The sequence below is a fragment of the Blastomonas sp. 34TW genome (assembly GCF_059803595.1).
In genome coordinates this window covers 1-224764 of the sequence record NZ_JAPFGW010000007.1, presented here as the reverse complement: position 1 = coordinate 224764, position 224764 = coordinate 1, and the positions used below count along the sequence as shown (strand labels likewise).

At 64.2% G+C, this 224764-nt stretch carries 186 protein-coding genes, 2 tRNA genes and 1 pseudogene; 97 read left to right on the top strand and 92 right to left on the bottom strand.

Annotated features, from left to right (window positions below):
* Positions 1-140 precede the first annotated feature (140 nt).
* The 3 genes from OPU69_RS11215 to OPU69_RS11205 all read right to left on the bottom strand — a co-directional run bounded on the left by OPU69_RS11215 (position 141) and on the right by OPU69_RS11205 (position 4699).
* Positions 141-1187, bottom strand: coding sequence for a tyrosine-protein phosphatase (locus OPU69_RS11215; protein ID WP_498511064.1), 1047 nt, complete (start codon positions 1185-1187; stop codon positions 141-143).
* 14 nt (positions 1188-1201) lie between these two features.
* Positions 1202-3874 carry a TonB-dependent receptor gene (locus OPU69_RS11210; RefSeq protein ID WP_498511062.1) on the bottom strand — a complete coding sequence of 891 codons (2673 nt, stop codon included), beginning with the start codon at positions 3872-3874 and terminating at the stop codon, positions 1202-1204.
* 147 nt (positions 3875-4021) lie between these two features.
* Entirely contained in the window at positions 4022-4699 is a 678-nt protein-coding gene (locus OPU69_RS11205; RefSeq protein WP_208598011.1) for an arylesterase, read from the bottom strand.
* A 56-nt stretch (positions 4700-4755) separates the two neighbouring features.
* Between OPU69_RS11205 and OPU69_RS11200 the strand changes: the two genes are divergently transcribed.
* The gene (locus OPU69_RS11200) at positions 4756-5481 is read left to right on the top strand and encodes an ABC transporter ATP-binding protein (RefSeq protein WP_060979335.1); all 726 of its coding nucleotides are present in this window, start codon (positions 4756-4758) and stop codon (positions 5479-5481) included.
* Complete coding sequence (locus OPU69_RS11195; RefSeq protein ID WP_060979334.1) at positions 5478-8009, top strand: ABC transporter permease; 2532 nt, start codon at positions 5478-5480, stop codon at positions 8007-8009. The genes OPU69_RS11200 and OPU69_RS11195 overlap by 4 nt, the downstream gene beginning before the upstream one ends.
* 79 nt (positions 8010-8088) lie before the next feature.
* Here the strand turns inward: OPU69_RS11195 and bchJ are convergent.
* From bchJ to OPU69_RS11165, 6 genes and pseudogenes are all read right to left on the bottom strand, one after another.
* Positions 8089-8586 (bottom strand): annotated as a pseudogene (bchJ, locus tag OPU69_RS11190) (bacteriochlorophyll 4-vinyl reductase); the annotation flags it as partial.
* Between the two features lie 31 nt (positions 8587-8617).
* Positions 8618-10237, bottom strand: coding sequence for a magnesium-protoporphyrin IX monomethyl ester anaerobic oxidative cyclase (bchE, locus tag OPU69_RS11185; RefSeq protein ID WP_498511059.1), 1620 nt, complete (start codon positions 10235-10237; stop codon positions 8618-8620).
* A 135-nt stretch (positions 10238-10372) separates the two neighbouring features.
* Positions 10373-10582, bottom strand: coding sequence for a hypothetical protein (locus OPU69_RS11180; protein ID WP_498511057.1), 210 nt, complete (start codon positions 10580-10582; stop codon positions 10373-10375).
* 4 nt (positions 10583-10586) lie between these two features.
* On the bottom strand, positions 10587-12170 hold the full coding sequence (locus OPU69_RS11175) for an anti-phage dCTP deaminase (RefSeq protein WP_498511055.1): 1584 nt from the start codon (positions 12168-12170) through the stop codon (positions 10587-10589).
* 377 nt (positions 12171-12547) lie between these two features.
* Positions 12548-13387 carry a phasin family protein gene (locus tag OPU69_RS11170; protein ID WP_498511053.1) on the bottom strand — a complete coding sequence of 280 codons (840 nt, stop codon included), beginning with the start codon at positions 13385-13387 and terminating at the stop codon, positions 12548-12550.
* Positions 13388-13540: 153 nt separating this feature from the next.
* The gene (locus tag OPU69_RS11165) at positions 13541-15361 is read right to left on the bottom strand and encodes a PHA/PHB synthase family protein (RefSeq protein ID WP_498511051.1); all 1821 of its coding nucleotides are present in this window, start codon (positions 15359-15361) and stop codon (positions 13541-13543) included.
* 295 nt (positions 15362-15656) lie between these two features.
* Between OPU69_RS11165 and OPU69_RS11160 the strand changes: the two genes are divergently transcribed.
* The 5 genes from OPU69_RS11160 to OPU69_RS11140 all read left to right on the top strand — a co-directional run bounded on the left by OPU69_RS11160 (position 15657) and on the right by OPU69_RS11140 (position 19888).
* Positions 15657-16868 (top strand): LL-diaminopimelate aminotransferase, encoded by a 1212-nt coding sequence (locus tag OPU69_RS11160; protein ID WP_060980279.1) that lies wholly within the window; start codon positions 15657-15659, stop codon positions 16866-16868.
* 161 nt (positions 16869-17029) lie between these two features.
* The gene (locus OPU69_RS11155; protein ID WP_066215514.1) at positions 17030-17686 is read left to right on the top strand and encodes a winged helix-turn-helix domain-containing protein; all 657 of its coding nucleotides are present in this window, start codon (positions 17030-17032) and stop codon (positions 17684-17686) included.
* Between the two features lie 63 nt (positions 17687-17749).
* Positions 17750-18439, top strand: coding sequence for a glutathione binding-like protein (locus tag OPU69_RS11150; protein WP_498511048.1), 690 nt, complete (start codon positions 17750-17752; stop codon positions 18437-18439).
* Positions 18440-18467: 28 nt separating this feature from the next.
* The gene (locus tag OPU69_RS11145; RefSeq protein WP_498511046.1) at positions 18468-19094 is read left to right on the top strand and encodes a 2-hydroxychromene-2-carboxylate isomerase; all 627 of its coding nucleotides are present in this window, start codon (positions 18468-18470) and stop codon (positions 19092-19094) included.
* Positions 19091-19888 (top strand): crotonase/enoyl-CoA hydratase family protein, encoded by a 798-nt coding sequence (locus tag OPU69_RS11140; RefSeq protein ID WP_060980275.1) that lies wholly within the window; start codon positions 19091-19093, stop codon positions 19886-19888. Before OPU69_RS11145 ends, OPU69_RS11140 begins: the two co-directional genes overlap by 4 nt.
* 115 nt (positions 19889-20003) lie before the next feature.
* Here OPU69_RS11140 and OPU69_RS11135 read toward each other — a convergent pair whose 3' ends face one another.
* From OPU69_RS11135 to OPU69_RS11125, 3 genes are all read right to left on the bottom strand, one after another.
* A complete protein-coding gene (locus tag OPU69_RS11135; RefSeq protein WP_498511043.1) occupies positions 20004-21440 on the bottom strand; it encodes an amidohydrolase in 1437 nt (478 codons plus the stop codon).
* Positions 21441-21550: 110 nt separating this feature from the next.
* The gene (locus OPU69_RS11130) at positions 21551-22567 is read right to left on the bottom strand and encodes an SDR family oxidoreductase (RefSeq protein ID WP_498511041.1); all 1017 of its coding nucleotides are present in this window, start codon (positions 22565-22567) and stop codon (positions 21551-21553) included.
* Positions 22568-22834: 267 nt separating this feature from the next.
* The gene (locus tag OPU69_RS11125) at positions 22835-23890 is read right to left on the bottom strand and encodes a methyltransferase domain-containing protein (RefSeq protein WP_060980272.1); all 1056 of its coding nucleotides are present in this window, start codon (positions 23888-23890) and stop codon (positions 22835-22837) included.
* A gap of 85 nt (positions 23891-23975) precedes the next feature.
* On the opposite strand from OPU69_RS11125, the gene OPU69_RS11120 reads away from it, so the two are divergent.
* Positions 23976-25388, top strand: a complete 1413-nt coding sequence (locus OPU69_RS11120; protein ID WP_498511038.1) for a dihydrolipoyl dehydrogenase family protein — start codon at positions 23976-23978, stop codon at positions 25386-25388.
* A gap of 29 nt (positions 25389-25417) precedes the next feature.
* Here OPU69_RS11120 and OPU69_RS11115 read toward each other — a convergent pair whose 3' ends face one another.
* Entirely contained in the window at positions 25418-25693 is a 276-nt protein-coding gene (locus tag OPU69_RS11115; RefSeq protein ID WP_498511036.1) for a hypothetical protein, read from the bottom strand.
* A gap of 280 nt (positions 25694-25973) precedes the next feature.
* Between OPU69_RS11115 and OPU69_RS11110 the strand changes: the two genes are divergently transcribed.
* The 10 genes from OPU69_RS11110 to OPU69_RS11065 are packed head-to-tail and all read left to right on the top strand — an operon-like array spanning position 25974 to position 38885.
* Complete coding sequence (locus tag OPU69_RS11110; RefSeq protein WP_060980270.1) at positions 25974-26618, top strand: XrtA/PEP-CTERM system exopolysaccharide export protein; 645 nt, start codon at positions 25974-25976, stop codon at positions 26616-26618.
* Between the two features lie 50 nt (positions 26619-26668).
* Positions 26669-28183 (top strand): XrtA system polysaccharide chain length determinant, encoded by a 1515-nt coding sequence (locus tag OPU69_RS11105; RefSeq protein ID WP_060980269.1) that lies wholly within the window; start codon positions 26669-26671, stop codon positions 28181-28183.
* A gap of 14 nt (positions 28184-28197) precedes the next feature.
* The gene (locus OPU69_RS11100; protein ID WP_060980268.1) at positions 28198-29202 is read left to right on the top strand and encodes a P-loop NTPase family protein; all 1005 of its coding nucleotides are present in this window, start codon (positions 28198-28200) and stop codon (positions 29200-29202) included.
* Between the two features lie 2 nt (positions 29203-29204).
* Positions 29205-30932 carry a hypothetical protein gene (locus tag OPU69_RS11095; protein ID WP_498511033.1) on the top strand — a complete coding sequence of 576 codons (1728 nt, stop codon included), beginning with the start codon at positions 29205-29207 and terminating at the stop codon, positions 30930-30932.
* Positions 30933-30961: 29 nt separating this feature from the next.
* Entirely contained in the window at positions 30962-32194 is a 1233-nt protein-coding gene (locus OPU69_RS11090) for an XrtA/PEP-CTERM system-associated ATPase (protein ID WP_498511031.1), read from the top strand.
* Positions 32195-32228: 34 nt separating this feature from the next.
* Complete coding sequence (locus tag OPU69_RS11085; RefSeq protein ID WP_498511029.1) at positions 32229-33125, top strand: XrtA system polysaccharide deacetylase; 897 nt, start codon at positions 32229-32231, stop codon at positions 33123-33125.
* Complete coding sequence (locus OPU69_RS11080) at positions 33125-34219, top strand: FemAB family XrtA/PEP-CTERM system-associated protein (RefSeq protein WP_060980264.1); 1095 nt, start codon at positions 33125-33127, stop codon at positions 34217-34219. Before OPU69_RS11085 ends, OPU69_RS11080 begins: the two co-directional genes overlap by 1 nt.
* Positions 34219-35442, top strand: a complete 1224-nt coding sequence (locus OPU69_RS11075) for a TIGR03087 family PEP-CTERM/XrtA system glycosyltransferase (protein WP_498511027.1) — start codon at positions 34219-34221, stop codon at positions 35440-35442. The genes OPU69_RS11080 and OPU69_RS11075 overlap by 1 nt, the downstream gene beginning before the upstream one ends.
* Positions 35442-36989, top strand: a complete 1548-nt coding sequence (xrtA, locus tag OPU69_RS11070; RefSeq protein WP_498511025.1) for an exosortase A — start codon at positions 35442-35444, stop codon at positions 36987-36989. Before OPU69_RS11075 ends, xrtA begins: the two co-directional genes overlap by 1 nt.
* Before the next feature lie 6 nt (positions 36990-36995).
* Positions 36996-38885, top strand: coding sequence for an XrtA/PEP-CTERM system amidotransferase (locus tag OPU69_RS11065; RefSeq protein ID WP_060980261.1), 1890 nt, complete (start codon positions 36996-36998; stop codon positions 38883-38885).
* 9 nt (positions 38886-38894) lie between these two features.
* Here the strand turns inward: OPU69_RS11065 and OPU69_RS11060 are convergent, their stop codons facing one another.
* Positions 38895-40277: an alginate export family protein gene (locus OPU69_RS11060; RefSeq protein ID WP_498511022.1), complete on the bottom strand. Its 1383-nt coding sequence runs from the start codon at positions 40275-40277 to the stop codon at positions 38895-38897.
* Between the two features lie 36 nt (positions 40278-40313).
* Positions 40314-41450 (bottom strand): tRNA 2-thiouridine(34) synthase MnmA, encoded by a 1137-nt coding sequence (mnmA, locus tag OPU69_RS11055; RefSeq protein WP_498511020.1) that lies wholly within the window; start codon positions 41448-41450, stop codon positions 40314-40316.
* 189 nt (positions 41451-41639) lie between these two features.
* On the opposite strand from mnmA, the gene OPU69_RS11050 reads away from it, so the two are divergent.
* Both OPU69_RS11050 and sciP read left to right on the top strand, forming a co-directional pair.
* Entirely contained in the window at positions 41640-42008 is a 369-nt protein-coding gene (locus OPU69_RS11050) for a hypothetical protein (protein ID WP_066208158.1), read from the top strand.
* Positions 42009-42015: 7 nt separating this feature from the next.
* Positions 42016-42315 (top strand): CtrA inhibitor SciP, encoded by a 300-nt coding sequence (gene sciP, locus OPU69_RS11045; protein ID WP_017670538.1) that lies wholly within the window; start codon positions 42016-42018, stop codon positions 42313-42315.
* A gap of 114 nt (positions 42316-42429) precedes the next feature.
* Here the strand turns inward: sciP and OPU69_RS11040 are convergent, their stop codons facing one another.
* From OPU69_RS11040 to hisS, 4 genes are all read right to left on the bottom strand, one after another.
* Entirely contained in the window at positions 42430-43302 is an 873-nt protein-coding gene (locus tag OPU69_RS11040) for a DUF4167 domain-containing protein (protein WP_067513034.1), read from the bottom strand.
* Positions 43303-43533: 231 nt separating this feature from the next.
* A complete protein-coding gene (prmC, locus tag OPU69_RS11035; RefSeq protein ID WP_060980256.1) occupies positions 43534-44391 on the bottom strand; it encodes a peptide chain release factor N(5)-glutamine methyltransferase in 858 nt (285 codons plus the stop codon).
* A 97-nt stretch (positions 44392-44488) separates the two neighbouring features.
* Positions 44489-45577: a peptide chain release factor 1 gene (gene prfA, locus OPU69_RS11030; RefSeq protein ID WP_066281836.1), complete on the bottom strand. Its 1089-nt coding sequence runs from the start codon at positions 45575-45577 to the stop codon at positions 44489-44491.
* A gap of 103 nt (positions 45578-45680) precedes the next feature.
* Positions 45681-46928, bottom strand: a complete 1248-nt coding sequence (gene hisS, locus OPU69_RS11025) for a histidine--tRNA ligase (RefSeq protein ID WP_498511016.1) — start codon at positions 46926-46928, stop codon at positions 45681-45683.
* 70 nt (positions 46929-46998) lie between these two features.
* Here hisS and OPU69_RS11020 point away from each other — a divergent pair, with 70 nt between their 5' ends.
* The 9 genes from OPU69_RS11020 (at position 46999) to OPU69_RS10980 (ending at position 56025) form a co-directional block, all read left to right on the top strand.
* Positions 46999-48966, top strand: a complete 1968-nt coding sequence (locus OPU69_RS11020) for a M61 family metallopeptidase (RefSeq protein ID WP_498511069.1) — start codon at positions 46999-47001, stop codon at positions 48964-48966.
* Positions 48967-49026: 60 nt separating this feature from the next.
* Positions 49027-49560 carry an inorganic diphosphatase gene (ppa, locus tag OPU69_RS11015; RefSeq protein ID WP_498511014.1) on the top strand — a complete coding sequence of 178 codons (534 nt, stop codon included), beginning with the start codon at positions 49027-49029 and terminating at the stop codon, positions 49558-49560.
* 11 nt (positions 49561-49571) lie between these two features.
* Positions 49572-49901: a hypothetical protein gene (locus tag OPU69_RS11010; RefSeq protein WP_081097097.1), complete on the top strand. Its 330-nt coding sequence runs from the start codon at positions 49572-49574 to the stop codon at positions 49899-49901.
* A gap of 159 nt (positions 49902-50060) precedes the next feature.
* Positions 50061-51260 carry an ADP-forming succinate--CoA ligase subunit beta gene (sucC, locus tag OPU69_RS11005; RefSeq protein ID WP_110297548.1) on the top strand — a complete coding sequence of 400 codons (1200 nt, stop codon included), beginning with the start codon at positions 50061-50063 and terminating at the stop codon, positions 51258-51260.
* 262 nt (positions 51261-51522) lie between these two features.
* Positions 51523-52272: an electron transfer flavoprotein subunit beta/FixA family protein gene (locus tag OPU69_RS11000; RefSeq protein ID WP_498511011.1), complete on the top strand. Its 750-nt coding sequence runs from the start codon at positions 51523-51525 to the stop codon at positions 52270-52272.
* Positions 52269-53198 (top strand): electron transfer flavoprotein subunit alpha/FixB family protein, encoded by a 930-nt coding sequence (locus OPU69_RS10995; protein ID WP_060980251.1) that lies wholly within the window; start codon positions 52269-52271, stop codon positions 53196-53198. The genes OPU69_RS11000 and OPU69_RS10995 overlap by 4 nt, the downstream gene beginning before the upstream one ends.
* Before the next feature lie 205 nt (positions 53199-53403).
* Positions 53404-54753, top strand: coding sequence for a chromate efflux transporter (chrA, locus tag OPU69_RS10990; RefSeq protein WP_498511009.1), 1350 nt, complete (start codon positions 53404-53406; stop codon positions 54751-54753).
* 117 nt (positions 54754-54870) lie between these two features.
* Complete coding sequence (locus OPU69_RS10985) at positions 54871-55248, top strand: hypothetical protein (protein WP_060980248.1); 378 nt, start codon at positions 54871-54873, stop codon at positions 55246-55248.
* A 120-nt stretch (positions 55249-55368) separates the two neighbouring features.
* The gene (locus OPU69_RS10980) at positions 55369-56025 is read left to right on the top strand and encodes a hypothetical protein (RefSeq protein WP_498511007.1); all 657 of its coding nucleotides are present in this window, start codon (positions 55369-55371) and stop codon (positions 56023-56025) included.
* 26 nt (positions 56026-56051) lie between these two features.
* Here the strand turns inward: OPU69_RS10980 and OPU69_RS10975 are convergent, their stop codons facing one another.
* The 8 genes from OPU69_RS10975 to mdh form a co-directional block, all read right to left on the bottom strand.
* On the bottom strand, positions 56052-56774 hold the full coding sequence (locus OPU69_RS10975; RefSeq protein ID WP_498511005.1) for a PepSY domain-containing protein: 723 nt from the start codon (positions 56772-56774) through the stop codon (positions 56052-56054).
* Between the two features lie 2 nt (positions 56775-56776).
* Positions 56777-57442, bottom strand: coding sequence for a trimeric intracellular cation channel family protein (locus tag OPU69_RS10970; protein WP_498511003.1), 666 nt, complete (start codon positions 57440-57442; stop codon positions 56777-56779).
* 248 nt (positions 57443-57690) lie between these two features.
* Complete coding sequence (gene lpdA / locus OPU69_RS10965; RefSeq protein ID WP_498511001.1) at positions 57691-59088, bottom strand: dihydrolipoyl dehydrogenase; 1398 nt, start codon at positions 59086-59088, stop codon at positions 57691-57693.
* Positions 59089-59265: 177 nt separating this feature from the next.
* The gene (gene odhB / locus OPU69_RS10960; RefSeq protein ID WP_498510999.1) at positions 59266-60519 is read right to left on the bottom strand and encodes a 2-oxoglutarate dehydrogenase complex dihydrolipoyllysine-residue succinyltransferase; all 1254 of its coding nucleotides are present in this window, start codon (positions 60517-60519) and stop codon (positions 59266-59268) included.
* A gap of 61 nt (positions 60520-60580) precedes the next feature.
* Positions 60581-63406 (bottom strand): 2-oxoglutarate dehydrogenase E1 component, encoded by a 2826-nt coding sequence (locus OPU69_RS10955; protein WP_498510997.1) that lies wholly within the window; start codon positions 63404-63406, stop codon positions 60581-60583.
* A 182-nt stretch (positions 63407-63588) separates the two neighbouring features.
* Positions 63589-64476, bottom strand: coding sequence for a succinate--CoA ligase subunit alpha (gene sucD, locus OPU69_RS10950; RefSeq protein WP_023839527.1), 888 nt, complete (start codon positions 64474-64476; stop codon positions 63589-63591).
* Complete coding sequence (locus tag OPU69_RS10945) at positions 64473-65084, bottom strand: hypothetical protein (RefSeq protein WP_498510995.1); 612 nt, start codon at positions 65082-65084, stop codon at positions 64473-64475. The genes sucD and OPU69_RS10945 overlap by 4 nt, the downstream gene beginning before the upstream one ends.
* Positions 65084-66046 (bottom strand): malate dehydrogenase, encoded by a 963-nt coding sequence (mdh, locus tag OPU69_RS10940; RefSeq protein ID WP_060978609.1) that lies wholly within the window; start codon positions 66044-66046, stop codon positions 65084-65086. The genes OPU69_RS10945 and mdh overlap by 1 nt, the downstream gene beginning before the upstream one ends.
* A gap of 467 nt (positions 66047-66513) precedes the next feature.
* Here mdh and OPU69_RS10935 point away from each other — a divergent pair, with 467 nt between their 5' ends.
* The gene (locus OPU69_RS10935) at positions 66514-67530 is read left to right on the top strand and encodes a polysaccharide deacetylase family protein (RefSeq protein WP_060978428.1); all 1017 of its coding nucleotides are present in this window, start codon (positions 66514-66516) and stop codon (positions 67528-67530) included.
* 4 nt (positions 67531-67534) lie between these two features.
* On the opposite strand, the gene OPU69_RS10930 is transcribed toward OPU69_RS10935, so the two are convergent.
* Positions 67535-68449 carry a GNAT family N-acetyltransferase gene (locus tag OPU69_RS10930; RefSeq protein WP_060978432.1) on the bottom strand — a complete coding sequence of 305 codons (915 nt, stop codon included), beginning with the start codon at positions 68447-68449 and terminating at the stop codon, positions 67535-67537.
* 178 nt (positions 68450-68627) lie between these two features.
* Between OPU69_RS10930 and OPU69_RS10925 the strand changes: the two genes are divergently transcribed.
* A complete protein-coding gene (locus OPU69_RS10925) occupies positions 68628-69506 on the top strand; it encodes a class I SAM-dependent methyltransferase (RefSeq protein ID WP_066110954.1) in 879 nt (292 codons plus the stop codon).
* Between the two features lie 3 nt (positions 69507-69509).
* Here OPU69_RS10925 and OPU69_RS10920 read toward each other — a convergent pair whose 3' ends face one another.
* Genes OPU69_RS10920 through OPU69_RS10905 form a run of 4 tightly spaced genes read right to left on the bottom strand, consistent with a single transcriptional unit; the run spans position 69510 to position 73511 of the window.
* A complete protein-coding gene (locus OPU69_RS10920; protein WP_498510992.1) occupies positions 69510-70094 on the bottom strand; it encodes a DUF1989 domain-containing protein in 585 nt (194 codons plus the stop codon).
* The gene (gene gntA / locus OPU69_RS10915) at positions 70084-70779 is read right to left on the bottom strand and encodes a guanitoxin biosynthesis heme-dependent pre-guanitoxin N-hydroxylase GntA (protein ID WP_498511067.1); all 696 of its coding nucleotides are present in this window, start codon (positions 70777-70779) and stop codon (positions 70084-70086) included. The genes OPU69_RS10920 and gntA overlap by 11 nt, the downstream gene beginning before the upstream one ends.
* Positions 70780-70816: 37 nt before the next feature.
* Complete coding sequence (locus tag OPU69_RS10910) at positions 70817-72256, bottom strand: UdgX family uracil-DNA binding protein (protein WP_498510990.1); 1440 nt, start codon at positions 72254-72256, stop codon at positions 70817-70819.
* A 4-nt stretch (positions 72257-72260) separates the two neighbouring features.
* Positions 72261-73511, bottom strand: a complete 1251-nt coding sequence (locus OPU69_RS10905; protein ID WP_060978424.1) for a putative DNA modification/repair radical SAM protein — start codon at positions 73509-73511, stop codon at positions 72261-72263.
* Between the two features lie 109 nt (positions 73512-73620).
* On the opposite strand from OPU69_RS10905, the gene OPU69_RS10900 reads away from it, so the two are divergent.
* On the top strand, positions 73621-74190 hold the full coding sequence (locus tag OPU69_RS10900) for a DUF1993 domain-containing protein (RefSeq protein WP_060978423.1): 570 nt from the start codon (positions 73621-73623) through the stop codon (positions 74188-74190).
* An 84-nt stretch (positions 74191-74274) separates the two neighbouring features.
* Here the strand turns inward: OPU69_RS10900 and OPU69_RS10895 are convergent, their stop codons facing one another.
* Positions 74275-75861, bottom strand: a complete 1587-nt coding sequence (locus OPU69_RS10895) for an amidohydrolase (RefSeq protein WP_081097089.1) — start codon at positions 75859-75861, stop codon at positions 74275-74277.
* A gap of 90 nt (positions 75862-75951) precedes the next feature.
* Entirely contained in the window at positions 75952-78777 is a 2826-nt protein-coding gene (locus OPU69_RS10890) for a TonB-dependent receptor plug domain-containing protein (protein WP_498510987.1), read from the bottom strand.
* A gap of 361 nt (positions 78778-79138) precedes the next feature.
* Here OPU69_RS10890 and OPU69_RS10885 point away from each other — a divergent pair, with 361 nt between their 5' ends.
* Positions 79139-79651: an Lrp/AsnC family transcriptional regulator gene (locus OPU69_RS10885; RefSeq protein WP_060978421.1), complete on the top strand. Its 513-nt coding sequence runs from the start codon at positions 79139-79141 to the stop codon at positions 79649-79651.
* A 66-nt stretch (positions 79652-79717) separates the two neighbouring features.
* Here OPU69_RS10885 and OPU69_RS10880 read toward each other — a convergent pair.
* The 5 genes from OPU69_RS10880 to infA form a co-directional block, all read right to left on the bottom strand.
* Positions 79718-79793 (bottom strand) — tRNA-Phe (locus tag OPU69_RS10880).
* A gap of 131 nt (positions 79794-79924) precedes the next feature.
* Positions 79925-80089, bottom strand: a complete 165-nt coding sequence (locus tag OPU69_RS10875) for a DNA gyrase inhibitor YacG (protein ID WP_498510985.1) — start codon at positions 80087-80089, stop codon at positions 79925-79927.
* 11 nt (positions 80090-80100) lie between these two features.
* Entirely contained in the window at positions 80101-81069 is a 969-nt protein-coding gene (locus OPU69_RS10870) for a ribonuclease E/G (protein ID WP_498510983.1), read from the bottom strand.
* A gap of 1 nt (position 81070) precedes the next feature.
* Positions 81071-81646: a Maf family protein gene (locus tag OPU69_RS10865; protein WP_498510981.1), complete on the bottom strand. Its 576-nt coding sequence runs from the start codon at positions 81644-81646 to the stop codon at positions 81071-81073.
* Positions 81646-81864: a translation initiation factor IF-1 gene (infA, locus tag OPU69_RS10860; RefSeq protein ID WP_010162480.1), complete on the bottom strand. Its 219-nt coding sequence runs from the start codon at positions 81862-81864 to the stop codon at positions 81646-81648. The genes OPU69_RS10865 and infA overlap by 1 nt, the downstream gene beginning before the upstream one ends.
* A gap of 298 nt (positions 81865-82162) precedes the next feature.
* On the opposite strand from infA, the gene OPU69_RS10855 reads away from it, so the two are divergent.
* From OPU69_RS10855 to OPU69_RS10825, 7 genes are all read left to right on the top strand, one after another.
* Positions 82163-85024 carry a TonB-dependent receptor gene (locus OPU69_RS10855; protein ID WP_498510976.1) on the top strand — a complete coding sequence of 954 codons (2862 nt, stop codon included), beginning with the start codon at positions 82163-82165 and terminating at the stop codon, positions 85022-85024.
* Between the two features lie 117 nt (positions 85025-85141).
* Positions 85142-85909, top strand: coding sequence for a tetratricopeptide repeat protein (locus tag OPU69_RS10850; RefSeq protein WP_060978416.1), 768 nt, complete (start codon positions 85142-85144; stop codon positions 85907-85909).
* A gap of 65 nt (positions 85910-85974) precedes the next feature.
* Positions 85975-87300 (top strand): PQQ-like beta-propeller repeat protein, encoded by a 1326-nt coding sequence (locus OPU69_RS10845; RefSeq protein ID WP_060978415.1) that lies wholly within the window; start codon positions 85975-85977, stop codon positions 87298-87300.
* A 56-nt stretch (positions 87301-87356) separates the two neighbouring features.
* Positions 87357-88763: a ribosome biogenesis GTPase Der gene (der, locus tag OPU69_RS10840; protein WP_060978414.1), complete on the top strand. Its 1407-nt coding sequence runs from the start codon at positions 87357-87359 to the stop codon at positions 88761-88763.
* A gap of 142 nt (positions 88764-88905) precedes the next feature.
* The gene (locus tag OPU69_RS10835) at positions 88906-89355 is read left to right on the top strand and encodes an Hpt domain-containing protein (protein ID WP_060978429.1); all 450 of its coding nucleotides are present in this window, start codon (positions 88906-88908) and stop codon (positions 89353-89355) included.
* A 54-nt stretch (positions 89356-89409) separates the two neighbouring features.
* A complete protein-coding gene (def, locus tag OPU69_RS10830; RefSeq protein ID WP_060978413.1) occupies positions 89410-89934 on the top strand; it encodes a peptide deformylase in 525 nt (174 codons plus the stop codon).
* Positions 89935-90154: 220 nt separating this feature from the next.
* Positions 90155-91660 (top strand): DNA recombination protein RmuC, encoded by a 1506-nt coding sequence (locus OPU69_RS10825; RefSeq protein WP_498510972.1) that lies wholly within the window; start codon positions 90155-90157, stop codon positions 91658-91660.
* A 361-nt stretch (positions 91661-92021) separates the two neighbouring features.
* Here the strand turns inward: OPU69_RS10825 and OPU69_RS10820 are convergent, their stop codons facing one another.
* The 3 genes from OPU69_RS10820 to OPU69_RS10810 form a co-directional block, all read right to left on the bottom strand.
* Positions 92022-92339 (bottom strand): hypothetical protein, encoded by a 318-nt coding sequence (locus OPU69_RS10820; protein WP_498510970.1) that lies wholly within the window; start codon positions 92337-92339, stop codon positions 92022-92024.
* Between the two features lie 145 nt (positions 92340-92484).
* Positions 92485-92934: a hypothetical protein gene (locus OPU69_RS10815; protein ID WP_498510968.1), complete on the bottom strand. Its 450-nt coding sequence runs from the start codon at positions 92932-92934 to the stop codon at positions 92485-92487.
* 45 nt (positions 92935-92979) lie between these two features.
* A complete protein-coding gene (locus OPU69_RS10810) occupies positions 92980-94587 on the bottom strand; it encodes a phosphoenolpyruvate carboxykinase (protein ID WP_498510966.1) in 1608 nt (535 codons plus the stop codon).
* Positions 94588-94875: 288 nt separating this feature from the next.
* Between OPU69_RS10810 and OPU69_RS10805 the strand changes: the two genes are divergently transcribed.
* From OPU69_RS10805 to OPU69_RS10775, 7 genes are all read left to right on the top strand, one after another.
* Complete coding sequence (locus OPU69_RS10805) at positions 94876-95583, top strand: response regulator transcription factor (RefSeq protein ID WP_498510964.1); 708 nt, start codon at positions 94876-94878, stop codon at positions 95581-95583.
* A complete protein-coding gene (locus OPU69_RS10800) occupies positions 95552-97150 on the top strand; it encodes a sensor histidine kinase (protein ID WP_498510962.1) in 1599 nt (532 codons plus the stop codon). The genes OPU69_RS10805 and OPU69_RS10800 overlap by 32 nt, the downstream gene beginning before the upstream one ends.
* Positions 97151-97201: 51 nt before the next feature.
* Entirely contained in the window at positions 97202-97636 is a 435-nt protein-coding gene (locus tag OPU69_RS10795) for an HPr kinase/phosphorylase (RefSeq protein WP_498510960.1), read from the top strand.
* Between the two features lie 49 nt (positions 97637-97685).
* Positions 97686-98639, top strand: a complete 954-nt coding sequence (gene rapZ, locus OPU69_RS10790) for an RNase adapter RapZ (protein WP_060980343.1) — start codon at positions 97686-97688, stop codon at positions 98637-98639.
* A 105-nt stretch (positions 98640-98744) separates the two neighbouring features.
* Positions 98745-99155: a PTS sugar transporter subunit IIA gene (locus OPU69_RS10785; protein ID WP_060980342.1), complete on the top strand. Its 411-nt coding sequence runs from the start codon at positions 98745-98747 to the stop codon at positions 99153-99155.
* The gene (locus OPU69_RS10780) at positions 99152-99424 is read left to right on the top strand and encodes an HPr family phosphocarrier protein (RefSeq protein ID WP_060980341.1); all 273 of its coding nucleotides are present in this window, start codon (positions 99152-99154) and stop codon (positions 99422-99424) included. The genes OPU69_RS10785 and OPU69_RS10780 overlap by 4 nt, the downstream gene beginning before the upstream one ends.
* Before the next feature lie 21 nt (positions 99425-99445).
* A complete protein-coding gene (locus OPU69_RS10775) occupies positions 99446-100252 on the top strand; it encodes a TrmH family RNA methyltransferase (RefSeq protein WP_498510957.1) in 807 nt (268 codons plus the stop codon).
* A 34-nt stretch (positions 100253-100286) separates the two neighbouring features.
* Here the strand turns inward: OPU69_RS10775 and purH are convergent, their stop codons facing one another.
* The 5 genes from purH to OPU69_RS10750 all read right to left on the bottom strand — a co-directional run bounded on the left by purH (position 100287) and on the right by OPU69_RS10750 (position 106843).
* On the bottom strand, positions 100287-101876 hold the full coding sequence (gene purH, locus OPU69_RS10770; protein WP_498510955.1) for a bifunctional phosphoribosylaminoimidazolecarboxamide formyltransferase/IMP cyclohydrolase: 1590 nt from the start codon (positions 101874-101876) through the stop codon (positions 100287-100289).
* Positions 101877-101880: 4 nt separating this feature from the next.
* The gene (locus OPU69_RS10765) at positions 101881-103731 is read right to left on the bottom strand and encodes a heparinase II/III family protein (RefSeq protein ID WP_498510953.1); all 1851 of its coding nucleotides are present in this window, start codon (positions 103729-103731) and stop codon (positions 101881-101883) included.
* Positions 103728-104390, bottom strand: coding sequence for a ribulose-phosphate 3-epimerase (gene rpe / locus OPU69_RS10760; protein ID WP_060980338.1), 663 nt, complete (start codon positions 104388-104390; stop codon positions 103728-103730). The genes OPU69_RS10765 and rpe overlap by 4 nt, the downstream gene beginning before the upstream one ends.
* 85 nt (positions 104391-104475) lie before the next feature.
* Positions 104476-105762: an RsmB/NOP family class I SAM-dependent RNA methyltransferase gene (locus OPU69_RS10755; RefSeq protein WP_498510951.1), complete on the bottom strand. Its 1287-nt coding sequence runs from the start codon at positions 105760-105762 to the stop codon at positions 104476-104478.
* Positions 105763-105967: 205 nt separating this feature from the next.
* Positions 105968-106843 carry a M48 family metalloprotease gene (locus tag OPU69_RS10750; protein ID WP_498510949.1) on the bottom strand — a complete coding sequence of 292 codons (876 nt, stop codon included), beginning with the start codon at positions 106841-106843 and terminating at the stop codon, positions 105968-105970.
* Between the two features lie 138 nt (positions 106844-106981).
* Here OPU69_RS10750 and OPU69_RS10745 point away from each other — a divergent pair, with 138 nt between their 5' ends.
* Both OPU69_RS10745 and OPU69_RS10740 read left to right on the top strand, forming a co-directional pair.
* A complete protein-coding gene (locus OPU69_RS10745; protein WP_498510947.1) occupies positions 106982-107161 on the top strand; it encodes a DUF1674 domain-containing protein in 180 nt (59 codons plus the stop codon).
* A 90-nt stretch (positions 107162-107251) separates the two neighbouring features.
* Positions 107252-108031, top strand: coding sequence for a Coq4 family protein (locus tag OPU69_RS10740; protein ID WP_498510945.1), 780 nt, complete (start codon positions 107252-107254; stop codon positions 108029-108031).
* Between the two features lie 3 nt (positions 108032-108034).
* Here the strand turns inward: OPU69_RS10740 and OPU69_RS10735 are convergent, their stop codons facing one another.
* The 3 genes from OPU69_RS10735 to cysD are packed head-to-tail and all read right to left on the bottom strand — an operon-like array spanning position 108035 to position 111692.
* On the bottom strand, positions 108035-108769 hold the full coding sequence (locus OPU69_RS10735; protein ID WP_498510943.1) for a 3'(2'),5'-bisphosphate nucleotidase CysQ: 735 nt from the start codon (positions 108767-108769) through the stop codon (positions 108035-108037).
* Between the two features lie 2 nt (positions 108770-108771).
* Positions 108772-110691, bottom strand: coding sequence for a sulfate adenylyltransferase subunit CysN (cysN, locus tag OPU69_RS10730; RefSeq protein WP_498510941.1), 1920 nt, complete (start codon positions 110689-110691; stop codon positions 108772-108774).
* Entirely contained in the window at positions 110691-111692 is a 1002-nt protein-coding gene (gene cysD / locus OPU69_RS10725; RefSeq protein WP_498510939.1) for a sulfate adenylyltransferase subunit CysD, read from the bottom strand. Before cysD ends, cysN begins: the two co-directional genes overlap by 1 nt.
* Between cysD and OPU69_RS10720 the strand changes: the two genes are divergently transcribed.
* From OPU69_RS10720 to OPU69_RS10710, 3 genes are all read left to right on the top strand, one after another.
* Positions 111691-112737 (top strand): helix-turn-helix transcriptional regulator, encoded by a 1047-nt coding sequence (locus OPU69_RS10720; RefSeq protein ID WP_498510937.1) that lies wholly within the window; start codon positions 111691-111693, stop codon positions 112735-112737. The genes cysD and OPU69_RS10720 overlap by 2 nt on opposite strands.
* A 132-nt stretch (positions 112738-112869) precedes the next feature.
* Positions 112870-115257 (top strand): M1 family metallopeptidase, encoded by a 2388-nt coding sequence (locus OPU69_RS10715; RefSeq protein WP_498510935.1) that lies wholly within the window; start codon positions 112870-112872, stop codon positions 115255-115257.
* A complete protein-coding gene (locus tag OPU69_RS10710) occupies positions 115254-115748 on the top strand; it encodes a DUF6702 family protein (protein ID WP_498510933.1) in 495 nt (164 codons plus the stop codon). The genes OPU69_RS10715 and OPU69_RS10710 overlap by 4 nt, the downstream gene beginning before the upstream one ends.
* A gap of 65 nt (positions 115749-115813) precedes the next feature.
* Here the strand turns inward: OPU69_RS10710 and OPU69_RS10705 are convergent, their stop codons facing one another.
* Positions 115814-116398, bottom strand: a complete 585-nt coding sequence (locus OPU69_RS10705) for a carboxymuconolactone decarboxylase family protein (RefSeq protein WP_498510931.1) — start codon at positions 116396-116398, stop codon at positions 115814-115816.
* A gap of 118 nt (positions 116399-116516) precedes the next feature.
* Between OPU69_RS10705 and OPU69_RS10700 the strand changes: the two genes are divergently transcribed.
* Positions 116517-117410: a LysR family transcriptional regulator gene (locus OPU69_RS10700; RefSeq protein WP_498510929.1), complete on the top strand. Its 894-nt coding sequence runs from the start codon at positions 116517-116519 to the stop codon at positions 117408-117410.
* Here the strand turns inward: OPU69_RS10700 and OPU69_RS10695 are convergent.
* Genes OPU69_RS10695 through OPU69_RS10685 form a run of 3 tightly spaced genes read right to left on the bottom strand, consistent with a single transcriptional unit; the run spans position 117407 to position 122967 of the window.
* Complete coding sequence (locus OPU69_RS10695) at positions 117407-119059, bottom strand: family 43 glycosylhydrolase (protein ID WP_498510927.1); 1653 nt, start codon at positions 119057-119059, stop codon at positions 117407-117409. The genes OPU69_RS10700 and OPU69_RS10695 overlap by 4 nt on opposite strands.
* Positions 119020-120021 (bottom strand): alpha/beta hydrolase, encoded by a 1002-nt coding sequence (locus tag OPU69_RS10690; RefSeq protein ID WP_498510925.1) that lies wholly within the window; start codon positions 120019-120021, stop codon positions 119020-119022. Before OPU69_RS10690 ends, OPU69_RS10695 begins: the two co-directional genes overlap by 40 nt.
* Before the next feature lie 54 nt (positions 120022-120075).
* Complete coding sequence (locus tag OPU69_RS10685; protein WP_498510923.1) at positions 120076-122967, bottom strand: TonB-dependent receptor; 2892 nt, start codon at positions 122965-122967, stop codon at positions 120076-120078.
* Positions 122968-123218: 251 nt separating this feature from the next.
* On the opposite strand from OPU69_RS10685, the gene OPU69_RS10680 reads away from it, so the two are divergent.
* Together OPU69_RS10680 and OPU69_RS10675 are read left to right on the top strand one after the other, a co-directional pair.
* Positions 123219-124565, top strand: coding sequence for a pectate lyase family protein (locus OPU69_RS10680; RefSeq protein ID WP_060978671.1), 1347 nt, complete (start codon positions 123219-123221; stop codon positions 124563-124565).
* Positions 124562-125017, top strand: coding sequence for a cupin domain-containing protein (locus OPU69_RS10675; protein ID WP_060978672.1), 456 nt, complete (start codon positions 124562-124564; stop codon positions 125015-125017). The genes OPU69_RS10680 and OPU69_RS10675 overlap by 4 nt, the downstream gene beginning before the upstream one ends.
* Here OPU69_RS10675 and OPU69_RS10670 read toward each other — a convergent pair.
* The 5 genes from OPU69_RS10670 to OPU69_RS10650 all read right to left on the bottom strand — a co-directional run bounded on the left by OPU69_RS10670 (position 124950) and on the right by OPU69_RS10650 (position 130067).
* On the bottom strand, positions 124950-126494 hold the full coding sequence (locus tag OPU69_RS10670) for a carboxylesterase/lipase family protein (protein ID WP_498510921.1): 1545 nt from the start codon (positions 126492-126494) through the stop codon (positions 124950-124952). The genes OPU69_RS10675 and OPU69_RS10670 overlap by 68 nt on opposite strands.
* Positions 126481-127503, bottom strand: coding sequence for a sugar kinase (locus tag OPU69_RS10665; protein WP_498510919.1), 1023 nt, complete (start codon positions 127501-127503; stop codon positions 126481-126483). Before OPU69_RS10665 ends, OPU69_RS10670 begins: the two co-directional genes overlap by 14 nt.
* A complete protein-coding gene (gene kduD, locus OPU69_RS10660) occupies positions 127488-128255 on the bottom strand; it encodes a 2-dehydro-3-deoxy-D-gluconate 5-dehydrogenase KduD (protein WP_498510917.1) in 768 nt (255 codons plus the stop codon). Before kduD ends, OPU69_RS10665 begins: the two co-directional genes overlap by 16 nt.
* A 28-nt stretch (positions 128256-128283) precedes the next feature.
* Complete coding sequence (locus OPU69_RS10655) at positions 128284-128922, bottom strand: RpiB/LacA/LacB family sugar-phosphate isomerase (protein ID WP_060978705.1); 639 nt, start codon at positions 128920-128922, stop codon at positions 128284-128286.
* 128 nt (positions 128923-129050) lie between these two features.
* The gene (locus OPU69_RS10650) at positions 129051-130067 is read right to left on the bottom strand and encodes a LacI family DNA-binding transcriptional regulator (RefSeq protein WP_060978676.1); all 1017 of its coding nucleotides are present in this window, start codon (positions 130065-130067) and stop codon (positions 129051-129053) included.
* A 167-nt stretch (positions 130068-130234) separates the two neighbouring features.
* On the opposite strand from OPU69_RS10650, the gene OPU69_RS10645 reads away from it, so the two are divergent.
* From OPU69_RS10645 to OPU69_RS10635, 3 genes are all read left to right on the top strand, one after another.
* Positions 130235-131737, top strand: coding sequence for a UxaA family hydrolase (locus tag OPU69_RS10645; protein WP_498510915.1), 1503 nt, complete (start codon positions 130235-130237; stop codon positions 131735-131737).
* A gap of 80 nt (positions 131738-131817) precedes the next feature.
* The gene (locus OPU69_RS10640) at positions 131818-132633 is read left to right on the top strand and encodes a 2-keto-4-pentenoate hydratase (RefSeq protein ID WP_498510913.1); all 816 of its coding nucleotides are present in this window, start codon (positions 131818-131820) and stop codon (positions 132631-132633) included.
* Positions 132634-132706: 73 nt separating this feature from the next.
* Positions 132707-134005, top strand: a complete 1299-nt coding sequence (locus OPU69_RS10635) for an MFS transporter (RefSeq protein WP_498510911.1) — start codon at positions 132707-132709, stop codon at positions 134003-134005.
* A 4-nt stretch (positions 134006-134009) separates the two neighbouring features.
* Here OPU69_RS10635 and OPU69_RS10630 read toward each other — a convergent pair whose 3' ends face one another.
* From OPU69_RS10630 to OPU69_RS10595, 8 genes are all read right to left on the bottom strand, one after another.
* Positions 134010-135473 carry a glycerol kinase gene (locus OPU69_RS10630; protein WP_498510909.1) on the bottom strand — a complete coding sequence of 488 codons (1464 nt, stop codon included), beginning with the start codon at positions 135471-135473 and terminating at the stop codon, positions 134010-134012.
* On the bottom strand, positions 135463-136080 hold the full coding sequence (locus tag OPU69_RS10625; RefSeq protein ID WP_498510907.1) for a 3,4-dihydroxy-2-butanone-4-phosphate synthase: 618 nt from the start codon (positions 136078-136080) through the stop codon (positions 135463-135465). The genes OPU69_RS10630 and OPU69_RS10625 overlap by 11 nt, the downstream gene beginning before the upstream one ends.
* Positions 136077-136655, bottom strand: coding sequence for an NADPH-dependent FMN reductase (locus OPU69_RS10620; RefSeq protein ID WP_498510905.1), 579 nt, complete (start codon positions 136653-136655; stop codon positions 136077-136079). The genes OPU69_RS10625 and OPU69_RS10620 overlap by 4 nt, the downstream gene beginning before the upstream one ends.
* Positions 136652-138154, bottom strand: coding sequence for a glycerol-3-phosphate dehydrogenase (glpD, locus tag OPU69_RS10615; RefSeq protein WP_498510903.1), 1503 nt, complete (start codon positions 138152-138154; stop codon positions 136652-136654). Before glpD ends, OPU69_RS10620 begins: the two co-directional genes overlap by 4 nt.
* Positions 138154-139251, bottom strand: a complete 1098-nt coding sequence (locus tag OPU69_RS10610; protein ID WP_498510901.1) for an LLM class flavin-dependent oxidoreductase — start codon at positions 139249-139251, stop codon at positions 138154-138156. Before OPU69_RS10610 ends, glpD begins: the two co-directional genes overlap by 1 nt.
* A gap of 117 nt (positions 139252-139368) precedes the next feature.
* On the bottom strand, positions 139369-140283 hold the full coding sequence (locus OPU69_RS10605; RefSeq protein ID WP_060978685.1) for an aldo/keto reductase: 915 nt from the start codon (positions 140281-140283) through the stop codon (positions 139369-139371).
* Entirely contained in the window at positions 140280-141293 is a 1014-nt protein-coding gene (locus tag OPU69_RS10600) for a LacI family DNA-binding transcriptional regulator (RefSeq protein ID WP_023837423.1), read from the bottom strand. Before OPU69_RS10600 ends, OPU69_RS10605 begins: the two co-directional genes overlap by 4 nt.
* Positions 141290-143299, bottom strand: a complete 2010-nt coding sequence (locus OPU69_RS10595; RefSeq protein ID WP_498510898.1) for an alpha-glucosidase — start codon at positions 143297-143299, stop codon at positions 141290-141292. The genes OPU69_RS10600 and OPU69_RS10595 overlap by 4 nt, the downstream gene beginning before the upstream one ends.
* Positions 143300-143476: 177 nt before the next feature.
* Here OPU69_RS10595 and OPU69_RS10590 point away from each other — a divergent pair, with 177 nt between their 5' ends.
* The 3 genes from OPU69_RS10590 (at position 143477) to OPU69_RS10580 (ending at position 146825) form a co-directional block, all read left to right on the top strand.
* Positions 143477-145819: a TonB-dependent receptor gene (locus OPU69_RS10590; protein ID WP_498510896.1), complete on the top strand. Its 2343-nt coding sequence runs from the start codon at positions 143477-143479 to the stop codon at positions 145817-145819.
* A gap of 143 nt (positions 145820-145962) precedes the next feature.
* Entirely contained in the window at positions 145963-146247 is a 285-nt protein-coding gene (locus OPU69_RS10585) for a hypothetical protein (protein ID WP_060978688.1), read from the top strand.
* A 104-nt stretch (positions 146248-146351) separates the two neighbouring features.
* Positions 146352-146825, top strand: a complete 474-nt coding sequence (locus OPU69_RS10580) for a DUF3237 domain-containing protein (protein ID WP_498510894.1) — start codon at positions 146352-146354, stop codon at positions 146823-146825.
* A gap of 3 nt (positions 146826-146828) precedes the next feature.
* Here the strand turns inward: OPU69_RS10580 and OPU69_RS10575 are convergent, their stop codons facing one another.
* On the bottom strand, positions 146829-148076 hold the full coding sequence (locus tag OPU69_RS10575; RefSeq protein WP_060978690.1) for an MFS transporter: 1248 nt from the start codon (positions 148074-148076) through the stop codon (positions 146829-146831).
* 123 nt (positions 148077-148199) lie between these two features.
* Between OPU69_RS10575 and OPU69_RS10570 the strand changes: the two genes are divergently transcribed.
* Positions 148200-149291, top strand: coding sequence for a YeiH family protein (locus OPU69_RS10570; RefSeq protein WP_498510892.1), 1092 nt, complete (start codon positions 148200-148202; stop codon positions 149289-149291).
* Here the strand turns inward: OPU69_RS10570 and sorB are convergent.
* The 4 genes from sorB to OPU69_RS10550 form a co-directional block, all read right to left on the bottom strand.
* Entirely contained in the window at positions 149288-149644 is a 357-nt protein-coding gene (gene sorB, locus OPU69_RS10565; RefSeq protein ID WP_498510890.1) for a SorB family sulfite dehydrogenase c-type cytochrome subunit, read from the bottom strand. The two genes, OPU69_RS10570 and sorB, sit on opposite strands and share 4 nt — an antisense overlap.
* A complete protein-coding gene (sorA, locus tag OPU69_RS10560) occupies positions 149644-150843 on the bottom strand; it encodes a SorA family sulfite dehydrogenase catalytic subunit (RefSeq protein ID WP_498510888.1) in 1200 nt (399 codons plus the stop codon). The genes sorB and sorA overlap by 1 nt, the downstream gene beginning before the upstream one ends.
* A gap of 70 nt (positions 150844-150913) precedes the next feature.
* Positions 150914-151468: a CxxCxxCC domain-containing protein gene (locus tag OPU69_RS10555; RefSeq protein ID WP_498510886.1), complete on the bottom strand. Its 555-nt coding sequence runs from the start codon at positions 151466-151468 to the stop codon at positions 150914-150916.
* 48 nt (positions 151469-151516) lie between these two features.
* Positions 151517-152632, bottom strand: coding sequence for a DUF2332 domain-containing protein (locus tag OPU69_RS10550; protein ID WP_081097186.1), 1116 nt, complete (start codon positions 152630-152632; stop codon positions 151517-151519).
* On the opposite strand from OPU69_RS10550, the gene OPU69_RS10545 reads away from it, so the two are divergent.
* The 6 genes from OPU69_RS10545 to OPU69_RS10520 all read left to right on the top strand — a co-directional run bounded on the left by OPU69_RS10545 (position 152631) and on the right by OPU69_RS10520 (position 164514).
* Entirely contained in the window at positions 152631-152852 is a 222-nt protein-coding gene (locus OPU69_RS10545; RefSeq protein WP_155646040.1) for a hypothetical protein, read from the top strand. The genes OPU69_RS10550 and OPU69_RS10545 overlap by 2 nt on opposite strands.
* A gap of 284 nt (positions 152853-153136) precedes the next feature.
* Positions 153137-155623, top strand: coding sequence for a TonB-dependent receptor domain-containing protein (locus OPU69_RS10540; protein WP_208597954.1), 2487 nt, complete (start codon positions 153137-153139; stop codon positions 155621-155623).
* A 267-nt stretch (positions 155624-155890) separates the two neighbouring features.
* Positions 155891-158377: a TonB-dependent receptor domain-containing protein gene (locus OPU69_RS10535; protein WP_208597955.1), complete on the top strand. Its 2487-nt coding sequence runs from the start codon at positions 155891-155893 to the stop codon at positions 158375-158377.
* 97 nt (positions 158378-158474) lie between these two features.
* Positions 158475-160310 carry a methyl-accepting chemotaxis protein gene (locus tag OPU69_RS10530; RefSeq protein ID WP_060978694.1) on the top strand — a complete coding sequence of 612 codons (1836 nt, stop codon included), beginning with the start codon at positions 158475-158477 and terminating at the stop codon, positions 160308-160310.
* 245 nt (positions 160311-160555) lie between these two features.
* Positions 160556-163474, top strand: a complete 2919-nt coding sequence (locus tag OPU69_RS10525) for a TonB-dependent receptor domain-containing protein (protein ID WP_498510883.1) — start codon at positions 160556-160558, stop codon at positions 163472-163474.
* 62 nt (positions 163475-163536) lie between these two features.
* Positions 163537-164514 (top strand): creatininase family protein, encoded by a 978-nt coding sequence (locus OPU69_RS10520; protein WP_498510881.1) that lies wholly within the window; start codon positions 163537-163539, stop codon positions 164512-164514.
* A gap of 74 nt (positions 164515-164588) precedes the next feature.
* On the opposite strand, the gene OPU69_RS10515 is transcribed toward OPU69_RS10520, so the two are convergent.
* Genes OPU69_RS10515 through OPU69_RS10505 form a run of 3 tightly spaced genes read right to left on the bottom strand, consistent with a single transcriptional unit; the run spans position 164589 to position 168194 of the window.
* Positions 164589-165989: a mannitol dehydrogenase family protein gene (locus tag OPU69_RS10515; RefSeq protein ID WP_498510880.1), complete on the bottom strand. Its 1401-nt coding sequence runs from the start codon at positions 165987-165989 to the stop codon at positions 164589-164591.
* Positions 165986-167407, bottom strand: coding sequence for a glucuronate isomerase (gene uxaC, locus OPU69_RS10510; protein ID WP_498510878.1), 1422 nt, complete (start codon positions 167405-167407; stop codon positions 165986-165988). The genes OPU69_RS10515 and uxaC overlap by 4 nt, the downstream gene beginning before the upstream one ends.
* A gap of 1 nt (position 167408) precedes the next feature.
* Positions 167409-168194, bottom strand: coding sequence for a FadR/GntR family transcriptional regulator (locus OPU69_RS10505; protein ID WP_060978710.1), 786 nt, complete (start codon positions 168192-168194; stop codon positions 167409-167411).
* 275 nt (positions 168195-168469) lie between these two features.
* Here OPU69_RS10505 and manD point away from each other — a divergent pair, with 275 nt between their 5' ends.
* Complete coding sequence (gene manD / locus OPU69_RS10500; protein WP_060978699.1) at positions 168470-169678, top strand: D-mannonate dehydratase ManD; 1209 nt, start codon at positions 168470-168472, stop codon at positions 169676-169678.
* A gap of 10 nt (positions 169679-169688) precedes the next feature.
* On the opposite strand, the gene OPU69_RS10495 is transcribed toward manD, so the two are convergent.
* The 4 genes from OPU69_RS10495 to OPU69_RS10480 form a co-directional block, all read right to left on the bottom strand.
* Positions 169689-170954: an MFS transporter gene (locus tag OPU69_RS10495; RefSeq protein ID WP_498510875.1), complete on the bottom strand. Its 1266-nt coding sequence runs from the start codon at positions 170952-170954 to the stop codon at positions 169689-169691.
* Positions 170955-171020: 66 nt separating this feature from the next.
* Positions 171021-172913: a sulfatase family protein gene (locus tag OPU69_RS10490; protein ID WP_498510873.1), complete on the bottom strand. Its 1893-nt coding sequence runs from the start codon at positions 172911-172913 to the stop codon at positions 171021-171023.
* A gap of 19 nt (positions 172914-172932) precedes the next feature.
* Positions 172933-175542, bottom strand: a complete 2610-nt coding sequence (locus OPU69_RS10485; RefSeq protein WP_498510871.1) for a glycoside hydrolase family 2 TIM barrel-domain containing protein — start codon at positions 175540-175542, stop codon at positions 172933-172935.
* A gap of 615 nt (positions 175543-176157) precedes the next feature.
* A tRNA-Lys gene (locus tag OPU69_RS10480) sits at positions 176158-176239 on the bottom strand.
* A gap of 94 nt (positions 176240-176333) precedes the next feature.
* Between OPU69_RS10480 and OPU69_RS10475 the strand changes: the two genes are divergently transcribed.
* The gene (locus OPU69_RS10475; protein WP_498510869.1) at positions 176334-177605 is read left to right on the top strand and encodes a tyrosine-type recombinase/integrase; all 1272 of its coding nucleotides are present in this window, start codon (positions 176334-176336) and stop codon (positions 177603-177605) included.
* Between the two features lie 89 nt (positions 177606-177694).
* On the opposite strand, the gene OPU69_RS10470 is transcribed toward OPU69_RS10475, so the two are convergent.
* Positions 177695-178351, bottom strand: coding sequence for a lytic transglycosylase domain-containing protein (locus OPU69_RS10470; protein WP_498510867.1), 657 nt, complete (start codon positions 178349-178351; stop codon positions 177695-177697).
* Positions 178352-178475: 124 nt separating this feature from the next.
* On the opposite strand from OPU69_RS10470, the gene OPU69_RS10465 reads away from it, so the two are divergent.
* Genes OPU69_RS10465 through OPU69_RS10450 form a run of 4 tightly spaced genes read left to right on the top strand, consistent with a single transcriptional unit; the run spans position 178476 to position 184884 of the window.
* Entirely contained in the window at positions 178476-179408 is a 933-nt protein-coding gene (locus OPU69_RS10465) for a DUF7146 domain-containing protein (protein ID WP_498510865.1), read from the top strand.
* A gap of 36 nt (positions 179409-179444) precedes the next feature.
* Complete coding sequence (locus OPU69_RS10460) at positions 179445-183686, top strand: strawberry notch-like NTP hydrolase domain-containing protein (protein WP_498510863.1); 4242 nt, start codon at positions 179445-179447, stop codon at positions 183684-183686.
* 53 nt (positions 183687-183739) lie between these two features.
* A complete protein-coding gene (locus tag OPU69_RS10455) occupies positions 183740-184153 on the top strand; it encodes an MbcA/ParS/Xre antitoxin family protein (RefSeq protein ID WP_498510861.1) in 414 nt (137 codons plus the stop codon).
* Positions 184150-184884 carry an RES family NAD+ phosphorylase gene (locus tag OPU69_RS10450; protein WP_498510859.1) on the top strand — a complete coding sequence of 245 codons (735 nt, stop codon included), beginning with the start codon at positions 184150-184152 and terminating at the stop codon, positions 184882-184884. Before OPU69_RS10455 ends, OPU69_RS10450 begins: the two co-directional genes overlap by 4 nt.
* Before the next feature lie 65 nt (positions 184885-184949).
* On the opposite strand, the gene OPU69_RS10445 is transcribed toward OPU69_RS10450, so the two are convergent.
* The 4 genes from OPU69_RS10445 to OPU69_RS10430 all read right to left on the bottom strand — a co-directional run bounded on the left by OPU69_RS10445 (position 184950) and on the right by OPU69_RS10430 (position 189385).
* Entirely contained in the window at positions 184950-185462 is a 513-nt protein-coding gene (locus OPU69_RS10445; protein ID WP_498510857.1) for a DUF6933 domain-containing protein, read from the bottom strand.
* Between the two features lie 292 nt (positions 185463-185754).
* A complete protein-coding gene (locus OPU69_RS10440) occupies positions 185755-187707 on the bottom strand; it encodes a DUF3732 domain-containing protein (protein WP_498510856.1) in 1953 nt (650 codons plus the stop codon).
* Positions 187704-188192, bottom strand: coding sequence for a three component ABC system middle component (locus OPU69_RS10435; RefSeq protein ID WP_498510854.1), 489 nt, complete (start codon positions 188190-188192; stop codon positions 187704-187706). The genes OPU69_RS10440 and OPU69_RS10435 overlap by 4 nt, the downstream gene beginning before the upstream one ends.
* Positions 188189-189385 carry an ABC-three component system protein gene (locus OPU69_RS10430; protein ID WP_498510852.1) on the bottom strand — a complete coding sequence of 399 codons (1197 nt, stop codon included), beginning with the start codon at positions 189383-189385 and terminating at the stop codon, positions 188189-188191. The genes OPU69_RS10435 and OPU69_RS10430 overlap by 4 nt, the downstream gene beginning before the upstream one ends.
* Before the next feature lie 417 nt (positions 189386-189802).
* On the opposite strand from OPU69_RS10430, the gene OPU69_RS10425 reads away from it, so the two are divergent.
* The 6 genes from OPU69_RS10425 (at position 189803) to OPU69_RS10400 (ending at position 203981) form a co-directional block, all read left to right on the top strand.
* On the top strand, positions 189803-195349 hold the full coding sequence (locus OPU69_RS10425) for a sacsin N-terminal ATP-binding-like domain-containing protein (RefSeq protein ID WP_498510850.1): 5547 nt from the start codon (positions 189803-189805) through the stop codon (positions 195347-195349).
* A 229-nt stretch (positions 195350-195578) separates the two neighbouring features.
* A complete protein-coding gene (locus tag OPU69_RS10420; RefSeq protein WP_498510848.1) occupies positions 195579-197567 on the top strand; it encodes a ParB/RepB/Spo0J family partition protein in 1989 nt (662 codons plus the stop codon).
* Positions 197568-197736: 169 nt separating this feature from the next.
* Complete coding sequence (locus tag OPU69_RS10415; protein WP_498510846.1) at positions 197737-198531, top strand: ArdC family protein; 795 nt, start codon at positions 197737-197739, stop codon at positions 198529-198531.
* Between the two features lie 109 nt (positions 198532-198640).
* The gene (locus OPU69_RS10410) at positions 198641-200032 is read left to right on the top strand and encodes a tyrosine-type recombinase/integrase (RefSeq protein WP_073974081.1); all 1392 of its coding nucleotides are present in this window, start codon (positions 198641-198643) and stop codon (positions 200030-200032) included.
* Positions 200029-201816 (top strand): site-specific integrase, encoded by a 1788-nt coding sequence (locus OPU69_RS10405; RefSeq protein WP_073974080.1) that lies wholly within the window; start codon positions 200029-200031, stop codon positions 201814-201816. Before OPU69_RS10410 ends, OPU69_RS10405 begins: the two co-directional genes overlap by 4 nt.
* On the top strand, positions 201813-203981 hold the full coding sequence (locus tag OPU69_RS10400) for a site-specific integrase (protein WP_073974079.1): 2169 nt from the start codon (positions 201813-201815) through the stop codon (positions 203979-203981). Before OPU69_RS10405 ends, OPU69_RS10400 begins: the two co-directional genes overlap by 4 nt.
* 89 nt (positions 203982-204070) lie before the next feature.
* On the opposite strand, the gene OPU69_RS10395 is transcribed toward OPU69_RS10400, so the two are convergent.
* On the bottom strand, positions 204071-204517 hold the full coding sequence (locus OPU69_RS10395) for a MarR family winged helix-turn-helix transcriptional regulator (RefSeq protein ID WP_073974078.1): 447 nt from the start codon (positions 204515-204517) through the stop codon (positions 204071-204073).
* 73 nt (positions 204518-204590) lie between these two features.
* Here OPU69_RS10395 and OPU69_RS10390 point away from each other — a divergent pair, with 73 nt between their 5' ends.
* The 12 genes from OPU69_RS10390 to OPU69_RS10335 all read left to right on the top strand — a co-directional run bounded on the left by OPU69_RS10390 (position 204591) and on the right by OPU69_RS10335 (position 214751).
* Entirely contained in the window at positions 204591-205475 is an 885-nt protein-coding gene (locus OPU69_RS10390) for an alpha/beta fold hydrolase (RefSeq protein WP_073974077.1), read from the top strand.
* Positions 205472-205885, top strand: a complete 414-nt coding sequence (locus OPU69_RS10385; RefSeq protein WP_073974076.1) for a hotdog fold thioesterase — start codon at positions 205472-205474, stop codon at positions 205883-205885. Before OPU69_RS10390 ends, OPU69_RS10385 begins: the two co-directional genes overlap by 4 nt.
* The gene (locus OPU69_RS10380) at positions 205875-207326 is read left to right on the top strand and encodes an efflux transporter outer membrane subunit (RefSeq protein ID WP_073974075.1); all 1452 of its coding nucleotides are present in this window, start codon (positions 205875-205877) and stop codon (positions 207324-207326) included. The genes OPU69_RS10385 and OPU69_RS10380 overlap by 11 nt, the downstream gene beginning before the upstream one ends.
* Entirely contained in the window at positions 207323-208468 is a 1146-nt protein-coding gene (locus tag OPU69_RS10375; RefSeq protein ID WP_073974074.1) for an EmrA/EmrK family multidrug efflux transporter periplasmic adaptor subunit, read from the top strand. Before OPU69_RS10380 ends, OPU69_RS10375 begins: the two co-directional genes overlap by 4 nt.
* A 6-nt stretch (positions 208469-208474) precedes the next feature.
* Entirely contained in the window at positions 208475-210004 is a 1530-nt protein-coding gene (locus tag OPU69_RS10370; RefSeq protein ID WP_073974073.1) for a DHA2 family efflux MFS transporter permease subunit, read from the top strand.
* Positions 210005-210148: 144 nt separating this feature from the next.
* A complete protein-coding gene (locus OPU69_RS10365; RefSeq protein ID WP_079731419.1) occupies positions 210149-211051 on the top strand; it encodes an ArdC family protein in 903 nt (300 codons plus the stop codon).
* Positions 211048-211344, top strand: coding sequence for a zincin-like metallopeptidase domain-containing protein (locus OPU69_RS10360; protein WP_498510841.1), 297 nt, complete (start codon positions 211048-211050; stop codon positions 211342-211344). The genes OPU69_RS10365 and OPU69_RS10360 overlap by 4 nt, the downstream gene beginning before the upstream one ends.
* Positions 211345-211355: 11 nt before the next feature.
* Entirely contained in the window at positions 211356-211778 is a 423-nt protein-coding gene (locus OPU69_RS10355) for a hypothetical protein (RefSeq protein ID WP_498510839.1), read from the top strand.
* 305 nt (positions 211779-212083) lie between these two features.
* Positions 212084-213037 (top strand): DUF2493 domain-containing protein, encoded by a 954-nt coding sequence (locus tag OPU69_RS10350; RefSeq protein WP_498510837.1) that lies wholly within the window; start codon positions 212084-212086, stop codon positions 213035-213037.
* Positions 213038-213158: 121 nt separating this feature from the next.
* Positions 213159-213620 (top strand): DUF6878 family protein, encoded by a 462-nt coding sequence (locus OPU69_RS10345; RefSeq protein ID WP_498510835.1) that lies wholly within the window; start codon positions 213159-213161, stop codon positions 213618-213620.
* A gap of 10 nt (positions 213621-213630) precedes the next feature.
* Entirely contained in the window at positions 213631-214059 is a 429-nt protein-coding gene (locus OPU69_RS10340; RefSeq protein ID WP_498510834.1) for a DUF6915 family protein, read from the top strand.
* Positions 214060-214361: 302 nt separating this feature from the next.
* Positions 214362-214751, top strand: a complete 390-nt coding sequence (locus OPU69_RS10335; protein WP_007688363.1) for a single-stranded DNA-binding protein — start codon at positions 214362-214364, stop codon at positions 214749-214751.
* 114 nt (positions 214752-214865) lie between these two features.
* Here the strand turns inward: OPU69_RS10335 and OPU69_RS10330 are convergent, their stop codons facing one another.
* Positions 214866-215096 carry a DUF6437 family protein gene (locus tag OPU69_RS10330; protein ID WP_498510831.1) on the bottom strand — a complete coding sequence of 77 codons (231 nt, stop codon included), beginning with the start codon at positions 215094-215096 and terminating at the stop codon, positions 214866-214868.
* A 324-nt stretch (positions 215097-215420) separates the two neighbouring features.
* Here OPU69_RS10330 and OPU69_RS10325 point away from each other — a divergent pair, with 324 nt between their 5' ends.
* The gene (locus OPU69_RS10325) at positions 215421-215657 is read left to right on the top strand and encodes a hypothetical protein (RefSeq protein ID WP_498510829.1); all 237 of its coding nucleotides are present in this window, start codon (positions 215421-215423) and stop codon (positions 215655-215657) included.
* Positions 215658-215759: 102 nt separating this feature from the next.
* Here OPU69_RS10325 and OPU69_RS10320 read toward each other — a convergent pair whose 3' ends face one another.
* Positions 215760-215954 (bottom strand): hypothetical protein, encoded by a 195-nt coding sequence (locus OPU69_RS10320; RefSeq protein ID WP_498510827.1) that lies wholly within the window; start codon positions 215952-215954, stop codon positions 215760-215762.
* Positions 215955-216384: 430 nt separating this feature from the next.
* On the opposite strand from OPU69_RS10320, the gene OPU69_RS10315 reads away from it, so the two are divergent.
* The 4 genes from OPU69_RS10315 to OPU69_RS10300 all read left to right on the top strand — a co-directional run bounded on the left by OPU69_RS10315 (position 216385) and on the right by OPU69_RS10300 (position 222378).
* The gene (locus tag OPU69_RS10315) at positions 216385-216717 is read left to right on the top strand and encodes a hypothetical protein (protein ID WP_498510825.1); all 333 of its coding nucleotides are present in this window, start codon (positions 216385-216387) and stop codon (positions 216715-216717) included.
* Positions 216707-219103 (top strand): type IV secretion system DNA-binding domain-containing protein, encoded by a 2397-nt coding sequence (locus tag OPU69_RS10310; RefSeq protein ID WP_498510823.1) that lies wholly within the window; start codon positions 216707-216709, stop codon positions 219101-219103. Before OPU69_RS10315 ends, OPU69_RS10310 begins: the two co-directional genes overlap by 11 nt.
* Positions 219104-219140: 37 nt before the next feature.
* On the top strand, positions 219141-222068 hold the full coding sequence (mobF, locus tag OPU69_RS10305; RefSeq protein ID WP_498510821.1) for a MobF family relaxase: 2928 nt from the start codon (positions 219141-219143) through the stop codon (positions 222066-222068).
* Between the two features lie 70 nt (positions 222069-222138).
* The gene (locus tag OPU69_RS10300; protein ID WP_498510819.1) at positions 222139-222378 is read left to right on the top strand and encodes a hypothetical protein; all 240 of its coding nucleotides are present in this window, start codon (positions 222139-222141) and stop codon (positions 222376-222378) included.
* Positions 222379-222403: 25 nt separating this feature from the next.
* Here the strand turns inward: OPU69_RS10300 and OPU69_RS10295 are convergent, their stop codons facing one another.
* From OPU69_RS10295 to OPU69_RS10275, 5 genes are all read right to left on the bottom strand, one after another.
* Positions 222404-222601, bottom strand: a complete 198-nt coding sequence (locus tag OPU69_RS10295; RefSeq protein WP_498510818.1) for a DUF6961 family protein — start codon at positions 222599-222601, stop codon at positions 222404-222406.
* Entirely contained in the window at positions 222601-222933 is a 333-nt protein-coding gene (locus OPU69_RS10290; protein WP_498510816.1) for a DUF5818 domain-containing protein, read from the bottom strand. Before OPU69_RS10290 ends, OPU69_RS10295 begins: the two co-directional genes overlap by 1 nt.
* Positions 222897-223322, bottom strand: coding sequence for a thermonuclease family protein (locus tag OPU69_RS10285; RefSeq protein ID WP_498510814.1), 426 nt, complete (start codon positions 223320-223322; stop codon positions 222897-222899). Before OPU69_RS10285 ends, OPU69_RS10290 begins: the two co-directional genes overlap by 37 nt.
* 11 nt (positions 223323-223333) lie before the next feature.
* On the bottom strand, positions 223334-223975 hold the full coding sequence (locus OPU69_RS10280) for a S24 family peptidase (RefSeq protein ID WP_031286149.1): 642 nt from the start codon (positions 223973-223975) through the stop codon (positions 223334-223336).
* A gap of 387 nt (positions 223976-224362) precedes the next feature.
* On the bottom strand, positions 224363-224764 hold a 402-nt coding region (locus OPU69_RS10275; RefSeq protein ID WP_498510812.1), incomplete at its 5' end, for a hypothetical protein.

Below are 224764 nucleotides of genomic sequence, written 5' to 3'. Positions count from 1 at the left end.
CAGCTACCTCCTGCCATATTGAATCAACCGTTCACGCCGCGCGCAAGCGGTTAATAGGTCCTGACCCTAGTCGCAGCAGAGAGGGGCACGAGTAACGCAGGCCCCTCTCCCAACCCTCTCCCCTGAAGGGGAGAGGGCTATTACTCCAGATAGAGCCCCTGCAGCCGCGCCATATCGACTTTGGTTACGCCGATCGTCGCCAGATAGCCTTCGACCCCGCCATAATCGCGGTCGAGCACCTCGAAGAACTGCGCCAGGTGCGACTTGCCCGACGCGGAATAGAGCGGTTCGGCCTTGACCCCTCCGGGCTTTTTTGCGGCGGCGGCATAATATTGCACGATCGGATTGGTCGGATAATCCGCCGGATCGAGCGGCGGCATCTCGTTCTGCGGTCGGCGCAGCTGGGTCGAAAGGTGATAGTCCGCGAGAATCGTCTCGCGGTCGACGCCGAGTGCGCTGAGGATCAGCGCCGAAGCAATGCCGGTGCGGTCCTGTCCGGCCGAGCAGTGATACATAACCGCCCCATCATCGGCGAGCAGCCGCTTGAACAAGGAGCGGTATTGCGGGGCGAGCAGCTTTTCCATGCCGGTATAGACATATTCGCCCTTCATGCTGCCCATGTTCGCCATCAGCGGTTTCAGCGAATAATCGTTGGAGACGAAAAGCGCGCCGGTGCGGTCGTCGAGCTGGGTTGCAGCGACCTCGCGCTCCTCGAGCGAGCGCAGGTCAACGATGGTGCCGATATTCAGCCCGCCGAGCAGCGCATAATCCTGATCGGTGAGCAGAGGCAGCGCACCCGAGCGGAAGATCTTGCCCCAGCGCACGGTCTTTCCGCCCGCCGCCTTGTAGCCGCCGAGATCGCGGAAATTCGATCCCTTGGCGAGCGGCAGTTCGCGCTCGGCGGTCAGCGTCAGCGAGGCATCGCCGCCATCGCGCAGCACCAGGAACTGGCGCTTGGCTGACGGCATGGCGACGATCGCCTCACCCTTGCGGCTGGCCTTGACCAAAGGCACGGCAGCGCCGGCGGCGACCGGCGTGTCGGTGACGATGACGTCGACCGGATCACTGTCGGTCCAGGTCACCTTGACCTTGTCGGCATCGATGCGGCTGACCGTCACGCTGTCGATGGCGAGCGCGGGCATGGCGCTGGCGAACAGCGCGAGGGCGAAAGCGGTCTTGAAGCGCATGGCATTCTCTCCTGTCAGAAGCCGAAGCGGATGCCGGCGAGGTAACGTCGGCCGATCTGTTCCACCTCGGTCGGGCGGCCCTTGTTGCCAAGGAAGGCGGTATATTTGGCGTCGGTCAAGTTGTTGAGATCGGCAAACAGGCTGATGTTCGGCGTGATGTCATAGCGGATGGCGACATCGACATTGGTGTATCCACCGCGAAACTCGTCGCCGGTCACGGTGCCGCCGGTGCCGATCGAGAGCGTTTCCAGATAGTCGCTGCGCCATTGGTAGCTGGCGCGGATCGAAAGCCCGTATTTCTCGTAATAGAGCGAGGCGTTGACGATCGTGTCCGAGGTTCCGGGGAAGCCGATATTGCGGCGCTGGTCGGTATCGAAGCTGCCTTCGATCAGCGTCAGGTTGCCCTGGAAGCCGAAACCGTCGAGCGGCGAGGGCAGGAAGGTGAACTGCTGCTGATAGTTGAACTCGACCCCGTAAAGCTCGCCCGAATTGCCGTTGAAGCTCGAGGTCAGCAGATAGCGCGAGCGATCGACGCCGTTGCTGTTGAACGCGTCCGACCCCACGATCTGCGTGTTCGAAAACAGCACGTTGTCGACCCAGCGGTGGAAGCCCGACACCGCGATGATGCCCTGGCCCGGAATGTAATATTCGAGGCTCGCATCGACGCCCCAGGTATATTCGGGACGAAGATCGGGGTTGCCGCCAGCGATTGTGCCGGGGCTGTTCGTGTCATTGATCGCAGAGCCCACGCGGATTTCGCCGAAGCTGGGCCGCGCGATGCCGCGCTGTCCGGCGACGCGGAAGACGAGATTGTCGGTGACATCGAAGCGCGCATTCACGCTCGGGAAGATGTCGGTATAGTCCTGCGGTGCCGAGAGCGGCACCAGTGTGCCGTTGGCGAGCCGCGCCTGGCCCTGGTTCTGCAACCGGAAATGTTCGACGCGCGCACCGGCAATCACCTGGCCGCCGTCGAACACCCATTTGGCCATGCCATAGGCGGTCAGCGTCTTCTCGTTCAGTTGAAAGCGGTTTTCCGCAGGAACGTTGTTGGCGGGGTTGAACCGGCCCTGGCGCTGGAGCGTCGCGAAGATAGTGTCGAGATCGGCGCGCATCCGCGTGTTGTCGACATAGTTGAAAGTGATCCCGAGCGGGAAGCCGGTATCCCAGGGGGTGTTGGTGATATAGCTGGCAGGGTTGAAGCTGAGCCCCGTGCCCGCCAGCGCCTGGGGCGAGAGCAGCACCGCGTTCGAGGTCGCGAAGATGAACCCGCCGATATCGCGATCGGCATAGAGCAGCCCGCCGGTCAGCGTCACATCGCCCAGTTCCTTGGCGACATCGAGCTTCACGGTATAGCTGTCGGTGAACACGTCCTGCACGATCGGGATGACCAAGGCGGGAGAGGTGTTGGCGTTGATCAGCGTGGTCTGGTCGAAATTCGCCAGCGCCGGGCCGCGCACGAAGCTGCCCGCCGTCGCCCCGGGCACGGTCTGGAACAGCTGCACGATCGGCAGGTTCGGGCGGCTGAAATCATAGCGTACCGAAGGCGAGGTCGCGGTGGCGGTGCTCGCCTGAACCAGCGGCAAATAGGTGGTGTTTTCGGTGCGGGTATAGTTCGCCGCGAAATTCACCTTCCAGCCATTTTCCTCGTAATCGCCGCCGATGGTGTTGATGAAATTGCGCGTGCGATAGTTGCCGAGGTTGAACGAGCCGCGGATCGGCACGCGAACAAGATCGCCGCCCGAAAGGTTGCGCGTGCCCGACAGCGCGCGGTCGAGCCGGATCTCGTACTGGTCGCGCTGCTCGTCGTCCTTGAACTCGGTATAGATGGTCCTGGCATAGAGCTTCTGGCCTTCCTGCGGCGAATATTCCAACGCGGCGAACAGGCCGTTATTCTCGCGGACAAGGCGATACTGGCGGATGTCGATCTCGGTCGGGCCGAACTGGGTATCGGTAGGGCCGCTCGGTTCGTCATAGAGGCCGACCTCACGGTTGTCGGTCACCTGCTCGCGGCGGTAATGCGATGCGCCTGCGACGACGCCGAACGTGCCGTCGCTGTACGAGACGCGCAGCGAACCCTGGCGCTGGTCGCCTTCGCCGAGTTCCATGAAGCCATATCCGACATCGCCCTGGACATGGAAACCGGTCTTGCCCTCGAGCGGCGAAAAGGTGCGGAGGTCAATATTGGCGACGATCGCCTCGGCCTGGATATTGGGGGTGAGCGACTTGTTGATCGCCAGCGCGCTCAGGATGACCGCTGGGACCGCGTCGAAGCGATAGGCGCGGGTGAGGCCGCCTTCGTCTGCACCGATCATCGGCACGCCGTCGATGCTGACCGAAGTCCAGCGGTTGGGCGCGCCGCGCACCTGGATATAACGTTCCTGGCCCTGGTCACGCTGCACCGCGACGGCGGGCAGGCGCGAGAGCGCGGCGGCGCTGTTCTGGTCGGGGAAGCGGCCGACCGAGTCCGCTGCCGAGATGTCTATCAGATTGTCGGCATTGCGCTTTTGCGCGATCGATTCCCCCTGCGCGGTGATGATCGCGCCCTGGACGATGATCTCGCCATTGCCGTCCTTATCGTCCGCGGCAGCTTCCTGCGCCATCGCGGGCATGCCGGTGGCTGCTGCGGCCAAGGCCATGAGCGAGATCGATGTGCGCAGCAGCGCGGTGGCAGATGTTTTCAGAATCATGGCGCAACCCCCGTTGGTGTTCGGGGGCGCAGCTAGGGACGCGCGATGACGCCGCCATGGCGTCTTGATGACAAAATGGTCAATCTTCGGTTACGATATGACTTGCTATCGTAATCAAGATGTCGCGTCTTTGTCGCCAAAACGGGTTCAGCTCTGCAACCTGCTCGCAACCATATCGTCTATCCCGTTGACCACCTTGGCAATTCCCTTCGGATTGGGGTGAATGCCATCGGGCAGCATCAATGCCTTGTCGGTGATCACGCCGTCGAGGAAAAAGGGATATAATCCCGCATCATATTGTTTGGCGAGCGCGGGATAGATCGGGTTGAACTTGCTCGCATAATCCTGGCCCAGATTGGGCGCGGCGATCATGCCGGTGAGTACGACCGGAATGTCGCGCTTCTTCAGTTCGTCGAGAATCGCTTTCAGATTGCTCTGGGTCTGCTCCGGGCTGATCCCACGCAGCATGTCGTTGCCGCCCAGGCCCAGGATGACGAGATCGGGCTTGCGCGGCAGGCCGTCGAGCGCGAAGGCGAGGCGCTGCAGCCCCGCTGCCGTGGTGTCGCCCGACACCCCGGCATTGTGCACCTGGACGTTCAGGCCCCTGGCGGACAGTGCCTTTTCGAGCTGCGCGGGGAAGCTCTCGTCCTGCTTTACGTTATAACCGGCATAGAGGCTGTCGCCGAACGCCATGACCAGCCGGGTGTCGGCGTTGAGCGGATTGCGGCCGGGCTGTTCGGCACCGGTTTCCTGGCCCTTTTCGACCGGCGGCTTGGTCGCTTCGTCCGACGGCTGCGTGCAGGCCGCAGTGCAATGGACAAGCAATAAAGCCGCCCCATATAGAATGCTGTTCCGTCCCAAAGCGAAAGCCCTTTCATTTCATGCACGATACGCTCACGCGGCCGCATATTGCCCCCCATATTGCTATTGCAGCCCGCAATGTCACCCTTGTCCTCGGCGAAGCGGGGCATGAAACGCAGATTTTGAAGGGCATCGATCTGGAAATTCCGCTGGGCCAGTCGGTCGCGCTGCTCGGACCTTCGGGATCGGGCAAGTCGTCGCTGATGGCGATCCTGTCCGGCCTGGAACGCGCGAGCAGCGGCGAGGTGCGCGTCGCCGGCCTCGATTTCGGGCCGATGGACGAGGACGGCCTGGCGCGCGCGCGGCGCGGGCGCATCGGCATCGTGCTCCAGGCCTTCCACCTGCTGCCGACGATGACCGCGCTCGAGAATGTCGCGGTGCCGCTCGAGCTGGCCGGGATTGCCGATCCGTTCGGTACGGCGCAGCGCGAGCTGGAGGCGGTCGGGCTCGGCCACCGCGTGACGCATTATCCCAGCCAGCTTTCAGGCGGCGAGCAGCAGCGCGTCGCCATTGCGCGCGCGATGGCACCGGGGCCGGAGATCATCTTTGCCGACGAGCCCACGGGCAATCTCGACGGCGCGACCGGCGAGGCGATCATCGACCTGCTGTTCAGCCGCCAGCGCGCGAGCGGCGCGACGCTGCTGATCATCACCCACGATCCCTCGCTCGCAACGCATTGCGACCGCGTGATCGAGATGCGCGACGGTCTGATCGTCGCGGACCGGGCTGGCGGCGCTGGCGCATGACCTGGGCGCAGATCTGGCGCATTGCGCGGCGTGACCTATCCGGGCGGTTCCGCGGGCTTCGCCTGCTCATCATCTGCCTGTTCCTTGGCGTCGCGACATTGGCGACGATCGGCAGCCTCACCGCGTCGATCACCGGCGAGCTGTCGCAGCGCGGCCAGGTGATCCTGGGCGGCGATTTCGAGGTGACGATGTCGCAGCGCCTCGCGAGCGAGGCCGAGCTCGCCGCGTTCGAGCGCGAGGGCCTGCTGTCCGAAACCGTACGCATGCAGGCGATGGCGCAGCGCACTGCGCCGCGCGCGAGCGGCAGCGGCCCCGATGCGATCCTCGCCGAACTGAAGGGCGTCGATTACGATTACCCACTTTATGGCACGATGACGCTGCAATCGGGCAAATACGCGCCGCTCGACCCCGCCAGCACAGTGATCGGGGCAGGGCTGGCCGACCGGCTGGACCTCAAGCGCGGTGACAAAATCCGCTTTGGCGACGCCGAGTTCACTATCACGGGCATCATCGCGGATGAGCCCGACCGACTGGGCGAGGGCTTCACGCTCGGCCCGGTCGCGCTCGTCTCCGATCTCGGCATCCAGCGCACCGGGCTGATCCAGCCGGGCAGCATGTACGAGGCGAAATATCGCGTGAAGGTCGGCCCGCTCGCCGACCCGGCGCAATCGATCGCGCGGTTGAAGGCGGAATTCCCCGAAGCCGGGCTCGAGCTGCGCGACCGCGATCGCGGCGCACCGGGCACTGCGCGCTTCATCGAGCGCATGGGCCAGTTCCTGTCGCTGGTGGGGCTGGCCGCGCTGGTGATTGCCGGGATCGGCGTCGGCAACGGCGTCGCCTCGTATCTTGCCACCAAGCGCCAGGGCATCGCGACGCTCAAGATCCTGGGCGCCGGTTCCGGCGACATCTTGCGGATTTACCTCGTGCAGATTCTCGCGGTGTCGGCGCTCGCGATTCTCGGCGGGCTGATCGCAGGCGCACTGATCCCCCCTGCCATCATCGCGGCGGCGGGCGATGTGCTGCCGGTCAAGCCGGGATTTGCCATCTATCCGCGACCGCTGGCGGTGAGCGCGGCCTATGGCCTGCTGATCGCGTTCATTTTCGCGCTGCCGCCGCTGGCGCGCGCGCGGCATGTGCCGGCGGCGGGGCTGTTCCGATCGCTGATCGAGGGCAACCGCTGGCCGGACCGCGCGACGCTGATCGCGGTCGGCATCGGCATTGCGGGCATCGTCACGCTGGCGCTGGTGACAGCGCGCGAGGCGGTGTTCTCGGCCTGGTTCATGGCGGCGGCAACGGGCGTGCTGCTGATGCTCGCAGGAATCGGCTGGGCGATCCGCTGGACCGCCTCGCGCCTGCCGCGGCCCAAGGCGCCGCTGCTGCGCCTTGCGCTCGCCAACCTGCACCGCCCGGGCGCACAGACCGGGCAGCTGGTGGTGGCGCTCGGGCTGGGGCTGACGCTGTTCGTGATCCTGGCGGGCATCCAGACCAGCCTGACCAACGAGATTACCCGGACGGTGCCGAAAGAAGCGCCCAATCTGTTCGTGCTCGACGTGCCGGTGGCGCGCGAGGCCGAATTTCGCCGCACGGTCGAGCAGGCCGCGCCGGGCGCGGCGATCAACGCGGTGCCCTCGCTGCGCGGCACGGTGACCGGTTACAAGAACATCCGCGTCGCCGACCTCAAGGACATTCCCGAAAACGCCTGGGTGCTGCGCGGCGAGCGGGGGCTCACCTATGCCGAAACGCTGCCAGAGGGGAGCGAACTGATCGAAGGCAAATGGTGGCCGAAAGGCTATGAAGGCCCGCCGTTGGTTTCGATCGACCGCGAGATGGCCAATGTGCTCGACCTCAAGGTTGGCGACAGCCTGACCGTCAGCCTGTTGGGGCGCGAGTTCACCGCCAGAATCGCCTCGCTGCGCCAGATCAACTGGGACACGATGGGCTTCAACTATGTGATGGTGTTCAGCCCCAACACATTGCGCGATGCACCGCACAACCTGGCCGCGACGGTCTCGCTCAAGGGCATGGCCGATGCCGACGTAAAGGAGCGCGCGGTGAGCAAGGCGGTGCTCGCCGGGTTCGCCTCGAGCTCGGTGATCGAGGTGCGCGATGTCATCGGCCAGGTGACCACGATCCTGACGCAGATCGCCACGGCTATCGCTGCTGCCGGGTCGATCGCGATCCTCTCGGGCATCGCGGTGCTGATCGGCGCGATCGCCGCCAGCCGCCAGGCGCGCATCTATGACAGCGTGATCCTGAAGACGCTGGGCGCGACGCGGCGGCAGATATTGTCGGCCCAGGCGCTCGAATATGGCCTGCTCGCCGCGCTGCTCGCGCTGGTCGCGCTGGCGCTGGGGCTGACCGCGGCCTGGTATGTCATCACCCAGATTTTCAGCTTCAACTGGGCACCCGACTGGCCGGTGGTGATGCTGACGCTGGCGGGCGGGGCACTGCTGACGCTGGGCCTCGGGATTGCCGGATCGTTGCCGGTGCTGGCGGCGCGGCCCGCGCGGGCGCTGCGCCAGCTTTGAGCGGGGCGATATGGTAATGCCAGCGGCACGGGTAGCGCGGATCGGGCGCAGCGCCGGTGCATCCTGACCGCGCGCGCACCAGCCGCGAATAGAGCCGCGCGAAGACTTGCGCATACCAGAGGAACAGCGTGTCGGGCGGCTCGGTCGCATTGCCCGAGCGAGACCGGTCGATGGTGAAATGCCATGGGCCGGTGACGGTGAACGCGCCTGCGCCCACGAACGTCCAGGCATGGCGCTCGATTGCGCGCATCAGCAGCCGCGCGGCGAGCGGGGCGGGGAGCCAGCGCAAGGCCATCGCGGCAAGGCGCGGGATGCGGTTGGCGATGATATAGTCCGCCGTGCCGACAGCCGCCGCCACCGCGATGTCATTCGCTTCGGTTGGATGCAGCATCGCCAGCGCGTGGTGCAGTCGCAGCGCCTGGCCCTCGCAGATCATCGCTTCGCCCGAGGGCAGGGCATCGATCCCCGCGACCTCGAGGACCTCGCGCGCCGCGTCTGCGCCAATCGTGCCCTCCATCGCCCATGCCATTTGCAGCACGGCATTGGGGCCGATCAGCGCGCCCGTGTGCGCCTGCACACTGCCAGCGCGCGAGGGAGCGGCAGCCACCTCACTCGCCCTTTGGTGCTGCACTCAACTCGATGCGATCGCGCGCGCGCTCCTTCATCTGCGCGCGGACGGCGGCGCGGCGTTCCCCGGCGCGCGCGGCGCGGTCCGCCGCCGTTTCCCAATCGGACGCCGCCTGCTCGACCGCGATGCGCTTCTCGTCGAAGTGGAAGTCGACGCTCTTGGCCGTCTGCGGCCCCCAATAGCCCGCCTTGCCGAGATCATAAAAGGTGCGGCGGAAGCCTGCGCGCAGAAAGGCATAGAGGCACCCCAGCAGATAGCGCCGCCGGAAGCCCGTTCCGCGCCAGGGATAATGGAACAGGGCCTTGCGCATGTAGAAGCGGCGGTAATTGGCCATCACCCGGTCGAGCAGCTCGCCGCGCTCCATCGCCGCGGGCTTCATGATCGGCGTCACGAAATTGTACTTGCTGAAATCATGGACCTCGACCTTGTCCTTCAGCTCCTCGAACAGCGGGGTGAACGGCCAGGGCGTGTACATCGACCAGTTGGCGAGGTCCGGCTGCCAGTCCCAGGCCATGCGCCAGCTTTCCTCGAGCGTCTCGGCGGTCTCGTTTTCCAGCCCCACGATGAACTGCGCCTCGACGAAGATATCGGCCTCGCGCAACAGGCGGATCGCGGTCTTGTTCTCCTCGACCTTGGTTTCCTTGTTGAACAGGTCGAGCCGCATCTGCGCCGCCGCTTCGGTGCCCAGGCTGACATGTACGAGGCCCGCTGAGCGATAGAATTTGAGCAATTCCTTGTCGCGATAGATATCGGTGACGCGGGTGTTGATGCCCCATTTCACCTTGTCGGGCAGGCCGCGATCGATCAGCTCCTGGCAGAATTCGATGAATTTCTTGCGGTTGATCGTCGGCTCCTCGTCGGCGAGGATGAAGAAGCCGACGCCATGCTTCTCGTGCAGCTCCTCGATCTCGTCGACGACCAGTTTCGGATCGCGCACGCGGTAATCGCGCCAGAATTTCCATTGCGAACAGAAGCTGCAAGTGAATGGACAGCCGCGCGCCAGATTGGGGATGGCGACGCGCGTGCCGAGCGGAATGTACGTGTACTGCTTCCAGTCGAGAATGTCCCAGTCGGGCTTGAGGCTGTCCATATCCTTAATCGTCTCGGCCGCCTTGGTCGCGACGATCGCATCGCCCTCCCGGTACGCGAGGCCCGCGATATTGGCGCGCTCCTCGAGATAGCGCCCGCGCTGGATCGCGCCGAACAGCTCGACGGCAATGTTCTCACCCTCGCCGCGGACGATGACATCGATATGCGGCGCTTCGACGAGCACCTGCTTGTACATGAAGGTCGCATGCACCCCGCCGAGCACGCGCACCGCGTGCGGCACGGTGAGCGCGGCGATCTCCAGCACCCGCTCGGCGGCATAGATGCTGGGCGTGATCGCAGTGGTGCCGACAATATCGGGCTGCAGCGCCGCCATGCGCGCGGCGAGATCGTCGTCCGACACCCCCTCGGTCATCGCGTCGATGAAATGGATGTCGTCAAACCCCGCGCGCCGCAGCGGCCCGGTGAGATAGGCCACCCATGCGGGAGGCCAGGTCCCCGCAATCTCCGCCCCGCCCGACCGATAATTGGGATGCACGAACAGGATACGCATGGGGCCCTCCGAGACTCGGGGGCGGCATGCCCCGTACTATCAGAGGATGCGAGGGCGGGGCGGGGGGATCATTGAGGTGGATCAAATTTGGGGCGATGAAGAGCCCAGACGTAATCGGGCCTTTTTCCCTTCTAGTCACTCAAAATTCGAGGCCAGCCGCTGGTGTCCTACGGTTGCAAATCCGCCATAGAAATAGATTTGATCCGCTGGCGACACGGATGTCGCAGGTGCGCGGAGAGACGCAGCTTCTAGCAACAGGACTTCCTTAAGAGCCTCCGAAAGAGCGTCATAGGCGGCTGTATCCTGCTGAATTTGCTGGATAATCATCTCTTTGGTGACTGCCATATCCCTATCCCTCTATACTGTTTATCACTTCCTCTATGCCAACTTCCCTCAGCTGTTCAACAGCTTTTACCAGCGCTTGCTCGAGACCTAGATGCACGGTAGAAATTCGTGCGATTTTCGGCTGAGAAGAAAGCTTTGCCCAAGGTTTGGTGTAGCCTTGGCGATCTTTACGAGTCGGTGCTTGAAAAAGTTCCCGATAAAAGGTTGGTGCTACACCCTCGAAGGGCTCGAAAGCCACTGGGCCATGCGATCCCTTTTTGTCCTGACTCTCGTCATATGCAGCCGGTATGGCATCGACGATAACCATATCACCATACAGGTCTTCTGTCATGCTTTTTGGGTAAGGTTCGATATAAACTACCCTGCATATCCCAGATGCTATAATGTGCCTTGCGCACATATGGCAGGGAAATGTGGTCGAAAAAATCTGTCCGCCACCAATTTCTATGCCTCGCTTTGCTGCCTCTGTAATAGCATTCATTTCAGCATGGACAACACGGCCAAATTCAATGAGATTTGATACCCTCAACTCTTTGAATTGGCTCTCAAAATCGCCAAATATCAAATCATTAACGATTGATTCTGCATTTTTCCCTTCAGGAAAAGTTACAATACTCTCTTTGCTAAGGAATGATATTAGCTCTTGAATTATTTCAATCTTTTTAACGGCGTTAAAATCCCGGCCTTTCTTGTAATCTCGATTGTCAAGTTTGTCGTCCATGTCAGGCCAGTAACTACCCCCTCCAGCCAATGGAACTTCATTGCATCCAGATGCTACCAGATGTTGGCCCTTGTCGACAATTACTGCACCTATTTGCCGAGATAGATCGGCAGACCTGTAAGATTTAGCTTTTGCCTCGTACATAAAAAACTCATCCCTATTAGGGGTAATGTATGGGCTGCCAAAATATAGGGACAAAAATCTGTCAAGTTTTAATTTGAAATCTGACGATAGCCGAATAAACAGGTCTGCAAGTGGAAAGGTGTCGCGCAAACTTTGACCAATCTGACTCCCATCTCTTTTTGAGTCGATCTCGATCAGGCTCTGAGCGGATTCAATATAGTCGTTGTCAGATGTGCTCATGTATGACTTTGAGATCAACGCTGCAAGATTGGCCTTTCGTTCTTCTCTCGAAGTAAACGCTGATATAAGGATAAAATTTTGATTGTACATACCTTTGAGGGCTCTCACCTCATCGGGATGCTTTAATGAATCAATAATATAACAAGTGTTGTGGGCGGGTACATCGGGATCTTGAACGCCCCGTTCGGCTAGTACCTTCGAGCGTTGGCTACGTATGGCCGCCACAATTAATGGAACCAGCGCATCTCCGTGTGATGTCTGGTTCCGTAAAGTGTCACCAGCTGCCATCAGTAGCTTAATTCGTTCATCATGCTTCGCATTTGTTATTTTATCAGCGAGATCTTGTTTGCATTTGAACTCAATAAGTTGGCTGACACGAATGCGGTGGCACTGGTATCCAAATGGGAGCAAACTCTCATCGAGCGACTCGGCAAGTGTATGTAAGTCAGTGCCTATTGGGCCCGCCAGCGCGATAACAATTTCTGGTTTCTCAGGTGCTCTCATGGGCCCACTCCTCAGACCGCTGATTATGTTTCAATAAGTGGAATTGTCTAGTGGATATTCAATTGTTGAAAAAATCTGGGGCAATACCATCAATTTGAGGCCAATTTACCCATTCTGGACGGATTCACTTGGTCAAGAAGCGTGTTCTGAGTAAGCCTAGAGCGTTTTCACATTGAGCGAAAACGCTCTTGTTTTTTGATGCCGCATTTTCCGGGCCGTTGACCGTGAACGGTCAACTTGAAAATGCTCTAAATCAGGAAAAATGATGATCGTTTGGCCCAGATGTTGGTTTGGCGTCTAACGCTCGAGACTACAAAAAAGCCGCCCCGGTCATCCGGAGCGGCTTTCTGATTTCCCAGCGGGAAGGGGCGTAAGGGTTACGCGGCCTTCTTGAAGCTGTCGACCGCGACGCTGACGCGGTTCGAGATCGGCTGGAACACGTCGCCGGCCAGCTTGATGAACGCTTCGCTGTTCTTCGAGGTCTGGGCGACGGCGGTGTCGAAGCTCTTCTTGACCAGCTTGGTCTGCAGCTCGATGAACTCGGTCGGCGACTTGACGGTGGTCATTTCCTTGAGCGCCGCGGTCAGCTCTTCAAAGCCCTTCTTGGCGTCTTCGGCATAGGCCTGGCCCATTTCCTGCGCGCCCTTGGCAGCGATCTTGCCCGATTCGACCAGGGCTTCGACATTGCCCTTGTTGAACTCGCTGGCCTGCGAAACCATTTCGGTGCCCTTTTCATAGGCGGTCTTGGCGCGGGTCGACATGTCGCCCATCAGGCTCTTCAGACGCTCGGTCATCGCCTCGGCGGCCTTCTTGGTTTCGGTGGTGATGGTTTCTGCGGTGGTCATGATCTTCGATTCCTTCTTGATTGCGGGTGCGGCGGCCTTGGCGGCGACCGGTGATGCGGGAACTGCGGACTGTTTGATCGTGGTCTTGGGCTTTGCCGGTTTGGCGGCAGGCTTGGCCATCTTTGGTTCCGCGGCCTTGGCGACGGGCTTGGGAGCCTCTGCCTTGGCTGCGGGGACAGGCTTCGCCGCCACGGGCGCCGGGGTTACGGCAGGTGCCGCAGCCGGGGCGACCTTCGGCGCGACCACGGGGTCGGCAGCCTTGGCAGGTTCGGCCTTGGGAGCCGCCGGAGCGGCTTCCGCTTTCGCACTCGCGGCAGCGGCATAGGCCTTGCCGGCGTCCCCGTCGGCAGGCTGTTTGCTTTGATCGGACATTGCGGTCTCACTCTCGTGCTGCTTCATGCTGCACTGCACAATAGTGATCGACCGGCTTGACGTCAAGGAAAATGTTGCACTGCACAAAAGGCGGGCGGGCGCAATAACCTGATGGTGATTTTATAGCGCAGCCCGCAAGGCGCCGCAAGCCGGTCAGCGGGCCTTGACGTAGCGTCCTGGCGCATCCTCGATGGCTTTCAGCTTGCCCTTGCCGGGCACGCGCGCGCCCTTGGCCTTTACCGTCTTGGGCCCATGCGCCTTCAGCCATTCGATCCAGTCGGGCCACCAGCTGCCCTTCGTCTCCTTCGCACCTGCGACGAAATGCTCGAGGCTGTTGGCGGGCGCGTCGTTGGTCCAGTACTGGTATTTCTGCATCGAGGGCGGGTTGACCACGCCCGCGATATGGCCCGAGCCTGCGAGCACGAAGCGGGTGGGGCCGGAAAGCGCCTCGTTCAGCCGCCACACGCTTTCGAGCGGCGCGATATGATCCTCGCGCCCTGCCTGGATATAGGCCGGGGTCTGGATGAGCCTTAGGTCGATCGGCGTGCCGTCGATCACGATCGATCCGGGCTGGACCAGCCGGTTGTCGCGGTACAGGTCTTTCAGATACGATTTGTGCCACTTGGCGGGCAGGTTGGTGGTGTCGCCGTTCCAGTGGAGCAGGTCGAACGGGGGATAATCCTCGCCGAGCAGATAGTTGTTGATGACATAGTTCCAGATGAGGTCGCGCCCGCGCAGCAGGTTGAAGGTCGCGGCCATATAGCGCCCGTCGAGATAGCCCGGGCTGCCCAGCTGCTCGATCAGCGCGAGCTGCTCGTCGTCGACGAACAGGGTGAGATCCCCCGCCTTCTCGAAATCGACCTGCGCGGTGAAGAAGGTGACCGACTTGACGCGGCTTTCCTCGCCGCGCTTCGCCAGCAGTGCCAGCGTCGCCGCCAGCGTGGTTCCCGCGACGCAATAGCCGATGGTGTGGACCGAGGGCACGTCGAGCAGGTCGCGCACGGTATCGATCGCCTCGATCTGCGCCTTGACGTAATCGTCCCAGATGACGTCCGCCATGCTCTCGTCGGCGGATTTCCACGAGACCATGAACACGGTGATGCCTTGCTCCGTCGCCCATTTGACGAAGCTCTTCTGCGGGTTGAGATCGAGAATGTAGAAGCGGTTGATCCAGGGCGGGAAGATGACCAGCGGCGTCTCCACCACCTCGTCGGTCGCCGGCGCGTACTGGATCAGCTGGAACAGCGGGCTTTCGTACACGACCTTGCCCGGCGTCACCGCGATGTTGCGGCCGAGCTCGAAGGCATTGGGGTCGGTATGCGTGAGCTGGCCCTTGCGCATGTCGGACAGCATGTGGTCGAGGCCCTTCAGGAGGTTCTCGCCCTTGCTCTCGACCAGTTTTTCCATGACCAGCGGGTTGGTGAGCGCGAAATTGGCGGGGCTCGACGCGTCGATCATGCCCTTCAGGGCAAAGCGCAGCTTTTCCTTCTGCCTGGGCTCGAGCCCTTCCAGCCGGTCGGCGACGCGCAGCATCTGTTCGCTCACCATCAGATAGCTCTGCTGGATCAGCGCATAGACCGGGTTGTCGTGCCATTGGCGCGCGGCGAAGCGGCGGTCGCTGCGCAGTTCGGGCACCTGCGCCGGCGTCGCGGGCGGGCCGCCCTCATGCTCGGCGATCAGCGCGGGCGGGGTCATGGCGCCGATAAAGCCCTGCCACAGCGTCATGCCGTCGCGCCACATATCGGCCTGGGCATCGAGCATCGCCTGCGGCATCGATCCCATCCAGGCGGGCAGCTTGGCCTGGAACGCCTGCGGATCGGTGAGCGCGGGCAGGTCCTTCTGCGCCATCTGCTGCGCCATGGTCGCGGCATGCTCGAGCATCATCTGCTGCGCGCGGCCGAACACCCAGGTCCAGTGCTGCATCTCTTCCAGCGTGGGCAGGCCCGGCGGGGTGAAATCGGTATCGGCGGACATGGCGGCCTCTCGTTGTCGATGCTTTTCAAGCGTTCCTAGCAGCCGCGGCAAGCAAAGATAAGTCCCTGATAAACGGATCGCCGCGCTTGCGATACGCAGGTTCCCCTCCCTGGCCAGGGAGGGGCTAGGGGTGGGTCGTCTGCGCCAGCGCCGGCTTGATCACGCTTATCCACCCCCAGCCCCTCCCTTGCAGGGAGGGGAGCTTAACCGGGTCTGCCCGCTTTTGCTCGACACGCGCGCGCACATAGGTCAAGGATGCCGCTCCATTCACGGAGAACTGAAAAGCGAAATCCTTATGTCCGACGAATTCTACCGCATCAAACGCCTGCCGCCTTATGTGATCGCCGAAGTCAATGCGATGCGGGCCGCGGCGCGAGCGGCCGGAGAGGACATTATCGATCTCGGCATGGGCAATCCCGATCTGCCGCCGCCGCCGCACGTGATCGAAAAGCTGTGCGAAGTGGCGATGAAGCCCGATGCGCACGGTTACAGCCAGTCCAAGGGTATTCCCGGCCTGCGCCGCGCCCAGGCGAACTATTATGCGCGCCGCTTCAATGTCGAGCTCGACCCCGAGACCGAGGTCGTGGTAACGATGGGATCGAAGGAAGGCCTGTCGAGCCTCGCCACCGCGATCACCGCGCCGGGCGATGTCGTGCTCGCGCCCAATCCCAGCTATCCGATCCACACCTTCGGCTTCATCATCGCCGGGGCGACCATCCGGTCGGTGCCGACCACGCCGGACGAGAATTACTGGCGCTCGCTCGACCGGGCGATGGCGTTCACCGTGCCGCGCCCCTCGGTGCTCGTCGTCGGCTATCCGTCGAACCCCACCGCCGAAGTGGTCGACCTGGCGTTCTACGAGCGGCTGGTCGCCTGGGCGAAGGAGAACAAGGTCTGGGTGCTGTCCGACCTTGCCTATAGCGAGCTCTATTACGATGGCTGCCCGACGCCCTCGATCCTGCAGGTGCCGGGTGCCAAGGATGTCGCGATCGAGTTCACCTCGATGTCGAAGACCTATTCGATGGCCGGATGGCGCATGGGCTTTGCCGTGGGCAACCGCCAGCTGATCGCGGCGCTCACCCGGGTGAAGAGCTATCTCGATTATGGAGCATTTACGCCGATCCAGGCGGCGGCCTGCGCGGCGCTCAACGGCCCGCAGGATATCGTCCAGAAGAACCGCGAGCTCTATCACAAGCGCCGCGACGTGATGATCGATGCGTTCGGCCGGGCAGGGTGGGACATCCCGGCCCCGCGCGCCTCGATGTTCGCCTGGGCTCCTCTGCCGCCCGCGCTCAAGCATATGGGAAGCCTCGAATTTTCCAAGCAGCTGCTGCAGCACGCCAAGGTCGCGGTGGCACCCGGCGTCGGCTATGGCGAGGACGGTGAGGGCTATGTCCGCATCGCGATGGTCGAGAACGAGCAGCGCCTCCGTCAGGCCGCGCGCAACGTGAAGCGCTATCTCGCCAGCATGGGCGTCAACACGCCGGGCCAGGCGGTCGGCTCCTGATCGCGATGGAAGGGTAGGTTCGTTTCGGACGCGACTGTGCTCCCCTTCGCGCGATGAACGCGGTTTAATGCCCCCGAGACCGCAGCATCGGCCAGGGGGTCGTTATGAACGTGCACTATCGACCAGCGCTGTCTACCGCGCCCGCAACCAGGGACGGCTCCATGCCACCCTGGCTGCTGGTGGGCAGCGATCGCACCGAGCTGGAACGCCTGGCGCTGGCGCTGGCGCGCTTCAGGATCGATGCGCAGCCGCATTTCGACGGACCGGCGCGCGTGCGGTATCGCCCCGTGCTGTGCGATGCCCGCTGCCGCGCCGTCGTGCAGAGCTGGATCGATGACATTCCCCAGCGATCGGCCCCGCTTCTGTTCGTCGGCGCCGGCACCAGCGGCACCCGCGCCCGCCTGATCGAGGCCGGGGCCGACGATGCCATTTCGGCGCGGGTCGGTCCGGATGAACTTGCCGCCCGGATGAAGGCCGCTGCCCGGCTGAATGCAGCGCTGCAGGGGCATATCCGGCTTGCGGATTTCACCTTCGACACCGGCCTGCGCCAGGTGCGCTGGCAGGGAGAGACGCTGTCGCTGATGCCGCGCGAATATGATCTGCTGCTGGCGCTGGTGCGCCATGCGGGCGAGATCGTCAGCCGCGACGATCTGCTCCACGCCATCTGGCAGACCCCGTTCGATCCGGGCACCAACAGCGTCGAAGTGCATGTCTGCAAGCTTCGCCGCAGGCTCGCCGGGATGGCAGATCGTATCTGGATAGAGACGGTGCGGCATCGCGGTTATCGTCTTGTCCGGGCATCCGCATCCGGGGGGTGACACGTCGCGCGCATCGATTATGGTCGGTTGCAAGACGCAATGCGAATCTGCGCGGGAGAGGCCATGATCGATCTGTATTACGCCCCGACACCCAATGGGTGGAAGATATCGATCATGCTCGAGGAATGCGGGCTGCCGTACACGGTCCGCCCGGTCAATATCGGCGCAGGCGAGCAGTTCGCACCGGAATTCCTGAAGATCAGCCCGAACAACCGTATCCCGGCGATCGTCGATCATGCCCCCGAAGGCGGCGGCGATCCGGTCAGCGTGTTCGAGACCGGCGCGATCCTGCTCTATCTCGCGGAGAAATCGGGCCGGTTCATGCCCGCCGATCTGCGCGGCCGCTATCTGGTGATGCAATGGCTGATGTGGCAGATGGGCGGGCTGGGGCCGATGCTGGGACAGAACGGCCATTTCAAGCTCTATGCGCCCGAAAAGCTGCCTTATGCCATCGACCGTTACGAGCGCGAAACCGCGCGGCTCTATGGCGTGCTCGACCGGCGGCTGGGCGAGGCGGACCATGTCGCGGGCGCGGATTACACGATTGCCGATATGGCGATCTTCCCCTGGATCATGACGCACAAGCGGCAGGAGATCACGCTCGACGATTATCCGAACATCAAGCGGTGGTATGCTTTATGCCGCGCGCGCCCGGCGCTGCAGGCGGGCCTCAACGTGATGAAGGACGCGATCAACCGAAACCCGCAGGCGGACGCGAAGGTGCGCGAAACGCTGTTCGGGATCAGGACCTGAGCGCAAGTCTATGCCCCAAGGATAACCCATGACCCACGCCATCGAATTCTGCTTCGACCTGTCCAGCCCCTGGACCTATCTCGCTTTCCACAACATCCGCCCGCTCGCCGCGCGGCACAGTGCGGAAATCCGCTGGACGCCGATCCTGGTCGGCGGGGTGTTCAACGCCGTGAACCCGTCGGTCTATGCCGCGCGCGAGGCCATGGACAGCCCCAAGTTCCGTCATATGGGCAAGGTGATGCGCGACTGGGCGAAGCTGGCCGACGTGGAGCTGAAATTCCCCGCGCCCTGGCATCCGTTGAAGAGCGTCAATGCCATGCGTGCCTGCTGCGCGCTGGAGGATGATCAGGCGGCGCTCGAACGCTTTGCCGAGGCCGCATTCCACGCCTATTTCGTCGAGCAGCGCAATCTCGATGACGCGACGGAAATAGCGGCGGTCGCCGATGCGATCGGCATGGATGGCGAAGCCCTGGTCGCGGCGGCGAACTGCCAGCCGGTCAAGGACCGTCTGCGCGCCAATACCGAGCGGCTTGTGGCGCGCGGCGGCTATGGATCGCCCTCGATTTTCGTGAGAGGCACCGATATGTATTTCGGCAACGATCAGCTCCCGCTGGTGGAGCAGGCACTCAAGCGCAACGGAGAGGCAGTTTCATGAACGACCGGGTCAGCATTACCATCGAAAACCATGTCGCCGATGTGCGGCTCAACCGCCCGGACAAGATGAACGCGCTGGACCCGGCGATGTTCGATGGCATCATCGGTGCCATCGACCGGCTGGAAAAGGAACCGGGCGTGCGCGCCGTGGTGCTGTCGGGCGAGGGACGCTCGTTCTGCGCGGGTCTCGACATGGCGAGCTTTACCGCGCCTGCGGGCGGATCGGATGGCTCGGCGCCCTCCAAGCTCACCGACCGCACCTATGGCAATGCCAACAAGTTCCAGCAGGTGGCATTCGGCTGGCGCAAGCTGCCGATGCCGGTGATCGCGGCGGTGCATGGCGTGTGCTTCGGCGGCGGACTGCAGATAATGTCCGGCGCGTGCATGCGCATCATCGCGCCCGATGCGCGGCTTTCGATCATGGAAATGCGCTGGGGGCTGATCCCCGACATGGGCGGCTATGCGCTGTGGCGCGGCACGGTGCGCGACGATGCGCTGCGCGAGCTGACCTATACCAACCGCGAGTTCAGCGGCGAAGAGGCGGGCCGGATCGGTTTTGCCACGCATGTCGACGCCGATCCGCACGCGCGCGCGATGGCGATCGCCACCGAGATCGCAGGCAAGAACCCCGATGCGATCCGCGCCGCCAAGGACCTGTTCAACCGCACGCCGGACATGGACACCGACGCGATCCTGATGGAAGAAAGCGTGCTGCAGGAAGACATCATCCGCACGCCCAACCAAATGGAGGCGGTGTTCGCGTTCATGCAGAAGCGCGCGGCGAATTTCAGCTGAGTGACTGCCTCGCCGGATGAGGTGTCGTCACCCCGCGAAGGCGGGGGTCCCGCTTCTACAGGCAATCCCTACGCATAAGCGGGATTCCCGCTTTCGCGGGGATGACGTATAAAGCTCAATCCCGGTAATCGAGCGGCGGCTTGCGGTCGCCGAGCAGCGAATTGTAGGTGTAGTTCGGCCCCAGCGCCTGTTTGAAGGCCGCAGTCGCCTCGTCGCGCAAGGCGGGGTTGGTATAGAGCTCGATCGCCGCCAGCGTCATCGCCTTGGCGGCGACCTGCGCCCCCTTGAAGCCGATCGACATGCCGCTCGCTGCCGCCGATTGCCAGCTGTGCGACGACGTGCCCGGTACCCAGGTTGCGGTGCGCACGCCCACGGTCGGCGTGGCATAGGAGACATCGCCGACATCGGTCGAGCCATAGCCCAAAGTCACGTCATAGGGCTGGATCTCGCTCTGGCTGCCCAGCGGCAGGTCGGGCTTGTCGAAGCTCTGGCGGATGCCTTCGGCGAACCTCGTTTCCTCGGGCGTGTAACTGATCCCCCCGACCTGGCGCAGCTTGGCGTCCATCATCTTCGCCAGCGGCTCGTTGACCAGCAGCGCGTTGTTGCCGTGAATGATCTCCCATTCCACCTTGGTGCCGGTGCCCTGCGCCGCGCCTTGCGCTGCGGCTTCCAGCCGGGTCCAGATGCGTCGCACCTCATCGGCATCGGGGTGGCGGACATAATAGAAGACCTCGGCAAAATCGGGCACCACATTGGGCGCGCTGCCGCCTTCGGTGATGACATAATGCATGCGTGTCTGCTGCGGCACATGCTCGCGCATCATGTTGGCCATCATGTTCATCGCCTCGACCCCGTCGAGCGCGGAGCGGGCCTTTTCGGGAGCGCCTGCGGCATGGGCGGAGACGCCGGTGAAGCGGAACTTGGCCGAACGGTTGGCGAGGCTGGTCCGCGCCGCCGCGCTGTTCTCGTCATCGGCATGCCAGTGGATCGAGAAATCGACATCCTTGAACAGGCCTTCGCGCACCAGATAGACCTTGCCGCTGCCGCCTTCCTCCGCCGGGGTGCCATAGAGCCGGACACGGCCCGGCGTGCCGGTGGCCTTGAGCCAGTCGCGCACCGCGAGCGCTGCGCCCAGGGAGCCAGCCGCGAACAGGTTGTGCCCGCAGGCATGCGCCGCGCCCTTGCCGGGCAGCTGCGCGCGGGTGGGCAGCGCATCCTGGTTGATGCCGGGAAGCGCGTCATATTCCGCCAGGATCGCGATTACCGGCCCGCCGCTGCCATATTCGGCGACGAACGCAGTGGGGATGCCCGCGACGCCGGCGGTCACCTTGAAGCCGGCGGTCTTCAGCCGCTCCTGCAGCAGCGCGCTCGACCGTTCCTCCTTGTAGCCGACCTCGGCCCATTCCCAGATCTGCCGCGCGACTTTCGCCGTGTCGCCATAGCGTGCATCGATGGCCTTCAGCGTCTGCGCGGTGGCGGCATCTTCGGCCTCGCCCGCCAGTGCGACCGAGGGCAGGGCGAGAGCGAGCGTGGCGAGGAGGATATGTTTCATGGATGTGGGCCCCTGTGGCGTGTGGATGAGGCATCATGTTGAAAGCAAAGGGTTGGCGCAAGGGGCTGACGTCATGCACACGTCCCTCGACTTCGCTCGGGACGTCGTTGCTACCGCCAATCCAGAAAGCCGACTTTCACACAATGATCGATCATCCGCCGGAAAGCTGCCTCGTCGACTCTCGGCGCATCAATCCCTGTGATCCGCTGCAAGCTGCCGCCAGCAAAACACGGGCTGCGCAGGAAATAGTCGAAGAATTGCGGACCGATCCTACGATGCACCATCGCGGTGCGGCGGTCGAGCGCAGCCGGGTCATAGGTGACAGGGTCGATCATCCGCGCCGGAACAGTGCCCGGATAATCGGCCACGATCCGCAGCATGTCCGCCATCGCGAATGGCTCGGCCCCGACCAGATGCACCCGCACGCCGTCGAACGCGGCCATGTTCTCTGCCATCGCCATGAGCCCGGCGGTGACGTGACAGATCGGCACGATCGCGAACGCGGCCTGCGGTGCGGCGGGGACATCGCCCAGCAGCGGCGATCCGAACAGCCGGAACAGGTGATGGAAACCGTCGATCCGCGCGATTGCGCCATCGCCGAGCCGCCCAACGATGATCGCAGGGCGGGCGATCGCGGCGACCAGCCCGTCGCGCCGCGCCGCCTCGACCAAGGCCTCGGCGCGCGCCTTGCTGGCCTCGTAACCGTTGGTGAAGCTCGCCAGCGGATCGGCGGGTTCCTCGCCGATCACGCCATCGGCGCGGCCGCAGACATAGGCGGTCGAGACGTGCAGCAGCGGGCAGTTCCAGGCGCGGGAAAGCGCAATGGCATGGGCGGTGCCGCCGACATTGACCGCTTCGTGCACCGCATCGCTGGCGGCGAAATCGACCGTGGCGGCGCAATGGATCAGCAGGTCGATGGCTGCGGGCGGCGCGGCCATTCCGAAGCCCGGCTGTGCGACATCGCCCTGGAGCGCGGTCAGCGCGTCGATCCGGTCGCGACCGTCCATGTCGAGCACGTCGCGCCCTTCGCCCCGCACCAGCACGGTGACGCGGTGCCCGGCATCAATAAGCGCACCCGCCAGCGCGCCGCCAACGAGGCCGGTTGCTCCGGTCAGGAAGACGTGCATCGGCGCTCCCTTTTCGCAGCCGCTAACCACATCCGCTCAGCCTGAGCCTGTCGAAGGCCTCGCGTTATTATTGCAAGACGCGCTGCCGTTCTCCGGCGAAAGCCGGCGTCCAGGGGCGAGATTGCGCTCTGCACGCTCTGGATTCCGGCTTTCGCCGGAAAGCGGAGGGCGCTTTGGGTTGGCGTGAGCGCGGGGCCTTCGACAGGCTCAGGCTGAGCGGGCGTGGAGTGCATGGGGTGGTTCAGGAGACGGGGGACAACTGACCGTTCAGCAACAACCCGCCGCAACCGCGCTATTCTCTCCGGAAGCCTGCGCAAACGGCAGGCCGCCGCCGCATCCGGCAAACACCCCATAATGCGTCGAGAAATCGCCGATGAACTGGAAATGCTCGGCAAAGCGCGTGTCGGCCAGCATCTTCCAGCTATTGCCGCAGATCGGGAAGATGCGTCCGCGTTCGATTTCGTGATGCTTGTCGAGCGTGAACACGCGCTCCTCGCCCTCGACCGTGCCGAGATAGACCACCGCCTGGCCGTAATCCTCGCATTCGGGCTCGAGATCGCCCAGTTTGAACAGCCGATAGGTGGCGGAGAAGAAATCGATACCGTCGAGCATTTCGGCAATGCGCGCATCGCCGATGCCGAGCGGACGGTCCTTGACCAGGCGCGGGTCGGTGAACCCAGCGGCCTTGGCGAGCTTGAGGAAATCGCCCCAATAGAGCGCGCCCGACAGGCACTCGCCGTGCAGCACCGGATCGCTGAGCAGATGCTGCGGCACCCGCCTGCTCGAATAGACGTCGGAGAAGTACATCTCGCCGCCGGGCTTCAGCAGCCGGTGCGCATCGGCGAACACCTTGGCCTTGTCCGCGACGAGGTTGATCACGCAGTTCGACACGATGATGTCGAAGCTGCCGGGTTCGAGGTCCAGCTCGTCGAGCTTCTCGATATCGCCCTCGACAAAGCGGACGTTCGACCTGGCATAGCCGAAGGTTTCGCGATGCCATTCGAGATGCGCATTGGCGACGGCGAGCTGTTCGGGCGTTGCGTCGACGCCGACGACCTCGCCATGTTCGCCGACCAGCTGCGCCAGGATATAAGCATCCTGGCCCGAGCCTGAACCCAAATCGAGAATGCGCGCGCCTGCGATGGCCGAGGGGGCGATCAGGCCGCAGCCATAATAGCGCGCCTTGACGTCTGGATGGACATTGGCCAGCGCCTTGATGACAGCCAGGGGAGGGCGCTCCGCCGTGGTGCAGGCATCGGTGCGCAGGTCCGCCGATTCCGACAGCACCTTGCCATAATATTCGCGCGAATTTTCAAGATTCATGCTGGATTCCCTTGGCCATGACGCACAAACACTAGCCTTGCGGCGCTGCGGTAACCAGCGGCAAATTGAAGGCGAAGGGCAGTCCATGGGATATACGCATGACGTGATCGTGATCGGGGCGGGGTCGGCGGGGCTGGTCTGCTCGGGCGGCCTCGCGATGTTCGGATTGAGGCCACTGCTGATCGAGCGCGGACCTATGGGTGGCGATTGCCTCAACACCGGCTGCGTGCCCAGCAAGGCGCTGATCTCCGCCGCGCACCGCGCGCACGATCTGCGCACCGCGAGCGATTTCGGCATGGCCTCAGTGGAGCCCGTCGTCGATTTCCGCGCGGTGCACGATGCGGTGCACCAGGCGATCAAGACCATAGAGCCGCATGACAGCGTCGAGCGCTTCGAAGGCATGGGGGTGGAGGTCGTGCGCGGCGATGCCAGCTTCACTGGGCCGAAGAGCGTGGTGGTGGGTGGTAAGACCTACACCGCGCCGCGCATCGTGATCGCGGTGGGCAGCCGCGCCTTTGTGCCGCCGATCAGGGGGCTCGATGCGGTGCCCTATCTTACCAACCATAATGTCTGGGATCTCACCGAACTGCCGCAGCGGCTGATCGTGCTGGGCGGTGGGCCGATCGGCATGGAGCTGGCGCAGAGCTTCCGGCGGCTGGGGTCGCAAGTCGTGGTGGCGACACTGGGACGGCCGTTCCCCAAGGACGATGCCGATGCCGCGAAGATCGTCATCGACCGGCTGCAGAGCGAGGGCGTCGAGATCATCCACGATGCCGAGGGCGATGCGGTGGAAAAGACCGCCGACGGCCTTGTCCTCACGCTCAAGGATGGCCGCACGCTCACCGGCACGCACCTGCTGATCGCGACGGGGCGCGAGGTGAATTTCGACGGGCTGGGGCTGGAGGTCGCGGGCGTGGCTTACGACAAGCGGGGCATTCAGGTCGATGCCCGGCGGCGGACGAGTGCGAAACACATCTACGCGATCGGCGACTGCCGCGACGGCCCGCGCTTCACCCATGCCAGCGGATACGAGGGCGGCAATGTCGCGCTCGAGATCAGCCTGGGCGTGCCGACCAAGGCCAATTATGCAGCGCTCCCCTGGGTCACCTATACCGACCCCGAACTCGCGCAGGTCGGCCTGACCGAGGAGGAGGCGCGCCGCCGGTTCGGTGACAAGGTGACCGTCTGGCGCGAGGACTTCGACCATAACGACCGCGCGGTGACCGAGCGCGAGGTCACCGGCTTCGTGAAGCTGGTCAAGAAGGGCAGCAAGGTCATCGGCGGCACCGTGGTCGGGCGCGGCGCGGGCGACCTGATCCTGCCGATCGCGATGATGATCGCGGGCAAATCCTCGACCTTCGGCGTCGCCAGCCTGATTGTGCCTTATCCCAATCGGTCAGAGCACATCAAGGCGGCGGCGTTTGCTTCGGATGAAGCGAAGGTGTTCAATAAATGGTCACGCGGCTGGGCACGGTTTCTGGCGCGGTTGCGGGGGTGAGGGGGCTTGGTAAGACTCACAAAGCTGCCCTAAAAGCGACGGGTTTCCAGCCATAAGTTCACGAAGAAAACGGCTCCATAAGCGATTAACGCACCAACCAATGGAACCGGTGTGATGAAAACATAGTCCAGTGCGCTGGTTGATCGCAGGTTTTCCGGATGGTTATGCTGCCACGCGTAGACGTAGAATATCGCGGCGATAGGGACAAGGATCAGCGAAATCCATCCAATCGGTCGTGTGCCGAATATCAGCGCGAAACATGCTCCAGCAAGGGCACCAGACCCAATCAAGACCAGAACGTTCATTGCTATTTAATAGCATTTGGGATTTGCCCTGTATAGTTCTTCGACTTCCGCTGAGCGGATGTTGTTCGGGTGAAGCGATGCGAGCGGGTGCGCTCATCTCAGGACGCCGCGCACCCCCAAGGTTACCGCGCGCCCAAGCAACATCGTAAAATCGCCTGCGCCATCAAACACTAACGCTATGTTCACCCTTTTTCGTCATAGCTGATGCCAATCTGCGTGGACCCGGCCTGGCTTTTTGCCGTGCGCAAGGGATTCGCGGGACGACGAAAAAGGTGCTGACATGGGATTGTTCCGTCTGTTGAAAATGGGAATCGCGGCGCTCGCGGCGACGGCTTTGCTGAGTGCTTGCGCGTCCACTGCCAGCGGTCCGCAGCTTCCTCCGGCATCGTTCGTCTCACTCTCCGATGGGCCCGGCGAGGAATATATCATCGGGCCGCTCGATGAACTGACGGTGTTCGTGTGGCGCAATCCGGAGCTTGGCGCGAAGGTGCAGGTGCGTCCCGATGGTCGCATCACCACGCCGCTGATCACAGACATGCCCGCGGTCGGCAAGACCCCGACAATGCTCGCCGAGGACATCAAGCTGCAGCTGTCGCAATATATCCAGGAGCCGATCGTCTCGGTCATCGTCAACAGCTTTGCCGGCACCTTCTCGCAGCAGGTGCGCATCGTCGGCGCGACCGAAAAGCCGGCCTCGATCCCGTATCGCGCCAACATGACGCTGCTCGACGCGATGATCGCGGTTGGTGGCCTGTCCGAATTCGCCGCGGGTAACCGCGCCAAGTTGGTGCGCTTCGACAAGGTGTCGGGCCGCCAGCAGGAATATCCGATCAAATTGGGCGACCTCATCAAGAAGGGCGACAGCCGCGCGAACGTGCTGCTGCAGCCCGGCGATGTCATTATCATCCCCGAAAGCATGTTCTAAGGCCCAAGCCTGACCGCCCGCACCGCAACAGCGAAAGAAAAGCCTGACCGATGAATGGCCTGTACGAAGAATTCCGGATCGCGGTACACAGCGTGTGGCAACGCCGCTGGATTGCCATGGGAATCGCCTGGGTGATCTGTCTCGTCGGCTGGCTGGCGGTCGCGATGATCCCCAATACTTATGAATCGCAGGCCAAGCTGTTCGTCCAGACCAAGTCGATCCTGCCCGAGAATACCGGCGTCAATCCGGCAGAGCAGCAGAAGCAGATCGACACGGTGCAGCAGACGCTGACTTCGGCAGCGAACCTGGAAAAGGTCGTGCGCGGTACCGATCTGGGCAAGGGCCTGGTGACCCCGCGCGAGATCGAGGGCGCGGTGAACGGCCTGCGCAGCGCGATCAAGATCAAGTCCGAACAGAGCAACCTGTTCGAGATTTCGGCGACGATGACCGCCTCGGGTCGTTCCGACGGCGAGGCGGCGAACCTGTCGCGCGCCGTGGTGCAGAAGCTGATCGACCTGTTCGTCGAGGAAAACCTGGCCGGTGGCCGGGGCGAGACCAGCGACACGCTGCGCTTTCTGAACGAGCAGATCGCCAAGCGGCAGAAGGAACTCGAGATTGCCGAGCAGAAGCGGGTCAAGTTCGAGACCGAGAATCTCGGCATGCTCCCCGGCATCGGCTCGGTCAGCCAGCGGCTCGAACAGGGCCGGGTGGAGATCAACCAGATCGATTCGCAGCTCATCGCCGCGCAGAGCGCGCTGGCTGCGATAAATGGCCAGATTGCCGGGACGCCGCAGACGATCGCCGGTGGCACGACCGGGGCCGTCAATCCGCTCGCGCAGGCTCAGGGTGAGTTGGCCGGAATGAAGGCGCGCGGCCTGACCGATCAGCATCCCGATGTCCAGGCGATCAAGAACCAGATCGCCGCGCTCAAGGCCGCAGGCGCGGGCGCGAGCACGGCCTATGGCGTGCCCAATCCGGCTTACAGCTCGCTGGTCAGCATGAAGGCCGAGCGCCAGGCGGCGGTCTCCGCGCTGCAGCAGCGCAAGGCTTCGCTGCAGGGCGAGATGAACGCGATGGTCGCCAAGCAGATCCAGGAGCCGGGTGTCGCTGCCGAGCAGGCGCGCATCGCGCGCGACTATGAGGTTCTGAAGGCGCAATATGACAAGCTGCTCGCCGATCGCGAGCAGGTGCGGCTGCGCGGCCAGGTGGAGACGCAGACCGACGCGGTGCGTTTCGACCTGATCACGCCGCCGTCGAGCCCGCGCACGCCGATCGCGCCCAAGCGGCCGCTGCTGCTGGCTGCGGTGCTGTTTGCAGGCATTGCCGGTGGCATCGGCGGAGCGTTCGCGCTCGGCCAGCTGAGCGCCAGCTATCCTACCTCGGCCAAGCTGGAGGCAGCTTCGGGTCTGCCGGTGATTGGATCGATTTCGCAGATGCTGACCCAGGCGCAGCGCGACGAGCGCAAGCGCAAGCTGCGCATGTATATCGGCTCGGGCGGGGCGCTGGTCGGTGTCTTCCTGGTGCTGCTGATCATCGAGTTCATCCAGCGCGGTTCGGTGGTTTGAGGGGCGAAAGAGACATGACCATGCACGATCCCATCAAGTCGCCCGACAAGGACGAAGGTCCGCGCTCGCTGATCGAGCGCGCGTCGCAGATGTACGATTTCCGGAAAGCTCTGAGTCCGGAAGCACCGAAGCTGCCCGAGGCGCCGGTTGCGGCGCCTGCTGCCGTAGTCCCTGCCGCTCCGGCTCCAGTGGTGCCGCCGGTTGTTTCTGCGCCTGCACCCGCTGCAGCAGCGCCCGTTGCGCCGCAGGTTACTATCGCACCCGTCGTGCCGCGCGGGCCGGTGCTGCCGGTTGCCGAGGTCGATCGCGATTTGCTGCGCGAATCCGCGTTCATCGTTCCCGATGGTCCGGTGACCAGCATTTCGGAAGAATTCCGCATCGTGAAGCGCCGCCTGCTCGTCAGCGTCCAGGCAGAGATCAATGCAGGCCTCGGCGTTGCCGCGCAGCGCATCCTGATCTGCTCGGCCAATCCGGGCGACGGCAAGACGTACAGCGCGATCAATCTGGCGCTCTCGATCGCGACCGAGAAGGACCATGACGTCGTGCTGGTCGATGCCGATTTCGCCAAGCCCAGCATCCTGTCCTCGCTTGGCATTGCCGGGCAGAGCGGGTTGATGGACGCGCTGGCCGATCCGGCGGTGGACGTGCAGGACCTGATCATCCCGACCGACATACCCGGGCTTTCAGTGCTCCCCGCCGGGCGTCAAACCAATACGGACAGCGAATATCTCGCTTCGGCGCGCACGCAGGAGGTGCTGGCCAGCCTGACCGCCGGACGTCCGGGCCGGATCGTGATCTTCGATTCGCCGCCGCTGCTCGCGGCATCGCCGGCTGCGACGATCGCGCAGCATGTCGGCCATGCGCTGATGGTGGTGCGCGCCGATGTCACCAGCGAACGCGCGCTGCGCGATGCGCTCAGCCTGATTGCCGGCTGCAACCAGATACAGCTGCTGCTCAACGGGGTGAAATTCTCCCCCTCGGGTCGCAGCTTCGGATCCTATTACGGATATGGAGAATGACCATGGCAAGATGGTCGGATTTCAAGGGTAGCAGGGCGGGCCTTTCGCTGGCCGCGCTGGCGGCAGCGGTGGCCATGCCACAGGCCGCACTGGCGCAGCAGGGCGGCGGGGTCGATCCCGGCATCGGCCAGGGACAGAGCCAGGGGCAGGGCGGCCGCAGCGGCGGGCTGGCCAATGGCCGCCGGTCGGTCGTCGTACCCTATCTCGAAGTCGGCCAGGTGCTGAGCGCCGATCTCAAGAATGGCGGCGACCTTTTGACCTACAGCCTGGCCGCAGTCGGCGTCGATGCGGCGGTCGCGACCTCGCGCGCCGAGGCGCAGGTCAGCGTTCGCTATGAGCGGCGCTTCTCGTGGAACGACGATTTTGGCGACGAGGACGCGATCAGCGGTATCGCGCGCGGCAATCTGCAGATCATCCCCAACACGCTGTCCCTCGAGACAGGCGCGCTCGGCATACGCTCGCGCATCGACAATCGCGGCGCAGCCCCCAGCAACCTGATCGGCGGGTCGGACAATGTCACGCAGATCTATTCGGTCTATGCCGGCCCGACATTGGCGACGCAAGTCGGCACAGTCGATGTCAACGCACTCTACCGAATCGGCTATACCAAGGTGGAGGCTGATGCCGTCGCGCTGCCGGCGGGCGCGCTGCCGCTCGACCTGTTCGGCGACAGCGTCAACCATGCCGCGAGCCTGGCCATCGGCCAGCAGCCGGGCGGCTTCCTCCCCATCGGCTGGTCGGTCAGCGGCGGCTGGTATCGCGAGGATGCGAGCCAGCTCGACCAGCGCTTCGACGACAAGATCGTGCGCGCGGATGTCACCGTTCCGGTCAGCGCCACGCTCGCGCTGGTCGGCGGCGTGGGCTATGAGGATATCGAGATTTCGGAACGCGATGCGGTGCGCGATGCCGCAGGCAACCCGGTCGTCGGCAATGACGGACGGCTTGTCACCAACAGCAATTCGCCGCGCCTGCTATCCTACGATCAGGATGGCCTCATCTGGGATGTCGGCGTGCTCTGGCGCCCCAGCCGCCGCACCTCGCTCGAAGCGCGGGTGGGCAAGCGCTATGACAGCCTGACCTATTACGGCACCTTCAGCTATACGCCCAACCAGCGCGTGGCGGCGAACGTGACGGTGTACGATCTGGTCGCCGGCTTCGGATCGCGACTGAACGACAATCTGGCGGGCCTGCCCACGCAGTTCGATGCGACGCGCAATCCGCTGAGCGGCGACCTCAACGCGTGCTTCTTCGGCGTGGGCGGGGGCGGCAACTGCCTCAATGACGCGCTCCAGTCGGTCGCCTCGTCGGCCTTCCGTACACGTGGGGTCACCGGGCAGATCAGCCTGACCAGCGGCGACTGGCAGCACGGCTTTGGCGCAGGCTATAGCCGCCGCAAGTTCTTCGCAGCGGACAATGGCGCGCTGGCCGGCTTCGACCAGACGATCGACGAGATCTGGTTTGCCAGTTATGTGGCCGCCAAGCAGCTGGATGCGCGTTCCAGCATCACCGGCACCATTTTTGCCAATTATCTGGAAAATGGTCCCGGTCAGGTGCTGAATGGCGGCGGGACCGACGTGCTCGGCCTGGGCACCAATATCGCTTATGGCCGCAACTTCACCAACCGCTTCAACGGGACGCTGGCACTGGGGCTCGACTATTTCGATCCCAAGGGCTTCGAAAGCAATCTAGTAGCCTCCGCGCTACTGGCGCTGCGCTATTCGTTCCAGTAATATTGACTTGAAGATCAGGGGGAAAGCCCATGTTTGAGACCCATTACGGCCTGACCGGACGGCCCTTCCAGCTGACGCCCGATCCGCGCTTCTATTTCGAGAGCGCAACGCACCGCAAGGCGATGTCCTATCTGGGCTACGGCCTGGCGCAGGGCGAGGGCTTCATCATCATCACCGGCGAGATCGGTGCGGGCAAGTCCACGCTGGTCGCGCATCTGATGCAGACCGTGGACAAGGCGCGGCTGACGGCAGCGCAGATCGTCACCACGCAGCTCAAGGGCGACGACCTGCTGCACATGGTGGCGAGCAGCTTCGGCGTCGCCACGGCGGGGCTCGACAAGACCGGCACGCTGGCCGCGATCGAGCATTTCCTCCACACCGAAGCGCGCGCCGGTCGCCGCTGCCTGCTCGTGGTCGATGAATCGCAGAACCTGCCGATGCCCGCGCTCGAAGAACTGCGCATGCTGTCGAACTTCCAGCTCGGCAGCCATCCGCTGCTGCAGATCTTCCTGCTCGGTCAGCCAGAATTCCGCGCGATGGTGCATGGTGCGCCGGGCCTCGAACAGCTGCGCCAGCGGATCATCGCAACGCATCATCTGGGCGCCATGGACCTGCACGAGGTGCAGCCCTATGTCGAACACCGGATGAAGCTGGTCGGCTGGACCGGACGCCCGGCCTTTGCCGAAGATGTCTGGGGGCGCCTGTTTGCCGAAACCGGCGGCATTCCGCGCAAGGTCAACATGCTGATCAACCGCGTACTGCTGATGGCGGCGGTGGATGATCGCGAAACGATCGACGCGTCGCTGATCGATGCCGTGCTGGCCGATCTGGCGATGGACCAGATGAATGACGAGGACTGGCAGAACGAGGCGATGCTGGCGAGCGCTGCGCGCCATGCCGAATATGCCGCTCCGGTCGCTCCCGCTCCGGAAGCCGCAGCGCCAGCAGCTCCGGCCGCCGTTCCGGAGGTCAGCCGCAGCGATTTCAACCATTTCGTCCGCGAGGTGCGCGCCTTCGCTACCGAGCAGCAGGACGCGCGCGCGCTGCTGGTGCAGGAGTTGCAGACAGCGCTGGATCGGGTCGATGCGCTGGAATCGCGCCCCGCACCCATCAGCGATGTCGAGCCGCTGGTCCGGCGGATCGAGGCGCTGGAAAGGCTGCAAGCCGAGCAGCAACAGACGCTGCACCGCGTGCTTGCGCTTCTGGTCGGCTGGGTCGAAGACGATTCTGCTGGCATGTGGCCCAAGGGCCGGGCAGCCTGACCGGAATGATTTTGCCCCATGGGGCCGGGAGTGAATGACCGTGCGCGAAGCATCGCTGGGCCAGCATCGCACTGCCGACAGGCGCATCGTCAACGGCCTCTCGGTTGATGTCGAAGAGTATTTTCAGGTCGGCGCGTTCGAGAACACGATCGATCCGGCCGACTGGGACGGCATTGCCAGCCGCGTCGAGCTGAACACCGGCGCGGTGCTCGACCTGTTCGCGCACTGCGGGGTCAAGGCGACCTTTTTCACGCTCGGCTGGGTGGCGCACCGGCACCCGGCGCTGATCCGCCGCATCATCGCCGAGGGGCACGAGATTGCCAGCCATGGCTGGGACCACACACGCGTCTTCACGATGACGCCCGACCTGTTCGCCGAGGATATCGACAAGGCGCGCAAGGCGCTCGAGGATGCCGGCGGCGTCGCGATCAGGGGCTATCGCGCACCGAGCTTCTCGATCGACCAGCGCACGCCCTGGGCGCACCCGATCCTGGCTGAGCGCGGCTATGCCTATTCGTCGAGCGTCGCGCCGATCGCGCATGATCATTATGGCTGGCGCGCCGCGCCGCGCTTTGCCTTTCATCCGGTCGAAGGATCGGAACTGATCGAGCTGCCGGTCACCACCGTGCAACTGGGCGAGCGCCGCTTCGGCGCGGGGGGAGGCGGCTTCTTCCGCATATTGCCCTATGCGCTTTCGCGCTGGGCGCTGAACCGCGTGAACTCTACCGACGGTCAGCCCGCGATCTTTTATTTCCACCCCTGGGAGGTCGATCCCGATCAGCCGCGCGTCGAAGGTGCGCCGCTGCGCTCACGGCTGCGGCACTATACCGGGCTGGACGCGATGGCGGACAAGCTCGAGCGGCTGACGCGCGATTTCAGCTGGTGCCGGATTGACGAGATCGCGCTTCCGCTCGCGGCGGGCAAGCTGTGATGCTGCATTTCGCGCCACCCGTGATAGCCGCGCCTGCGGTCCGCATCGCTGCGCTGGACGACGCGCAGGAACGCGCGCGGCTCGCTGCCTGGATCGAAGCACACCCCTCCGCCACCGCGTTTCACCGGCTGGCCTGGGGCGAGGCTGTCGCAAAGGGTACCGGGCATCAAATGCTGGCACTGGTGGCGGAAGATCCTGCGAATTCGATCACGGGCTATCTGCCGCTGCATGTGGTCCATTCGCCGCTGTTCGGGCGCGCGATTGTCTCGGCGGGCTTTGCCGTCGATGGCGGCATCCTCGCCGATGACGCGGTGATCGCCGCGGTGCTGGCCGACGCTGCCTGGCTGCAATGCGAGCGCCACAGCGCGCCGACGCTGGAATTGCGCGGTGGCATGCTGCCCGCCGATCCGCGCTGGACGATCAAGTCGGACGCGCACGCTGGTTTCGTCGCCGAGCTCGTTGCCGACGGTCCCGATGCCGATCAGAAGCAGCTCGAATGGATCCCGCGCAAGCAGCGGGCAGAGGTCCGCAAGGGCCTGGCCAACGGCATGACCGTGCGCACCGGCACCTCCGCGCTCGACCGGCAGCAGCATTATGCGGTCTATGCGGAGAGCGTGCGCAATCTCGGTACCCCGGTCTTCCCGCGCGGGCTGTTCGAGGCGGTGCTCGATGCGTTCGGCGAAGATGCCGACATTCTGACGGTGCTGAAAGACGATGTGCCGGTGGCGAGCGTGCTCAGCCTCTATCATCGCGGCAGCGTGATGCCATACTGGGGCGGCGGGGTCTGGGCGGCACGCGGGCTGCGCGCCAACGATGTCATGTATTATGCGCTGATGAACCATGCGCGCGCCCGCGGCTGCACCCGTTTCGATTTCGGCCGTTCGAAGGTCGATAGCGGCGCTTTTGCGTTCAAGAAGAACTGGGGCTTTGTGCCTGCGCCGCTCAGCTATGCCGTGCGCAATGCCGATGGCCTGCCGCCGCGCGACGTCAATCCGTTGAGCCCCAAATACCGGTTGCAGATCGCGCTGTGGCAGCGGCTGCCGTTGCCGATCGCCAACCGGCTTGGTCCCTGGATCGCCAACGGGCTCGGCTGATGGGCGAGCTGCTCTTCCTGGCGCATCGAATCCCGTTTCCGCCCGACCGCGGCGACAAGATCCGCTCGCACGCGATCCTCAAGGCGCTGGCAGCGCGCGGACCGGTGCATGTCGCCACCTTTGGCGAGACCGAGGCCGATATGGCCGCTGAGGCCGACCTGTCAGCGATCGCGGCCAGCCACCTGCTGGTACGGCGCACGATCTCGAACCTGCGCGCCGGGCTCAACGCCTTGCCCAGCGGCAAGCCGGTGTCTCTGACCGCCTTCGATAGCCAGGACATTCGGCATTATGTCGCCCGGCTGCTGGCGACCCGTCCGATCGACGCGATCTTCGTTTTCTCGGGTCAGATGGCGCAGTTCATCCCGCCCAGCTTTGCCGGACGCGTGGTCATCGATTTCGTCGACATGGATTCGGCCAAGTTCGCCGCCTATGCCAAGGCGACCGCCGGTCCGATGAAGCTGGTGCACGCGCGCGAGGCGCGGCTGCTCGGCGCATTCGAACGGCAGATGGCGCGCCGAGCGCAGCTCAGCCTGTTCTGTAGCCCCACCGAGGTGGCCGAGTTCCGGCTGGGCCTTGGCGATCCGCAGGTGTGCGTGAATCCGGTGGTCAATGGCATCGATACGGTCTTCTACGATCCCGTCGGTGTCGGCCCGGCGCCTTATGCGGGCGAGGCGGGACCGCATCTCGTGTTCACCGGCCAGATGGATTATGCGCCCAATGTCGATGCGGTGATCCATTTTGCCGAGGCCGTGCTGCCCGCCGTCCAGAAGCAGCTGCCCGAAGCGCGGTTTCATATCGTCGGGCGCAATCCCGCTCCGGCGGTGCGCGCGCTCGAAGGGCGTGCCGGGGTGCATGTGGTGGGCGCAGTCGACGACATCCGCCCGTGGATCGGTTCGGCCGACATGGTGGTCGCGCCCTTGCGCATAGCACGCGGCATCCAGAACAAGGTGCTGGAAGCCATGGCGATGGCGCGCCCGGTCATTGCATCGGGCGCGGCAGCCGAAGGCATTGTCGCGCAATCGGGCGCGCATTTCATGGTCGCGCGAGACGATACCGCGATGATCGACGCCATCTGCGCGCTGGCGGTCGATCGGGGCCGGGCCGCGGCCATCGGCGCAGCGGCGCGCGCGCATATGCTGAAGCATTATCAATGGGATGCGCAGCTCGCCCCGCTGCTCGCCTGGCTCGACCAGCCACCCGCTCTGGTGCCGAGCGCGGCCTGATGGCGAGCCTTGCTGCAGACATTCCCGAAACTGCCGAACCCAAGCCGCTCAGCCCTGCCTGGCGCTCGGCGCTGATCCGGCTCGGCATCGCCTGGGTGGCGATCCTTGCGGCGTTCGCACGCGATGCGCTGGATATGGTGGCGATCTGGTGGGACAGTTCCACCTTCAACCATATCCTGCTGATCCCGTTCATCCTTGGCTGGCTCGTCATGCCGCGCACGCAGGAGCTCAAGCGGATCACGCCCGCGCTCTGGTGGCCCGGGCTGCTGGTGATGGCGGCAGCGAGCGGCGGCTGGGTGCTGGGCGAGGCCGCCGGCGTCGCGCTGGCGCGGCATCTGGCGCTGGTTATGTTCCTCCAGGGCAGCGCCCTGGCGCTGCTTGGCCCGCATGTCGGCCGCGCGCTGATGTTCCCGCTCGGCTATGCCTTCTTCCTTGTGCCCGTGGGCGAGGAACTGGTGCCGCCGCTGCAGACGATCACGGCGGATATCTCGATGCTGCTGCTCGGCTGGTCGGGCATCCCCGCGCATATCGAGGGCGTGTTCATCTCCACCCCGACCGCGCTGTTCCGCGTCGCGGAGGCCTGTTCTGGGGTCAAGTTTCTGATCGCGATGGTCGCCTATGGCGTGCTCGTCGCCAATGTCTGCTTCAACAGCTGGCCCCGCCGGATCGGCATCGTCGCCTTGTCGATCGTCGTCCCGATCCTCGCCAACGGCGTGCGCGCGTTCGGGACGATCTATATCGCCGACCTATATGGCCTCGATTTCGCCGCAGGGTTCGACCATGTCTTCTATGGCTGGATCTTCTTCGCAGTGGTGCTCATTCTGGTGATGGCGATCGGCTGGCGCTTCTTCGACCGCCAGGTCACCGATCCGTTCCTCGATCCGGCGACCGCAGACCGCCTTGCACAAGCCTCGCGCAACCTGCCGCCCAATGATCGCCTCGTGATCGCGGGCGCAGCGCTGCTGCTTGCGGCGCCGCTGGGCTGGGCATTGATGGGGCTGCCCGAACGTGCGTCACTGCCCGCGCGCAACAGCCTGCCCGAAATCGAAGGCTGGCAGCGGGTGGCCTATGCCCCCGACACCGCCTGGATGCCGCGCGCCCAGGGCAGCAACCGCCGCTGGATCGCCAGCTATGCCCGCGACGGCCAGCGTGTGGATCTCTATGTCGCCCTGTTCGACGGCCAGTCCGAAGGGCGCGAGATTACCGGCTATGGCCAGGGCGCGCTCGATCCCGACGGCCGCTGGTCGTGGGTGGAGCAGGGGCCGGCGGTCGCTGACGGCAAGGCCGATATCATCACCGGACCGGGAAGGGCGGTGCGTGATGTCGCGACCTTCTATCGCGTCGGCGATGTCGTCACCGGCAGCAATCTCGGCATCCGGCTGGAATCGCTCAAGGCCCGGTTGCTGCGCCAGAGCCAGCCAGCGATGATCCTGATCGTCTCGGCAGAGCGCAGCGGCGACGGCTCGGCGCGTCCGGCCATCGATGCGCTGCTGCGCGATGCCGGCAGCGCGCAGAAACTTTCCGATACCATTTTGGCGGGGCGCTGACCGGTCATGTGCGGCATTGCAGGCATCTTTCACCTCGAAACCGCCAAGCCGGTCGATCCGGCGCGCATCCGGCTGATGACCGATGCGATGCTGCACCGTGGCCCTGATGGCAACGGCTGCTGGACCGCGCCGGGCGTGGGCCTCGGGCATCTGCGGCTGTCGATCATCGACCTGGAAGGCAGCGCGCAGCCGATGGCGAGCGCGGACGAAGCCGATGTGCTGACCTTCAATGGCGAGATCTACAATTTTCAGGAGGTGCGCGCCGAGCTCGAAGCTCTGGGGCACAGCTTCCGCACCTCGGGCGATACCGAGGTGATCCTGGCGGCGTGGCGGCAATGGGGCGTGGGCTGTCTCGATCGGCTGAACGGCATGTTCGCCTTCGCGATCTTCGACCATCGCCAGCAGCGGCTGTTCATGGCGCGCGACCGGCTGGGGGTGAAGCCGCTCCATTATGCGAGCCTGCCCGATGGCAGCGTCATCTTCGCGTCGGAATTGAAAGGCCTGCTCGCGCACCCGGCGCTGCGCCGTGCACCCGATCTCCAGGCGGTCGATGACTATCTCGCCTTCGGCTATGTGCCCGATCACCGCTGCTTCGTCGGCGGGGTGAAGAAGCTGCCGGCGGGGCATTATCTGATGCTGGAGCGCGGCAAGCCGCTGCCCGAACCGGTGCGCTATTGGGACGTCGATTTCTCGCGCCGCGCGCGCGGGTCCGTCGCCGATCTGCAGGCCGAACTGCTGCACCATATGCGCGAAGCGGTGGCCTCGCGGATGGTGGCGGATGTGCCGCTCGGCGCGTTCCTCTCGGGCGGGGTCGACAGCTCGACCGTCGTCGCGCTGATGGCCGAACGCTCGACCCAGGCGGTCAAAACGTGCAGCATCGGTTTCGATGTCGCGGCATTGGACGAGAGCGATTACGCGCGCCGGATTGCCGAGCGGTTCGCCACAGATCACCGCAGCCGCACCGTCTCGCCCGACGATATCGCGATCATCGATTCTGTCGCGGCGCAGTTCGACGAACCCTTTGCCGATGCCTCGATGCTGCCGACCTTCCGCGTCTGCCAGCTCGCGCGCGAGAGCGTTACCGTCGCGCTGTCGGGCGACGGCGCGGATGAGGCGCTGGCGGGCTATCGCCGTCATGTCTTTCATCATGGCGAGGAGCGGGTGCGCAGCCTGTTGCCGCAGGGCTTGCGCGGCCCGGTCTTCGGGGCGCTCGGCGCGCTCTATCCCAAGGCAGACTGGGCGCCGCGTCCCTTGCGCGCGAAATCGACCTTGCTCTCGCTCGCGCGCACCGGGGCGGAAGGCTATGCCGATGCCGTCGGCGTGACCAATCATGCGACGCGGCAATCGCTCTATTCAGACAGCCAGCGCGCCGCGCTGGGCGGCTATCGCGGCGAGGATCACATGATCGCGCTGATGGAAGCGGCCCCGGCGCGCTCGGGGCTCGATGCCGCGCAATATGCCGACATGAAGCTGTGGCTGCCCGGCGATATCCTGACCAAGGTCGATCGCACCAGCATGGCGGTGAGTCTGGAGGCGCGCGAGCCGCTGCTCGATTACCGGCTGATCGAATTCAGCGCCTCGCTGCCAGAGGCGATGCGCGTGCGCGGCGGGCAGGGCAAATGGCTGATGAAGCGTGCGATGCGCGGCACCTTGCCCGACGATATTCTCTACCGCCCGAAAATGGGTTTCGTCAGCCCCATCGCCCAATGGTTTCGCGGGCCGCTCGCCGATCAGGCGCGGCGCATCGCGAGCGGCTCGGCACTCGCGCGCAGCGGCTGGTTCAACACCGTCCGCCTGACCGAGATCGCTGAGGCGCATATTTCCGGACGCAGCGACAATGCCCGGCTGCTCTGGCAACTATGGATGCTCGACAAGGCGCTTGACCGGGTGTTCTGATCCGCGCCGTCAGAAATTCCACTGCACCTGGCCATAGGCATAGCGCGTATCGCCAAAGCCGGTGGCGTTGGGAGCCTGTTCGAGCAACCGGCCCGTGGTCAGCACGGCCGCACCCGCCTCGAGCCGCAGCCTCCTGTCGATCAACCAGTGGCCGAGCCGCAGTTCGAGCATGTGTCCGGCAAAGCGGCCCGAGCGGCCCTTTGGGTCGGCCGGACCGTTATTGCTGAACCGGTCGCGACGGTTGTGTACCCAGGCGGGGCGCCACAGGGTCATGACATCCCAGCGTGGGGCGGGAGCAATCTCGCCGCGCAATCCTGCCGCGAGCAGGTTGGTGCGCGCGAGAGGACCGAAGATCCCGCTCGGACCGAGCTCGAACCGGCGCGGACCAAACAACGTATCGAACCGCGCGAAACGATCAGGTGAACGCGGGTCATCTCCGCTGGCGAGATCGAACAGCGCCGAGATGCGTGGCTTGCCGGACAGGGCGGGGCTGTAGCCGAACTCGGCATGTGCGAAGAACGCGCGGACGTCCTGGCGGCGTGCATTGGCGGCGACCGACGCGCGTACCGTGCCGGTCTGTACCGCGCCTTCGAGATCCATATCCCATTCGCCAGGTTGGGGGGCACGGTGGAGCCTTGCGCCCCAGGTGAACAGATGCCGGTTGCGCGTCGGGCCGTTGGCACCGTCGCGCTCGTTCAGGCCGAAGACATTGGCCTGCAGCGTCACGCCGTCGAACAGGTCGGGCCGGGTGTAGTGCGCGCCCCAGAAGCTCAGATCGAAGCTCTCGCGGTCCCAGCGCACCCGATTGTCGATCAGGCCATTGCGGTCGTTTGGCAGGCGGGTGTGGGGCAGCGCATAGAATGCGACAAGATGGTCCTTGGCCTTGCCGCGCCAGTCGAGCCTGACGCCGGTGAAGCTGTTGATCGTGTTGCGAAAGGCGTTGCGCCCTGCCAGTCGCCGCGAGCCGAGATTGAGATGGAAGCGGCCTGCGGTCAGTTCGAGCGGTCCGTCCGAATAGCCGATCGAGGCACGGCTCAGCTCCAGCGCATTGACCTCGCTCGTGCTGACCGCGCCGGGTGCGTCGGCGAAATAGGCGCGGGCGTCGATCAGTTCGGCGGAAAGGTGCCAGGGACCGGCGCGATAATCGGCAGCAATAGCGGTCTGGACGGTGACGGCATCGTCGCGCGAGGGCAGGCCCGGGCGGAACTGGCCTTCGAGCATCTCATAGCGCAGCCGCAGGCTGCCAGTGATCGTGATCGGGCTGGCCTTCTCCGCTTTCCGTCGATCGCTCGAATCCGGAACCGGCGCGGTGCTGGGGGCCATGGTCTGCGCGTCAGCGGGCGCGACGAACATCGTCACCCCGATCGCCAGCAAAGATGCGATTGCGCGCAAATTCCTTCCCCCGACGGGAGCCTAGCGCACAATCGCTCAGGCGGCGAGTGCAGGTTCGACGGGTTCGGTCGAGGCGATCCAGCCGCCGCCGAGCACGCGGTCGCCCGCATAGAGCACCGCTGCCTGGCCTGGCGCGACGCCATATTCCGGCTGCACGAAAACCAGCTGCCGGCTCGGCCCCGTGCCCTCGATCGTCACCGGGGCAGGCCGGGCGAGCGAGCGCACCTTGGCTTCCATCGGGCCGTCATAACTGCCGCCGATCCAATTGAGATCGACGATCTGAGCCGCGCGCGTCGCCAATGCCGAGCGCGGGCCGACGATCACGCGGCGCGTGTCCGCATCGAGCTTCACCACATAGAGCGGCACCGGCTGGCCGCCGATTTCCAGACCCTTGCGCTGGCCGATGGTGTAGTGGATCAGCCCCTTGTGTTCGCCCAGCACGCGGCCGTCGATATGCACGATCTCGCCGCCGGTATCGGCATCGGGACGCACCTTGCGCACCACCGAAGCATAATCGCCATCGGGGACGAAGCAGATATCCTGGCTGTCGGGCTTGGCAGCATTGATCAGCCCCATGTCCTGTGCCAGCGCGCGCACCTGCGGCTTGGGCAGGCCGCCGAGCGGGAAGCGCAGGAAATCCATCTGATCGTCGGTGGTGGCGAACAGGAAATAGCTCTGGTCGCGCGCCGGATCGTGCGCGCGGTGCAGTTCGCTGCGGCCATCGGCGCCGATCACCCGGCGGACATAATGGCCCGTCGCGAGGCAGTCCGCCCCCAGATCGCGCGCCATCTGCAGCAGATCGGTGAACTTCACGCCCATGTTGCACTGGATGCAGGGAATGGGGGTGCGCCCGGCCATATATTCGTCGGCGAAACGCTCGACCACGGATTCGCGAAAGCGGCTTTCGTGATCGAACACATAATGCGCGATGCCCAGGCGATCGGCGACCGCGCGGGCGTCGCGAATGTCCTGTCCGGCGCAGCACGATCCTGCGCGCTTCACCGCCGCGCCATGATCATAGAGCTGCAGGGTGATGCCGATCGTTTCTGCACCGGTGGCGGCGGCAAGGCCCGCGACGACAGAAGAATCGACTCCGCCAGACATGGCCACGACGATTCGCCGCGCCTTCATGTCGCCATCAAGCTGAAATCCGGACAGATCGGGGGTGCGCATGCCGCGGCATGTAGCGGTGCCGACGAGTTTTCGCCACCCTGGGGTGTCAAAAAAATGCCAGAGGTTGAAACTGTGAAAACCCGTAATTTCGGGCATTCCAGCCTCAGTCTTAGCGCCAATTAACCAAGGCTAATCAGCCATGAAGGCTGCCTTTACCTGGTCTTACGGTTTGCCTGATACACCCTGGGCATGGACATGAACTTCCCCCATGACTCAGTCCACCTGGCCCAAGGCGTGCCGATCAACCTGCGCGCCCTGGACATGGACATCCTGCGTGCGCTGGCGTGCGCGCCGGTCGTCTCGCGTTCCGACCACCCCCCCATGGTTAAGGACGCAGGCGATTCGGTGGGCGTGCTGGCCGCGTGGCTGGCTGGCCGGATTCGGGCCGACCAGGTCGTGCGGGGCAGCTTCAATCCGCACTTTGCCGACGCGCTGAACCGTTTCACCCCATCGGAACAGCATGGTCAAAATGACGTTTACCATTGTGCTTCAGTCAATCGAAAAGCCGATTGGTTACACCCTGGCCACGCGCAAAGTTGCAGTAACCAGGCCTTTTGAGGACGTGATGATCGAGAATCAGAAAATCAAACCGGCACAGGTCATCGGTCCGCTCGGCGAACCGCTGACGCTGGACAACCTGCCGGCCCCGGGCACCAAGCGCTGGGTGGTGCGTCGCAAGGCGGAAGTCGTCGCGGCCGTCAATGGCGGTCTGTTGACGATCGACGAGGTATGCGAACGCTATGACCTGACGCTGGAGGAGTTTGCCTCGTGGCAGCGTGCGGTCGACCGGTCGGGCATGCCGGGCCTGCGGGTCACGCGCATCCAGCATTATCGCGATCTCTACGAGCGCCAGCAGCGCTACTAAGCTTCCCCCTCCAAGCGAAACAAGAAAGGGGCGCGGTCCGCATATGGACCGCGCCCCTTTCTTGTTCTGCGAAAAGCCGGGTCCGGACCGGTGGCGCCGGTGCGGCCCCGAGGCTTATTCGGCCGCTGCCGCTTCCATGTCGCCCGACTCTGCAGCCTTGCGGCGCGGTGCGGCACGACGCTTGGGCTTGGGTGCTTCGGCCTCGACCGGCGCTTCGCTGGCGCTGCCGATCGCGGGAGGCAGGATCATCGGATCGAGCGCATTGGTGCCTTCCGGCTCGGCAGCGCGCGGCGGACGGCCACGGCCGCGCAGCGTGCGGCGCGGCTTGGCATCGCCATCACCATCGTCTGCAGCTTCGACCGGAGCCGGAGCGGCAACCGCTTCGTCCTGACGCTGGCGGGGCTGACGTTCCGCGCGCTCCTGACGCGGGCCTTCTTCGCGATCACCGCGAGGGCGGCGCTCGCGGCGCTCGCCGTTCTGGCGATCTCCGCCCTGGCGCTCATTATTCTGGCGGCCCTCGCGCTGCGGATTGTCGCGACGCTGGGTGCGGGGCTCGTCCTGCTCCTCGCCATCCTCGTCCTGGCTGCGCGCACTCGCATCATCGGCCTGATCCTGCGCATAATTGCGCTGTCCCTGGCCTTGCGGCGCGCCGTAGATGCCGTCGTCCTCGTCGTCGGCATAGTCGCCGCCAAGGTCGCGGCCCTGATCCTCGCGGGGGCGGCGATATTCGTCCTGACGGGCACGGTTGTCGGCGAGCACGCGGAAATAATGGTCGGCAAACTGCAGATAATATTCGGTGGCCACGCGGTCGCCGTTCATCTGCGCATCGTGCGCCATCTTCTTGTATTTCTCGAGCATCTGCGTGGCATTGCCGCGCGCCCGGCTGTCGATCCGGTTGCCCTGATCCATGCCTCCGCCGCGACCATTGTTCTGCGGACGGTTATTGCCACGGCCGCGACGACGGCTCGTTCCACGATTGTTGTTCAAAGTTGACGCTTCCTTATCAGTCGCAAGTGTCCTGCGTGTCCTCTGCGCGTCCGTGCAAGCGCTGCCCAAAGGCGCGCCGCGCGTCCCAAGCCTTTCATCCGCTTTGAGTGGCCGTGATAAGCTGCCCGAACAAGATGATTGGGGTCAGCAAGCGTGATGGGCCCTTCGCCGGCATCAGCGTTCTTGCTGTACAGGTGGTAGCGGGTCGCCAAGGGCTTGCCAAGCGAAATATCAGGTGGCTGCCCGGCGGCGCAACATCAGTGCGCGGTCATGCCCGGCCAGATCGCGGCGGCATTGCGCGCTATAGCCATGCGCGGCGGCGATGGCCGAGACCGGTTCGCACTGGCTGGCGCCGATCTCGAAGATCGCCATGCCTCTATCGGCGAGGAGCGCGGGCAGGGCGGGGATCAGGATCCGATAATCGTCCAGTCCCTCGGCGCCTGCGAACAATGCGGAGTGCGGCTCGTGCTCCATGACCTGGCGGGCAAGCGCGGCATCGGCCTCGATATAGGGCGGATTGGCGAGGATCAGGTCGAACGGGCCGGGCAGGGGCGTGGTCCAACCTTCGCGCCGCCAATTGCCGTGCAGCATCTGCGCGCGATGGGCCAGCCCGGTGGCTTCGGCATTGGCGCGTGCGATGCCGATCGCCGCTTCGCTGGCGTCGATGCCGACGCCGCTGGCATGCGGAAATTCGCTGAGCGCCGCCAGCAGCAACGCCCCCGATCCAGTACCCAGATCGAGAATGCGCGTCGGCGCGCGCTCGGCAAAGGCCTCAAGCGCAGCTTCGATCAGCGTTTCGCTGTCGCTGCGCGGTATCAGGACGGCAGGCGAAACGGCGAGCGTCAGCGTCCAGAAATCCTGCCTGCCGGTAATATAGGCGACAGGTTCGTGCGCCGCGCGCCGCGCCAGCCGCTCGGCAAAGCCGGAAGGCACCGGATCGCGCGTGCGCATCAGCAGCATGGTACCGCGATCAATGCCCAGCGCATCGGCCATCAGCAGCTCGGCATCGAGCCGGGGGGTGTCGGATATTCCGGAAAGGTCCGCCGCCGCTTCGCGCAAGGCATCGGCGATCGTTGCGCTCTGCGTCATTCCCGCGAACGCGGGAATCCCGCTTGTGCGCCGGTTTTGAAAGGAAGCGGGACCCCCGCCTGAGCAGGGGTGACGTTGAGATTTGATCCCGAAAATCTCACCCCGCCATATCCATGTTTGCCAGGCGCGCCGCCTGGTCCTCGGCGGTCAGCGCATTGATCAGCTCGTTCAGCCCCCAGCCTTCGAGAATCTCGTCGAGCCGGTGCAGCGTCAGGTTGATGCGGTGGTCGGTGACGCGTCCCTGCGGGAAATTGTAGGTGCGGATGCGCTCCGACCGGTCGCCCGATCCGACCATCGACTTGCGCGCATCGGCTTCGGCATTGGCGGCCTTGCTGCGTTCGAGCTCATAGAGCCGCGCGGCGAGCACCTTCAGCGCCTTGGCCTTGTTCTTGTGCTGCGACTTCTCGTCCTGCTGCGTCACCACCAGGCCCGAAGGAATGTGCGTGATCCGCACCGCGCTGTCGGTGGTGTTGACGTGCTGGCCGCCCGATCCGGAGGCGCGATAGACATCAATGCGCAGGTCGTTGTCATTGATCTGCACGTCGACCTCTTCGGGTTCGGGCAGGACGGCGACCGTGGCCGCGCTGGTGTGGATGCGTCCGCCGCTTTCGGTCACGGGAACGCGCTGCACCCGGTGGACGCCGCTTTCGAACTTGAGTTTGGCGAACACGCCCGATCCATTGACCGAGGCGATGACTTCCTTGAACCCGCCCACATCGGCGGCGTTGGCCGACAGGATCTCGATCTTCCAGCCCTGTTCTTCGGCAAAGCGCGTGTACATGCGCAGCAGATCGCCCGCGAACAGCGCCGCTTCGTCGCCGCCGGTCCCCGCACGGATTTCGAGCATGGCCGGGCGGTTGTCGGCGCTGTCGCGCGGCAGCAGCTTGATCGCGAGGGTCCTTTCGGCGGGAGGCAGGCGCTCGCGCACTGTCTCCGCCTCTCCGGCGGCAAGCTTGACGATATCGGGATCAGACTCGTTGTCCGCCATCAACCCTTCGAGCACTTCCAGCTCGGCGCGAAGGCGGCGGACTTCTGCAGCGGCGCGGGCGACCGGTTCAAGCTCGGCATAGTCCTTCGCCGTCTGGACGAACTCGTCGCCCACCAGCGTGCCCGAGGCCATCAGCGCCTGCAGCTTGCCAAAGCGCGCTTCGATCTGCGCGATACGTTCACCGGAAATCCGGGTCATTCTTGTGTCTCCCCCCGAGTTCCCACCCAGTCCGCCAGCGCGATTCCCGACACTGACTTGCTGCTTAGCGGCAGAATTACGGCATTTGTCATGGTTTGTGCCATCAAACCGTTGAAATACCGTTCAACAACGCCTCGACCCTGGCCTGCAATTCACTTTGCGGGGTGGACCTAATATTGGCCCTGGCCTGATCGCCATCATGCTGAAAGGAAATCAGGACCTTGGCGTTGATCTTTGCTGCCTTGTCGTAACGCTTGCGCGGCGATCCGGTGGCGATCATGTCGGCTGAAATTCCTGCATTGCGCAGCCGTGCCTGGGCCGAAGTCGCGGATGCGAGCGCGCGATCGTCTTCCACCGCGATGATGACATCGAGCCCGAAATCGCGGCCCGAAATGTCGCTCAGCATCGCCAACCGCTCGATTCCTGCGGCCCAGCCGACCGCCGGAGTGGGCGACCCGCCCAGATTCTCGATCAGCCCGTCATAGCGCCCACCGCCGAGCACCGTGCCCTGCGCACCGAGCCGGTCGGTGACGAATTCGAATGCGGTGTGGCGATAATAATCCAGCCCGCGCACCAACCGCGCGTTGCGCGTCCAGGCAACGCCGGCCGCATCGAGCCCGCTGGTCACCCTGTCGAAGAAGCTGGCGGCCTCGTCGGTGAGAAAGGCATCGATATCAGGCGCGGCATCGGCAATCGGGCGGTCCTGCGCTTCCTTGCTGTCGAGGATGCGCAAGGGATTGCGCTCCAGCCGGTCCTGCGATTCCTGCGAGAGATCGCCCTTATGTGCCTGAAAATGCTGAATGAGTGCGGCGCGCCAGGCGTCGCGGCTGGCGGCATCGCCGAGCGTGTTGAGCTGCAGTGTCACGCCTTCGCTGATGCCCAGCTCGCGCAAGATCTGGTCGGCCATGACGAGCAGCTCGACATCGGCCTGCGGCTCGCCCGCGCCGATGATCTCGGCATCGATCTGGTGGAACTGGCGATAGCGGCCCTTTTGCGGGCGCTCGTAACGGAACAGCGGGCCGTGCGTCGCAAGCTTGATCGGCGCATATTGCTGCCAGCCATTGGTGAGGTACGCGCGGACCAGCCCGGCGGTGAATTCGGGGCGCAGCGTCAGCGAATCGCCGCCGCGATCGTCGAACGTGTACATTTCCTTCGACACGACATCGGTGGTTTCTCCGAGCGAGCGCGCGAAGACGGCCGTGGCCTCGAACACCGGCATTTCGACGCGGCGGAAATTGTACAGGCGGCGCACCCGTTCGAACGTTTCGACCACATGGCCGAACCGCTCCTGATCTTCGCCGAAAATGTCCTGCGTCCCGCGGATCGCGCCTGGTGTACTGATTTTGGCCATATTCCGCGCCATTAGCGACTTTTTGATGCGACGCCAAACCGGCGGGTGCATTTTTTTGATGGGCATGTTTATGGTGCAGCAAACACGCACTTGCCAAAGGGTCTCCAAATTGCGTCAGCTCTTCGCTTCCACCGCTATCGTCCTTGCCCTGCTTGCCAGCCCCGCCATCGCCCAGAACAGCAAGCCCCAACCGGTGGCGGTCAAGGACATCGTACCCGCCGCGCGCGATATTCCCTTTCCCGGCGTCATGACGCTCGAGGTGGACGCGACCGATGTCGATCGCGCGATCTTCAGCATGAAGCAGACCGTTCCGGTGCCCGAAGATGCCCGCAATAACGGCCGTCTGACCCTGCTCTACCCGCAATGGTTGCCCGGCAACCATGCCCCGCGTGGCGAGATCGAGAAGCTGGTCGGCCTGAAGTTCAGCGCCAGTGGCAAGCCGCTTGCCTGGCGGCGCGATTCGCTCGACGTCAACGCTTTGCACGTCACCCTGCCCAAGGGCGTGCGCGAGGTGGTGGCGGAGTTTCAGTTCGTCAGTCCGACCGCCAGCAACCAGGGTCGTGTGGTCGTCGCGCCCAAGATGATGAACCTGCGCTGGAACAACGTGTCGCTTTACCCGGCGGGCTATTTCACCCGCAACATCCCGGTTGATGCGTCGGTCACCTGGCCGACCGGCTGGCAGGCGGGCAGCGCGATGCGGGCCAAGCGCACGACCGGCAACAAGGTCGCGTATGAGCGCGTCGACTATGATACGCTGGTCGACAGCCCGATGTTCGCCGGAGCGCATTTCAAGAGCTTTGCGCTGTCCGACAAGGTGACGCTCAACGTTGTCGCCGATGCGCCCGAATATCTTGCTGCCACGCCCGACCAGATCGAGGCGCACAAGCGACTGGTCGCCGAGGCCGAGCATCTGTTCGGCGTGCGGCATTATGATCGCTACGATTTCCTCCTGTCGCTCTCGGACGAGATGAGCGGGATCGGCATCGAGCATCATCGCAGCAGCGAGAACGGCGTCGGTACCGGCTATTTCACCGACTGGGCCAAGGGGCCGGGATCGCGCAACCTGCTGCCGCACGAGATGACGCACAGCTGGAACGGCAAGCACCGCCGTCCGCAGGGCATCTGGGCGCCCGATTTCCGCACGCCCAGCCGCGACGACCTGCTCTGGGTCTATGAGGGGCAGACCCAGTTCTGGGGCTATGTGCTGGGCGCGCGGTCGGGGCTGTTCAGCTATCAGGACACGCTCGATGCCTTTGCCAGCATCGCCGCCGGGCTCGACCGCAGGGCAGGGCGCGACTGGCGCCCGCTGGTCGACACGACGCACGACCCCATCATCGCCGCGCGCCGCCCCAAGGGCTGGACCAGCTATCAGCGCAGCGAGGACTATTACAACGAGGGCATGATGATCTGGCTCGAGGCCGACCAGATCATCCGCCGCGAGTCGGGCAATGCCCGCTCGCTCCAGGATTTCGCGCGCAGCTTTTTCGGCGGGCGCGAGGGCGACTGGGGCGTGGTCACCTATGAGCTGCCCGATGTCGTCGCTGCGCTCAACGCTGTCCAGCCCTATGACTGGCAGGGCTTTTTCCAGAGTCGCGTGTTCGAGGTGACGCCCGAGGTCGGCAAGCAGGGCTTTGCGCTGGGCGGATACGAGCTGGTCTATGTTCCGGAAGCGAGCAATTTCATCCGCTCCGGCGAGGCCGCCTCGGGCACCACGGATCTCAGCCATGCGATCGGCCTGATCGTCGAGAAGGACGGCAAGATCGCGCAGGTCATGTGGGGCAGTCCGGCCTTCGATGCGGGCATGACCGTGGGCGACCAGATCACCGGGGTGGCCGGACGCGACTATTCGGGCGAGGCGCTGAAATCCGCCGTCGCGGCAACCACCAGCACCGGCAGCGTCCAGCTTCTGGTCAAGCGGGGCAAGCGTTACCGCGAAACCGCACTTTCCTATCGCGGCGGCTTGCGCTATCCGGCGCTCCGCAAGACGGGGCAGGGCGAAACCGGCCTGGACCGCCTGCTTGCGCCGCAAACCCGCTGAACGCTGAAGGAACGGGCAGCCCGTTCTTGCGGGGATAACAGAACAAAGGCATTCAACCTCATGCTTATCAAAGAGATTCCGATCGGCAAGAACCCGCCGAACAATGTCAACGTGATCATCGAAGTGCCCACCGGTGGCGAGCCGGTGAAATACGAGTTCGACAAGGCCTCGGGCGCGCTGTTCGTTGACCGCATCCTGCACACCCCGATGCGCTATCCTGCCAATTACGGCTTCATCCCGCACACGCTTTCGCCCGATGGCGATCCGCTCGACGCGCTGGTGGTGGCCCGTTCGCCGTTCATGCCCGGATCGGTCGTGCGCGCGCGTCCCATCGCGGTGCTGAACCTCGAAGACGAGCATGGCGGCGACGAGAAGGTCGTCTGCGTGCCCGATACCGCGACCTTCCCGTATTATACCGATGTGCGCGAGAAGGAGGACATGCCCGACATCGTCTTTGCGCAGATCGAGCATTTCTTCACCCACTACAAGGACCTCGAAACCGAAAAGTGGGTGCGAATCGGTAAATGGGGCGATGCCGAAGAGGCGCGCCGCATCATCACCGAGGCGATCGAACGCGCCCAGGCTGCCAAATAAGCGGTACGGTCATGGGCATGAGGATCGCAGCCTTTCGCAGCGTCGGCAGCCTTGCCGCGCTCGGGGCTGCGATCCTCGCGCTTTCGGCCTGCGCCACGCCCGAGGCGCGCACGCGCGCGGCGCTGGAGCGTACGGGGCTGAGCCGTCCGGTGTCGGCCTGCATGGCCAGCCGCATGGTCGACCGACTTTCGCTGGTGCAACTCCAGCGCCTGGGGCGTCTTGGCAAGCTGCAACAGGCGGGCAGTTTCGACGAATTCCTGCGCCGCACCCGGGCGCTGGGCGATCCGGAAATCCTGGGCGTCGTCAGTTCGTCCGGCCTGATTTGCGCAGTGCGCAACTGACAATCCAAAAACCGCCACGCCCTGTTCGTTTGCAGGGTTTCCTTTGGTGCGCGTCTATGCTTTAGCGCGGCCACATACGTTCATCGACCGATTAACGGTCGGGTTTGGACCGAAAACGAGTCGTCCGCCCGGCCACATCAGAAAGGCATGGGAGCCCTCATGAACATCCACGAATATCAGGCCAAGGAACTGCTCGCGAAATATGGCATCGGCATCCCCGCCGGCCATGCCGCGCTGACCGTCGAAGAAGCGGTTGCCGGCGCCGAAAAGCTGCCCGGGCCGCTCTACGTCGTCAAGGCGCAGATTCATGCCGGCGGTCGCGGCAAGGGCAAGTTCAAGGAACTGGGTGCCGATGCCAAGGGCGGCGTGCGCCTCGCCAAGTCGCTTGACGATGTTCGCAAGGACGCGGGCGAAATGCTCGGCAACACGCTGGTCACCATCCAGACCGGCGACGCGGGCAAGCAGGTCAACCGTCTCTACATCACCGATGGTGTCGACATCGCTGCCGAATATTATCTGTCGATGCTGGTCGACCGCAAGACCGGCCGCGTCGCCATGATCGTCTCGACCGAAGGCGGCATGGACATCGAGCAGGTCGCGCACGACACGCCCGAGCGCATCACCACGATCACGATCGACCCGGCGCAGGGCTTCATGCCGCACCATGGCCGCGCCGTTGCGTTCGCGCTCAAGCTGACTGGCGACCTCAACAAGCAGGCCGCGAAGCTGGCGCAGCAGCTCTACACTGCGTTCATGGATCTCGATTGCGCGATGCTCGAGATCAACCCGCTGGTCGAAACCAAGGACGGCAAGCTGCTCGTCCTCGATACCAAGATGAGCTTCGATTCGAACGCGCTCTATCGTCATCCCGATGTCGAGGCGCTGCGCGACGAGACCGAGGAAGACCCGATGGAGGTCGAAGCCTCCAAGTACGATCTCGCCTATATCAAGCTCGATGGCGATATCGGCTGCATGGTCAACGGTGCGGGCCTGGCCATGGCGACGATGGACATCATCAAGCTCAACGGCATGTTCCCCGCCAACTTCCTCGATGTCGGCGGCGGTGCGAGCAAGGAAAAGGTGACGGCAGCGTTCAAGATCATCCTGTCCGATCCGGCGGTGAAGGGCATCCTGGTCAACATCTTCGGCGGCATCATGAAGTGCGACATCATTGCCGAAGGCATCGTCGCGGCGGCCAAGGAAGTGAACCTTTCGGTCCCGCTGGTCGTGCGCCTGGAAGGCACCAACGTGCAGCAGGGCAAGGACATCCTGGCGAACAGCGGCCTGCCGATCGTCAGCGCCGACAATCTTGGCGACGCCGCCGAGAAGATCGTCGCGCAGGTCAAGCAGGCGGCTTGATTGTGTTCTTATCCTCTCCCTTTACGGGAGAGGATATGGAGACTTGGCGGCAGTGCCGCCTAGTCGGAATTGGAGAGTGCCTGCGACGCCACTAATGCAGCGCAAACAGCCTCTCCCAGCTTCGACTAGGCGCTTACAGCGCCAAGTCTGCGCAACCCTCTCCCGTCAAGGGAGAGGGGAGTGGTAGCACGCCACTCCACCACTTGACGTTTACGTGAACGGAAACTAAATAGCGTTCACGATCATTAGGGAAGGAAGCGCCATGAAGATCCTTGTGCCCGTGAAACGGGTCATCGACTATAACGTGAAGCCGCGCGTCAAGGCGGATGGCACCGGGGTTGACCTGGCCAACGTCAAGATGAGCATGAACCCGTTCGACGAGATCGCCGTCGAAGAAGCGCTGCGGATCAAGGAAGCGGGCAAGGCTGAAGAAGTCGTCGCCGTCTCCGTCGGCCCGGCCAAGGCGCAGGAAACGCTGCGCACCGCGCTCGCCATGGGTGCCGATCGCGCGATCCTGATCGAAACCGACGAAACCGTCGAACCGCTAGCCGTCGCCAAGCTGCTCGCCCAGGTCGCTGCGGAGGAAAATCCGGGCCTGATCCTGCTCGGCAAGCAGGCGATCGACGATGACAGCAACCAGACCGGCCAGATGCTCGCGGCATTGCTCGGCTGGGGCCAGGCGACCTTCGCCAACACCGTGTCGGTCGAAGGTGACAGCGTCACCGTCGCGCGCGAGATCGATGGCGGCCTGCAGACCGTCAAGCTCAGCACGCCCGCGATCGTCACCACCGACCTTCGTCTCAACGAGCCGCGCTATGCCTCGCTGCCCAATATCATGAAGGCGAAGAAGAAGCCGCTCGATACCAAGACCCCGGGCGATTACGGCGTGGATATCGCTCCGCGTCTGACCACGCTCAAGGTCACCGAACCGCCGGTGCGCAGCGCCGGGATCAAGGTTGCCGATGTCGACGCTCTGGTCGGCAAGCTCAAGGAAATGGGAGTTGGCGCATGAAGACGCTCGTATGGGTTGAACATGACAATGCTGTCATGAAGGATGCAACGCTCGCGGTCGTCACGGCGGCGGGCAAGCTGGGTGAAGTGCACGCGCTGGTCGCGGGCAAGGGCTGCGGCGCGGTGGCCGAGCAGGTTGCCAAGGTCGCTGGCGTCGCCACCGTCCATGTCGCCGACGATGCCTCGCTCGAGCATGGCCTGGCGGAAAACGTCGCGCCGCTGGTGGCCAAGCTGATGGAAAGCCACGACGCGTTCCTCGCGCCCGCCACCACCACCGGCAAGAACATCGCGCCGCGCGTCGCAGCCCTGCTCGACGTGATGCAGATTTCGGACATTCTCTCGGTCGAAGGCCCCAAGACCTTCACCCGTCCGATCTATGCCGGCAACGCGATCGCCACCGTCGAATCGTCGGATGCCAAGCTGGTCATCACCGTGCGCGGTACCGCGTTCGACAAGGCGGCGACCGAAGGCGGTTCGGCCGCGGTCGAGAATGTCGGCGGCGCCACAGACGCTGGCCTGTCGACCTTCCTCAGCGCCGAAATCGCGAAGAGCGAGCGGCCTGAGCTGACCAGCGCCAAGATCATCGTTTCGGGCGGCCGCGCGCTGGGGTCGGGCGAAAAGTTCGAGGAAGTCATCACCCCGCTCGCCGACAAGCTCGGCGCCGGCATCGGCGCATCGCGCGCCGCGGTGGACGCGGGCTATGTCCCCAACGATTATCAGGTCGGCCAGACCGGCAAGATCGTCGCGCCGGAAGTCTATGTCGCCGTCGGCATCTCGGGCGCGATCCAGCACCTTGCGGGCATGAAGGACAGCAAGACCATCATCGCCATCAACAAGGACGAGGACGCCCCGATCTTCCAGGTGGCTGACATCGGCCTGGTCGCGGACCTGTTCACCGCGGTGCCGGAGCTGACCGGCAAGCTGTGATCGGCTGATCCGGTTTGAGTAATGCGAAACCCCGGCGGGCAACCGCCGGGGTTTTTGTCTGAGTGGTACCGCCCGTTCCGGTCCCGTGCGCGGGAGGGAAAGGTGCCCTCTTCCATCCCTCTTTCCAACCTGTTAGCCAATCAATCATCGGGGCAGGGCGAACCCCCGGTCAGGTGCTTTCAGCTCCCAAGCTTTGCCGTTCATCATGATCCGCGCGCAGGTGCGGAGGAACGGTTGCGGGGTTTATGACGAGCGAACATCCGACATTTGGGGAAGCGTGCGCGTGTTCGCGCGGATCGGGCTGCTGAGCTTTGGCGGGCCGGCAGGGCAGATCGCGTTGATGCATGACGAGCTGGTGGACAAGCACCGCTGGATCGAGGAGCCGCAATTCCTGCACGCGCTCAATTTCTGCCACTTGCTTCCAGGGCCAGAGGCGCAGCAGCTGGCGACCTATATCGGCTGGAGGCTGCACGGGCTGCGCGGTGGGCTGATGGCGGGAACGCTGTTCCTGCTGCCCGGCGTCGCGATCATCATGGCGCTGTCGATGCTCTATGTCGCGGCGGCGGGGCTCGACTGGTTCGCGGCCTTGTTTCTGGGGATCAAGGCGGCGGTGCTCGCGGTGGTGGTGCAGGCGCTGATCCGGATTGCGGGGCGCGCGCTCGATACCGGTTTCAAGCGCGCGCTGGCGGCGGCGGCGTTTGTAGCGCTGGCGCTGTTCGATCTGCCCTTTCCGCTGGTGGTGCTGGGCGCGGGGCTTGCGGGATGGCTGGCGGCGACCTGGCGACCCGGCTGGCTGGCGCTGAAAGCAGGCGGGCCGGGCGCAGACGCGCCGCCGCGCCCGTCGATCCCGGCCACGCTGCGCACCATCGCGGCCTGGGGCGCCATCTGGGCGCTGCCGCTACTCCTCATCTGGGTTACGCTGGGCGACGATCATGCGCTGATGCAGATCGGGCTGTTCTTCTCACAGCTCGCGGTGGTCACCTTTGGCGGGGCCTATGCGGTGCTCGCCTATATGGCGCAGCAGGCGGTGCAGGGCTTCGGATGGCTGAATGCGGGCGAGATGGCCGACGGGCTGGGCCTCGCGGAGACGACGCCGGGGCCGCTGATCCTGGTGACGCAGTTCGTCGGCTTTCTCGCGGCCTATCGCGATGCCGCGCCGTTCACGCCGCTGGTCGCGGGGGGGCTCGGCGCGCTGATGACCATCTGGGTGACATTTGCGCCGTGCTTCCTATGGATATTCACCTTCGCGCCCTGGATCGACCGGTTGCAGCATGCCAGGCGGCTGAAGGGCGCTCTGGCCGCGATTACGGCATCGGTGGTCGGCGTGATCGCCAATCTGAGCCTCTGGTTTGCGCTGCACGTCATCTTCACCCGCGTGGAGGAGCGCGAGTTGGGACCGCTTCGCTTCGACTGGCCAGATGCGGGATCGATCGATGGACTGGCTCTGGCGCTGGCGGCATGGGCCGCGGTGCATCTGCTCGTGCTCAAGCGGTCGGTGGTCGAGGTGCTGGGCGTCGCTGCGGTTCTAGGGCTTGCTGTCAGACCGTTCATCTAAACAACCTTATTCCTGAACAAATGCTGTCATCCCAATTCAGCCCCGCCACAGCGGCGAATCGCTAGACCGTGTTCAACCCGTCGAGACTGGCGGGGTCAGGACGGAAGGAATGGAACGATGGCAAAGGCAAAGAGTGTTATCGGCGCAGCGCTGCTCGGCGCTGCTGCCATGGTTTCGGCAGCGGTCCCGGCGGCAGCCCAGTGGCATGGCGGTGGCCCCGGCTGGGGTGGCGGCTGGGGCGGGCGCGGCGATCGCGCGGTGAACCAGTGTGTGCGCGCCGCCGAGATCGAGGCGCGCCGCTTCGGCCGCTTCGCGCAGGTCACCGACATTCGCGATATCGACCGCACCCGTTTCGGGCTGCGCGTGCAGGGCCGCATCGTGGTGGAAAATGGCGGTCGCTGGCGCGGCAATACCGATCGTGGCCGCTTCACCTGCTTCGTGGATCGGGGCCGGGTCTATGACGTGCGTCTCAGCGGGCTCGGCAATTTCCGCTAAGACAAGGGTCTGACCCCTTGCTCCCTGGCGGTTCAGCCTGGCGACAGGCTGAACCGCCTAAACCTGAACACAAAGGTACAGCGCCATTGCGCCCGGGCCTTGCCGACAGAAAGGCATGCAATGTTGAAAGCACTGACAGGTCTGGGCGCTGCGGGCGCGATGCTCGTGACCGGCATGACCCCGGCGATGGCCGCGCCGGCACCGCGCGGCACGTTCGATGCAGCTCCGGTCGGCGCGCTGGGATGGAACCCCGGGGATGAAAGCGCCAGCCAGTGGCGCGGCGGCTGGCGCGACCGGCGATGGCGCGGCCGCAACCGCGGCGTCGATGCCGGCGATATCCTCGCTGGCGTCCTGATCCTCGGCGGCATTGCTGCGGTAGCCAGCGCTGCGACCAACAGCGCGCGGCGCAATGGCGATGACCGCAGTTTCAATGACGATGTCCGCTCGGCGAGCGATCGCTGCGGTGCGGCGGCGGTGGCCCAGTCCGGCTTTGGGTCGCGGATCGAGCGGATCGACAATGTCGTGCGTGACGGTCAGGGCTGGCGCGTCGAAGGCCTCGTCGGGTCGCGCCGCGATGGTGTCGATAGCTTCACCTGCGGCATCAGCTTCGGCCGCATCGATTATGTCCGCTTCAACCGTGCCAACGGCAACTGGGGTGCGAATGACGGCGTCTTCGACAATGGCGTCGCGGTCACCGATCCGCCGTTCAGCGTCGATCCCGATGAGGACGACTATGCCTGGCGCAATGATGGCAGCGAACCGTTTCCGCCCGACTAAGGGCGCGATTTACCGGACGGGATCGGTCATTTCTGGCCGTTCCCACCCGGTCTGACCCCCTGCGGCGCGCTTCGCCCCTTCGCGCGCCGCAGGGGTAACAGACATATCCCGATCAGGATCGAGATGACGGCCAGAGCGGCAAAGCCGATCAGGATCGGGTGATTGGTGTCTTCGCGCGTCTGCAGATCCATGATGTGCAGGCCCCACATGAAGTCGAATGCGCGCCACAAGGCGCTGCGCGTGACCAATACGGCGCCGGTTTCCGCGTCGATATAGATATGCGTGTCGTCGGCAAAGCGCGCCTGCCAGCTCGGGCGCGGGCGGCGCAGTTCGAGCGGGGCGTTGTCGGCAGAAAAGCGGGTCACCGCCGCAAGTTCCGCCTTCCCGGCAAAGGCTGCGCGCGCGAGCAGAGCGGCCTCGCGGGCGCTTACGGAAGGCAGCAGCGCGCCAGTACGCGCATCGGCGCGGCGCTTGCCGCCATCGGCATAATCAACCAGCCAGACCAGCGTTTCCGCTTGCTGACTCAGCGTCAGTGTCTGCACCGGTCGACCCTCCAGGATCGGCACCACGGGGCGAAAGCCGGGCAGGGCAGGGGCTTCAGCCTTCAGATGCTCGCCGCGCACCGTGTCGATCGGGAAGCTCGCCATGAACAGGCCCGAAGCGGTCCAAAGCAACAGCGGCACGCCGACCAGCCAGCCCAGCCAGACATGCCAGCGCATCACCATCCGCCGCCTGAGCCTGAATGCCACGACTAATCCTCCGAGCGACTGCCGCCGCGATAGGCGGGCAGCGCGATATTGTAGCGGATGGCCAGGCCGCGCAGCACGAAGCCCGCGACTGCGCCGATGATCGCGGCGATCTCCACCTCCAGCCCGACGAGCCTCAGCGCGACATAGGAGCCGGAGCCCAGAGCGGCGGCGGTGACGTAAAGCTCGGGCCGCAGGATGATCGACGGCTCGCCCGCCAGCACGTCGCGGATGATGCCGCCGACGCACGCGGTGATCACGCCCATCATCACGGCAGGCAGCGGATCGACGCCGAACTGCATCGCCTTGGCCGCGCCGAACACACTGTATGCGCCGAGACCTATTGCATCGAACCAGTCGAGCATCCTTCCCTCCCACCAGCGCTGCGGCGTGACCCAGAGCAGCGCGGAGACCGCCAGCACGACCACCAGCACGCGCGAATTGACGATCCAGAAGACCGGCGCGCCGATCAGAAGGTCACGCACCGTGCCGCCGCCGACGCCGGTGACGAGGGCAAAGAAGGTGAAGGTGACGAACGTCTGCCGCTTCGCCGCCGCCGCCAGCGCGCCGGATGCCGCGAACACCGCGATCCCGAACATGTCGAGCGTGCCGAGGATCGTGCCGAGATCGATGGCGGTGGGCAGGGGGCCAGGGGAGAGGGGGGTGGTCATGCGGCAGCTCTAAGGGAGTGAGGCCTTGAATACACGCTCTTCCGTCATCCTGAACTTGTTTCAGGATCTATCGTGCCCCAACAACCGAAACTGCGCGAGGATAAATGGACCCTGAAACAAGTTCAGGGTGACAAGGAGATTGACAGGTGTCGTGCGACACCCTGAGTGCAATACAGAGAAATCACTCCCCCCACCCAACCCTCCCCCATCAAGGGGAGAGGGCTTTTTAGGCGAGGGCGAGTTTGGCCTCAGATATGGATCGGCTTGCCCTGCACGGCCATCGCGGCTTCCTTGAGCGCTTCGCTGTGCGTCGGGTGGGCGTGGCAGGTATAGGCGATGTCCTCGCTGGTGCCGCCGAATTCCATCGTCTGCGCCGCCTGCGCGATCATCGTGCCGCCGAGCGATGCGATGATCCATACGCCGAGCACGCGGTCGGTCTTGGCATCGGCGATCACCTTGACCAGGCCGTCGCCCTCGTGATTGGTCTTGGCGCGCGAGTTGGCCATCATCGGGAACTTGCCGACCTTGATTTCGCCGCGTTCTTTCGCCTGTTCCTCGGTCAGGCCCACGCCCGCGATTTCGGGCATGGTGTAGACGACCGACGGAATGATGTCGTGGTTCACGATGCCGGTCAGGCCCGCGATATTCTCTGCCACGGCAATGCCCTCGTCCTCGGCCTTGTGCGCCAGCATCGGGCCGGGCACGCAATCGCCAATCGCCCAGATGCCGGGGACCTTGGTCTGGAAATCATGGTCGATCTCGACCTGGCCGCGACCATTGACCGCAAGCCCCGCCTTGTCGAGCGCGAGGCCATCGGTGTTGGGACGGCGACCGATCGAGACCAGCACGACATCGGCGTCTATGGTTTCGGCGGCACCGCCAGCGGAAGGCTCGACGGTCAGCACGGCCTTGCCGTCCTTGACTTCCGCGCCGGTGACCTTGGTCGAAAGCTTGAACTGGATGCCCTGCTTCTTGAAGACCTTGTTGGCTTCCTTGCGGATTTCGCCGTCCATGCCGGGCAGGATCTGGTCGAGATATTCGACCACGGTGACCTTGGCGCCCAAGCGCTTCCACACGCTGCCGAGCTCGAGGCCGATCACGCCGCCGCCGATCACGACCATGTGATCGGGCACCTTGGCGAGTTCGAGCGCGCCGGTGGAATCGACGATGACCTGCGCCTCATTGTCCACGGTAATGCCCGGCAGCGGGGTGACCGACGATCCGGTCGCGATGACGATGTTCTTCGCGCGATAGCTCTTGCCTGCGACCTCGACGGTATCGGCGCTGGTGAATGCGGCATGGCCCTTGAGCCATTCCACCTTGTTCTTCTTGAACAGATATTCGATCCCGCCGGTCAGGCCCTTCACGGCATCGCGGCGCTGCGCGTGCATGGTCTCGAGGTCCAGCTCGACCGTGCCCTTGATGCCCAGCTTGGCGAGCTTGCCGCTGGCCGCTTCCTCGAACAGTTCGGAGGCGTGCAGCATCGCCTTGGAGGGGATGCAGCCGACATTGAGGCAGGTGCCGCCGAGCGTTGCGCGGCTTTCGACGCACGCGGTCTTCAGGCCCATCTGCGCTGCACGGATCGCCGCGACATAACCGCCAGGGCCGGCACCGATCACCAGGACGTCGAAATCATAATCAGCCATTTTCAAACTCCATCGTGCGCTCGGGCCATATCAGACCTGTCTGGCACTGTCTTTCCCGTCATTCCCGCGAAAGCGGGAATCCCGCTTTCTGATGACGATGAGGCGGAAGCGGGACCCCCGCTTGCGCGGGGGTGACGAAACAGGGTCTCGTCGGTTCCGCCTGCCGTATCGCTTGCGTTACAGATCGATCAGCAGCCGCGTCGGGTCCTCGATCGCTTCCTTGATCGTCTTGAGGAAGGTCACGGCCTCGCGACCGTCGATCAGGCGGTGGTCATAGCTCAATGCCAGATACATCATCGGGCGCGCGGCGATCGAGCCGTCGGGCATGACGACCGGACGCTGGTCGATGCGGTGCAGGCCCAGCACCGCGCTCTGCGGCGGGTTGATGATCGGGGTCGACATCAGCGATCCGAACACGCCGCCGTTGGAGATGGTGAAGGTGCCGCCCTGCATCTCTTCCATCTTCAGCGTACCGTCCTTGGCGCGCTTGCCGAAATCGGCGATGGTCTTCTCGATGCCGGCGAAGCTCAGGCTCTCGGCGTTGCGGATGACCGGCACAACCAGGCCGTTGGGCGCGCTGACCGCGACAGAGATATCGGCATAATTGTGATAGACGATCTCGTCGCCCTCGATCTGCGCGTTGACCGACGGAACGTCCTTGAGCGCGAGACACGCGGCCTTGGCGAAAAAGCCCATGAAGCCGAGGCGCACGCCGTGCTTCTTCTCGAACAGGTCCTTGTACGTGTTGCGCGCCTCCATCACCGCGGTCATGTCGACATCGTTGAAGGTGGTCAGCATCGCCGCCGTGTCCTGCGCGCTCTTGAGGCGCTTGGCGATGGTCTGGCGGATGCGGGTCATGCGCACGCGCTCGGTCTCGCGACCGGCAGCACCGCTGGCGACCGGCGCAGCGGCGGCGGCGGGAGCGGCGGCGACCGGCGCAGGCGCGGCCTTGGCAGCTTCAGCCGCAGCGGCGAGCACATCTTCCTTGGTCAGGCGGCCGTCCTTGCCGGTGCCCTTGATGCTGGTCGGGTCGAGGCCATGCTCGAGCACCAGGCGGCGCACGGCGGGCGACAGGCTCACCGGTTCGCCGGTCGGGGCGGGAGCGGGCGCGGCGACCGCTGCCGGAGCAGGGGTGGCTTCGCTCTTGGCGATCGCGGGTTGCGGCGCGGCAGCGGCGGTGGCGACGGCAGCGCCCGAGCTTTCGATCGTGGTCAGGATCGAGCCGACCTGCACGGTATCGCCTTCGGAAAAGATCAGCTGGCCCAGCACGCCCGCGGCAGGGGCGGGGACTTCGACCGCCACCTTGTCGGTTTCCAGGCTGGCAATCGGCTCGTCGGCGGCGACGGTGTCGCCCGGCTTCTTCAGCCATTCGCCGATGGTCGCTTCGCTGATCGATTCACCCAGAACGGGGACTTTGACTTCGATGCTCATGGTTCTCAAACCCTATTTCTATCCGCGTCCAACATGCGGAATTGATTGTTTTTCTGCTGGCTCAGCTACCGCGCTGGCGGCGGATTTCCTCGCGGACATTATGGCCGAGCGCATCGGCGATCAGCGCGCCCTGTTCGGCCTGGTGCCGCTTGGCGAGGCCGGTGGCGGGCGATGCCGCCGCAACGCGACCGGCATAGCGGGCGCGCTTGGGGGCGACGCCTGCATCGGCCAGGCATTCCTCGATGAACGGTTCGACGAAGAACCAGCTGCCATTGTTGCGCGCTTCTTCCTGCGCCCATACGACCTCTTCCAGATTGACCATGCGCTTGAGGCGGATGGTCAGCGGCTCGCCGGGGAAGGGGTAGAGCTGCTCGAGCCGGATGATCGCGGTGTTCTTGTCACCGGCCGCATCGCGCGCTTCCATCAGGTCGAACGCCACCTTGCCCGAACACAGCACCAGGCGCTTGATGTCCTTGTCTTCCGGCTGGTTCGGGTCGGAAAGGATGCGCATGAAATGGCTGTTGCCCTGGAACTCGCTCGCCTTGGACACCGCCATCTTGTGCCGCAACAGCGACTTGGGCGTCATGATGATCAAGGGCTTGCGGAAGTTCCGGTGCATCTGGCGGCGCAGCACATGGAAATAGTTGGCCGGCGTCGTGATGTTGCACACCTGGATGTTGTCGCCCGCGCACAGCTGCAGGAAGCGTTCGAGTCGCGCCGAGCTGTGTTCCGGACCCTGGCCTTCCATGCCGTGCGGCAGCAGCATCACCAGACCGTTGGCACGCAGCCATTTGGCCTCACCGCTGGCAATGAACTGGTCGATCATGATCTGCGCGCCGTTGGCGAAATCGCCGAACTGCGCTTCCCACAGCACCAGCGTCTTCGGATCGGCCATGGCATAGCCATATTCGAAACCGAGCACGCCATATTCGGACAGCGGGCTGTCGAGCACCTCGAACCGGCCATGCGGCACCTGTTCGAGCGGCAGATAGCGGCTGCCGTTATTCTGGTCGATCCAGACTGCGTGCCGCTGGCTGAACGTGCCACGACCCGAGTCCTGACCCGAGAGGCGGACGGCATAGCCTTCCGACACGAGCGAGCCGAAGGCCAGCGCCTCGCCGGTCGCCCAGTCGAAGCCTTCGCCCTTGTCGAACATCTCGCGCTTGGCTTCGATCACGCGGCGCAGCGTCTTGTGCACCTCATGGCCTTCGGGGATGGTGGTGAGCGTTCGGCCCAGGCTGTCCATCAGCTTCTTGTCGATGCCGGTTTCGACGTTGCGCCGCGCGGTTTCGTCATCGGCAGGCATGTGCAGGCCCGACCAGCGACCGGCGAACCAGTCCGCCTTGTTGGCCTTGTAGGTCTTGCCCGCCTCGAACTCGATCTCGAGATTGTCGGAAAAGGTCTTGGCGGTGCCGTCGATCCAGTCCTGCGTCACCACGCCTTCGGCGATCAGGCGATCGCCGTAGATCTTGCTGACCTTGGGATGCTTGCGGATCTGCGCATACATCTGCGGCTGGGTGAAACTGGGCTCGTCGCCTTCGTTATGACCGAAGCGGCGATAGCACCACATGTCGATCACGACATCGCGATGGAAGCGCTGGCGGAAGTCGATCGCCATCTTGCAGGCAAAGGTTACCGCTTCCGGATCGTCGCCATTGACGTGCAGGATCGGTGCCTGGACGCCCTTGGCGACGTCCGACGAATAGGGCGACGAGCGCGCGAATTGCGGGCTGGTGGTGAAGCCGATCTGGTTGTTGACGATGAAGTGAATGCAGCCGCCGGTATTATAGCCGCGAATGCCCGAAAAGCCGAGGCACTCCCACACGATACCCTGACCCGCGAACGCCGCGTCGCCGTGCAGCAGCACGGGCAGCACCTGGTTGTGATCGGCGAGATCGTCGCGGATCACCTGCTGCGCGCGGACCTTGCCGAGCACGACCGGATCGACCGCTTCGAGGTGCGAGGGGTTGGGGACCAGCGACATATGCACGCTGATGCCGTCGAACTCGCGGTCGGTGCTGGTGCCGAGGTGATATTTCACGTCGCCCGAACCGCCGACATCATCCGGGTTGGCCGAGCCGCCCGAGAATTCGTGGAAGATCACGCGATAGGGCTTGGCCATCACATTGGCGAGCACGTTCAGGCGGCCGCGATGCGGCATGCCATAGACGATTTCCTTGAGGCCGAGCTGGCCGCCGTACTTGATGACGGCTTCGAGCGCGGGGATCATCGACTCGCCGCCATCCAGGCCGAAGCGCTTGGTGCCGACATATTTCTTCGCGAGGAAATTCTCGAAGGTCTCGGCCTCGATCACCTTGGAAAGGATCGCCTTCTTGCCGTTTTCGGAGAACTCGATGACCTTGTCGACGCCTTCCATCCGGTCCTGGAAGAAGCGGCGCTCCTCCACGTCCGAGATGTGCATGTATTCGAGGCCGACCTTGCCGCAATAGTTCGCGCGCAGCGTATCGATGAGCTGACGCACGGTCGCGCTTTCGAAGCCCATCGTGCCACCCAGGAACACGGGCTCGTCGAGCTCGCTGCCTGTAAAGCCGTGATATTCCGGCGTGAGGTCAGCGGGCAGTTCCTGCTGCGACAGGCCGAGCGGGTCGAGATCGGCCGCCAGGTGGCCGCGCACCCGGTAGGTGCGGATCAGCATCATCGCCCGGATCGAGCGGTCCGCCGCACGCGCGATCGCCGCTTCGTCCACCGGTTTGCCGGCCTTGGCCGAGGCATCGCGCACCGCGGCCTTGACCGCTGCCTGCATCTGCATCGGGTCGAGCGCCGCCGTCAGGTCGTCGCTGTCGGCCAGCGGCCAGTTGCCGCGCTGCCAGCTCGGGCCCTGTTGCGGGCCTTCTGCGGGGTCGAAATCAAATCCGTCGTAGGTCATATCCTGGCGTCCCTTTTCCCTCTCCCCACCGTGGGAGAGGGTTGCGCAGACTTGGGCAAATATGTGCCCCAGTCGAAGCTGGGTGAGGGGGGAAGCCACGCTACCGGCGTGCTCCCGGCCCTCTCCCTCGCACCGCTTCGCGATGCATTCCCTCTCCCGCTGGGGGAGAGAGATGGTTCAAATCACACCGTTTCCAGCAGCTCGGCGAGGGTCTGTCCGAGCAGCGAAGGCGAGGGCGAGACGCGGATACCCGCTTCTTCCATCGCCGCGATCTTGTCTTCGGCGCCGCCCTGGCCGCCCGAGACGATGGCGCCGGCATGGCCCATGCGGCGTCCCGGAGGCGCCGTACGGCCTGCGATAAAGCCGACCATCGGCTTCTTGCGACCGCGCTTGGCTTCGTCCTTCAGGAACTGCGCGGCTTCTTCTTCCGCACTGCCGCCGATTTCGCCGATCATGATGATCGACTTGGTTTCGTCGTCCGCCAGGAACAGCTCGAGCACGTCGATGAAGTTGGTGCCGTTGACCGGATCGCCGCCGATGCCGACCGCCGTGGTTTGGCCGAGGCCGACCGCCGTGGTCTGGTGCACGGCTTCATAGGTCAGCGTACCCGAGCGCGACACGACGCCGACCGAGCCCTTCTTGAAGATGCTGCCGGGCATGATGCCGATCTTGCACTCGTCGGGGGTCAGGACACCGGGGCAGTTGGGGCCGATCAGGCGCGACTTGCTGCCCTGCAGCGCGCGCTTGACGCGGACCATATCGAGCACCGGAATGCCTTCGGTGATCGCGACGATCAGTTCCATCTCGGCATCGATCGCCTCGAGGATCGAGTCCGCAGCGAATGGCGGCGGAACGTAGATGCAGGTCGCGGTCGCACCGGTCGCGGCCTTGGCTTCGGCGACAGTGTTGTAATTGGGCAGGCCGATATGCGTGGTGCCACCCTTGCCGGGGGTCACGCCGCCGACCATCTGCGTGCCATAGGCCAGCGCCTGTTCGGTATGGAAGGTGCCGGTCGCACCGGTCATCCCCTGCGTGATGACCTTGGTGTGCTTGTTGACGAGAATGCTCATTTCTTGCGAAACTCCACTGCTGTGGCCGTGAGAACAAGGCCGGTAAGGGGGATGCCGGTGGCGGCGAGCGCGCCGGGTGCGGCGTACGAAACTTCCATTTCCATATGGCCGGGCTTCAGGCCTGGGTTCCAGACGCTCTTCGTGAAGCCGGGCAAGGGATCAGTCGAACTGCCGGGCTTGCGCACCGCCCAGTTTTCCAGAACGTCTGCGGATATGGGGGCAGGGGCGGTGAAATCATAGACGCGGCAGCCATGGCTCTGCATGTCGCCCAGATCGACGCCCGACAGCGCCAGGCTGAGCTCACGGCCTGCCACGGTCATGCGATATTCGCCACCATCGAGCAGTTTGGCCTCGCCATCGCTCTCGGCGAGCTTTGCCTTGCCGTAATCGACCAGCGTGCGCAGCGGGCCCTTGTCATCGGCGGGGATGGCCTGCCATCCGGCGGCAACGACCGAGGCCTTGGCGACGGCGAGATTCTCGACACCCGAACAGGCGGTCGCGAACGCGGCGAGGACCTCGCTTGCGGGATAGGGGTTTTCGGCTGGCGGGGCCTTTTCCTCAGCCGCCGCCAGCGCGAAAAGTCCGATCAGGAGACCGGACGCGAGCATCAGGCGAGGCTCGGGTCCAGGGTCTTGCAGACGCCGAGCAGTTCCTTGACCGCATCGACCGAGACCTGAAGATTGCTCTTTTCCTCGTCGCTCAGCGCGATTTCGATGACCTCTTCGGCACCATCGGCGCCGATGACGACGGGGACGCCGACATACAGGCCATCAAGACCATATTTGCCTTCGACGTTCACCGCGCAGGGCAGGATGCGCTTGGTGTCGCCAAGATAGGCTTCGGCCATCGCGATCGCGCTGGTGGCGGGGGCGTAATAGGCCGAACCGGTGCCGAGCAGCGCGACGATCTCGCCGCCGCCCGAGCGGGTGCGCTTGACGATCTCGTCGAGCCGCGCTTCGGACACGCCCTTGATCTTGGCCATGTCCTTCACCGGAATGCCGTTGATCGTGGAATAGCTGAGCACGGGCACCATGGTGTCGCCATGGCCGCCAAGCACGAACGCGTTCACGTCCTTGACGCTGACGCCGAATTCCCAGGCGAGGAAGGTGGCAAAGCGCGCGCTGTCGAGCACGCCGGCCATGCCGACGACCTTGTTGGCCGGGAGCCCCGAGAATTCGCGCAGCGCCCAGACCATGGCGTCGAGCGGGTTGGTGATGCAGATGACGAACGCGTCGGGCGCATTGTCGCGGATGCCTTCGCCCACGGCCTTCATGACCTTGAGGTTGATGCCGAGCAGATCGTCGCGGCTCATCCCCGGCTTGCGTGCGACGCCGGCGGTGACGATGATGACGTCCGCGCCTGCGATGTCGGCATAGTTGTTGGTGCCGGTGATCTTTGCGTCAAAACCTTCGACCGGGCCGCACTGCGACAGATCGAGCGCCTTGCCCTGCGGCACGCCTTCGACGACGTCGAACAGCACGATATCGCCCAGTCCCTTGGTGGCTGCGAGATGCGCCAACGTACCGCCGATATTGCCTGCGCCGATCAGCGCGATCTTGTTGCGTGCCATGGTCAATCCTTTCCGAAAATTGGGTGTTCCGGCCGAAACTGCCTGTCAGGAATGCGGGGATGCTATGTGGTGCGTGTGCGTTCCCTGAACAGATATCCGGCCCTCAGCAAAAACCTTGTGATGTGCTTGTCCGTTTCACGACCTCAGATGGGCGCGCACCGGGCTTGCACAGCCTGAGTCATCGCGCTCGCCGGCCTGCCTAGGCCGCTTGGACGGGGTTTTCAACCATCAAAAGCCACCAGACTCCAATTATTTGTGCAATTGAAAACTGTTAGCAATAAGGGTTGCCGGGACTGTGGTCGGGCCCGTCTTGTTCAGTTCAAACCCGCGATCTTGCCGCAGAATGCTCCATAGCGGCACACTCCCCTATTAACATGGGATGGACGTGATATAATATTTCCTTTAGCCGCGCATGGGCTGCGACGAGGGTAAGCGGGTCTTAACCCGCCCGGCATAAGGGTCCAACGATGGTCACCAAGGTTCAGTACACCGTCGATACCGAATTGTCGCTCAAGCTCTTCCAGGAAGGCGCGAGTGCGCAGGAGAATTTCGACAGTTCGATCGCTGGCAAGTGCCGTGACGGCGAATTTGGCATCTTCTACCAGATGGACCGCCTCGAGGCCTATGGTCTGAAGGGCGTCTTCTTCGTCGATCCGTTTCCGGCTCTGGTCTACGGCCCCGGCGTCGTCGCAAGGATCGTCGAGCCGATCCTGAAACGCGGTCATGAGGTGCAGCTTCACATCCATACCGAATGGCTGGAATTTGCGCGCGATCATGAGCTTGCACATCTGCGCGGCCGCAATATCGCGGATTTCCCGCTCGACGATCAGGTCCGGCTGCTCGATCAGGCGCGGGCGCTGCTGATGATCGCCGGCGCGCCCAAGCCGACCGCCTTCCGTGCGGGCAATTTCGGGGCGAACGACGATACGCTGCGCGCGCTGAGTGCCCTGAGCGTTCCGTATGACAGCAGTTTCAATCCGGCCTTCTTGGCAGGCGAGTGCGATATCGATCTTCCGCCGGAAACCCCGCCCTTTTCCGAGCATATGGGCGTCGGCATCATTCCAGTGAGCGTGATCGAGGATCGGCCCGGCAGCATCCGCGCCGCGCAACTGTGTGCGCTTTCTGCCTGGGAGATGCGGGATGGCCTGCGTCATGCTGCAGAGCACGATTGGCCGTGCTTCACCATTGTCAGCCACAGTTTCGAATTGCTCAGCCGGGATCGCACCCGTGTCAATCCAATCGTGCAGCGCCGGTTTGAATCCATGTGCCTCAACATTGCCGAACAGACACGGCTGGAAGGCGCGGGTTTCGAAGCTTTGCAGCCGCAGCGCAGGGCATCGCTGGCCAAGCTTCCCGCCAATCTGGTGCGCACCGCGCTGCGCTATGGCGAGCAGGCGGTGAGCCGCATCCGTTACGAGGTCGGAATCCTCTCGACGCTGTTCCTCAACGAATTCGCCGCCTTCGAGAGCGTCGTGGCGATCTGAGGCCTCAACCGCGCAACAGCTTGCGGATTTTCGCCTTGGCCCCGATGCGTTCGAGCCAGGCCCCGGTCGCTTCCACGCCTGCGTTGAACGCCCGGTGGCTCGTGAGCACAGCGCGGTTGGCGATGCTCGGCGCGAGCAGGAACAGGGTGGCGCACTGCACCTGATGCGTGCCGAAAAGCGCCTTGTGCGCGCCATCGCCTTCGGTAAAGTCGAAATAGCGGAAGCGCTGTTCGGCAAAGAGCTGCTCGAGCGCATGCATCTGCAGCACGGTTCCGGGCGAGAGCTGCGCCTGGCCCTGATCATAACCGAGATAGGCGTAGATGAGCACGTCCTCGACCACGGGCAGGTAGAGATAGGCGATTGGCTTGCCGTGCAGGAACAGGATCCAGGCACGCAGACTGTCGGTCCGGGCGAGGGCTTCAGCCTCGGCGCGGAAAGCCGCGTGGCCGGGGAGCCCGGCATCGAGCAGCCGTGCCTGATAGGTCTGGTTCGATAGCGGCAGGGCGGCGGCGAAAAAGGCGTCGAGCTGATCGGGGGCGTGATAGCTGCGAATGTCGAGCGTGCCGCCGTTTGCATCGGCGAGCTTGCGCATCTTGCGCTTGAGCGTCGCGCGCGTCTTCGATGAGAATTGCGCCATATAGCCGTCATGACCCAGCGCCATGTCGATATAATGGCGTGCAAAGAGTTGCGGCGGGGACTTGAGAAAGCCTGTGAATTGCTGGTCGAGCCGGGAGAGCTGGGCTGCAGGAACGGACTGCACGCGATATCCGTCCGCATCGGGCGGCAGCGGGACAGGGACAAGGGGGCGCTCGGCCAGGATTGCGTCGAGCCCGTATGCCAGCGGCACCAGCATCCGCCGCGCGCGCAGGATGCAGCGATCGCCCAGCAAAAAGCGGATATCGGTGGCAACGGGCGTCATGCGGCGGCTGTCCGTCAAGGGGGGCAGGGGTGACCGACCTGCTAATGCCACAGGGTTAAGATCGCTTGAACCCGGCTTTGCAGCCAAGGCTTTACCCTATGTTCACGCGCGCTTTATACAAGCGCATGAAACGAGCTGCGGCCTCGTACAGACCTGCCTCCTGCGATGGGATACCGACATGGCGCAGCCCAGGCCCAGTGCCGCCTGCAATCATTGTGGATCGACCGAGACACGCCCCGTCGCGCGTGTCTCGGGCTACATGCTTGAGCGGTGCGGGCAATGCGGCCTCGCCTTCATCACCAATCCGCCATCGGACGCGGCGCTTGCAGCCATGTACCAGGCGGGCAACGACTATCACACTCAGCTGCACGATCCGGAAAACGAGGCCTTCGTGCGGATGGCAGCGATCGCCCGCGAGCATCTGCATTTTGTCGAGCGTTTCGCCTCTGGCGGTCAGCTGCTCGATATCGGCTGTTCGACCGGATTGTTTTTGAACGAGGCACGGCGGGTCGGGTTCGACGTCGCTGGCGTCGAGTTTTCGGCTGCATCGGCGCAGTTTGCACGCGATCATTTTCACCTCTCGATCACCGATGGCGATATCCACGCCGTCGACGATGCCGAGGGCATGCTCGATATTGTCACCATGTTCGACGTGATCGAGCATGTCCGCGATCCCGCACGCGACATCGTGGCCGCCCATCGGCTGCTGAAGCCCGGCGGGCTGTTCATCCTGTCGACGCCGAATATCGACGGACTGTTTCCACGTGCGTCCGAGCCATTGGCGGGGCCGCTTGGCTATTGGCCGCATATCGAGCCACCCTGGCATCTCTATCAGTTTTCGGTTCGCACCCTGTCTGCGATGCTCGAGGCGCGCGGGTTCGAATGCCTGGGTACCCGCCACACGGCCATCGACCTTGCCTATACGTTCGGCACGGCGCAGACTTTGATGCGCAGCCCGAAGCGCCTGGCGTATGCCCTGGCCTTTGCCCCGCTCGCCTGGGCCGGGCCGAAGATCGGAATGGGGGACTGGTTCTATCTTGCCGCGCGCAAGCGCTGATGCCTAATCGGTCACGGCGTATTGGATGGGCTTGAACGAACCATTGTTCGATTGCAGCGCCGAACAGGCGGTGAGCCCGATGATCAGGTCCATATGCGCGCGGAAGGTGATCGATTCCCCAGCCTTGCTGAGCGGCGGATCGACCCGCAGTTCGCCCGTGGCGCCGTCGATCGGCACGTTCATAAAGCAGTTGAATGCGACCGGAATCATGTCCTCTGTCACGCCATAAGGCGCCAGCGCGGCGGCGAGATTGCCGAAACAGCCGCGATGCGGATCGGTATCGCCATAGATGATGCGGAACGTGTCCTTCGAGCACGGCGTCAGCAAAAAGTCGTGGCGACCGACATCATCGGCGATGATCTCGAGCATCACCTGACTGCGGTTCGAATAGAGCAGGTCCCCGGTCGAAAGGTAGATCTTGCTGGCATAGTCGAGCGTGCGCCCCGACGAGATGACCTCGCCGATATCGTGCCGGTTGAAGGCCAGCAGGTCCGCCACCTGTTCGCCCAGCACATCCGTAACGGTGAGCGTCTGCCCCTTGTTCAGCGTGAATGCGGTGCCCGAACGCGGCGGAATTTCATGCGGCATGTTCGGCGGCCTTTCTCGGGCGCAGCGGACAGCGCCACTCGCTTCCGACCGCCCGGCCGCTATATTGCCGGGCCTCGGAAATCGTGCCGTGACGCGCCAGCATGGGGTTGGGTGCACCGGCCAGGGCCACGTCGCGATCGATGATCGTGCCGCGCATCTTCTCGTACACGCCCGAGGCGCGCAATTGTTCGAACTGGTCGTGCAGGTTAAAAACCAGGGCCGGTCGATTGAAGCGCCGCGCCGGGCGACTGGCACCCGGATGCAGGCCGACCACGAAAAATGCCTCGCCGCCAAAGCTCAGCGAGAAATGCGGGTCATCGGGATCGCCGCTGACCCGCGGATCGACCGGCTGGCCGAGCCAATCGTCCTTGTCGCTCAGCGACTGCAACCGTTGCCACAGATGCTGTTCGAACCCAGCCTCGTCGAGCCCGGCATCCTCCTCGAACAGCACCGCGAGCGACTGGAACGGCGCGGGGTCGAGCGCGTAATCGCGCGCGATCTCCATCAGCGCGGGATGAATACGCAGGTCGTCCCAGGCCGAACGCAGGTCGCGTCCGATGATGATCCGCATATTGCCCTTGGCCAGCGCGGATTTGGCGCCAACACAGGGAAAATTGCGATCCTGGATGAACGCGCGAAAGCGCTCCGCCAGCGGATGGTCGTTGGAATTACACGTTTGAGCCATGCCGACCATACGCGGCTTGGCCTTGAGGGTTGCGCGATCAGGCAAGACTGTCGGCCATATGTTTGGCAGAAGCCAGATCGGCGACGAACTGATCGCGTTCGGCCCTGGCGCGCTCGCGGTCGGGCAGACGCAGCAGGAACGAGGGGTGCACCGTCGCGATCAGCCGGGCACCGTCATCCAGCGCATGGACCTTGCCGCGCATCGACGAGATGCTCACCGATTTGCCGGTGAGCCCGCGCAGCGCGCTGCCGCCCAGGGACACGATGAGATCGGGCCTCACGAGCGCGCGCTCCTGATCGAGCCACCAGCGGCAGATGTCGATCTCGCCGGTGCTGGGGTTCTGGTGCAACCGGCGCTTGCCGCGCGCGACGAACTTGAAATGCTTGACCGCGTTGGTGACGTAGAGCGTCGCGCGGTCGAGCCCGGCCTCGGTGAGGGCTTCGTCGAGCAGCTGTCCCGCGGGACCGACGAACGGACGGCCTTCCAGATCCTCGCGGTCACCCGGCTGTTCGCCGACCAGCATGATCCGCGCCTGGCGGGGGCCTTCGCCAGTCACCGCCTGGGTCGCGTGACAATGCAGCGGGCAGCGGGTGCAGGCGCGCACGGCCTGGTTCAGATCGTCCAGCGATGCGATGGCCTCGGGCAAGACAGTCTCCGCTTCCCCGCGCACGCGCCATTTGTCGCTGCGGGGGTTTGCGAGCGAGACGGCTGTCTCGCGCATCCGTTCCACGCGCGCCTCGGCCCCCGCGATCAGCGGCGCAATGTCCTGCGCCTCGGGTAGGTTGTGCCAGTATTTCTTGGGCATCTCGGCGCGCATGGCGGCGATCTTGACCCGGGCCGGGTTGAAGATGGCGCCATAATAGGTGCGCCACTGGTCCTCGACCACGTCGTGATCGGGTACTTCGTCGCGCGTGCCGCCGGGCCCGAGATGCAGCTCCTCGGCATGCCATATCGCGCGGGCATCGGGGGTGAGGATCGCCCAATCCATGCCGTAGAAGCGCTTGCGGAAAAAAGGCGCGGCCAGCCGCAGGATGCGATGCTCGGGCTCGAACCAGGCGATGTAGCGCTCGCGTCCCGTCTCGTCCTCGCCCAGCCTGCGAAAGCGGACGAATGCGTGCATCTTGTGCAGATCGCGCCGGATCGCCTTGTCGCAACGCATCAGCCAGTCGGTATCGGGATCGGTGCGCCGCTCGATCAGCTTGCGATCGTCGAGCGCGCGCCACAGCACCCGGTACAGTCGCGAGGGCACGCCATCGTCGCGATGGCAGATCACCCGGTCGGCAATGGCGACCAGTTCGCGGGGCAGGCTGACCGTACGCTGGGGCTGGAGCGGCGCGCTGTCGGCGAACAGTGAGGCGCTTTCGCCCGCAGGCCGCCAGACGATATCCTCGGGCGGCACGCGGGCGGCGAGCAGCGCTCGTGCATGGCCGCGCCACTCTTCGAACTCGCCCGGCTGCTGGAGGATGATCTCGCGCATGGCCCTACAGCGCGAGGCTCATCTGCTCGGGCGCCGGCGCGAAGCGCGCGCGCAGATTGGCGCTGTCGGTAAGGCCCCCGGGTCGCCAGTCGGCCGTGGTGACGAAGGGCAGCACCTTCTTCACCGAGGCGGTAAGGCGCGCCAGATCGCCGATGCGGATCGCGCCCAGCCGGCGTGCCGCGATAATCCGGTCAACCGCCTTGGTGCCGAGGCCCGGCACGCGCAGCAGCATCTCGCGCGGTGCGCGGTTGATATCGACCGGAAAACTCTCGCGCCGCTGCAGCGCCCAGGCCAGCTTGGGATCGATCGACAGGTCGAGCATGCCCTCGTTCGCTCCGGCCATGATCTCGGCGCGGTCGAAGCCATAGAAGCGCAGCAGCCAATCGGCCTGATACAGCCGGTGCTCGCGCATCAGCGGCGGGCGCACCGGGGGCAGGTCGCTGCTGGCATCGGGGATCGGGCTATAGGCCGAATAATAGACCCGGCGCAGGCGATAGCCCGAATAGAGGCTGGTGGCCGAAGCGAGGATATCGTCGTCGCGCGCGCCGTCTGCGCCGACGATCATCTGGGTCGATTGGCCCGCGGGCGCGAAGCGCGGCGGTTTTGCCTTCTTGAGCAGCCGGTCCTTGCGCGCCTCGACTGCATCTTCGACGCCGACGCGGACATTGGCCATGGTCTTGCGGATCGTCTGCGGCTTCTTCTCCGGCGCGAAGCTCTTCAAGCCATCCTCGGTCGGCAGCTCGACATTGGTCGAAAGCCGATCGGCATAGAGCCCTGCCTTGGCGATCAATTCGGGCGAAGCGCCAGCGATTGTCTTGAGGTGGATATAGCCGCCGAACCGGTGCTCCTCACGCAGCAGCCGGGCGACCTCGACCAGCTGTTCCATCGTATAGTCCTCCGACCGGATGATGCCCGAGGACAGGAACAGCCCCTCGATATAGTTGCGCTTGTAGAAATCGAGCGTCAGCCGGACGACCTCGGCCGGGTTGAACCGCGCGCGCGGCACGTTGCTCGACGCGCGATTGATGCAGAAGCGGCAATCGTAGATGCAGAAATTGGTGAGCAGGATCTTTAGCAGCGAGATGCACCGCCCATCGGGCGCATAGCTGTGGCAGATGCCCATGCCGCCGGTCGAGCCGATACCCTTGGTACCCGTGGAGTCGCGCCGCACCGTGCCCGAAGATGCGCACGAAGCGTCATATTTCGCCGCATCGGCGAGCAAGGCCAGCTTCTGCAGAATCGGTTTTTCGCTCATATTCCGCATATAGGGAGTGGAACAAAGAAAGAACAGTTTAATTTCAAGCGAAAGGCTTTGCCGGCGGGAGGTTCCGGCTAAGGTGGCGCATCGCAAAAAGGACCAACGAATGAACCTCAAGGATACTCTCGTACCCAGTTTCGTGCAGATGCTGGGCGCGCTTTCGGCCTGGCTGGGCAAGGCGGAGCAGCATTTCGATGCCGAACAGTCGGCGCAGATCATGCAGGCGCGGCTGGCGCCCGACATGTTCCCATTGTTCACGCAGATTTGCTTTGCCTGCGTTCAGGCGCAGGAGGCGATGGCGCGGCTGCGCGGGCAGGATTTTCCCGATGCGATCGCGGCGTTGCGCGGCGAAGGGGTGGAAGCGGGCGCAAAGCCATGGACCATCGCCGATGCGCAGGCACGCATTGCCGATACCATTGCCATCGTGGAGGCAGCCGCCGATGGCCTGGCGGATGTCGCGGACGATATGGCAATCGCGCATGAACTGCCGATGGGCATGATCTTCGACTTCACTGCGGCCCAGTACGCGCGCGATTGGGCGATCCCGCAATTCTATTTCCACGTGATGACCGCCTATGCGATCCTGCGCGCGCAGGGCGCGCCGCTCGGCAAGATCGACTATGTCGGTCATCTGTTGCCATATCTTCGTCCGGGAACGATGCCCGGCGCAAGGTGACCGGCGGGCTGCGCCGGGCAGAGCGGGCGACTTGCACCAACTCTGCCCGGCGATCGGTGCGACCCGATGGCATGCCGCCACGGTTTATTGCGGCGTCAGCTGCGGATAGGTGATGCCCAGCTGCTCCAGATACGAGCTGTATTTGCTGGGATCGTAATAATATTTCTTCAGCTCGGGCCGGATGCGCTCCATCAGCTCCTTGTTGAGGTGGATGGCGGGCTGGTCTTCGGGGGTGAGCACCGGATCGTATTTCTGATCCTTGGTCTGCACCGTAGTAAAATAGGTCTTGGCGTCGCTGACCAGCTTGGGCGTGGTCATCACGTCGAGCACCGTCAGTGCCACCGCCTTCGCTCCCGCGACCGCGCCCTTGTGCGCGATCGGCGTCGCCATCGCGATCGCCGAGGTGACGTTATGCCCGATCATGCTGGGAATGTTCGACGGAAAGCGGATGGTGATCGTCGGTACCGTCCACATGATGTCGCCGATATCGTCCGATCCGCCGCCCATCGAAGTGCCGCGCGTTTCGGGCGTCGAGAGTGGCTCGACCGTGGTCTTGAGCGGCGCGATCTTGAACTTCAGCGCCTCTTGCACTGCCTTGGTAAACGCCTGGTCCTCGGGTGACCATTTGGGCATGCCGACCATCTCGATATTGGCTTGCGCGGCTTCGGCGAGCGGCTTGTTGCCGAAATTGGGTGCGGCATAGCCCAGCACGCGGCGGCTGACGAACGTGCCTGTCGCCTTGGCGGCGGCTTCGGCAATGTCGCTGCCGGTATTGTAGAGATGCCGGATGGACTCGAAATTCTGCTCGCGGAAATAATACCAGACCGATGCCTCGCCCGGGACGATATTGGGCTGCCCGCCGCCATTGGTGATGACATAATGCGAGCGCTGGGTGAGCGGCAAATGCTCGCGTCGCATGTTCCAGGCGATGTTCATGAGTTCCACCGCGTCCAGCGCGCTGCGCCCGGACCAGGGCGCGCCTGCGGCATGGCTGGTGATGCCCTTGAACGTGTATTCGACCGAGACCATGCCGTTATTGCCGGAATCGCCATAGCTGGTGCCGAAGCTGGAGGCGACATGGGTGAAGATCGAGACATCCACGTCCTTGAACAGCCCTGCGCGGACATAATAGGCCTTGGTTGCCAGCAGCTCCTCGGCGACGCCCGGCCAGAGCATCAGCTTGCCCTTGATGCCGTGCTTGATCATCACCTCCTTGGCGGCAATCGCGGCGGCAACGATCAGCGGCATGCCCGAATTATGCCCCTCGCCATGGCCGGGCGCGCCCGGCACGATCGGCTTCAATTGCGGCACGCCAGGCATCTGCGACAGGCCGAGCAGCCCGTCGACATCCGATCCAAGCGCCACCACCGGCCCATCGCCATTGCTCCAGGTCGCGGTCCAGGCGGTGGGGATGCCTGCCACCCCCTTGGTGATGGTGAAGCCGTTCTTTTCCAGTATTCCGGTCAGATATTCGGCGGTCTCGAATTCCTGAAAGCCCGGCTCCTGAAAGCTGAACACGGAATCGACCATTTCCTGGACGAGCTTGGCCTGTTCGTCGACTTCCGCCATCGCCTCCTTCTTCATCGCGGCGGGTGCCTTGGCCTGCGCCGCGAACGGAGTGGAGGCCATCAACAGGGCGGTCAGCAATTTCATCGATCGGGTCATCGTCATCGGTTTCCTGGTACAAGGCGTTGATTGGACGGGCACTGGTCACGACAGGGCACGGAGCAGGGATGCAAGCGTACCCTGTCGTGTCTGCGGTTACAGCGTGAAACGAACCCCCATGCGGAAGACGCGGCCAAGCACGTCATAGAGGTTGCGGTTGGTCTGCGGATAGGCCGGCGTGTTGTCACCGGTCGGGCCGTTGCCGACCAGCACCGGGTCGGTATCGAACACGTTGCGGACATAGAGGAACACCTCCGCCTCGGACGCGGCGATCTTGAACCGCCTGGTCACCGAAAGGTCGAGATACCATTGGCCGTCGATCCGGTTGGTGTTGATCGTGCGGAAATCGGGGGTGGAGAGCGGACAGCCGGTCTGGCACTCGATGAAATTGTTGTTGTACACGCCGTCGGAAAAGCCGCGGCCCACCGCATTGAACGACCAGCTTTCGGTGTCGTAATTGGCCGACAGGCGATAGTTCCAGGAAGGCGTCGCATCGCCGCCGCCGGCATTCTGCCCGGCCAGATCGACCGGCGCGTTGATGCCGTTGTCGGTGATATTGTCGATATAATGCGAGACGACCGCACGCAGCGTCAGATTGCCCGGACCGATCGCACGGCGATAGCTCGCCTCGAAATCGATTCCGCGCACCTTGACCGACGAGAAGTTGAACGGAACCAGCGTGATCGTGCTGATATCGTTCGGCGCAGCGAAGGCGATCTGCGCGCATTGCGACGCGACATTCTGCTCGAAGCACAGATTGGCGGTGGTCTGCGCGGTGAGCGTGGCGATCGCGCCGCTGAGCGCAATGTCGAAATAGTCGACCGAGGCGGCAAAGCCGGGCAGGGAGCTGGGCATGAACACCCCGCCGACGCCCCAGGTGCGCGCGACCTCGGGAGCGAGGTTGAGGTTGCCGGTAATCTGCTCGAGGAACGTGTCGGCGCGGGTGCCGCCGCCCGCGACCGGCACGTTGACGGTGTTGGTGCGCGCGGTGCCCGGCGCGAACAGGTCGTTGAGATTGGGCGCACGAATGTCGCGCGAGCGGGTCACGCGCAGCTTGAAATCGTCGATCACCTGCCAGGTCCCGCCCAGCTTCCAGGTGACGACCGTGCCGGAGGTCGAATAGTCGGTAACGCGCAGCGCGCCGTTGAGATCAGCCCCCTCGAAGACGGGGAATACCGTCTCGACGAACGCTTCCTTCACATCGTAATCGCCAGTGGTGACCCGGTAATTGCCGTAGAGAAAGCCCAGATTGTTGGGCGCATCGGGATTGAGCGACCCATCGACCTCTTCGCGGCGATATTCGGCGCCGAAGGCCAGGCTGACCGGGCCCGCCCAGTTTTCGAACAGGCTCGCGGTCTGGAAGGTGACTGCGGCGACATCCTGCTGCAGCCGCTGCCGCCGCGAGGGCTGCAGGCCGTCGTTGAAGATGTAATTGAGCGCGGCGTCGCTGACCGGCGCGAGGCCGATGCGGTTGATCGGGACGCAGCCATTGGTCGGGTTGGTCAGCGTCGATCGGCAGACGATCGTGCCCGCCGAATTGCGCACCGCATCCGTCGCGAGCGCCAGGCGCGAGGTCACCCAGGTGTTGGTCAGCTGTTCCTGGGTCTTGGCGATGCCGAGCTGATAATAGGCATCATAGCTCCAGGCGATGCTGCCGGTGTCGAACGCGCCCTTGAGACCCGCGACGTAGCGATAGACATCGCGCGTATTGTCGCTGCCCTGTGCCGGTATGCCGAAATTGCCGGTGCCGATCGTGACGCTGGTGAGGTTGTTGGCGACCATCAGCGCGCGAAACGCATCGGGCAGATACGCATTGTCGCGCTGGATCACGACCGAGGGGGAGGGGGTCTTCTGGTAGAAGCTCTGCCCCTCGTAGCGCGAATAGGAGACCTGGCCGTACAGTTCGAACGCGGGCGAGAATTCATAGCTCGCGCGGCCGAAGACGTTGATGCGCTTCTCGTCTGGCGCGAGCGAGTTCGAATTGAGATGCCCCTCGCGGCTGATGCGGAAATCGCCGCCCTGCATCCACTGGCCGCGATTGGGGCCATAGGTGAACTGGTTGAGGCTCGCCTGGCCGGTGGCGGGATTGATCGACCCGAAATAGGTGCCGCGCAAGGGGCCGGAATTGACGATGCCGCCCGGCGTGAACTGATAGGTGCCGATTCCTGCCGCGACCAGCCGCTCGGGCTGGCCGTTGCCGACAGCATAGGCCGGATTGTCGATCTGGAAGAAGCCGCTCTGCTGCCATTTGCGGTCGATCGTATCGACGCCTTCTTGTGTGAAATAATCGCCCGCAAGCAGCAGCTTGCCCCGGCCATCGGCGAAATTGGTGCCGCCGGTCAAGCGGACGAGATGGTTCGGCACATCGCCATAGGTGGTGATACCATATTCATATTCGGCCTTGAGCCCGGTGAAATCCTTGTCGAGGATGAAATTGACCACACCTGCGACCGCATCCGATCCGTAAGCCGACGAGGCACCGCCGGTGACCACCTCCACGCCCTTGATCAGGCCCTGCGGGATGGTCTGGACATCGACAAAGCCGACCGTGGCCGATGCAACGGAGCGCTGCCCGTCGATCAGGATGAGCGTGCGGTTCGCGCCCAGATTGCGCAGGTTGACCGTCGCGATCCCGGCCTGGCCGTTGGAAAGCGAACCCGAATTGGTCGAGGAGGACTGGCTGCCCCTGACCGCTGGCAGCGTGCTGACATAATCACCGATATTCGCCTGGGGTTCGGCGTCGAGCTCGGCTTCGGTGACGACATTGGCCGGGGTGGGGGCATCATAGCCATCGCGGGCGATGCGCGATCCGGTAACGGTGATAATCTTCTCGGCCTCGCCATCGGCTTCGCTGGCTTGCTCGGCGGCCTGATCACCGACGGACTGCGCCAGCGCGGCCGGAGCGAACCCCAGTGCCGGCATCGCAGCGGCACAGGCTAAAAGCGCCTTTGTCCGAAGTAAACGTTGCGAATAAGGCGTAGAAAAGGACCCCATGGATTACCCCCCAATTATCTGGTTTGCAGGGCCTTTCGCCATCTTCTCCCGATTTGTTATTTTATAATCTTCAGTCCTTGCATTGAGGCAATTCTGATCGTCTTGATCCGCACAAAATGGAATATTGTTGTGCGTCGCTGAGCGATTATGTGCCTTGATCCCTGATTGCCGGAGCCATTCTGCCCCTTCGCCCTTGCAGGCTAACAGAAAACGGGGCAGAATAAACATCGAAATTTGCCAAATTCGCCCGGAATTTGTGCGGATAACCAATCAAAAGTGGGGAAATTGGATGAAATCCGCTGCGCTGGAGCTCGACAGAACCGATTTTCGAATCCTTGAGGCTTTGTCGTCCGAAGGCCGAATGTCCGACGTGGCATTGGGCGAGTTGATCAATCTTTCCAGTACCGCCGTGGCCCGTCGTCGCCGAATCATGGAGGAAGCGGGAATAATCATGGGCTACAGCGCCAGTCTTTCCTTGCAGGAACTGGGATTTTCTGGCGTGGTTATTGTGATGGTCGAACTGCGATCGCAGGCAGAACATGTGCTTGACGAATTCGAACGCGAAGTTATCAAATGCCCTTCGATATCCTACTGTGGATTCATCTCGGGTGATACCGACTTCATAATCATGATCCACGTAAGCTCGCTGGACGAGTATGATGAAATCTATCGTCGCGAACTATCCAACCTGCCGAATGTCGCAAAAATTCGCAGCAGCTTTGTATTGCGCGAGGTTGCCCGCCGCTCTGCGGTGCCGATCATATTTGAGCGCGGCAAGAAGCAGGCACGCCACGCCGGCTGAGCCATGCGAGCAGCGCGAATCGTCCGATTCGCAGCGCATGGACTGTTGCGGGCAAGGAATAAGGAGTGGTGCCCGGGGACGGGATCGAACCGCCGACACTGCGATTTTCAGTCGCATGCTCTACCAACTGAGCTACCCGGGCATCGGGCCGTGCCGCACCGTTTGCAGGGTGGGCTTTCAAGGCTCATCGCCAGACCGGCGATTTGGAGCGCCGCCTATAGGCAGGCTTGGGCAGGCTTGTCCATAGCAAAATCACCTGCCCGCCATTGCCGCTCAATCATATTCGGCATCGGGCCGGTCAGCGGGCGGGCCGGGCACGCGATAGCCTTCGCCCAGCCATTGCAGCAGGTCGCGATCCTTGCAGGCCTTGCTGCAAAAAGGCGCGAAATCGGGGCGTGCTGGTTGCTTGCACAAGGGGCAGGGGCGGGGGGTGCTCATGGCCTCCGCATCTAGGGCTGGTGCGGATCAACTGCAACCGGTCGCCCGGTGCGCCGCTGCAGTTCTTCCAGCCAGTCGGGCTGGCGATCCAGCAAAGCCGATTCGGCGGGAGCGAGCGCCAGCGCGATCGGGCCGGTGCCGCCCGAACGCTCGGCGCTGCGCAACTGGCCCAGCAGGCTCCAGCGCACAGGATCGACGGCGTGCAGCTCGATCAGCGATGCACGCGGGCGACGCGCGACGATCTGCATCAGGCCGAAGCCGTTGATCGCGGTTCGCTCGCACGGCAGCTGTATCGCCGCATCGAACGCTTCGACCACGGCATTGCGATCCGCCTTGTCCGACAGGGCCGGGAAATCGACCACGATGCCCCCGCCGATCCCGTGCCGCCGGATCGATTGCCCAAGCGCGGGGGCGGCGGCAAGCGCCAGCGCGCGTGGCGCGACATCGCCGTCCACATCGACGACCATCATCGCGGGCGTTGGCGAGAAGGTCAGCAGCCCGCCGGCAAAGGCGACCTGGCCGATCTCGGCCTCCTCGATCACGTCGTTCCAGCCCGCATCGGCAAGCCGGTCGGGGCCGCCCGCAACGCAGCGGATGATCTCGATGCCTTCGGCGTTCAGCCGGTCGATCAGGCGCGGGGCCGCGCGCAGCGGCGTTTCGGCGGGGACGGGCTTGAGGCGCGGGGGCTTGGCGCGGCGGGTGCCGGGCTCGATCATCGCCTCGCGCACGATCTGCGCGCGGACGATCGCGCCTTCGCTGGCGCCCTTGGGCACCGGCTGGATCATTGCCACGCTGCCATCGGGCAACAGCGCCCGCGCACGATGACCTCCCGCGCTCCTGGCGAGCAGCTTGACGTCGAGCACGGCGCCGACAGCATATGTGTCATCGTTTCGCTGGATGCAGGCCTCGACGATCCGGCCCCGCTCGATCAGCGCTGCGCGCTCTTCGCCGATGCCGTTTTCGTAGAGCCAGTGGGCCATGTCAGGGCTTGAGCAGGCCGGCGCTGAGCAGCATGCTGCGGGTCTCGTAGAGCGGCAGGCCCATGATGCCGCTATAGCTGCCCGATATCGACCGGATCAGCGCCTCGGCGCTGCCCTGGATGGCATAGCCGCCCGCCTTGCCCTGCCATTCGCCGCCCGCAATATAGGCTTCCACCTCGTCGGCATGCAGCCGCTTGAAGGTCACGATGCTCTCGGAAAGCCGGTGCAGGGCGCGTCCGCCGGGCAGCATCAGCGTGACCGCAGACAGCACCAGATGCCGCCGTCCGGAAATGAGGTCCAGGCACATGCGTGCATCGGCCTCGCTCTCTGCCTTGGGCAGGATGCGCCGACCGGCGGCGACGACCGTATCGCCGGACAACACGGCACTATCGCGATGCTGCGCGGCAATCACTGCCGCCTTTTCTGCCGCCATGCGCCGGGCATAGACGCGCGGCAGTTCGCCCTTGCGGGAGGATTCGTCGATATCGGCGGGGATGATGGCGTCCGCAGTGACGCCGATCCGCGCCAGCAATTGCTGGCGGCGGGGGCTGGCCGATGCGAGGATCAGCTGCGCCATTATTTGAAGCGGTAGGTAATCCGGCCCTTGGTCAGATCATAAGGCGTCAGCTCGACCAGAACCTCGTCGCCCACCAGCACGCGGATGCGGTTCTTGCGCATCTTGCCGGCGGTATGGCCCAGAATTTCATGATCGTTTTCCAGCTTCACGCGGAACATGGCGTTGGGAAGCAGTTCGACCACCTGGCCGCGCATTTCGAGAAGTTCTTCTTTTGCCATTCGGCCCCTGCAATGTGGTTTGCGTTTGTGGCGGCGCGACCTTTTCACACCGCCTGTCTGCACGGACGGGATACCCGTGAGCCCGCGCAAAGTTCAGCGCGCCTTACAGACAAAGCGTGCAAAAGAAAAGACGGGAGTTTGCAAGGGGCTGGCCGACGCGGCGAACCGAAGGTCTGGCTAAAATTTGTTACAATTCAGCACTGGGCAATGCAGGCATCCGCATCATATTGCGCTGCAACAGATCAATCCCCCAGGCGCTGCCCCCATCGTCGCCGAAGATAAAGAGACGCTGTCCCCCATGATCCTTCTGCCGCTCTCACGGTCAAACGACCCATGCGCCGTGCGCCGCCCGCTCGGCCTGTCCCTCGCATCGGTGCTGCTGGTTGCCGCGAGCCCCGCCGCACTGGCTGCATCGCTCGACGATGAAGCGGCCGATGCCAAGGCCGCCAGTGCCGAGGCTGCGCAGCCGCAAGACGCGGCGCAAACCCCCGCCGATCCGCCGCCGCCCGATACGGAGCCGGATGCCGATGGCGAGACCATCGTGGTGCGGGCCGAGCGGCTGCGCGGGTCGATCCAGACCGACATTCCGCCGGTGACCGAACTCAATGCGCAGGATGTCGCAAGCTATGGCGCCTCGTCGCTCGCCGAGCTGCTGCAACAGATTGCGCCGCAGACCGGCAGCGCGCGCGGGCGCGGCGGCGACGGCCCGGTGGTGCTGCTCAACGGCCAGCGCGTCTCCGGTTTCCGCGCGATCCGTGACATTCCGCCCGAGGCTATCGCCAAGGTCGAAGTGTTCCCCGAAGAGCTCGCGCTCAAATACGGCTTCCGCCCCGATCAGCGCGTCATCAACTTCATTCTGGTCGACAATTACCAGAGCCTCGCGGCGGAGGTCGACAACGGCCTTTCGACCCAGGGCGGTTATGGCACAACCGAGTTCGAAGGCACCTTTACCAAGCTGGGCAAGGACACCCGGCTGATCATCGACGTGGAATACGAGATGGCGACCGCCCTGCGTGAGAGCGAACGCGGGATCGTGCAGCCGGACAGCAGCGCACCTTTTGCGCTGGGTGGCAATGTCGGCGCGTCGCCCTTCGGAACGGGCGCCGAGATCAGCCCGGCGCTGAGCGCGCTCGCCGGGCGGACGGTGACGCTGGCAGGCGTGCCACAGGGACTGACCGGCGCCCCGGCGCTCTCCGCCTTCAATGCCGCGCCGAACACGACCGATCTGGGCGAGTTCCGCACGCTCATCCCCAATTCGGACCGCATCCAGGCGAACGCGACCTATGCCCGCAATCTGGGGCCGGACACCAATGTCCAGGTCAACGCGACCTATACGAACAATTTCGCGACCTCGCTGCTCGGACTCAACACTGCCACGCTGACGGTTCCTGCGGCCAACCCGTTCAACCCCTTCGGCCGCGATGTCAGCCTGCTCACGGCGTTCGGCGATCCACGCGCGATCACCCGGACGGTCGATAGCGACACCTATTCGCTGGGTTTCAACGCGAATGGCGTGCTGCCTGCGAACTGGAAATGGGCGCTAACGGGTGACTATACCCGGGTCGATACGCTGACGATCATCGATCAGCCCGTGGACACGAGCGGCGTCCAGGCCGCGATTTCGCGCGCGAGCGGAGCGATCAATCCGTTCACCGGGACGCTCGGTTCGCTGCTGCCCGGCCTGGTGAGCGATACGGCAGAGAGCCGCAACCAGCTGTTCAACACGCAGCTCACCGCCAATGGCAAGCTGGCCGATCTGCCGGCCGGCCCGGTCAACCTCACCCTGGTCGGCGGCTTTGCCCGCCGCCTGCAGGATTCGACCGACAGCCGCAGGGCAGGGCAGGGCAGCGTCTCGCTCACCCGAAGCGAGGCGAACGTCTCGGCGAACATCGATGTGCCGCTGGTCGACACCTATATGTCCGACTGGTTCGGCAAGCTCTCGGTCAACGGCAATCTCGGCTATCGCGAGCTGAGCGATGTCGGCGGGTTGCTGAGTTTCGGCTATGGGCTTAACTGGTCGCCGACCGACACGCTGACGATCCAGGCCTCGCTGATCGGCGAGGAGGCCGCGCCCGGCATCGGCCAGCTGGGCGATCCGCAGATCGTGACCCCCAATGTCAGCACCTTCGATCTTGCGCGCAACGAGACGGTGCTGGCGACCATCATTTCGGGCGGCAATCCGCTGCTGACGGCCGAGGAGCGTCGCGACGTCAAGGTGTCGGTGAGCTATCGGCCGCCGTTCATCGAGGGGCTGGATTTCCTCGGCGAGTTCATCCGCAACCGGAGCTATGGCACCACGGCATCCTTCCCGATCCTGACGCCCGAGATCGAGGCCGCTTTCCCCGACCGCATCATCCGCGACAATGACGGCACGCTGCTCGCGATCGACCAGCGCGCGATCAACTATGATCGGGTGACCAGCGATCGGCTGCGCTACGGCATCAACTTCTCGAAGCGGATCGGTGGCGATGAACGCGGTGGCGGCGCTGGCGGCCCCGGTGGTCCTGGGCGGCAGGGCGCGGGCGGCCCGCCGCGTGGTCCGGGGGCCGGCGGTCCTCCGCCGGGCGGTCCAGGGGGCGAGCGTGCAGCGGCGGGCGGACCTCCGCGTGGCCCCGGCGCCGGTGGTCCGCCGCGTGGTCCGTCAGGCGGCTTCGGTCCTGGCGCGGGCGGGCGTGGCGGTCGCTGGAACATCTCGATCTATCATACCGTCCGCTTTGCCGAGACGATCCGCATCCGTCCGGGACTGGCCGATCTCGACCTGCTGGGCGGCTCGGCCATCGGATCGAACGGCGGCGTGCCGCGGCATGGCGTCGAGCTGGAGGGCGGGCTGTTCCTCAACGGCATCGGCCTGCGCTTTACGGGCAATTACCAGAGCGGATCGCGCGTCGACGGCGGCGGGCTGCCGGGCTCCACCGACCTGCGCTTCAACGATATCGCGACCTTCGGCATGCGCGCGTTCGTCAATTTCGACAACAAGCCCAAGCTGACCGAGGCACTGCCGTTCCTCAAGGGATCACGCCTGCGGCTGGGGGTAGACAACATCTTCAACGCGCAGCAGCGGGTGACCAACGAGGCGGGCGAAGTCCCGCTGCGCTACCAGCCCGGCTTTATCGATCCGCAGGGACGCGTGGTTTCGCTGAGCTTCCGCAAGCGCTTCTGAACCCGGGGGCGGCGTGGCAAATTTGCCATGGCTTTTGGCGAAGCCCGCGTTTAAAGACGCTGACCTTGAGCCGGGGCGAACGCCTTTCGGCCGCGAAAGCTATGCAAGGAGCCCGTTTTGGCGCTGACACCGAATAAGGACGCAGACGCCGCGCGCGACGCCATGTTCCTGCGCGAAGTCGATGATGCGCTGCGTCAGGACCAGATGGCGGGGATCGTCCAGAATTACGGCAGGCACCTGCTGATCGGCATCGTCGTCATCCTGCTCGCGCTGGGCGGCTGGTTCTGGTACCGGCACAGCCAGGCCGAGGCTGCCGGCGTGCGCGGCGAGGAAATGACCAATGCGCTCGATGCGCTGCGGGGCAACAATCTGGCAGGCGCGGCCAACGCCCTGAAGCCGCTCGAGACTGCGGATCAGCCGGGCTATCGCGCCGCCGCGCAGCTGCTCCAAGCGGGCATCAAGCAGGAGCAGAACGATCCCAAGGCGGCAGCGGCGATCTTTGCCAAGGTGGCCGGCGATGACAGTCTGCCGCAGCCGCTGCGCGACCTTGCGCTGATCCGCCAGACGGCGGCGGAATATGACAGCCTGAAGCCGCAGGACGTGATCACGCGGCTCAAGCCGCTGGCGGTTCCCGGCAACCCCTGGTTCGGCAGCGCGGGCGAAATGGTGGCCATTGCGCACATGCGGATGAACAAGCCGGACCTGGCGGGCCCGCTGTTCCAGCAGTTGGCCGAAGACAAGCAGGTGCCGGAAACCATCCGTTCACGTGCGCGTCAGTTGGCGGGTGTCATGGGCATCGACGCGGTCGATGATCCGGGCAAGGCGCAGGGCGTTGCGACCCCCGCCGCTGCGCCGGGTCTGGCCGCACCGTCGGGTGCGCAATAAGAAGAATTTTGCGGGTCGCTACCGTTGACGTTGATTTAGTGATGATTCGGGGAGCTTGACTGGCAATGCACAAGGCAAAATGGGCGACGATTCTCGCGCTGTCGGCCACGCTGGCAGGATGCGGCGTTCTGGGCGGCAAGGACAAGCCCGTCACGCCCACTGTGGGCAATCGAACCTCCATTCTGACCCGCGCCGAAAATGGTGCGGAGGTGGACAAGGACCTGGCCGGCGTATCGGTAATCCTGCCCCCGGCAGTGACCAACGCAAATTGGAACCAGCCGGGCGGCAGCGCCACCAAGGCCATTGGCCATCTGACCATCGGCGACACTATCACCCGCGCCTGGAGCGCCCGGATTGCAGGGTCGAGCCTGCGCGTCCGCCTCGCCGCCGCGCCGGTTGTGTTCAACGGTCGCCTCTATGCCATCGACACCAGCGGCACGGTTCATGCTTATGATGCCGCGTCGGGTGCCCCGGTCTGGTCGGTGACGATCGAGCCGGATAATGGCGGATCGGCCTCGGTTTTCGGCGGCGGCGTCAGCGTCGATGCCAACCGGGTCTATGCCACCAACGGCGTCGGCGAAGTCGCTGCGCTTAACCCGAGCGACGGTTCGCAGATCTGGCGCGTCAAGCCGGCCGGCCCACTGCGCGGCGCACCGACCCTGGCCTTCGGCTCGGTCTATGTGATGACGCAGGACAACCAGCTCATCGCACTCAACCAGACTGATGGCACCACCACCTGGAGCCAGAGCGGATCGCTCGGCCAGGCGGGCGTGTTCGGCGTCGCGGCACCTGCGGCAGGGCAGGGCACCGTGGTCGCAGGCTTCTCGAGCGGTGAGCTGATCGCCTATCGCTATGAAAACGGGCGCAACCTGTGGTCCGATGCTCTGGCGCGCACCAGCATCTCGACCTCGGTGTCGACGCTGACCGATATCGATGCCGATCCGATCATCGATCGCGGCCGCGTCTATGCGGTGGGCGAGGGCGGACGCATGGCCGCCTATGAGCTGGTGACCGGCCAGCGCATCTGGGAGCTCAACATCGCGGGGATTTCGACCCCGGTGATCGCGGGCGAATGGCTGTTCGTGCTGACCGACGACGCGCGCATCCTGTGCATCGCACGCGCCACCGGCAAGGTGCGTTGGTCGACCCAGCTGCAGCGCTACCGCAAGGAAAAGAAGAAGGAAGGCGCGATCTACTGGAACGGGCCGGTGCTCGCGGGCGGCCGCCTCTTCACCGTCAATACCGAGGGCGAAGTGGGCAGCGTCAATCCGGCGGACGGCACGTTTTCGCTGCTGTTCGAGCTGAAGGAGAAGGTGTCGCTGCCCCCGATCGTGGCAAACAACACGCTCTACATTCTTGACGACGGCGGCACGATTACCGCCTATAGGTAAGGGCAGCCTGATTGCGGGGGGAGACAAATGCTCCCTTCCGCTATACAGGCGGCAGAATGTTACCCGAAATCGTCATTATCGGCCGGCCCAATGTCGGCAAATCCACTTTGTTCAATCGTCTGGTGGGCAAGAAGCTGGCGCTGGTCGACGACCAGCCCGGTGTCACGCGCGACCGGCGCGTCGGCAAGGCCGAGCTGCTGGGCCTACATTTCCAGATCGTCGATACCGCCGGCTATGAGGACGAAGACCCCGAAACGCTGCCGGGCCGGATGCGCCAGCAGACCGAGGCCGCCGTCGCCAGCGCGCGCGCGGCGATCTTCGTGTTCGATGCCCGCGCCGGGCTGACCCCGCTCGACGAGGAAATCGCCCGCTGGCTGCGCACCACCAAGACTCCGATCATCCTCATGGGCAACAAGGCGGAAGGCCGTTCTGCCGATGCGGGCCTCATGGAATCCTATGCGCTGGGCATGGGCGAGCCGATCGCGTTCAGCGCCGAACATGGCGTGGGGCTGGCCGAACTGTTCGACGCGTTGCGCCCGCTGATCGAGGACTGGGAAGAAGAGGGCGAGCCGGAGACCGAGTTCGCCAATGTGCATCTCGATGCCGAATCGGTTGACGAAAGCGCGCTCGAAGCCGCGCCGCTGCAGCTTGCGATCGTCGGGCGTCCCAACGCGGGCAAGTCGACGCTGATCAACAAGATCCTGGGCGAGGATCGGCTGATCACCGGGCCCGAGGCCGGCATCACCCGCGATTCGATCGCGATCGACTGGACCTGGAACCCCGCCGATGGCGCGCCGCCCCGCAAGGTGCGGCTGATCGATACCGCCGGCATGCGCAAGAAGGCCAAGGTCACCGACAAGCTGGAAAAGCTCTCGGTTGCCGATGCGCGCCGCGCGATCGACTATGCCGAGGTCGTGGTGCTGCTGCTCGATGCGACGCGCGGGCTGGAGCTGCAGGAGCTCAAGATCGCCGACCATGTGATCAAGGAAGGCCGCGCGCTGGTCATCGCGATCAACAAATGGGACGTGGCGCAGGATGCCTCGAGCCTGTTCAACGGCATCAAGGCCGCGCTCGATGAAGGTCTCGCACAGCTCAAGGGCGTGCCGGTGCTCACCATTTCGGGCGTGACCGGCAAGGGTATCGACACGCTGATCAAGGTCGCGTTCGAAACCCGCACCGCCTGGTCGCGGCGTGTTTCGACCGGTCAGCTCAACCGCTGGTTCGAGATGGCGGTGGAGACCAATCCGCCACCGGCGCCGGGCGGCAAGCGAATCAAGCTGCGCTATATCACTCAGGCCAAGGTGCGCCCGCCGGGCTTCGTCATCTTCGGGACGCGCGTGGATGAGCTGCCCGAAAGCTATTCGCGCTACCTGGTCAACGGCCTGCGTCGCGAGCTTGGATTCGGCGCGGTACCCGTTCGCCTGACCTATCGCGCGCCCAAAAACCCCTTTTCAAACAACTGATTTGGGGGCAATTATTGAAGGTAGGGCAGTCGTCGACATTTTTGTCTTAAAATGATCTATGACTAGCTTTGCGCAAGACTTCATTTACCATTAGCGATGTAGTTTCCGGTGTCAGTGCTTGGACATGCCGGGAGAAAGCATCATGTCTTACGAGGAAGCGCCGCTGGTCAACTGGTCGACCTATGCCGATGCACGGGCGACTATGGGCAACGATTTCGTGCGCATTCTGGGCTATTTTCGCGAGGACGGCGTCAAGTCGGTCGACGCGATCGAAGCTGCGATGCGTGAACGCAACGCGGCCCGGCTGGTGCTGCCCGCGCACACGCTGAAGAGCGAAGCGCATCAGTTCGGTGCCGAGCGCCTTGGCCTGCTGTCCGAGAAGATCGAGATGGTCGCGCGGCATTGCGTCGAGACGCATGTCGAGCCTGACGAACTGCTCGAAGACGTGGTGTCGTTGCGCGAGATGTTCCTCGGCTCGCTCACGCTGCTCGAAAAGGAAGCCAACCCGCTGGTCGAGCGACGCGGCTTTGGCCGACGCGCGCTCGCCCCTGCCGGCGGCCTGTCGGCGCCGCGCAGCTTCGGTCGCGCCTGATAGCGTCCGCGGCCACCGCTTGACCGGGCGGCCTTGCGGTCATATCTGGACGGCATGGCTATCCGTCCCATCCTTGAAGTGCCCGATCCGCGGTTGAAGACCGTCTCCACCCCTGTCGAGACGTTCGACGAAGACCTGCGCACCCTGGTCGCCGACATGTTCGAGACCATGTACGACGCGCCCGGCATCGGCCTCGCTGCGATCCAGGTCGGCGTGCCCAAGCGGGTGCTGGTGATCGACCTGCAGGAGCAGGAAGACGAGGAAGGCAAGCCGATCAAGGCGCCGCGCGTCTTCATCAATCCCGAAATCCTCGACCCGTCCGCCGAATACTCGCTCTACAACGAGGGCTGCCTTTCGGTCCCCGACCAATATGCCGAAGTCGAGCGCCCCGCGAGCATCCGCGCGCGCTGGCAGGATCTCGACGGCAAGGTGCACGAAGAAGCGATGGACGGGCTGATGGCGACCTGTCTGCAGCACGAGATGGACCATCTCGAGGGCATCCTGTTCATCGACCACCTGTCGCGCCTCAAGCGCCAGATGGTGCTGAAAAAGCTCGAGAAGATGCGCAAGGCGGCGTGACCGCTGCATTGACCCTTAATTGCTGAAAGCCGTCACCCCCGCGAAGGCGGGGGTCCCGCTACTCCTTCGCCATTGCCAAAGCAGCGGGATTCCCGCGTGCGCGGGAATGACGGGGGCGGACAAGCACCTCTCCCCAATCCTGCGGCATTGCCCCATTGCCAATCACCGCACCGCGCTCTAGGTTCGCCTTTCGTTCCACTCCTCTGCGCGGAAGCTTGTCATGGACCCGATGGTCGCCATTCTTATCGTCATTTCGTTGATCGCAGGGCTTGGCATCGGCTGGTTCTTCGGCGGCAAGCCGGTTGCCGATGCGCGCAAGGAGCGTGATGAGGCGCAGGGGCAGCTCAAGGCGCTGCAGGAGCAGTTCAACGCCGCGATCCGCGATCTTGCAGGCGCTAGCGAGCGTGCGAAGCTCGCGGATGAGTTCGCGCTGAAACTCGACGAAGCGCGCCAGCAGGGCGCGGCGCTTCAGGGCCAGCTTGCCGCGGCGAGCGAACGCGCGCGCCAGGCGGATGATCTTGCCCAGCGGCTCGACACGGCCCGCGCGCAATATGAGGCGGCAGCGACCGAGCTGTCGGCGCTCAAGGCCGATGCCGCCAATCACGACAAGCAGGTTCGGCTGCTGGTCGAGGCGCGTGAGCAGCTCGCACAGCAATTCGGCGAGGTCGGCAACAAGCTGCTGGGCGAGGCACAGGAGGCGTTCCTGCGCCGCGCGAACGAGCGCTTTGCCCAGTCGGAAGAGAAAAACGAGGAAAAGATCCGCGCGCTGCTCGCGCCGGTGGGCGAGCGGCTGAAAAGCTATGAGGATCAGGTCCAGAAGATCGAGGCGACGCGCAGCGAGGCCTATGGCAACCTCACCGGCCTGATCGAGCAGATGCGCGCCGGGCAGGAGCGGGTGCAGACCGAAGCGGCGCGGCTGGTCAACAGCTTGCGTAACGCCCCCAAGGCGCGCGGGCGCTGGGGCGAGCAGCAGCTGCGCAACGTGCTCGAAAGCTGCGGCCTAGCCGAACGCACCGATTTCCTGATGGAGCTGAGCGTCGATACCGAGGATGGTCGGCTCCGCCCCGATGCGGTGGTCAAGGTGCCCGGCGGTCGGTCGCTGGTGATCGACGCCAAGGTGTCGCTGAACGCCTATCAGGACGCTTTCGGGGCGGATGACGACGATGCGCGTCGCATCGCGCTGACCGCGCATTGCGCCTCGATGAAGGCGCATATCGATGGCCTGTCGCGCAAGGCCTATTGGGACCAGTTCGCCGACGCGCCGGATTACGTCATCATGTTCGTACCCGGCGAGCATTTCCTTTCGGCCGCGTTGGAGCATGACGCCAAGCTCTGGGACTATGCCTTTGAAAAGAGGGTGCTGCTGGCCACACCGACCAATCTGGTCGCCATCGCGCGCACCGTCGCCAGCGTCTGGCGGCAGGAAGGCCTGGCGCAGGAGGCACGGCAGATCGGCCAGCTCGGCAAGGAGCTCTACGACCGGCTCGCCGTTTCCGCCGAGCATTTGAAGCGCGTCGGCTCAGGCCTGTCGAGCGCGGTCGGTCATTACAACAAGTTCGTCGGCAGCTTCGAACGCAACGTGCTGTCCACTGGCCGCAAGTTCGCCGCACTCAATATCGAAACCGGCAAGCGCGAGCTCGAGACGATCGACGAGATCGAGGCGTTGCCGCGCTACGGCGATGCCGCGCTGATCGCGGCGGGTGAGGCGGAGGAAGCGGCGGAGTAACCTAAAATCCTCCCACAGCTTGCTGGGGGAGGGGGACCGCCCGCGCAGCGGGTGGTGGAGGGGTGAAGGTGTTGTGCCCCGATAATCGTCATGCCGTATCGCTTCCCCTCCACCCCCGACCTTCGGTCGGCGGTCCCCCTCCCCGAGACAAGCTCGGGGAGGATTTGGAGCGAAGCTTGGATTTCTCCCCTCGTGCTGGCGGGAGGGGTGGCGAAGCCGGGGCGGGGCGAGCCGGAGGCGAGCTTGGTGAGCGCGACTTTTCTGGCCCAGCCCGGTTCGGCGGACCGAACCTTCCCCTCCCGCAAGCGTGAGGGGAGAGATGGCAGGGCATGCCGTCGCCTCGGGCGGCTCGTGAGGTTGCTTACTGCCCGGTGAACTTCTTCGCGAAGCCCATGATGTCGTTGACCGGGTTGCCGTCGCCGTCGCGGTCGAGAAAGCCGCCGATCTTCTTCAGCGCATCCTCGCCGCCGACCTGGGCAAGCAGGTCCTGCAGCTTGTCGAGCGGCAGGCCGGTCGATTGCGCGGCGGATGCAGCGGTGTCGCCGGGTTGCGGCGCGGCCTTGCCGAGCGCCGCCATCGCGGCCTGGACCTGCGCTTCGCTGAGGCCGACCTGCTTGGCGAGACTGGCGATCTTGTCGGTGCCGCCGAGCTGGCCGACGATGTTGTTGAGGAAATCCATGCCTTTGTCTCCCATGTTCGCCCTAGCCCGTTTTCCGACCAAAGCCGGAAAGCAGAGTGGATGCCGTGCCATCTGACTTCTGGGCTCCGGCTTTCGCCGGAGAACGGTTCAAGTTATCACTGCGAGCAGGAGCACGCCATCGGCATTAGCCAGGCAGCGCCTCCAGATCAGGTAAAATCACCGCACGCCGCGCTTCGACAGAGAACAGCCGATCGCGCGAATAGAAGCGTAGCGGCCAGTCGCGCGCGCTCTCGGGCTCGGTCAGCAGGAGATTGACCCGATCGACCAGTGGCACCACTTCATCGCAGCGCCGGTGAAACGCCGCGACACCCATTGCATAGCAATGCGTGATCGTGGCGTGGAAACCGCTGCTGTCGGTGTTGGGTGTGCCGACGCTGTCATTGTGTCGCCGGATGATGCCGGGCAGGTCGTTGGCCAGGCAGATATCGGGCCGCTCCGCGACAAGCCAGTAGCAGGCGGCGACATGCGCCTCGTGCGTCCATTCCTCGTATGGGAGGCATGAAGCGATCAGCCGCTCGCCAAGATGGCGAACGGCTGCGCTGGAATCGAAAAATCTTATGCTGCGGTCGGTCATGATTGGGCTTTCGGCAAGGAAGGCCCGATCGTGAACGGGGCCGGGTCAGGCGGCGACGGCCTGACGTTGCGGGGCGGCGGCGCGGACCGCCTCATCGACATGCTCTTCGAATTGCGCGAAATTGTCGATGAACTGGCCGACCAGCTTTTGCGCGGTGGCGTCGTAATCGGCCTTGTCCGCCCAGGTGCCGCGCGGATCGAGAATCGCGCTTTCGACGCCCGGCACGCTGACAGGAACCTCGAAGCCGAAATTCGGGTCCTTGCGGAATTCGGTGCTGTTCAGGCTGCCGTCGAGCGCGGCGTTGAGCAGCGCGCGCGTCGCCTTGATCGGCATGCGGCTGCCGACGCCGTGCTTGCCGCCGGTCCAGCCGGTATTGACCAGCCAGCAGGTGACATTGCCCTTGGCAATGCGCTCCTTGAGGAGATTGCCATAGACCGACGGGTGACGCGGCATGAACGGCGCACCGAAACAGGTCGAGAAGGTCGCCGAAGGCTCGGTCACGCCGATTTCGGTACCGGCGACGCGCGCGGTATAGCCCGAAAGGAAGTGGTACATCGCCTGTTCGGGGGTCAGCCGCGCGATCGGGGGCAGCACGCCATAGGCGTCGGCGGTCAGGAAGATGATGTTCTTCGGTACCGGCCCCAGATTGTCCTTCGACGTGTTGGGGATGAAGTCGATCGGGTACGAACCGCGGCTGTTTTCGGCGAGCGAATTGTCGGCAAAGTCGAGCGTGCGGGTGGCCGGGTCCATCACCACATTTTCCAGCACCGTGCCGAAGCGTCCGGTGGTGGCATAGATTTCGGGCTCGGCCTCGGGCGAGAGGTTGATCATCTTGGCATAGCAGCCGCCTTCGAAGTTGAACACGGCAGTGTCCGACCAGCCATGCTCGTCATCGCCGATCAGCGTGCGGCTGGCGTCGGCCGACAGCGTGGTCTTGCCGGTGCCCGACAGGCCGAAGAACACCGCGGTGTCGCCTTCGGGGCCGATATTGGCCGAACAGTGCATCGGCATCACGCCCTTGGTCGGCAGCAGATAGTTGAGGATGCCGAAGACCGACTTCTTCATCTCGCCCGCATAGGCGGTGCCGCCGATCAGGATCAGCTTTTCGGTTAGGTTCACCGCGATCACGGTCTCGCTGCGCGTGCCGTGCTTGGCCGGATCGGCACGGAAGCTGGGCAGGTCGATGATCGTGTATTCGGGCGCGAAATCGGCAAGCTCCTCGGCCTTGGGGCGGACGAGCAGCGTGCGGATGAACTGGCTGTGCCAGGCGAATTCGTTGATGACGCGCACGTTGACGCGATATTCGGGCTGCGACCCGCCGAACAGGTCCTGTACGTAGAGCTTGGGCTTTTCGGCGAGAAAGGCCAGGAAATCGGCCTTGAGCGTAGCGAAATTCTCGGGCGTCATCGCGACATTGGTTTTGCCCCACCAGACGGTGTTTTCGGTCTCGGCGTCGCGGACGATGAACTTGTCATTGGCGCTGCGGCCCGTGTGCTTGCCGGTTGCGACGACCAGTGCGCCGCCCTTGGCCAGCGATCCCTCGCCGTTGCGCAGGGCCTCTTCGACCAGGGCTTCGGTGCCGAGGTTCCAGTGCTGGTTGTCGGTTGCGGTAATGCCCTGATCGGCAAGCGAAACTTTGGATTTGATGGCCACTGCTGATATTCTCCCAAGTTGATGCCGCCCCTGGCTGATCTCGCGCCCAACCGCCAGCCTTCGTCAATCCGGGACGACTCACGCAGTCCTTTTCTCGTGATGCAACTGTCCAAGACGTCTGCCGCCATGTCTGTCAATAGCTGCTACCGGTGTCATAACATGGGTAGTGCATTGTTGCGGATGCACACCCAAAATGCTGCGTTGCGGCATTCGCCAGATAGCTGTTTACCCTGCCGCCATGATATGCGACCGGCATGACGACGCAGTTCGAGGAGGATACGGCCACTCATGGCGGCAGTGATTGCGCTGGTCGATGACGACCGCAACATTCTGACATCGGTATCGATCGCGCTGCAGGCGGAAGGCTTTGTCACGCGGCTCTATTCGGACGGGGAGACGGCGCTCAAGGCGATTGTCGACACGCCGCCCGACCTGTGTCTGTTCGACATCAAGATGCCGCGCATGGACGGTCTGGAGCTGCTGCGCCGGGTGCGCGAGCACAGCGCGGTGCCCGTGATCTTTCTGACCTCAAAGGACGAGGAGCTGGACGAGGCGCTGGGCCTCGCCATGGGGGCGGACGATTATATCACTAAGCCGTTCTCGCAGCGGCTGCTGATCGCGCGGATCAAGGCGATCCTGCGCCGCGCCGAACTGATGCGCGCACCCGAAGTGCCCAGCGACGAGCCCGCCGCAGAGCCGATCGTGCGCGGGCGGCTGGAGATGGACCCGGCGCGGCATATGGTGGCGTGGGATGGCAAGAAGGTGACGCTGACCGTCACCGAATTCCTGATCCTGGAAGCGCTGGCCGCGCGGCCCGGCGTCGTCAAGAGCCGCAACCAGCTGATGGACGCGGCCTATCAGGACGATGTCTATGTCGACGACCGCACGATAGACAGCCATATCAAGCGGCTGCGGCGCAAGTTCCGCGAGGTCGATCCCGAATTTTCCGCTATCGATACCCTCTATGGCGCCGGCTACCGTTTCGCAGGAGAATAACCCGTCCGCATTGCGGCTGGGCTGGACGCGCCGGGTCTCGCTGACCTGGCGCATCCTGGCGGTAAACGTGTTCGCGGTGGCGATGCTCGGAGGCGGGCTGCTCTATCTCGACAGCTATCGCGAGCAGATCATCCAGGAACGGCTCGAGCAGGAGCAGCAGAGCATCTGGCTGCTTGCGCATGCGCTGGAGCGTCTCGACCAGCCGGATCGCATCGCCATGATCAAGGCGGTCAGCCGGCGCTATGACTCGCGCATCCGGCTCTATGAGGCGCGCGGCCCCGTTACGCTGGACAGTTTCGCGCTGGCGTCGCCCGCCTATCGCCTGCGCGATCCGTCCGAAGAGCCCTGGCAGCGCCATGCCGCACGGCTGCTCGATCAGGGCTTCGACTGGCTGGTCGATGCAAAGCGGGTCGACCGTTTCGTCGAGCGCCGACCCGATCGGCTGCAGAACTGGCCAGAGGCGCTCGAGGCCCAGCGCAGCCGGACAGCGATCGCCCGGATGCGCTATGCGCCAGATCGCACCCCGATGATCAGCGCGGCGATTGCGCTTCCCCGGGGCGGTGGCATGCTGCTGACCAGCTACAATGCCCGCGACGTTACAAGGATCGTGCGCAAGGAGCGTTTCAACCTGTCGATGATCGTGTTGGCGACGGCACTGGTCTCGATCCTGTTTTCCTTGTTTCTGGCGCGGACGATCGTGCAGCCGCTGCGTCGCCTCGCGAGCGCTGCCGTCAGAGTGCGGCTGGGCCGCGCGCGCGAGGTGGTGGTGCCGCGCTTGCCCTCGCGCGGCGACGAGATTGGCCTGCTCGCGCGTTCGCTTTCCGACATGAGCATGGCGCTGCGCATGAAGATCGACGCGACCGAGGCCTTTGCCGCCGATGTCAGCCACGAGCTCAAGAATCCGCTCGCCTCGCTGCGCTCTGCACTCGAGGGGCTGGCCAGCGTGAAGGACGAACGACTGCGCGCGCAGCTGTTCGAGATTGCGTGCAGCGACGTCCGGCGGCTCGACCGGTTGATCACCGATATTTCCGAGGCGTCGCGCGTCGACGCGCAATTGACCCGGACCCGGTTCGAGCCGATCGATCTGGGCGAGATGATCGAGAATCTGCTCGAGCTGCGCCGTTCGCGCGGGCTCAACCAGGGGCGCGAGACCGCCTTCGCCCGGCCCCGGCGTGGCGTCGCGGTGGTGATGGGCGAGGGGACGCGGCTGGAACGAGTCATCTCCAACCTGCTCGACAATGCCATATCCTTCTCGCCGCCCGGCGGACTGGTGCGGATCGAGGCGACGCAGATGCGCGGGCGCGTGCTGGTGCGGGTGATCGACGAAGGCCCCGGCGTGCAGCCCAGCGAGCGCGAGGCGATTTTCCGTCGCTTCCATAGCGCGCGCCCCGAGGGAGAGGCGTTCGGCCAGCATAGCGGCCTGGGTCTCGCCATCGCGCGGACGATCGTCGAGGGGCATCACGGCACGATCACGGTCGCCGATCGCGACGATGGAGCGCAGGGCGCAGTGTTCGAGATCTGCCTGCCTGCCAAGGATCAGCAGGAACTGCCGATTTCCCCGGCCTGAAAATGGCGCTAGAATGGGGATAAATCCGAACGCGGATGAGGGGAGGGGATCATGGCGCAGGGTGACAGGATCACCTATCCGGCGAGTTGCGTCAGCATTGGCGGCGCAGCACTGCTGATCAGCGGCGAATCGGGCATCGGCAAGTCCGAACTGGCGCTGGCGCTGATCGATCGCGGCGCGCGGCTGATCAGTGACGATCACACCGCACTGCACCGCGCGGGAAATCGCATCATCGCCTCGCCCGCGCCCCATATCGGCGGCATGATCGAGGTGCGCAATCTGGGGCTGCTGCCGATCGAGCCCGGCCCGGATTGCCCGGTTGCGCTGCTGATCGAGCTCAACCGCGCTGCGCCGCGCTGGATCGAACGGAGCCAGCATCGCGCGTTGCTGGGCGTGGATATCCCGGAAATCCTGCTGTCGCCCGATAGCCGGGTGCTACCGATCAAGGCCGAAATGGCATTGCAAGCCTATGGGGTCAAAGGCTAGTCACAGATGGGCGCGGCCCGACACGAGCGCGGCACGCCAGGGGTGGCCAATGACCGATTCCAGTACTGCACAGGCGGGTTTGCCTGCTGTCGAACCGCACCGCGTGCTTCTGGTCACGGGGCTGTCGGGTGCTGGCAAATCGACCGCGCTCAAGACGCTGGAAGATTTGGGCTGGGAGGCGATCGACAATTTCCCCATCCGGCTTTTGCCTTTGCTGATGGATACGCCGCAGGCGGTTCGCCGCGACGGGCAGGAGCGGCCGCTCGCCATCGGCTTCGATACGCGCACGCGCGGGTTTGATCCGGGATCGATCGTGCGGCAGGTGCGCGATCTCGAGGAGCGACCCGAATATGCGATCAGCACGCTGTTCCTCGATTGCGCGGGGCGCGAGCTGCAGCGGCGCTATGCCGAGACGCGGCGCCGTCACCCGCTGGCGCAGGACCGTTCGGCCGAAGCCGGTATTGCCGAGGAGCGCGAATGGCTGCAGCCGCTGAGGCGCTGGGCGGAAAATGTCATTGATACGACCAACCTCGGCCTGTCGGACCTGCAGCAGGAAATTCGCAGCCGCTTTGCGCTCGAGCAGTCGCCGACCAGCATCATCGTCACCAGTTTCGGCTTTGCGCGCGGTATGCCGCCGAGCGCCGATCTGGTGTTCGACATGCGCTTCCTGCGCAATCCCTATTGGGACCGTTCCTTGCGCGAGATGACCGGGCTGGAAGCGCCGGTGGGCGCGTTCATCACCGAAGACCCGGCCTATCAGGGCGCCGTCGATCGTATCGTCGATCTGCTGACCTTCCTGCTGCCGCGCTATCAGGCGGCGGCCAAGGCCTATGTGCACATCGCAATCGGCTGTACCGGGGGGAGACACAGGTCGGTGTTCGTCGCGCAGGAGATCACCAAACGCTTGCAAGCAGCAGGCTTTTGTCCCACTGTCCAGCATCGCAACCTGACGTCACGACCCACGGATGCCATAGAAGAAAGCCCCGCGCCGCCGCCCGCATGAAGGCAGCGCGCCGGGCAGGGGAGAGATCGCTGAAACTGGCGCGGGTCAGGGACAGACGTCGGCAATAGAGACTTCAAGCTACAGAAACTGGTATAAACATCCCCCATGATCGGTCTTATTCTCGTCACCCATGGACGGCTCGCGCAGGAATTTCTGGTCGCGATGGAACATGTGGTGGGCAAGCAGCAGCATATCGAAACTATCGATATCGGCCCCAATGATGACATGGAGCAGCGGCGCGCGGATATCGCGGCCGCCATCGCCAGGGTCGATACCGGCAAGGGCGTGATCGTGCTGACCGACCTGTTCGGCGGCACGCCCTCGAACCTCGCCATCTCGCTGCTCGAAGCGGGCCGGGTCGAGGTGATTGCCGGGGTCAACCTGCCGATGCTGATCCGTCTCGAGGGCGCACGCCGATCGATGAACGTGCGCGATGCGGTCGCGGCCGCGCGCGATGCCGGGCAGAAATATATCAGCGTCGCCTCCGACCTGCTGGGCCAGGAAAGCGCGCAATGAGCGAGCAGACCGTGCAGATCACCAACCAGCGTGGCCTGCACGCCCGGGCGAGCGCCAAGTTCGTCGCTGCCGTCGCGCGCCTGCCCGAAACGGTGAAGGTGCACGTCAGCAAGGACGACAACGAGGTTACCGGAAGCTCGATCATGGGGCTGATGATGCTGGGTGCCGCGCGCGGCGACAGCATCACCATCCGCGTCGAGGGCGAGGGCGAAGACGCCGCGCTCAAGAAGCTGGTCGGCCTGGTCATGGACGGTTTCGGCGAGGACTAACCGTCCTTCCGGCCCCTTGCCATGACGATTCATCGCCATCTCATCACCGGATTTTCCAACCCCGCGGTCAAGGCGGCGCGCAGCTTGCGTGAAAAGAAACACCGCAAGCGCGAGGGCCGTTTCCTTGCCGAGGGGCTCAGGCTGCTCACCGAGGCGCGCGAGGCCGGCATTGTTCCCGAAGCGCTGTGGCTGGGCCAGCAGCGCGACCCGCACCCGCTGATCGACGCGCTCGAAGCGGCGGTCGTCGCGGCGGGCGGCACGATCTACGAGACTACCAGCGATATCCTGTCCAAGATCAGCGGCAAGGACAATCCGCAGACGGTGCTCGGCGTGTTCGCCGATCTGCCGACGTCGCTCGACGCGCTCAATCGCAGCCGCTCGGGTATCTGGCTGGTCGCGCAGTCGATGCGCGATCCGGGCAATCTGGGCACCATGCTACGCACCTGCGACGCGGTGGGCGCGGGCGGGCTGATCCTGGTCGACCAGTGCGTCGATCCGTTCTCGGTCGAAGCGGTGCGCGCGAGCATGGGTGCGGTGTTCACCGTGCCGGTGGCGCAGGCCGAATGGGGCAATTTCCTGCGCTGGCTGCGCGCCGGACCGGGGCAGCTGGTCGGCACCAGCCTCAACACCAGCTTCGATTATCGCGGTGCGGATTATGCTGCGCCCTGCTTCCTGCTGATCGGCAACGAGGCGCAGGGGCTGCCGCCCGCCTATGAGGCGGAGTGCGACCTGCTGGTCAAGATCCCGATGCTCGGCAAGGCGGACAGCCTGAACGCCGCGGTCGCCGCCGCCGTCATGGCCTATGAGGTGCTCGCCCGGCAGGGCTGATCCGCGCCGGGCTCGCCCGATCAGTGGCGCCAGATCAGTGGCGGAAGTGGCGCATTCCGGTGAACACCATCGCCAGGCCAGCCTCGTCAGCGGCCGCAATCACTTCATCATCGCGCATCGACCCGCCCGGCTGGATGACCGCCGTCGCGCCCGCTTCGACCGCCGCCAGCAGGCCGTCGGCGAACGGGAAGAAGGCGTCCGAAGCGACCGAGGAGCCCACCGTGCGCGGCTCGCCCCAGCCATAGGTTTCTGCGGCCTCGCGCGCCTTGGCAGCGGCGATGCGCGCCGAATCCCGGCGGTTCATCTGACCCGCGCCGATCCCGGCGGTCGCGCCATCCTTGGCATAGACGATCGCGTTCGACTTGACGTGCTTGGCCACGGTCCACGCGAACAGGCAGTCGGTCAGCTCCTGCTCGGTCGGGGCACGCTTGGTGACGACCTTCAGGTCTTCGCGGCGGATGCGGCCATTGTCGCGCGATTGCAGCAGCGCGCCGCCCGCGATCGTGCGCAGCGCGATGCCGCCGCGCGCCGGGTCCCAAAGATCGCCGGTCAGGATCAGCCGCAGGTTCTTCTTCTTCGCGAACACCGCCTTGGCCGCCTCATCGGCATCGGGCGCGCAGACCACCTCGGTGAAGATGTCGCTGATCGCCTCGGCGGTGGGGCCGTCGAGCGGGCGGTTGACCGCGATGATGCCGCCAAAGGCCGACACGCTGTCGCACTGCAGCGCCGCCTTGTAGGCGCTGACCAGATCGTCGCCGCTCGCCACACCGCACGGATTGGCGTGCTTGACGATGACCACGGTCGGCGGGCCGTCGCGGAATTCGGCGACCAGCTCTAGCGCCGCATCGGCGTCGTTCAGATTGTTGAAGCTCAGCTCCTTGCCCTGAACCTGACGGTGGTCGGCGAGCGAGCCGCCGGGCGCGAAGGCGGGCAGATAGAGCGCCGCGCTCTGGTGCGGATTCTCGCCATAGCGCAGCGCCTGGCCCTTGCGGAACGGGACCGAGAGCTTCTCGGGATACATCTCGCCCTGATCGGCAAAGGCGAACCAGCTCGCGATCATCGCGTCATATTCGGCCGTGGCGGCATAGGCCTTGGCCGCTAGCTTGCGGCGGAAGGCAAGCGTGGTTGCACCGCCGCTCGCCTGCATCTCTTGCGCCAGCGTCGCATAATCGGCGGGATCGGTGACGATCGTGACGAAGGCATGGTTCTTGGCGGCAGAGCGCACCATGCTGGGGCCGCCGATATCGATATTCTCGATGATCTCGTCGCGCTCCGCACCCTTGGCGACGGTCGCGGCGAAGGGATAGAGGTTGACCACGACCAGATCGATCGCGCCGATGCCATGCGCTTCCATCGCCGCGACATGCTCGGCATTGTCACGCACCGCGAGCAGCCCGCCATGCACCATCGGGTGCAGCGTCTTGACGCGGCCGTCCATCATTTCAGGGAAATCGGTGATCTGGGAAATGTCGCGCACTTCAAGGCCCGCATCGCGCAGCGCCTTGGCAGTGCCGCCGGTGGAAATGAGCTCCACCCCATGCGCCGCCAGTGTTTTCCCGAGTTCGGCCAGGCCGCTTTTGTCAGAGACGGAAAGCAGTGCGCGTTTGATCGCAATATCGGTCACGTGATTATCCCATATGCTTGATAAGCCAGCCATAATTGCCGCCGCCCACCGATGCGGTGCCGGAAAGGACAATCTGCTGGCTGGGCCGGATCTGCCCGTTTTCGTCCACCCAGAGGCTTTCCTCGAGCGTTACCTTGCTGGCGGCAGAACGGAACTGCCAGAGCGATCCGTCGGCGACGCGCAGAAACACGCCCCAGCCATCGGTCGCAAGATGCGCCTCGACATCCGGCCCCAGATGGAAGCGGATGGCAAACGGCACATCGCCCTGTTTCTGACGGCCAAACCCACGCCCGAAACCGCTTTTGGCGGCGGGCAGCAGCACGTCCTCGCCGCGCAATTCGCGGCCGTCGCTGCGCAGCACGAGCAGGCGGCGGTGGATCAGACCATAGCGCCTGGCATAGCCGTCATGCGTCATGTCGAGCCGCGCGGCATCATCGCTGTCGCGCCGGTCGAGCTCGACCAGCCCCACGCCCTTGCCGAGTTGGCCCTTGGGGAGCACCGAGGTGCTGTTGGTATCGTCGAGGCATAACGTCGAGTGCGCCGCCGTCGCGCGCAGGCCCCTGGCAAGCTCGGGCGGCATGTCGGGGGCAATCGCGCTCGCGCCGCCGCAATTGACGATCAGCCGATAGGGCCCATGGCTCATCTCGAAGGCCAGGGTGGACGCGCAGCCCATGACCGCATGCCGCGCCATGGCGGGGGTCCCGGCATCGACCAGCACCACGGTGCGCCCGGCGGGCACGCGCTGATAGCCCCAGTGCCGCGCATCGCGCAAAGGCCGCGCGCGGATGCCGCTCGCGCGGATCAGCGTCGCCATGCTCTCGGCAGAAATGCCCGGTGCGCCCTGCCAACTGCCCAGGCCTCCGTCGTGGTGGGTCAATCCCTGCAGCGCCGGCACCGCACGGCTCAGCGCCAGTTCGACAATGGGAGACAGCAGCTCGCCGCGTGCAGCATAGACCGCGCGCAGCATGGACAGCACCTTGATCGCCTCGATCTGCGCCAGCGGCGAGCGCGAGAGCGCGCCGCCATCCTCGCCCATAAAGCCTTCGATCGCGCGCTTCAGCCCTGCTTCGCCGAAGATGCGGCGCGGCTCGCCATCGGGCAGCAGCAGCGCCGCGCCGACCACGCCCGCCCAAGCGGTGACCCGTGCGAGGCCTTCCGGCGCCTTGTCGGCAACATGGTCGAGATGCCGCGCCGTGCTGGCGAAATTGCGCAGCACGCGCGAGCGATAAACAAGATCGCTGCTCGACAGGATCAGCGGTGCATGCGCGGCGCAATTGAGCATGCGGCGCGCGGCCAGATCGGCGCGCCAGGCCGGATCGGCCACGGTCTCGAGATTCGCAGCGAGCCACTGATCGACCAACTTCTCGGCGATGGGCACGCAGGTTTCGCGCGGTGCCGCTGCGGCCAGATCGCGCAGCCAGGCAAAGCTGTGAATGTAATCGAGCGCCTCTGGCGGCGCCTGGAGCGTCGCGAAGTTGAGCTTGGCAAATTCGATCCGCTGGCCAGCAACCTGAAAGAAGCCGGCGCGGATCGCCTTGCCGCGCCGCGCATCGCCGGGGAACGGATCGTCGGGCGCTGCGAGCAGCCGCAGCGGCGAACGGCCCTTGAGCCGCAGCTTGTGCAGCGGCGTGCGCCAGGTCATCCGGTAGAAATAATGAACGATGCTTTCAGTGAGCGAAAGGCCGCGATCGTTTTCCACACGCACGAGCTGCTTGCGTGCCGATTGCGGGCTGTCCTCGATCAGGTCCGGGCGGGATTCGAGGTCCGCGCCGATCAACGGCAGGCGGCGTTCGTCCTCGCTGGCCTGGGCTGCGCGGGCGCCTGTCCGGCGGCTCTCGGACAGGACATCGCTCATTGGCCCTTCAGCTCCCGGATATTGGCAGCGTAGCGATCGGGTCCGCCCTTGAAGCTTGCCGTGCCTGCAACCAGCACATTCGCCCCGGCATCCACTGCCTGTGGCGCGGTGATCGTGTCGATGCCGCCATCGACCTCCAGATCGATCGCGCGGCCCGATTTTGCGATCATCTTCGCGATCGCCTCGATCTTGCGCAGCTGGCTGGAGATGAAGCTCTGTCCGCCAAAGCCGGGATTGACGCTCATCACCAGGACAAGGTCGACCTCGTCGATCAGATAGTCGAGCATCTTGGCCGGAGTCGCGGGGTTGAGCACCACGCCCGCCTTCTTGCCCAGCGACTTGATCAGCTGCACCGTGCGGTGAACATGCGGCCCTGCCTCGGGGTGCACGGTGATGATGTCCGCGCCGGCATCGGCAAAGGCCTGGACGTACTGGTCGACCGGCGAGATCATCAGATGCACGTCGAACGGCTTGGTCGTGTGCGGACGCAGCGCCTTCACCACCGCCGGGCCGATGGTGATATTGGGCACGAAATGCCCGTCCATCACATCGATATGAATCCAGTCCGCTCCCGCCGAGTCGATCGCGCGCACTTCCTCGCCCAGACGCGCGAAATCGGCGGACAGGATCGACGGAGCTATCAATGGGGGCTGCGGCATAGGCCTAGCCGCTTAAACCTCAACATCTTGTGGAGCAAGGCGCTTTGCGGCGCTTTTCCACATGATTTGGCCCAGAGCCGGACAGTCAGGCCCGATGGCGCAGCCGGGCCATGAAAAAGCCGTCCAGCCCGCCCGCGTCCGCCAGCATGCCGGGCAGGGTGCGCACCTGGCCCAGCCCATCGGGCATAACCCCAGCGGGGAGTTCGTCGGTGGCCACGGGGTCGATCGTGTAGCGGCTGTCTTCGGTAAGGAAGTGCGCGACGACATCCTCGCCCTCGGCCTTTTCCAGCGAGCAGACGGCATAGACCAGAACGCCGCCGGGCTTCACCCAGTTCGAGGCGCGCTCGAGCAATTGCGCCTGCTGCTGCGCGCGATCCTCGATATGGCGCGCGCCGATGCGATAGAGGACATCGGGATGGCGGCGGAAAATGCCGGTGGCGCTGCACGGCGCATCGAGCAGAACGGCATCGGCCTGCTCGTCAGGACGCCATTCTAGCAGGTTGTCGGTAATCGTCTCGGCATCGAGGCCGGTGCGCTTGAGGTTCTGGCGCAGGCGCTTCAACCGCTTTTCCGAATTGTCGAGCGCGGTCACCTGCCAGCCGGCGGCGGCGAGTTGCATCGTCTTGCCGCCCGGCGCAGCGCACAGATCGAGCACGAAGCGACCCTGGCCCGCACCCAGCAGCCGCGCTGGCAGGCTGGCGGCGAGATCCTGCACCCACCAGTCGCCCGATTCGAAGCCCTCGATCTGTTCGATCGCCCCTGCGCGAGGCAGGCGGACATGGCCGGGGGCGAGCGACACGCCGCCCAGCTGCTCGGCGGTTGCGGCGCTCTTGGAGGCGTCGGCAAGGCTGAGGTCGAGCGGAGGAGGGCTGCCGAGCGCGGCGCTGGCAGCTTCGGCCATGGCCTCACCCCAGAGCGCAGTCCAGCGGTTGGCGGTGGCCGGCGGCAGCGCGGGCGCAGGCAACGCCACGCCTGCGCGCATCAGGCTGCCGAACACTCCATGCGCCAGCTTGCGCGGCCCGCCTTGCAGCAGCGGCAGTGCGGTCGCGATCGTCGCATGCGGCGGGGTTTCGAGCGCCAAAGTCTGAGCGAGCATGATGCGCAGCACCATCCGCGCCTTGGCGTCGTCCGCGAGCGGCAGCCGCGTCATGCTGTCGATCAGCAGGTCGAGCCCCGGAAGGTGCCGGAGAACTTCGCCCGCAATCGCCATGGCGAGCGCGCGGTCGGAACGGTCCTCGATCCCCTGACAGGCGGCATGCTGGGCGACATCGAGCGATTCCCCGCGCCGCATTACGGCATCGAGCATTTTCAGCGCCGCGCGGCGTGCGGGCAGGCCAGGGGTGTCGTCAGGGGCGGAGGAGCGGTTGTTCATTGGGCGGCGTTAGGCGGGGACGCCTGACAAATCAAATCCTCCCACAGCTTGCTGGGGGAGGGGGCCCGCCCGCGAAGCGGGTGGTGGAGGGGCAGCGGGATGTTGCCGCGCTGGACCATTGTGCCATCCCGCTACCCCTCCACCACTGACCTGCGGTCAGCGGTCCCCCTCCCCGAGACGAGCTCGGGCAGGATTTTGGATGGGCTCACCGCCTGCCCAGCGGATCAAGCGCGCTGCCCCGGCGGGGGGGAGGCGGGGCGCTGCCCTGTTCGCGCGCGATCGCCTCCAGCGCGGCGATGCGGTCGCCGGTATCGGGATGCGTCGAGAACAGCGCGCGCACCCCCGAGGGCACGATGTACAATTGCGCCGCCGCCGGGTTGCGCTCGACCACCGGGTTGGGAATTCGCTGCGCCTGGTTCGAAATCCGCGCCAGCGCCGAGGCGAGCGCAAGCGGCTTGCCACTGATCTCCGCACCGCCGCGATCCGCGCCGAATTCGCGCGTCCGGCTGATCGCCATCTGCACGATCATCGCGGCAAAGGGCGCGACGAAGACCGCCAGCATCGCCGCCCAGGGGTTGCGATTGTCGTCGCGGAAGAACAGCCCGAAATTGGCGAGCATCGACACCGCGCCGGCGATCGTCGCGACCATGGTCATGATCAGCGTGTCGCGGTTCTTCACATGCGCCAGTTCGTGCGCCATCACGCCTTCCACCTCGTCGCGGCTCAGCATCTGCAGCAGGCCCGTGGTCGCAGCCACAGCGGCGTTTTCAGGATTCCGCCCCGTGGCGAAGGCGTTGGGCGCAGCCTGATCGATGATATAGACGCGCGGCATCGGCAGTCCGCCGCGCTCGGCCAGACGGGCGACCAGATTGTAGAAATCCGGGTGGCTCTCAGCGCTCACCTCGACGGCATTGTGCATTTTCAGCACGATCTTGTCGGCATTCCAGAAGGTGAACAGGTTCATGCCCGCCGCGACCAGCAGCGCGATCACCGCGCCAACCGATCCACCCAGCGTATAGCCCAAGGCCATGAACAGCGCGGTCAGCGCTGCCAGCAGCATGGTGGTCTTAAGTCCGTTCATCTCGGTTCAAAATCCTTGTCTGACATTGCATGCCCGGTGCTTCACATCGCGCCCGGCACGCCCCATATGCCCGCAAGAAATGTAGGAATGCCGCGCCGGTTTTCAATCGATCGGGCGGCCCAGCCCAAGGGACGCAGCATGCCAGATACCCCCCGCGCGACGCGCCGCCCCGATCATGTCAAGCCGCCCGCGCATTGGGGCAAATCGCCGCCCGTGCCCGTGCCCCAGCCGATCGCCGATGGCGATGCCGAGGAGGCCGCCAAGGGCCCGACCCGCTTCGGCGACTGGGAGCACAAGGGCATCGCGATCGACTTCTGATGATGTGTCACCGGCGATGACACGACTTTTCAACCTTTGCGCCGCATGCTATTGACACGATTGTCAGTGAGAGGGCGAGAAAGGTTGACCATGTCCGAGCCGATATTCCGTCATCCCGAGCGGCCCGTGCCGAAGTTCCGCCCGTTCAGGGCCATGCACCATTTTCGCAAGCTGATTGCGGACAAGGAAGATACCGAGCAGGTCTTCCACATCTTCCAGTGCCTGCCGCGGTTGAAGCTGGTCGATGAGATCCGGGCCTTCGTGTACAGCGATTTCGGGCGGCAGCTGCGGATCAGCGAGCCTTATCTTCCCGACATTCTCGACGATCATGCTCGGCTGCGCGCCATGCCCAAGGGCAGCGTCGCGCATGCCTATGTCGATTTCATGGAGCGCGAGGGGCTGTCGGCTGCCGGGCTGGTCGCCGAATATGACCGGTTCCAGGGCAATCGCCGTTATGGCGACATGGTCGAATGGTATGTCAACCGGCTGCGCGACACGCATGACCTGCTGCATGTGCTGACCGGCTATGGCCGCGACGCGCTGGGCGAAGCGTCGGTGCTGGCCTTCACCTATGGCCAGAACCCGTCGCCCGGCAATATCTTCATCGCCTATATGGCCGCGCTCAATATCCGGCGCACGATCGGCAGCGATGCCCCGGTGCTGAAGGCGGTCGGCGAAGCCAAAAGGCTGGGCAAGGCGTGCCCGCGCATTGCCGAACAGCCGATGCTCGCGCTGCTCGCCGAGCCACTGGCTGCGGCGCGCAAGCGGCTGAACATCGATGCGCCGCGTTATTACGCCATGGCGCACGAGCGGCTGCGCGCGCGCGGCATCGATCCGTATAATCTGCTCGGCAATCCTCAGCCCGCCTGACGGTCAGCCCGGCAGCGAACGCATGGCCGCGAGGACGCGCTCGGCCCATTCCGGCTGACAGACCAGCAGGTCGGGCATGTAAGTGTCCGCCTGGTTGTAGACCAACGGCGCGCCATCGGCGCGGCTGACGTGCAAACCGTGCGCGGCAGCGACAGCAACCGGCGCGCAGCTGTCCCATTCATACTGCCCGCCGGTGTGGAGATAGATTTCCGCCTCGCCGCGCACCACGGCCATCGCCTTGGCGCCGGCGCTGCCCATCGGCACGAGTTCCGCGCCCAGGATTTCCGCCACCGCCAATGCTTCCCTGGCCGGGCGGCTGCGGCTGACCAACATGCGCGGGATCGGCGCGCCGGGGGGCAGGGGCTGCGGCTGGTCGGATCGCAGGACCAGATCGAGCCCCGGCAGGGCCACCGCGCCGATTGTCGCCACGCCATCGACTGCGAGCGCGACATGCACCGCCCAGTCGGCGCGCGCCTCGCCATATTCGCGGGTGCCGTCGACCGGATCGACGATCCACACGCGGCTCTTGTCCAACCGCGCGGGATTGTCCTTCTCCTCCTCGCTCAACAGCCCGTCATCGGGGCGTTCGCGTCGCAGCGCGTCGCACAGAAAGGCATTGGCGGCAGCATCACCCGCCTTGCCGAGCGACTGGCCTTCCAGCCCGCTCGACATGCGTACCGCCAGCAGCGTCTGCCCCGCAGCATGCGCCAGATGCGCGGCAAGTTCGGCGTCGGTCATGCTCATTTGAGCGGCATCAGCTGGCGGACGATATGTTCGGCGGCCTCTTCCGGCGTCATCTCGACCGTGTTGACGCGGATGTCCGGATCCTCGGGCGGCTCGTACGGGCTGTCGATCCCGGTGAAATTCTTGAGCGCGCCCGAACGGGCCTTCTTGTACAGCCCCTTCACATCGCGCGCCTCGGCGACCTCCAATGGCGTATCGACGAAAATCTCGACGAACTCGCCTTGCGGAAGCATCTTGCGCACCATCTCGCGCTCGGCGCGGAACGGGCTGATGAATGCAGTCAGCACGATCAGCCCGGCATCGGCCATCAGCTTGGCAACCTCGCCGACGCGGCGGATATTCTCGATCCGGTCGGCCTCGGTAAAGCCGAGATCGCGGTTCAGGCCGTGGCGGACATTGTCGCCATCGAGCAGGAAGGTGTGGCGGTTCATCAGGTTGAGCCGCTTTTCCACCTCGTTGGCGATGGTCGACTTGCCCGAACCCGACAGCCCGGTGAACCACAGCACCTTGGGCTTCTGGTTCTTCAACGACGCATGCACCTCGCGGGTGATGTCGGTCGCCTGCCAGTGCACGTTCTGCGCGCGGCGCAGCGCAAAGTGCAGCATCCCTGCGCCGACGGTCCGGTTGGTCAGCTTGTCGATCAGGATGAAGCCGCCCAGCGTCCGGCTTTCGGCATAGGGTTCGAACACCAAGGGCTTGTCGGTCGCGATCTCGGCGACACCGATCGCGTTGAGCTCCAGCGTTTTGCACGCCAGATGCTCCAACGTGTTGACGTTCACGGTATATTTGGGCTGCTGCACCGTCACCGACACGGTCTGCGTGCCGAGCTTGAGCCAATAGGACCGCCCGACGAGCATGGCGTCGTCATCCATCCACACGATGGTCGCCTCGAACTGGTCGGCAGCCTGGGGCGGCTGGTCGGCGGTGGCGATGACGTCGCCGCGCGAACAGTCGATCTCGTCGGCGAGGCAGATCGTCACCGACTGGCCTGCGACGGCACTGTCGAGATCGCCATCAAGCGTGACTATGCGGCTGACCGTGCTGGTCTTGCCCGAGGGCAAAACCCGCACCGCATCGCCTGGCTTCACCGTGCCGCCCGCGATCAGGCCGGAAAAGCCCCGGAAATCGAGGTTCGGACGGTTGACCCATTGCACCGGCATGCGGAAAGGCTTTGCCTGATCGGTGGCGCTGTCGACCTCGACCGTTTCCAGATGCTCGACCAGGCTGGGCCCTGAATACCAGGGCGTGTTGGGCGAGGGCGCGGTGATATTGTCGCCCTTGAAGCCGCTGATCGGCATCGCCACGAAATCGCCGATGCCGATGGATGCTGCAAACTCGCGATATTCTGCGACGATCTCGTCGAACCGCGCCTGGCTGTAGTCGATCAGGTCCATCTTGTTCACGGCCAGCACGATGTGGCGGATGCCGATCAGGTGCGCGAGATAGCTGTGCCGCCGCGTCTGCGTCAGCACCCCCTTGCGCGCGTCGATCAGGATGACGGCAAGGTCTGCCGTCGAGGCGCCGGTGACCATGTTGCGCGTATACTGTTCGTGCCCCGGCGTGTCGGCGACGATGAACTTGCGCTTTTCGGTCGAGAAGAAGCGATAGGCGACATCGATGGTGATGCCCTGTTCGCGCTCTGCAGCAAGGCCGTCGACGAGCAGCGCGAAATCGATCTCCTGCCCTTGCGTGCCGACGCGCTTGCTGTCGGCTTCCAGCGCGGCCAGCTGATCCTCGAAGATCATCTTGCTGTCATAGAGCAGCCGCCCGATCAGCGTCGACTTGCCGTCGTCCACCGACCCGCAGGTGATGAAGCGGAGCATCGTCTTGTGCTGGTGCTTGTCGAGATAGGCGAGGATGTCCTCGGCGATCAGGGCGTCTGTCTGGTAGACGGGGGTCTGGTCGGCGGTTTCCATCAGAAATAGCCCTCCTGCTTCTTCTTCTCCATCCCCGCACCGCCCGCGTCCTTGTCGATCACGCGGCCCTGGCGTTCGGACGTGGTGGTGAGCAAGGTTTCCTGGATCACCTCGGGCAGGGTGCTGGCCGTGCTTTCGACAGCGCCGGTCAGCGGGAAGCAGCCCAGGGTACGGAAGCGGATCGAGCGGTTGGTGATCTCGGGCGTGTAGCCCAGCACCTTTTCCAATCGAGGGATGTCATCGGCCATGAACAACTGGCCCTCCCATTCGAAGGTCGGGCGGATCGCCGCGAAATACAGAGGCACGATCGGCACGTCGTTCAGCTGGATGTACTGCCAGATATCGAGCTCGGTCCAGTTGCTGATCGGGAAGACGCGGATGCTTTCGCCCTTGTTCTTGCGGGCGTTGTAGAGGTTCCACAATTCGGGCCGCTGGTTCTTCGGGTCCCAGCCATGGCTGGCGGTGCGGAACGAGAAGATGCGCTCCTTGGCGCGGCTCTTTTCCTCGTCGCGCCGCGCGCCGCCGAACGCCGCATCGAAGCCATGCAGATCGAGCGCCTGTTTCAGCCCCTCGGTCTTCCACATGTCGGTGTGCAACGGGCCGTGATCGAACGGATTGATCCCGCGCTCCGCCGCTTCGGGGTTCTGATAGACCAGCAGCTCCATGCCGCTCTCGCGCGCCATCTTGTCGCGCAGGGCGTACATGTCCTGGAACTTCCAGGTGGTGTCGACATGCAGCAGCGGGAAGGGCGGGGGCGAGGGGAAGAAGGCCTTGCGCGCCAGATGGAGCATGACCGCGCTGTCCTTGCCGACCGAATAGAGCATCACCGGCTTCTCGGACTGCGCCACCACCTCGCGCATGATGTGGATCGCTTCCGCCTCGAGGCGCTCGATATGGGTGAGGGTGCGGGTCATCGGCAGAGCTCCGTGCTGGGATGCCGCGCAGATGGCACGCCAACATCTGTCTTGAACCTCCCATTTGGGAGGGTATAGAAAATTCATGCGTTTCGACCCCGGTCTGCTCGAATCCCTGCACGAGGGCATGTTCCAGGCTCCCTTGTGGGATGACTTCCTGCACCGCCTGCGCGCGAGTTCCGGCGCGGCGCTGACGCTGCTTGCCATCCGTCCCCAGGGGCAGAGCGATGTTGCAGAGCTCGTGGCGGGCGAGGGACCCGCGAGCGCGCTGCGACGCCTGCTGGTGAGCGCCGCTATGCGGGAGGGGCGAAGCTATGCGCTCGAAGAGCTGATCGATCTGGGCGGTGCAGCCGATCGCGAGACACTGGCAGCCGCGCGAATCAAGGCGCTGCGGGCGGTGCGGGTGACCGAACCGAGCGGCGTCGACGGCTGGCTCGCCTGTGCTGGGGAGAGAGATCTGGGCTCGGCTGCGGGCGCGCTGGTGCTGGCGCTGGCGCCGCACCTTAAGATTGCGCTGCGCAGCTTCGCTGCCCTGGAGCGCGAGCGCTTCCGCTCGGCAGTCACGGGCGAGGCGTTCAATCGGCTGAACATCGGCTGGCTAACGCTCGATGCCCAGGGGCGGATCGTCGAGGCGAGCGAGAATGCCGGACAGATGTTCCAATGGGGCAGCCTGATCCGGCGCGGACGCTATGACCGGCTGGTACCGGCCGACCCGGCTGTGGACCGGCAGCTCACCGGCTATCTGAAGCAAGTTGCCGCCGGGAAGACGGTGCGGCCGCTGGCGATTAACCTCAGCCGCGATCCCTGGCTCGACATGCTGGTCGCGCCGCTTCAGGGCGAGACGATATCGGGCCATCGTTCGGCCAGCGTCATCGTCTATGTCAGCGGCGACCGGCGCAGCCAGGCCGATCGGTGCGAGCAGCTGGTCGACATGTTCGGCCTGTTGCCCAGCGAAGCGCGGTTGGCCTGGCTGCTCGCTCAGGCGACCAGCATCAGGGACGCCGCCGCGGCGCTCGGGCTGAGCGAGGAAACCGCGCGGAATTACTCGAAGAAAATCTATGCCAAGACCGGCGCGAGCGGCCATGCCGAGCTGGTGCGCGTGATCATGACCAGCGTGCTGGCGTTGAGCTGAATGCCAGCGTTGCCATAAGGGTGACAATTCATCGCAAATCGAAGCGCCGGGGCATTGACCACCATGCGATAGTATCACATGCAAGCGGTCTGATCGTTTCAGGGGCGATAACGCCCTGAAAAGGGGGTTGTCTTGCGTCGTCTTTCCGCCGTTTCCGCTTCGCTGTTCGCGCTTGCTGCTGCGACCGCAACTGCCTCTGCCAGCCCGGTCGAGCAGACCAAGGGCAGTTACGAGGACAAGTTCCGCCAGCTCGAAGGCGAGGAATGGCCGACCCCGACCGATTATCGCAATTCCTCTGGCGCGCCGGGCTATCGCTACTGGCAGCAGAAGGTCGATTATGACGTCAAGGCGCGGCTCGACGAGGCCAGGCGCACGGTCAGCGGCAGCCAGACGGTCCGCTATGTCAACAACTCGCCCGATGCGCTGCCCTATCTGTGGCTGCTGCTCGATCAGAACCAGTACAAGCGCGATTCGATCGAGGCGATGACCGAGACTGTCTCGGGTGACAAGATCAGCCTGGCCGAAGTGCGCCGGCTCAAGCGCCTCAAGGAATGGGAGGGCGGCTTCACCATCGCTGCGGTGCGCGATGCCAGCGGCAAGGCGCTGCCCTTCACCGTGGTCGACAGCCTGCTGCGTATCGATCTGTCCCAGGCGGTCGCTCCCAATGGCGGCGAGACCAGCTTCTCGATCGAATGGTCGTTCCCGATGGCCGAGAACAAGGTGGTTGGCGGGCGATCGGGCTACGAGTGCTTCACCCAGCCGGGCGAGGACGGCAATTGCATTTTCGAAGGCGCGCAATGGTTCCCGCGGCTTGCGGTCTATTCGGACTATGAAGGCTGGCACAACAAGGCATTCCTGGGGTCGGGCGAATTCACGCTGGAATTCGGTGACTATCGCGTCGCGCTGACCGTTCCCGCTGACCATGTCGTGGCCGCCACCGGCGTGCTGCAGAACCCCGACCAGGCGCTGAGTCCCGCGCAGCGCCAGCGGCTCGAACAGGCCAAGTCGGCCACCAGCCCGGTCTATGTGGTGACTCCGCAAGAGGCGGAGGCGGCAGAACGCGGCAAGGCCTCGGGCGAGAAGACTTGGATATTCTCCGCCACCAATGTCCGCGATTTCGGCTGGGCGAGTTCGCGCAAGTTCGCCTGGGACGCGATGGGCGTGAAACAGGATTATGCCGATCAGCCGCTGGTCATAGCGATGAGCTTCTTCCCCAAGGAAGCACGCCCGCTCTGGGACGCCTATTCGACCAAGGCGATCGCGCACACGATCGACGTCTATGGCAAGTTTGCCTTTCCCTATCCCTATCCGGTTGCGCAGTCGGTCAACGGGCCGGTGGGCGGGATGGAATATCCGATGATCACCTTCAACGGCCCGCGCCCGGTGAAGGACAAGAAGACAGGCAACCTCACTTATACCGAGCGCGCCAAATACGGGCTGATCGGCGTGGTGATCCACGAGATCGGCCACAACTGGTTCCCGATGATCGTCAATTCGGACGAGCGGCAATGGACCTGGATGGACGAGGGGCTGAACACCTTCCTGCAGTTCCAGGCCGAACGGCTGTGGGACAAGGATTATCCGGCGCGGCGCGGCGAGCCCAAGGATATCGCCGAATACATGCTCTCGACCAACCAGATGCCGTTGATGACGCAGTCGGATTCGGTGCTGCAATTCGGCGCGAACGGCTATGGCAAGCCGGCCACCGCGCTCACGATCCTGCGCGAGACGATCCTGGGGCGCGAGCTGTTCGACCGCGCCTTCCGCGAATATGCGACACGCTGGCGGTTCAAGCATCCCACGCCCTATGACTTCTTCCGCACGATGGAGGAAAGCTCTGGCGTCGATCTCGACTGGTTCTGGCGCGGCTGGTTCTATTCGACCGACCATGTCGATATCGCGCTCGACAAGGTGGTGCGTGCGACGCTCGAACCGGCGGACGCCACCGCCGCTGCCGCCGAGCGCAAGAAGCGCCGCGATGCCGAGCCCGGATCGCTCACCGCCGCGCGCAATGCCGGGCAGCAGACCGTGGTCGAGCGCGATCCTGCGACGCGCGATTTCTATGACAGCATCGACCCGCTCGACGCCACCGCCGCCGACAAGCGCAAGGCGGCGGAAGCCTTTGCCGATCTGACGGCGGAGGAAAAGGCGGCGCGCCAGGTGACCGATAACTTCTATCGCTTCAGTTTCTCCAATCGCGGTGGCCTTGTCATGCCGGTGATCCTCAAGATGGATTTCGCCGACGGATCCAGCGAGACCGCGCGCATCCCGGCAGAGGTCTGGCGCTACAACCAGAAGGCGGTGACCTGGCAGTTCGTGACCCCCAAAACGCTGACGCGTGCCGAGGTGGATCCGCTCTGGGAGACCGCCGATGCCGACCGCTCTAACAATGTCTATACCGGCCAGATCGACCCCAAGACGCTGGGCATCGAAACGCCCGAGGAAACCAAGAACCGGATGAAGGATTCGGACGTCAAGGTGCAGCCCGATTCGCTCCGCACATTTGGCGCGCCGAAATGATGCGGCGTTTCTCTGCCATCGTGGCGGCGGTTGCGAGCCTGACGCTCGCCCCCCAGGCGAATGCCCATCGCGGGCATGATGCGATGACCGTCGTCACGCTGGAGCCCGATGGTGCGGTTACCGTCTCGCATCGGTTCGAGGCGCATGATCTGGAACCCGCGCTCGCCGAGATTGCGCCGAATGCGCAGACCAGCCTCGACGATCCCGACGCCATTGCCGAGCTGAAAACCTATCTGCTCGCACATTTCAAGCTGCGCGCCGATGGACAGGAGGTGCCGCTTTCGGTCGCCTCGGTCGATATCGGCGTGCGCGAGGTGCGGATGAATTACGCTGGTTCGATAAAGGGACGTCCCAAGGCGGTCGCGATCCAGACCACGATCCTGCGCGACATCTATCCGCGCCAGGTCAACCAGGTCGAGGTCAAGCGCGGTACCTTCGCGCGGACGCTGCGCTTCGGCGGCGACGAGGTGCAGACGGTCGCGCTTCCCTGACAGGCCATGCCCCGATGGTCGCAGGACCACCGGGGAGGACATGACCTGCTGGATGCCGTGCAGGCTCAACCGCGCTTGGGGGTGCGGCCCTTGGGGTCGTGCCAGCGCAGCGCGGGATCGTTCATGAAATCCTCGAGCGGCGTGTGGGTGAGGTGGTTGGTGTAATTGCTGATCACCTTGGTGGCGATGATCGTCACCACCTCGAGCAGCTGCGCCTTGCTGAACCCGGCGGCGAGAAATGCCTCGACCGCCGCGTCTCCGGCAAAGCCGCGCTGCTCGGCGACCGTTTCCGCGAAGACGCGCAGCGCCTGCAGACGGGGATCGGCAATCGGCTGGAGGGAGCGGATTGCCTGGATCACGTCTTCGGGAACCCCCGCCTTGCGCGACAGGAAGGTGTGGCCCGAAGCGCAATATTCGCAGCCATGAAAGACGTTGATGGCCTGATAGACGACCTGCTGTTCGGCCGGGCTCAGGCTGGCCTCCGCCGCGATCAGGCCGAACAGATCGTCATAGGCCTTCAACGCCACCGGGCTTTCGGCGAGCGTCGCCTGCAGCTTGGGGATGAAGCCCCAGCCTTTCTTGACCGCAGCCAGACGGTCCTTCGATTCTTCGGGGGCGGTGTCGATGCTGTGGATGGTGAAAGCGGTCATGTCCTGTCTCCTGTTGGCCGCACCGTGCTTGGCTGCGGACAGATCGGAATTAGGCCATGCCTGATAATTGCAGTAGATAGGCGAAAGAGCTATCACTCATTCCTGAGGGGAATGAATTATGGATCGGCTTCAGGCGATGCGGCATTTCGTGACGGTGGTCGATTGCGGCTCGTTCTCGGCCGCCGCGCGCCAGCTGCGGATCGGTCAACCCGCCCTGTCCAAATCGGTCGCCTTGCTCGAAGACCGGCTGGGCGTAAGGCTCATCGTCCGCAACACCCGAAGCCACAGCCTCACCGAAGCGGGCCAGCGTTTCTATGACGGCGCTCGTCTGGCGCTGGACGAGGCCGATGCCGCCGAGGCCGCTGCGCGCGACGAGGCCGGATCGCTGAGCGGCAGTCTGCGCATCGCCGCACCGCCGGTCTATGCCAGCCAGGTCGTGATCCCACTTCTGCCCGATTTTCAGGCGATGCACCCGGATATCCGCATCGAGCTGATCCTCGATGACCGGCGGATCGATCTGGTCGAGGAGGGGGTGGATCTGGGGCTGCGCACGGGCGCGCTGGGCGACAGCAGCCTGCTTGCGCGGCGGATCGACAGGGCGAGCCGGATGCTGGTGGCAACGCCCGGCTATCTGTCCGACATGGGCGCGCCCGTCCAGCCTGACGATCTGCGCCGCCACCGCATCGTCAGTTTCACGAGCTTCGAGAATCGCGAGGCCTGGACGTTCGAGCAGGGTGGTGCGCGCCAGACGGTGGTCCCCGGCGATCCCGTGCTGCGCGTCAACGCGGCCGAAGGGCTGCGGGCTGCGGTTCTGGCGGGGATGGGTATCGCGATGGTCACCGATCGCATGGTGGGGGCCCATCTGGCGCGCGGTGAACTGGTCCCGCTGCTGGCCGACTGGACTTTGGGGACAAACGATATCTGGGTGATCTTTCCCGAAGGCCGGCGCGTCCGCCCGCGCGCGCGGCTGTTCGCCGACTGGCTGGCGGATGCGGTTGCCGAGATTGGTTAATCCGCCAGTGCGGTGAAGCGGAAGTCGCGGAATTTCGCTTCACCCGGGCCGGCGGCATAGAGCCCCGGTCGCAGCATCAGGAACCCGCCGCGGACATTGTGGTGATAGCCCGAGACTTCCATGCCGCGATCGAATTTCAGCCAGGTCTTCCCGCCATCCCCCGATGTGTGGAAGCTGACGATATGCTTCCGGTTGGTCACGCGGATGCGCATGCGGCTGCCGTGCGGGTTGGCAGGGCGGCCGCGCTCGATGCCGTACTGGTGCGTAACGAAACGCTCGGCATCGAAGCCCAGGCCCGCATAGAGCTTGTCGTCATAGAACAGCACCAGGCCTGCCGTACCGCCGGGAGCGAGTTCGATATCGCATTCGAAACGGTAGGATGTGTCGCCCGCCGTGACCAGCAGCGGCGATCCGGTCGAGGGGGCGAGGCCCTTGCCCTTGAGGAACAGGGTGTTGTCCTTGACGCGCACCCGCGTCGCCTCATCGGAATCGGGGCGGAAGAATGACCATTTGGTGCCGAGTGCGAGCGTAGCGAAATTGTCGGACAGCGCCATGCCGTGCGGCAGCGCCTCGCCGCCCTTCGGCTTTGGCAAGGGGCTGGAAAGGTCGCCGCCGGTCATGCGGAACCAGCCATCGGGCGTGAACTCCACCGGATCGAGCAGGCATTGCCTGCCCAGCGTCCAGTAACCGTTCTCGAACCCGTGATAGAGGCTCCACCAGCTTCCATCGGCGGCTTCGACCAGGCTGGCATGGCCACGCGACCACCAGGCTTCGCGGATATCGGTCGTGCGCACCAGCGGGTTGCCGGGATGCTGTTCCCACGGGCCATGGATCGAACGCGAGCGGGCTGCGATCACCATATGGCCCGTGGGAGGTCCCGCCGTGCCCCCCACGGCGGTAATCATGTAGAACCAGCCTCCGACGCGGTGGATCTTCGGTCCCTCGGGCGAGAAGCCCTCGACATCCCATTCGTCCGGATAGCGCCAGGGGTCGTAGACATGTTCGACCTCGCCGGTCACGCGCATGCCGTCATCGGACAGCCTCACCCGGTCGCCGCCCGAGAGGAACAGCCACCGCGATCCGTCCTCGCCGACCGCATGACAGGGGTCGATATGCTCGTGCAGACCCAGCGGGACGGGGTCGGACCAGGGGCCGTCGATATGGTCGGCCCAGATCACGTAAATGTCGTTCTGCGGGCTAGCCTTGACCGGGATGTAGAGAAAATATCGGCCCCGGTGTTTTTCCAGACTGACCGCCCAGACCGAGCCGATATTGCGGGTGAGCGCTGGCTTGCGTGGGCACCAGTTCACCAGATCGCGCGAATGCCAGATCAGCAGGCCGGGATAGGATTCGAAGCTCGAGAAAGTGAGATAGTAATCCTCGCCATCCTTGAGGATCGCGGGGTCAGGCCGGTCGCCCGACAGCACCGGATTGAGGAAGCGGCCATCGCCGAGATCGGCGATGCGCTGATTGCCCAGGCCCCGGCGCCAGCCTGGGGAGGGAATCGGCGCCGGGGAGGGGCTTGCGGGCAGAGATGTTGCAAGCCCCAAGCTGGTCAGCCCCGCCGAGGCGATAGCGCCCCGGCGGGTGAAGAGCGGCGAGCGGCGCGTCACAGCGCCAGGCCCGTGGTGCGCGCCCAGGCGCGCCATAATTCGGGCCAGACCTCGACCGGCTTGCCGATGGCCTTGCGCAGCCCGAAACCGTGCCCGCCATGCTCGAACAGATGCGTCTCGACCCGCACGCCCTTGTCCTTGAGCGCGGCGCGCAGCAGCAATGCGTTGTTGACGGGTACCACCTCGTCATCCTCGGCATGCAGCAGAAAGAAGGGCGGCGCGTCGGCGGGAACGTTGCGATGCGGCGAATGCGCGGCTTCGAGCGCGGGCGTCGGTGCCTTGCCGAGCAGCAGGTCGCGCGAACCCGGATGCGCATCGGGCGGGGTCATCGAGATCACCGGATAGATCGGCGCGGCGCTGTGCGGCCTGGCAGAAAGACGGTCGGCGGCATCGCCCGGATCATAGACTTTCGCGTCGAAGCGCGTGGAAAGGTCCGCGCACAGATGCCCACCCGCAGAAAAACCCATAGCCGAAACGCGCTCCGGGTCGATCGCAAAATCGCGAGCGCGCGCGCGTATCAGCCGCATCGCGCGCTGCGCATCGGCTAGCGCGACATCGGGGCCCGCCGCCCAGCCTTCACCCGGCAGGCGATAGAACAGCACGAAGGCGGTGAAGCCGCGCGCCGCCAGCCAGCGGCCCATCTCATAGCCTTCCTTGTCGACCACCACCCAGCGATAGCCGCCGCCCGGCGTGATCAGCACCGCTGCGCCATTGGGCCGGTCGGGCTGGAACACCGCCATGCGGGGTCTGGAAATGCCGAACACCGCGCGGTCGGTGACCAGCCGGTCGGTCGAGCGCTCCTGCACGGTTTCGACGAGCGGCTTGGCGGGAGCACCCGGTGCGCCACTTGCCCACAGGTCGATCGTCTCATTGGGCTGGGGCAGGCCAGGGGGCAATGCGCCACCTGGCACCTGCGGCACTGGCGTCTGCGCCTTTGCCAGGCCGGCAAGGCCCAGAACGAGCGGAGCCGCCATGAGGGACCGGCGGTCTATCTTCATGGCGGCTCCTCTTGCGTTAGGTCGGGCAGCGGCGAACCGCTGCCCCGGTTGTGATCAGTATTTGAAGCGCGCGCCCAGGAAGAAGGTGCGGCCGAAATGGTTGTTCTCGTAGTTCCGGTCCGCATCGAAATCGGTGAAGCGATAGCGATAGGTGTCGGTCAGGTTGTTGCCTTCCAGCGAGACTTCGAGCCATTCGGTGAACTTGTACCGGATCGATGCATCGAGGTTGAACTGGCTGCCAAAGCCTTCCAGGACATTGCCGGTGCCGCTCGCGCCTTCGTGCCAGCGGCTGCGATAGGTGCCCATCACGCGCGCGGAGAATTTGCCGTCGTCATAGTAGAAGGTGCCGTTGAACGACCGCTTCGACACGTTGGCGAGAGCCGCGCGGCGGGTAACGGGCTGCAGCGCGCCTCCCGGTGCAACTGCAGGGCCCTGCAGTGTAAAGTTAGCACTGCTGTCAATGAACGTCGCGTTGGCTAGAATACCGAAGTTGCCGAAGAATCCATCCGTGAAAGCGCTGAACGGGATTTGGGCAGCAATTTCGACACCCTTCAGCTTTGCACCCTGACCGTTGACCGTGGTGGTCAACGTCCAGATCGGCTGGCTGAGCAGCGCCGGGTTCAGCGCAGCTGGCGAAGATGGGTTGAGCACGGAGACTGGTAGCCCGGTTTGAGCAAAGGTTGCCTCAGTAATCGCTGCCGACTGGGTGAAGCTGCCGACATTTTTGATGAAGCCGGCGACCGACAGTAGGGCCTGCGGCGCGAAATACCATTCGATCGCGAGGTCATAGTTCGTCGCGCGGAACGGCTCGAGGAACGGGTTGCCGCTGTTGACGCGGAAGTTGAAGCCGTCCGCCGAACCGCCGGGGGTCAGCGAGCCGAGCGTCGGACGGGTGATCACCTCGGCCGCTGCCGCGCGGATGATCAGGTTCTGCGTCGGGAAGAAGGCGATATTGGCCGAGGGCAGCCAGTCGTCATAGCTGGGCTCGATCGTCGCTTCGACCGCGCCGACCAGGTCGTAGGACGACTGCTCCGTCTTCACATAGCGGATGCCGCCGTTGAACGCATATTCCAGGCCGAAAATGTCGCCCTTGGCGTCGAACTGCAGATAGCCGCCCTTGGTGGTTTCCTGCACGCCGCGATTGTTGCCTGCGTCCAGCGCCAGCGGACGGCTGTACAGCTTGGTGAACTCGGTGGTCGCATCGAGATTGGGGACCAGCCAGCTGTTCGTATTGCCCGCCGGTTGACCGGCATTGCCCAGCTGGAACAGCTCGGAAAGCTGCGCCGTCACCGGGAAGCCATAGACAGCGGTCGGGCCGAACAGGCTGGTGGGCGAGCAGGTGATGGTGCCCAGCACCCGGTCCAGACCGCCATTGCCGCAGACCGCGGTATCGCGGGTGAACGCCACGGTATCGAACTCGAACCGGCGCCACATCACGCCCGCCTTGATCGTGAAGTCCTCGGTGACATCCCATTCGGTGCGCAGCTGCGCGGTCTTGAACTGGTTGACGATCTCGGAGGGACGGTCGCGGATTTCGGCGAGTTGGAACACGGCCGGATCGGTGACGCTGGTGCCGAAGGTCAGCTTCGGACGCTTCATGTCGGTATAGTCGTAGCTATAGCCCTGCGCGTCGCGGTCATCGAACACGACCGTCGTTTCCACCGGAATGTCGGCGGTCGATTTCGAGATGCCGCCGAGCAGCGTGAAGCGGAAGCTGTCTGACAGGTCCTGATCCCAGGTGCCGCCGACCTGATAGAATTCGGTCGTGCTTTCGCGCAGATAATGTTCGGTGCGGACCCAGGCATCGTTGAACGTGCCGCTGATCATGTTGTTATTGGCGTCGTAAACCGGGTTTATGACGTCGATCGAGCGCTCGTTCGAGCGGAACAGCACCTCGCCCCAGCGCTCGCGCCGGTCGCTGTTGAAGCGCGAATACAGACCGTCGATCGAGAACTTGGTCATGTCGGTCGGCGCGAACTGGATCGATCCGGTAATGCCCAGACGCTCGCGATCGTGCTTGACCTCGCCATAGCGCGGGATGCGCGGGTGGAAGGACAGCGCCGCCTGATCGCAAGCCGCGTTGCGGCCATTCACATAGACGCCCCCGGCGTTCCGGACCGGGGTCGTGTTCGTCGCACTCTGCTGGAAGCAGGGGGTGCCGTTGACCGAGTCGAAGCGCGCTTGCGCCCAGCGTACGGTGTTGTTGCCGAGCTCGAGCACCTGGGTCTTCTGATAGGCCGCCGAAAGCGACACGCCGAAGGTGCCGGCATCATTGCGCCAGCTCAGCAGGCCTGCGAGGCGCGGGCCGGCATATTCGGACAGGTCGTTATAGCTGACCACGGCCGAGCCGACGGCGGTAAAGCCCGCCTTGGCTGCGAGCGGGTTGCCGGTGTTGAGATCGACCACCGCACCCAGCGAACCTTCGTCGAGACTGGCTTCGGCGGTCTTGTGCACGACGATCGAGCTGAACAGTTCGGAGGCGAACACGTTGAAGTCGAACGCTCGGTCGCGGTTGGCGGAGGCGCCATCGGTCGAGGTCGCGACGGTTTCGAGACCGTTGACGCGGACGCGGGTGAACTGGCTCGACAGACCGCGCACGGTGATCGCGCGGCCTTCGCCGGCGTCACGGGTGATCGAGATGCCGGGGATGCGCTGCAGCGATTCCGCGAGGTTCTGGTCGGGGAACTTGGCGATGTCCTCGGCGACGATCGCGTCGATCGCACCGACCGAGGTGCGCTTCAGGTTGATCGCGGCTTCGAGCGACTGGCGAAAGCCGGTGACGACGATCTCGTCCGCAGCCGGAGCTTCGTCCTCGACCGTGGTCGGTTGCTCGCCCTCGGCGACCTGCGCCTGCGCGGTGCCGGTCGCGGCCAGCGCGCACCCTGCGAGCAGTGCCGCCTTGAAAATGGAATGGCCGGTTGCCCGGTGCGTGTTCTGACGGCGCATGTCTGTCCCCTCCTGATCGCCTTATTTCAGGCAATTGCTACCGGTGTCAAAGGAGAAGATGCAGTATGCATCCGATACGCCCTGACACCCTGACTCCCGACTTCCGAGGCCTCGCCGGAGCGGGCATCGCTGTTCTTCCCGATGATCCATGGAGCGTGTCAGTGAGGCTGACCGTCCAAGGTAACCGGTGTCATTATGTATTGCCCTCTCGCTGCGGCTCTGTCAATAACCATGGCAACGGGAGAGACATCATGCGCAAGACCTTGCAGAAAGCCGCGATAATCGGGGCTTTCGCCCTGGCCAGCCTGACCCATGCCGCCGCCGAGCCGCATCCGGGCGATCCCACGAGAGGCGGCGCAGGGGGGCGAATCATTCGCGTCACCACGCTCGCCAAATCGGGGCCGGGATCGCTGGCCGAGGCGCTGGCTGCAAAGGGGCCTCGCACGGTGGTGTTCGAAGTCGGCGGCGTGATCGATCTGGGGCGCAGCACGCTGGAAATCACCGAGCCCTATCTTACAATCGCGGGTCAGACCGCGCCATCGCCCGGTATCACGATCGTCAAGGGCGGCATCGATCTGCGCACGCACGATGTCGTCGTATCGCACATCCGGGTGATGACCGGCGCGGACGGCCAGGCGCGCATGTCGGGCTGGGAGGCGGATTCGTTTTCCACCGTCGCCGCGCACAATGTCGTGGTCGAGCATTGCAGTTTCCTGTGGGGCGTGGACGAGAACATGTCCGCTTCCGGCCCGCGCTTCACCGGCAACACGGTCGACCAATGGCGCGCGGGCACCAGCCACCATATCGTGTTCCGCGACAATCTGGCGGCAGAGGGGCTGGCCAATTCAAGCCACCCCAAGGGCGAGCATAGCAAAGGCTCGCTCATCCACGATAATGCAACGAATATAATGTTTTACCGCAATGTCTGGGCGCATAATGTCGAGCGGTCGCCGCTGGTCAAGGGCGGGGCGCAGGTGGCGATGGTCAACAACCTGATCTACAATCCGGGCCACCGCGCGGTGCACTACAACCTCATGAATCTCGAATGGCAGGGCCATGAATATGTCACCGGCGAGATCACCGCGATCGGCAATGTCATGCGCGGCGGCAACGATACCAACGAGGGGTTGCCTTTCCTGATGCTGGGCGGCGATGGCGATCTGGCCTATTTCGGCAAGGACAATCGGGCGGTCGACCGGCATGGCAATCCGTTGCCCCAGTTCGGCCGCTATGGCGAGACGCGCGCGAAGCTCATCACCGCCAAGGCACCCCTGGCGCGCATCGACGCCTATGCCGTGCTGCCTTCGGGCGAGGTCGAGACCTCGCTGCTGCAGACCGCCGGTTCCCGCCCCTGGGACCGGGCGCCCGATGACATTCGCGTGCTGTTCTTCGTCGCCGAGGGACGCGGCGACATTATCGACGACGAGAGCGAGGTCGGCGGTTACCCCGCGCCGGTAGCGACCTTTGCCCCGTTCAACGAGGCCGACTGGAATCTCGACACCATGACGCCGAAATCGGGCCGCTATCCGGGCCAGAAGGGCGGTGCGCAGGAGCGTCTTTCGACGCGCGATGCGCAGATGCGGGCGACCCAGCCATGAGCGTCCTCGTCGCGCTGCTGCTCACTGCCGCGCCGCCGATGGCGATCGTAGACGAGCTCGATACGGTGAAGCGCGAGCCGCCGCCGCATGGGAATATCGGCATGAGCACCGCGTGGCGGATCAGCGACCATGTGCCGCAGCCGCGCCGCATGGAGTTCCGCCGCCGCACGCTCGATATCGGCGCGGCGATCGGCGAACACCCGATCGCGCATGACGAGGTCTATTATGTGCTCGAGGGCGAAGGCGAGGTCGTCTCCGACGGCCAGCGTGCGACCCTCAGGCCCGGCATGACCGCTTATCTTTACGATGGCGCGGTGGTCGGCATCTGGCAGAAGGGCGACAAGCCGCTTGCGCTGATCATCGCCTATCCGGTCAAGGAACCGGTCAGCTGCCCGGCTGAATGTACGGCCCCGTCGCCCACAGCTCCCGCTCGAACCGGCGCGGATCGTTGACCACCACTGCCGAGCCATCGCCGACCACCAGCGTCGCACGGTCGGGCAGGGTGTAGGGCGACCAGCTAACCAGCCCTGGCTTGCCGGTCTTGGCCAGGCCCGTGAAGGCCTCCATCATCAGATCGCGCGTCGCCTGCGCGCGTTCATCGGTACCGCTATAGCTGCCAGGCGCGTCCAATGTGCCGAAGACATAGGGAATGTCGTCGGTATGCGCGGCGCCGCGCGCAGTATCGATCGGCGAAGGACGATCGAGCTGATAGACCCAGGTCGCTTTCGCGCCTGCCTTGGCACGCTCATCCGCCTCGATCACCTGGCCGGGCCAGGATCGCCCGGCGGTGGTCGCGGCGTAGAACAGCCGCTCGGGGCTCCACTCCGGAAATTGCGCGCGATAGCGGGCGACGACCCATTCGGGGTCGAGATCGATCTTCACCTCGGCGGCGATGCGTGGTGCGATATTGCTCCAGTCGAGCCCCTCGAGCTTCGGCCCCTTTGGATCGATGAACGCGCGCGTTTCCTGAGCGGTGTTGCCGAGGATCATCGGGATGGCGAGCGATTGCGGCGCGGCATCGGGCCAGAACGGGTGGCGCGGCAGGTTGGTCATGTCGAGCACCGGCCCGAAATAGACCGGCCCGCCGATCACCGGATCGGTGGCCACGAGCGCCTCGACAATGGCCATGGCAGGCGCGTTGCGCAGGCCTTCGACATCGCCGGACGCGAGCTTCATCGCCGCCATCAGCGCCTGGGTGCGCTTCCACGCATTGCCCGGGCCGCTCGCGGTGACCTGCTGCCCGCTCATCGTCGCTGCGCTATGGAACAGGCCGCGCGCCGCCGGCATCGCCATCAATGTCGCGATCTTCGCTCCGCCGCCCGACTGGCCAAACACCATCACCCGGGCCGGATCGCCGCCGAAATCGGCGATATGGTCGCGCACCCAGCGCAGCGCGAGGACAAGGTCGAGCTGGCCGAGATTGCCGCTATCGGCAAAGCGCGGCCCGAAGGGTTTGAGCCAGGCATAGCCGAACGCGTTGAGCCGCTGGTTGACCGTCACCACCACGACATCGCCTTGCGCTGCAAGCCGGTGGCCGTGGGTCAGCGGATCGGTGACGGTTCCGTTGCTGTATGCGCCGCCATGGAAATAGACCATGACAGCACGCTTCGCGTTCGGTTTCGCTTCGGGCGTCCAGACGTTGAGCAACAGGCAGTCTTCGGACTGGGCAAGCTCAGGATTGCCGCGCTGCGGCGCGATCGGCCCGAAGTGCTGCGCGCGAAGGGCGGGGCCGTCCCAGGGCTCGGGCGAGGGCGGCGCAAAGCGTTCGGCGCGGCCATAGCGGATGCCCTTGAACGCGAGCACACCATTCTCGCGCAGGCCAGTATAGCGACCGACGCGCGGGTCGGCTGAGCGGGCGAGGCCAGGGGCCGCGATCAGCGCCGCGCCGCTGCCGATCAGCGCACGGCGGGTAAGTTCAACGCCGGACATCGCCGCCGCTGGCCGAGAAGGCGGCAAGCTCCGCAGGGCCGATCAAACAGAAATCGCCCGGCAGGCTGTGCTTGAGTGCGGCCAGCGCGAGCCCGCATTCGGCCATGGCCTGCGCATCGCCGCCCTGAAGATACTGGTGCAGCACGCCCGCAGCAAAGGCGTCGCCCGTGCCGATGCGATCGACGATGCCGGTCACGTCGATCTCGGCGGTCTGGTGCTTGGAGGCGCGCGTATCGACGCGCGCAGCGATGCGATGATGGTCGCTACTCACGACATGGCGCGCGGTCGAGGCGACGAGTTCGAGATTCGGAAACGCCTCGAATGCAGCCTCCACCGCCTCGCGCCGCCGTTCTGCGCCATCGCCGGAGAACGTCTTGCCCAGCAGCAGCGAGATGTCCCGGTGATTGCCGATCAGTACCGTCGCGGCGCTCACCAGGCGGGTGAGGATGGCGCGCGGATCGCTGTCCCACGCGTCCCAGAGCAGCGCACGGTAATTGCCGTCGAAGCAGATCGGCACGCCTGACTCCTGCGCGGCAGCGATTGCCGCCTCGGCAAGTGCGACGCCGCCCGGGCCGAGCGCAGGCGTGATGCCCGACATATGCAGCAAGGCTGCGCCCTCGAGCGCTCCCTTCAGGTTCAGGGCATCAGGCGAGGCGAGCGCAAAGGCCGATCCTGCCCGGTCATAGGTGATCGACGATGGCCGCAGGCCCGCACCGGGTTCGAGGAAATACAGCCCGATGCGTCCGCCGGCGCGCGCGATGAAGCGCGTATCCACGCCCGCCGCGCCAAGCTCCGCCTTTGCCTTGTCACCCAGCGGCGAGCTGGGCAGCAGCGTCACCATCCGCGCCTCGTGCCCCAGCGACGCGAGCGCGGCGGCGACATTGGCCTCCGCCCCACCGACAACCATGTCTAGGCTCTGCGCCTGTATCAGCATCCGCACGCCCGGCGGAGACAGGCGCAGCAGCATTTCGCCGAAGCAGACGATTGGCCCCGTCACCGCGCGAGCCATCCGCCATCAACGGCGAGCACATGGCCCTGGACATAATCCGCAGCGCTGCTCGCCAGGAACACCGCCGCACCGCCGATATCCGCAGGATCGCCCCAGCGGCCTTCGGGGATGCGCTCCATGATCTGACGGTTGCGCGTCCCATCGGCCTGCAATGCGGCAGTGTTGTTGGTGGCGATATAGCCTGGTGCGATCGCATTGACGTTCACGCCCTTGGCCGCCCATTCGCAGGCGAGCAGCTTGGTAAGGCCCGCAACGCCGCTCTTGCTCGCGGTATAGCTCGGCACGCGAATGCCGCCCTGGAAGCTCAGCATTGAGGCGATGTTGACGATCTTGCCGCGCCGCCCCGTTGCTTCGCGCTGCGCGATCATGTGACGGCCTGCCGCCTGGCTCAGGAAGAGGACCGACTTGAGGTTGGTGTCGACCACCGCGTCCCAATCTTCCTCGGTAAAGTCGACAGCATCGGCGCGGCGGATGATGCCGGCATTGTTGATCAGGATGTCGAGCCCGCCCAGCGCTTCAAGCACCTGGTCGACCACGGCCTGGACCGGAGCGATGGTGCCGAGATCGGCGGCGACGAGTTCGCACCGGCGGCCCAGTGCGCGAACCTTGCTCGCGGTCTCCTCCGCCGGCGTGCGGCCAACCGCTGCGATGTCAGCGCCCGCCTCGGCCAGCGCCAGTGCGATGCCCTGGCCGATGCCGGTGTTGGCGCCAGTCACCACCGCGACGCGGCCCGAAAGGTCGAATAGGCTCATGGTTCCGCTCCCCTGTCGGCCGGGTCGATCAGGCCGAAAGGCCGCGCAGATAGTCGGCGATCGCCTCGTCCTGGCAATTGGCATAGAACAGTTCGGCGAACTTCTCACCAGCGATCGCCGCCTTGAGCAGATCCTGGTCGACCGTCTTCAGCACGGTCAGCATGTCGTGGCAGGTCGCGGCCTTCAGCTCCTTCAGGATGCCGCGGTTCTTGGCCATGATCGCGGCGCGCTCCTTGGGATAGCCCAGGCCCCGCTCGCCGTCGAACAGCTTGGCATAGCAATCGCGCAGGTTGAGCTCGGCCGCCCAGCCAAAGCCTTTGGCATAGGGCATCGAGATCGCGTTGCCATCGTTGATCTGGCCGAACAGGAACGCATCGGTCGGGTCGATGACAAGCCCGCAGAAAACGCCCGGCATGGCGTTGCACGCGAGCATCGATCCCATGCCGGTGCCGCAACCGGTGACGACGAAATCCGCCGCGCCCGAATTGAGCAGGATGCCCGCGAGCAGCCCGTTCATGACATAGGTCAGCGAAGCCGAATCCTCGGCGGTGTACATGCCGTAGTTGAACACCTCATGCCCCAGCGGCACTGCGACATCGGTCAGCGCCTCGTGGATGATGCCGTTCTTGGCGGCCTGGCTGTTCTCGGTGATCAGGGCGATCTTCATCATGTCTCTCCTGTCCGGGCAGCGGTGCTCGGCGAGTCCGGCCCGATTGGGTTCGGGGGAATATTGGCTCGCTTGGTAACCGGTGTCATTGATCGGTGCAAGCTCTATTGCGGGGTGGTAGGATCGGTTCAGACCGGTGCGACGGAGGCGCGCTCGATCAGGTCGGAGAGGAAATGGGATGGCTGATCGCGCGCCTCGACCGGATCGATCAGCTTGATCGCGGCGGCCTTGGCCATCGCCTGGATCGGCCAGCGCACCGTGGTCAGCGGCGGCCAGATGTGCGCGGCGATCGCCGTATCGTCGAAGCCGATGATCGACAGGTCCTCGGGCACCGACATGCCGATGCTGCGCGCGGCGTGCAGCACGCCGGCGGCCATCTCGTCGTTGCTGGCGAAAATCGCGCTGGGGCGAGGCGAGGCGGCGAGCAGTTTCTCTCCCGCGGCGATGCCGGTCTCGAAGGTATAGTTGCCCTCGGCCATGATCGTCTCGTCGATGGCCAAGCCTGCGCTGTCGAGCGCGTCGCGATAGCCCAGCGCGCGTTCCGCGGCGGATCTGAAACCTTCGGGTCCGGCGACAAAGCCGATGCGGCGATGCCCTTGGCCAATCAGATAACCCACGGCCTTGGCGACTGCCTCGCGGTCGTTCGACGCGACCATGTGCACGTCCTCGTCCAACCGCACCGATCCCATCCGGACATAGGTGACGCCAAGTTCGTCGCACAGTTGGGCGAGCGCATCATTTTCCGAAATCGGCGGCAGCAGCAGCACGCCGAACAGCCGCTGCTGGTCCAGAAACGTGCGCACATCGTCGAGCATGTCGGGCGAACGGCGGTTGACCGGGCGCACGACCAGCGCGAATTCGGTATCGCGGATCGCCGATAATATGCCTTCCTGCACGCCCAGCACCATCTGCGCATTGGGGTTGTCGTGGATCAGCCCGATCAGGAAATTGCGGCGCAGCGCCAGCGCGCGCGCCTGCGGATTGGGCACATAGCCGAGCTCGGCGATCACCGCCTCGACCTTTTCGCGCGTCTGCGCATTCAGGAGCGGCGAGCGGTTGATGACACGGCTCACCGTCTTTTTCGACACCCCGGCGAGGCGGGCCACGTCGTTGATCGTCGGCTTGCCGTCCTTTGCCCTGGCCACGTCCGTCTTGCCCCCATTCGCGATGCTACACCGGTGTCAGTGCATGGGACTTCCTAGCCACATGTTTGCGCCAAACGCAATCCCGGCGGGATTGACACCGGTTACCATGGCGCTATGCCTGTGCCCGAGCGACCGTCCCAGAGTCGCGACGCGAGGGGAAACATCACATGCCCGATGCGATGCAGGTGCATGCAGCAGATACGGTTGCGGTGGCCTTGCGTCCCTTGCAGGCGGGTGAACAGGTGTCGCTCGGCAAATCTACCAGCCTGGTGGTCGAAGACATTCCTCAGGGGCACAAATTTGCCTTGAAGGCGCATGAGGCTAACGATCGTGTGGTGAAATACGGCCTGCCGATCGGCCGCGCGTCGGCGGCGATCGCGCCGGGCGCGCATGTCCACAGCCACAATCTGGTGACCGCGCTCGTGGGTGAGGAGCATTATGTGCCGGGCGACGCCCCGGTTGCGGCAGCGGTTGCGCCGTTTGCTGAAGACTCGGTCTGGCAGGGCTATCGCCGCACCGACGGGCGCGCAGGCACGCGCAACGAGATCTGGATTTTGCCCACGGTCGGCTGTGTCGCTTTGACGGCGGAGCAGATCGCGTGCTCGGCGGAGCAGCGTCATGCCGCGCTGATCAGCGCCGGAAAGATCGACGGCATCATCGCCTATCCGCATCCGCACGGATGTTCGCAGCTCGGCGACGATCTGGCGGGCACGCGCGCGCTGCTCGCCGGGCTGGCGGCGCATCCCAATGCGGCGGGCGTGCTTCTGCTGGGACTGGGCTGCGAATCGAACCAGTTGGCGGCGCTGATCGATGCGATCCCGCCGTCCGCACGAGCCAAGGTGCGGAGCCTCTCGTCGCAGGCGGCGGGCGACGAGCTGGCCGAAGCGGGCGCGATCATCGATGCGATGGTGGTCGAGGCGGCCTTGGCAAAGAGAGAACCGCTACCGCTGGGTGCATTGGTCGTGGGGCTCAAATGCGGCGGGTCCGACGGCTTTTCCGGGCTTACCGCCAATCCATTGCTCGGCCGGTTCAGCGAGACGCTCGCTGCGGCGGGCGGTACACCGATTTTGACCGAGATTCCCGAGATTTTCGGCGCAGAGCAGGCGCTGCTCGACCGCGCGGTCGATGCTGAGACCTTCGCTGAGGCCGCCGACCTCGTGAACCGCTTCAAACGTTATTATCTGTATCAGGGCCTGCCCGTTTCGGAGAATCCCTCACCCGGCAATATCGCTGGCGGCATTACCACGCTCGAGGAAAAGTCGGCGGGCGCGGTGCAGAAGGCCGGGACCGCGCCGCTCACCAGCGTGATCGCCTATGGAGCGCAAGCTGACCGGCCCGGACTCGCGCTGCTCGAAGCGCCGGGCAACGACGCTGTGTCTTCGACCGCGCTGACCGCCGCCGGGGCGACTTTGGTACTGTTCACGACCGGACGCGGGACGCCGCTCGGTTTTCCCGCGCCGACGGTCAAGATCGCATCGAACCGGGCGCTGGCGACCAACAAGCAACACTGGATCGATTTCAATGCTTCGGCCGCGCTCGAAGACACATTGGAGACGGTCGATCGCGCGTTTCTGGACAGGTTGCTCGCCATCGCCAGCGGAGAACGGACGGCGGCTGAGCGCGCGGGGCAGCGGGCGATCGCTATCTGGAAAAAGGGTGTGACGCTCTAAGGGAAAGGGTAGCGGGAACGCCGCCCCTTGCGGATGACACCGGTTTCCTCTAGGCATCGCGATTAGAGAAGGACGACAGGATGGGGATGGAATTGCAGGTCAGTGCACAGGTGGACGCAGTAGCGCAGGCCTTTGTCAGCGCTCGGCGCGAGGCGAGGGCGCTGAGCGATTATCCGGGCGTCGCCCCCGCCGCGCTGGACACAGCCTATTCCATTCAGGACCGTGCCATCCACTTCGATGGCCGCGCGGTGGCGGGCTGGAAGGTCGGGCGGATCAATCCCCCGCTCGATGGCACACTGGGCGCAAACCGTCTTTCAGGACCGATCTTTGCCGACAGCATCGTCGATGCCGCCTCGGGCGCTGCGCCCGAGATGCCGGTGTTCGAGGGCGGCTTTGCGGCGGGCGAGGCGGAGATCCTGCTGCATGTCGCCCCCGGATTTGCCGGCCCGGTGCCGACCGATGACGATGGCACCCGCGCAATCCTCGACGATGTGCGGCTCGGCATCGAGATTGCCAGTTCGCCTTATGCGCGGATCAATCTCGATGGACCGGCGGTCACCGTGTCCGATTTCGGCAACAATGCCGGCGTGGTGCTCGGCGCAGAGCTGACCGGTTGGCGCGAGGTGGATCTGTGCGCCATTCTGGTGCGCAGCGAGATCGATGGCGCAGAGGTCGGCCAGGCGACTGCGGCCACGATGCTTGACGGCCCCTATGGCGCGGTACGCTTTCTGCTGGCAAACCTGATCCAGCGCGGCTTTGACGTGTCGAATGGGCTATGGGTTTCGACCGGCGCGATCACCGGCGTGCACGAAATCGCGGTGGGGCAGAGTTTCCGCGCCGAATTTGTCGGACATGGCGACGTGCATTGCCGCGTGGTTGCAGCGCAGCCGCGCTGACGGGGCAGGACGCCAAAGAAACGGGATGCTGGCGGATCGGTAACGGCCGGGCGCTGCTTTGGGAGAGCTGAACATGGTTGAATCCGCCGCAACTGCGACACGGTCCCAGGCGCTCGACGCCGCTGCGGGCAGGGCAGGGCGCTATCGCTGGGTGATTGTCGGGCTGCTGTTTGCGGCGACGGCCATCAACTATATCGACCGGCAGATGATCGGCGTGCTCAAGCCCACGCTGGTCGCCGAGTTCGGCTGGACCGAGACCGACTTTGCCGCGATCGTCTTCTGGTTCCAGGTCGCCTATGCGATCGGCTATATCGGCTTCGGGCGGATCGTCGACGTTATCGGCGCGCGCCTGGGCTATGCGGTCGCGATCGTCATCTGGACCGCCGGGCATATGGCGCATGGTCTCGCGACCGGCGTGACCAGCTTTGCCGCCGCGCGCTTCGGCCTGGGCATCGGCGAAAGCGGCAACTTCCCCGCCGGGATCAAGGCGGTCACCGACTGGTTCCCGCAGCGCGAGCGCGCCTTTGCCATCGGGCTGTTCAATGCCGGGGCCAATGTCGGCGCGATCATCACCCCGCTATTGGTGCCCTGGCTGGTGCTGATGTTCGATTGGCGCATGGCCTTCTACATCACTGGGATTTTCGGCATTGTCTGGCTGATCGCGTGGTGGGCCATCTACCGCCACCCGACCGAGCACAAGAGCGTTTCGGCGGGAGAACTCGCCTGGATCCAGCAGGACCCGGCAGACCCGGTGGAAAAGATCGGCTGGGCCAAGCTGCTCACCGTGCGCGAGACCTGGGCCTATGCACTCGGCAAGTTCCTGATCGATCCGATCTGGTGGTTCTTCCTGTTCTGGCTGCCCGGTTATCTGTTCGAGCGCTACGACATGGACCTCAAGACCTTCGGTCTGCCGCTCGCCGCGATCTATCTGATCTCGGATGGTGGTTCGATCTTCGGCGGCTGGATGTCCTCGCGGCTGATCAAGGCGGGCAAGACGCCCAATTTCGCGCGCAAGGCGACGATGCTGGTCTGTGCGCTTGCCGTCACGCCGATCTGGTTCGCGCAAGGCATCGAAAGCGTATGGGGCGCGGTGCTGATCATTGGCCTTGCGACAGCGGCGCATCAGGCCTTCTCTGCGAACCTCTACACGCTGCCGTCGGACGTGTTCCCGCGCGGTGCGGTGGGTTCGGTCGTCGGTATCGGCGGCACTATCGGTGCGCTCGGCGGCATGGGCATGGCGCTGTTCACCGGCTATATCCTCGACAGCACGGGCAGTTACGAAATCCTGTTCGCGATCTGCGCGAGCGCCTATCTCGCCGCGCTGCTGGTCGTGCACCTGCTGAGCCCCAGGCTCGCTCCAGCGAAGGTCTGATCCTTCAGCAGCGCAGCGCCTTGGTCCACTGGCCGAGGCGCTGGTCGCGCGCCGTGCTCTCCATCTGCGGATCGAAGGTCTGGATCGGCGCGACCATAGCGCGCGCCGCTTCCAGCGAGCCATAATGGCCCGCACCGATCGCCGCGAGGATCGCCGCACCGCGCGCGGTCGTCTCGACATCGCTCGGGCGTTCGCACGGGATGGCCAGCACATCGGCAATATCCTGCGCGATCCAGTCATTGGCGCTCATCCCGCCATCGAGCCGCAGCACCGACCAAGGCGCGCCATCGGCGGCAAAGGCGCGGCCGAGATCGTGGAACACATTGGCGACCGATTCGAGCGATGCGCGGATGATATGCGCGCGCGTCGTCGCGAACGAGAGTCCTGTGATCGAACCGCGCGCATCGGGCAGCCAATAGGGCGCGCCGAGGCCGGACAGGGCGGGGACCACGACCACGCCGCCGCTATCGGGAACCGAACGGGCGAGCGCCTCGCTCTCCGCGGCATTGCCGAGCAGGCCGATGCTGTCGCGCAGCCATTTGACCAGGCTGCCTGCGACGAAGACCGATCCCTCGAGCGCGAAGCTGCGCGTGCCGTTCACCTCGCACAGCACCGTTCCGAGCAGGCGATGCTCCGATCTGGGCGGGGTCTGGCCCATGTTCGCCAGGATGAAGGCGCCGGTGCCGAGCGTCGCCTTGGTCTGCCCGACATCGAAACAGCCCTGGCCGATGGTCGCCGATTGCTGGTCGCCCGCCAGACCCGTGATCGGGATAGGGGTGCCGAACAGCTCGGGCTTGGTTGTTCCAAACGTTCCGGTGCTGGCCACCACTTCCGGAAGCGCCGCGCGTGGAACGCGGAACAGGTCGCACAGGCCATCGTCCCGGCTCTGCCCGGTCAGTGCGAGCAGGCTGGTGCGGCTGGCGTTCGACACATCGGAAATGTGCAAGCCGCCGGTGAGGTTCCACACCAGCCAGCTTTCGATCGTGCCGAATGCGAGGCGGTCGCCCAAAGCGTCAGCGCCGTCGATATTGCGCAGCATCCACGCCATCTTGGTCGCGGAGAAATACGGATCAAGCAGCAGGCCCGTCGTCGATTGCACCGCCGCTTCGTGCCCGTCGGCGCGCAAGCGCTGGCATTGTTCGTCGGTGCGCCGGTCCTGCCACACGATCGCCTTGCCGAGCGGCTGGCCGGTCGCCTTGTCCCAGGCGACCACGGTCTCGCGCTGGTTGGTGACGCCGATCGCGGCGATCCGCTCGGCTCCGCCTGCGCGCGCGACCATTGCCTGCGCACAGGCGAGCGTGCGCTCCCAGATTTCGGTCGCATCATGTTCGACCCAGCCGGGTTGCGGGTAATATTGCGTGATGTCGCGCTGCTCGGTCGCGATCCATTCGCCTGCCAGCGTGTAGAGCATCGCGCGGGTTGAGGTGGTGCCCTCGTCGAGTACCAGGATCAGCGGATCAGTCGCCATGCGCAGCCTCCGTTTCGGCCCCTTCGTCCAGCAGTTCGCCGATATCCGCGATCTCGAGCCCGAAGCGCTCGACCAGATCGGCAATGTCGCCGGGCCGCGCCATCTCGCCATCGTCGCGCATGATCGAGCAGATCACCGCCGCATCGCCGCAACCGGCGCGACGCGTCAGCTCGATCGCGGCCTCGGCGGCGGCAGGGCGTTCCTGAACTCCGCCGGGCGAGCAGATCAGCGGAAAGATATGGCCGGGCGACACGATGTCATCGGCGGTAGCATCCGCCGCGACCGCGACACGCACGGTCTGCGCACGGTCGGCGGCGGAAATACCGGTGGTGACGCCCTCGGCCGCCTCGATCGAGCGGCCCAGGGGCCTTCCCGATTGCCGGTCCTTGCCGGGGTTCATCAGGCCGATGCCCAGCCGCATCGCGCGGTCTTGCTGCATCGCAAGGCAGATCAGCCCGCGCCCGTGCGTCGCCATGAAATTGATCGCCTCGGCGCTCGCATGCTGCGCGGCGACGGCGAAATCCATGTCGCCCCGGCGGAAGCGGTCGCCGGTGATGATGATGACCTTGCCCGCTTTGAGGGCCTCCACCGCGCCTGCGATGCTCATGCGGCGGGCCTTGCCATCGCACTCAGGCTGGTCGCGCCCTGCACGACCTGCTGGCCGACCATGTCGAGCTGCATCCGCGCGCGATCGTCCAGGCATTCGCCATCGGGCGAATAGAGGCCCGGATAGGTGCGGATCGTCGCGCCCATGGGCGTCGGCCAGCCGCGCAGCGCGTGGACGATGCTGCGCAACGTCTGCATCGTGCTCATCGTTGCCTGGTCGCCATAGGCCGTGGCGATCAGCCCGACCGCGCGCCCATCGAGATAGGGACGCGTGTCCTTCGACAAATCTTCGAGATAATCGAGTGCGTTCTTGACAAGGCCCGAGATCGTGCCGTGATAGCCGGGTGCGGCGAGCAGCACGCCATCGGCGGCGCGCACCGCGTCGACCATCTCGCGCCCTTCGGCACCGGCATGCGCGGTGGAGCGATAATGCGGCAGCGCGGCGAGATAGGCCCCGTCGAACAGCTGCACCTCTGCGCCGTGGGCTGCGGCGCTGGCCATCGCGGTGCGCAGCGCCAGTTCGGTGGTGCTGCCGATCGAAACGGTGCCGCCGATCGCGACGATGCGGGGTGTCATGCTACGGGTTCCTTCTGGAAAAAGCGTTCGAGCGCGGCTTGTTGCTCGGATGAAAGATGCAGGCCGAGCTTGGTGCGACGCCAGAGAATGTCCTCGGCGGTGAATGCCCATTCGTTGGCGACAAGATGCCGAATTTCGGCCTCGGTCAGGCCATGGCCGAAATGTTCGCCGCAATCAGCAAGGGTTTTGGCTTCGCCCAGGAAGCGCGCGGCAACCGTGCCATAGGTGCGAATGAGTCGCTCGGCCCATCCGCCTTCGAGAAACGGATAGCGCGCCCGCAGACCAGCGATTTGCTGCGCAACATCGTGCACGCCGAAATTGCCGCCGGGCAGGGGCCTGGCGTGAGTCCAATGGTCGCCGCGCAATGCGGGTACACGGCTCGCGAGCTGGTCCACGGCTTCCTGGCTCAGGGTGCGGAAGGTGGTGATCTTGCCGCCGAAGACAGAGAGCATCGGTGCGCCTTCATGCTCCTCGGTCAGGTCGAAACGATAGCCGCGCGTCGCCGCTTCGGGCTTGCCCGACCCGTCGTCGACCAGCGGTCGCACGCCCGAATAGGTCCACACGACATCGGCGGGGGTCACTGGCTTCGCAAAGAAGCGGCTCGCGCCCTCGCACAGATAGGCGATTTCCTCTTCGCTCGCGACAATCGGTTCGCCCGGCTGCTGGTCGCGATCGGTGGTGCCGATCAGCGTGAAATCCTGCTCATAGGGGATGGCGAAGAAGATGCGGCCATCGGGCAGCTGGAAGAAATAGGGGTGCGGATGATCGAACAGCTTGGCGACGACGATATGCGAGCCGCGCACGAGGCGGATCGACTGTTTGGGCTGCTCGCCCGACTTGCCCAGAATGCCGAGCACCGAGGGGCCGGCGGCGTTGATGATCGAACATGCAGTAAAATCGCCCTGCGGCGTCTCGATCCGCCAATGCTCGCCGACGCGCTCCAGCTTCGTCACCGGGCAGCGCGTATGCACCTTAGCGCCGTGATCGGCGGCATCGCGCGCATTGAGCACGACGAGCCGCGCATCATCGACCCAGCCATCCGAATAGACGAAACCGTGCACGAACTCGGGCTTGAGCGGCTTGCCGGCCGGGTGCCGGTCGAGCCGGATCGTCTCGGTCGCGGGCAGCAGCTTGCGCGCGCCGATATGGTCATAGAGGAACAGCCCCAGCCGCAGCAGCCAGCGCGGGCGCAGTCCCTTGACCCAGGGCAGTACGAACCGCATCGGCCACATGATATGCGGCGCGATGCCCCAGAGGATCTCGCGCTCGCCCAGGGCCTCGCGCACCAGGCCGAATTCGTAATGCTCCAGATAGCGCAGGCCACCATGGATCAGCTTGCTCGAATTGGACGAGGTGCCGCTCGCCAGATCCTGCGCCTCGAGCAGCAGCACCCGTGCGCCGCGCCCGGCGGCATCGCGCGCAATGCCGGTGCCATTGACGCCGCCGCCGATCACGGCGACGTCGAACATTGCGGCCTCAGGATGCGGCGTCTGGTCCATCAGATCTCGAGCGGCCCGTGCTGGATGTGCGGCAATACGTAGCGTGCGAACATATCGGCTTCCTGCACATGCGGATAGCCCGAGAGGATGAACGCCTCGATGCCCTCGGCCTGATAGGCGCGCAGCTTGGCGAGCACCTGATCGGGCGTGCCGACGATCGCCGCACCGCAGCCCGAGCGCGCACGACCGATGCCCGTCCAAAGATTCTCCTCGACAAAGCCGTCGCCATCCGCCGCGCCGCGCAGTTCCTGCTGGCGCTGGACGCCATAATTCTTGGCGTCGAGCGACTTTTCGCGGATCGCCTTCCCGGCCTCGTCATCGAGCTTGCTCAGCAGCCGGTCGGCATAGGCGCGCGCCTCGTCCTCGGTCTCGCGGACGATGACATGGACCCGGTAGCCGAACTTGAGCGTGCGCCCGTATTTTGCCGCACGCGCCTTCAGGTCGGCGATATTCTCGCGCACCTTGTCCATCGTGTCGGGCCACATCAGGTACACGTCGCATGCTTCGGCCGCACACTCGCGCGCCTCGTGGCTGAGGCCGCCGAAATAGAAGGCAGGGCATTTGCCCGACAAGGTGGTGATGCGCGGCGGGTCGAGCTTCAGATTGTAGAAATCGCCCTGGAAGTCGAGCGCTTCGCCGTTGAGCAGGGTACGCACGATCTTCATGATCTCGGTCGCGCGGGCATAGCGGGGGCCGGATTCGATCTTCTCGCCCGGCATGTCGGACGAGATGATGTTGACGTTCAGCCGTCCGCCGGTGCCCGATGCATTGGGGCCGAGAATGCGGTCGAGCGTCGCGATGCGGCGCGCGAGCTGCGGCGGCCAGTCCTCGCCCATGCGCGTCGCCCAGAGCAGCTTCATGCGGCGCACCTGCGTGGCGACGGCCGCAGCAAAGGCGGTGGTGTCGAGCCCGAGCGAATAGCCAGAGGGCAGCAGGATATTGTCGAACCCGCCTTCTTCGGCGCGCAGCACGATGTTGCGGCAATGCTCCCAGCTTGACTGCAGATAGGGATCGGGCACGCCGAGGAACTCATAATCGTCGTCGCACAGCGCCGAAAACCAGGCGATTTCGCATTGTTGGTCAGGTGTTTGGGTCATCGTTCGGGTCCTTCGGTCTGGCGCGGGGCCTTCGACAGGCTCAGGCTGAGCGGATGGTAGTTCAATGGAAGCTCCAACCCCGCTCATGCTGAGCCTGTCGAAGCATCCTGCGCATCATCAGGGCAGGGGCTCGCCGCGCGCGGCGACCAGCACCGCGTACCAGTCCTGCCGCGTCCAGCGGACCTTGAGCGCAGCTGCCCCTTCGGCGATGCGCTCGGCCTGTTGCGATCCGATGATCGGCACGATGCCCGCTGGGTGCGCCATCAGCCAGCTATAGGCCGCGACGCTGCGCGAGACGCCCTGCGCCTCGGCCACCGCGTCGAGCGCCGCCGCCACGAGCCGGTCGCGCGCGGTCTCCGCCGCTGCCAGACGACCACCGCCCAAGGGCGACCAGGCCATCGGAGTCAGCCCCATCATCATTGCCTGATCGAGCTCGCCATTTTCGAAGCACGTGATGCGCAAGGGGCTGATCTCGGGCTGGGTGGTGACCAGCTTGTGGCTTAGGAAATGATCGAGCGCCGCAATCTGGTGCACGGTGAAGTTCGACACCCCGATGCTGCGGATCTTGCCTGCGCTCACTGCATCGTCGAGCACGCGCGCAACCTCCTGAGGGTGCGCAAGAATGTCCGGGCGGTGGATTTGCCACAGATCGACCATATCGACCTTGAGGCGCCGCAGCGAATTGTCGATCGCGGTGCGCAGATAGTCCGCGCTCTGGTCATAGGGCAGGGGGGGCAGGATGCCGCCCTTGGTCGCGAGCACCATGCGGCTGCGCAGGGCGGGATCAGCGGCGAGCACCTCGCCCAGCAGCGCCTCGGCATCACCAAAGCCGCCCTGGCCGTCAAAGCCGTAGATGTCCGCCGTGTCCAGAAAGTTGATTCCGGCATCGAGCGCCGCGTGCACCAGCCGCGTCGCGTCGGCTACGCTGCGGCCGTTTTCAGCGAGGCGCCACATGCCCCAGGCGATGGGAGACACGGCAATATCGCTTCGCCCGAGTTGGCGGAATTCGGGTGGCAAAGGCAGTTCGCTCATGAAAAGGTCCTGTTTGGGGGCGCTACCGAGGCGCGTTCGACAAGTTGGTGGGGAAGGCGGCGATGGGTGATGTCGCCGCCTGCGATGAGGATTTCGGTGGCCGTACGCGCGAGTTCCGCCATCGGCTGGTGGATGGTCGTCAGCGGCGGCCAGACGGTGCGCGCGAGCGTGGTATCGTCGAAGCCTGCGACCGAAAGCTCGGCGGGCACGTCCATGCCGCGGTCGTGCGCCACCGCGAGCACGCCGGCGGCCATGTCGTCATTCGAGGCGAAGATGGCGCTCGGCCGCTGCGGCAGATCGAGCAGCGCACGTCCGCCGCGCACGCCGGAATCGAAATCGAACTCGCCATCGCAGACCAGCACCGGATCATAGGGCAGGCCCGCGCGGTCGAGCGCGCGGCGATAGCCGAACAGCCGGTCGTCCGATGCCATGTGATTGGGGTGGCCCTTGATGAAGCCGATGCGGCGGTGCCCGGCATTGATCAGGTGCGTGGTCATGTCGTCGGCGGCCTGGGCATCGTCCATGAACACCGAACTCGTCAGCGCGTGGTTGGTGCCCGGCGAGATGCGCACGAACGGCACGTCCAATGCCTCGAGCGCGCGCAGTACCGGATCGCAATCGGTCACTGGCGAGGAGAGGATGATGCCATCGACATGCGTTTCGGTGACCAGCCCGCGCACCTGTTCGCCCACCTGCGGGTCGGCGACATCGACCGGCTGGGCAAGCAGGCGGATGCGGTTGGCGCGGCAGAAATCCCAGCAGCCGGTCTGGATCTGGAACATGTAATAGGGGCTGTGATTGTCGTAGATCAGCGCGATCTGGTTCGATTTGCCGCCCGACAGGATGCGCGCGGCGACGCTGGGGCGGAAATCGAGGTCGCGCATCGCCTCTTCCACCCGGTCGCGCGTCGCCTGGCTGACATAGGGGTGGCCGTTCAGAACCCGGCTCACGGTCTTGACCGCCACGCCCGCCTTGGCCGCGACATCGCGGATGTTCGCCCGTTCGCTCATCGCTCCAGCGCCTCGTTCAGGCCCGCGAACAGCGCGGCAAAGGCGCTGTCGGGGCGATAGAAGACCGGTGGCTGGCCGATCGGCGCAGCAATGCGGTGCGTGCCGGGGGCGTAATCCACGCCGCTCCACACATGACGCCATTGCCCCACACCGGGCAGAATGACGTCGCGCGCTTGCCCACCCTGTTCGATCACCGGGGCCACCAGAAGGTCGGCACCGTAGAGAAACTGGTCCTGCACCGTAAAGAGGGCAGGGTCGTGCGGGTAATGCAGGAAGAGCGGGCGTTGCGCGGGCAGGCCTTGCGCACTCGCTTCGCCGCACAGGTGGCGGACGTAAGGGGCGAGATGCGCGTGCACCCGGCTCCATCGCGCAAAGCAGGCCATCAGTTCGGGCGTCGAGTCATATTGCAGATTGTCATCGGGCCGGTTGCCCTCATGGCTGCGCATGACCGGCGCAAAGGCGGCGAGCTCGCACCAGCGCTGCATCAGCTCTTCGGTGCGGACATTGCCGTGCAGCGAGGTATAGCCGCCGCAATCCGAATGGCTGTACGCATTGCCGACCAGACCTGCGGAAAGCGCGCCGGTAATCACCGTGCCGATGCCGTCGTGCCGGGTGAAATCGACCGACTGGTCGCCTGCCCAGAGCAGCGGGCAATGCGCCTGCACGCCCGAAAAGCCCGCGCGCATGAAGAAGACTGCATCGCCGGTGCGGCCCCGGCTTGCGACTGCGCGCGCGTTGACCTCGGCCCACAGCACCGGCCAGCGGTTGTGCGTCTCCATCGGATCGGAACCATCGGCTAGGCGAAGGTCGGTGGGCAGATACTCGCCGAAATCGGCCATCCAGCCGTCGATGCTGATATCCAGCATCTCGCGGCCCAGCACGCGCTCGGCGAACCAGGCGCGGGTTTCCTCGCGGGTAAAATCGACCACGCCGCAATCGAACTCGCCGAAATCGACCAGATGCACGTCGTCGCTGTCGGTACGCAGACAAAAATGGCCGCCGCCTGCCGCTTCGGCGAAAAGCTCGCCATCCACGGATATATAGGGATTGGCATAGGCCATGAACCTGATGCCGCGCTGGTGCAGGTCTGCAATGCGCGCCTTCAAGTCCGGATAGCGCTGGGCACTGCGCTCTCCGTTATGCCAATCCCAGAACAGGCGACGGCCAAAGCTGGTTTCGCGGATGCCCGCCCAATCCTCGCACCACAGGGCAGAGACGGCGGTGCCCGCTTCGATGAAACGCTCCATCCGATCGAAGCTCGATGCGCCAGACTTGAGGCCCAGGATCGCGCCGCCGATCGCCCAGTCTGGCAATTCGGGCTGGCGACCGAAGCGCTTCGACAGCACCGAGACGAGCTCGAGCGGACCATCGGCGGCGAAAAGTTCGAAATTCGCGGTGTCGCTCCACACGTCCACCGCGTGGAAGCCGGGATCGGTGAAGTCGAGCACGCTGTAGCAACTGGCGTCGAGGTGCACCGCGATCCAGCGCGAAGTGAGGAAGGTCGGCTGCGGGTAATTGGTGTTCCAAAAGTCGCCGCCCGCCATGCCCTCGGCGTCCATGATGCGGGTGAGCTCGGTCGACTTGTCGCGGCCGACGCCGGGCTCGCTGGTCCAGATGGGGAAGGCGCGGCCATTCAGCGCCAGATAGCTCATCTGCTCGCCGCCGCCCCAGGCGCATTCGCCCGGTTCCGCATGGAGGCGCACGCGCAAGCGGTCGTAGTCCGGCAACAGGGCCTTGATCGTCAGCCGATTGCCCTTGGTCGAAATGACTGCGACGGGCGCGCCATAATGCAGCAATTCGATACCGCCATCGGTTTCATTCCAGTCCGCCAGTGCGATTTCTTCGCTCGGCGAGTCGGAAATGCGAAAATTGCCGCGAAACATCGTGATATCGGGATTGCCGCGGGCCATGACCACCGCAGGACAGCTCGCGCGGTGACGCAGCACGATCCGGTCTCCGAAAAGGAGATCGAACCCGTCATTCTGGGCGTGCACCCGCAGTTTCAAAGCGTTTTTCCTCACCCTGTGCTCGCACTGTGGCGAAATGGCCGCAGCCATTGTCCGTTTTTCTGACACCGCTTGACATATCGAGCCAGTCATAGCAGATCAAGCGCCAATCGCGGCGACCATATCAAGGGGCAGCAAGCCCCCGCTACGACCGCATTCTCGCAGGGAGAGGGTATCATGAAGCTTTCCAATCTATTGTCCGTCCGTGCCGCCGCGCTGTCCGCGACCGCGCTTTCGCTCGCTTTCGCGATGCCCGCATACGCGCAGGACGCTGCCGCCGATGACAATCAGGGCGGCATTACCGAAATCGTCGTGACCGCGCAGAAAGTCGCAGAAAACGTGCAGGATGTGCCGATCGCGATCACCGCGATCACCTCTGAACGGCTCGAGACCACCGGCGTTACCAGCCTTGAAGGGCTGACCCAGCTTGTCCCCTCGGTTTCGTTCCGCAAGGGCACGACCAGCGCCAACAGCGCGATCGTGATGCGCGGCGTCGGCACCATCACCTTCTCGATCGCGGCCGAACCCAGCGTCTCGACCGTGGTCGACGGCGTCGTGCTCAGCCGTTCGGGGCAGGCATTCATGGACCTGGTTGATGCCGAGCGTCTCGAGGTGCTGCGCGGGCCGCAGGGTACGCTGTTCGGCAAGAACGCGTCCGCTGGTCTGGTCAATATCGTTTCCAAGGGCGGCACCGATACCCTGCAGGCCGAAGCCCGGCTCGAAGCGTTCGACGATGACGAATATCGCCTGCGCGGCGCGATCTCCGGGCCGCTCGCCGAAAATCTGACCGGCCGCATCACCGGCTTCTATGGCAGCTATGACGGCAATATCACCAATATCAACGGTGGCCGCCGCAACCGCATCAACGGTTACGAGCACTATGGCGCGCGCGGTATTCTCGATTACGACAATGGCGGCACGCGCTTCCGCTTCATCGCCGATTATTTCGAGGCCGATGACGATTGCTGCGCCGATGTGACGGGCGTCAGCCGCGGCGCAGTGCTCGATGCCGAGCTCGGCCTGCCGGGCGGCGTGGCGCGCGGGGTCAACCAGCGCTTCGTCAACCACAATCTGGTCACGCGCACGCTCGACAAGCAGTGGAGCCTGACCGCCAGCGCAGATTTCGACGTGCTGACCGACCATGTGCTGAGCGCGATCGTCGGCTATCGCAACTGGGAAAACACCGAGATCCGTGAAGGCGACTTCCTGCCGCGCGCGATCGTCGGCACCGGCGAACTGCACGACAATGGCCAGGTCCGCACCGAACAGCTCTCGCTCGAAGTGCGGCTCGCTTCGGACCAGAGCAAGCCCTTCTTCTACCAGATCGGCGGCTTCATCTGGGGCTCGGACAACGAGCAGGACTTTACTCGCCGCAACATCACCTGCGCCACCTCGACCCTGCCGATCGACCCGATCACCGGCGGTCGTCCGTGCAACGTCAACGATCGGGTAAACACCATCTTCCCGACCGCGACCTCGTTCAGTGCGGTGGAATCGCGCAACTATGCGATCTTCGGCCAGGCAACCTATCGCCTGAGCGACATGTTCGCGCTGACCGGCGGCCTTCGCTACACCTGGGATGATCTGAGCTTCATCCACACCCGCGCACCAGGCGTCAATGCCACGACCGGCCTGCCTGCGACCGGACCCGGCGTCTCGGGCGCACCTGCGGGCGGCACGATCGCTTCGGGCGGCAACGGCACCAACACCTCGCGCGGCGACAGCTCGAACGGCAATCTTTCGGGCCGTGCGGTGCTGCAGTTCACGCCGAGCGAGGACGTGATGCTCTATGGCAGCTATACCCGCGGCTACAAGGGCCCGGCGTTCAACGTGTTCTTCAACCACACCGCGCCGACCAACGCGATCCCCATCGACGAGGAAACCTCGGACGCGTTCGAAATCGGCCTCAAGTCGCAGTTCCTCGACAACCGCGTGCAATTCAACCTGTCCGCGTTCACCGTCACCTATGACGGCTTCCAGGCGAACAATTTCGTGCTCTTGAACGGCGCGGTCGTCTCGAACCTGACCAATGCCGGTTCGGTGAAGAGCGAGGGCTTCGAGGTCGATCTGCTCGCGGTGCCGGTCGACGGCTGGACGCTGCGCGCGAGCGGCGCCTATGCCGATGCCACGGTCAAGCGGTTCAACCCGAACCCCGCGACCAACGCTCCGGACGCCCGCAACGGCACCCAGCTGCCCTTGGCGCCGAAGTTCACCTGGACCATCGGCACCAGCTACGAGCGCGATCTGGGCGGGTTCAAGATGTACCTCGATACCGATTTCCGCCATGTCAGCCGCCAGTTCTCCGACCTTGGCGAACAGGGCCCGATCGCGGCCTATGGCATCTGGAATGGCAGCATCGGCTTCTCCGATCCGGACGACAATTACCGCGTGAGCTTCCTCGCGCGCAACATCACCGACAAGGCCTATGCGCTGCTCAACGTCAGCGTCGGCCAGCGCCTGCAGATCCCGCGCGACGCGGACCGCTATTTCGGCATCAGCCTGCGCGCACGCCTGCGCTGATCGATCGATCGTCAAGCGAAACGAAAAAGGGCCTCGGACGCAAGTCCGGGGCCTTTTTCCTGCCCGGCGCAACGCCGCGAGCTCGTGGGCGCAACTCGAAACGCATTGTTGTCCAATGGGACGGAAGATGAGATGGTGCTTCTATGAACCGCCTCCTGGAACAGGCATCGCGCGTGGCCGTTCATGTCGAACGGCTGAAGCCTGCCATCACGTTGGCGGGCTGGATCGGCTTCGCGCTGGTGACAGCAGATTATGCCGGTTTCATCGATCTTCCGGTGCTTATCTATATCCCGCTGTGGCTGGCGATCGTGACCAGCATCTGCCGATGGGCGCTTTGGGAGGGCTTGATCAAGCCCAAGGTCATCGCACCGTACGACAAGGCAACCGCATCGTCGAAACCGTCGCCACGTCCTGAAGATGACCGCTAAAAGCGGGGGGCGCGGCTTCGCCTTCAGTGCGCAACGATGCGAAGCTTCCGTGGCATTGGCTTTCGATCTTTGCTGCATGCTGGTCGAATGTTAGGCCTTCTCCCATGAAGCAGCTCGTCCACCGCCATCTGATGACCTTGCAACTCGAGGTCGATTTCGCCCGCACCCGGCGCATCGGGGCCATTGCATCAGGCTATCGGGGTATCGCGCAGGTGACCGGCGGGTCGTTCTCCGGCGAGCGGCTGAGCGGTGCAGTCGAAGGCGGGGCGGACTGGTATGTCATCCAGCCTGATGGCACGCTGCTGATCGATGTTCGGCTGAACCTGACCAGTGACGATGGCGTGCCGATCTATCTGAGCTACCAAGGAGCGATGCGCGGCAAGGGTGACGCCATGGCACGCTTTGCCAAGGGGGCGCTGCTCGAACCAGACGAATACAGCATCGTCGTCCAGGCGCGGCTGGAAAGCGGGGATGCGCGCTATGCCTGGCTCAATGCACTGACGCTGGTCGGCACGGGGACGCAGACCTTGTCCGGGCCGATCTACGAGCTGTTCGAGATCGGCCAGCCTCTGGGTTGAGCGTCAGCCCGCAACGCCAGCTTCCGCTTCCTCCGCGAGCCTGAGCCGCGGGATCATTACCTGGATGAACGCCAGCGCGACCAGATAGGCGCTGCCGCAGATCGCGAACAAGGGCACATAGCCCATGCCGCTGCCCAGCGAATAGCCCGCAAACTCGATGATCGCGGTGCCCGAGAGGTTGCCTGCCACCGCGCCCAGCGCGATCACGCTCGCGACGCGGGTGGCGGGGATGATGTCGGCGGTCATGCCGAAGACATTGGTCGAAAAGCCCTGATGCGCGAACAGCCCCAGGCCGATCAGCACCGCGGCGATCCACGGATTGCCGGTCTGGAGCGACAGGGGCATGGCGAGCACGACCAGCGCGTAGAACAGCATCGATGTCTTGCGCGCGCCGTTCACGCTCATGCCCCGGCTGAGCAGGATCGGATAGAGCCCGCCCGAGGTGATCGCGCCCAGCGCCGCGAGGGTGAAGATGATCGCGATCGGCCAGCCGAGCTCGCCTTGCGAAAGGCCGAACTGGCGGTTGAAGAAATCGGGCATCCAGAACAGCACGAACCACCAGACCGCATCGATGCAGAATTTCGCGCCGATCACGGTCCAGGTCTTGCGGTCGGCCAGCAGGGTGCCCCAGGGCACGCGGGCGCGCTCTGGAATGTCGCCCAGCGGCTTCAAATTGCGGGTGCCCCACCACCATCCGGCGAGCCAGACAAAGCCGAGCGCACCCGTCACCCAGAAGGCCGCCTGCCAGCCGAAGGCGAGGGCGAAGGGCGGGATTAGCAGCGGGGTGAGGATCGCGCCGATATTGGGCGCGGTATTGATAAGGCCAATGGCGATGCTGCGCTGCTTCACCGGCAGATAGGTCGCGGCTGCCTTGAGCCCCGCAGGCGTGCTCACCGATTCGCCCGCTGCCAGAATGACACGCGCGGCGACGAACTGCTGTACGGTCTGTGCCAGCGCATGTGCCATGCCCGCCGCGCTCCAGACGGTCACCGCGATGGCATAGGCGACGCGCACGCCGAGGCGATCGACAAACCAGCCGACGAACAGCAGCGTGCCTGCAGCGGCGATCTGGAAGGACGAGCCGAGATGCGCATAATCGGCGTCGGACCAGCCAAATTCGGCCTCGAGCGTGGGCTTCAATAGCGCCAGCACCTGCCGATCGACATAGTTGAGAGCGTTGCCCAGGAAGAGCAGCACGACGAGCGCGATCGCTGCGCCGCGTGCCATGCCCTGATGCCGTGCCTCGTCCATCGCCGATCCTCCCATATGCGCGCCTGTCTACGACGCTTCGGGCTTGCACGATAGCCGCTCGCGCGCGTAAGGAAAGCCCAATATGACACCGAAGGACATATATCGGGGGCGAGGGGAGCGGCAATGAACGGCAAGCGGCAGGATATCGACTGGGATTCGCTCCCCGCAGCGGGCGACCTGTTCGGTGAAATGTATCTGGCCGAAGCCGCGCCCAAGCCCCATGCCGAAAAACCGCGCGACACGATCTTCCAAGGCCTGGCGATCTGCGCGATTGCCGCCGGGGCCGCGGCCTGGCTGTCCGAACATTATAATTTCCCGATCATTCTGCTCGGACTTCTGATCGGCCTGTCGTTGAGCTTCGTCGCGCGCGATCCGCGCAGTCACAAGGGGCTCGATTTCGCGTCGCGCACCTGCCTGCGCTTCGGGGTGGTGCTATTGGGCCTGCAGGTGACGTTCGAACAGATCGGCTCATTGGGCGTGCAGCCCTTTGCCGCGCTGGCTGCGATCATGACCGTCACGTTCCTGGCAGGTATCCTCGGCGCGCGGCTGGTCGGCCAGTCCAATTACACCGGCATCCTGGCGGGCGGGGCGACCGCGATCTGCGGCGCCAGCGCAGCAATGGCGCTCTATGGCATCATTGGCCGCGAGCGATTGAACCAGTCGCAATTCGCGATCACACTGGTGGTGGTTTCGCTCTTCAGCGCGCTAGCGATGTCGCTCTACCCGATCCTGGCTGAATATCTTGAGCTCACCGACCAGCAGGCCGGGTTCCTGATTGGCGCGTCGATCCATGATGTCGCGCAGGCGATCGGCGGCGGCTATGCGTTTTCCGAAAGCGCGGGGAGCTATGCTGCGATTGTGAAGCTCTCGCGCGTCGCGATGCTCGCGCCCGTTGTCATCATCACCGGCCTTGCCATCGGCAATGCGGATCAGGCCGAGGGCAGCCCCTTGTGGAAGCGGCTGGCTTTGCCCTGGTTCATCGTCGCCTTCTTCGCCGTCGTGCTGGTGAATTCGCTCGTCGCGATGCCCGATCCGGTGCGCGATTCGGCACTCAGCCTGTCCAAGGGGCTGCTGCTGATCGCGGTGATCGCGACCGCGATGCGCAGCCGCATGGACCTGCTGATGGAAACCGGCGTCCGCCCCGCCATCCCGGTGCTGATCGCAACGCTGACGAGCCTCGCGGCCTCGTTCGCAGTCGTCATCGTGCTGTTCTAGCCGAACCGCTCGGCGAGCAGCTTCGCGATCGCCTCGGCATCGCCGGGTTCGACCGGTGCGCCATAGACCTTGACCATCTTGGTCACCTCGTCGTGCCAGAATTTTTCGCCCATGCCGCGCGGCTGGGTGGTGACATATTCGAGGCTGTGGCACGCGGTGCAGTTGTTGACCACGATCTCGGCACCCGCGTCGGACAGCTCGTCGGGAATCGCTTCTTCGGGCAGCTGATAGCTGACCGGCTCCATCCGCGCGGCAACGATATCCGGCCCTGCGTCGCGATCCATCAGCGCCCAGGTCACGCCGCCAGCGGCCACTGCAAGCAGGCCGAGCCCGATGATCACTCCCTTGCGCATCACACGGCCTCCACGTTGATCGTCTCGACGACGTTGCGCATATAGCCCGCAGGCTGCCAGCGCGGCTCCATCGGCTGGGTCTCGCCGCCCGCCGTCTCGGCGCGCACGCGCAAGGCATGCCGCCCTGACGCGAGCGTCAGCCCCAGCTTCCAGTCGCGGAACGAATAGCGGCCCAGATCCTCACCCAGTTTTGCCTCCTGCCAGTTCCGGCCGTTATCGGGCGAAACGAGCACGCGCTTGATCGGATCGCCGCCGCTGAAGGCGATACCGCGCAGCTCGGTCGTCTGGCCTGCGCTGACCTTCGCGCCATCCGGGTGGCTGGTCAGGAACGAACGGACGTTGAACCGGGCGATCGGCACGGTCTTGTCGGGCTTGGTGCCCGGCTCGACGCACCGGCAGTCATTGTCCGGGATGCGATAGGCGGTCTTCATCCAATAGCCGTCGAATTCCTTGTCGACGACATTGATCTCGCTGAGATGCTTGACCCAATAGGTGCCGAAATGGCCGGGCACGATCAGGCGCAGCGGATAGCCGTTGAGGAAAGGCAGTTCCTCGCCGTTCATCGCGAACGCGACCATCACCTCGCCATCGCGCGCATGGTCGATATCGAGCGCCTTGACGAAATCGGCGATCCCGTCGGCGGGCGGATTGTCGAGGCCGTTGAAGGTGACCTGGGCAGCGCCCGCGCGCACTCCGGCCTTGGCGAGCAGATGCTTCAGTGCCACGCCCTGCCAGCGCGCATTGCCCATCGCGCCATGGCCCAGCTGGCCGCCCGCGACGCGCGGCGTCACGAAGCCGCGACTGTTCCCCGAACACTGGTTGACTGCAACGATCTCGCTCACCGGAAAATCGCGGCGCAGCGACTCGAGCGTCAGTTTCAGCGGCGTTTCGACATGCCCGCCGATCGCGAGGTGGAAGCTGCGCGGATCGATCTCGGTCGGCAGGCCGGACAGGTGATAGCGCACGAAAAACGCGTCATTGGGCGTGAGCAGGCTTTGGTCGAAAACGGAAAACGGCGTTTCCAGCTGCGGGGGGCGGCTGGTCAGCAGGATCATCTCGCGCTTGCCGGGCAGTTGCACCAGCGGGCGCGTGCCATTGGCGAAGGGAAGGGTGATCGTGCCGCCCGAAGACTTGCCGACCGCGCCCAGCAGAGCCGCACCTGCGCCTGCCACGAAAAGCCTCCGGTCGATTCCGCTCATTCCCGCTCCCCTATCGTCATTCTGGCGCGCCGCGCGACGCGTCTGTCCAGCGTTAGTCAGAAAATGCCGGTCAGGCAAGAAAGGCGGCATATTGCGTCCGCCAGGCCGCGACTTCATCGGCAAGGTGCATGGGTGGCGCGCTGCCCGACAGCACCAGTTCTGCGACGTCGTTTTCCGGGTGCATCAGCATCTTGCGCTTGCCGTCGCTGAACCACACGGCCAACGGCCGATCGCAAATGGCGTCAAGCACGCGCGCGGCCATGCCGCTGGCGATCGCGTCGCTGCCGGGCAGCGCCAGCACGGTGAGCGCAATGGCTTCGAACGGGTGGCGCGCCTCGCGGTGAAAGCTCACCGAAACGATCAGACCCGATCGATCGGGGCGCGCTTCGTCGGGCAAGGCGGCAATCCTGCGCCAGGCGCAGAACCAGGTCCGGCAGATGGTCGGGCGCTCGGCATGGATGCTGCAGCCTGTCGGGCAAAGCTGCGGGCATGGGGTTCCGGCAGGTTTTTGAAGGTCGGGCGTATCGACCTTCAGCGTGACGCAGCACGCGGTGCAGCCGCCGCAATCGCGATCGGCCAGGACCGGGCCCAGCAACAGGGTCTCAAGATCGTCGGGGTCCGCCATCTGCCAAGCTGTGACGGTCGGCGCGGGTGATTGCAAGCGGCCCGGCGATCAGCGCCAATGAATCCATTCGCCATAAGGATGGCAGGTCGCCAGGAACCGCTGCTCGCCGCTCGGCCAGCAGGTCAGCGACAGCCGCACCTCGCTGCGATCAGGCGTCCATTCGAGGCTGATCCACGCGAGCGGCTTACGCTCGGTCGCGAACTGGCCCGACTGCACGATGATCTCCGCGAGGCGTGCGCGCTGCGGCTCGGGCAGATATTGGCGGAACATCGAATGGACGACGACACGGCAGGTGTCGGCCGATTGCGGTGCCGCCAGCTTCTGCGCGATCCACTCCAGAGCCTCGGCCTCGTCGATCTGGGGCGGATGTGCGCGGGCGATATCGAGCGCATGCTCGAGCCGGGCGATGCGGTGGTGCTGGTCGGCCCAGATGAACGCCAGCAGTCTTTCGCAGCTATCGGCATCGCGGGCGTTGAGCGGGTGCAGATCCGCCCCGCTGGCCGATGCAATGCTGACCGGCGCGGCGACCGGTTGCGGGCCGCGCCATTCGGGGGTGATTTGCAGCGCTGACGCAGGGTCGCCCGCCTTCACTCCGCCAAGATCGAATCCGTAACGACCAAGATTGAGGTTGAGGCCGCAACTGGTGCCAAGTTCGAGCAGTTCGAACGGCAGGGCAAAGCGGTCTGCGGCCACCATCAGCGCCGCCATCAGGGCGGCGGACCGGCCGACTTCGTTGGTCTGGGTGGGATCGCGCAGCCATTGCAGAATGAATGCGTCGGAATGCGCCAGCGCAATCGCCAGGGCGCGATCGAAATCGGCATGTTCGCCCCGGTACAACGCGCTGAGTTCAGGAACGGTGCCGCGCCGGGCAACGGCATGGAGCGCGCCGTTCAACCGCATGGCGAGCGCCGCTGCGGCGCGGTCGCCCGGCCAGGTCGCGATCACCGCTTCGGTCATCGGGGCGTGGGAAAGCTGGCGTTCGGCGGCCTCGAGCACGCGGGCGACGAAGTCCGACCCCAGGTTCCGGCAGACGGCAGCCTGACGCGACAGCTCTGCATGTACGGGCGCCAGGGCAAAGGGCGCGATCGGTGTTATCGGAGATGCCTTGGCCCGCGGCGGGTGCGTCGTTCCGGCGATATTCTCTTTGGAAATGAGTGCAGACATGATTCTCGCCAACGAACAAGTCGGCAAACACTCCCGACCCCCGTCCAACTGGCTAGGTAATCAGCGTAAACAAGTGGTTAACAAAGTCGGGATGGCGCGTCATGACTTGACCTGTTCGGCATCATGCGAATCGCTGATTGGCTGGTCAAGGTCCGGCGAATCGGAGCGCGCGGAGCAGAACAAGGGCATCGACACTGATAAAGCGGCGCCGAATCGCTGATGCTTGCTAATTTTGCAATTATGATTGCAACAATTGCAAATATTGGAAAATCAACATGTTAAGTTTTATGCAAAGGTTCGCAGGCGAACATTGCGGGGCGAGCGATCGGAGCGCCAGTATCGAGAGAACCGTTGGATTTGAGCCACTTTCCCCCCATTTCTGGGCTATGGTTCAAGCTTAAAAAGAGCGAGGAGCCAAGTATTCGCTGAGCGCAGTGCGTTTAACTTTGCTTTAAGCATGCAAACTTAACCGCTGCCCCATCCAATAGTTTTGGGGGGCTCAAAGTGAAATCTCTTACAACTGCAATCTATAGCTGTGCATCGACTGTCGCGATCGTTTCCGCCTTTGCAGCGCCGGTGGCGGCGCAGGAAGACAAGCCGCAAACTGCCTGGGAGGCAAGCCGCACGGTCGATGAAGGCGATGTCGTTACCACCGGTGTGGCACGCGGCCGCGACCGGCTGAACAGCGCGACCTCGACCAGCGCGATCAAGGAGAACGACATCGTTCGCCTGGCGCCGCGGTCGTTGGCCGAGCTTTTCCGCAACATTCCGGGGATCCGCGTCGAAGCGGCGGCCGGTGAGGCGCAGAACAACTATACCGTCCGCGGGCTGCCGATGGTCAATGGTGCCAGCAAGTATATCCAGATCCAGGAAGATGGCCTTCCGGTGATGGAATTCGGCGATCTGATGCGCCTGACGCCCGATATCTTCGTCCGCGCCGATTTCAATGTCGGCCAGGTCGAATCGATCCGTGGCGGATCGGCCTCGACCTTCGCCTCGAACGCGCCGGGCGGCGTCATCAACCTCATCTCGAAGACCGGAGAGGTCGAAGGCGGATCGGTGATGGCGACGGTGGGCGTCGACTTTGAAAGCTATCGCACCGATTTCGACTATGGTGGCCAGCTGGGCGATGGCTGGCGCTTCCACGTCGGCGGCTTCTACCGCGAGGGCGAGGGAATCCGTGAAACCGGGTTCAACGCCGCGCGCGGCGGTCAGGTGAAGTTCAACGTCACCAAGCAGTTCGACGGCGGCTATATCCGCGTTTATGGCAAGCTGCTCGACGACCGCGTGCCGACCTTTACTGGCACGCCGCTGCTGGTGACCGGCACCAATGCCGATCCGTCGTTCCGCGATCCTGCCGGGGTCAGCAGCCGCACCGATTCGCTGCTTTCGCCGACGCTGCCGGTCGTGCTGACGCTCGGTTCGTCGGGCCAGGTCCGTCGCCGCAATTTCACCAACGGTGTCGAGGCGAATGCCAAGACGCTCGGCTTCGAGGCGCAGTTCAGCCTGGGTGACTGGACCGTCACCAACCGCTTCCGTTACGCCGACCAATCGACGCGCAACACCACGCTTGTCGTCTCGTCGGCAGCGCCGGCTGCGCAGTTTGCCTCGCGCTTCGGCGGCGCGGGCGGAGCGTTCCGCTATGCATCCGGACCGCGTGCCGGGCAGCCGTTCAGCGCTGCGGGCGGCAATGGCCTGGTCGCCCTGTCGTTCTTCTCGGACAATGACGCGCCCGATGTGAGCAACATGACCAACGATCTGCGCATCAGCCGGGTATGGCCCGTCGCCGGTGGCGATCTGACGACCACCGCGGGCCTGTATCGTTCGAACCAGAAGTTCATCTCCGAAATCGGCTTTGCCACGTTCTTCCAGGACGTTGTGGGGGGAGGCCAGGCGGTGCCGCTCGACCTCGTTACTGCGGCAGGCGCTCTGGTCACCGATGGCGGCTATCGCAATTTCGGCGGCCCGGGCGCTGCGGGCAACATCCGCGACAATGCCGTGACCTATCAGACCACCGCACCCTTTGCCTCGGTCAACTTTGCCAAGGGCAAGATCGCCATCGGTGCCTCGGTGCGCTGGGATAACAGCCGGGCGCGGGGCAATGCGATGAACGACAGCGGCGTCCGCACCTTCGACATGAACGGCAACGGCGTCATTTCTGCACCCGAACGTCAGGTGTCTTTCGTCCCTGTCGGCGTGACCCAGCCGGTCCGTTACAGCCACGATTATCTGTCCTACTCGGTCAGCGTGAACTATCGCATCGCCGAACCCTTTGCGATGTTTGCCCGCTACAGCCTCGGCGGTCGCGCCGCAGCCGACAAGATTCTCTTCACCTCGGCAATCAGCCCGACCACGGGCGCCCTGCTGAATCCGGCGGCAGGCGACGACAGCGTGCGCCAGGCAGAAATCGGACTGAAATACCGCAAGGATGGCCTGGTCCTCAATCTGACCGGTTTCCATGCCAAGACCGATGACACGAACTCGCAGATTCTGACCAATCCCGCCACGGGCCAGCTCGAGCTGCTCTCGGTCACGCGCGGCTATGAAGCTTATGGTCTCGAATTCGAGGGCGGTTTCCGCCGCGGTCCGTTCAGCATCACGGCGCACGCGACCTATACCGAAGCGGAAATCAAGAGCGCCGAGAATCCGGCGCTGGTGGGCAACATCCCGCGCAACCAGCCCAAGCTGCTCTTCGGGCTGACGCCGCAATTCGACACCGACCTGTTCACCGTCGGTGCCAACATCATCGGGGTGACCGACAGCTTCAGCCAGGACGTCAACCAGCTGCGCATGCCGGGCTATACCACGGTTGGCCTGTTCGCACAGGTCCGTCCGATGGAGCGGCTTGAGCTCAGCATCAACGCCAACAACGTGCTGAACGAGCGCGCCATCACCGGAATTTCCGAAGGAGCGATCCCGGCATCCGGCGTGGTGATGGCGCGGCCGCTGTTCGGCCGTTCGATCTCCGCATCGGCGCGCTTCTTCTTCTGATCGGTGCGTCAACGGCTCGCCCCTTGTCTGCTGGTACACTGCCAGTGGCAGGGGGCCACCGGCGACAAGTTTGCGGCGCTCGCGGGGCTGTTCAGCGTCGCGGGCGCCGCACTGTGTCAGGCGCGCAAGGGCCTTGCGGAAATCCCTGATTTCCGGGCGTTTCGCGTCAGGCAACATTTCCCGGCAACTTGGTCAATCGGCGTTAACCACGCTTTAATTGGAATCAAATAGGCCGGTTGGGAAAGTGTTTTACAGCAGGGGCAATTCATGAATTTCTTCAAATATCACGGTTCGACTTGCACGGCCGCCGTGGCCATCGCGATGGTCGCCATGGCCACGCCGGCCTTGGCGCAGGAAGACAAGCCGATGACGGCTTGGGAGGCGAGCCGTACTGTCGATGAAGGCGATATGGTCACCACTGGCGTGGCACGCGGCCGTGACCGTCTGAACAGCGCGACCTCGACCAGCGCAATCAAGGAAAACGACATCATCTCCATCGCGCCGCGATCGCTGGCCGAACTGTTCCGCAACATTCCCGGCATCCGCGTCAACGCCGCGACGGGTGAGGGCGGCAACAGCTACACCGTGCGCGGTCTGCCGCTGGTCAACGACGGCGCAAAATACATCCAGCTGCAGGAAGACGGCCTGCCGGTGCTCGAATTCGGTGACCTGCTCACCCTCACGCCGGACATCTTCATCCGCGCCGACCTCAATGTCGCGCAGGTGGAATCGATCCGTGGCGGATCGGCATCGACCTTCGCCTCGAATGCGCCGGGCGGCGTGATCAACCTGATCTCCAAGACCGGCGAAGTCGAAGGCGGATCGGTGATGGGCACGGTCGGCATCGATTTCGAAAGCTATCGCACCGATTTCGATTATGGCGCGCGTCTCGGCGATGGCTGGCGCTTCCATGTTGGCGGTTTCTACCGCGAAGGCGAAGGTCCGCGCGAAACCGGCATGAACTCGATGCGCGGCGGACAGGTCAAGTTCAACGTCACCAAGCAGTTCGATGGCGGCTATATCCGCGTTTATGCCAAGCTGCTCGATGATCGGGCGCCCAGCTTCATCAACACGCCGCTGCGCGTTACCGGCACCAATGCCGATCCGTCCTATTCGGACGTCCCCGGTCTCGACACCCGCACCGACTCGCTGGTCTCGCCGTTGCTGCCCAACTCGCTGCGTCTGGGCACCTCGGGCACGCCGACGCGCCAGACCCTGGCAGAAGGTACGCACTCCAAGTCCAAGTCGCTGGGCTTCGACGCGCAGTTCAGCCTGGGCGAATGGTCGGTCACCAACCGGTTCCGCTATGCCGACCAGTCGTTGCGCAGCCTGATCCTGTTTCCCTCGGCAGCAGCGCCGGCGGCAGCATTTGCCACCCGTTTCGCCGGCCCGGGTGCGACCGCCAGCTATGCGGCGGGTCCGCGCGCCGGCCAGCCCTTCGACCCGTCGGGTAACGGCCTGCTCAACGTCTCGTTCATTGTCGACTCCGATGTTCCCGATGTCAGCAACATGACCAATGACCTGCGCGTCAGCCGGGTATGGAATGTCGGCGGCGGTGATCTGACCACGACGGCGGGCCTGTACCGTTCGAGCCAGGAATATGTCTCGGAAATCGGCTTCACCACCTTCCTGCAGGACATCGTTGGCGGCGGTCGGTCGGTCGCGGTCAACCTGCGCACCGCTACCGGCATCCCCGTCACTGACGGCGGCATCCTGGTCTATGGCAGCGCAGGCGGCGCCGGCAATTCGAAGAACACCGATCTCAACTATCAGGTGACCGCACCGTTCGGATCGTTCAACTTCGCCAAGGGCAAGATTGCCATCGGCGGTTCGATCCGCTGGGACAATGTCCGCGTTCGCGGCAACATCATCAACGATGCCGGAACGCGTCCGTTCGACATGAACGGCAATGGCGTGATTTCCGTGCCGGAAAGCCGCGTTGCGTTCATTCCCAATAACGTGACCTTCCCGGTCAACTACAACCACGATTATGTCTCGTACTCGCTGAGCACCAACTATCGCGTGTCCGAGCCGTTCTCGATCTTCGCGCGCTACAGCCGCGGCGGTCGCGCAGGGGCGGACAAGATCCTGTTCACGCCGGCGGTCAGCACCGTGACGGGCGCGCTCGTCAACAGCGTCGCAGGACATGACGTGCTGCGCCAGGCAGAACTGGGCCTGAAATATCGCAAGGACGGCATCTTCCTCAACCTGACCGGCTTCTATGCGCTGACCGACGAGACCAACTCGCAGCTGCGCACGAATGCAACTACCGGTCTGGCGGAACTCGCCACGGTCGCCCGTTCGTACAAGGCCTATGGTCTGGAGTTCGAGGGCGGCATCCGCCGCGGTCCGTTCAGCGTGACGGCGCACGCCACCTATACCGAGGCGGAGATCGATGCGGCAGAAAACCCGGCGCTGGTCGGCAACATCCCGCGCGGTCAGCCCAAGCTGCTCTACGGAATCCGTCCGCAATTCGACAGCGACATGTTCTCGGTCGGATTCAACGTGATCGGACAGACCGGCAGCTTCGCGCAGGACGTCAACCTGCTCCGTCTGCCTGCCTTCACCACCGTGGGCGCGTTTGCCCAGTTCCGTCCGATGGAGCGGCTGGAATTCAGCGTGAACGCCAGCAACCTGCTGAACGAGCGCGCGATTACCGGCGTGTCCGAAGGCGCCATTCCGGCAGCGGGGGTCGTGATGGGACGCACCATGTACGGCCGCACCGTGTCGGCATCTGCAAGGTTCTTCTTCTGATGCGCGGCCTGCCTCGGGACATCGCACCAGCCGCATTCCGGCTGTTCCGGCGCCCCGGGGCGGGCGCCCATACCACCTGGACCACAAAGGCTTGATCATGCTGAACAAACTGAACATTCCACGGAAGCTCAGCCTGTCCTTCCTGATGATCTGCAGCTCGGCTGCGCTGATGATGATCGTCTTCGCCGTCAATCTGTGGATGATCCAGTCATCGACGGAGCAGAACAATCATTCGCAGCTCATCTACGGCAAGGTCCAGGTGCTTGAGACCTCGCTGCTCCGCCAGAACAGCCAGTTTCGCGGCTTTCTGGTGACGGGCGACGAGAGCTATCTGAAATCCTATTACGAGGGCCGCGACGAATATGACGCCGCCGCCAAGGAACTGGAAACGCTGATCGTCAACCCGGCGCATCTGAAGCTGCTGGAAGAGGCGCGCAACGAAACGCTCGCCTGGCGCAAGAACTGGGGCGACAAGCTCATCAAGTGGACCCAGCAGGGCCGCGGCGAGGCTGCGGTCGAAGCGGTGCGCAATGCCGGCAAGGCTGTGCTGGTGAGCAAGGCGGTGCTGCCGCTGCGCGACATTCGCGACGCCGAACTGGCTTCGATCGAGCGGAACTCCGCGCGGCAGGATTCGGCGCTGACCTCGGCCATTGTCGCGCTGGTGCTGGGCGGCATCGCGCTGATCGGTATCGCGATCGGTCTTGCCGTTGCGCTGAGCCGCGCCATCGCTCTGCCGATCACCCGCCTGACCGACGCCATGGCGAGCCTGGCTGCGGGCAAGAACGAGATCAACGTCGACGTGAACCGCGCGGACGAGCTGGGTGACATGGCCCGTGCCGTGGTCGTGTTCCGCGATGCCGCTGTCGCCAAGGCGCGCGCTGACCAGGATCAGGCCAATGTCGTGACCGCGCTCGGCAAGGGGCTGGAGGCGCTCGCATCGGGCGACATGACCTATCAGATCACCGAGCCTTTTGCTGCCAATTACGACGGCCTGCGCATGACCTTCAACCGCACGGTCGAGGGGCTGGAAACCAGCCTGTCGAGCGTCGCCAGCTCGGCGCAGAGCGTCCACAACGGCGCCGGCGAAATCCGTGCGGCGTCCGAGGATCTGTCGCAGCGCACCGAACAGCAGGCGGCCAGCCTCGAAGGTGCGGCCAGCGCGATGGACAAGGTGACCGGCATGGTCAGCGAGTCCGCCAGCAGCGCCAAGACGGCACGGATCGAAATCGACACCGTGCACAAGGATGCCAATGAAGGCGGGCAGGTCGTCGACAAGGCGGTCAGCGCGATGGATGCGATCGAGCGCAGCTCGCAAGAGATCGGCCAGATCATCAACGTCATCGACAGCATTGCTTTCCAGACCAATCTGCTGGCGCTCAATGCCGGGGTCGAGGCTGCGCGCGCGGGTGAATCGGGCAAGGGCTTTGCGGTCGTCGCCAACGAGGTTCGCAGCCTCGCCCAGCGCTCCGCCGATGCCGCCAAGGACATCAAGGCGCTGATCACCGCGTCGAGCGAGCAGGTACAGGAAGGCGTCAGCTTGGTCGCGGAGACCGGCAAGATGTTCGACCGCATCATGGGCCGCATCGGCGATGTGAGCCGCATGGTCGCAGAAATCGCCGACGGGGCCGAAACCCAGTCGTCGAACCTGCGCAGCGTCAACACCTCGGTCGGCGACATGGACAAGATGACCCAGCAGAACGCCGCAATGGTGGAGGAAACCACCGCTGCTGCACGTACGCTGGCATCGGAAGCTGACGAGCTCGCCTCGTTGGTCGGCCGCTTCCGCCTGAAGACCTCGCACGGCCGCGCGGCGGCGCCGGCAAGCTCGGGTGGCTTCAGCCGCCCGGTCGCCAAGCCGCGCCCGGTTCCGCGCACGAGTGGCAATCTCGCGCTCAGCCCTGCGGTCGATGACGACGACTGGAGCGAGTTCTGACGAACGTCTGAAAGGCGCTAGAAAAAAACGGGAGGAGGGGCCGGGCTTGCAGAAGTCCGGCCCCTTTTTTTGTGCTTCACGTGCCGCGCCCGGAGCGTGTCAGACCCGTGGCCTCAGCCCCTGAACCGCTCGTTTGTCATGAACCGATAAGCTGCATCAATGCTTTTCGATAGGACTTATAAATTTGTATGGCATAGCCAAATGTGCAAAGTGGCATGACCAATAAGCATATCGGGGAGAGAGTGATGCGCAAGGCATTATGGCTGCTGGCTAGCGTTGGCGCGCAAGGATTGGCCATACCGGCTGTAGCCCAGACGGCGGAACAGCCTGCCGATCAAACCCAAACAGCGGACCAGGAAGATTCTGGCGAGGTCCAGGCAATCGTCGTGACCGGGTCGCGCATCGATCGCGCCGGCTTCACTGCCCCGACGCCGACGGTCGTGGTCACCGCTGCCACGCTGGAAAATCGCGCTGCCGTGAACGTGGCTGACGTCATCAACGAAATTCCCAGCTTTCGTCGTACCCAATCGCCCGAAAGCGGCGGTATCGGCAATCCCGGCGGCAACAATATCGATCTTCGCGGCCTGACGCCGGTGCGCACGCTGGTGCTGCTCGATCGCATGCGCTTGCCCCCGGTGAACCAGCCGGGATCGACGGTGGCAGGTGCGACCGATCTCAACGTCATTCCTACCGCTCTCATCGGAAGCATCGATGTCGTCAGCGGCGGCGCATCGGCTGCCTATGGTTCGGACGCTGTCGCGGGCGTGGTCAATCTCAAGCTGAATACCGGGCTTGAAGGCTTCAAGTTCAATATCCAGGGTGGACAGACCAGATACAGCGATGCGGAAGACTTTTTCGTCTCGGCCGCGTTCGGCACGAAGTTCGCCGATGGTCGCGGTCGTTTCATTCTGGGCGGCGAGGTCAGCATCAACGACGGCACCGCGCTGTTCAACGACAGACGGCCCTGGGGCCTGCGCAATGTCAGCACGGTCACATTCGGCGCGGGCCGGGCGGCGGGACTGCCAGCCAATCTTGTCACCGACAACGTGCTGTTCGGCACGCTGACCCCCGGCGGCCTGATCACGCCGACCGCCGCGGGCAATCCTGCGGGCTTGCGCAACCTGCAGTTCGTGATCGGCCCCAATGGCCAGCCGACGACCGCCCCGTTCAATGCCGGGCTCTATCAGGGCCAGATCGGCACCAACATGGTCGGCGGCACCAACGTTCTGCCCTATCAGGTGCTGCGCGCAGCGACGCAGCGCTACAATCTGGTGGGCAATCTGGAATTCGATTTCAGCGACAATGTCACCGCCTGGGTGCGCGGCATTTATGCCGAGACCGAGGCCGAGAACATCAGCGCCCAGATCCGCGCGGCCACGGGCGGAACCACCGGTTTCCTCTCGCTCAGTCGCAACAATCCCTATCTGCAGGCGGCGCTGACGCCGGCGCAGCTGGCGTTGATCCCGGCCAACGGGTCGTTGACCATCGGCTATCTCGGCAACGATTTCGGCCCGCCGCGCATCAAGAACCAAGGGCGGCTGTACAGCTTTGCCGGCGGCCTCAAGGGCACCATCGGATCGAGCTGGCGCTGGGATGCGACGCTGGCCTATGGCCGCAACCGCAGCGAGCAGATCCAGTCCAACACCGCAATCACCGCCAATTTCCTCAATGCCGTCAACGCGATCAGCCTGAACGGTCAGATCGTCTGCGCCAATGCGGCTGCTCGCGCGGCTGGCTGCCAGCCGATCAACGTTCTGGGCCGGGCCAGCTATTCGCCTGAGGCCTATGCCTATGCGTTCGGCACGTCGGACGCGGTCGCCATCACCACGCTGTTCGAGGCGGCGGCGAACGTCAATGGCGAGGCCTTTTCGATCTGGGCTGGCCCGGTCTCGCTGGGCGCGGGCGTCGAATATCGCGAGGAGAGCTTCCTCACCCGGGTCGATCCGATCAGCCAGGCCGGCGGGTTCATGGCCCGCGCTCCGCGGAATTTCCCCAAGGCCGATCAGTCGGTCAAGGAAGCCTATCTGGAGGCGATCGTGCCGCTGCTGAGCGAAGACTGGTTCACCGGCGCGCTCGACCTCAACGGTGCGGTCCGCCTGACCGATTACAGCACATCGGGCTCGGTCACGACCTGGAAGGCGGGGCTGACCTGGAAGCCGATCCCCGACATCCTGCTGCGCGGCACGCTGTCGCGCGATATCCGTGCGCCCAGCCTGCCAGAGCTGTTCACGGCGGCGGTGCAGACCGTGCCGCGGCCGCTTTATGCCGATTTGCGCCCGGCCTTTGCCGGCCAGCCGCAATATCAGTACGACGTGGTTGCCGGCGGCAATGTCAACTTGAAGCCCGAAATCGCGCGGACCACGACGCTGGGCGCGGTATTCAATCCGCGTTTCCTCAGCCGCCTGCAATTCTCGGTCGATTACTACCAGATCAAGATCCGTGAGGCGATCGGCGCGAATGCGGCGGCATCGGTGCTGACCAACTGCCTCGGCACCGGCGTCGGCGATCCGGCCAATCCGTTCTGCCAGCTGATCACCTTCGCCAACAACAACATCACTACCGGGGCGGTCCAGTCGGTCGTCGCACAGAATGCCAATTTTGCGCAGTTCCGCACCAAGGGGCTCGATTTCGGTCTGTCCTACACCCAGCCGCTCAGCGACTTTGTCGCGAGCTTGCCGGGACGTCTGGTCCTTTCGGCCCAGGCGACGCATGTCATCGAATATCGGTCGAGCTTCGATATCTCGCCGCTCTTCCCCAATGGCGTCAACCGCGCGGGCCAGACCGGTGCGCTGTTCGGCGGCAGCCCTGGCCTGCCCGATTGGGCGGTCAATGCCAATCTGGGCTATCGCGACAGCCGGTTCGAGGCGAATGTCCAGTATCGCTGGATCAGCCGCAGCCGCCAGAACAATGCACAGGTTGGCCCCGACGATCCCGCCTATAGCCCGGCGCTGGTCAACAGCATCAGCAATAACATCATTCCGGCCGTGGGGTATGTGAACATCGGTGCGAGCTATAATTTTGGCAAAGAAGGCACCAAGCAGCAGCTCTATTTCGTCGTCAACAACCTGTTCAACAAGGCGCCGCCGCTGCCCGCGATCAACAACAACGCCTGGTACGACCTGCTCGGCCTTTCCTATCGCGTGGGCGTCCGCTTTGAGTTCTGATTTCCCCCCTGGGCGGGCGGAGGCTGTCATGCCTCCGCCCATTTTTTTGGATGTGTCTTCTCATGTTCCATTGCACATCGCGGTCGATCCGCGCCGCGACCGCCATCGGTCTGGCCCTCGCAACCCTGGTGCCCAGTGCCCATGCCGCCGATGCCCCTGTCGCTGGTGCGGCGGCTCCCGCCATTTCCCAGATGCGCACCCGGCTGCTGACCTCGCTCACCGGCTATGAGGTCAGCGAATATCTCAAGCGCAACGACGTGCTCTATGTACCCGTCGGTCCGACCGAGGTGAACGGTGGCGCGCCGACCGATGTCGAATATGTCATCCCGCTCGCCTATGCGATCAAGCTCGCCGAGAAATCGGACGGGCTGGTGATGCCCTATCTTGCCTATTTCTATCCGGGCGGTACCACCACCAGCCCGGCGACGGTCCAGGTCAGCCCTTCGGAAGGTCTTGCCTATCTCAAGGTCCTGACCCGCTCGTTGATCCGCCAGGGCTTCCGTCGCATCGTCTTCCTGACCTCGCACGGTCCATCGCCCGCGACCCTGCTGCCGCTGGTGCGCGAAACGTTCGACGAGATGCACGTTCCGGTGCTGTGGATGGACACCGGCATGGTGCGCAAGGTCGAGCCGGGCGAGGCGCGCCCCGGCTTTGGCGGTGGCCCGCCCAATGGCCGCAATCTCACGATCTTCGGCGCCTATCAGTTGGTGGGGCGACTGAACGATATTCCGGTCGGCCTCAGCCAGCCGAAACACGAGATCATCCGCGATCCGAGCAACCTGTCACGCTTCGTGCCGCCGTATAACGGCACGCCCGCAGGCAGCTTCTATGCCGATCCTGCCGAACATGGCGGCTTTGCCGAGCCGATCACCGAGGCGCAGCGCGCCGAGTGGGGCAGAGAAGGCGCGGCGATGATCGAAGCGCAGGTGGCGTCTTTCGACGCGCTGGGCATGCTGGGCGCGTTACGCAAGCGCGACGAATTCACTCGCGAACTCGAGAAGAAATATGGCGACCTGCTGCCGGGCGCGCGTACGCCTTGAGGTTTGACGAAAGGCCGGGGGGCCTGGTCCCGGATCGGTGCCGAGGGGAAGGTGCCGGTCCGGGATTTCTGTTTTCAGGGGAAAAGCGCAGCCTTGATTTGCACCTGATCGGCCTCGCTGGCGACCCAGGTGGACGCAAACAGGCCCTGTGATCCGAACAGTGCCTCGATTATGCCGTTTGCACCATGCGCCTGCCAAAGTTGCGCTAGCGCCTGGGCCTGCGGATCGTCCACGGAACGGACATCGCCCCGGACATGGCGAACCCAGGCCGCTAGAGCCTGAAGCGTGGCCGGGCACGAACGTCCCGCCGCCTGGTTGACCGCCAGCGGCTCGAGCCAGCGCTGTGGAATCTTTTGCGAGCCGTCCATCGCGATCTGCATCAACCGGTGCTGCAACGCGCTGTTGGCGAAACGGTCTAGCAGGCTATCGGCATAGGCGACCGTGTCGATGCCGCTTGCCGGATCGAGCGTCGCGGCTGCTTCTTCGCGCATGATCGTCTCGATCACCGGGCGGATCGCCGGATCGGCGACGGCCTGGTGGACGAATTCATGCCCCGCATCGAGCCCCAGATAGGCGAGCGCCGAATGCGCGCCGTTGAGCATTCTGAGCTTGGCCGCCTCGTAGGGCCGCACGTCTGCAACCAGCTGCGCGCCGACCGCCTCCCAGCGCGGGCGCGGGCCGGCGAAATCGTCCTCGATTACCCATTGGGTGAACGGCTCGGTGATGATCGCGCCGTCGTCCTCGAGACCGATCTGATCGGCGACCCAGGCCCGGTCCTCCACCGTCATCGCGGGGACGATCCGGTCGATCATCGTTGCGGGGCAGCGGCAATGCGTGTCGAACCAGTCGGCCAGCACTGGATTGGTCGCGTCAAGATAGGCGCGCATCAACAGCCTGAGCTGACGACCATTATCGGCGAGATTATCGCAGCTAAGCAATGTCAGACCGGGCAGCCCAGCCGCCTTGCGCATGGCGAGCCCGGCCGCGATAAAGCCGTAGATCGTGCGCGGAACGCTGCCGGACAGATCGGATGCCAAAGCGGAATTGTCGGTATCGAGCGACCCGTCGGCACGGCGGACATAGCCTTTCTCGGTCACGGTAAAGCTGACGATGTGCGTGTCCGGGCTCGCAATCGCGGCGATGACGTCATCCGGCGCTTTGGGCGCAACGATGACCCGGGCGACCGAGCCGATCAGCCGCATCGCCACCGCATCGGATGACCGCTCGACCAGCGTGTAAAGCCCGTCCTGCGGGTTGAGCTGCGCTGCCACATCGCCCGAGCGCAGCGACAGGCCGATGATGCGCCAGTCGCGATCGCCTGCCGCCATCGCCGCATCGGTATAGGCCGCCTGATGCGCGCGGTGGAACGCGCCGATTCCGAAATGGACGATGCCGCATTTCTGCGCCGCCGGGTCATAGCCGGGGCGCGCGACACTCGCGGCCAGCTGCGCTGCGGTTTCGCGGCCCAGCCTCACAGCTTGTAGGCCTTTTTGGCGAGATTGTAGCTGAGCTCCTGGGCCAGCTCCGCCGCCTCCCAATCCTCGATGCGGTGCTCCGCGACCAACTGCGCCAGAAAGCCGCAATCGATCCGCCGCGCGACATCGTGCCGCGCCGGGATCGAGAGGAACGCGCGGGTATCATCGTTGAAACCGACGGTATTGTAGAAGCCGGCGGTCTCGGTCATCGCATGGCGGAAACGGCGCATGCCCTCGGGGCTGTCGTGGAACCACCAGGCCGGGCCGAGCTTAAGCGCCGGATAATGGCCTGCCAGCGGTGCCAGCTCGCGCGCATAGACCGATTCGTCGAGCGTGAAGAGAATGATCGTCAGGTCCGGATTGTTGCCGTGCCGCGCCAGCAGCGGTCGCAGCGCATTCACATAATCGGTGCGGCTGGGCATGTCGGCGCCCTTGTCGCGCCCGAAGCGCGCGAACACCGCCGGATTGTGGTTACGGAAGGCGCCGGGATGGATCTGCATCACGAGGCCGTCCTCGGCGCTCATCGTCGCCATTTCGGTGAGCATCTGCGCGCGGAACAGCTCGGCCTCGCCGGGGGTGACATCGGGGCGAATCACGCGGGCGAACAGCGCCTTGGCTTCGTCGCGCGGCAGGTCTGCCGTCTGCGCGGTCGGGTGGCCGTGGTCTGTCGAGGTCGCGCCGTGCTGCGCGAAGAATGTGCGGCGCTTGCAGTGCGCGGCGAGATAGCCCGACCAGCTGAACACATCCTCGCCGGTCAGTTCGCCGAACCGTGCCAGATTGTCCAGAAAACCCTCGAATTCGGGATCGATCACCGGGTCGGGGCGATAGGCAGTGAGCACTCGGCCCTGCCAGCCGCTCGCTGCGATGGCCTGGTGATGCTCGAGCGTGTCGATCGGCGATTCGGTCGTCGTGATCACCTCGATCCGGTACCGCTCGAACAGCGCGCGCGGACGGAAGGCCGGCGTCGCGAGCTGCTCGGTGATATGGTCGTAATAGTGATCGGCCGTTCCGGCGTCGAGCTGGACATCGAGGCCGAAGGCTTCGGCAAACACCCAGTCGAGCCACATGCGCGACGGCGTGCCACGGAACAGGTGATAGTGGCTTGCCAGGATGCGCCAGGCCTCGCGCGGATCGACAGCAGGGGCATCGGGTTTAGACACCGGTGTCAGCCCAAGAGACTCCAAAGCGATCCCCTGGCTGTAAAGCATGCGGAAGACATAATGGTCCGGCTGCAGCAGAAGCGCGGTCGCGTTCTCGAACGGCGCATCGCTGGCGAACCAGGCCGGGTCGGTATGGCCGTGCGGGCTGATGATCGGCAGATCGCGCACGCTTTCGTAAAGCCGCCGGGTGATGCTGCGGACATCGGGATCGACCGGAAAGAGGCGGTCGGGGTGAAGCTGTAACGGTCTTGTGGTCATGTCAGAGTTGCGCTGCCCTTGCATAGCGTTCGCGGGTAGAGGCGACATTGCGCCGCGCGGCTTCAATAGCCTCTTCCTCGGTCGCGAACAGCAGGTGATTGATAACGGCGGACATATGGCCGCGCATTGCCGCCCGCGCCGCTGCAGGATCGCGCGCGCGCAATGCATCGAGCACGGCCTTGTGCTCTTCGACCACCGGCTGAACATTGGCGGTGCGTGCCTTTTCGAGCAGCAGCGCGCAATTGGGGGAGGTCGAACGCAACCGCCACATTTCCTCGATCTGGTTGCGGATCACCGCATTGCGCGTCGCGGTGGCGATCAGCATGTGAAAGGCCTGGTCGGCATGGGTGCTGCCGCCGGGCATCAGGTTCTCGCGCTCGATCTCGGCGACCAGGCGTTCGAGCTCGTCCAGTTCATCTTCGCGAATGTGCACCGCGGCAAGCGCCGCCGCTTCGCCCTCGATCAGCAGCCGTGCCTCCATCAGCTCGAAGGCGGTCACGGTGAAGCCCGGTGCGTCGGTTTCGCCCGGCAGCTTGCGCACATAGGCGCCTGAGCCGATGCGCACTTCGATCAGCCCCTGGACTTCGAGTGCGATCATCGCTTCCCGAACTGCGGGACGCGAGACATTGTACTGGACCGAAAGCTCGCGCTCGGCGGGCAGGCGGTCGCCCACGGCATAGCGGCCCGCGACCAGGTCGGAAAAGAGATCCTTGGCCAGCTTCTGGTAGAGCCGCTCGGGCGGCGGCGCCGCCTCGATGGTGGGGGCGTTCTTTCTGGGTCGCGCCATGCGCAGCAGCTCCTGATCAAAGGCCTGACCAATTGGGAACAATCGGCCGCGAACAACCCATGCCACAGCCGCCAATAAAACGACAAGGCCTAAAGCGCGGCTTGGAGTTTGCGCCGCAGCGTCCGGCTTCGGCTCTGGTCGAAGCCGAGAGACAACGGTGGCTGAGGATTTTCTAACAGATTAACAAAAATAGGTATGACCAATTATGTTACATTTGGTGTTCCGTGCGTTACCAATGACGGCAGATGACATCCAGAAAGGGAGAGGCGTATCTCATGAAGATACAATCGGCCAAGGTGATCGTGACGTGTCCCGGGCGCAATTTCGTGACGTTGAAGATCGAGACCGATCAGGGCGTGTACGGCATCGGCGATGCGACGCTGAACGGACGCGAGCTATCGGTCGTCTCCTATCTGGAAGACCATGTCATCCCCTGTCTGATCGGCATGGACCCGCAGCGGATAGAAGATATCTGGCAATATCTCTATCGCGGCGCCTATTGGCGGCGCGGCCCGGTGACGATGCGCGCGATCGCGGCGGTCGACATGGCGTTGTGGGACATCAAGGCGAAGATGGCGGGCATGCCGCTTTACCAGCTGCTGGGCGGACGCAGCCGCGACGGCGTGCTGGTCTATGGCCATGCCAATGGCAGCGACATTGCCGAAACGGTCGACGCGGTCGGCCATTATATCGACATGGGCTACAAGGCGATCCGCGCACAGACCGGCGTGCCCGGCATCAAGGACGCCTATGGGGTCGGACGCGGCAAGCTCTATTACGAACCGGCCGATGCCAGTCTGCCTTCGGTCACCGGCTGGGACACGCGCAGGGCGCTGAACTATGTGCCCAAGCTGTTCGAGGAATTGCGCAAGACCTATGGTTTCGACCATCATCTGCTGCACGATGGCCACCATCGCTATACCCCGCAGGAAGCGGCGAACCTCGGCAAGATGCTCGAGCCCTATCAGCTGTTCTGGCTGGAAGATTGCACGCCTGCGGAAAACCAGGAGGCGTTCAGGCTGGTGCGCCAGCACACCGTCACGCCGCTGGCGGTGGGCGAGATTTTCAACACCATCTGGGACTGCAAGGACCTGATCCAGAACCAGCTGATCGACTATATCCGCGCGACCGTCGTCGGCGCGGGCGGCCTGACGCATCTGCGCCGCATCGCCGATCTCGCGAGCCTTTATCAGGTCCGCACCGGTTGCCACGGGGCGACCGACCTGTCGCCGGTCACCATGGGCTGCGCGCTGCATTTCGACAGCTGGGTGCCCAATTTCGGCATCCAGGAATATATGCGCCATACCGAAGCGACCGACGCGGTTTTCCCGCACGACTACCGGTTCGAGGCGGGAATGATGTATTGCGGCGAGGCCCCCGGCCATGGCGTCGATATCGACGAGGCGCTGGCGGCGAAATATCCCTACAAGCCCGCCTATCTGCCCGTCGCGCGGCTCGAGGACGGGACGATGTGGAACTGGTGAGAGCTAGCGCTCACGCTGCTGAAGGCACTTTCCGACCGGAGTGCTTCAGCAGCGCCCAGAGCACCACTGCCGCGATCAGATCGAGCCCGGCCAGCGCGGCGAACAGCGGATCGTAACCGAACGTATCCGCACTCTGCCCGATCAACAGCGTGAACAGCATCCCGCCGATCCAGGCCGACGTCCCCGCCATGCCGCTCGCGGTGCCCACGGTCTTCCTGTCGAACACATCGGCGCACAGGGTGATCAGCGCGCCATTGAGCATTTGATGCGCAAAGCCGCCGATGCAGAACAGTGCGATCGCCATGCCGGGTGAGGTTGCGAGGCCGATGCAGGCCGGGCCCACCATGCAGAGCGCGCCGATCGTCATCGTGATCTTGCGGCTGGCGATCAGCCCCGTGCCACGCTTCATCGGCCAGCCGGGTAGCACGCCTGCGGCAAGACTGCCGAAATCCGCCGCGAGGAACGGCAGCCAAGCCCAGAGCGCGATCGCCTTGAGGTCGAGATTCCAGGCCGAGACCAGATAGAGCGGGATGAAGAAGTTGAACGTCTGCCACGCCGGTTCCGAAAGAAAGCGGGGCGTCGCGATCGCCCAGAACGAACGGCTGCGCAGTACGTCGCGCTTGGTTGCGGGCTTGGATATGACATCTTCGGCGCGCCCCGCCTCGATCAACGCTTTCTCGCCCTTCGACAGCCGGGGATGTTCGGCAGGATCGCGATAGCCGAACCACCATAGCCCCGCCCAGACCAGGCTGAGCACGCCGGTGACCACGAACGCTGCCTCCCAGTTCCACGCAAGAATGCAGAAGGCGACCAGCGGCGGCGCGATCATGTTGCCGACACTGGTGCCCATCTGGAACAGGCTGGTGGCCAGCGATCGCTCGCGCGGCGGAAACCAGGTGGCGACCGTTTTCGCGCCGGCGGGAATCGCCGCCGCCTCGGTCGCCCCGAGCAGCGTGCGGAAAAAGGCGAGGCTGGCCCAACCGGTGGCAAAGGCGTGCGCCATGTTGGACAGCGCCCAGCCGATCGCGAACAGGAAGAAGCCGAGCCGGGTGCCCAGCGCATCGAGCACGGTGCCTGCGACGGTCTGCATCACCGTATAACTCGCCTGAAACGCGAGCACGACCCAGCTATATTGCTCGGTCGTCATCGCGAATTCGGTCTTGAGCGTGGGGGCGGCGACCGAGAGCGTCGAGCGCGCGAGATAGTTGAGGATCGTCCCCAGGGTCACCAGTCCGATGATCCACCAGCGCAAGCGCCCGGTCCGAATTGTGTTCATCGTTCTGCCTTCACGGAAAACGCGGCCGGGCGCATGGCCCGGCCCAGGGGAGTTGCTTGGCCATCGTCAGCCGACCGGTGCGCCGGCGGCACGCGGCCGTCCGGTCGGCAGGGAAGGGCGGAAACTGCCTTCGAGCACGGCGACCAGATAGCGCGCGGCGCGGATGACATAATCGTTCTCGTCATCGACGATCGCCTTGATCGCGGGCAGCACCGGGCGCGCGCGCTCGTCGAGCGCATCAAGCGCGTTCAGCGCCATCAGCCGCTCGGGGATAGGCCTGCTCGATGCGATGGCCTGCTCCAGCACCGGCAGGGCGATCGATGCATCGCCGATAGCCGCAAGCGCTTTGGCGGCCGCGATACGCACAGCAGCCGAAGCGTCGCGCGTCGCTGCGTCTGCCAGCGCGGCCTTGGCAGGCATCGCACCTTCACCCAGAACCACCAATCCGGTTGCCGCCCAATAGCGGATCACCGCATTGCTGTGCCGCAACAGCGCAGCCAGCCGCTTGGCGTCGCGCGTCTTTCCGCGTGCGGCGCTCGTAGCCACGGTCATGATCCGGCGCAGCGGGTAATTCGCCTCGCTCTGGGTCGCCTCATAGCCTTCGCCCGGCTCGCCTTCGGGAATGAAACCGTTGTCGCGGATACGCAGCATATGTGCGTCGAGCGCCTTGCGAAAACGCGCCAGCCTCGCGCCATGTACGGCCAGCCCCGCCAGATTGCTCAGCTGATAGGGATCGGTCTCAAGGTCGTAGAGCTCCTCATACGGCTTGCGCCCGAAAAAGCGCGATTGCTCCGCCGTCAGCGTTCCGGCGATCCGCGCCTCGTCCCACGACTGATAGCCCTTCGCGATCCATTCGAACGACGAATAGACGCCCCAGGGGCGGTGGGGCATGTAGTTGCGGATATAGCGATAGCGCCCGTCACAGGCGGTGCGCACCATGTCGTAGCGCTCGTCCATGCGGTCGCGCATGCCGAAGGCATAGGCGGAACGCTTGCCGATCTCGCTGCCCAGAAACGCCTGCCCATGCATCTGCGTCGGTTTTGTCGCCCCAGCCAGCGAAAGGAGTGTGGGCGCAAGATCGACCAGGCTGACCGGATCGGCCACAGTGCTGCCCATCGGCACGGGAGCAAGATGCTGCCACTTCGGTGGGAAATGCGCGATCAGCGCGACGCGCAGCCCTTCCTCGTAACAATAGCGCTTGCTGCGCGGCAGCACCCCGCCATGGTCGGAATAGTAGAAAACGATTGTATCCTCGGCGAGACCGTCGGCTTCAAGCTCCTTCAGCCGTGCGCCGATCTCGCCATCCATGCGCGCGATGAGGTTGTAATAGCTGGCAAAATCGGTCCGCATCGCTGGGGTGTCGGGCAGATAGGGCGGAATGCGGATTTGATCGGGCGAGACCGGGCCCTCGACCGGCTTCGGGCCGAACAGCCGCGATTCATGCGTCGTCATGTGGTTGAACACCGCCATGAACGGCGCGCCTTCCGGGCGACTGCGCCAATGCGCTGTCGCGCTCGACTCGTTCCAGATGCGCTCGGGCTCGACAGCGCAATTGTAATCGGTCTTGTCGTTGTTGGTGCAATAATAGCCGAGGCTGCGCAGATATTCGGGATAGGTGCGCATCACCATCGGCAGGTTCGCCATCGCGCGCATGTGCTGGGCAGGGGCGTTGCTTTCCGGATGACAGCCAGTCAGGATGCCGAAGCGCGACGGCGCGCAGACCGGCGCATTGGCATAGGCACGGGTGTAGAGAATGCCCTTGCGCGCCAGCGCATCGATATTGGGCGAATGCGCGATCGGATCGCCATAACAGCCCAGGAACGGGCTGTGATCCTCGCTCACCAGCCACAGGATATTGGGCAGCGCGCGGCTCGTGTCTGTGCCGCGCGCGAGCGCTGGCGCCGACGCCGCCATGCCGCTGGCCGCCAGGGCCTTGATCAGGCCGCGTCTCGAAACCATGGCCCTGTCCTCCCGGCCGTCAGCGCGCCGGGCTAACGGAAATGGCCGAGACCACCGCGCCACCCTCGCCACCGCTGAAATCGAGCTTCAGCCCGCCGCGCGATATCGCATCGAAGCTGTGCGTTACCGCCTTGAGCGATCCGCCCGCAGCCTTGGCCGGGTTGAAGCCGGTCAGCACCGGCTTGCCATCGGCGAGCACCGTGATGCTGCGCGCAGCGGCCTTGGCGGTATCGGCTTCGGGCTCGAACATGTGCAGGCTCACCGTCCAGCGGCCGTCGGGCAGCGGCAGGTCGTACGTGAAGGCGCCCTGACGGTAGGAGGCGTAAAGCTCGGGATCGCTGCTGCCGGTGACGTTGCTCGGCGCGACCCTGGTGCGGCCCGCCATGCGCAACTCTGACGCCTTGCCGCCGGTGAAGAAATTGTCCGAGCCGAAGCGCAGCCCGGCAGACGTCGTCAGGCCGGTGAGATGCCCGGCCCGCACATGCAGGCCCTTCGCGGCATCGGGCGCGGTCCAGCTGAGGCTGTCGGTCGGCGCCTTGCCGTTCCGCTCGGCCGAGGCGGTGACCTGATTGTCGCCGGCGCGCAGCCGCACTCCGGGCCAGACGCAGATGCGATCGGGGCAGTCCACCGTGCCAACCGACTGGCCATTGACCGTCAGGCTGGCGCGCGGCGCATTGCTATAGGCGCGTACGTCCAACACCGGATAGGCGCGGTCGACATAGCGCCTGCCGGTCAGATACAGCACCGGCTCATCGGACCATTGCGCCTTGTAGAAGTAGAAGGCGTCCTTGCGCGTCTTGCGGTCATGGCTGACCAGACCCTTGTCGTTGAGGTCATAGGCCTCGCCTTCCTCGCGCGACGTCGAGGCGAAATCGAACATGTTCCAGATCCAGCTTGCCGAGAGAAACGGGGCCTTTTTCAGCGCCTTCCAGTTCTCCTCATGCACCCAGGCCTGGAATTCCTCGGGATGGGGGCGGCCATTGGCATTGACCGGACCGCCGAGCGGGTTGTCGGTATGCTGGGTGAATGCCCCGCCTGCGCCATGTTCGGTGACGGTCATGGCCCGCCCGGGATAGCGCGCATGCAGGTTGGTCAGCGCACGCGACAGGTCCTCGGGCTGACCATAATACCAGCCGAAATAGCGGTTGAGCCCGACGACATCGGTTACGTTGTTCAGCACCTGCGCGCCGGGCCGGGCGAGGGGCGAAGGCGTGCCCTCGCAGCAATCGGCATAGAGCGTCGGGCGGCTCGGGTCTTCGCGCTTCGCCAGCGCATTAAGCTCGACCAGCATGTCGCGCGACTTGGCCGGCGCGCCCTTGCCGCCCTTTTGGAGCGCCATGATCGCCGCGCCGATATCGATCTCGTTGCCCACCGACCACAGCATGATCGAAGGATGGTTGTAATTCTGCCGGATCAGTTCGGTAAGCTGCGCACGAGCATTGGCGACCAGTTCGGGCGCGGGCAGCGATTCGTCAAACGCGGACTGGTGGACGAAGGGCAGTTCGGCCTTCACCACCATGCCGTTGCGGTCGGCCAGATCGCTCCATTCCTGCGCGTGCTGATAATGCGCGTGGCGAACGGTGTTGACGCCCATTTCGGCCATGATCGCCATGTCGGTGGCATGATCCTCCGGGCTCAGCGCCCAGCCCTTGCCCTGCCAGTCCTGATGCCGCGAAGCGCCTTGCAGCCGCATCGGCTTGCCGTTGAGGATGAAGCCCTGGTCTGCATCCCAGGCGAAGCTGCGTACGCCGAGCGGCTCGGTCACGCTGTCGATCACCCTGTTGCCCTCGCGCAGCTCGACCGTCACGGAATAGAGATAGGGGTCGGCGCGGCCCTGCCAGAGACGGGGGTTGGCGAGGGAAAGTGGCGTGGTCAGCTCGCTCGCCTGGCCAGCCGCGAGGCGGACGGGCGCAGTCGCACTTGCCACGGTGCGGCCATCGGCATCGGCAATGCGTGTAACCATTGCCAGTTTGCGCGGCTTCGTCCCCGAGTTGCGCAGTCGCGCCAGTACCGCGACCTCGGCCTTTTCCGCGGTGACGCTAGGCGTCGAAACATAAATGCCGGGTCCGCCATGATCCATCAGGTCGACCGACGCGGCATCGACCTCGATCAGCGAAACGCCGCGATACAGCCCTCCATGGACGAAAAAGTCGCCGCCCAGCGGAATGACATGCTCGGTGCTGCTGCCTTGCTCGGGCTTGCTGTTGTCCGCGCGCACGACGATGATGTTCCACCGACCCGGTTTGAGCACATCGGTGATATCGAACCGGAAGCGCGAGAACGCGCCCTTGTGCTGGCCGACATGCTGGCCATTGACCCAGAGATCCGCGATCGCACCGACGCCGTCGAACTGCAGGATCGCGCGCTTGCCCTTGGTAGGCACAAGCTTGTCCAGCCGCAGCCTGTACCAGCCCGTGCCCTGACGCACGTCCGTGTCTTCGGCGCGCTGGGCTGTGTAATTGCCCATGCGGTTCCAGCTGTGCGGAAGGCGCACGAGCTGCCACTCACGGTCATCGAAGTCCGCGCCGGTCACGCCATCCGGTGCCTCGCTGAACTGGAAGCGCCAGCCATCACTGAGCGGCGTCACCGATCGGGTGGTGCCCGCAGCCGTACGAACTGGATGGGGCACGGTGCCACTCGGGGCTGCGTCTTGTGCAAGGGAAGGGGCGGAGATGCACATTGCCGCCACGGCCAGTGCTGCGCCAGCCAAGCGATGCATCGCGCACGGTCCCATGCGGCGTTCCTCAGTCATTGCACCACTCCCTGATTATTGGTTAGACCAAATACGATCGCTACGAGGGTGTCAACCTGAAAAGCAGAGGCACAGACGATCGCCGACGCTTCCGCCTTGCTTCGGGCATAGACCCGTCGAAGCATCGCGAAATTCTGGGTAAGCCGACAAAATTTGAAGATTTGCGCAATCGGTTGATGGTTGCTCCATGCGGCAAGGTGGCCATACGACTGCAGATGACAGGCTGCGTCGACCCTCGAATTGGTCAGATCACATCCACTCGGCTGTGCTGATTTCAGCCTCATGCCGCTGGTTGCGCCGTCCAGCCAGGCGCCGAAGTGATGCGTCAGCTTGAGGTGGAGCCCGCGGCCGCTTGCGTTGAACGGCGCAATGCAGCTTCAGGCCAGAAACCGGCGAAGCATGATTAGCCTATTGTTCCTCGACCGGATGGCCACGCGACAGCCACGGCCGAACCTATGGAGGAGCTTATTGTGGCTAAATGTCTGAAAAGTTTGGTGGACGCACTAGGGCTCGAACCTAGGACCCGCTGATTAAGAGCCATGATCAGAGGGTCCTAGCGCGTCCGCATGTGTCCAAAAATGGCGGAAATCTGCGATTCATAGTCCGCATTGTTCTTGAAATGTTCGCCAGTATCCACTACAAAAAGCTACCTAAGGTAGCAGGTACATATGGCGAACAAAGTAGGGTTGACGGACGCGAAAATCGCAGGGCTCAAGGCGCCGGCGGCTGGTCAAATTGAGCTGGCCGATGGTATCGTCCCCGGCCTGAGGCTCCGCATGGGTGCCAGTGGTATCAAGACGTACATTCTGCGCAAGCGGGTTCAGGGCAAGTGGTTGAATGTGACCATCGGACGCCATGGTCCGAGTTTTACCCTTGCCCATGCGCGTAAGAAGGCGCGCGATCTGCTTGTCGATGTCGAGCAGGGCAAAAGCATTGCCAGGAAGCCGGGTGCTAAGAGGAAGGGGGCAAAGGGCGTCGGTACGGTCGCCGAGCTCTACGAGACGTATCTGTCCCAGCAGATCGAGGGCAAGAAGCGCAGCGCAAGGGAGTTCGATCGGGTCTTCCGAAAGTACATCGAGCCCGAGCTGGGAGACCGCCTCGCGGACTCCATTACCCGAGGTGACGTGAGCCGCTTTGTTGAGAAGATCGCGTTCGAGCGGGGCAGGGAAACGCTGACGATGGCGCGGATCGTCTATCGCCATCTTTCGACCTTTTATACGTGGGCACTCACCAGACTCGAGCATATACCCGCCAATCCCTGCCGGGACGCGTGGCGTCCGAAGCGAAATGAACCTCGCGATCGCGTACTCAGCGACCGAGAACTTGCAGCACTATGGCAAGCTGCGGTCGAGGATGGCTATCCGTTTGGTCACCTTGTGCAGATGCTTGTCCTTACGGCTCAGCGCCGGGGAGAAGTACTCGATGCAGCGTGCGATGAGTTCGATTTCAAGGCGAAGGTTTGGACCGTCCCAGGCGACCGAGCAAAAAACTGCAAGGCGAATGTGGTGCCGCTATCCGCGCAGGCTCTTGCAGTAATCACCGAGGTCTTCATGGCTGCGGGCATCGACCCTGACGACGCCCACAGGCAATCCCAGATCCTGTTGGCATCGAAGGTCACCAGCACGAACAGCGTTAGCGGCCTCTCGAAAGCATGGAAGCGGATCAGAGCAAGCGTGGACGAGAAGCTCGGCTACGAGACCGGTCACTTCACAATGCATGACATTCGGCGGACGGTGGCAACTGGTCTCCAGCGTCTCGGCATACCTCTGGTGGTTTCTGAAGCGGTCCTCAATCACCAGTCAGGATCAGCTATGGCCGGCGTGGCGGGGGTCTATCACCGACACCAGTATACCAACGAGAAGCGCGAGGCGTTGGCGTTGTGGGGTAAGGAGGTTATGCAGATTGTAGCCAAGTACCCAGCCGAGGCCAAAAACGGCTAGACTTCCGTGCAGTCGCTCGCTTGTAAAATGGTCCAGCCCGGCAACAATCCGTCGATTGACTCTGGTTCGGTTAACTTGCGGTGCGACCGCTAAAAACGCCAATGGCGAAGGACGTCGCGGACATATCCGGGCGTCTCGCCATTCCGCGGTATACCGCCCGCGCGTTCGACTGCACCTGGACCGGCATTGTAGGCCGCGACAGCGAGGTGAACCACGCCAAACCTTTCGAGCATCTGCCTTAGATACCGCGCTGCGCCGAAGATATTGGCCATGGGGTCAAAGCGATTGAAGACGCCGAGTTCCTTTGCCGTCGCTGGCATCAGCTGGCCAAGGCCCGCAGCGCCTGCCGGGCTGACAGCAAGGGGGTTATAGCGGGATTCCGTCCAGACGAGCGCGTCGAGCAGGCCGGTGGGCAATGAATACTTCGCTTCCGCCGCATAGACGTGGGGCAGGTAGCTAGCCCGCCGAAACCCGGATGGACCAGTTTTGGCCTTGGGTTCGTATCTGTAAGGCAGATTGACCCGGCCATTTTCGGCCACGGTCAAACTTGATGCCGGGGCATCCTGCGCGGATCGCCAGAGCCCATGCTCAACCAATTGGAAGCCGTTTGATGCTTCGGCAATTCGGGTGCCGTCGGAGTAGTTGGCGGGTGCGCCAACTGATGCTGGCATCGGCAATTCCTGGGCACTGGCGGGCATGGCTGATGCGATGGCAATGCCACCGACCAGGAGGGCTTTCATTGTCATTTCTCGATCCTTCTATAGCCGAATCGAGAGAGAACATATAAAGAACATATGGCGTAGGAAATCGGTTTGGCGCTGGTGCAGAGCGGAGGCTGCACGGGGAGGGCACCTCAACCGGAGTAGGTCGATGCCCCAGCTAAAGAATACTCACCAACTCGAACGCCGCGCCCGCACGATTGTCGAAAGTCTCAAGGGAACATGGCGCCAAGGCAAGGGCATGTGCTGCTGTCCCGCCCACGATGACCGCACACCGTCGCTCAGCGTGACCTTGGGGCGAAAGGCCATTCTGTTCCATTGCTTTGCCGGATGTTCGAATGAGGACGTCATTGCAGCATTGGATCGCCAGGGCGTTCGCAGCCGCGAGCTCTTTGATGGTTCTGGTGCTGGGACAGCCAATCAGCAAAATCAGGGTGACTTCAGTCCCAATGCGCGACGCTTGTGGCAATCGGCCACGTTGATCTCCGACAGCCCCGTCGAACGATATCTCGCACAGCGCGGTCTCCAGCACGCATCTGACCGGCTCCGTTACCTGGAACGTACGCCGCTTGGGCCACGCGGGGCTGTCCAATTTCTCCCCGCCATGTTGGCGGCAGTCACGACTGACATCGGCATCATCGCAGTGCACAGGACATTTCTCGATGTGGCGAGCGGCAAGTTAGCTCGCTTCGAGCGGCCCAAGCGCGCGCTGGGCAGCCTCGGCGTCGGTGCCGTCAGGCTTGCACCGGCAGTGCAGGGGCGTCTGGGTCTTGCCGAAGGTATCGAGAGCGCCCTCTCAGCCATGCAGCTCTTCGGGATCCCGTGCTGGGCGACGCTTGGAAACGAGCGGTTCGGTCTCGTTTCGATCCCGGAGAGCGTGCGCGAGCTCTTCCTGTTCATCGACAATGACGCCGGAGGGGCTCTCGCCGAGGAGCGAGCGGTGAAAGCCTACGCTGCGCCTAATCGTGTCCTCCACTCACGAGCACCAGCCTCGTCCGGTTTTGACTGGAACGATGAGCTGAAGTCGCGGCTTGCCCGAAAACCTGATCCATCAGCAGAGGGGAGGGGGCCTTCGGCTGATTGAGGCCTGCCCGCCGCAGGACCTCGTCAGGAGGTTCCCATGTCCAATTCTTCCCTCGCCTTTGCATTCGATGAACCGTCACCGCCCATCGTTGTGATGGCGGCCCAGACCATGGCATCCGAGTTGGAGGCAGGCCGCGCGCTTTCACGCAGCGACGTCACGCGCATCATGACAGAGCACTTCGGGGGGAGCGATGCTCTCGGGCGTTGGTCAGTTCTTGACGCCCATGCAGCTACCGAGCTGGCACAGGTTCAATACCTGCAAACAGCGGATCAGATCCTGCTCTCGGCGTCGATCGACGAGGCGGAACAGTTCTTCAGCTGCCTCGATGCCCGACTGCCGCCCCAGACCAATCGCAGCGACGAGCAGATCGAATGGCAGCAGTTTGCGACGCCGCCGCGCCTTGCCTGGCTTGCTGCTCGGGCCTGCGCGCTGGCAACTGACGAGCTTGTGCTGGAACCCTCGGCCGGAACGGGCATGCTCGCGGTCTGGGCTGCCAAGGCCGGCTCGCGCCTTGCCCTCAACGAAATCTCGCCGCTCCGCCGCGACTGCCTGAATGGCCTGTTCCCGGCTGCCCGAGTGTCCGGTCATGACGCTGAGCTGATCGACGAACTGCTTGATCCAGCCATCACCCCAAGCGTCGTGTTGATGAACCCTCCCTATTCGCACGGCATCGAGCGAGGGCACGATAGTCGCACCGGCTCGCGCCACCTGAGGTCGGCCTGGAACCGTCTGGCGTCCGGCGGTCGGCTTGTCGCAATCATGCCCGAATGGTTCGATTGCGGGAGGGTTCTGGCCGGGCTGAAGGGGCCAGCTTCGCTGCGGCTCAATGTCGCCGTCGAACGTGCCTTCGTCAGGCATGGCACCGGGATCACCACCCGGCTGCTGGTCATCGACAAGGTGGGAGGCTCCAAGGAGACCGTCACAATCCGTACCAGCGAAATCGGCCAGCTGGTCGATCTTGTCGATGCTCTGCCGGCTCGCGCCAGCTTGGAGCCTGTTCCCGAGCAATCGAGCCTCCCGGCTCGTGCGCCGTTTCGCCTGGTGGCGGCGCAGCGCAGGCCGCTGCCGACATCAGCCAGGCTCACTCCTGCAGAAACCGCTATCGGGTCGCTCACCTATCAGTCGCTCGAAACCCCTGCGCCGCTTGCCCCTCAGGTCGGCCACTATCTACCCTATCGCCCGAGCAGGATCGTTATCGATGGCGCGGCCGAGCATCCGACGCCGCTCGTTGAGTCCGTCGCCATGGGGTCGATTGCCGCACCGATGCCCGAAGCTGTGCCGCAGCTGCCCGACGGGCTGGTTGCCAAGGGACTACTGTCTGCTGCTCAAGCAGAGACTCTGATCTATGCTGCAAGCGCCCATGCGCGCGATCTACCCGGCCGTTTCGAGCCAGAGGACAAGGGCTGTTCGCTCAAGGCATCTGCGGAAGGCCAAACCTACCGGCAGGGTTACTTCCTCGGGGATGGAACGGGCGCTGGGAAGGGGCGTCAGGTTGCGAGCGTCATTCTTGATCGCTGGGTGCGCGGGGAACGCCGCCATATCTGGATTTCGAAGAACGAGGCGCTGCTCGAAGACGCGCGCCGTGACTGGGCTGCCCTTGGCGGTCTCCCGATCGACATCCAGCCGCTTGCATCCTGGAAGCTCGGCACCCCTATCGCCATGCGCGAGGGCATTCTCTTCGTGACCTACCCGACTCTGCGGTCGGGCCGAAACGATGCGACCCGCCTCGACCAGATCCTCGCCTGGGCGGGCGATAAATTCGACGGCGTCATCGTATTCGACGAGGCGCACGCCATGGCCAATGCTGCTGGCGGAGAAGGATCGCGCGGCAAGGTCAAGGGATCGGAGCAGGGTATCGCGGGCGTGCGCCTACAGAACCTCCTGCCGCGGGCACGCGTGCTCTACGCCTCGGCAACAGGTGCGTCAGACGTCAACAATCTGGCCTATGCCACGCGCCTCGGCCTGTGGGGTCCGGAGACCGCCTTCGCCAATCGCGAGGCGTTCGTCGCCGACATTCGTGACGGCGGGATCGCAGCGATGGAGCTGGTCGCACGCGACCTCAAGTCGCTGGGTCTCTACACCGCGCGAGCATTGTCCTTCGCCGGCGTCGAATACGAGATCCTCGAGCATCGCCTGAGCGAGGATCAGATCGCGGTCTATAATGCCTACGCTGAGGCCTGGGCGATCATTCACGCCAACCTGCGCGAAGCGCTGGAGGCCACGCGGATCGTCGATAGCGAAACCGGGGGGACGCTAAACTCGGGCGCCAAGTCCGCAGCAATGTCGATCTTCGAAGGAACGAAACAGCGCTTCTTCGCGCAGCTGCTTCTTTCGATGAAGCTGCCCAGCCTGTTGCCAGCCATCGACGCGGCGATTGCCGAGGGGAACGCCGTTGTCGTCCAGCTCGTCTCGACCGCTGAAGCCATGCTCAATCGTCGGCTTGCCTACCTCTCGGACGAAGAACGCGAAGCACTGGAGATCGATCTGTCCCCCCGGGAATATGTGATCGACTATCTCGCCAAGAGCTTTCCTGTCCGCCTCATGGCCGTCTTCACCGATGAAAACGGCAATCCTCGCTCAGAGCCTATGAGCGACGAACACGGCGCGCCGGTATTGTGCCGCTCAGCACTCGCCGCGCGCGACAGGATGATCGAGCAGCTCTGCGCCTTGCCGCCGATCGCGACCGCGCTTGATGCCATCATCGAACGCTTCGGCGTCGATCAGGTGGCGGAAGTGACTGGCCGGACACGCCGGCTCATCGTCGGCCGCGATAGTCGTCAGAAGCTGCAATCCCGTTCGCCGCGCGCCAACGTCGCAGAAACCCAGGCCTTCATGGACGGGACCAAACGCATCCTGGTCTTCTCGGATGCCGGAGGGACCGGACGCAGCTACCATGCAGATCTGGCCGCCAAGAACCAGGCTCGCCGCGTCCATTTCCTGCTCGAACCGGGTTGGCGGGCTGACGCCGCAATCCAGGGGCTTGGCCGGACCAATCGCACCAATCAGGCTTCGGCCCCACTGTTTAGACCGGTAACGACCGATGTGCGCGGCGAGCGCCGCTTCATCTCGACGATTGCGCGGCGGCTCGACAGCCTCGGGGCCTTGACGCGTGGGCAGCGGCAGACCGGTGGACAGAACCTGTTCGACCCGGCCGATAATCTCGAAAGCATCTACGCCAAGGAGGCGCTCCACCGCTGGTTCGGTCTTCTGTTCACTGGTAAGCTCAAAGCGGTCAGCCTCGGGCGCTTTCAGGAGCTGACAGGCCTAAGGATTGAAGCCCCTGACGGGTCGGTGGTCGATGACCTGCCGTCGATCCAGCGCTGGCTCAACCGCATTCTTGCTCTTCCCATAGCCTTGCAGAACGCGATCTTCGATGAGTTCATGGGGCTGGTCGAGGCGCGTATCGATGCCGCCCGCCAGGCTGGCACGCTCGATCTCGGCCTTGAGACCATCGCGGTCGATGACTTCACGATCCTGGCGGACACGCTGCTGCGCACGGATCCCGCGTCGGGTGCGACGACCCACCTGCTGGAATTGGAAATTGCCAGAGCCTTGAAGCCGCTGACGCTGAAGAGGCTCGAGGAGCTCCACGGCCTCGCTGGGCCACGGCAGCGACCTGTTCGGAACGCCCGTTCAGGCCGGGTTGGCTTGCTGGTGCCCGCCCGCAGCATTCTTGCTGATGACGGCACCCGCGTTTCCCGCTTCGAACTGCTGCGCCCGTTGAAGCGCAGCCACATCACCGAGGATCAGCTGGCTGAGAGCAGCTGGGAGGCAATCTCCGTCGACGCTTTCCGCGAAGCCTGGGCAGCAGAGGTTGAGGAAGCGCGGACCAGCCATAAGCGCGAGCGCCTTTATCTTGCGACGGGCCTTCTGCTGCCGGTCTGGGACAAGCTTCCTTCGGATTTCGTGAGGGTGAGCCGCATCTCGGCGGTAGATGGCCGGTCGCTCCTTGGCCGGGAGGTTCCAGCCCATTGCGTGCCCGAACTGTGCCGGGCGCTGGGTCTGGAGCGCGAGCAAACGCTATCCGCCGATGACATCGTCCAGACCGTCCTGGCGACCGGCCGACCCATGGAATTCGCCGGCCGTGAGCAGCTCATGGTCAAGCGCAGTCTGGTCAATGGCTCACAGCGAATTGAATTGACCGGATGGAACGTCGCCCGCCTTGACTGGTACAAGGCCCAAGGCTGCTTTTCGGAAATCATCCGCTACCAGACGCGGCTGTTCGTGCCGATCGAGGGCGCGGCGAGCGTGATTGCCAGACTGGCATCATCCGCATAGATCGTTGCCAAATGGCATTGAGTGGCGTATATGATGCCATATGGAGAAATGCCATGCTGGCTCTGCAACCCGTTGATACTGCCGTTACCGGCTTCCGTCCCGATCCGATTACCCAGGACGAGGCAGCTGCCATGTTCCGGGCAGTCCTCAATCTGTTCGGCAAATGGGAGCTGACAGACGACCAGGCGGCAACCCTGCTCGACATGCCGGTGCGCTCCTATCGTCGCTGGAAGGCCGAAGGCCCCGGGCGCGTTTCGCGTGATGGGCGTGCGCGTCTCTCCAACCTCATGGGCATCCACAAAGCGCTCCGGATCATCTTCTCGGAGGCAACCCGCGGCTATTCCTGGATCAGGTCGGCCAATGATGCGTTTGGTGGAGCCAGTGCGCTCGACGTGATGCTCGGGGGCGAGCTCACCGACATTATGCGGGTGCGTCGCTACCTCGACGCCGAGCGTGGTGGCTGGTGAGCGGAACGGCGGCGATCCCCGTTTTTCGAGTTGAGTGGAAGGGCGCTGTCAGGATCATCCGCAGTGCCTTTCCACCGATCGACCTGTTCGAGGACATCGCCGATCCAGCCGACTGGCCGTTGCTGATCTCGGCCGAGCAGAAGACCAATCCCCGCATCATGGCGACGATTGGCAATCTCGACCTGGTCCCAGTCGACCGGCGCGTCGGCGGCAATGGGGCATCCTACCTCATGGCGCCGTTCACCCATGTCAGCACGGACCGGCCGAGCCGCTTTACCGATGGCAGCTATGGTGTGCTCTATGTCGGGGACCGGTTTGAAACCGCACTGTTCGAGACCATTCATCACCATGCCCGCTTCATGGCACGGACAAAGGAAGCACCTGGTTGGACTTCGCAGTTCCGGGAGATCGCCATGGCGGTCGATGCAGAGCTACATGATCTTAGATCTGCGGCTGCGGAACTGGCCCCGATGCTGGACCCTGATAGCTACGCGGCATCCCAAGCTCTGGCTGCGAATCTCAGGGACTCAGAATCCGACGGCATTGTCTACCCGAGCATCCGGCATCCTGGTGGGGAGTGCGTCGCTCTCTTCTACCCGGACTGCGCGTCAAATCCTTTGCAGGGGCGCCACCTCGACTATCACTGGGATGGCGAGCGGGTTGACCTTGTCCGCGATGCCGGTTCGGGAGCTGTTTTCCGGATCGTCGATTTGCCGCCCGACCCTGTCTGACCGCATGAGTTTGGCTTCGGGCCGAGTGCTGTAGGATCTCCGAGCACAGGGGGCGGCCAGCAGACTCAAGTCTGCGCACCAGCCTTCACGAGTTCATGAAGGGCTTTGTCCGGCGAAATCGGGCCCTTGTACAGCGGGCTGCACGGCGTCTCCGCTAGCTTGGCCGAAATCGCCAGGAGGTCGTCAACATCGCCCTTTTCATAGGCATAGGCGGCCAGCCAGAATTCGGCCTGCTTAACGAACTCGTTGAGGATGCCCACGACACTCCGGTTCGCGGTCTTTGCATACTGGACGGTGTCCATCCGCCAGACTTCCTGCGCGATGAATTCAGATGAGACGCCGTGCTCCCTCAGAACCAGCGCCAATTGTGCGGGGAATCTTCGAGCAAGCGTGACCGCTGGGGCTAGCGGCATAAGCACGGGAAGCAGCGTGCGCTCAGAAACCAGCAAAGCGACTTGCGGCTTCCAGAACAACACTGTGGCATACCAATTGCCCAAGGCGGTGTCGCTTTGCCCGGGCTCAGCGATCTCGGGTTTGATCCGATCAAGCAGCTTCTTGGTGCAGTGGAGGTGGAACATGGTGGCGAGGGATAGTGCTCGCTCTCGAGCGCGTCCACTGACGATACCGGCCACACCGCTGGAATGGTTGGAATGGAAGGGACCGACCAGATCCGGTCGCTCCGATCGGTGACTGTGAGCGTCCGCTCCTGGCAGAAGCGGCCAATTAGGCATCTCTATGAAAACGATCTCCGCAGCAAGCTCTGATCCGAAAGCGGGGCGCTTGCGCGGCGGAGGGTTCGAGACAAGCGTCGACCACGCGGACGCACGGTGATTTGTATTAGGGGGTAGTGATAGTGATCTGACGACGGAGTCAGTCCGCAAGTTCCGCTAAGTCAGGCCAATCTTCCGGCACCAGAGCGGGCGGCTTGGCCCAAGGGCGCTCTACCAAAGCTTCTTGGAACCAGGGATTGCGCAGATTGGCATGCTCGGTGACGATGATCTGAAAACCAGGCGCGTCTTCGCGCGCGAATTTATCGAGCAGTTCGAACAGTCGGCGCACCGCCTCGAGATCGGCGTCCTGCTCGGTTCTTTCGATCGAGCCTCCGGCCGCCTCGTAGGAAGCTTCCGAAGGAAAATAGACTTGGGTGGGCTGATCAATCAGCAGGAAACGCGGGATGGGCTGGTTCTGACTGGTCGCGAAGCGATGAAGCGCCAGCAGAGCCGCCAGATGATAGGCGAGATGATTCTCGCCGCCTCCGGTCCGCTGCATGAAGATCGGGCGACCGGGCCTGTCCAGCGCGACTGTCAGATTGTGCAGGTCGAAACGCGCCGGATATTGGCTGAACTCGCCGCCGAGCGCCGCGACGTAGCCTGACATGTGCATCGAGATATTGTTCAGGGTCGAGGCGAGCCGCGTGCCGGAATCGTCCGCACCGATGCGTTGCTCAAGATCGGCCACCCGCGCCTTCAAGCGGCGCTGCTCTTTCTCGAGCCGCGCGAGCTCGGTATCAGGCAGCAGGCCTTCGAGGAACAGGCTGATCCGGCCGACTACGCGAGAGGCTGCATTGTTGCGATTGCCCAACTGCACGATCACTTCGCTCGCCGCGATCGCGCTCGACAGTTCAACCTCCTTGCCCCGGATCTGATCGCCGGTCGCTTGAAGCTCACGCCGTTGCTCGTCCAGATAGGCATCGAGTTGCGGGCGCTCTCCGACAACCGCGTTCATCTCACGATCAAGCGACTCCAGATCAGCGAGTAGCAGCTGTGCGATCGGGCTCTCCAGCGCAAGGTTAGTTTCCGCGAACGGCCATTGCCACTCGCCGGTCACCTTGTTGACGGGCAAGGCCTTGATCGACGTCAGTCGGTCATGCTGCTCAACCGCCTCGGTTTGGAAGCCATCGGCACGCTTTGCATATTGCTCGGCCGCATCGAGGCGGCGCTGGATTTCTCGACGCTGTTCGCGCAGCGTCACAAGCTCATTTTCGATTCCAGTAATGCGCCCGCCATCATCCTCGGGAACCGGCGTCGGTTTCCAGTTCAGTGCTTCCCGCAGCTGATCGACAATCTTGACGCCCGTCGCGGGGCTGGTTTGGAAAACACCGACCGCCTGCGCCTCGGAGTGTAGCCCGATCGCACGTTCCTCCGAGGTGTCGATCGCGGATTTCGCCTCATCGAGCAGCTTGGTGTTCAGGCGCAGATCGCGCTGGGCAGTGCGCAACTGCGACTCCAAGTTGAACCGATCCCGCGACGACACGCCCAGCAATATGGGCAACGTGTCCTTGATCGTCTGCGGCTGAAAAGGCTCATTCTGGCGGTAGAAAAGCTGGTCCTTGTTGGCGACGATGGTCTGTTTCTGGAACAGGTAGAAATGGGTGTGTTTGATATTGGCGTCATAGCTCTCCCGGCTACTGTCTATTGGCACGTCGGTGGTGTTTTCCGGAATGCCGAGCCGCCTCGATAGGAGTGTTTCGACCCCATCGTCATCGTCATTGACGGCGAGATCACCAAAGTTGGGAACGGCGACCTCAATCCCCCGGCGCACCATAGCCAGGCTGCAGCTGCTGCGCCCCAGTCCCGGGGCGGGCTTGGCGACCAACACCTCTTCACCTTCGAAGGCATAGCGGACGGCATACCAGGAAACGCGCTCCTGGATGATGCCTTCTGGGATGTTGAAGGTCGATCGCCCCATGCAATATTCGATTATGTCCGAAAGCGCCGACTTGCCTGTCGACGAGCGTCCGGTGATCACGTTGAGACCGTCATGGAAAAGCAGGTCGCGCCTGCGACCATCATGGCTGTAGATGTGGATCGATCTTATTTTCATGGCCGAACGCCCATCGTCATGTAGAGAGTGCTCCGATCGCCGACACGGGCGAATTCCTTGCCGACGAAACGCGCAACGCGTTGGCAGGAAACCGTTTCGGCAGTGCCGGTAATCGACTTGCGCAGGCCGTCTGGAGTTGCCTTCAGCCGCCCGTGCGCGTCGACCGTAAACAGGCCCATCTGCATTAGGAAGCCTAAGGCCTCGAAGGCGTAGGGCAACAGATCGGTGGTGCGACGCGCAAAGCCGACGAGCAGTTCGGGATGAGACGCGATGAGCTTCAGCAGGTAGCTGCGATTGCCGGCATGCAGGATCTCGCGCGAGCGTTTGTGGAGACAGAGAGGCAGCACCAGCAGCACGAGGGAAAAGGGCATGCCGCGTTCGTCCTCTTCCTCATAGCCGCACAGCGCGCGCATCAAGATAAGGCCGCAAAAGGCAGGGTTGAAAAGATTGCGAATTTCAACCGGTCGTTCGTCCCATCGCTTCATGCAGCGATCCCAAGCAATTGTTGCAGGCGGTCGAGGAAGCGGGGATGCCAATAAACCCGCGGCCTCGGGCTCGCATTAGCAAGAATGTGGAAGGCACCGCGCACTACATAGGGTTCGGTGACACGCTCACGAATGCGGAGCGTTGTCGTTTCCATCTCCGCCCAGCGGTAGAGTTCCCTCCCCGCTACCAGGCAGGCCTCGTCGTTGCCGGTGTCGCTCAATTGCTCGAAGACGATCTCGCGATAGCGCGACCACTCGTCGACCAGCCGATCCTCATATTCTTCGATCTCACCGGAAATCAGCAAACTCTCGCGTGCCCAGCTCGAGCGCTGCTCGAAAGCGCGATAGTAGTCGATGATGGCATTGCGGATGCGGGTCGCCGAGAGATCGAGGACGCGCAGCTGCTCTACGAACAGCCGCGGATCGTTGGCGACGTCGATTTGACCGTCGGGGAGGCGCCCCCGAAAGGTGATAGGCAGATTGTCGTTGCGATACTCCTCCGCGATCGCGGACAGCTTGTCAGAAACCTCGTAGCCATAGATTGGCTCCTTGCGCTCGCCGCTCAGCATCTTGATCGCGAGATCCATCCACCAGCCTTCGAGGCGTTCGAACACGGCCGTACGGGATTCCCGCCGGATGGTGCGCAGGTGGAGGTTGATCAACGCCGGCAGATCGGTGATCCGGGGCGTCGCGTCGATGATCGTGATGCGGCTGTAGAAATCGTTGAGCTCGTCTTCGGTCAATTGTTCGAGTTCTTCGCGTATCTCGCCGATCAACGCGGATGTGCTGGTGGCGAGCACTGCCCGCGCTTGCTCGACCCGATCGTCGTCACCAGCAGCGCTTTCGGTGAACAGGCTGAGGAACGTGCTTTCGCTAAGTTCGGCTGTCGAAAATAGCAAGAAACGGCCGTTCGATGCGATCCCACCAGTCTTGCGATAATAAGCCAACCATATTCGGACAGATTTCCAGAAATCAGTCGACAGGTTCGTTAGCTTGTCGCCTCCTGCCTTGTGCTTGAGCGAACCAAGTGATCGAATGCCGCTTTCGGTGACGAACTCGACATCATCTTCTTTCTCGAGGAAGACTGCGCTGCTCTCTGAAAGCTCCAATATCTTCAGCAGCGCAAATCGAGGCTGAAAAATGTAGCCTAGGCCTTGTTCAGCCGCAGAAAAAGGCGAACCAGCATTGCCCATTATCGACGAGACCCGTTCGAGTTGTTTCGACGTAGTCGCTGCTGCATCTGCCCCCCCGGCGTACTGCTATCACTGAGGCTCACGATAATTATTCCAAGCTTCAATCAAAGCAACCAACGATTTTGGCAAGCTGGTTTGAGCTGATCCGGCTATGCGCCTGTGAGGATAAGATTCCTTGATGCCTGCTTTCAATAACCACGCCCGAAAGCTGCCAACCCGCTGCTGGCCCAGTCGCAGGCGCTATTTCTGCTCAAGGGATCGTTCGCTTTGATGTCGGGTTCTGCCGATGAAGCTACCGCTGAACCCGCCGTGCGGTAGCGGCGGGTAAGTCCCAAAATGCGTTAAAATGCCGACGGCACTATCCTCGAGAACAGGGTTAGGTTAGCTGATGAACGGGCGATATGACTTGGAGGCGGCTTGGCCAGCGTTGTTGATCTTACAGATCCCGTCGCATCGGAGGAGCAAAACGAGGCTTTAACGCCCGCCGATCAGATCCATCGTATCGCGGAGGGGAAGTTACGCGCGTTTGCCGGGACAATCGACGTGACCACCGGCATCTATCTCGACGACGTTTATGCCCAAAACAAGAGCGTCGCCGAACACACAGCCGCCGATTATCATGGGCGGTTCCTGATTGAACTCGTCCAGAACGCCAACGACGTCCATGTGCGCGGCGCGCATGATGGTCAGATCGAAGTGCTCCTGATCGAGGACGAGGGTGATTTCGGAACCCTCTATGTCGCAAATCTCGGAAAACCATTCACCCACGACAATGTCGTGGCGCTTTCTCGCATTGGAATGTCGACCAAGCCGCCCGGTGAGTCGATCGGCAACAAAGGGCTCGGCTTCCGCAGTGTGAGCCACGTCTGTGACGCGCCCGAGATATACTCGCAGGCGTCGAACGCGATCGGTGCAGGCAGGTTCGAGGGATATTGCTTCACTTTCGCCCGGTCTGAAGATCTGCCTTCGCGAATCGACAACCCGACCGTCCTCGGCCTGGCGCAGTCCGATCTGCCGATGTTCTTTCTGCCGATTGCCCTCGGCACGCAGCCTGAGACCATCGTCGAGTATGCAGCACGCGGCTTCTCGTCCGTCATTCGGCTTCCGCTTCGAGATTTAGACTCGCTTCAGACGGCGAGGGACGAGGTGGCGGCGCTAGATGACGATGGCGCTCCCTTGCTCCTCTTTCTCGATCGTCTCGAGAAGCTCGACGCCAAAGTACGGACCCGCGCTGGTGAGACCTCCTTGGCGTTCACTCTTGAGCGGCATGAAGAGCCGATCACATCCGCGCCGGTTGCCGCCTCAATCGTCTCGCTAAGCGGTGCGCACTGGTTGCTTGTCCGCGATCATGCGCCCGAGGCTCTCATGCAGCGGGCCGTCGACGATGGCGTCAAGGCGAAGCAGCTCCATAGCAGTTGGAAGGACTGGTCAGGGGTCGGTGAAGTCGGCCTGGCGGTGCCCCTCGACCATGAAATTTCGTCGCCCCGCCTCTATACGTTCTTGCCAATGGGGGAGGGCGCCACAGCGCCCTTTCAAGGCCACCTCCACGGCAGCTTCTTCCCGTCTTCGAATCGAAAAGCCCTCGATGCTAGTGTGGCGCTAAATCGCCTGCTCCTCACCCAAGCGGTCACACTAGCGGCCGCAAGCGTGCGTTGGCTCGCGGACCGCGATACCGGCCGCAGTCATGCGGCTCTCACGGCGATCTCTCGGGCGAAGGCGTCTGTCGATCTCCTCGTATGGACCAACCCGTCGAGCCTCACCGCGGCGAAGAGCCCCGGCGAGCGACTAGATTTGCCGGCCCTCTCGGCTGCGGAGGTCGCGCGCCTCGGCGAGCAAGACTTCGCCTCTGTACCGGTTATCCCATGTGCTGTAACGCTAGGTGGCTTGCTCTCGATCGGTTGGCGCTGCCCCATGGAGGTGCGCGCCACCTTCGAGGTTTCCGCCACCTTTGATCTTTTGGCGGTCGCGAAGCACGGTGCGACTATTTCCCCGCCGATCGCGCCGCTTCTTCCTGAACTCACGTCCGAGCGCATCGGCCGGCTGACACCTTTTCTTCGTCAGTATGCTCCCGCCCTGTTTCGTGACCGTCTGGCACCCATCGAGTGCGCGCGGATTGCGGCGAAGATCGCCGGTACTCTGCGCGCTGGAAAGCGTCCGGCGACGAGCCAGTGGACCGCTTTCTATCGAGATCTGCCATCCTTCATGAAAGAGGGGCCGGAGATGCTCGTCGGCTTCCCCGTCATTCTCTGCGATGACGGGACGGTTCGTGCCGGCCGCAGCGACGTCTCTACCGATGGCGAACTTCCGCGTGTCCGGCGGCGCCGGCGCAAGGGTGAGCGGATCGAACCCTCCCTCTTCTTCCCACCCGCGACGCGGCCATCGGGTGAGAACGCGGATATCCCGCTTGAGCAACTCCGTGTGCCGGCGCCATTAGCCGCCCACTTCGCCTTTGCCGCGAACACGCTCCCCTGGCACGGTGAGCTGCGCGCGGCGCGTGAGTTCCTAGAGCGTGGTCAAGTCTCTGCCTATGATGGTGAAACGGTCCTCACCCGTATCTCCCAGGTGGTCAACGCGGGCGCCTCGGTCGAGGAGGCTCTGGCGGGTCTCCGCTGGGCATTTGCAATCTGGCGTCGCGCTCAGGCCACGAGGTCGATTAAGGTAGATTCCTCATATCGTTTGCTCGTTCCCACAACGGATGGGATGATCCACGCGACTGAGGCCGTCTTCTCGGAGACCTGGCCTGATGAACTTCTCGGCCGGCGGCTGAATGCGCTCTTCAGCGCCGCGCCGCCCGACGTTGCCGACTTTTCCGACTATCGAAAGCGCCTTCTCGCGCCGACCAGCCATCGCGCCTTCAAGGGCCAGGCGACGCTGTGGGCGGAGTTTTTGCGCGGACTGGGTGTTGGAACTGGCTTGCGCGCGCTTCCCTTGCCCACCATGCCCCCGACAAGATCCTACGAGGTAACGAGCTTCGGCTTCGCCAAGAAGCTCGGTCTTAGTGATGCCGCCATTGCCGACTGGAAGCGGGACGTCGGCACCTTTAACAAGGAGAGCCTCCGCCACGCATATTCCACCAACTACAAATTTGCGAACGCGCTGTGGCACCTGCCCGGCCAAAGCGACCACGAACGCTTTTCCGACGATTGCCGGGAAATCTACGCCGGTCTGGTGATCGAGTGGCTAGCAGGCGCCGGAAAGGAGTTGCTCCGCGTCGACCTTCGTCACGAGCACTTTTCGAGCGACCAATATCCGTGGTCGACGCCCGCGGGTGCCTTTATTCGTAGCGGCGCTTGGCTGCCCGCGGACGATCCAACATCCGACGGGCCGGTTCGCCGCTTCTATAGCCCGTCGGACGTCTGGGTCTCGAGCAACGAGCGCTTTCCTTTCTATCTTCGGCAGGTGGCGGTCACGATCGGCAGGATCATCGATCGCCGGCAGCCCGACGCGCTCAAGCAGCTCCGAATCTATGGAAGACTACGCCTTCTGAACGATCCCGCGATCGCCCTCGATCAAGCACGTTTCCTTGCGTCCCAATATGCCGCCGGAACGGTTCGCCCACACTATGAGCAGCAGCTCGCCAACCTCTACAACGCGACCTGGAAAGTTATCGCAGACAAGCACGCAGCGGATCCGCAAGCGACCGGCAAGGCGGCTAACGACATGCCGATCCTTGTCCGTCGGCGCGCCGATCTCGCGGTCACGATCCCGGTCAAGGAGACCGCGCCTCTCTACGTCCGAGACAGCGACGACGATCTTGCGCCGAGCCTTGTCGCGTCGATTGATGGACTCCTTCTCGACATCAAGGGCGCTGATCGCGCGCGGGTGGGCGCAGCAGCAGAAGCCTTGTTCGGCAAGAAGGTGAGCCGCCTATCCACGATGCGCTACGACGTAAAAATCGACGACGTTGCGCTCGACGACATTGAAACCAGCGAAACGGCGCTCGACAAATGCCCCTGGCTCCGCGTGATGCTCGCGGTTGCGATGGAGGGGTTGCGCGGCACTGACGCCGGTCAGCTTCCTGCAGATCGTGGCACCGTTCTCGAACGGCTTAGTGATATCGCCCTCGTGGCGGCGGAAGATGTCGCCTTCGAAATCAACGAACAGCGGATAATGGCCCCTGGTGATCGCCCCGCCTATGTCTTCCGACGCTCGGACCGGCCGACTCTCGTTGTTACCCGGGTCGGCGTTCCTCTTACCTGGAATGGCCTCCAACTCTGTCTCCCGGCGATCTGCGACGCGATCGACCTTTCCCCAGTCGCCAATGGCATGCGTCTACTCGCCCACGAACTCGCCGCTGCCTGCGAGGACATCGGCGAACTCGGTCTCGATGAGGATGTGATTTCCCGACTCGGCCGCACCCTCCAGCTCGAAGACGGCTTCGTAGCTTCGGTCCAGCATCTTATCGGCGAGCGCGTCGATCTTCGGATGCCATGGATCCGCGCAGCCATCCACTACGGATTGGGGGCAGAAGCTCTGAAGGACTGTGATCGACTTGAGGCCGAACATGGAGCAGACCCCGCTCGTCTACTCGCTGAACTGATGCCGCTTATCACGGCCGCGGCGACGGATGCCGACGGGCTGCTCAAGGCATGTCGGCGAGCTCAATCGACGGCACAGTTCGGTGAGCTACTCGACCTCGATTTTGCGCGCTTCAACGAGAGCTTGGCGGCTACAGGAAGCGAGCCGCTGGCCTACCCCGCGATCCACGCTTCGCAGCTCCTCAATCATATCGTGGACCATGAGACGTCCATCCTGGAGGCTCTCCGCAACGCGGTCGCGTCAATGCTCGACAAATTCACGCCTGCTCCAGATTACGCCCAGCGCCGTGATGCCCTGCGATCGATGAAGACGGATCAAGCATGGCTGCCGCTCTATCATTTCGTGCCAGAGGCCGTGCTAGAAGAGCATCTCGCACGGTGGCTGGCAGACGCGGGGGCACCCCCGATCGGCTCGAACCCACACGGCCTGCCCGATCTTGCCGACGTCAGGTTGGCCAACCTGGCGGCGATCAGCCGCTTCGCGGCCGCGGCGACGCCAATTGTGCGGGCTTGGTGGAAGGGTCCGGTTTCGAGCATTCCCGAATATTGGCGCGAGGCCAAGGCGGCCGAACAGCATATCCGTGCCAAGCTCGATGCGGCTGGTGCGGTCGACTTCAAGCCGATGGATGAGACAGCGCTCATTTCCTGGTGCGTCAAGCTCGCCTTTTGGCCTGACGGTATGGAGCCAACGCTCGATTGCGACATGCTAGGTATCGGAGCCGATGCAATCGACGCTGCGGCGAAGGAAGCGCAACGCGAGGCGGAGGAACGGGCAGCCAAGGCGCGCTCTGTTCGCGTCAATGATCGCGATGTCGATCCCGAGCATGCTGACTGGACCGAAATCTCGGCCGAGATCGCCGCCCGTCTTTCCAAGCAGGTCAAATCGGCGAGGCTGACCACGCCCACCGAACTAGCCGTGCTCGAGAAACGGACAAACAAGCCGGCAACGAGCCGTAATCCGCGCGATGTTCCGCCCGGGCCGGATCGGACCCCGCAAGCCAAGAAGGACATGATCGGGCGGCTGGGAGAGCTCGTTGTGTATCACTGGCTCAAGGATCGCTTCCGGAACCAGGACATCGACAAGGCATGGGTTTCACGCTTCGGTGCCTTGCAGAAGGGCAAAGCTTGGTCCGACGACCTCGGCTACGATTTCGAGTTGAAGCATGATCGGCGAACCTGGCTCATCGAGGTCAAATCCAGCCAGGGTGATCGGTGCCAGTTCGAGATGGGAGAGTCAGAGGTTCGTGCCGCGCGGGAGGCTGCCCGGCCCCGGTCTGGTCAGCGTTATGTAGTGATCTACGTCGCCAACCCGGCGACTTCGAGCGCAACGCGGATCGACGTCTTGCCCAACCCCATGAGCGAGGAGGCGGATGGTATCCTCCGCCTCCTCGGCGAAGGCGTGCGCTTCGGGTTCAAACCGAAATAGGACCAAGGCCGGAATCCTGAGGATAGTCAAACGTCCGCTTTTGCGAAGGCGTGACCTTGGCAATAGAGTCCGTGGACAGCAGCCTCGTCCCAACCATGGCCATTCGTTATACCTCTTTGCTATCGAGTGATTTTCTGCGAACGCAACAGAGGGGAGTGGGCTTTGCCCTGATTGAGCCATTTGGGCGTCGATGGTCGATGCACCGGGCTCACAATCAGGAGTGTGTCCCATGATCAAGTCGATCCCGCTGAACAAGCTGGTCCAGTCTCCCCGCAACGTTCGCCGTCACAGCGACCCGGCTGCAGACGCCGAACTCAAAGCAAGCATAGCGGCCCATGGATTGCTGCAGAATCTCATCGTCAAGCCCGCGGCCAAGGGCAGGTTCGAGGTCGAAGCCGGCGAGCGTCGGCGCCGCGCAATGCTTGCGCTCGCGGACGAAAAGATTCTCGCCCGCGATCACGAAGTCACCTGCCTCGTGCTCGAAGACAGTGCTGAAGCCGCGGTCGAGACTAGCCTTGCGGAAAACTTCCACCGCCTCGCCATGAACCCAGCGGACGAAGCCCAGGCTTTTGCGGCGCTTGTCGCAGGCGGTGCGACTGTTGAAGATGTTGCGCGCCGCTTTGGCCTGACGGTCCGTTTCGTCGAGGGGCGTTTGCGTCTCGCGACGCTCGCGCCCGTCGTGTTCGAGGCACTGGCCTCGGGCCAAATCACTCTCGACATCGCCAAGGCCTTCGGTGCGACTTCGGACCAGGAAATCCAGGCCCGCGTCTTCGAGCAGGTTTCCTCGGCCTACTATGCGCCTAATCCCGACAGCATCCGGCGCATGGTCCTCTCCGGGACCGTCCGAGGCAGCGATCCGCGCGCCCGCCTGGTCGGCCGCGACGCCTACATCGCCGCCGGCGGTCGGATCGAGCGCGAACTGTTCGACGACGACGACAGCGAATCCTGGGTCGATGTAGCCTTGCTCGAGAGCCTCGCGGCGGCGAAGATGGAAGAACATGCGAAGGCGCTCGCAGCCGAGCAGGGTCTCGCCTGGGTCAAGCCCACGCTCGATCCCTATGCCAGCCATGATCTGGTCGAAGGGCTGGTCAGGCTTCCTGCCGAACCGGCGCCGCTCACCGAGGCGGAACTGGCGAGGCTCGACAAACTCGATGCCTCCTACGACGAGCATGCGGCGATCCTCGAAGACGAGGAGAGCGCCGAGGAAGCCATGGCGGCAGCCGAAGCGGCTATCGAGGCCATCGAACGCGAATGCCAGGAAATCCGCGCACGCCCACCAGTCATTGCGCCCGAGCTGAAGGCCGAGGCGGGCATGATCCTGGTGCTTTCACGCGATGGCACTCCGGTACTCCAGCCGGTTTTCTATGGTGAAAGGCAGGCTGAACCCGCTGAAGGCGACAGCGGAATCGAAGTCGTTGCTGGCGAGGAAGGTTCGGACAAGCGCCGGACCACCTTGTCCAAGCGCCTGGTCGATGAGCTCGCCATGCAGCGTCGCGACGTCCTTGCGCTGCATGTTGCCTCTGACCCGGGGCTTGCGCTCGACATAATGGTCTTCACGCTGGCCGATGCCGATACCCACGACTGGCGGGCGCGGGCTGCGACCACGCTGCGCGCGCCTCTTCCGGCAGGCCCGATCATCGGCTTCGAAGCCAAGGATGCTCCGGCCAGCAGCGCGCTTGCCGAGCTAAGGTCCAATCTCGACGAAAGCTGGCGCGCTGGCGAAGATGCGACTTGCCGCTTCGACCTGTTCCGCGCGCTGTCCGATGATAGCCGCGCCGCTTGGCTTGGCTATGTCGTTGCCCGGTCGCTCGAGGCGAGCCTCAACATGGCGGGCGAGCGTCAGCTGCCGTTCCAGGACCACCTCGGCAGCCTCATCGGCATCGACATGGCGCAGTGGTGGCGACCGACTGCGGCCAATTACTTCGACCGAGTGTCAAAGCAGGTGATCCTCGACGCGTTGACCGACGTCGGCGGTCTCGAGCTTTCCTCGCGCTTTGCTGCGGTCAAGAAGGGCGACCTCGCGATGAGTGCCGAGCGCGTCTTCGCTGGCACCTACATCACCGAAGTCGAGGTGCGCGAGAAGGCTCTGTCCTGGGTGCCTGAGGCCATGCGCTTCGCTTCCGCTGCGCCAGAGGCTGGCGAGCCTAAGATTGACGCCACTGACGCTGAGCCAGGCGTCGATACCGAACATCAGTCCCCCCGCGAGCTGGCCGCCTGACCTCCTCCTGACAGGCAAGGCCGCTCGCTACCCGAGAGAAGCGGTCCTTCGGCTTACGCCGGAGGGCCGCTTCCTTTTTGGAAGGAGAGCAGAGGGGGCTCGGGACCCTGTGGCACTGACCGGCGAACCCGTCGTCGACTGACCAGATGCCAAGATCAGGAGAACCATCATGGCCTATCGCAAGGGACAGAGCAGCGGCTTGTCGCCCGCTACCCGCATCACACAGGAAATCATCGCTCGACTGGAGGCTGGCACGAAGCCGTGGATCAAGCCGTGGCGCGGCGTGCCCGTTTCGCGGCCCCTGCGGGCCTGCGGGATTCCGTACCGGGGCATGAATGTGTTCTGGCTGTGGATGATTGCTGACATGTGCGGCTATGCCTCGCCGTTCTGGATGACGTATAACCAAGCCAAGTCTCTCGGTGCCCAGGTCCGCAAGGGCGAGAAGTCGACCATCGCGATCTTCTACAAGAGCTACACCAAAGAGGTGGAAGCCCCCGATACCGGCGAAAAGACCGACGAGGCCCGCCGGGTGCTCAAGGCCTACCCGGTCTTCAATGCCGATCAGGTCGAAGGTCTGCCCGAGCGCTTTCATCCGGCGGTGACGCTGGAATTGGTCGAGCCTGAAGGGCGCGAGGCCGAACTCGACGCCTTCTTTGCCGCCATCCCCGTCAATCTGCGCCACCAGGGCTGCGAGGCTTATTACGAACCGACTGCGGATCGTGTCACGATGCCGCCGACGAGCCTGTTTTCAGGCTTCGACCACTACTATGCGACGCTTGCCCACGAGCTGTCGCACTGGACAGGCCATGCCAGCCGCCTGGGACGGGACCTCAAGAACCGCTTCGGTACGTCGGCCTACGCCGCCGAAGAACTCGTCGCGTTATCTGGACAGTCTGCACCGTGCCTGACGCACCATCGAACGGTATGTTCTTGGCACAACGCAGGGGGCCATCAGGCCGGATGAAGCGCTATCCATAAGCTGGCGTAGTCCGGCCTGATGGCCACCGTCCCGCAGCCGCGCAACGTGCGCGATCTGGAGTCGGGAGGGGGTCCGGGGGAGGGACTGGCAAGCTGTGGATACTTCAGACACGTCGATCGTCATTCATGAACGCCGGGCGGCGGATGGCTTGGATTCCTACGTCCCGGTGATCCTGCGAGGTGGAGAGATCTACGATCCAGACCTCGACCGCTACTTTCTTGATCTGCCGTTGAGCGGGGCGCGGTCTCGCCATTCGCTACGCGCCCACGGCTATGATGTCCTGGTCTGGGTTCGCTTCCTCGCCTCAGTCTGTGGCAAGTCTGTCTGGCAAGCCGATACCGATGATGTCAGTGCTTATCATCGGGCACGTCGGCGTAGTGACGCTGAGTTCCGGGTTTCGACGTCGACGTGGAACCGGGCGATTGCCTCGCTCGACAAGCTTTATCGATGGGCCGAGCGGGAGGGCCTGATCGAGCGCACCCCATTTACCCACCGTCAGGTCTGGCGAAGTTCGCACGGAGGGCGTCGAGCGGCCGTCACGGGCCGCAACGACGCCTATGAACGCGCGGCCCGTCGGTCAGATGTCCGCTTCATCGATCTCACCGATTACCACGCCTTTCGCGAGGTTGGCCTGCGCGGCCTGACCGTAGAGGGAACAGAGCGTCCTGGAGCACGTGACCGCAATGGCGCGCGCAACGCGCTGTTCGCCGATCTGTTGGTCACCACTGGCCTGCGCCTGGAAGAGGCATCTCACCTGCTCACTGCCGAGATTCCGGTTGGCGGCGCCCGCGCGGAACGGCAGCGGCGGGTCGAACTTCCGGCGGCACTTACCAAGGGGGATAGGGGGCGTGGCATATTGCTGCCGCGCCGTTTGTTGCCGATGTTTGACGCCTATATCGCCGTGGAGCGAGCCGCAGCCGTCGCCAAGTTCGCAAGGCGCCGTGGCTGGGAAGCCATTGACCGCCCGATCTTCATACACCGCCCCTCATTCAGGCTGCGCGCATTGCAGCTGGTTGGCGGTGGCACGATGGATATGGAGGTCGTCACACCGGATGAACGCGCAAGGCTTGTAATTTGCGCCGACGATGGAACGCCTGGCGAAGCGGCGGTGCTCTGGCTGACCGAGGTCGGGCATCCGGTGCTCCCCAACTCGTGGGAAGCGATCTTCGCGCGGGCGAGCCGCCGTTGCACGGATGCCGGCATCCCGGTCCGGGTCAGCCCCCATCAACTCAGGCATTCCTTTGCGGTCCACATGCTGGCGATGCTGATCCAGCGCCGCCTTGCCGAGGCGGCGGCACCGGTGGGTGCCATGGAAGGGTATCGCCAGTTGGTCGGCGATCCGCTTCAACAGGTTCAGCGATTGCTTGGCCATTCAAGCCTCGCCACGACCTCGATCTATCTCGATCACCTCGCCACGCGTGCCGATACCGTCGATGCGGCGGTCGAAGAGCTGTTGGCACTCGTACCGGACTATCTTCCATCATGACCGCTGCTCCACGCAAAGGGCGCAAGGTCAGTTTCGAGGCCGCCGCGACTGCGCCCGAGGCCGATCCATGGTCGCAGATCAGCACGCTGCGCTTCATGATCGATCCGCCATACGGCGGCGAGTTGCTCGTGGATTTCACCAGCTTGCGGCCACGAGGCCTGGCTCTCGCCTTTGCACGGGGCCTGTTCATGCTGGTTGCCCCGCGCGGCCCCATTTTGGTGCGTTCGTCGATCAAGACATACGTGACGCAGTTACCGAGCTTCTTTGCCTATCTTGCCGGGACAGGCGACCGGATCAACGGGCCGGCAGACCTTCGCACCGACCATATCGACGGGTTCGAGAGGTGGCTCGCCGCGCAGGGCAAGTCGCGGACACACGCGCCGACCTATGTCGCCAAGGTCGTCTCGGTCCTTCGCCGCATTGCGGCCGATGGTCCCGAGCTTGTCGATCCTGGCTTGCGGGAACGGCTGCGCTACGTCAGCTCGCACCCCCACGTTCGCCCCCGTCCACGCGATGCCTACAGTCCGTATGTCGCTCGCCAACTCCGCGATGCGGCCCGCGCCGATCTTGTTGCGATCGAGGCGCGCTTGCGGTCGGGGCCGCGTTTCGATGAGGTGCCGGAGACAGAAGGTGCTTACCGCGAAGCCCACGCTGCGATCGACGCGCGCGGTGTGCTGCACTACCGTGACCCCGCATATCAGAGCCTGTATAAGCTGCGGTGGATTCGCGAACTGAGCGGCGCAAGGTTCAACCTGAGCCTCCATGCTGCCCACTACCTTACTGCACACGACGTCGTGCCGCTTCTCGTTCTGCTCTCGCTGGAGACGGGGCTCGAGCTGGAGTGTTGCAAGTCGCTCACCATCGATTGTTTGCGCAATGCTTCGGGCGGTACCGTCGATGTCGCCTATACCAAGCTTCGCGCCCACGGCGCCGAGCACAAGACCATCCGGGTCCGTGATGGCGGCTCATCGACACCGGGCGGCCTGATCCGGCGGATCATCGCACTCTCCGCCAAGGCCAGGGTGCATAATTCCAGCGACAACCTCTGGGTCTATTATCAGACCAACGAGATCACCGCTGGTATCCGCCAACCGCGCATGACGATCGACGCCTGGACGCAGCGTCACGGCATTGTCGATGACGCCGGTCGACCGCTATTCCTGCGCCTCTCGCAGCTACGCAAGACGCACAAGGCCTTGTGGTACCTTAAGACCGAAGGGCACATGGCCCGCTTCGCCGTCGGCCATACCGCCGAGATCGCGGCACGGCACTACGCCGATATTCCGGCACTCAGACCGCTGCACGAGCAGGCCGTGGCGGATGCCCTCGAAGAAGCGCTGACCGGTCCAAGGATACTTCCTCCCTCGGACGAGGAGCGGCTGCGCAGGGAGTTGGCGAGCCCCGCTCCGGATGTTGAAGGCGTCTCGCGCGCACTTCTCGACGGCGAACAGGACGTCTGGCTTGCCAACTGCGGTAACTTCTATTCCAGTCCCTTTGCATCTGCCGGTACCGCGTGCCCCACGCCGTTCTGGGGTTGCCTCGATTGTCGCAACGCGGTCATCACCGCGCGCAAGCTGCCCGCCATCCTCGCGTTCCTCACCTTCGTCGATGATCAGCGAGCCGGTTTGAGCGCGGCCGAGTGGGCAGCCAAGTTCGGCCATGCCCGTGACCGCATTGTTCAGCAGATCCTGCCCGCCTTCGGCGACGACGTCGTGGCAAAGGCCCGGGCGCAGGTCGCGGTCGAACCTCCCACGGTCTATCTGCCACCCGAGGCCCGCGCATGACCCCTCTCCAGCTGCTCGCCGACAGCTGCAATGAACGTGACGCCCTCCCGGTGCTCATCTCCGCACCGCTCCGCCCTGGGGTCGATCGCGCGCATATCTCGCGATACGGCGATCCGGTCTGGGATCTGGCTCCCGGCGTGTTTCGCGACAACGCCCGGCGCTGCCATATCACGGTACATTTCGATGGTATCGACGACCCATCCATCGCCGATGCCCTGCGCCAGATTCTTCATGCGCGTCTCAATGTCGATCTACCCGGGCACCGTTCACGGCTTGAGCCGGCGGGGGTGCGCGGTGAGGCCAACCGGACCTTGCGCTTTTTCGACTTCGTGAAGGCTCAGCTGGGTCGTTTCGATCTCGGCCGGGTCGATCAGTCGTTGGCTGATCGCTACGCCCGCTCTTTGCGCCTTGCCGGACTGCGTCCGGTTGCGGCGGCAGCGCTGCTGCGGATAATCTTCGACCTGCATGAGTTGCGGCACCATCTGCCGACTGCGCGCCTGTCCTTTGAACCGTGGCCGGGGCGCAGCCCTTTCTCGGTTGCGGGAGCAAAGTACGTCGCCGGAGAGAACCGGACGCCGCGCATTCCGGAAGCGATCATCACCCCGCTGCTCGCCTGGTCGCTGCGCTACGTGACCTGCTATGCAGATGACATCCTCGCCGCGCGGGCGGAACTCGACCGCCTCGAAGCAACGCGCAACTGTCTGATCACCGCTGAGGAAGGGCTTGATCCCGCTGCTCGCCGTTTTCGGCAACGCCAACGCCTCATCGCCTATGTGGCAGCTTTGCAGCGACAAGGTCGCGGGATTCCGATCTGGACCACCCCACACAACGGCACAACGCGGACAGATCCGCACACCGGGGAAGTCACGCCGCCCATCAACTACCACCTGATCCACCTCCATGCCGGCATCGACGCGCAGGCCGAACCGGCCATGCACCTTGGCCTGACCACCGGCGCGCCGGACCTCATCGCCGCCGCCGTAGCAGAACTCGGCACCGAGATTGGCGGGATGGATACGGCCATTTCGGCCGATCCCGATACCGGCCTGCTCTGGCGTACCCGCTTCGATGCCAAGGTCCTGGCTCTCGAAGAGGTCATGCTGCAGTCGGCAGCCTACGTCGTCTGCGCCTACCTCTCAGGCATGCGGGACAGCGAGATCCAGGCGATGAAGCAGGGATGCCTGTCCATCACCAGATCAGAAGACGGTGCGATCTTGCGGCATGGCATCAAGTCCACCGCTTACAAGGGCAAGCGCGGCGGCGGCGAGGAGACCGAGTGGGTCACGATCGCGCCGGTCGCCGAAGCCATCGCTGTCCTCGAACGCCTGTCCGCGCGGGCGGGGCAAGCGCGCGGGACAACGACTTTGTGGCCGGTCCTCGCGCTTCGGGCCAACACCAAGACGCACATTTCTGCCGAGATCGTCCGGCAACTCAACCGGTTTCGCGATCATCTCAACGACCGGTTCGGAACGGCTGAGGCACCGATCATTCCTGCCGGACCCAATGGCGCGCCCTGGCGGCTGACCACACGCCAGTTTCGCCGGACCATTGCCTGGCACATCGCCAACCGGCCCTTTGGGACGATTGCCGGCATGATCCAGTACAAGCACGCCAGCGTTGCGGCGTTTGAAGGCTATGCCGGCAGCAGCCGGTCCGGATTTCGCGGAGAGATCGAAGCCCAGCGCGCGCTTGGCCAGATCGACGATATCCTCGTCTACTTCGACGAGCGGCAAGGTGGTGCGCGCCTTGGCGGACCTGCCGCGAACAGGATCGGAGCCGCACTCGATACTGTTGGCCACGAGTTGGCGCCGCTACCTGCCATGATTGCCGACCGGCCCCGCCTGCGCACGATGCTCGGCAGTCTCGCGCGGACATTGCATGTCGGCCCGCTGGCCGATTGCTTCTTTGATCCGGCAACTGCCCTGTGCCTCAACCGCATTTCGGAACCGGGTGCCACCGGACCAATGATCGCCATGTGCGAGCCGGTCCGCTGCCCCAATGCCTGTATTGTCGAACGGCATCGCCCGGCCTGGCAGTGCGGAGCTGACGAGGCGCGGCTGTTGCTGCGCGAGAAGCGGCTTCCAGAACCGCAACGGGTGACGCTTCAGGCCGAGGTGGCAAGGATCGAGAGGATCCTGTCGCAGATCGGTCCCGAAGCGAAGTAAGGCTGATAATCCCCCGCAAGCGTCCAGGGGAAGCCGTCCTGGTCTTGCGGCGTCGACATTCCAGCTGGCGGCCGCAGCCAGCGTGAAGGCTACAGATTGGCGGACATGGTGGCCAGAAGTCGCTTGAACACGGCAACTTCATCGCCCGATATGCCGGCGAGCAACCGTTCATAGACCACATCGGCTTCCGCTCTGAGCGCGGGCAGGATGCCGATCGCCTTAGGACGCAGGTGCAAGGTCCACACCCGCCGATTGCCTTCCACAGCCCGGCGCTCGACGTAATCCGCCTTTTCGAGTTGGTCGATGACGTGACCGACGCTGGCGCGTTCCAGTTCGAGGCATTTGGCCAGCTCGGTCTGGGTCAGACCGGGCGTGCGGAAGATATAGGCGAGAGCGCGCCATTGGGTTCGGGTCAGCCCGAACTTCGCGGTCGAGGAATCGAACACGCGGCGCAGCTTGCGCGGAACCTCCTCAACCAGGAACACCAGCCCATCGGCCTCGGTGAGGTAGCTCTGCTGGTCGGACGTGTTCGCCATGCCACAGCTCATAGCTTCCGATTGACCAAAAGGACAGCCTTTACTGTAAGGCATCATACAGTAAGATAAAAGCATGTCGAATCCGCCCGTCACGCTCTCCGGCCATTCCGGCCATGCTATCGCCGCCCTGATCGAAGGCCCTGAGCAGGGTATGCCGGTGCTGCTCGCCCACGGCGGCGGGCAGACCAAGCGGGCGTGGAAGCGGGTGACGGCGATGCTGGCCGACTGCGGCTTTCGCGCTATCGCGCTCGATTTGCGCGGTCATGGCGACAGCGCTTGGGCCGATGACGGAGCCTATGACATTGTCGATTTCGCGGGCGACCTGATCGCGATTGCCGGGTCGCTCGACCGCAAGCCCGCACTGATCGGGGCGTCGTTAGGCGGACTTGCCGGGATCATGGCCGAAGGCGAGGTCGCTCCCGGCAGCTTCGCCTCGCTGACCTTGGTGGACATCACACCGCAAATGGAGGCGGGCGGTGTTACGCGCGTAGTCGGGTTCATGGCTGCCCATGCCCGCGAAGGCTTTGCCTCGCCCGAGGAAGCGGCGCGCGTGATCTCCGAGTATCTCCCCCATCGTCCAAGCCGCAAGGCGTCGTCCGGCCTCGCCCACTATCTGCGGCAGAAGGGCGACGGGCGCTATTACTGGCATTGGGACCCGGCATTCATCGACGGCATCATGCGGCGCCATGCCGAGCGCGGCGACAGCAGCGACTTTGGGCGCACAGAATTGGGCGAAGCCGCATCGCGGCTTGCGCTTCCGGTCCACCTGATCAGGGGCGGATCGAGCGATCTGGTGTCACCGGAAGCCGTGGCGCATTTCCGCGCGCTCGTGCCGCATGCCGCTTACAGTGACATCGCCGATGCGACGCATATGGTGGTCGGCGACCAGAACGATGCCTTTGGCGACGCGATCCTCGATTTCCTTGTCCGCACGCACGGAAAGGCGGTCGCGGCATGAACGATCCGGCAGCAAGCATGGACCTCGACCAGCTCCGTTCGATGTTGCTCATTGCGCCGTTCCACCAATGGCTGGGGCTGGATATCGCCGAACTGACAGACGACGCGCTGATCCTTGAAATGCCGTGGCGCGACGAGATCGTCTCCAACCCGATGATCGGATCGGCGCATGGCGGCATCCTCTCGGCGCTGATCGACCTGACCGGGCTTTACACGATCAACGCGCTCGGCGGATCGGCGCGCGCCACCGCCGATATGCGGGTCGATTTCCATCGCCCTGCGACCTCAGGTCCGCTGCGCGCGATTGGGCGGGTGGTCAAGCTGGGCAAGCAGATCAGTGTCGCGGAGACCCGCATCGAGGATGCCGAAGGGCGATTGCTGGCCAGCGGGCGGGGTGCCTATGTCGGCTAGGTTCCGAATCTACGGCGGCGCAGCGTTGGTGCTGGCTCTGGCCGCGTGCGTCCCGGTTTCCCATCCCGGAGCACGGCCCGCGTTGCGCACTGCCGAGACGACCGAGGCGGGGCAGACCCTCGCCGCGCGCGGCAACACGGCCTGGCCGCCGGACCAATGGTGGCGCTTGGCGGGCGATCCGCAACTGACCGCGCTGATCGAGGAAGGCCTCGCCAATTCACCGCAGGTCGCGGTGGCGGTGGCGCGGGTCAGGCGCGCGGAAGCCGAGGCGCAGCGGGTCGGGGCCGCACGGCTCCCCTCGATTGGGGCCGAGGCCGAAGGCGGCCTGCGCCGCCAGAGCGGCAACAACGGCATTCCCGCGCAGTTTCTGCCCGATGGCTGGAAGGATTACGGGCAAACTTCGCTGAGCTTCGGCTTCGACCTCGACCTGTGGGGGCGCAACCGGGCGGCCCTTGCGGCAGCGACTTCGGATGCCCGAGCGGCGGCGGTCGATGCGGCGCAGGCCCGCCTGGTGCTGTCGGTTGCGATAACCGCCGCTTATGCCGAACTCGGTCGCCATTATCGCGAGCGCGACAACGCCGCAGCCATGCTCGCCAACCGCCAGGCGATGCGCGACATTGTCGCCCAGCGCCAGCGCAACGGGCTCGACAACCTCGCCAGTCTGCGCCGCGCCGATGCCGAGGTCGCCGGAGCAGAGCAGGATCTAGCCGCAGTTGACGAGAACATCGGCATCCGGCGCAATCAGCTGGCCGCGCTCCTGGGTGCTGGCCCCGATCGGGGGCAGTCGATCACCCGTCCGCCACTGGCGCCTTCAACGCCCGGCGGGGTTCCCGCTGGTGTCACCACCGACCTGCTCGGCCGGCGTCCCGATATCGTCGCCGCGCGCGAGCGGGTCGAAGCGGCGGCAAGCCGGGTCAAGGTCGCGCGGGCCGGGTTCTTTCCCTCGATCAACCTCAGGGCGCTGATTGGCCTGCAGGCCCTGGGTCTCGGCAATCTTGTCGATTCCGGCTCGCTGTTTGGAAGCGTCGGCCCGGCAATCAGTCTGCCGATCTTTCAGGGCGGCGCGCTCAAGGCGCAATATGGCAGCGCCGAGGCAGCCTATGACGAGGCCGTCGCAAACTACAACCAGACTGTGGTCACCGCCTACCAGCAAGTTGCCGACGCGGTGACCCAACGCGACGCGGCGGACAAGCGGCTTCGCGCGGCCCGCACCGCACTGGCCGCCAACGAAGATGCACTCGGTCTGGTGCGCACACGCTACGAGGCCGGGCTTGCCAGCTATCTCGACGTGCTCGCGAGCGAACGCGGCGTGCAGGACCTTCGCCTCGCCGTTATCGGCCTTGAGACATATCAGCGCGGCGCGACGCTGGCGTTGATCCGCGCGCTGGGCGGCGGGTTCGACGCGGCCACTACCCAACCATCAGGACAGACCGACCAATGAGCGATACCGCGACACAAGCTGCCGAAGTCGATCCGGAACTGTCCGCCTTTCGCAAGACCCGCCGGACGATGTGGCTCAAGCGCCTGGCCATCGCGCTGGCAATCGCGGCGCTTGCCTGGGGTGCGTGGTATGTGCTGGTCGCTCGCAACTATGTCAGCACCGACAACGCCTATGTGAACGCGCGTATGGCGCAGGTCACCCCGCTGATTGCAGGATCGGCCATCGAGGTGCTCGTCGAAGATACGCAGCAGGTGAAGGCCGGGGACGTCCTGGTCAGGCTCGATCACGCCAACGCCAGGATCGCCGTCGCGCAGGCCGAGGCCGATCTTGCCGCTGCTCGCCGCAAATTCGGCCAGACCGTTGCGACCAACAGCGCGCTATCGGCCCAGATCGATACCTCAAGCGCCGGTCTCGTCCAGGCCCAGGCGCGGCTTCGCACCGCGCAGGCGGAATTCGAAAAGGCAAGGATCGATTTGCAGCGCCGGGAGGCAGTCATTGCCAGCGGCGCGATCTCGGGCGAGGAACTGACACAGGCGCGCAAAGCCTATTCCGCGGCAAGTTCTGCGCTCGAAGCAGCACGTGGCGGCATCTCGGAAGTCGCTTCAGCCCGCCGGGTTGCGCAAGGGCAACTCGCGGCCAACGATGCCCTGGTGCGCGGCTCCAGCGTGGACACCGATCCAGCGGTTCAGGCGGCCAGGGCCCGGCTTGACGCGGCCTTGCTCGATCTCCAGCGTACCGAGATCCGAGCACCGGTCTCCGGGGTGGTGAGCCGCCTGCAAATCCAGGTCGGCCAGCGCCTGAGCCCCGGCCAGACGATCATGACCATCGTTCCGATCGACAAGCTCTACGTCGATGCTAACTTCAAAGAAGTTCAACTGGGGCGCGTTCGCCCCGGCATGGCTGTGACCCTCAAGTCCGATCTCTACGGCGGCGATGTCGTCTATCACGGCAAGGTCACCGGCCTCGCCGGCGGGACCGGCTCGTCGATGGCGATCATTCCCGCGCAGAACGCGACCGGGAACTGGATCAAGACCGTTCAGCGCCTGCCGGTGCGGATCGAACTCGATCCTGCCGAACTGCGTCAGCACCCTTTGCGCGTCGGGCTGTCGGTGGAAGTCGAGATCGATGTCTCGGGCCAGTGACCTGCAATGAGCGAACCCTCACCCCCAAGCGCGGGGATCTCCCCGTCGCGGCAAATGGTCGCAGGCCTGGTGCTGGCTTTGGCCAATTTCATGGTCATCCTCGACCTGACCATCGCCAACGTCTCGATTCCGCACGTCGCGGGCAATCTCGGTATCACGCTCGAACAAGGCGCCTGGATCATCACCTCCTATGCGGTCGCCGAGGCGATCTGCGTCCCCTTGACCGGATGGATCGCCGGTCGCTTCGGGTCGGTGCGCACCTTCCTGTTCAGCATGGTCGGGTTTGGCATCTGCTCCTTTCTCTGCGGCATTTCGGTGACCTTGGGCATGCTCGTGGCAAGCCGGATCGGTCAGGGAATCTTCGGCGCTTTCTTGATGCCGATGTCGCAAACCCTGCTGCTCAGCGTGTTCCCGCCCGAGAAGCGCAATATGGCGATGGGACTATGGGCTGTTACACTGCTGATGGGACCTGCTCTTGGCCCGATGATCGGCGGCTATCTCACCGAAAATTATTCCTGGCATTGGATATTCCTGATCAACATCCCTGTTGCAATTTTGTGCATCGTCGTAGGATTTTCTCTGCTCAGGCCGATCGAGACCGAGCGGCAGATACTACCCATCGACTTTGTCGGCCTCGCCTTGCTGATACTCTGGGTCGGCTGCCTGCAACTGGTGCTCGACCTTGGTCGCAACCACGACTGGTTTGCCGACCCGATGATCGTGGCGCTGTCGATTGCATCATGTGTCGGCTTCGTTGTGTTCGTGATCTGGGAGTTGGGCGAGGATCACCCGATCGTCGATCTTCGAGTCCTCAGGCACCGGGGGTTCAGCGTTGCCCTAACGGTGCTGTCGCTCGCCTTCGCAGGATACTTTGCGGGATTTGTCATTGTTCCCCAATGGCAGCAGGCCTGGCTCGGATTTCCGGCGACCGCCGCCGGTCTGTCCTCATCGTTTTCGGCCATGGGCGGACTGATCACCGCGCCGCTTGTGGCCTATCTGATGAGCCGTCACGACCCGCGCCTCCTCGTTTCAGGCGGCGTTGCCTGGATCGCAGCGATGGCCCTTCTGCGCACGACCTGGACGACGGATTCGGACTTCTGGACCCTCAGTCTGCCGCAGTTCGTTCAGGGACTCGGCGTCACCTTCATGATGCTCCCGCTCATGACCTTGACGCTCAACACGGTTGATGAGAACGAGGTGGCATCGGCTGCCGGCCTTCAAAGCTTCATGCGCACGATTGCGACCGCCGTGGCGACCTCGATCACACTTTCCTACTGGGGTGATACCCAGCGCCTCGCGCGTAGCGACGCGGTCGCAGTCCTGCAGCCGGAAGCGGCGCAGGCAAGCCTTGCGGGACTCGGCTTCCCGCCTGACCAGGTGCGGCAGGTGCTCAGCAATATGGTTGACCTGGAAGCGACAACCATGGCGCTCATCCACACTTTTTGGGCGACCACCGCAATCCTTATCTTTGCCGCGTGTCTTATCTGGCTTGCCCCGCGGCCCGCGAAGACTGGCGGGATGCCGATCGGGCATTGACGCGCCGCCATTCATGAGCGCTGGTTCATCCAAGCAGCATTCGCCCCGCCTCAGGCGGGGCGGGAGAGGTAGAGGAGGCGTGTAGCGGGTGACGGGCTGAAGGAGCGGAAGAGAGTTTCCCTCCGCCCGCCATGGAGACCCGCCATGTCCCGATCCCACCCTGCGACGCCGCGAGCCGACGTCTATTCGCGCATCACCACCGAGATTGTCTCTGCCATCGAAGCCGGTGCCGGCGACTGGCGCATGCCTTGGCACCATGATGGCGCTGCCACGACGAGGCCGCAGAACGTCACCTCCCGCCGTCGCTATCGCGGTGTCAATGTGCTGGCGCTCTGGATTGCCGCTGAAGCCAGCAGCTATTCCAGTGGTCTTTGGGGGACCTATCGCCAGTGGGCAGCTCTTGGCGGACAGGTCCGCAAGGGTGAGCGCGGAACCACCGTCGTGTTCTGGAAGCAGGCCGCATCGCGCGCCGATGACGATCATGACGACGGCGAAGCCGGCCCCGGCCGCATGTTCGCCCGGGCCTTCACCGTGTTCAACCTCGCACAGGTCGAGGGCTATGAGCCCGCTCCTGTCGCGGTATTGCCCGAGAGCGAGCGGTTCGAACATGCCGAGGCATTCGTCGCGGCTCTGAAGATTCCGATCACCGAAGGCGCCTACGATGCGCACTACCGGATCGATCTTGATCACATCTTCATGCCGATCTTTGCCTCGTTTCGGGATCCATCGGCGCAGATGGGCACCCTTCTGCACGAAGCCGGCCACGCTACGGGCGCAAAGCACAGGCTCGACCGCAATTTTGCCGAGAGGTTCAAGCGCGACAGTCTGGCGATCGAGGAGATCTGCGCCGAACTGACAGCTTCGTTCGTGCTCGCCGACCTCGGGATCGCCCACCATCCGCGCGCCGATCATGCCGCATACGTGGCATCGTGGTTGCGCGTGCTGAAGGACGACCCTCGCGCCATCTTCACCGCCGCCAGCAAGGCACAGGCCGCAGCCGACTGGATGCACGCCCAGCAACCCCAGCCCGAGGAGCTGGCGGCATGACGCGCGTCCGGAAAATTGGCGTCGGAAGTCAGATTGGGGCTGGACTGTCAGGATATGTCGCCGAACTCTCCAGCGCGATGCTGGGCGCTGAGCTGGGGCTGCCGGTCACGCATCTCGACAGCCATGCGAGCTATATTAAGCATTGGCTCAAGCTTCTGAAGGATGACGACCGCGCCATCCTGACCGCTGCCGCCAAGGCTGAGGAGGCGTCGACCCTGCTGCTGAAGCTTGGCGGAAGGGTCATGCCCGAACAGTCTGACGACGCGTCAGACGACGCTGCGCTTGCGGCCTGAGGGAGGATGCCATGGGCCGATCAGTCAGCTATCCCAGCGGCGCAATCGTCGCATTCACGGTTCTCGAGGTCGAAGCCGAGGACGACTGGGAGTTCGAGTATGAATGGCTGCGTGACGACCTGCGCGAGCGGGCCGGCCGAGCCTTCCCGTCGCTGATCCCGCATGACGGCTGGCGCGACCGGGAGGATCGGATCCTCATGCGCAATGCCTATGCGGATTTCGGCGTATCGGTCTACGGCGGGCTGGTGGCCGTCTGGATCGTCGAACGCGATGACGGGGCCTATTGGGACGCCGATTGGCGCACGGCCCGCTCACCGCGGGCACAGCGCTGGCTGTCCCAGATCGCATCCCGCTTCGATGCCGTGTTCGGCGACTATGACTGTCTCGGGCATATGTCGAACGGAGAGGGTGTCTACACCAAGCGAGCGGCTTGAGCCGAGCCGGGGCGGTGCATGGATGAGGCATAGGGCGTGCCCCTGCCAATGGATCTGTTCCGACCGCCCATGGCCTGGCGCCATGCGAGAGGGGCCCTGGGCCAGCCGCCAGTCTTGCGCAACCCGGCTTGGTCGGGCCCGTGTTGGCCTTCGCCCTTTGGGCTCAAGGCCTGCCCGCGCCAGCCCGCCAAGCCAGGTTTCCCCTGACGGGTGCGCAACCCTGCCGGAATGCTGGCCCTGACGGGCTCTCGCTGGCGCAGCCATGAACGGGTGCGTCGGCCTCACGCCAGTCAGGAGGACATCCCATGCACACGTCATTCGCCGATCAACTCGCCGGGCTCGATCTCGCCGGCTTCTCGATTGGACCCGCTCCCGTATCGACAAGCGATTTCCCGGTCCGGGAGGCGGTCGTCCAAACCCTCGAAGCGGTCTGGTCCGATCTTTTCGCCATGGTGTCAGGGACCGCTCTTGAAGCCGACGCCGAGGATCTCGGCTGGGCCTTCGTCAATATCTTTCACCGCTCGGCGGAACGCAAATCGACTGCCCTCGACCGAGCGACCGACGAGGTCCGAGCGCTGATTGCTACGGCTGATGGATCCGAGGTCCACACCCACGACCTCGAGACCCAGGTCGAGCGGGCGCAGTGCGCCGAAAGCGCGATGCTGGCGCTCGAAGAGATGCGCGAAGTCGCAGCAGGCCTATACCTGAACGAGTTCGGTTCCTCCTGGAAGCCCGTCTCCAGCTCGCGCTTCAACCACAGCGCAATGCTGACGTCCGCGCTCGTCGAAGGGCGCGATTTCCTGCGCGCCCGCGCCGAGGCCAAGCGCCGTGCGGCCGTGCCCGAAGGAACCCCGGTCGTGTTCGCTGGCGGGCGCACCCGTCATGCTACCGAAGACGATGCGCTGACCTTCGGCAACAATGTCTGGGCGACGCTCGACAAGGTCCGCGATCGCGTGCCGGACATGGTGCTCATCCACGGCGGCGACACCAAGGGCGTCGACCGTCTGGCATCGAGCTGGGCTGAACGTCGAGGCGTTCCGCAGGTGACATTCTCGCTGGATATGCGCCTGGGCGCCCGTGCCGGCTTCAAGCGCAACGAGCGGATGCTCTCCCTCGATCCGCGCTACGTCATCGCGTTCCCGGGTAATGGCGTACTCGAACGCTTGGTGATCGACGCCAAGGCTCGGCGGATCACCGTTGTCGATCGTCGCGGCCCCCTCGGCACCAATCCGAAGAACACTTCGGCCAGGACCGACTAAGGCCCTGTCGGTCTTCGCGCCAGCGCCGGATCGGCGCTGGCGTCGACCATCAGAGGAAAGGTGTGCGCCTGTCGGTTGGAGCCAGCGATGGTCGTTGGCTCCTTTCTACAGGAGGCATTCCATGATCGATATCGAGGCTGTGATGGCCGACTTTGCCGTTCGCCAGGCCGAGCGGCAGACGCAGGTGGTCGAAGAGATTCAGAAGCTCAAGAAAGCCATTCTTCCGCGCTTGCAGGACGCTGGGATTGCCCGGGTCGAGATCCGCTTCGACGGATGCGGCGACAGCGGCGCCGTTGAGGAATGTGCGTGCCTCGATGCCGCTGGTGCCGCGGTCGCGTGCCCCGATGTCACCATTCTGGAAGACGAAGCAGGCAACTCGGATGGTGACGGTGCCGCGGAGCTGCCCTCACTTGGGCAAGCTCTCGAGCAGCTGACCTATCTGGCGCTCGAACGTCACCATTCTGGCTGGGAGATCAACGACGGTGCCTGCGGCGAACTCGTGATCGATGTGCCTGAAGCGACCTTCGTGCTCGACTGCAGCCTGCGCTTCACCGCGACCGATGATCACTCGACCGAGCTCTAGGAGACCAGGCATGGCCCACTGCTACTACCACGCCCTCTCGTCGGTCCGGAAATGGGGCGGCACGGTCGATGACTATCTCCCGCTGCACCAGTGGTTCGACCAGTCCAAGGCAATCCTGGCAGACCCACGGCACCGGGCGCTGCGGCACCATGCCGAGGGGATATTCATGCTGGAGGCCCTCTTTGGCGAGACCCTCGTCAATGCCGATGGCCGGGTTGTTCCGGTGCGTCTGGTCGGCGAGCAGCACGTGCGCGAAGACTTGGGCTCGATCCCCTCCTTTGCGGACTGGGCGCGCTTGATCACGCCGCAGGCCTGGATGCTGCGAGGCAACCCTCTGGACGGCGCTGAAGGGGTGACGATCGATATGCCTGTCCCCGGAAAAGCAGTTCCGTCCAAGAGTGCGCCACCTGCTGGAGGAGCGGTCCGTACCGTGATCTAGGAAGGGGTTATTTGGTCGAGGGTCGGCGGGGGAATGATCCGGCCAAGACCGAAGGGAAACGAGGCAGGGCAAACCTGTTCACGGCATCCAGCTCCACCCGGCTTCGATACAAACCTGTCCCTGAAGCACCCCCGTCGAGACGCGCAACCCGGATCAGGTCCGGCCGAGTTGCCGGGCTGTGCCCGGCTGCCCGCACCACCCGAACCAGTTCCGGGTTCCCCTCCGGTGCGCTTCGCCGCGGGGCGCTTCTGCTCGGGTTTGCAGCCGGGATGGACCCGGAATGCTCGATCAGGAGAAAGCCCATGACCAATCTCGTTATCCTCGTTGGCCGCATCGCTCGCGACCCCGAAACCCGCACCACCCAGGGTGGAACCAGCATCACCTCGATCTCGGTCGTGACCGACCGTCCCGCCCGCAAGGATGGCAAGACCTACAAGGACGAAAACGGCTACACTGCCAAGGACAGCGAATTTCACCGGATCACCTGCTTCAACGGCCTCGGCCAGAACGTCGCCAAGTATTGCACCAAGGGTCAGCTCGTGACGGTCGAAGGTCGCATCCACTACACCCAGTGGGAGGATCAGAGCGGCACCAAGCGCTACGGCTGCGAGATCATCGCCGACAAGGTCGACTTCCTCACCAAGGGCCGTTCGGGCAGCAACGAGGGAGCACCCGACATCGACGAGGACTGAATGTTCTTACCCCACGACAAGGCCCCGGTGGCACACGCCATCGGGGCCTTTTCTTTTGCTCTGGGGCTATGCGGCGGCGCGGGGCATCGAACCCCTTGCCGCCGCTGGGTGGGGCTACGCAGGCGCGATCCGCTTCAGCGTTTCTTCGATCCCGAGTGCCATCGATGCGCGCACGATCTGGCGCAGCTGTGCAGGTTCGATCGTCTCGGCGCCGCACTCGATCAACACCTTGCCGAGTTCGGCCGCTGCCTCTTGGCGAAGACGAGCTTCCTCGCTTTCGAGTTGGGCACGCTGTTCACGCAGCTTTTTCAGCGCATCGCGCGCAGTGGGTTTGGACCTGGCCATAGGGTTTCCTTCTTGCTGGCCGTTGGTCCCCTCCGCTGATGATATTGGCATTCCGGACGCGCGTAGGAAAATGGTTTGTGGGGCGGTCGGTGCGCTTTCCCGCTGACGTTGGAGAGGTCTCTCTCGCAGAAAGTCCAAGTCTGATGCGGGCTTTGGGGCTGCGTCAAGGACGACGGGGCCCCACCATTTTTCCCGGGGCAAGCCCGGCAAAAATCGTTGCCCCCATCGCCGCTTCGCGGCCGCTGACGCGGTCCCTGACCCAGCCCGTCACCCACATCTTTCGCACCCCCTGATGCGACGCATCGAACATCAGGAGGAAAGATCATGTACACTTCGCTGAACATTGCCGATGCCGGTTTCAAGGCAGATCAGGCCGCTTTCGTTGCCGCACTGGATCAGGCCCATGCCCGGTCCTTTCACAGCTATTTCACGCAGTACATTCTGAGCGATGAAGAGGCAGGCTACATCGCGGTCGATGAAGGAGACTACGGCGCGCTACCCAAGGCCTTGCTGGACCGTGTCATTGAGACGGTGCCGGGCCGGCTCAGCGATGAATTCTGACCCACCGGTTTGGGAGGAAATCCATCTGGGCTTCCTCCTTTCTTTTTGCTCGCAGCCCTTTGCAGACCACGTCAGACTAGGCGCAATTGTCGATGGCCGACATCAATCCTGGGCATCGGGCTTGTCCAGGTCAGCAAGTCGCTCTGGCATTTCCAGGACCTTCAAAGCCGCCGCCTCGATCGCCGCTGCCTGTGTGGGGAAAGCCTCGGCCGAACTGATTGACACCCCGTTTGAATAGGTGATCGTCGCCTGGAAGCCGTTGCCCTTGGGTGTCGCGCTCAGTGTGACCTGGGTCATGCTTCAGGCTCCTCGTTTCACCGTCATAGGCCCTGATCCGTTCTGTGACTATCGGGATCCGGGCGACGGCAGCCCCACGAGACATCTCGAGAAATCGGCATCGCAAAACGCATCGTCCGTTACAAGCTCAATAGCTGGTTCCTGACCTTGCAGCTGGGGACTGGGGAGCACACCGTACGCGACAGGTCGCAGGAAAGTTGGGCGAAAAATCACGATAATACCGTAATTTATGCGGATTGTGCTGCAATGGCAGCTTCTCCGTCATAAATGACGTGGGCGAGGGAATGTACGTGGATTTGACTAAAGCCAGACCGAGAATGGCGGAATTCCGCCGGGTTACGGTGTTCTTGACATGTTCTTGAATCTGACTTAGTGTCGCTTCTGCCTTTCGCAGTGTGAACCGGGCTCCTGATCATGAAGGAGTCCGTGCATGACACGGCCAATCTGTCTCCAGGTTTACATCTCCAGCGAGCTTAGCTCGCTGATCCGCAAGGCTGCCAAGGCCAAGGGGATCAGCATGAGCGAGTGGGTTCGCGCCTTGCTCGCTAATGCCTGCGCCGAGGACGATCTTGCCTCGCGCCTCGACACTTCCGTCGAGCGCATCTCGCGCCGCTCGGTATTCCTCATGGTCGGGGTTGATGCGCTGCTGGCAGGGCACCCCGATCACGCTCTGCGCGGTCGGGCTCATCAGGCCTATGCGCGCAAGTGCAAGGAGCTCGGTCTCTCCACGTCCGCCGGCGAGGGAGGTTCCGATGAAGCGTAACCTCGTCAATTTCACGCGCGGTAGCCAACTGCTCGGCCATTTCGGCTTCATGTTCGCGGCAGGCCTCAAAGGCCCGCTGCTTGTCGCCGCGCTCGTGATCTCATGGACCTCGTGGTGGACCATCTCGGCAGGTCTCACCGATCACGAAGTCTACCTGGTCTGGATGCGGATCTACGCCGCCATCTACGGCATCATGGAGTTCGATCCCGCCAAGCGGATCACGCTGGAGACAGCCTTTGGCGCGACCATTCAGTTTCCGATTTCGCAGCTCGATCATTATCCGCCGGTCGTCCATGCGTGGGAGAAGCTCACGGCGCTTCTGAGCAGTGCCTTGTGGCGTTCCGGCTTCCTGCTCGTACCAGCCTTTGCCGTATTCTACTGGTTCGCCGAGCGGTTCGGTGGCCGCTCCAAGGAGCGCAAGCACGAGCGTGGCGCGATGCTTGTCACGCTTCCCGAGCTCGTCGATGAACTGACGACCCACAACCGGCGCGAGCGCACCCGTGAGCTCGATCAGGCTATGGGCTGGAAGTGGCGGCTCAGCCTGCCGCGAGAGATCGCCCGGGTCTTTCCCTACCGGCCATCGCATATCGCCACGGTCACCTATCCATGGCGCCTCGAGCAGAGCCACGCGATGCTCATTGGTACCACCGGCATGGGCAAGACCGTCGCGATCTCGGACATGATCGCCGAGGCCAGAGCCAAGGGCCAGCGCTGCATCGTCTTCGATCTGACCGGTGCCTTTATCGAACATTTCCATACGGCCCACTGCGACATCATCCTGAGCCCGCTCGATGCGCGCTGCCCTCAGTGGAGTCTCTTCGACGAATGTCGTACCGAAGGCGAATTCTGGGCAGCCGCTGATGCCCTTGTACCCCATGACGGGGGAGGCGAAGCACAGTTCTGGGTGATCGCTGCCCGCGCCCTGTTCGTCGAATTCTGCCTCAAGCTCGTGGCCGACGGCAGGGCGAGCAACGAAGCTCTTGCCCGCGAGCTCATGACCGCGGACCTGTCACGCGTTCATGCCATGATGCGCGGCACGATCGCCGATCCACTGACCGCACCGGAAGCCGCCCGCATGGCGGAATCGATCCGGGCCGTGTTCAACGTCAATGCCAAGGCGCTCAAGTTGTTGCCGACTGCCGGGCCTCGCTTCTCGGTCCGCAAGTGGATCGAAGAGGGCGCAGATGGAGTCCAGGACCAGGGCTCCATCCTGTTCATATCCGCCCGCTACGTCGACATGAGCGTTTGCGCGCAGCTGCTCACTCTCTGGCTCGATACAGCGATGAATACGCTCATGACTGGCCCACGCACGCGCGATCTCAAGTGCTGGTTCTTCGTCGATGAACTGGGGGCATTGCATCGCCTGCCAGCTCTCGAGAAAGGATTGCAGACAGCGCGCAATTTCGGCGGCGCCATTGTCCTCGGCATCCACGCCTACGCCAAGCTCAAGGAAGTCTACGGTGAAAACATGGCGATGACCCTGTCATCGCTGGCCCGGACGAAACTGATCCTCGGCACCGCCGACCGGGAAACGGCCACCTGGTGCTCCGACTTCATTGGCCATCGCCAGGTGCGCGACATGGAAGAGGGCTATACCTACGGCTACAACAATGCCCGTGATGCGGTGAGCCTCACCCCGCGCAAGCACATCGAGCCGCTGCTGCTGCCCGACCAGTTGATGAACCTGCCGCGACTGTCCGGGTACATCAAGTTTCCCGATGGTTTCCCTGCCGCGCCCGTCAGGCTCACCCCGGTCAATCGGCCCAAGCGAGCAGAGACCTTCATCGCCCGGGTGAAGGATAGCGTAAAGGCACCGGTTACCGAGCCTCAGTCGCCGGCACAGCAGGCGCGGCAGTCGACAGCACCAACGGGCAATGAGCATCCCTCGTCCAACGACGATGGGGCGGGCAAGCCGGTCGTGCCCAAGCAGGGAGAACTGGCCCTCGACCAGAGGCTGCAATCCGAGCCGAAACAGAACCCTGACGCGCACGTAAAGGATTTACGGCAGCCCGTTGAAAGCACGCCCGGCAAGACGCCGAAGGAGCAGGAACGGGCCGCTCGATCAGGGAAAGAGAAGGCGGGCAACGCCAAGCGAGAGAGTTCGAACACCCGAACTGAAGCAACGCCGAGAAAGGCAGGACCCTCCGCCCGCCCGCTCCTCCCGACCGGCGAGGCCGCCGCGACGCAGGATCAGTCGGCTACTCCCAAGGGCACTGCTCGGGTCGGAACGCCGGAAGCGAAGTCGCCGCAAGAGGGTAAGCCGGATAGCCCCAAGAGCACAGGACCCAGCGATGCAGCAGCGCGCAAGCTGATGCTCGAGGATGGTCTGCGCGAGCAGGAACCGCCGCCGATGACGGGGCCTGACCTCGGCGACATGGAGATGTGAGCATGTCACCGATTGCCACCGCTACGGGAGACGGTCGATGCTGTCGGTAGCCAATGTCCGCACAGCAGGCGGCGCGGCCAATTACTTTGCTGCCGACAACTACTACACGCGGGCCGATGCCGACCGCTCCGGCGAATGGCTCGGGAAGGGCGCTGTCGCCCTGGGGCTAAATGGGACCGTAGACGCGCGGCAGTTCGAGGCAATCCTCAAAGGCATGCTGCCCGATGGCAGCCGGGTTGGCAGTGACAATCGGGTGCATCGGGCAGGGACCGATCTCACCTTTTCAATGCCGAAAAGCTGGTCGGTCCTCGCGCTGGTGGGCGGCGACAAACGGATCCTCGACGCCTACGCCGCGGCCGTCCGGGAAACCCTGCGCTGGGCCGAGAAGAACCTCGCCGAGACCCGGATGGAGGTCCGGGGCAGGGAGCGCGTCGTGCAGACCGGCAACCTTGCGATCGCGCTCTTCCAGCACGACACCAACCGCAACCAGGAGCCCAATGCGCATTTCCATGCAGTTATTGCGAATGTGACCCAAGGGCCGGACGGCAAATGGCGGGCGCTGCGCAACGACAAGCTCTGGCAGCACAATACCCTCCTCAATGCCATGACCATGGCCCGGTTTCGTCTGGACGTGGAGAAGCTCGGCTACGAGGTTGGGGAGTTCGGCAAGCACGGCAATTTCGAGGCCGTGGGGGTGCCCAAGACCGTGCGCGATGCCTTCAGTTCCCGGCGTGCAGAAATCCTGGACCGTCTGGCAACCATGGAGGGAAAGGGGCTCGCCGCGCGCAACGCAGCGAACCTCATGACGCGTGCCGACAAGGGACGGATCGAGGATCGCGATGCGCTGACGCAGCAGTGGCGGGAGACCTCTGCGAGGCTCGACTTTGACCCCGCCATGGTCATTGCCAGAGCCAATGCACGCAGTGCGCAGGACCTCGGAAACGTGACCGGCTTTGGCCCTTCCGTGCGAGCGCTTGTCCGTCAAGGGAAAGCCCTTGCAGCCACCTTTGCCGAACGGCTGGGCCTGCGTGAAGGCGATCCGCTGATACCCGCACGTATGGGTAACCGCAGCGTGGAGCAGGTCGCCGCGATCCATGCGGTTGCCTCGGCTGTCCGGCATCTGGGCGAGCGGGAAGCAGCCTTCACCCGCTCGGAGATTTATCGCGCGGCGCTTGGCTTTGCGCTGCCGACCTCGCTCGCCGAGATCGAGCACCGGATCGAGCAGCTCGTGCGTCAGGGTCATCTGGAAAGGGGCAGGGGAGGCGACCGGGACCTCCTGACAACGCGTGATGCGATCAGCCTTGAGCAACGTATCATTGCGGCGGTCGAAAGTGGGCGCGGTGTGGCCCCGGCGATCATTGCACCGGAACTCGCAGGGACACGGCTGCAGGCCCTCTCCCAGATCAAATACGGCCTGACCCTCAACCATGGACAGGAAGGGGCAGGGCGCTTGCTGCTTGGATCGTACAACCGCATCGTCGCGATCCAGGGCGTTGCCGGTGCGGGCAAGAGCACGGTCCTGAAGCCCGTCGCCGATATCCTGCGGGAAGAAGGCAGGGCAGTGCTGGGACTCGCGGTTCAGAACACGCTGGTCCAGATGCTCGAACGCGAGACGGGCATCCCGTCGATGACCGTATCGCGGTTTTTGGGCCAGCACCGCGACCTGCTCGAAGGGGCTGACGCGGCTCGCCTTGCCGAGGCGAGAGCCGCGATGCGCGGTACGGTCGTGCTGCTCGACGAAGCCTCCATGGTCGGCAATGCCGACAAGGAAAAGCTGGTGCGGCTGGCCAACCTTCTCGAACTCGGGCGCTTTGCCAGCATTGGCGACCGCAAACAGCTGGGCGCTGTCGATGCCGGCAAGCCCTTCGACGTGATGCAGCAGGCGGGAATCGAGACTGCGGTGATGGGCACCAACCTCAGGGCGCGGACCGAGGTGCTGCGTGATGCCCAGCAGGCTGCCCAAGAGGGACGGATCGAGGACGCCATGCGTCATCTGGCGCCTCAGGTGATCGAGGTGGGAAACGGAGCTGCCGTCGAGGCTGCGGCGGCATGGTTGTCGCTCTCATCAGGGGAGCGCGAGGCAACCGCAATTTATGCTTCAGGCCGGGCCCTGCGCAGCGCTGTGAACGAAGCCGTACAGACGGGCTTGAAGGCAAACGGGGAGTTGGGACCAGGGGCGATGCGCCTCAGGTCCCTGTCGCGCGTCAACGTCACCCGCGAAGAGCTGCGTTATGCCAGCACCTACGCGCCCGGCATGGTGGTCGAAGTCGTGCGCCGCCAACGGGGGCAGGGCATCGCTCCCGGCGAGTATCACGTGGTCGCGGCGGACATCGCGCGCGAGCGGGTCACGCTGGAGAACGAGCGGGGGCGCCAGTTCGAGCTTCGTCCGGGCAAGTTCCGTCCACAAGGTGAGCAGGATGTACTGCGGCTCTTCGAGGTGCGCGAACTCGACATCCACACCCATGACCGGATCCGATGGACCGAGACCGATCACAAGCGGGGCCTGCTTAATGCCGACCAGGCTCGGATTGTTGCAGTCGACAGCGCCGGGGTCGTTGTGAAAACATCTCTCGGCGCAGAGCACAGGCTGGAGCAGGGCGACCCGATGCTGCGCCGTCTCGACCTCGCCTACGCGCTCAATGCCCATATGGCTCAGGGTCTCACGTCCGACCGCGGCATCGCGGTCATGGACAGCCGTGAACGCAATTTGGCTAACCAGCAGACGTTCCTGGTGACGATCACGCGGCTGCGCGATGGCCTCACCCTGTATGTCGATAATGCCGGCAAGCTCGAAGCGGCGGTCGAGCGCAACGCCGGCATGAAGCGTTCGGCGTTGGAGACGGTCGATCTGCTCCGCGATGCAGCCGCCAAAGGGCAGGCCAAAGACCGTGCGGCTCCTGTGCCTGAACGCAAGCCTCCAGAGCTCGATCGCTCGATCGCCAAGCCCTTCGAGATCGGCATATAGTGTCGCCCCTTCCACACCTCTTGGCACGCCGCCGGTTGACGATTAGTTCTTTATTTGTTCTCATGGGCGCATGCGCCGAATCTCTGACGACCTTCTTCTGACCCACCTCGAAGTCGCCCTGGCCGTTGCGCCAGAGCACACCCTCGTTTGCCTCAATGCCGATGATCCGCGTGTGCAGCGCAGTGCCCGTGTCGATCTTGCCCGCCATCTGGTGGAGCGCATGCGTGGTTTCAGGATCGAAGGCGATGCATGTGGCCCATCCAGCGCGCAGGCATGTCTGTTTCCAGGCGATCTATCGCCGATCGGATGAACGAGACGGTAGCCGTCGAAGACGGCTACTGCAGCCGAGCGCCATCACGGTTGGAGGTCAGCTGGACAATCCGCTCAGCGATTGCCTGCCACGCACGAATTCCTGCATGATCACCCGTGAGAGCGAGAGCGCCCATCTGCTCGGCGACGTGCAACGGTGCCTTGTCGCCATGAGTTTGCAGGACATGGTTGGCGCAGGCCCAGAGTTCCCAATCGCTGAGCATCAAAGCTGTCCAGCAAGCCCGGCCAGGGTCGCCAGAAGTCCGTAAATCACGAAACCACCAACGAGCAGGCGTTCGATTGGAAGCTGCATTCGGCGAGGTTGGGCTGTCCCTGCCGGCCAGACTTGCCTGCAGATCAAGTCGTTGAAGCCTGCACGGTGGCCAGTGACCTCGACTTCACGGCCGACAAGGTGTCGAGCTGACCTCGGCGCATCCAGTTCCCAGTGGCCGCCGCCTGCCTGGAGCACGAGGCCAAGCGGCCCTTCGACCAGCTCGCCACGAAGGTGTAGGTCGGGGCTTACCGGCACGCTGGCCCTTTCCAGTACCGGTCCCATCGCAGCACCGTTCGGGTGCGGATCATAGCGCAGGAGAGATCCGCGCCGGAGGGCAGGCGGCACCAGGCAGCCGTGCGGCTTCCGCCTGCGGAACCTTCGGAGCGGCATGACAGCCGCGGCCCTCGAACCAGAACGTGACCCGTCGAAATCGTCCCGCGCGGGCCGCCCATCAGCTGGACGAGCGCATCGCGTGCCTCGTTCGCCGTGGCATCGGGGCAGGGCTGATTGGTGCGGCAGCTGCCATCCATTTCCCGGGCGGCAATGCCAGCGATGCGAATGCGGGGCCCTTCCGCACACCAGACCGGGCCATCGCCATCCCATACATGGGTTGGTGTGCAGGTGAAGGTCTGACTGGAGGCGACGATCGAGGCGGCAAGGAGGGCAAGCATAGATGACCTCCTTAAAGCGCCCGTCCGAACCAGAGAACCCGCCCGACGATGTTGAGCGTCCGCTTTTCGAGGCCGCGCCAGCTCGGATAGGCCGGGTTGTCGCTCAGAACAGAAGCGCGCTTGCCCTGCGGTTCGAGGGCAATCCGCTTGACGCTCAGCATGTCATCCATCCGCAGGACATAGATCCCGTCTCTCAGGCGCGCCTGGCCATCGGCAAGATCGACCATGACCTCGTCGCCATCGTGGAGGGTGGGCTCCATCGAGTCGCCATGCACGGCGATGATCGACAGGCTCGATGCCTTGCTTGCGGTCAGCCGGCGCAGCCACTTCTCATCGAAGCCGAATTGCGCCGATTTGGATTCCATTTCGGCCAGAGCGCCGTGGCCAGCCGATGCCTCGACATTGAGAACGGGTACATGGACCAGTTCGACGACTGGACCTGAGCGACGGGCAGGGGCTCCGAGCACCTTCTCGTCGACCCCGAAAAAGCGCGCCAGAACCGAACGATCCTGCTCGTCCAGGTGCCTCGGGCTGCCGCGGCGAATGTACTGCTGGATATAGGCTGCGTTGCGCCCGAGCAGTCGCGAAACCGAGGAATAATTGCAGCCTCGTTGCTGGATCAGTTCGTCCAGGGCTCTGCGTGCGTCGTCCATGACTGCCAGTCCTATCGCGGGTACCTAGGAAAATCGATCCTAGACTCTAGGAAACCTTCCTAGTAAGAACATAACAAGAACACAAGTGCAAAGCGAGTCTGGAATCATGGAGCTTCTGGAGCAGATCGAGGAATATCTGGCGCGAACCCGGACGTCGCCGAGCACTTTTGGTCGATTAGCTGCGGGAGATCCAAGGCTCGTTGCTGACCTTAGATCGGGCAGACGCCTGCGTCGACGAACGGAAGAGCGCCTGCGCGGCTATCTGAGTCAAGTTGGATGAAATACGCCGAACGGACCAAAGCGTTCACAATCCAATCTGCTCACATGAGGTTAGCTACATGATCGGGTGACCGCCGGCACTGTTGACTGGCCTTTCGGGATGCCACGTTAGCCCTGCGTCATAGCGTCGATCTCAGCTTCCCAACTTGGCGCTGGGTTAAAGGCTGATACCTGCGTTGGCAAATGCATCTTGAACGCCAAGCCCTCCGGCTGAACGAACGTGCGAGACAACAGCTCTCGATCGAGAAGGCGCATGGCGGGATCGTCGATGCGGTAGAGGCGTGGCGGGAAACTATGCGCGTAGCGAGTGCCATAAGCACCCCAACCTTGCATTGCCTCGTGTGAATAGCCCCCGCCGGACTGGCTTCCATATAGTGAGACGCGGCGAAGCATCTCATCGACGATCTCAGGTGCCGCTGTTAGGCTCAACAATGTAACCCTGCGGTGAGGGCCGCCTTGCGCTGATTTGGTCGCGTGCCGAGAAGGCACCGGTGCAAGCGCTGGTGCTTG

What these genes read in the sequence shown, in the direction of transcription:
- OPU69_RS10945 (WP_498510995.1), bottom strand. Translation starts at nt 65,084, where the DNA reads ATGCTCGCGTCCGGTCTCCTGATCGGACTTTTCGCGCTGGCGGCGGCT.
- OPU69_RS10900 (WP_060978423.1), top strand. Translation starts at nt 73,621, where the DNA reads ATGAACCTCAAGGATACTCTCGTACCCAGTTTCGTGCAGATGCTGGGC.
- OPU69_RS11090 (WP_498511031.1), top strand. Translation starts at nt 30,962, where the DNA reads ATGTTTGAGACCCATTACGGCCTGACCGGACGGCCCTTCCAGCTGACG.
- OPU69_RS10580 (WP_498510894.1), top strand. Translation starts at nt 146,352, where the DNA reads ATGAAGCAGCTCGTCCACCGCCATCTGATGACCTTGCAACTCGAGGTC.
- OPU69_RS10740 (WP_498510945.1), top strand. Translation starts at nt 107,252, where the DNA reads ATGTCCGAGCCGATATTCCGTCATCCCGAGCGGCCCGTGCCGAAGTTC.
- OPU69_RS11215 (WP_498511064.1), bottom strand. Translation starts at nt 1,187, where the DNA reads ATGCGCTTCAAGACCGCTTTCGCCCTCGCGCTGTTCGCCAGCGCCATG.
- OPU69_RS10995 (WP_060980251.1), top strand. Translation starts at nt 52,269, where the DNA reads ATGAAGACGCTCGTATGGGTTGAACATGACAATGCTGTCATGAAGGAT.
- OPU69_RS10355 (WP_498510839.1), top strand. Translation starts at nt 211,356, where the DNA reads ATGGGCCGATCAGTCAGCTATCCCAGCGGCGCAATCGTCGCATTCACG.
- OPU69_RS11150 (WP_498511048.1), top strand. Translation starts at nt 17,750, where the DNA reads ATGATCGATCTGTATTACGCCCCGACACCCAATGGGTGGAAGATATCG.
- OPU69_RS10895 (WP_081097089.1), bottom strand. Translation starts at nt 75,861, where the DNA reads ATGACGATGACCCGATCGATGAAATTGCTGACCGCCCTGTTGATGGCC.
- OPU69_RS10575 (WP_060978690.1), bottom strand. Translation starts at nt 148,076, where the DNA reads ATGGACGAGGCACGGCATCAGGGCATGGCACGCGGCGCAGCGATCGCG.
- OPU69_RS10295 (WP_498510818.1), bottom strand. Translation starts at nt 222,601, where the DNA reads ATGCTCAGCGATTGGGAACTCTGGGCCTGCGCCAACCATGTCCTGCAA.
- OPU69_RS10300 (WP_498510819.1), top strand. Translation starts at nt 222,139, where the DNA reads ATGCGCCGAATCTCTGACGACCTTCTTCTGACCCACCTCGAAGTCGCC.
- OPU69_RS11020 (WP_498511069.1), top strand. Translation starts at nt 46,999, where the DNA reads ATGGTGCAGCAAACACGCACTTGCCAAAGGGTCTCCAAATTGCGTCAG.
- OPU69_RS11155 (WP_066215514.1), top strand. Translation starts at nt 17,030, where the DNA reads ATGCCACCCTGGCTGCTGGTGGGCAGCGATCGCACCGAGCTGGAACGC.
- glpD (WP_498510903.1), bottom strand. Translation starts at nt 138,154, where the DNA reads ATGGACCAGACGCCGCATCCTGAGGCCGCAATGTTCGACGTCGCCGTG.
- OPU69_RS10665 (WP_498510919.1), bottom strand. Translation starts at nt 127,503, where the DNA reads ATGGCTCGCGCGGTGACGGGGCCAATCGTCTGCTTCGGCGAAATGCTG.
- OPU69_RS11165 (WP_498511051.1), bottom strand. Translation starts at nt 15,361, where the DNA reads ATGTCCGCCGATACCGATTTCACCCCGCCGGGCCTGCCCACGCTGGAA.
- OPU69_RS10820 (WP_498510970.1), bottom strand. Translation starts at nt 92,339, where the DNA reads ATGGATTTCCTCAACAACATCGTCGGCCAGCTCGGCGGCACCGACAAG.
- OPU69_RS10700 (WP_498510929.1), top strand. Translation starts at nt 116,517, where the DNA reads ATGGATCGGCTTCAGGCGATGCGGCATTTCGTGACGGTGGTCGATTGC.
- OPU69_RS11130 (WP_498511041.1), bottom strand. Translation starts at nt 22,567, where the DNA reads ATGCACGTCTTCCTGACCGGAGCAACCGGCCTCGTTGGCGGCGCGCTG.
- OPU69_RS10325 (WP_498510829.1), top strand. Translation starts at nt 215,421, where the DNA reads ATGTACACTTCGCTGAACATTGCCGATGCCGGTTTCAAGGCAGATCAG.
- OPU69_RS10825 (WP_498510972.1), top strand. Translation starts at nt 90,155, where the DNA reads ATGGACCCGATGGTCGCCATTCTTATCGTCATTTCGTTGATCGCAGGG.
- OPU69_RS10815 (WP_498510968.1), bottom strand. Translation starts at nt 92,934, where the DNA reads ATGACCGACCGCAGCATAAGATTTTTCGATTCCAGCGCAGCCGTTCGC.
- sciP (WP_017670538.1), top strand. Translation starts at nt 42,016, where the DNA reads ATGATCGAGAATCAGAAAATCAAACCGGCACAGGTCATCGGTCCGCTC.
- OPU69_RS10865 (WP_498510981.1), bottom strand. Translation starts at nt 81,646, where the DNA reads ATGGCGCAGCTGATCCTCGCATCGGCCAGCCCCCGCCGCCAGCAATTG.
- OPU69_RS10775 (WP_498510957.1), top strand. Translation starts at nt 99,446, where the DNA reads ATGACGATTCATCGCCATCTCATCACCGGATTTTCCAACCCCGCGGTC.
- OPU69_RS10340 (WP_498510834.1), top strand. Translation starts at nt 213,631, where the DNA reads ATGGCCCACTGCTACTACCACGCCCTCTCGTCGGTCCGGAAATGGGGC.
- OPU69_RS10765 (WP_498510953.1), bottom strand. Translation starts at nt 103,731, where the DNA reads ATGAGCGATGTCCTGTCCGAGAGCCGCCGGACAGGCGCCCGCGCAGCC.
- OPU69_RS11100 (WP_060980268.1), top strand. Translation starts at nt 28,198, where the DNA reads ATGACCATGCACGATCCCATCAAGTCGCCCGACAAGGACGAAGGTCCG.
- hisS (WP_498511016.1), bottom strand. Translation starts at nt 46,928, where the DNA reads ATGGCCAAAATCAGTACACCAGGCGCGATCCGCGGGACGCAGGACATT.
- OPU69_RS10285 (WP_498510814.1), bottom strand. Translation starts at nt 223,322, where the DNA reads ATGCTTGCCCTCCTTGCCGCCTCGATCGTCGCCTCCAGTCAGACCTTC.
- OPU69_RS10395 (WP_073974078.1), bottom strand. Translation starts at nt 204,517, where the DNA reads ATGGCGAACACGTCCGACCAGCAGAGCTACCTCACCGAGGCCGATGGG.
- OPU69_RS10490 (WP_498510873.1), bottom strand. Translation starts at nt 172,913, where the DNA reads ATGGTTTCGAGACGCGGCCTGATCAAGGCCCTGGCGGCCAGCGGCATG.
- OPU69_RS10385 (WP_073974076.1), top strand. Translation starts at nt 205,472, where the DNA reads ATGAACGATCCGGCAGCAAGCATGGACCTCGACCAGCTCCGTTCGATG.
- sorB (WP_498510890.1), bottom strand. Translation starts at nt 149,644, where the DNA reads ATGCGCAAGGGAGTGATCATCGGGCTCGGCCTGCTTGCAGTGGCCGCT.
- OPU69_RS10795 (WP_498510960.1), top strand. Translation starts at nt 97,202, where the DNA reads ATGGCGCAGGGTGACAGGATCACCTATCCGGCGAGTTGCGTCAGCATT.
- OPU69_RS10735 (WP_498510943.1), bottom strand. Translation starts at nt 108,769, where the DNA reads ATGACCGACGCCGAACTTGCCGCGCATCTGGCGCATGCTGCGGGGCAG.
- OPU69_RS10635 (WP_498510911.1), top strand. Translation starts at nt 132,707, where the DNA reads ATGGTTGAATCCGCCGCAACTGCGACACGGTCCCAGGCGCTCGACGCC.
- OPU69_RS10375 (WP_073974074.1), top strand. Translation starts at nt 207,323, where the DNA reads ATGAGCGATACCGCGACACAAGCTGCCGAAGTCGATCCGGAACTGTCC.
- OPU69_RS11135 (WP_498511043.1), bottom strand. Translation starts at nt 21,440, where the DNA reads ATGAAACATATCCTCCTCGCCACGCTCGCTCTCGCCCTGCCCTCGGTC.
- mnmA (WP_498511020.1), bottom strand. Translation starts at nt 41,450, where the DNA reads ATGCGCACCCCCGATCTGTCCGGATTTCAGCTTGATGGCGACATGAAG.
- OPU69_RS10360 (WP_498510841.1), top strand. Translation starts at nt 211,048, where the DNA reads ATGACGCGCGTCCGGAAAATTGGCGTCGGAAGTCAGATTGGGGCTGGA.
- OPU69_RS10970 (WP_498511003.1), bottom strand. Translation starts at nt 57,442, where the DNA reads ATGACCACCCCCCTCTCCCCTGGCCCCCTGCCCACCGCCATCGATCTC.
- OPU69_RS10800 (WP_498510962.1), top strand. Translation starts at nt 95,552, where the DNA reads ATGGCGCCGGCTACCGTTTCGCAGGAGAATAACCCGTCCGCATTGCGG.
- OPU69_RS10475 (WP_498510869.1), top strand. Translation starts at nt 176,334, where the DNA reads ATGGCGAACAAAGTAGGGTTGACGGACGCGAAAATCGCAGGGCTCAAG.
- OPU69_RS11200 (WP_060979335.1), top strand. Translation starts at nt 4,756, where the DNA reads ATGCACGATACGCTCACGCGGCCGCATATTGCCCCCCATATTGCTATT.
- OPU69_RS10710 (WP_498510933.1), top strand. Translation starts at nt 115,254, where the DNA reads ATGATGCGGCGTTTCTCTGCCATCGTGGCGGCGGTTGCGAGCCTGACG.
- OPU69_RS10680 (WP_060978671.1), top strand. Translation starts at nt 123,219, where the DNA reads ATGCGCAAGACCTTGCAGAAAGCCGCGATAATCGGGGCTTTCGCCCTG.
- rapZ (WP_060980343.1), top strand. Translation starts at nt 97,686, where the DNA reads ATGACCGATTCCAGTACTGCACAGGCGGGTTTGCCTGCTGTCGAACCG.
- OPU69_RS10605 (WP_060978685.1), bottom strand. Translation starts at nt 140,283, where the DNA reads ATGAGCGAACTGCCTTTGCCACCCGAATTCCGCCAACTCGGGCGAAGC.
- OPU69_RS10590 (WP_498510896.1), top strand. Translation starts at nt 143,477, where the DNA reads ATGAAGCTTTCCAATCTATTGTCCGTCCGTGCCGCCGCGCTGTCCGCG.
- OPU69_RS10465 (WP_498510865.1), top strand. Translation starts at nt 178,476, where the DNA reads ATGCCCCAGCTAAAGAATACTCACCAACTCGAACGCCGCGCCCGCACG.
- OPU69_RS10885 (WP_060978421.1), top strand. Translation starts at nt 79,139, where the DNA reads ATGAAATCCGCTGCGCTGGAGCTCGACAGAACCGATTTTCGAATCCTT.
- chrA (WP_498511009.1), top strand. Translation starts at nt 53,404, where the DNA reads ATGATCCGCGCGCAGGTGCGGAGGAACGGTTGCGGGGTTTATGACGAG.
- OPU69_RS10780 (WP_060980341.1), top strand. Translation starts at nt 99,152, where the DNA reads ATGAGCGAGCAGACCGTGCAGATCACCAACCAGCGTGGCCTGCACGCC.
- OPU69_RS10930 (WP_060978432.1), bottom strand. Translation starts at nt 68,449, where the DNA reads ATGACGCCCGTTGCCACCGATATCCGCTTTTTGCTGGGCGATCGCTGC.
- OPU69_RS10925 (WP_066110954.1), top strand. Translation starts at nt 68,628, where the DNA reads ATGGCGCAGCCCAGGCCCAGTGCCGCCTGCAATCATTGTGGATCGACC.
- mobF (WP_498510821.1), top strand. Translation starts at nt 219,141, where the DNA reads ATGCTGTCGGTAGCCAATGTCCGCACAGCAGGCGGCGCGGCCAATTAC.
- der (WP_060978414.1), top strand. Translation starts at nt 87,357, where the DNA reads ATGTTACCCGAAATCGTCATTATCGGCCGGCCCAATGTCGGCAAATCC.
- OPU69_RS10330 (WP_498510831.1), bottom strand. Translation starts at nt 215,096, where the DNA reads ATGGCCAGGTCCAAACCCACTGCGCGCGATGCGCTGAAAAAGCTGCGT.
- OPU69_RS10785 (WP_060980342.1), top strand. Translation starts at nt 98,745, where the DNA reads ATGATCGGTCTTATTCTCGTCACCCATGGACGGCTCGCGCAGGAATTT.
- OPU69_RS10875 (WP_498510985.1), bottom strand. Translation starts at nt 80,089, where the DNA reads ATGAGCACCCCCCGCCCCTGCCCCTTGTGCAAGCAACCAGCACGCCCC.
- OPU69_RS10495 (WP_498510875.1), bottom strand. Translation starts at nt 170,954, where the DNA reads ATGAACACAATTCGGACCGGGCGCTTGCGCTGGTGGATCATCGGACTG.
- OPU69_RS10280 (WP_031286149.1), bottom strand. Translation starts at nt 223,975, where the DNA reads ATGGACGACGCACGCAGAGCCCTGGACGAACTGATCCAGCAACGAGGC.
- prfA (WP_066281836.1), bottom strand. Translation starts at nt 45,577, where the DNA reads ATGACCCGGATTTCCGGTGAACGTATCGCGCAGATCGAAGCGCGCTTT.
- OPU69_RS10335 (WP_007688363.1), top strand. Translation starts at nt 214,362, where the DNA reads ATGACCAATCTCGTTATCCTCGTTGGCCGCATCGCTCGCGACCCCGAA.
- OPU69_RS10290 (WP_498510816.1), bottom strand. Translation starts at nt 222,933, where the DNA reads ATGGGACCGGTACTGGAAAGGGCCAGCGTGCCGGTAAGCCCCGACCTA.
- OPU69_RS11210 (WP_498511062.1), bottom strand. Translation starts at nt 3,874, where the DNA reads ATGATTCTGAAAACATCTGCCACCGCGCTGCTGCGCACATCGATCTCG.
- OPU69_RS10905 (WP_060978424.1), bottom strand. Translation starts at nt 73,511, where the DNA reads ATGAGCGAAAAACCGATTCTGCAGAAGCTGGCCTTGCTCGCCGATGCG.
- OPU69_RS10630 (WP_498510909.1), bottom strand. Translation starts at nt 135,473, where the DNA reads ATGGCGACTGATCCGCTGATCCTGGTACTCGACGAGGGCACCACCTCA.
- OPU69_RS10675 (WP_060978672.1), top strand. Translation starts at nt 124,562, where the DNA reads ATGAGCGTCCTCGTCGCGCTGCTGCTCACTGCCGCGCCGCCGATGGCG.
- OPU69_RS10345 (WP_498510835.1), top strand. Translation starts at nt 213,159, where the DNA reads ATGATCGATATCGAGGCTGTGATGGCCGACTTTGCCGTTCGCCAGGCC.
- OPU69_RS10440 (WP_498510856.1), bottom strand. Translation starts at nt 187,707, where the DNA reads ATGAAAATAAGATCGATCCACATCTACAGCCATGATGGTCGCAGGCGC.
- OPU69_RS11105 (WP_060980269.1), top strand. Translation starts at nt 26,669, where the DNA reads ATGAATGGCCTGTACGAAGAATTCCGGATCGCGGTACACAGCGTGTGG.
- OPU69_RS10690 (WP_498510925.1), bottom strand. Translation starts at nt 120,021, where the DNA reads ATGAAGATAGACCGCCGGTCCCTCATGGCGGCTCCGCTCGTTCTGGGC.
- OPU69_RS10685 (WP_498510923.1), bottom strand. Translation starts at nt 122,967, where the DNA reads ATGCGCCGTCAGAACACGCACCGGGCAACCGGCCATTCCATTTTCAAG.
- OPU69_RS11125 (WP_060980272.1), bottom strand. Translation starts at nt 23,890, where the DNA reads ATGAATCTTGAAAATTCGCGCGAATATTATGGCAAGGTGCTGTCGGAA.
- OPU69_RS11195 (WP_060979334.1), top strand. Translation starts at nt 5,478, where the DNA reads ATGACCTGGGCGCAGATCTGGCGCATTGCGCGGCGTGACCTATCCGGG.
- OPU69_RS10570 (WP_498510892.1), top strand. Translation starts at nt 148,200, where the DNA reads ATGAACGGCAAGCGGCAGGATATCGACTGGGATTCGCTCCCCGCAGCG.
- OPU69_RS10855 (WP_498510976.1), top strand. Translation starts at nt 82,163, where the DNA reads ATGATCCTTCTGCCGCTCTCACGGTCAAACGACCCATGCGCCGTGCGC.
- odhB (WP_498510999.1), bottom strand. Translation starts at nt 60,519, where the DNA reads ATGAGCATCGAAGTCAAAGTCCCCGTTCTGGGTGAATCGATCAGCGAA.
- bchE (WP_498511059.1), bottom strand. Translation starts at nt 10,237, where the DNA reads ATGCGTATCCTGTTCGTGCATCCCAATTATCGGTCGGGCGGGGCGGAG.
- sorA (WP_498510888.1), bottom strand. Translation starts at nt 150,843, where the DNA reads ATGAGCGGAATCGACCGGAGGCTTTTCGTGGCAGGCGCAGGTGCGGCT.
- OPU69_RS10370 (WP_073974073.1), top strand. Translation starts at nt 208,475, where the DNA reads ATGAGCGAACCCTCACCCCCAAGCGCGGGGATCTCCCCGTCGCGGCAA.
- OPU69_RS10955 (WP_498510997.1), bottom strand. Translation starts at nt 63,406, where the DNA reads ATGACCTACGACGGATTTGATTTCGACCCCGCAGAAGGCCCGCAACAG.
- OPU69_RS10705 (WP_498510931.1), bottom strand. Translation starts at nt 116,398, where the DNA reads ATGACCGCTTTCACCATCCACAGCATCGACACCGCCCCCGAAGAATCG.
- OPU69_RS10400 (WP_073974079.1), top strand. Translation starts at nt 201,813, where the DNA reads ATGACCCCTCTCCAGCTGCTCGCCGACAGCTGCAATGAACGTGACGCC.
- OPU69_RS10835 (WP_060978429.1), top strand. Translation starts at nt 88,906, where the DNA reads ATGTCTTACGAGGAAGCGCCGCTGGTCAACTGGTCGACCTATGCCGAT.
- OPU69_RS10320 (WP_498510827.1), bottom strand. Translation starts at nt 215,954, where the DNA reads ATGACCCAGGTCACACTGAGCGCGACACCCAAGGGCAACGGCTTCCAG.
- manD (WP_060978699.1), top strand. Translation starts at nt 168,470, where the DNA reads ATGAAGATACAATCGGCCAAGGTGATCGTGACGTGTCCCGGGCGCAAT.
- OPU69_RS10980 (WP_498511007.1), top strand. Translation starts at nt 55,369, where the DNA reads ATGTTGAAAGCACTGACAGGTCTGGGCGCTGCGGGCGCGATGCTCGTG.
- OPU69_RS11180 (WP_498511057.1), bottom strand. Translation starts at nt 10,582, where the DNA reads ATGGCAGTCACCAAAGAGATGATTATCCAGCAAATTCAGCAGGATACA.
- OPU69_RS10535 (WP_208597955.1), top strand. Translation starts at nt 155,891, where the DNA reads ATGAATTTCTTCAAATATCACGGTTCGACTTGCACGGCCGCCGTGGCC.
- OPU69_RS10390 (WP_073974077.1), top strand. Translation starts at nt 204,591, where the DNA reads ATGTCGAATCCGCCCGTCACGCTCTCCGGCCATTCCGGCCATGCTATC.
- OPU69_RS10620 (WP_498510905.1), bottom strand. Translation starts at nt 136,655, where the DNA reads ATGACACCCCGCATCGTCGCGATCGGCGGCACCGTTTCGATCGGCAGC.
- OPU69_RS10745 (WP_498510947.1), top strand. Translation starts at nt 106,982, where the DNA reads ATGCCAGATACCCCCCGCGCGACGCGCCGCCCCGATCATGTCAAGCCG.
- rpe (WP_060980338.1), bottom strand. Translation starts at nt 104,390, where the DNA reads ATGCCGCAGCCCCCATTGATAGCTCCGTCGATCCTGTCCGCCGATTTC.
- def (WP_060978413.1), top strand. Translation starts at nt 89,410, where the DNA reads ATGGCTATCCGTCCCATCCTTGAAGTGCCCGATCCGCGGTTGAAGACC.
- OPU69_RS10845 (WP_060978415.1), top strand. Translation starts at nt 85,975, where the DNA reads ATGCACAAGGCAAAATGGGCGACGATTCTCGCGCTGTCGGCCACGCTG.
- OPU69_RS11170 (WP_498511053.1), bottom strand. Translation starts at nt 13,387, where the DNA reads ATGTCCGATCAAAGCAAACAGCCTGCCGACGGGGACGCCGGCAAGGCC.
- OPU69_RS10350 (WP_498510837.1), top strand. Translation starts at nt 212,084, where the DNA reads ATGCACACGTCATTCGCCGATCAACTCGCCGGGCTCGATCTCGCCGGC.
- ppa (WP_498511014.1), top strand. Translation starts at nt 49,027, where the DNA reads ATGCTTATCAAAGAGATTCCGATCGGCAAGAACCCGCCGAACAATGTC.
- OPU69_RS11120 (WP_498511038.1), top strand. Translation starts at nt 23,976, where the DNA reads ATGGGATATACGCATGACGTGATCGTGATCGGGGCGGGGTCGGCGGGG.
- OPU69_RS10805 (WP_498510964.1), top strand. Translation starts at nt 94,876, where the DNA reads ATGGCGGCAGTGATTGCGCTGGTCGATGACGACCGCAACATTCTGACA.
- sucC (WP_110297548.1), top strand. Translation starts at nt 50,061, where the DNA reads ATGAACATCCACGAATATCAGGCCAAGGAACTGCTCGCGAAATATGGC.
- OPU69_RS11145 (WP_498511046.1), top strand. Translation starts at nt 18,468, where the DNA reads ATGACCCACGCCATCGAATTCTGCTTCGACCTGTCCAGCCCCTGGACC.
- OPU69_RS11000 (WP_498511011.1), top strand. Translation starts at nt 51,523, where the DNA reads ATGAAGATCCTTGTGCCCGTGAAACGGGTCATCGACTATAACGTGAAG.
- OPU69_RS10420 (WP_498510848.1), top strand. Translation starts at nt 195,579, where the DNA reads ATGATCAAGTCGATCCCGCTGAACAAGCTGGTCCAGTCTCCCCGCAAC.
- OPU69_RS11080 (WP_060980264.1), top strand. Translation starts at nt 33,125, where the DNA reads ATGCTGCATTTCGCGCCACCCGTGATAGCCGCGCCTGCGGTCCGCATC.
- OPU69_RS10415 (WP_498510846.1), top strand. Translation starts at nt 197,737, where the DNA reads ATGGCCTATCGCAAGGGACAGAGCAGCGGCTTGTCGCCCGCTACCCGC.
- OPU69_RS10520 (WP_498510881.1), top strand. Translation starts at nt 163,537, where the DNA reads ATGTTCCATTGCACATCGCGGTCGATCCGCGCCGCGACCGCCATCGGT.
- OPU69_RS10525 (WP_498510883.1), top strand. Translation starts at nt 160,556, where the DNA reads ATGCGCAAGGCATTATGGCTGCTGGCTAGCGTTGGCGCGCAAGGATTG.
- OPU69_RS10750 (WP_498510949.1), bottom strand. Translation starts at nt 106,843, where the DNA reads ATGAACGGACTTAAGACCACCATGCTGCTGGCAGCGCTGACCGCGCTG.
- OPU69_RS10935 (WP_060978428.1), top strand. Translation starts at nt 66,514, where the DNA reads ATGGTCACCAAGGTTCAGTACACCGTCGATACCGAATTGTCGCTCAAG.
- OPU69_RS10890 (WP_498510987.1), bottom strand. Translation starts at nt 78,777, where the DNA reads ATGCCGGCACTGGGGTTCGCTCCGGCCGCGCTGGCGCAGTCCGTCGGT.
- OPU69_RS10670 (WP_498510921.1), bottom strand. Translation starts at nt 126,494, where the DNA reads ATGTCCGGCGTTGAACTTACCCGCCGTGCGCTGATCGGCAGCGGCGCG.
- OPU69_RS10470 (WP_498510867.1), bottom strand. Translation starts at nt 178,351, where the DNA reads ATGACAATGAAAGCCCTCCTGGTCGGTGGCATTGCCATCGCATCAGCC.
- OPU69_RS11010 (WP_081097097.1), top strand. Translation starts at nt 49,572, where the DNA reads ATGGGCATGAGGATCGCAGCCTTTCGCAGCGTCGGCAGCCTTGCCGCG.
- gntA (WP_498511067.1), bottom strand. Translation starts at nt 70,779, where the DNA reads ATGGCTCAAACGTGTAATTCCAACGACCATCCGCTGGCGGAGCGCTTT.
- OPU69_RS10755 (WP_498510951.1), bottom strand. Translation starts at nt 105,762, where the DNA reads ATGAACAACCGCTCCTCCGCCCCTGACGACACCCCTGGCCTGCCCGCA.
- OPU69_RS10720 (WP_498510937.1), top strand. Translation starts at nt 111,691, where the DNA reads ATGCGTTTCGACCCCGGTCTGCTCGAATCCCTGCACGAGGGCATGTTC.
- OPU69_RS11095 (WP_498511033.1), top strand. Translation starts at nt 29,205, where the DNA reads ATGGCAAGATGGTCGGATTTCAAGGGTAGCAGGGCGGGCCTTTCGCTG.
- OPU69_RS10600 (WP_023837423.1), bottom strand. Translation starts at nt 141,293, where the DNA reads ATGAGCGAACGGGCGAACATCCGCGATGTCGCGGCCAAGGCGGGCGTG.
- OPU69_RS10530 (WP_060978694.1), top strand. Translation starts at nt 158,475, where the DNA reads ATGCTGAACAAACTGAACATTCCACGGAAGCTCAGCCTGTCCTTCCTG.
- OPU69_RS11160 (WP_060980279.1), top strand. Translation starts at nt 15,657, where the DNA reads ATGTCCGACGAATTCTACCGCATCAAACGCCTGCCGCCTTATGTGATC.
- OPU69_RS10870 (WP_498510983.1), bottom strand. Translation starts at nt 81,069, where the DNA reads ATGGCCCACTGGCTCTACGAAAACGGCATCGGCGAAGAGCGCGCAGCG.
- OPU69_RS10545 (WP_155646040.1), top strand. Translation starts at nt 152,631, where the DNA reads ATGATTCTCGCCAACGAACAAGTCGGCAAACACTCCCGACCCCCGTCC.
- OPU69_RS10910 (WP_498510990.1), bottom strand. Translation starts at nt 72,256, where the DNA reads ATGCGCGAGATCATCCTCCAGCAGCCGGGCGAGTTCGAAGAGTGGCGC.
- OPU69_RS10645 (WP_498510915.1), top strand. Translation starts at nt 130,235, where the DNA reads ATGCCCGATGCGATGCAGGTGCATGCAGCAGATACGGTTGCGGTGGCC.
- OPU69_RS11085 (WP_498511029.1), top strand. Translation starts at nt 32,229, where the DNA reads ATGACCGTGCGCGAAGCATCGCTGGGCCAGCATCGCACTGCCGACAGG.
- sucD (WP_023839527.1), bottom strand. Translation starts at nt 64,476, where the DNA reads ATGAGCATTCTCGTCAACAAGCACACCAAGGTCATCACGCAGGGGATG.
- OPU69_RS11140 (WP_060980275.1), top strand. Translation starts at nt 19,091, where the DNA reads ATGAACGACCGGGTCAGCATTACCATCGAAAACCATGTCGCCGATGTG.
- OPU69_RS11075 (WP_498511027.1), top strand. Translation starts at nt 34,219, where the DNA reads ATGGGCGAGCTGCTCTTCCTGGCGCATCGAATCCCGTTTCCGCCCGAC.
- OPU69_RS10430 (WP_498510852.1), bottom strand. Translation starts at nt 189,385, where the DNA reads ATGGGCAATGCTGGTTCGCCTTTTTCTGCGGCTGAACAAGGCCTAGGC.
- OPU69_RS10695 (WP_498510927.1), bottom strand. Translation starts at nt 119,059, where the DNA reads ATGGCGCGCCTGGGCGCGCACCACGGGCCTGGCGCTGTGACGCGCCGC.
- OPU69_RS11050 (WP_066208158.1), top strand. Translation starts at nt 41,640, where the DNA reads ATGGACATGAACTTCCCCCATGACTCAGTCCACCTGGCCCAAGGCGTG.
- OPU69_RS10655 (WP_060978705.1), bottom strand. Translation starts at nt 128,922, where the DNA reads ATGAAGATCGCCCTGATCACCGAGAACAGCCAGGCCGCCAAGAACGGC.
- OPU69_RS10585 (WP_060978688.1), top strand. Translation starts at nt 145,963, where the DNA reads ATGAACCGCCTCCTGGAACAGGCATCGCGCGTGGCCGTTCATGTCGAA.
- OPU69_RS10455 (WP_498510861.1), top strand. Translation starts at nt 183,740, where the DNA reads ATGCTGGCTCTGCAACCCGTTGATACTGCCGTTACCGGCTTCCGTCCC.
- infA (WP_010162480.1), bottom strand. Translation starts at nt 81,864, where the DNA reads ATGGCAAAAGAAGAACTTCTCGAAATGCGCGGCCAGGTGGTCGAACTG.
- OPU69_RS10310 (WP_498510823.1), top strand. Translation starts at nt 216,707, where the DNA reads ATGAAGCGTAACCTCGTCAATTTCACGCGCGGTAGCCAACTGCTCGGC.
- cysD (WP_498510939.1), bottom strand. Translation starts at nt 111,692, where the DNA reads ATGAATTTTCTATACCCTCCCAAATGGGAGGTTCAAGACAGATGTTGG.
- cysN (WP_498510941.1), bottom strand. Translation starts at nt 110,691, where the DNA reads ATGGAAACCGCCGACCAGACCCCCGTCTACCAGACAGACGCCCTGATC.
- OPU69_RS10550 (WP_081097186.1), bottom strand. Translation starts at nt 152,632, where the DNA reads ATGTCTGCACTCATTTCCAAAGAGAATATCGCCGGAACGACGCACCCG.
- prmC (WP_060980256.1), bottom strand. Translation starts at nt 44,391, where the DNA reads ATGACGCAGAGCGCAACGATCGCCGATGCCTTGCGCGAAGCGGCGGCG.
- lpdA (WP_498511001.1), bottom strand. Translation starts at nt 59,088, where the DNA reads ATGGCTGATTATGATTTCGACGTCCTGGTGATCGGTGCCGGCCCTGGC.
- OPU69_RS11175 (WP_498511055.1), bottom strand. Translation starts at nt 12,170, where the DNA reads ATGAGAGCACCTGAGAAACCAGAAATTGTTATCGCGCTGGCGGGCCCA.
- OPU69_RS10555 (WP_498510886.1), bottom strand. Translation starts at nt 151,468, where the DNA reads ATGGCGGACCCCGACGATCTTGAGACCCTGTTGCTGGGCCCGGTCCTG.
- OPU69_RS10365 (WP_079731419.1), top strand. Translation starts at nt 210,149, where the DNA reads ATGTCCCGATCCCACCCTGCGACGCCGCGAGCCGACGTCTATTCGCGC.
- OPU69_RS11110 (WP_060980270.1), top strand. Translation starts at nt 25,974, where the DNA reads ATGGGATTGTTCCGTCTGTTGAAAATGGGAATCGCGGCGCTCGCGGCG.
- OPU69_RS10405 (WP_073974080.1), top strand. Translation starts at nt 200,029, where the DNA reads ATGACCGCTGCTCCACGCAAAGGGCGCAAGGTCAGTTTCGAGGCCGCC.
- OPU69_RS10380 (WP_073974075.1), top strand. Translation starts at nt 205,875, where the DNA reads ATGTCGGCTAGGTTCCGAATCTACGGCGGCGCAGCGTTGGTGCTGGCT.
- xrtA (WP_498511025.1), top strand. Translation starts at nt 35,442, where the DNA reads ATGGCGAGCCTTGCTGCAGACATTCCCGAAACTGCCGAACCCAAGCCG.
- kduD (WP_498510917.1), bottom strand. Translation starts at nt 128,255, where the DNA reads ATGAGCCTATTCGACCTTTCGGGCCGCGTCGCGGTGGTGACTGGCGCC.
- OPU69_RS11065 (WP_060980261.1), top strand. Translation starts at nt 36,996, where the DNA reads ATGTGCGGCATTGCAGGCATCTTTCACCTCGAAACCGCCAAGCCGGTC.
- OPU69_RS10985 (WP_060980248.1), top strand. Translation starts at nt 54,871, where the DNA reads ATGGCAAAGGCAAAGAGTGTTATCGGCGCAGCGCTGCTCGGCGCTGCT.
- mdh (WP_060978609.1), bottom strand. Translation starts at nt 66,046, where the DNA reads ATGGCACGCAACAAGATCGCGCTGATCGGCGCAGGCAATATCGGCGGT.
- OPU69_RS10315 (WP_498510825.1), top strand. Translation starts at nt 216,385, where the DNA reads ATGACACGGCCAATCTGTCTCCAGGTTTACATCTCCAGCGAGCTTAGC.
- OPU69_RS10610 (WP_498510901.1), bottom strand. Translation starts at nt 139,251, where the DNA reads ATGACCCAAACACCTGACCAACAATGCGAAATCGCCTGGTTTTCGGCG.
- uxaC (WP_498510878.1), bottom strand. Translation starts at nt 167,407, where the DNA reads ATGACCACAAGACCGTTACAGCTTCACCCCGACCGCCTCTTTCCGGTC.
- OPU69_RS10445 (WP_498510857.1), bottom strand. Translation starts at nt 185,462, where the DNA reads ATGTTCCACCTCCACTGCACCAAGAAGCTGCTTGATCGGATCAAACCC.
- OPU69_RS10505 (WP_060978710.1), bottom strand. Translation starts at nt 168,194, where the DNA reads ATGGCGCGACCCAGAAAGAACGCCCCCACCATCGAGGCGGCGCCGCCG.
- OPU69_RS10640 (WP_498510913.1), top strand. Translation starts at nt 131,818, where the DNA reads ATGGGGATGGAATTGCAGGTCAGTGCACAGGTGGACGCAGTAGCGCAG.
- OPU69_RS10920 (WP_498510992.1), bottom strand. Translation starts at nt 70,094, where the DNA reads ATGCCGCATGAAATTCCGCCGCGTTCGGGCACCGCATTCACGCTGAAC.
- OPU69_RS10625 (WP_498510907.1), bottom strand. Translation starts at nt 136,080, where the DNA reads ATGAGCATCGCAGGCGCGGTGGAGGCCCTCAAAGCGGGCAAGGTCATC.
- OPU69_RS11115 (WP_498511036.1), bottom strand. Translation starts at nt 25,693, where the DNA reads ATGAACGTTCTGGTCTTGATTGGGTCTGGTGCCCTTGCTGGAGCATGT.
- OPU69_RS10460 (WP_498510863.1), top strand. Translation starts at nt 179,445, where the DNA reads ATGTCCAATTCTTCCCTCGCCTTTGCATTCGATGAACCGTCACCGCCC.
- OPU69_RS10435 (WP_498510854.1), bottom strand. Translation starts at nt 188,192, where the DNA reads ATGAAGCGATGGGACGAACGACCGGTTGAAATTCGCAATCTTTTCAAC.